Below are 226,659 nucleotides of genomic sequence, written 5' to 3' on the forward strand. Positions count from 1 at the left end.
GCCTGCGGTGTTTTTTCGGTTGCTTGCACTTTGCCTCGACGAACGCTCCGATCGCGAATTAAAGTCCCAAGGCGATGGGAAGGGAGCCTCAAGCGACTGGGCCGAACGCGTTTCGATTTGGTCGTCCGTCACACTGTCCAGGGGTCTTTCCATCCCAAGGTCGGCCGTCTCCTTGCCAGTGGCAGTGCTGGCGCAGATCCGTCCTGCCCGAAGACAGACGTTCCCCGTGAACCGCGTGACGCCGCATCTCCGGCGTCCACCGCATCCCACCCCGCGAACGTGACGATCGCGATCGCCCCTCTCGGTGGGGCAGGACGGAGGGGAATATAAACCTGATGGAGATACTGTCAACGGCAGATAGGAAAAAATGTTTAGACACTGTCTTGCCGCCCCAAAACTGTCATTCCGGGGCGCGGCCGGCACTTGCCGGACGCGAACCCGGAATCTCAGCATGGGAGTCTCCAATCGTGCCAAACACATCGAGATTCCGGGTTCGCATTGCAGCGGCTTCGCCGCTTTCATGCGCCCCGGAATGACGAGTCAGGACGAAAGCCTCACACCCCGATATTGTCGATCAGCCGCGTCTTGCCGATCCTCGCGGCCACCAGCAGTCGCACCGGGCCGTCCTTCATCGAACTGACCGGCGCCAGTGACTCCGCGTGGCGCGCCTCGAAGTAGTCGAGTGCGAAGCCTGCCGCGGTGATCATCGCGGCGCCACCGGCCATGGCGGCTTCAAGGTCATCGCCCGCCTTCAGGCGCTTGGCGGTTTCTTTCATCGCGCGATACAGCACCGGCGCCGTGGCGCGGTCGTCCGGCGAGAGATAGACGTTGCGCGACGACATCGCGAGACCGTCGCGCTCGCGCACCGTGGTTGCGCCGGTCACCTTGACGCCGAGATCGAGATCCCGCGCCATGCGCGTCACGACCTTGAGCTGCTGGTAGTCCTTCTCGCCGAAGAACGCCATGTCCGGTCGCACCTGCGTGAACAGCTTGCCGACGACTGTCGCGACGCCGCCGAAGAAATGCGGGCGGAAGCGATCTTCGAGATCGGCGGTGGCCGGGCCTCCGGTCGTGATCTTCGTTGCGAAGCCTTCCGGATACATGACCTTAGCGTCGGGATTCCAGATCAGGTCGACGCCGGCTTCGGTGAGTTTGGCGACGTCGCTTTTCCAGGTGCGCGGATAGGAGCCGAAGTCCTCGGTCGGCGCGAATTGCGTTGGATTGACGAAAATCGACACCACGACCTTGCTGGTGCGGCGCTGGGCGAGGCGCACCAGCGAGACGTGGCCGTCATGCAGTGCGCCCATGGTCGGCACCAGGCCGATGGTCGCCTTGCGCGCGCGCAGGCCGTCGAGCGCCTTCCGGAGGGCGGGCAGGGTGCGGGCGACGATCGGGGTGCGGGGCATTGCGGCTCGTTCTTGTTGTTGGCTGCGGCGGGTGGGGCGTGCGCGCCCTGCTTATCAAAGCTCGCGGGATCACCCAAGCCTCACGATACCGGGCTGGCGGGTGTCCTGATGCCGCAACCGGCCGCCGGGATTCATGATTAAGCGCGGCTGATCGCCCGCACAGCAGGATGCCCCTGTATTTAGCTTGACCCTTGCCACGCCTCGCGATTTGAAGATGATCGAAGGATCGCGCGATGTTGATGCAAACCACCCAGGGACAGTCCGGCACGGCGCATGTGATCGTGCTCGGCAATGAGAAGGGCGGGTCGGGCAAATCGACCACTGCGCTTCATATTGCCGTGGCGCTGCTGAAGGCCGGTCAGCGCGTCGCCACCATCGATCTCGACAGTCGCCAGCAGAGCTTCACGCGCTATATCGCCAACCGCGCAGCCTGGGCGCAGAGCGCCGGACTTGCGCTGGAAGTGCCGACCCATAGCTGCGTCAAGCTCGGCGAGACGATGCAGATTGCCGACAACGAAGCCTTCGAACTCGATCAGTTCATGACCGCGGTAAGCGCGGTGGAGCGTACCCACCATTTCATCGTCATCGACACGCCTGGCAGCGATACCTATCTGATGCGTTTGGCGCATTCGATGGCCGATACGCTGGTGACGCCGATCAATGACAGCTTTCTCGACTTCGACGTGCTCGGCGCCGTCGATGCTACAAGCTACAAGGTGACCGGCGAGAGCCACTATTCGAAGATGGCGCGTGAGGCGCGGCGCAAACGCCGCCAGCACGATGGCTCCACCACGGATTGGATCGTGGTGCGCAACCGGCTCTCGGTGCTCGGCTCGCGCAACAAGATGCTGGTCGCCGGTGTCCTCGATCAACTCTCGCTGCAGCTTGGTTTCCGCGCCATCGACGGTCTCGCCGAGCGCGTGATGTATCGTGAGTTCTTCCCGCGTGGCCTGACGGCGCTCGACGATCTCAACGAAGCCACGCTCGGGCGTCGCCCGAGCATGGGCCATGTCACGGCGCGCGAGGAAGTCATCGAACTGCTGCGCAAGTTGAAGCTGCCGCTCGATGAGCGTGGCCGTCGCCGCGCCGCCAACCGCGCCGAGTGGTTTGCCCAGGTCGACAAGCCGCTGGACGTTCACGACATCCTTGGCAACTGAGTCGCGCTCACTGTGCAAAGCCAGTGCTGCCCGTTCGGCAGGCCATGAACGATCCCGCACTCAACTTCACGCTGATACCACAGGTATCATTTTCTTTTACCGGGGAACGAGTCACCCGTTCGACAGTTGATTTGTCGTTGAAAACAGGACGTTTTTGAAATTCCGATCCCTTGCGAAACTTGTTCAAAATCGCTCAATTCGACCGTGGCTTTCTTTAGCAACTGCACAAGAAACGGGTGCGGCGCACAATAACATGGCTCGGAATTCACAATATTTAGCCTTTCTGTCACCGGGCTGTGACATATATGCTGTTGAAGCAGCCGCTTGAGGCCATTCCGGCCCATAAGTGCTGTAGCCGGCTGAGACCTATCTCTAGCTGGCCGATCAGGGACGAACATGAAACGCGGACTTCTCATTCTGCTTTCGGTTTGCGTGCTGACCACCGCCGCGTATTTCACCGCGTCGAAGTGGGCCATTCGGCATGAGACGCTGACGTTCTTCGACGCGTCGCGTAATCGTCCTGTGCAGGTCGACATCGCCGTTCGCCGCGACAAGGAAATGCAGGCCAATGCCGGCATGATTACTCTGCCGGTCGCGGTCCTCAATCACGGTAACACCGTCAAGTTCACCGAATACTCGTTCCTCGCGAACGTGTTTGCGGCGCGCGGCTATATGGCCGTCAGCATCCAACACGATCTCGATACCGACGCTCCGCTCGTGACCAAGGTCGGCGAGCTCTATGTCGGCCGTCTGCCGGTCTATGAGCGCGGCGTTCAGAACATCAAATACGCGGTGAAGGAGCTGAAGAAGATTCAGCCGAACTCCGACTACGATCATCTCACGCTGGTCGGTCATTCCAACGGCGGCGACATCTCGATGTTCTACGCCAAGGAATTCCCGGATGACGTCAAGAAGGTCGTGACGCTGGATAATCTGCGCGTGCCGTTCATGACCGATGGCAAATTCAAGATCCTGTCGTTCCGTTCGCACGATACGGTGTTCAAGCCGGATCCCGGTGTCGTGCCGGATGACGAGATCTGCGAGAAGGCCGGTATCACGGTCGTCAACACCGGCGCGCAGCACACCGACATGAGCGATCGCGGTCCGGAAACCCTGAAGACCAAGATTCAGGGGCTGCTCGACAAGTTCCTAGACGACGACAGCAAGCTGTCGCCGGTCACCGGCAAGCCGAAGATCATCGAGCAGCCTGCGCAGCAGAGCAGTGCGACTGACCCGAACAAGATCGCGCAGTATACGCCAAGCGTGAATTGATCTGAATCCGGTCGCATGATGCGACGGGATTTGCTATAATTCGGCAATGTCCAAGCTTCTTGAAGAGACCATTGCGAAGGTGAGGGCGCTGTCTGCTTCCGAACAGGATGCGGCGGCATTTGCGTTGATCGACTACCTCGACCATCGCCAAGACGTGCAGCTGACAGACGCACAGCTCGCCGAAGTTCGACGCCGCCTTGCGGATCCTGACCGCGTGCTCATTTCCTACGAAGACGCGCGTAAACGCCTCGGCCTTCCGGTTTAGCTGAGCACAGGATGAAGATTGTCTTCGATGCGAAGGCGATCTCCGATCTCGAAAATATCCGGCAGTGGATCGCACGTGAAAACCCACTGATGGCGACCAAAGTACTTGAGCGATTGTTCAGCGGCGTCCGGAGTCTTGCCCTGTTTCCCGCAAGGGGACGAAACGGTCTGGAGCCGGGGACGCGCGAACTTGTTGTTCCCGGACTGCCGTACATCGTGGTCTACAAAATCTATGACGATGTGAATGAACTTGTCGTGGCGGCAGTGTTTCACACGTCTCAGGGGCGCAGCGAGGCCCAAGACTAAACAGCAATTGAGCTTGCCGAAACACCATTGACCGGATCGTGCCCGCTCGCCACATGAAGGTCGCATAGATCGCGAGCTTCAATGTCCCGAGACCCCACGATTCCCACGTCCAAGACCGATACGCTGACCCAACCGTCGGCGTCGGCCGACATCGCAGCATTTGTAGCAAAAGCGAAAGCCATGGCGCCGCATGCAGCGGGCGGGCGCGGGCGGCTGGTGTTTGCACTCGATGCCACCATGAGCCGGCAGCCGACCTGGGACATGGCCTGCACGCTGCAGGCCGACATGTTTCGCGAGGCGGCGTCGATCGGCAGTCTCGATATCCGTCTCGTCTATTTCCGTGGTCTCAGCGAGTGCCGCGCGACCGGCTGGATTTCGGACACCGCACAACTGGCGCGGCTGATGGGCAAGATCGCTTGCCAGGGCGGTCAGACCCAGATCGGTAAAGTGTTATCGGAGACGCGGCGCGAGGCGGTGGCCTCCGGCGTACGCGCGCTGGTGTTCGTGGGCGACGCCATGGAGGAGTCCGTTGACGAGCTCTGTGCACGAGCCGGCGAGCTCGGCCTGCTGAAAGTACCGGTCTTCATGTTCCAGGAAGGGCAAGACCCCGCAGCCGAACAGGCGTTTCGCGAGATTGCCCGGCTGACCGGTGGCGCATGGTGCCGGTTCGATCCGGGAGCTGCTGCGCAGCTCCGCGAATTGCTGCGCGCGGTAGCCGCCTATGCCGCGGGCGGACGGGAGGCATTGACGCGGCTGGCATCGTCGGCGCCGGGTGCGGCAAAGCTGCTCGGTCAGATGCGATAAACGGTCTGCAAAACCGTTTCGCGGATCGCGGCAACCGACTATCTATCCCTCATGCCTACTTTGATCGCCGGCGCGCTCGCCGTCTTCGTGCTCTACATGCTGCTGCAGATGTTCCGCTCGGCCAACCCGGCGCTGCTGGCGCGCGGCATCAAGCTGGCCGGCGGTGTGCTGGCGCTGGCCGTAGCGGCCTTCACCGGGATCAAGGGCGAACTGGCGGTGGCGATCCCGCTCGGAATCTTCGGGGCGGGCCTCTTGGGCTGGGCGCCGTTCGGCACCGCGGGCTTCAGCAGTATCGGCGGCATGTTTGGGGGCGGGACCAAATCGTCCGGCCAGACCTCACAGGTCCGCTCGGCGTTTCTCGACATGACCCTCGATCATGACAGCGGCCAGCTCAGCGGACGGATCGTCGCCGGCCCCTATGCCGGGCAGTCGCTCGATGCATTCGACCTGCCGCAACTGGCGGCGATGATGGCCGGCTTCGACGCGGAGAGCGTGGCGCTACTTGAAAGTTATCTTGACCGCCGGTTTCCCGCCTGGCGTCAGAACGCGCAGGGCGATACGGCAGGGCGGCACGACCGCCCGGCGTCGAGCAGTAAAATGACGGAAGAGGAGGCTTATCAGATCCTTGGCGTGAAGCCGAGTGCGACCCGCGACGAGATCAGCCGCGCGCACCGATCCCTCATGAAGAAACTGCATCCCGACCAGGGGGGCTCGACGTACCTGGCGGCCCGTGTCAACGAGGCCAAGGACACTCTGCTTCGCACGCATCGTAGCTAACTCCAGCACGCTTTTACGCTACAACTGCGAGCAGCTTCCGTTTCTCTGAGAACGCCCCGTCGCCCGCCGTTGCCCGGCGTGGTCGATCAATCCCCTGTCTGAATTTGTACCGGCTAAGTCTTGACGAGAAGTTGTCGCCACGGGGATTTATGGTGACCAAAAGCAAAATGGCCGGGACAATGTCCCGGCCATTTGCGTATCTGACGGTATCAGTCGATCAGTTCTTGATGGTGATGCAGGAGATCTCGGAACGCTTCAGCGTCTTGCAGACGGCTTCGGCTTTTTCGCGGTCAAGGCCGGCGAAGCGGGCACGGTAGAGTTTCCTGTCGCCCTTGCCGACGACGGCTTCAGTGAACGGGTCGGCCTTGCCCAAGAGGCCACGGGCCTGTTCACGCGCGGCGTCGAGGCGGATCCGTGCTTCGCTCTCGCTCTCGAGGGCACCGACCTGAATGATCCAGCCGGTGTGGATCGCGGCGGGTTTGATAGCGCCGCCCTGTTGTACCGTCTGCGGAGCGGGAGCCTGAGGAGCTGGCACGTTACGCGGGGCAGGGTCGGCATAGGCCATCTGGGTGCCGCTCTGAGCGGCGCCAGAGGCTGGAAGAACACCGAGAAGCCCGTTGCCGGTCCCGAAGCCCGCCGGCTGACGCGGCATCTCCGAGCGGGCATAGAGCGAATTGGTGGTCTCGGGCGAGCGGGCCGTGGGCTCGGAGCGCGCCGTGATGGCATTGGTGGCGGCGGGAGGGGCGGGCTGCTCGCCGCCGGCGGAGGCCAGCTTGTACTGACCGGACTTGACCTGAACGGTACGGACCCGAACCGGCTTCATCGGCTCTGACGAGCCTGGAATGGTCGAGATGGGCTCGGACTGGATGACGCCGCTGTTGAGCGGGCCGGGCTCGGGCTTGCGGGCCTGCGGCATCGGCGCTGCCGGGGGCAGCGCTGCGGTGGCGGCGGCGAAGACCGACGGGCGCGCCGCTGGCGCGGCGGGACGAGCCGGGAGCTCGGAGATCGGTTCAGCGGCGACCGGCGTTGCAGCAGCCACCTGGATGGCGCCGTTGACCTGTTTGGTGTCGGTGGGACGCGCCTGGGCCTCGGCTTCGGCGACCTCGGTTGCGGATTCGGATGGATTGCGCTCGGTGATCGCGGCCACGGTACGGCGGGTGGCACCCTTGTCCAGGTTCTCGGCAAGCAGGTTGCGCATGGCCGCGTCACGGGCGCCGCCGCTGCGGCCGCCGAGTACGACGCCGACCAGATGGCGGTTGCCGCGCTTCATCGACGAGACGAGGTTGAAGCCGGAGGCGCGGGTGTAGCCGGTCTTGATGCCGTCGACGCCTTCGACTGACCCGATCAGGCGGTTGTGGTTGCGGATGTTGCGGCCGCGATAGTTGAACGAGGCGGTGGCAAAGTAGCGGTAGTAGCGCGGGAAGCGATCCTGGATGGCGCGGCCGAGCACCGATTGGTCGCGTGCGGTGGTCACCTGCGCATCATCAGGGAGACCGGAGGCATTGCGATACACCGTGCGGCTCATGCCGAGCGCGCGCGCCTTCTTGGTCATCAGCTTGGCGAAATCGTCTTCATCGCCGGCAATGGCTTCGGCGATGACAACGGCGGCGTCGTTGGCGGAGCGGGTCACCAGGGCCTTGATGGCATCTTCGACGCGCAGCGTCTGACCAGGGCGCAGGCCCAGTTTGGTCGGAGCCTGCACGGACGCGTGCTGCGAGACGTCCATTTCGCTGTCCAGCGTGAGCTTGCCGGATTCCAGCTTCTCGAACAGCATGTACAGCGTCATGATCTTGGTCAGCGACGCCGGATGGCGCGAACCGTCGGGATTGTTGGACGAGAGAACCGCACCGGAATTGCCATCGACGATGATCGAGGAGAACGCGGGATTGTAGCTCGAGACGCGCGCGACGTGGCTTCGCGATTTATGTCGCCGGCGGGCATCCGCACTGTCAGTCGTAAAGATGACCGCGATGCTGAGAGTTGCCAGCCCAAGAGCGCACACCCGCAAGGTGCGCGACGAAGCAAACGTTGTGCGAAGCATGGACTTCCCCGTCAGATCAGTCTCATTCCCCGGATCGTGAGGCTAAATTATGCCCAACAACCGGGGATGTGTCTCAGTTTTAAGCGTCAGCCTGAGCGGTTCTCTCGGCGGGATGGCAGAAGCATACGCGGCCATTCTGGCTAAGAGTATGTACTCATGCAGTTTTTGGGCTTTTTGACCCCAACGCACCAATGCAAGAAATCAGGGTAGGTCCGGCGAGTTTCCAAAAGGTTAAGCAACCCTTGCCAGTTACCCGTGCATTTACTGCCAATGGTAAAAAATTGTGCATCGCACAGGATTCTTGACGGCATTGTGCACCGCACGATAGATGGGCAGGTCAGATCAGACCGGGGTCCACCCGGCCGCGGCTGACCCGTCCAATCCGGGAAAGGATTTGCAGTGATCAAGGTCGAAGACATCCAGCAGTACGGCAAGGAGCAGTTCGAGAGTGCAGTCGCATCGGCGGCCACGCTTCAGAACGGTGCACAGGCTATCGCTGTCGCGGTTGGCGACTACACCAAGAAGTCGTTCGAGGACGGCAATGCCTTCGTGACCAAACTGTCCGGCGTGCAGTCGCTCGACAAGGTGCTTGAAGTGCAGACCGAATACGCCAAGTCGGCTTATGAGTCTTTCGTGGCTGAATCGCACAAGATCAGCGAACTCTATGTCGATCTCGCCAAGCAGGCGTACAAGCCGTTCGAAGGCTTCGTCGCCAAGATGACCCCGGCGCGCTAAGCGATACGGTTTTGAAATCAAAACGCCCGGCCTGATGGCCGGGCGTTTTTGTTTGAGGGGCGCTCTGCATTTTAGCTGGCGTGTTACTTCGAGACGCGGAGCTTATTCAGAGAGTTGCCGATGGCGGTGAATGCGCTCGCAATGCCGCTGGCTGTGCTGGTCGGGTAGAAGGAGCCGCTGTCAGCGCAGTATTTGAGCACGGCCGATTCAGGGTCACCATCGGTATTGACCTGGATGGTGTAGATGACGGTCTGCTGCTTGCCATTCACCGGGGCCTTGATGTTTGCACATAGCAGCTTCTGGCGGTCATCGACGTCGGGCGAGTACGAACTGCCGTTGCCATACCAGCGATCGATGGTGTTCATGCCGTCCGACAACAGGATGATGGCGTCGGTGTATTTGTAGTTAGTGTCCTTGACCGGTGCGGGAAACGGATCGCTACCGATTTGCAAGGTGCGCCAGGCCCAGGCCATGCCGATCGGCTGGTTGGTGCCGCCATTTGGCGACAGGGCGTCGATCTTGTCTTTCAGCGTCTTAACATTGCTGGCACCATAGGCCGTTGTCATCCCCAGAATGGCTGCGGGGCATGCATTGTACTGGTTGGCTGGATAGCGTGCCGTGCCTGTCGGGGCTTCGTTGGTGGTGTCGTAAGGCTGATCACGGTCAGTGACGCAGCCATTCCAGCCGTTATGGCTCGCCGGTTGCCAGCTCCAATTGCCGTTTTTTGAAACCCAGTTTCCATTGGCGGTGTCCCAGTCATCCCATTTGAGCCAGGTCGCGTTCTTGTTCGATGCGCCGACATTGACCATCTGCGCGAACGGGATAATCGAAATATAGAGGTCCTCGGTCATGCGCGAATTGGCGCTCAGAGTATCGATCAGGCTCTTTGCGGCGTCCTGCATCGCCTTCATCTTGCCGTCGTCCTTCATCGATCCCGTGACGTCGAGCGCCATGGCGACGCGCATGCGCGTCGAGCCCCAGGTCGTGGTCGAGCCGCTGCTGATCCCCATCTGCGGGAAGCCGACCATCTTCATGAAATCGGTTGCAACGGCACCCGTGCCGTTGACCGTGACGGTGGAGCCATCCTTGGTATTGGTCGTGTAGCTCGCTGTCACCGTGATCTGACCGGCATTCGTATTGGTGTACAGCGCGTTGAAATAGGCGGTCGCCTTCGAGGTGACATCGGCTGCCGACATCGTCGGATTGGCGGACAGGTCCTTCGAGACCATCAAGGCTGCAGAGTCGAGCGCGACCTGCATCGCCGAGCGAGCGGCGTTGGTCCGGGAGTAGTCGACGGCGGCGCCCACGAAGCCGAGCAGGGGCACCAGAGCGACGGCGAAGGTCATCGCGATATTGCCGCCGTCGTGGCGCGCAAATCGGGATGCGAGGCGCTTTGCCTGGCTCGACACGGACTGAATAAACATTGTCACCGCCAATGGTAGGTTTCTGGCGGCCATGTCGACACCTGCGGCTAAACAGGTGGTAAAGGTGTCCTCAGAAAATAGGTAAAAGGCCGACTATTGGTGTGCCGCTGCGCCAGCGTCCGGTATTATCGTGAACGACGGTTAAATGGCTCGTTTGCTTATCCGGTCAAATCGAGCACGATCGGTTAACCCTGACCGGACCGGGGGCATCAGGCGGGGGCGCGGCGAGCCATTCCAGGTGCTTGCAGTGTGCTTGCGAGAACGGCCACAGGAACCCATATTGGCTCCATCGGTCCTGAAACGGACAGCGTCGCACCCATGCGGCGACCCGGGGCGCCTCTGTGCCCGAGGCGTCCGGCAGCACGTCGTGGCTGGGGACGCTGTCAATTCGGGGCTGGCCAATATCGGCTAGGGACTTTTATACAGGCGCTATGTTCCAGAAACCTTCGAAATTCATGCCTGACGGCATCCTGATGCCTGTGGCCGGCGCCCTCGACGATCGCCGCCGGCGGCCGCGTGGCATGGCAGAGGACGACAACCGGTCCAATGCGCCCGGTGGGCCGGCCACCTCGGTCATCACCAAGGTCAAACCCAAGACCAAGCGTCCCAACCTCTATCGCGTGCTGATCCTCAACGACGATTACACGCCGATGGAATTCGTCGTGCATGTGCTGGAAAAGTTCTTCCAGAAGGACGCCGAGGCGGCGACGCAGATCATGCTCCACGTTCATCATCACGGGATCGGGGAATGCGGCGTTTTCACCTATGAGATCGCCGAAACCAAAGTGACGCAGGTGATGGATTTTGCGCGCAAGCACCAGCACCCTTTGCAATGCGTGATGGAAAAGAAGTAGCCTCGTGTGAATTCCCGGAAACTGGGAACAGGTCTTGCATTGAACTGATGTGAGTCGAACGCGGTCGTTCGGCTGCGTCAACAGCGCATGTGACAATGCGCTGGAATGAACAGACGTGCTCTGCGGAGACGTCACAACAAGCAGCGGGAACCAGCCTTTCACCACGATCAGACATCACTATATGTGAGAAAGGTTCTTGTTGCCTGACCCGGCAACGACGATCATGATGGTGGGGGCCAACGAGGACGCGGAATGCCAACTTTTTCTCAAAGCCTTGAACAATCGCTGCATCGGGCGCTCTCGATTGCGAACGAGCGGCACCACCAATATGCGACGCTGGAGCATCTCCTGCTGTCGCTGGTGGATGACAGCGACGCAGCGGCAGTGATGCGGGCGTGCAGCGTCGATCTCGACAAGCTGCGCGGAAGCCTTGTCAATTATCTCGAAACCGAATTCGAAAACCTGGTGACGGATGGCGCAGATGACGCCAAGCCGACCGCCGGTTTCCAGCGCGTGATCCAGCGCGCCGTCATTCATGTGCAGTCGTCGGGTCGCGAAGAAGTGACCGGCGCCAATGTGCTGATCGCGATCTTCGCAGAGCGCGAAAGCCATGCCGCGTATTTCCTGCAGGAGCAGGACATGACGCGCTATGACGCAGTGAATTACATCAGCCACGGCATTGCCAAACGGCCGGGCGTTTCCGAGGCGCGGCCGGTGCGCGGCGTCGATGAAGAGACCGAGACCAAGAACGGCGACGATGCCAAGAAGAAGGGCGAGGCGCTCGATACCTATTGCGTCAACCTCAACAAGAAGGCGCGTGACGGCAAGATCGATCCGGTGATTGGGCGTACGGCCGAGATCAACCGTGCGATCCAGGTTCTGTGCCGTCGGCAGAAGAACAATCCGCTGTTCGTCGGCGAAGCCGGCGTCGGCAAGACGGCGATTGCTGAAGGTCTGGCCAAGCGCATCGTGGACAGCGACGTGCCGGAAGTGCTGTCGGCGGCCACCGTGTTCTCGCTGGACATGGGCACGCTGCTGGCCGGCACGCGCTATCGCGGTGACTTCGAGGAGCGCCTGAAGCAGGTGCTCAAGGAACTTGAGGCGCATCCGAATGCGATCCTGTTCATCGACGAAATCCACACGGTGATCGGCGCCGGCGCCACCTCGGGCGGCGCGATGGATGCCTCGAATCTGCTCAAGCCTGCGCTGGCTTCGGGTGCGATCCGCTGCATGGGCTCGACCACCTACAAGGAATATCGCCAGCACTTCGAGAAGGACCGCGCATTGGTGCGCCGGTTCCAGAAGATCGATGTCAACGAACCGACCGTTGAAGATGCGATCTCGATCCTGAAGGGCCTCAAGCCGTATTTCGAGGATTACCACAAGCTCAAATACACCAATGAAGCCATCGAGGCCGCGGTGCAGCTCTCGTCGCGCTACATCCACGACCGCAAACTGCCGGACAAGGCGATCGACGTGATCGACGAATCCGGTGCGGCGCAGATGCTGGTGGCCGAGAGCAAGCGCAAGAAGACAATCGGCATCAAGGAAATCGAGACCACGATCGCGACCATGGCGCGGATCCCGCCCAAGAGCGTGTCGAAGGACGATGCCGAGGTGCTGCGGCATCTTGAGTCGACTTTGAAGCGCGTCGTGTTCGGTCAGGACAAGGCGATCGAAGCCTTGGCGGCATCGATCAAGCTGGCGCGTGCCGGCTTGCGCGAGCCGGAGAAGCCGATTGGCAGCTACCTGTTCTCGGGCCCCACCGGCGTCGGCAAGACCGAAGTGGCGAAGCAGCTGGCGTCGTCGCTGGGTGTCGAGCTTATTCGGTTCGACATGTCCGAATATATGGAGCGGCACACCGTGTCGCGCCTGATCGGCGCGCCTCCCGGCTATGTTGGCTTCGATCAGGGCGGTCTGCTCACCGATGGCGTGGACCAGCATCCGCATTGCGTGGTGCTGCTCGACGAAATCGAGAAGGCGCATCCTGATCTGTACAACGTGCTGCTGCAGGTGATGGATCACGGCCGGCTGACCGACCATAACGGCAAGCAGGTCTCGTTCCGCAACGTGATCCTGATCATGACGACCAATGCCGGCGCCGCCGACATGGCGCGTGCGGCCTTCGGCTTCACGCGCGGCAAGCGGGAAGGCGAGGATCAGGAGGCGATCAACCGGCAGTTCGCGCCGGAATTCCGCAACCGCCTCGATGCAGTCGTGTCCTTCGCACATCTGAATTCGGATGTGATCGGCATGGTGGTGGAGAAGTTCGTGCTGCAGCTGGAAGCCCAGCTCGCAGACCGCGACGTCACCATCGAACTGTCCGATCCCGCCAAGGCCTGGCTGATCCAGCACGGCTATGACGAGCAGATGGGTGCGCGCCCGATGGGCCGCGTGATCCAGGAGCACATCAAGAAGCCGCTGGCCGACGAACTGCTGTTCGGCAAGCTCAAGAATGGCGGCCATGTCCGCGTCATCCTGAAGAAGGACGAAGCGGTACTCGGTGTCGAGCAGGAAAGCATCGGCTTCGAATTCGTCGATGGTCCGGTGACTCCGAAGCCGGAGAAGCTGCCGGCGAAGCGCGGCGCGGCGAAGAAGCCGAAGTCGGGCAAGGGTTCGGGTTCAGCCAAGGGGCCGCTGGAGAAGGCGTAAGCTCTCGCCCGTTTGAACAAATGAAAACGGCCGGTGAGAGATCACCGGCCGTTTTGTTTTGGGAGATACGCTCTCTGTCTTCATGGTGAGGAGGCGCCTCTTCGGCGCCGTCTCGAACCATGAATGCATATGCACCCATCCTTCGAGACGCGCGCAAGCGCGCTCCTCAGGATGAGGGCTGAGTTTGCGGTTTTGTTATTTGGCCAAACGCCTTACTGCCCCAGCAGTTTCTGAATCTGCTTTTGCAATTCGCGCTTTTTCTTCTCGCTCTTGCGCAGGCGCTCTTCGATGTCGGAGCTTTCCTTGCTCTCCTCAGGCGGATCGGTGAAGGCGACGCCGACGATGTTGTCGCGCCACCAGACGATCCTGGCGAGGAACGAACGGCCCTTGCGGGCAATGGCCAGCGTCATCTCATCCTTTGGCAGCCGCGCGCCGCTGCCAAATTCGATGCGGGCGCCGTCTTCGGAAATGTCGCGCACGACACATTCCTTGGCCTTCTGGTCCTTGGACGCGACGGCACCGTAGATCACCTTGTCCCTGACGTTCTTGCGCCGCTCGTCCATGTCCTGAGGCCTCCTGAGGTTACAGGCGGGGACTGTACGCAGTTCCATCCGGCGGGGAAGGCTCTCGCGCGGATTGAGCGGATTTAACGTAAACCAAAGTTAAGGGCGATCGCCGAAAGACGGGGTGATCGGCCTCAGGACGGGCTCAGGCCGCCGTCTCGCGCAATCCCCGGGCAATGTCCTTCTGCTTGTCGAATTCGGCCCGGCGGCGCGCCAGTTCCTCGGCGCTGAGCAGGGCAACATTGTTGTAGTCGCGCTTCCAGACGGCATCCCTGGCCCAGCGCTGCGGCGACTGCAGAGTGGTCTGCGGACCCACGGCGGATTCCAGCAGGCGCAGCGCCAATTCCAGGGTCTGCGCCTGCGAGGCCTTGTCATGCGGCTTGCCGGCGGAATTGCCGAGGGGGAAGTCGCTGAACAGGAAACGGGGCACGGCAGCGTGTTCGACAATGTCCTTGGCGCAGCCCGCTACCACAGTGGAGATGCCATTGGCCTCCAGCTCGCGGGCGACGAGACTGATGGTCTGGTGGCAGACCGGGCAGTTCGGCACCAGGACGGCGACATCGACACCATCGGCTTTGGCGCGCTTGACGATCTCCGGGGCGTCGGTCTCAAGGGTCACGCGATGGCTGCGATTGGTCGGTGCGCCATAGAACCGCGGCGCGACACTGCCGATGCGGCCGGATGCGGCGAGTTCACGCAGCGCGGGCAGTGGAAACCAGGTGCCGCTGTCGTCCGCCCTTGTGTGCACGCGATCATAGGCGATGTGCGAGATGCGCAGGTCATGATCGACCGACGTATCGCCGTCATAGACCTGATAGAATTTGGCGCCGCCGTTATAAAGCGCGCCCGGACCCTGGTCGCCCTTGGCGGGATCGAAGGGCGCTGCCGTGGTGACGATGGCGACGCGCGACTGCGCCAGCGGTTTCCTGAGCGGCTGGAACGGCGCGTCGATGTGATGGGCCCAGCGATAGGGAACGTCATAGCCGATCGCCTGATAATAGGCGCGGGTGCGGGCCATATACTGGATTGGAACATCGTCGTCGCTGGCAAAGCCGGATGTGTCGTCGCGCGCCTCGGCCATTGTTTGCACTCCCGCTTTTGCCGTCTTTCATTCATAGCTAGCTGCTGGGGTCCCGCTGTCAAGGCGCGGGGAATCCGCGCGGGATCAGGCATGGCGTTCGGAAGCATCATCGGCCGGATAATTTGCCTCGCGGCGCTGTTGCTTGCGCCGGTCGTGGGCGCGCGCGCCGGAGAGCTCCCGGTCAGCGAACTCGCGAAGCCCGGCGCGGACCGGATGTTGCCGATGGCGGCGCCGTCGAAGCCAAATCTGGCACGTGACAGTGACTCACGCGAGTCGATGTGTCTGATGATCGAGTCCGCAGCGCGGGCCAACGACCTGCCACTGGAATTCTTTGCCCGTGTGATCTGGCAGGAGAGCCGGTTTCAGCCCGATGCCGTGGGTCCCGTGACGCGCAATGGCCAGCGCGCGCAGGGCATCGCGCAATTCATGCCGGGCACGGCCAATGAGCGGCGTCTGCTCGATCCGTTCGATCCGGTGCAGGCGCTGCCGAAATCGGCAGAGTTTCTCAGCGAGCTGCGCAACCAGTTCGGCAATCTCGGCCTCGCGGCTGCGGCCTATAATGCAGGACTGCGCCGTGTGCAGGACTGGCTCGACGGCAAGGGATACATGCCCGGTGAGACCCGCAACTACGTCTCCGCGATCACCGGTGTGACGGTCGAGGACTGGCAGGCTGCAGGCCGCAACGGCAAGACGCCGCCGCGTGCCGCGACGTCGAGCTGCCGCGAATTGATGGCACTGCTGCAGCGCGCGCCCAATCCCTTCGTCACGCAACTGGAAGCGCGCGTGAAGCTCGGCGAAGCACGGCCATGGGGTGTGCAACTGGCGGCAGGCTTCAATCGTGATCGTGCTTTGATGTCCTATGCACGCGTGATGCTGCGCTTGCGCACGGTGGTCGGCGAACGCGATCCCAACCTGCTGAGTTCGCTGTTCCGAAGCCGCGGCACGCGAACCTTCTACCAGGTGAGGATCGGGACCGACACGCGTGACGAGGCCAACGATCTCTGCGGCAAGATTCGCCGGGCCGGGCAAGGCTGTCTGGTGCTGCGCAATGGCAGAGCGTGACTGCTGGCACCCCATGCATTGGCGCCTCTTGACGCCGGCGGCTTTCGGCAGCCTATGACAGGCCGGATCAACCAAGAAGAAACAAACCCACGTGTCGCTGCCTGCACTGGATTCACCGAGATGGCAGGGCAGTGCGGCGGCCTTCCTTTACGGCATGCGGTCGGTCACCACGACCATCCTGACGCTGGTACTGTTCGCGACCTATATCGGCATCGGCGCGCTGGCCCATGACACGCATTTCAGCCTGTTCTGGGCGCTCGCCAGCACATTGTTCGTCTGGGCCGGCCCCGCACAGATTATTCTTCTCGTCGCGCTCGGCTCTGGCGCCACGGTCATTCAGGCGGCGCTCGCGGTCACCGTGAGTGCGATCCGTTTGTTTCCCATGGTGGTGTCGGTGCTGCCGATGCTGCGCATGCCGGAGACCAAAAAGCGGCAACTGATCCTGCCGTCGCATTTCATCGCAGTGACGCTGTGGGTGGAATGCTTCCGGTTAATGCCGCTGGTCCCACGCGAGCGACGCATCGCCTTCGTCAACGGTCTCGGCCTCGGACTCGTCTTGTCGTCGCTGACCGCGACGTTCATCGGCTATCATCTCGCAGCCAATCTGCCGCCGCTGTTCGGCGCGGCGATCCTGTTGCTGACGCCGCTGGCATTTCTGCTATCGACGGCGCGCAACTGCAAGCAGCTCGCCGATGTCGTGGCGCTCGTGCTCGGTCTCGCGCTGTTTCCTGTCGTGTCGCTCTTCAACACCGGTGTCGACATTCTGATATCAGGCGTCTCGGCCGGGACGATCGCCTATGGCGTACATCGCTGGAGGCGGCGATGAGCGACTTCATCGGCGACTGGCACGCGCTCCTTGTGCTGCTGCTGGCGGGTTTCCTGCCCAATGAAGTCTGGCGCATGCTCGGCCTGTGGCTCGGCGGCGGCGGCGACGAAGAGTCCGAAATATTGGTCTGGGTGAGGGCGGTGGCCACCGCGATCCTCGCCGGCGTCATCGCGCAAATCCTGGTCGTGCCGCCCGGTGCACTCGCGAGCGTTCCGCCGCCGTTGCGCTATGGCGCGGTCGCTGTCGGCCTCGTCGTCTTCGTCGCTTTCCGGCGCTCGATCTTTCTCGGCGTCGCATGCGGGGAGCTTGTAATGGTCACCGGCAAATACATCCTCGGTTGATAGACGACAGCGTCAGGCTGTAGCGGCCTTGTATGACCGCGTGAACGCGATAGTCTCCGCTCAACTTAAAAATAGGGGTTGGGAGCCGATATGAGATTGCGCGCAAGTTCTGCCTTGATAACCGGCATCGTTATCGCTGCGCTGGGTTTTGCCGCGCCGCTCGCCCGTGCGGCGGAATATCCGACGCGTACGATCAAGCTCGTGGTGCCTTATGCAGCCGGCGGGCCGACCGACGTGCTCGCGCGTCTCGTGGCGGATTATCTTGGCCGCGACCTCAAGCAAGCGACGATCGTCGAGAACAAGCCGGGCGCGCAGGGCGCCATCGCCGCCGAAATGGTGACGCGTGCAGAGCCCGATGGCTACACGCTGTTTGTCACGGCCGCGTCCATCATGGTGCTCAATCCGCTGCTCTACAAAAAGCTGTCCTACGATCCGCAGAAAGATCTGCGGATGCTGACGGTGGTGACCGATCTGCCCGTCGTGATGGAAGTGCATCCGTCCGTGCCGGCCAAGACGGTGAAGGAATTCGTGGCCTACGCGAAGGCCAATCCGGGCAAGCTGAATTTCGGCTCGGCCGGCACCGGCGGCACGATTCACCTGGCTGGCGAGATGTTCAAGCAGATCGCCGGCGTCGAGATGACCCATGTGCCGTACAAGGGTGCGGGACCGGCACTGACCGATCTCCTCTCCGGCAATATCCAGGTGATGTTCGATACGCTCTCCACCGCGCTGCCGCCGGTGAAGGCCGGGTTGCTGCGGCCGCTCGGCGTCAGTTCGAAAGAACGCAGTCCCGATCTGCCTGACGTGCCGACCGTCATCGAGAGCGGATATCCGGATTATCAGGTCGGCGTCTGGTTCGGTCTGGCGGGATCGTCGAAATTGCCGGATGATGTCGTGAAGACCGTGATGGCCAGCATGGATCGCGCCCTGAACGACAATACATTCCGCGCATCGCTGGAAAAGATCGGCTTCCCGGTGCTGCGACCGAAGACGGTCAAGGAGATCAACGAATTCGTTGACGAAGACCGGGCACGGTGGTCGAAGGTGATCAAGGCGCAGAACATCTCGCTGGATTGATCGGCAGGATGCAAGAACGGTGACCAATGGTTCGTGAAAGTGAAATCCGCGCCGGCGAACTCGCCGTCGATGCACCGAAGCCGAACCATGCGGGTCTCGTCTATATCGGGCGCATCCGCACGCCCTGGACGTCGCGGCTGGAAACGCCGCGGCAGGGCCGCCATGACGGCCCGGTGTGCCGGCTCGAGATCTTCGAGCCATGGGTGCCGGGGCTGAAGGACCTCGATCTCTACAAGCATCTCGAAGTGATCTACTGGTTGCACCTGTCGCGCCGCGACCTGGTGCTGCAGAGCCCCAAGAACGACGGCAATGCGCGTGGCATTTTCTCGCTGCGGACGCCGGTGCGACCGAACCCGCTCGGCACATCCATGGTGAAGCTGGTGGGGATCGAAGGAGCGACCGTGCTGGTGCGCGGGCTCGATTGCCTCGACGAGACGCCGTTGCTGGACGTGAAGCCTGATCGCTGCGAGTTCACACCGCTGGCCCCGCCGCAGCCGGGCGACTTTCAGACGGAGTAGGGGACTTAACCTCTCCCCGCTCTTTGCGGGGAGAGGTCGCCGCGTCTTCGCGGCGGGTGAGGGGCTGTGCACGACGTTGACGCGAGTAAACGCTCTCGGGTCGGTAATTTGAAGCCGCAGGCAGCGATCCGATAGATCACTATTGCGATTGGCTGTGTGCCTTGCCCCTCACCCCACCCCTCTCCCCGCGCAGAGCGGGGAGAGGGAGCGCACGGCCGGTGCGTAGCCTACAGCGCCGCCAATGCCGCGATCAGTTTCGTCGCGTTGTCCTCCAGCACTTTCGGGTCTTCCTTGCGCGATGCCGGCGGCAGCAGGCCGACATTGTCGTGGCGCGGCATCACATGCATGTGCAGGTGAAACACCACCTGGCCGCCGGCCGCTTCCGAATATTGCGCGACGGTCATGCCGTCGGCCTTGAAGGCCTGTTTGCAGGCAGCGGCGATCTTGTGGGCGGCGCGGATCACATGGGCGTAGTCGTCAGGCGTGATGTCGAAGATGTTGCGCGCGGGCGCCTTGGGGATCACCAGCGTATGGCCGGGGGAGCGCGGCATGATGTCCAGGAACGCCAGCACGTGGTCGTTCTCATAGACCTTGTAGCAGGGGAATTCGCCGCGCAGGATCTTGGCGAAGATGTTGTTGGGGTCATACGCGGTCATGGAATCCTCCGGAGAATTTCGGCGCAAATTTGGGCGACTGTCGCCGCCAGAGGGGAGCCGGTCAAGACGGCTTAATCCTGCTCGTCGCCCTTCCTGAACGGGCCGGCTTCGGTCAATTCGCGGACAGCCTCCGCGACATATTCGCGCTCGCGCTGAAGATATTCGCCGACGGCCTGACGCAGTCCGCGATCGGCGATGTAATGCGCCGAATAGGTGGTCTGTGGCAGATAGCCCCGTGCGATCTTGTGTTCGCCCTGGGCGCCGGCCTCAACGGTCTTCAACCCGCGGCGAATGGCGAAGTCGATGGCCTGATAGTAGCAGACCTCGAAATGCAGGAACGGGTGATGCTCGATGGCGCCCCAGTGGCGGCCGAACAGTGTGTCCGAACCAATGAAGTTGATGGCGCCGGCGATCCACTTGCCGTCGCGCCTGGCCATGATCAGCGCAACATCGTTGCTCATGCTCTCGGCGATCAGCGCATAAAACTCGCGTGTCAGATAGGGCCGCCCCCATTTGCGCGAGCCGGTCTCCATGTAGAAGGCGAAGAACGCGTCCCACGCATCCTCGGTGATCTCGCTGCCGGTGAGGGGATGGATGGTGATGCCATTGGCCAGCGCATCGCGGCGCTCGCGCTTGATCGCCTTGCGATGGCGCGAATTCAGGGTTGCCAGGAAATCGTCGAAGGTGCTGTAGCCGTCATTGCGGAAATGAAACTGCTGGTCGGTCCGCTGCAGAAAGCCGCGCGCGGCGAGAAATTGCCATTCGCTCTCACGCGCGAAAGTGACATGGACAGACGATGCGTCGGTGGCCTCACAGAGACCAACGAGCCCTCCGGCCAGCGCCGCACCGACGCGTTCCACATCGACGCCGTCGCGGATCAGTAGGCGGGGACCGGTGGCGGGCGTGAACGGAACCGAGGCCTGCAGCTTCGGGTAATATTGCCCGCCGGCGCGCTCATAGGCATCGGCCCAGCCGCGGTCAAACACGTATTCGCCCTGCGAGTGCGATTTCAGATAACAGGGCACGACACCGACGATGCGGCCATCACTCTTGGCGATCAGATGGCGCGGTCCCCAGCCGGTGCGGGCGCAGGCCGAATTCGACTTCTCGACGGCCGTGAAAAAGGCATGGGACACGAACGGGTTGTAATTGGCTTTCGAGGCGCAACCATTGGCCGCTGGGGCCAGCGTATCGAGGCTCTCAATGCCACCGAGATCGGCATGACCGGTGGCGCAGGCATCCCAATCCGTGGCCGGAATCTGGCTGATGGACGCCACTGCTTCGAGCGTAATTTCCGATGACGTCATCAATCACTTGAACCGGTCATATGCGATCAACCGTCGCGGTGACCGCTCCTAAGATTGTGCATCGCGCCGGACACTTCAAGTCCCGGCCGCAACGCCTTCAATTTACGGCACGAAGCCCTCGAACGTCATCTGGTCGGCATAGCGGGCGGTGACGGCACGCTGTTCCGGCGTGCGCACGGTCCAGGTCAGGAGCGCGCAGCCGAACAGGTTGCGGGCGATCCAGGGCGCCGGGGCAGGCAGTTCCTTGACCCAATAGGAGACGAAATGCGGCCGGGTGCGGAAGGCGTGGCGGAGATGACGCATACCGTCGCGCTGGGCCCGCGTCAGCGTCAGCCACTCGCCGTCGTCATAGGTGCGCTGGGCGGTGATGCCGCGCGGGATCTCGGGGGCGATCTCGCGCATCGCGAGAACCTGATCGGGATCGAACGACATCCAGGCAACCGGCCCGCGATAGGTTTTGAGAATCTCGGCGACGCGGGTGACCAGTTTGCGGTTGCCGTCGAAATGGCTCTTGATCTCGATCACGAGCCCGACGCGGCCATCGATCAGAGTGAGCAGATCGCCGAGCGACATCATGCGCTCAGGCGTGTCCTTGAAGGCTATTTGCTTGAGTTCGGTGGAGGTCTTCGCGAGCAGGGGACCGGAGCCTTCGGTCAGGCGTCCCAACTCATCGTCATGATGCACCATCGCCTCGCCATCGGCGGTGAGTTGCACATCGGTCTCGATGCTGAAATTGCCTGATATGGCGGCGTGCATGGCGCCAGGCATGTTCTCGATAATGCCGCGGGTGCGATCATGCAGGCCACGATGCGCGACCGGCCGGGCGATGAGCCAGTCAGGTGCGCGCATCGGGATTGTCCTTGAATGCGTCCTGGATCAGATGACTTCGAACACGGCGTCGATCTCGACCGCGCAATCGGCGGGCAGCGAGGCGACGCCGACAGCGGCGCGGGAATGCCGGCCCTTGTCGCCGAAGGCCGCGACCATCAGATCTGATGCGCCATTGATGATCTTCGGCGCGTCGATGAAATCCGGCGTCGAATTGACGAAGCCGCCGAGACGGACGACGCGGGCCACCTTGTCGAGATCGCCGAGCGCAGCCTTGACCTGGGCCAGGATGTTGATGGCGCAGCCGCGCGCCGCATTGACGCCCTGTTCGAGCGTGACGCCGGCGCCGAGCTTGCCCTTGGCGATCAGCTGGCCGTCGGCGCCCATGCAGATCTGACCGGAGACGAACAGCAGATTGCCCGTGCGGACGAAGCCGACATAGTTCGCTACCGGGCTCACCGGCTCGTGAAGCTTGACCCCCAGATCCGCAAGTTTCTGCTCGACCGTTCCTGCCATCGTGATTCCCCAAACAATTGATGATGTGCCTGAACAAAAGTCCCCAAAGGGTTCAGGCACTGTCTGTTTCACCCATACCGCGTCGCCGCGCAAGTGACGATCCGGCGACACCGGGTCGCCGCTGCAACTGTGCGGATTTAGCAAGATTCGCTGCAGAATATGGCATTTCCGCAGTGCGAATCCGGCGTGGCCGTAGTTGCGACGCAATAGGACGCTCTCTATTGTTGTAGTTCCAGAATCCAGGGAAAACCCATGCGCCGCATTTCCTCCGTTTCGCGCCTCCAGGCCGCTTCGCTGGCACTGACCATTGCGACCTTCGTAGCGCCGGTGTCGGCATTCGCGGCTCCGCCTGCTGCGGGCACGCCGTTCGTCGCGCATCAGGCGCTGTATGAGCTGAAGCTGTTGAAGTCGCGGGGCAATGCCAGCGTCAACAGCGCCAGCGGCCGCATCCTCTATAATTTTACCGGCAGTACCTGCGAAGGCTACACGTCGGACTTCCGTCAGGTCTCGGAGCTGAACAGCGGCGAGGACAAGACCACGCTGAGCGACCTGCGCTCCACCAGCTGGGAAGCCGGTGACGGCAAGAGTTATCGGTTCAAGATCGACACCCGGATGAATGACGGTGATGCCAGCGCCGTCGACGGCATGGCGGAGCGCGAGGGCGATCACGTCACCGTCAAGCTGAAGCAGCCGGTGGCGAAGACCTTCACGCTGGAGGGCTCCACGGTGTTTCCGACCGAGCAGATCCATCGCATCATTGCCGCCGCACGCGAAGGCAAGTCGGTGCTGGAACTGAATGTCTATGACGGGTCGGATACCGGCGAGAAAGTCTACAGCACGCTCACGGTGATCGGGCAGGCGATCCCTGGGGATCGCAAGGTGAGCGAACCCGATCCTTCGACGGGCGATGACGGCATGAAGAAGCTGACGCGCTGGCCGGTCACCGTCAGCTATTACGACAAATCGGCCAAATCGTCCGACGGCGGCGAGCAGACCCCGGTCTATGCGATGTCATTTGAACTCTATGAGAACGGCGTCTCGCGGTCGCTGATGCTGGACTACAATGACTTCGTCATCGGCGGCGCCATGAGCAAATTCAATGTGAAGGACAGCAAGCCTTGTAAGTGAGGGATGCCCCTCGCCCCGCTTGCGGGGAGAGGGTGGCGCGGACGAAGTCCGCGACGGGTGAGGGGGACTCTCCGAGAGCTGAGCAGGTGGAGAGTCCCCCTCACTCGACTTCCACGCGCTTCGCGCGTTTCAGTCGACCTCTCCCCGCAAGCGAGGAGAGGTGAAGTTCGTCACTCCGCTCTCGACAGCCGCATGCTGTCCAGCAAACGTAGGCCACCGCCGCTTTCACTCTTCAGTAGCTTCTTCACCGCGCTTGAAGCCGCGATCTCGTAGTGGTCGGCATAGGCTTCGTGGTTCTTCTCGATATCGTCGAGACGATACAGATAGTTCACCATCAGGCTGGCGGATTCGCGCAGGCCCTTGGCTGACGTATCGCCAAGCCAGTCGATGCGCTCGAGCCGTGCGCCGTTGCCGAGATGGAAGCGGGCAACGGAATCGATCGGGCCGCCGCGCGGGCTCTTGGCCTTCAGGAAGTAATGCGCGGCGAGCTGTTCCATCACCGGCTTGAGCTGCGCCGTCAGCGCTGTGTCGTTCACCCATAGCGGATCGGCGAGCATATCGACCAGCGCCTGATCCTCATTGGACAGGTTGAGGTCATCGGCCTTCTTGAGCCACTTCATGAAACCCGGCACTGGCGACAGCGTCACGAATGTATCGAGCTTCGGCAATTCGCGGCGCAGTTCCTCGACCACCTGCTTGATCAGGAAATTGCCGAACGAAATGCCGCCGAGGCCGCGCTGGCAGTTGGAGATCGAATAGAACACGGCGGTGCGCGCGCGCTCAATCGGCACCGGCTGGCGATCGACGGCGAGCAGCGGCGCGATGGCGCCCGGAATGGTTTCGGTGAGGGCGACCTCGACGAAGATCAGCGGTTCATCGACAAGGGCAGGGTGGAAGAACGCGTAGCAGCGGCGATCGACGGGATCGATGCGGCGGCGCAGATCGTCCCAGTCGTGGATCTCATGCACCGCTTCATATTTGATGACTTTTTCGAGCACATTGGCGGGCGTGGACCAGTCGATCTTGCGCAGCACCAGAAATCCCCTGTTGAACCACGATGCCAAGAGATGAACGACGTCGCGATCGACGGCGTTGAGGTCTTTGTTACCATTCTTCAGATCGAGAAGATCTTCACGCATCTTCACGAGTTCGCTGGTCGCGTTCGGCGCGCGGTTTAGCCGGCGAAACAGTTCCTGCCGCTGCGGCTCGGATGCAAAATGCAATTCGCCGGAGATGTCGCCGGTCGGCTTGGCGCGCCATGCCGCTATGGCCTTTTCAAGCTTGTCACGATCGGGACCGTAATTCTGTGCGAGGTTTTCGAAGAAGGTGAGGCGGCCGGCCTCGTCGAGACTCTTGTAGCGATCGAGCACGCCGCGCGCGAGGACCGTGCCGGACGCTTCGCCGCGTCCTGACAACAGCTCCGTACAGAGTTCGATCAAATCCGATGCGTTCTGTTTAGGATCGACAGATGCGGGACCGAGCCGCAGCAGAGTGCGTCCGCGTTCCGAGATGGATGCGAGGAGGTCGGAGAAGAAGGAGTCATTGCTCATGGTGAATCAATTCCCGGGCTGGCAGTTCAACCAGTCTGCTTCAATATAGCCCATAGCGAGGCATATTGCGCGATCATTTGAAGCATGAAACAATTGTGAGTGGGGAGCGCTTCGGCAAGAGAATTGCATTCGTTTCTGACTGCGGCCGGATCGCTGAAAACAGAGGAATTCAGGATGAAGCGGATCGCATCGAAGCGTGGCGTTGTGGCGGCTCTGGCACTCGGAGCGTTGCTGAGCAGTGGCTCCGCATTTGCCCAACAAACCATCAAGGTTGGCTGGACCATCCCGGCCGAAGAATCCAAATACTGGATGATGAAGCGTCCGCAGGAATTCGCGGATCTCGGCAAGAAATACAATATCGAGTGGGTGCAGTTTCAGGGCACCGCGCCGATGACGCAGGCACTCGCGGCCGGCGCGCTGGACTGCGCGACGCAATCGGTGCTGGCGCTCGCGCAGGGCGTGCAGAGCGGCAACCTCAAGGCTTCGATCGTTGCGCAGCACGTGTTCGAAAAACCCGGCAGCTTCTCGGTCTATTGGGCCGTAAAGGACGACTCGCCGATCAAGACCATCGCCGACCTCAAGGGGAAGACGATGTCGATCAACACGCTGGGCTCCGGCATCTATGGCCCGATGGCGATCCTGCTGAAGCAGGCTGGCCTAGATCCGGCCAAGGACGTCAAGCTGGTTGAAGTCGGCTTCGCGCTCTCGGAAGAAGCGCTGCGTTCGGGCCGTGTCGACTCCGCCGTGATGAACCAGCCTTTCGCCGCGCGCATGGAAGCCAAGGGCGGCACCCGCAAGCTGTTCTCGCTGTCGCAGCAGCAGGACGGCATCGTGCACATTCTCGAAGCCTGCCGTGCCGACTTCATCGAGAAGAATCCGGAACTGGTCAAAATGTATGTGCGTGATCTGACGCTGGGCATGCAGAAGGCGCTGGCCAACCGCGATGAAACGCTGAAGGTCGTCAATGAAGTGATGAAGGCGCCGATCCCGGTGCTGGAAACCTACCTGTTGAAGGATAACGACTTCGCACGCGACCCCGGCGCCGCGCCGAATTTCGACGCGATCCAGAAAATGCTCGACACCTATGTCGAGTCCGGAATGCTGCCGAAGAAGCTCGACGTCTCCGAGCTGAAGGGCAAGGTCGTCGCGCCGATCAAGTAACGGCGTCGCTCACCTACAAACAATGACACTCTCTCCGTCATGCCCGGCCTTGTGCCGGGCATTTTCGTTTGCTCGAGCCTTTCCGCCGTCATTGCGAGGAGCGAAGCGACGCGGCAATCCAGTTCTTTATTTGAAGAGAGACTGGATTGCTTCGTCGCAAGGGCTCCTCGCAATGACGGAGGAGACAAGCAGTGATTGTTGCTATTCGCTCGTCGCGTCCGACATGCCGCTGTCGATCAGGAGATCCAGCGTGTATTTGATCGTTGCGCGCTCGTCGTCGCTGAAGCGGCTCAGCAGCTCTGTCTCATGTTCGAGCGCCGCCTTCTGCACGGGCTTGACGCGCGCGCGGCCTTTCGCGGTCAGGTAGAGCGTGACGCGGCGCCGATCGTTCGAGGTGCTCTTGCGCTTGAGCAGATCGTCACGCTCCATGCGGTCGAGCACCTTGGTGAGACCGGGCTGCTTCATCAAAGCCATCGCGGCGAGCTCGCCGACCGAGAGCCCTTCGACATCGGCGAGGCACGCCAATACGCGCCATTCCGGCACCGTGAGGTCCCATTCCTTCAGCCTTGCGTGAAACGAGCTGGACACGTTGAAGCTGGCACGCGCCAGCAGATAGGACAGGTAGCTGCGTGCAAAACTGTTGCTGGCCAGGGCTGGCGCACGTGGCTGTGCCTTGTCGATGCGGCGGAGTTGTCCGGAATGGAAGACGAGGGGGTCGTGGTTGCGCTCGACGAAGTGCACGACTTCACCGACCAGGATCGTATGGTCGCCGCCGGGATAGCGCGCCCAGGTCTTGCATTCGAAGATCGGCGCGAGGCCCTCAATCAGCGGTGCGCCGCTGATGCCCGGCGCATGGGCGATATCAGCAAATTTGTCGGAGCCGCGACGGCCGAAACGCATCGCGAGCTCGCCATGATCGGCGCCGAGAAAGTGAATGGCGAAGGCATCAGCTTCGACGAAGGGATCGTGGCTGGGCGAAGATTTGGCGACGCTCCACAGCACCAGCGGCGGATCGAGCGACACAGATGAGAAGGAGTTCGCGGTCATGCCGACGGGATGGTCGCCATTGGTGGCGGTGACGACGGTGACGCCGGTCGGGAATTGGCCCAGCGCCTGACGAAACGTCGCGGGGTTGACCGCCTGCGCCTTGTCCGGGAGCTTGTTATCCGCGACCTTGTCCTGCGCCGTCTTGTCAAACGCCATGGAATTCGCCGCTCCGCGACACCCGCGACTGCCCAAAATACAGCGCCGGATTGTCCTTCAAGATTAAAAATATTCCTTTTCATATAACATGACCGCGCCTATCATCCAACCATAATCGCTTTAAAACACGGAGAAACGGCATGCTGGCGGATCGCATCGAGGCGAAATGGATCGACGCATTCTGCGAGATCTTCGAACGCTGCGCGGTCAAGCCCGGCGACACTGCCGCCATCCTCTCCGAGACGCAATCGCGCGCGCTGAATGTGCACATTGCCGAATTGGCATTGCTCCGCATGGGCGCGCGGCCGTTCCACGTCGTGGTGCCGACGCCGCGCAACAAGCAGGTCGTTCCGATCCGCTCCACCGGCGCGTCCGAAGCGATCCAGCAGCTCGGTCCGGTGGTGTCAGCGCTGCAGCAGGCCGGCTTCGTCGTCGACTGCACCATCGAAGGCCTGATGCATGCGAAGGAAACACCGGAGATTCTGAAGGCCGGCGCGCGCATTCTGGTGATTTCCAACGAGCATCCGGAAGCGCTTGAGCGCATGGTGCCGGACTCTGCGCTCGAGAAGCGCGTGCGTGCGGCGGCCAAGATGCTGCGCGGCACGAAGCACATGAAGGTGACGTCGAAGGCGGGCACTGATCTCGACGTCAACATGGAAGGCGCGGCCACCGTTGGCGTCTGGGGCTGGACCGACAAGCCCGGCACGCTGGCACATTGGCCGGGCGGCATCGTGGTGAGCTTTCCGAAGAGCAAGACCATCAACGGCACGGTGGTGATGGATGCAGGCGATATCAACCTGACCTTCAAGCGCTATCTGACCTCGCCGGTGCGGATGCTGTTCAAGGACGACTATCTCACCGAACTCACGGGCGAGGGCGCCGATGCCGAGATGATGAAGCGCTATCTCGCCGCCTGGGGCGATCGTGAAGCTTACGCCGTGTCGCATGTCGGCTGGGGCATGAATCCCAATGCACGCTATGAGGCGCTGCAGATGTATGACCAGCGCGACACCAACGGCACGGAAATCCGCGCAGTGGCCGGCAACTTCCTGTTCTCGACCGGCGCCAACGAATTTGCGGGCCGCTACACCGCGGGGCATTTCGATCTGCCGATCTTCAAGACCACAATCACGCTCGATGGTGTGGACGTGATCAAGGACGGCGAATTGCAGGACGTGTTCGGCTGAGTCCGAATACGTCGCTCTAAGCTCCGGGCTATCTGGTCACGGGCACGATCTCTTCTGCCGAGATCAAGCCGGCCTGAGGCAGCCGATAGCCCTTAACAATTGCATAGATCGCGGGGATCACAATCAGCGTCAGCAGCGTCGACGAGATCATGCCGCCGATCATCGGCACCGCGATGCGCTGCATGATCTCCGAGCCTGTGCCGGTGCTCCACATGATCGGCAGCAGTCCCGCCATGATGGCGACCACCGTCATCATCTTGGGACGGACGCGTTCGACCGCTCCTTCCATGATGGCGTCGTACAGGTCATTGCGCGTCAGCAGCCGTCCTTCAATATCCCGTCGGGCCTGGATCGCGGTCAATGCCTGATTCAAATAGATCAGCATCACCACGCCGGTCTCGGCGGCAACGCCGGCCAGGGCAATGAAGCCGACGACGACTGCAACCGACAGGTTGAAACCAAGCCACCACATCAGCCAAAGGCCGCCGACCAGCGCGAACGGCAGCGACAGCATGACGATCATCGTTTCGGTGATCGATCGGAAGTTCAGGTACAGCAGCAGGAAGATGATCAGCAGCGTCACCGGCACGACGATCTTCAGGCGCGCCGTCGCGCGTTCGAGATATTCGTACTGGCCGCTCCACATCACGTAGTAGCCGGGCGGGAATTGAATGCTCGCCTGGACGGCGCGCTGCGCGTCGGCGACGTAGCCGCCGAGGTCGCGGTCGCGGATGTCGACATAGATGTAGGTGGCCAACTGTCCGTTCTCGGTCCGGATCGACGTCGGTCCTCTCGCCAGCGTAATCCTGGCCACTTCGCCGAGCGGGACCGCGCCACCTCCGGGCATCGGCACCAGCACATCGTTGGCGATGGCCTGCGGGCTGTCTCTGAGGTCGCGGGGGTACCGCATGTTGACGGTGAAGCGTTGCCGGCCTTCCACGGTCGTCGTCACGGTCTGGCCGCCGAGCGCGGTTCCGATCACGTCCTGGACGTCCTGGATCATGATGCCGTAGCGCGCCAATGCCTCTCGATCCGGTGTCACATCGAGGTAGTAGCCGCCGATGCCGCGCTCGGCATAGGCCGACGATGTGCCCGGTACCGCCTTGAGCACCTGCTCGATCTGCTTGGCAAGCCGGTCGATCTCGACGAGGTCGGTGCCGATCACCTTCACGCCGATGGGTGTGCGGATGCCGGTCGACAGCATGTCGATGCGGGCCTTGATCGGCATGGTCCAGGCATTCGACACGCCCGGAAACTGCAGCGCCTTGTCCATCTCGGCGATCAGTCCATCGACCGTGAGACCGGGTCGCCACTCCTCCTTCGGTTTGAGGTTGATGATCGTCTCGAACATTTCAGAGGGGGCGGGATCGGTCGCCGTGGCAGCGCGCCCCGCCTTGCCGTAGACCGAAGCCACCTCCGGAAACGATCGAATGATCCTGTCCTGCATCTGCAGCAGTTCTCCGGCCTTGGTGACGGAGATGCCCGGCAGCGTCGTCGGCATATACATGAGCGTGCCCTCGTTGAGACTGGGCATGAACTCGGTCCCGAGCTGACGGGCCGGCCAGACACTCGCCGCGAGAACGGCGACTGCGAGCAGGACGACCAGCGTCTTCGCGCGCATCACAACGGTGATGACAGGCCGGTAGACCCAGATCAGAAAGCGGTTGATCGGATTCTTGTGCTCCGGAATGATCCGGCCGCGAACGAAGATGATCATCAGGGCCGGGACCAGCGTCACTGACAGGATAGCCGCGGCCGCCATCGCAAACGTCTTGGTGAACGCCAGAGGGCTGAACAGACGCCCTTCCTGGGATTCCAGCGTGAAGATCGGCATGAACGACACGGTGATGATCAACAGGCTGAAGAACAGTGCCGGGCCGACTTCGGAGGCTGCCTCGATCAGGACCTCGACGCGCGACTTGCCGGGGTCCGCGCGTTCGAGATGCTTGTGGGCGTTCTCGATCATGACGATGGCGGCATCGACCATGGCGCCGATGGCGATCGCGATGCCGCCGAGACTCATGATGTTGGAGCCAAGACCGAGCAGCTTCATGGCGCCGAACGCCATCAGCACGCCGACCGGCAGCATCAGGATCGCAACCAGGGCACTGCGGACATGCAGCAAGAATAAGATGCAGACGAGTGCGACGACAACGCTTTCCTCCAGCAATGTGTGCTTGAGCGTGGCGATAGCGGCGTTGATCAGGTTCGAGCGATCGTAGACCGGGACGATCTCGACGGACTTCGGCAGACTGCTGGCGATCTCCTTGAAGCGCTTCTTGACGTTCTCGATGACGTCGAGCGCGTTGGCGCCGAAACGCTGCAGCACGATGCCGCTGGCGACTTCGCCTTCGCCGTTCAGTTCGGTAATGCCGCGCCGCTCGTCGGGGCCCAGTTCGACGCGCGCGACGTCGCGTAGCAGGACCGGCGTGCCGTTGTTGGTCTTGAGCACGACATTGCCGAGGTCGTTAATCGACTTCAGATAGCCCTTGCCGCGGATGACATATTCGAATTCGGACAGCTCCACCGTGCGACCGCCGACATCGGCGTTGCTGGCGCGGATAGCGTCGCGCATCTTCTGCATGGTGATGCCGAGGTCGCGCATCCGAAGCGGATCAAGCACGACGTTATATTGCTTGACGAAGCCACCGACGCTGGCGACTTCAGCGACGCCTTCGGCTTTGGCGAGCGCAAACTTCAGATTCCAGTCCTGGATCGCCCGTGTGTCGGCAAGGTTCAATTCCCTAGACATGATCGCGTATTGGTAGACCCAGCCGACGCCGGTGGCGTCGGGGCCCATCGTCGGCGTGACGCCGGCGGGCAGGCGGGACGTGGCTCCGTTCAGGAATTCGAGAACGCGCGACCGGGCCCAGTAGATGTCGGTCCCGTCTTCGAAGATGACATAGACGAACGACACGCCGAAGAACGAGAACCCGCGCACCACTTTCGACTTCGGCACTGTGAGCATTGCCGTCGTCAATGGATAGGTGACCTGATCCTCGATCACCTGCGGCGCCTGGCCTGGGTATTCGGTATAGACGATAACCTGCGTGTCGGAGAGATCGGGGATGGCGTCGAGCGGCAGATGCGCCAGCGCGTAAATGCCTGCGGCTGCGGCGAACCCTGTGCCGAACAACACCAGCAGCAGATTGCGCGCCGACCATGCAATGATGCGGGCGATCATTGTGGGCTCCTCGCGTCGGAGAAGCCCTTCAACGCGGCCTTCAGATTGCTTTCTGCATCGATCAGGAAATTGGCCGAAATGACGACCGGTTCGCCGTCTGCGACTCCCTCGCGGAGTTCGACATAGCCGCCGCCGCGACGGCCGAGTTCGACGCCGCGCGGTTCGAAGCGGCCCTGTCCTTTGTCGATGAACACCGATTGCCGGGTGCCGGTATCGATCACAGCGCTCTCCGGGACGGACACGATCGGATCCGCACTGCCGGTCTCGATCGAAGCGTCGATATACATGTCCGGTAGCAGAGCGAGATCAGCGTTCGCGAGTTCGATACGGACGCGTGTCGTCCGGGTCTCGCGATTGACCTGCGGGTAGATGACGTTGATCTTGCCTGCAAACTGCTTGCCGGAGAGGCTACGCGTCCGGACGTTCACCGGCTGTCCGACGGCAATGGTTCCAAGATCGCGCTCCGCGACATCGACCATCGCCCAGACGAGCGACGTGTCGGCGATACGAAAGAGGATGTCGCCGGGTTGCGCCCGCATCCCTTCGATGGCGTTGCGCTCGAGAACGATGCCGTCCCGCGGTGCGGCCCACGCGATGGAGATCGGGACGATGCGGCTCTTCTCGATTTCGGCAATCACCGTGTCCGGAACGTCGAGATTCATGATCCGTTGACGCGACCCGCGCCCATACAGTCCATCGCCGCCCGTCGTCTTCGATGTGATGGTCGCGACGTATTCCGCCGCAGCGGACGAGATCGCCGGGCTGTAAATATCCATCAAGGGCTGCCCGCTGCGGACCTTCGTGCCGGTGGTCACATCGGCAACCTTCTGCACCCAGCTTTCCGCGCGCATCGAGATTACGGAGACGCGCCGCTCGTCGAGCTGGATCGTGCCGGGTGCGCGGATCGTCGTCCGGATCACGCGCTTGGCGGCTGGCTCGGACTTCACGCCCGTGCGCTGTATCTTGCCCGGAGAGAGCTTGACTGATCCATCGTCGGAATCGTCGCGGTCGAAGACCGGGATGTAATCCATCCCCATGGAGTCCTTCTTCGGCGTTGGCGACGTGTCCGGCAGCCCCATCGGATTGCGGTAATACTTGATCCTACGCTCCGTACTCACCGAGTTCGGACCCGGCATCGGCTCGGTTACGATATCCTCGAAGCTGATGTCAGCGTTTGCCGGAACGGCGCGGTAGTTGCGGCCGTCCGGCGTTTTCGTCGGCGTCGACGAGTATGCGGGCTTCCCGTCCGGATCCTGATAGTAGATCGGCGCCTGGATTTCTTGTGCCGAAGCGGCAGTGACGGCGACAACGTTGCGCGTCAACGGTCGCTGCGCGATGATGAATCCGCCTCCGGCCGCCGCGATGAACGCGGCGGCGGTACCAGCTAAAACGGCGCGGTTCATTTCTGCGCCGTGATGACGAGCTTGTTCTCGACGGAGCCGGTTTCTCCCTGCACCTTGGCGCCCAGAGAAAGCTGCCAGCGACCGGCCATTCCGAAAGTGGCCTTGAACTTGTAGGTGCCGGGCTCGGCCCCCGATACTGGCGTGACCTTGGTGGCCATCTCCTGCATGCCGTCAGGAGCCATGTCGAGACGGGTTGCGAAAATAACGGCATCAGGCACGGGCTTGCCGGTCTTGGTGTTCATCAAGCGGACGGTGATGATCTTGTCGGGGCCGGCCTGAACGGACTGATCGACGAGCTCGAACGTGTAGTCCTTGATGTCAGCCAGTGCAGCCGTGCTTGCGCCGCCCAAAGCGACAGCGAGCAACGCAGCCCGGAAGGCGCGCGGGGAGTTAGACGTCTTCATGGTTTGGTATCCTCGATTGAATCTGATGTGCCGCGAACGGCATGCGTCATTCGCGCGCCAGGAAGCACGCGGCAGCGACGGCGCTCAGCGCCGCTCAGATCGAAATGCGAGGAGGGTGGTCTGGAGGGGGACGGTTGACGCCATCGGTCAGCGCGTCATTCAGCACCGAGTGGTAGGTTCGGACGGCGTGGCGAACCGTCATGGGTGGCGCCAGGGAGGGGCCTGCCTGGACGGTCTTCAACACACAAATCGCGAGAAGTGGACAGTCCTGGCAATCCTTACTCTTCTGTTCGGATGGGCAGCAGGGCATGTCTCCAGACATCGCCGACATGTCGGTCATCGTGGCCGACGGACCGTTGGCAGTCGCCGGAGTCACCATTGGCGCCACCGACAGGCCGATGGTCACGAAGATCGCCAGAAAGAATTTCAGGAGTCGACGAAGATCCATATTCGACCATCTCACGGCCACCACAGCGTGGGAAGCCCGGGCACATCACAAGTTCGCAATCCCTATGGGGATTATGTCCTTGGCTTCTCCGGCCCGTCATAGGCGATGCCGCGGATCACCGCGGCACTGCCGAACTTCTTGCGGAGATCGTCCATCGCGCGTTCGGCATGCGATGAACGACGGTCGAGCATGTTGTCGTCGCCGGCCTCGTTGCCGGGCTTGAGCGCGCTGACGCCGGTGCCGATCAGGCGGAAGGCGGTGCCGTCGATTTCCTTTGCCAGCATCTCGCGACTGATATCGAAGATACGCGCCGCCATCTGCGTCGGCGACTGGATCGACTGCGAGCGGGTGCGCTGGCGGAAATCTGCGGTCTTCAGTTTCAGCGTGACCGTGGTACCGGACAATTCGCTGCTCTTGAGACGCGATGAAACCTTCTCCGACAGTCGCCACAGAATCTTTTCCAGCGTGGCGTAGTCGCGGATGTCCTCGTTGAACGTCGTCTCGTTGGAAATCGTTTTGGCGCCGCGATCGGCGACGACAAGGCGGTCGTCGATGCCGCGCGCGAGGCGCCACAACCTGCGGCCTTCGCCGCCGAACTGTTTCATCAGGTCGGTCTCATCGGCGCGCTGCAGATCGCTGATCTTGCGAAAGCCGCGCTGCGAGAGTTTCTCCGCGGTCGCCGGGCCGACGCCGTAGATGAAGCTGACGGGCCGATCCGCGAGCATGGCCACGGCGTCTTCCTGATCGAGCGTGGCGAAGCCGCGGGGCTTGTCGAGGTCGCTGGCGATCTTGGCGAGAAACTTGTTCACCGACAGACCGACCGAGACAGTGATGCCGACGGTGCGTTCGATATCGGCGGCGAATTTCGCCAGCACCTTGGCGGGGATCATGCCGTGGACGCGCTGCGTGCCTGAGAGATCGAGAAAGGCTTCGTCGATCGACAATGGTTCGACCAGCGGCGTCAGCGCCTGCATGGCATGGCGGACCTCGCGGCCGACGCGGACATATTTCGCCATGTCGGGCCGCACCACGACGGCGTCGGGGCAGAGATCGAGCGCCTTGAACATGGGCATCGCCGAGCGCACGCCAAAGGTGCGCGCGATGTAGCAGGCCGCGGACACCACGCCACGCTTGCCGCCGCCGATGATGACGGGCCGATCGACGATGTCGGGATTGTCGCGCTTCTCGACGGTGGCGTAGAACGCATCGCAGTCGATATGTGCCAGCGTCAGCGACGGCAGCGCGTGGTGTCGCACCAGGCGCGGTGACCCGCATGACGTGCAGCGCTTGACGCGTGCATCCAGATCGACAAAGCAATCCCGGCAGAAGCAGCGCGGTCCGCTCAGCTCTGCCGGAGAGGGGCTCACGTAAAGTCCTGCCCGCGGGGATCGAGCGCCTGCCGCGCGGCGGCGATGGTGGTGGGATCCAGTTGCGACGACGCCGAAAACGCCTTCACGGTCTCGTCGTCGCGCAGCACGAAATCGAGCACGCTGACGAGGAACTGTGGATCCTTGGCAGCCGAGCGGAGAGTCTCCGGACCGATTCCACTCTCGGACAGGAACAGGCCCAGCCGCTCAGGTTCCCCGGCAACGAAGGACAGCGCCTGAATCGCAACGATTTCAGCAACTTCGCTGGGGTGGCGCTGGGGTTTTTTCATCACGCGTGTTTGCCTTTCCGTAACTTATCGTCTCTATTTTAAGTCATCATGCCCGAGTCACCGGGGCGATTCCAGTTGCAGGGATACGCGCGGTACACGGGCACTTCGGCGGGTGGCCGAAGTGAATTTGGAAGTTCGCTTCGAACATCACATTGGCCGGTGACGCAGGGCAATCATGCTCCGCGAAACAAGAACGCTCGGGTTCTGGATTGGAGGGCGGGATGGCAAAAACCGTCCTGATCGTGGAGGACAACGAGCTCAACATGAAGCTCTTCCGTGACCTGCTGGAAGCCCATGGCTATCAGACAGTCGGCACGAGCAATGGCTATGAAGCGCTCGATCTTGTCCGCTCGCTCCGCCCCGATCTCATCCTCATGGATATTCAGCTACCGCAGGTCTCCGGTCTCGAAGTGACCGGCTGGATCAAGAAGGATCCTGCGATCAGCATGATCCCCGTCGTCGCCGTCACAGCCTTCGCCATGAAGGGCGACGAAGAACGTATCCGCGAAGGCGGCTGCGAAGCCTATTTATCAAAGCCCATTTCGGTCGGAAAATTTATCGAAACCGTGCGTCGGTTCATCGGTTAGGGAGTTCCCTATGTCAGCGCGTATTCTTGTCGTCGATGACATCCCCGCCAACGTGAAACTTCTGGAAGCCCGTCTCTCGGCGGAGTATTTCGACGTCATCACCGCCTCCAACGGCGCACAGGCGCTGGAAGTCTGCGCGCGTTCCGAATGCGACCTGATCCTGCTCGACGTCATGATGCCCGACATGGACGGCTTCGAAGTCTGCCGTCGCCTGAAAGCCAATCCGAAGACGCATTTCATTCCGGTGGTCATGGTCACCGCGCTGGATTCGCCGTCGGATCGCGTGCGCGGCCTCGAAGCCGGCGCCGATGACTTCCTCACCAAGCCCGTCGCCGATGCCGTGCTGGTGGCGCGCGTACGCTCGCTGACGCGTTTGAAGATGATGACCGATGAGTTGCGCATGCGCGCCATCACCTCGCTGGAAATCGGCGTACAGGCGCCCGAGCGCAGCGCCGTGTCTGATCTGGGTGTGGGCGGACGCATCCTGCTGGTCGACGACCGTCCGTCATCCTATGAGCGGCTGGCGCCAGTCCTGTCGGCCGAACACACCGTCGATGTCGAACCCAATCCGACCGAGGCGCTGTTTCATGCCGCCGAGGGCAATTACGACCTGCTCATTGTCTCGCTGAGCCTCGAGAATTACGACGGATTGCGGCTGTGCAGCCAGGCGCGTTCGCTGGAGCGCACGCGGCAGATTCCGATTCTCGCGATTGCTGATGCCGATAACAATCCGCGGCTGCTGCGCGGTCTCGAGATCGGCGTCAACGACTACCTGATGCGTCCGGTGGACAAGAACGAGCTGCTGGCGCGTGCGCGGACGCAGGTCCGTCGCCGCCGTTACACCGATCATCTGCGCGACAATGTGCAGCACTCCATCGAAGCCGCGATCACAGACGGTCTGACCGGACTGCACAACCGCCGCTACATGGAAAGCCATCTGGAAACGCTGGCAGAGCAGGCGGCCACCCGCGGCAAGCCGCTGGCGCTGATGATGCTCGACATCGACTTCTTCAAGTCGATCAATGACAATCATGGCCATGATTGCGGTGACGACGTGCTGCGCGAATTCGCCGTGCGCATTCGCAAGTCAATCCGCGGCATCGATCTGGCCTGTCGCTACGGCGGCGAGGAATTCGTCATCGTCATGCCGGAAACCGACATGCATGTGGCCAGCATGGTCGCCGAACGTCTGCGTCGTTCGATCGCCGGCGAACCGTTCTCCATCGACAAGGGCAACAAGCGTATCGAGGTCACGATCTCGATCGGGTTGTCGACGCTGGAGAAGAAGGGCGAGCCCGTCGCCGACGTGCTCAAGCGTGCCGACGTGGCGCTGTACCGCGCCAAGCACGACGGCCGCAACCGCGTGGTTGCGGCGGCGGCTTAAGTTACTATCACAGCCGCGTTCGTGCCGATGGTTGCGACCATCGCGATGGCGGCGAGATCGGGCGCGATCCCGTATCGAAGGTCTGTGTGACCTGCCGGGCCGCGCAGTAAGCCGGGCGCGTCATGCGTGCGCGCAGATAGGCGTCGGCTTCTTTCGTCGGCAATTCCTTATCGATCACGAGTTTGTCGAGCGCGCAGGCGAGGGCATCCGCGCCGGGCTTGGTGCCGGTGGCGTCGCAGGTCCAGCCGGAGAGGAACACAGTTCTGGTATCGAAGCGCGAGCTGAAGGCGAGGCACTGTTTCCAGCGGCCATCGGTCTCGACGCGCGTTTCGACGGCATGGACAGGGCCGTAGCGCGTTTCCAGATCGAAGTGCGTGGAGAGCGTCTGGAAGCGCATGTTGCGCAAAAGCTTTGTTTCGCGCGGTTCGAAAGTCGGCCGCGTCTGGAGGCCGCCTGGGGGCGGGAATGCGATCGCCACGGTGAGATCGATCCCGCGATGATCCAGTGCCCCGTATTGCATGACCTCAACACGGCCAAGCAGTCCACTGGTGATGATATCGGAGCTGACGGGTAACCGTGTGAAGCTGCCGTCAGTGATCCTGAAAGCTGGCTTGTCCTGGACCACCTGGACGCGATTGCCCCAGAGCCAGATCACCCCGAAGGCGATGAGCCCGAACACGATCATTCCGAAAAAATAGAATCCGTAGCGGACGAAGACGCCTGCCAGAGACACCGCAGACGTGAACTGGCCAGCCGTCGTGTCTGAATCGCGGAAAGACAAGGGTTGCTCCCGATGCAAATCAATTGCGTCGAATGATACCGACTTGTCGCACGAAATGACGTGAATACCGTTTCAATCGCAGGCTTCATGCCCGCCATAGTTGTGGCAGGGTAAACGTGGCGCTGCGCGGATCGCTAAAATTGAAACGATTGAGCTGGGCTTCTTACTTAACCTCGCCCCGCGCGTTGCGGGGGAGAGGCTCAAAAGAAAACGGGACCCGAAAGGGCCCCGTTCAAAATCCGTCAGCAGCTGCGTTCAGCGCTTACTTGATCTTGGCTTCCTTGAATTCAACGTGCTTGCGCGCGACCGGGTCGTACTTCTTCTTGACCATCTTGTCGGTCATGGTGCGCGAATTCTTCTTGGCGGTGTAGTAGAAGCCGGTGTCCGCGGTGGAAACGAGCTTGACCTTGATGGTGACCGCTTTGGCCATGGCAGAACCTCTGAATGTCGGGAATCGGGTGACAGCCAGAGAACTGGCCGTGTTGGGGCGCAACCTAGCCCCGAACGCCCCAAAGTCAAGGTTTTCCGGGGCGGTAAATCCGGGGATTTGCTGGTCTTAGCCCGGAAAGAAGCGGTTTTCGGGCCGTGGTAGCCCCAAATTCTCGCGGAGCGTCCGGCCTTCATACTCCCTGCGGAAAACCCCGCGCTTTTGGAGTTCCGGGATCACCCGGTCGACGAAGTCGTTCAGCCCCTCCGGCAGATAGGGGAACATGATGTTGAAGCCGTCTGAGGCCTCGGTTTCCAGCCATTCCTGCATCTCGTCGGCGATGGTCTGGGGCGTGCCCACGAAGGCCGAGCCGCCATAGCCGCCGAGGCGCTGGGCAAGCTGGCGCACGGTCAGGTTCTCGCGCTTCGCGAGGGCGATCACGCGCTCGCGGCCGCTCTTGCTGGCATTGGTTTCGGGAATCTCGGGCAGCGGGCCATCGGGATCGAAGCCGGAGGCATCGGTGCCGAGATTGATCGAGAGCGAGGCGATGGCGTTGGCGTAATGCACCTTGCTGTCGAGCAGCGCGCGTTTCTCCTTGGCTTCATCCACGCTGTCGCCGACCACCACGAAGGCGCCGGGCAGGATCTTGAGATGATCGCGGTTGCGGCCGAGCTTCTCCATGCGGCCCTTGATGTCCGCATAGAGCTTCTGCGCATCGCTGATCGCGCCGCCGCCGGTGAACACCGCTTCTGCGGTTTCGGCGGCAAGCTGCTTGCCGTCTTCGGACGCGCCGGCCTGCACGATGACGGGCCACCCCTGCACGGGACGCGCGATATTCAGCGGCCCGCGCACCGAGAGATACGGGCCCTTGTGATCGAGCACATGCATCTTCTCAGGGTCCATGAATATGCCGGTCTCGACATTGCGGACGAAGGCATCATCGGCAAAGGAATCCCACAGCCCGGTAACGACGTCGTAGAACTCGCGCGCGCGCTTGTAGCGCTCGGCATGCTCCATGTGATCGTCGAGGCCGAAGTTCAGCGCGGCATCAGGATTCGACGTTGTCACGATATTCCAGCCGGCGCGGCCGCCCGAGATGTGATCGAGCGACGCAAAGCGGCGGGCGACGTGATAGGGCGCGTCAAAGGTGGTGGAGCCGGTGGCGACGAGGCCGATGTTGTCGGTGACGGCGGCCAGCGCTGACAGCAGTGTGAAGGGCTCGAACGATGTCACCGTGTGGCTGCGCTTCAGCGCCTCGACGGGCATATTCAGCACGGCAAGATGATCGGCCATGAAGAAGGCGTCGAACTTGCCGGCCTCGAGCTTGCGGATCATCTGTTTGAGGAAGGGAAAGTTGAAGTTGGCGTCAGGCTGAGCGCCCGGATAGCGCCATGCGCCGGTGTGGATGCTGATCGGGCGCATGAAGGCCCCGAGCTTCAACTGACGCTTCGCCATCTGGAATTCCCCGTGATGCTGGTCGGGAACAGATAGGGACGCCGACGCGCGCAGGTAGATGCTGCTCACGAGAAGATTATTGCGATTTGTGGATTATCTGCAGAACCTCATCCTGAGGAGCGGCGTCTTCGCCGCGTCTCGAAGGATGGAGGCCGGCGCTCATGGTTCGAGACGGCGCTGAAGTAGCGCCTCCTCACCATGAGGACGGAGCTCACACCCGCTTCGGATTCAGCGTTGGGTCCATCGCGAATTGCGTTTCCAGGTAGTCGATCATGGCGCGGGTCTTCTGCGGCACGAAGCGGCGCGAGGGATAGACCGCGCTGATCGGCACCGGTTTCGGTTCGAAGGCTTCGAGCAACACAATGAGACGACCGGTCTCGATCTCATCCCTGAAATGCCAGATCGGCACAAACCCGATACCGAGGCCGGACATCACGGCTTCGCGAATGCCTTCCGAACTCTGGGTGCGCACCGGTCCCGTGGCTTCGATAGCGATCGGGCCGTCCGGACTTTCGAAGCGCCAGGTCACGCCGCCCGTGAAGCGCGTATAGGGGATGCAATCATGCCCGATGAGATCGTTCGGATGCGCAGGCTGCGTCTTGCCGCGCAGATAGGACGGCGACGCCACCAGGATGCGGCGTGTCACACCGATCTTTCTGGCGATCAGGTTCGGGTCGGTCACGACGCCGGAGCGGATCGCGAGATCGATGCCGTCCTCGACCAGATCGCTGAAGCCGTCACTCATCACGAGGTCGACACTGACGTCGGGGTAGCGCGCCAGAAAGCCCTTGAGATGCGGGATCACCCGCAGCCGTCCGAACACCACCGGTAGGGCCAGTTGCAACGTGCCTGATGGTCTGGCCCGGCGGCGTCCCACCGCGCCCTCGGCCTCGGCAACGGCTTCCAGCGCCAGTTTGGCGCGCTCGTAGAAACTGCGGCCGTCATCGGTGAGCGTCAGCTTGCGCGTGGTGCGGGTGAACAACCGGGTGCCGAGATGGTCTTCCAGCGTTGCCACCTGGCGGCTGACGGTCGGCTGGCTGGAATTCTGCTCCTCAGCCACACGGGTGAATGAGCCCGCTTCGACGACACGGATGAAAGCCTGGAAAAGGGCGACGGTATCGGTCATTCATCTAAAATACGGATAAATAATATCCGAACAAGCCCATAACCGCTAGTGAGCGAATGGACGATGTTCTCCATGTCGGACGGCGATGGCGCCGCCCCAGATCAAATGGAGAGCATCATGACCCGCAAACTCGAAGGCAAAATCGCAGTCGTCACCGGTGGCAGCGCCGGCATCGGTCTGGCCGCCGCGCAGCGCTTTATCGACGAAGGTGCCACCGTGTTCATCACCGGCCGCCGCCAGGCCGAACTCGATGCCGCCGTGAAGCAGCTCGGACCGAAGGCCGTCGGCGTGCAGGCGGACGCTGCCAAGCTCGCCGATCTCGCGCATCTGTTCGATACGGTGAAGGCTGCCAAGGGCAAGATCGACGTGCTGTTCGCCAATGCCGGCGGCTATGAATTAAGCGCGTTCGGCCAGATCACCGAAGACGTCTATGACAAGATGTTCGACATCAACGTGAAGGGCGTTTTGTTCACGGTGCAGCAGGCATTGCCGCTGCTGTCCGACGGCGCCTCGGTGGTTCTCACCGGCTCGGTGTCGGGATCGAAGGGCATGGAGTCCTTCAGCGTCTACAACGCCACCAAGGCAGCGATCCGCTCGTTCGCGCGCAGCTGGACCTCGGACCTCAAGGCGCGCAAAATTCGCGTGAATGTCGTCAGCCCCGGACCGATCCAGACCCCCGGCCTCGACGTCTTCGCCAATGACGATGTGAAGGGCTACCTCAAGACCATCGTGCCGCTCGGCCGTCTCGGTACCGCGGACGAAGTCGCGAAGGCGGTTCTGTTCCTGGCATCGGATGACTCCAGCTTCGTCGCCGGCGCAGAATTGTTCGTCGACGGTGGTCTCGCTCAGATCTGACGATGGGCTTGGCAGAGCAGGAAGGCGCCGCGGATGCGGCGTCTTCTCGTGTCAGAAACTGTGCATGTGCGCGCTGGCGCGATACTCGCTCGCCATCAGCTCTTCGTTTTCAGCAACCTGAATCCACGAGATGGCGAGTTGTAGCAATGCACGAACTTTGCGTGGGTCAGCTTCCACGCTGGCGCGCTGGCTGAGTGCCGACGCCTTGCGACGATATTCCAGTGACGCGCGCGTAAATGTCGAAGACTCGACCTGCGGCGTCCAATTCATCTGTCCCATAACTGGGAATTCCTGTGAGCAAGCAACGGTAGCTTACCGCGCCACACCAGTTATCCCACTACGGAAACAGTTAGAATTAGAATAGGTCGAAAAGCGAGACCCGTTACTTGATTAACTCAGCTTTCGCCGGGCAGCATATCGAGTTGCATCTTGCCGCTGTACCAATGGAAGAAGGGCAGTGGCGCGTCGTGACGGAGCGGGCCTGTGGCAAGACGCTGCTGCAATTGATTGAGCACGTTCTTCGTCATTGCGTGCGCGTCGGCGAGATGTGCGGAGCCGAGTTCGACCCAGACCAGTTCCACCAGTTCGGCATCGGCATGCACGACGCCCTCGACGCGATGCGCAATCGACGATGCGTCAGCCGTGAAGAAACGCGTATCGAAGCGCTTGATACGGCCGGGCGGCGTGATGGCGCGGGCAATCAGAAACAGGCCGGAGGGATCGGGCAGGAGACCTGCATCGCTGAAAGCTTCCCATACGCCGGGGAGCTTCCTGGTCGCGCCATCAACCTTGCGGCCGAGGCAGAGGCCGGTTTCTTCGCAGGCTTCGCGGATCGCGGCGACAGCGAGCGAACGCGCGCGCGACGGCGGCGTCTTCGGGCTGCCTTTCATCAGGTTGGCTTCAAGCTCCGGCGGCAAAGGTGCAGCCACCGGAATCTTGTTGTCGGTGGTGTCGACACTGCCGCCGGGGAAGACGAACTTGCCGGGCATGAACACGACCTTGTCGTGACGCTTACCCACAAGCACTTTCGGAATCGGGCCAGAGCGATCGACCAGCATCAGGGTCGCAGCGTCGCGCGGACGCTTATAGGGATGGTGGTCGGCTTCCTTGCCGATCTCGACTGCGTCGCTCATTCCGTCTCCTGAAATTCTTCTTATTACGTGCTGTTCAAGGGGACGGAGAACGTATCAGTCAGCCGGGCCGTCGCCAAATCCGTGCATGCGGAATGCCCACTGCAATCCCACCACGGCGCCCTTGACCGGCTGCAACAACAACAGCGACGCGATCAGCGTGATCGGCAGGTAGATCGCAAGTTGCAGCGCGACCGATGGCGAGTAGTTGGTCTCGATCCACAATGCGATCGGCACGACGATGTGACCGACGATGACGATCACGAGATAGGCGGGAAGATCATCGGCGCGGTGTGCAGAGAAATCCTGTCCGCACTTGTCGCAGTGATCTGCGGTTTTCAGGAAGGCGCGAAACATCTTGCCTTCGCCGCAGTTCGGGCAGCGACAGGCGAAGCCGCGCTTCATCGCGGTCCACACATTGCGTTTGGCGGAGGAATCCAGCGTCGCGCTCCAGATCTTCGGTGTGGTCAATGTCATCATGACTTTACCCCTTTTTCGGCTTGCCGGGGTTACCACCGGCGCGAGCCTTGTCAGCTTTAGCAGCCTGCCGGGCATTACGACCGGGTTTGGCTTTCTTGGGCGCCTTGACCTTCTTCGACGATTTGAACTTCGTCGCACCAGAAGGTTTGGCACCCGGATGACGCGGCCGGTCTGCAGCGTCATTGCTGCGGGCATGTTCGCGTCGGCGGTTCCGTGGGGCGGTATTGCCCTCGGAAAGCATTTCGAACCGCAAGGCACCTGCAACGGGGGCTGCCTCGACCAGACGGACATCGACGACGTCACCCAACCGATGCATGGCACCACTGCGTGTACCGACGAGGGCGTGGCGAGCTTCGTCATAGTTGAAGTATTCGGTGCCCAACGTGCGGATCGGGATCAGGCCATCGGCGCCGGTCTCGGTCAATCGGACAAAGAGTCCAGCCCTGGTGACACCGGAGATCCGGCCCCGGAAGGTAGCGCCGATCTTGTCGGCCAAGAAGTGCGCAATCAGCCGGTCGGACGTCTCGCGCTCGGCCTTCATGGCCCGGCGTTCGGTGGCCGAAATCTGTGCCGAGATTTCGCTCAGCGTTTCCACGGTTTCGGTCTCGGGTAGCGCGCCTTCGCCGAGCCCGAGCGCACGGATCAATGCGCGATGCACGATCAGATCTGCGTATCTCCTGATAGGGGAGGTAAAATGCGCGTAGCGGCGCAGGTTCAGACCGAAATGTCCGTAATTCTCGGCGGCATATTCCGCCTGGGCTTGCGAGCGCAAAACCACTTCATTCACCAGCGGTTCGGAATCCTGACCTTTGACCTGTGACAGCACCCGGTTGAATACCGATGGCCGCAATGCGCCCGCTTTGGCGAACGGCATGTCGAGGGTCTTGAGGAATTCCTGCAGGTTGTGAACCTTCTCCACCGAAGGCTCATCATGTACCCGATAGATAAGCGGCAGAGCCTTCTTTTCAAGCGTTTCGGCTGCGGCGACGTTGGCCAGGATCATGAACTCTTCGATGAGCTTATGCGCGTCGAGCCGCTCCGGTACGATGACGCGATCGACGGTGCCGTCCTTCTTCAGCAGGATTTTTCGCTCTGGGATGTCGAGATCGAGCGGATCGCGTTCGTCGCGCGCGAGCTTGACCTGCGCATAGGCCGCATAGAGCAGCTTCAGGATCGGTTCGAGCAGCGGGCCGGTAGTATCGTCGGGATGGCCATCGATGGCGGCTTGCGCCTGTGCGTAATTCAGCTTGGCCGCCGAGCGCATCAGGATGCGATGGAACGTATGTGACTTCTTGCGGCCATCGACACCGATCACCATGCGTACGGCGAGGGCGCCGCGCGGTTCGCCCGGCACCAGCGAACACAGGTCGTTGGAGATGCGCTCCGGCAGCATCGGCACGACGCGATCGGGGAAGTAGACGGAGTTGCCGCGGATCAGCGCATCGCGATCCAGCGCAGAGCCGGGGCGCACATAGAAAGCGACATCGGCGATGGCGACGGTGACGATGTATCCACCTGCATTGTGCGGATCGGGATCGAGTTCGGCATAGACGGCGTCGTCATGATCCTTGGCGTCTGGCGGATCGATGGTAACCAGCGGCACATCACGCCAGTCTTCACGCCCCTGCAATGTCGCAGGCTGCGCGGCTTCCGCTTCCTTCAGCGCATCGCGGGAGAACGCCTGCGGGATATCGTGGGAATGGATCGCGATCAGGCTGACCGCTTTCTCGGAGGAGAGCGAACCGAGCCGTTCCTTGACCTTGCCGGAGCCGAGGCCATAGCCACGGGTACGAATGAGATCGACGCTGACGAGATCGCCGTCCTCGGCGCCGTTAGCGTCTGACGCGGCGATGTTGAGTTCGCGCCCCGCCTGCTTCTTGTCGACCGGGATCAATCGTCCGCCGCCATTCGGCAGCGCGCGATAGATGCCGAGCAGGCGCGTGCGGGCACCTTCGAGCACCCGCACGACGCGGCCCTGATAGCTGGCTAACTCGCCATCGTTCTCGATCTTCTCGATACGCAACAATGCGCGGTCACCGACACCGGCGGCGGTGCCGGGCAGGGGACGGCGCGGCGTATGAATGCGAATTTTTGGCACCGTGCCGTCTGCCTCGTCCCATTCGACGGGCGTGGCGATCAACTCGCCATCGGCATCCCTGGAGGTGATGTCGACCAGCACTGTCGGTGGCAGCGCTGCGGGCTCGCGCACGCTGCGGCCCTTTTTGGCGATGGCGCCTTCGTCGGCGAGTTCGCGCAGCATGCGCTTGAGCTCGACACGGGCGGCGTTCTTCAGTCCGAATTCACGCGCGATCTCGCGGGTGCCGATCTTGCCGGGATACGCGCGAACGAACGCGACGATGGCATCCCTGGTTGGAAAGCTGCTGTCGCGTTTCTTGTTCACAATTATCCGTTCTAGCCAGCGCTTTTCTTCGCGACCGTTTTCGCGGCCTTCTTCTTCGCAGGCGATGTCTTCGCCTTCACCGGCGCGCGCGCCTTGCTGGCGGCAGCCGTTTCAGCCTTTGGCTTTGCCGCGGCTTTCTTCGCAACGGCCTTCTTGGCCGCCGGCTTCTTCTCGGCCGCGTCGGCCTTCTTGGCGACAGCCTTCTTCGCCGGTGCTTTCTTGGCGCCGCGCTTCGGCTTGATGCCGCCCTTGGCCACACGCTCGTCGATCAGCGCGATGGCCTCTTCGAGCGTGATCGTTTCCTGGGTCTTGTCGCTCGGGATCGTTGCATTGACGCCGCCCGCGGTGACATAGGCGCCGTAACGCCCGCCCTTCACGGCGACGCCGCCGAGGGTCGGATGGTCGCCGAGCGGCTTGCCGGGATCGGCGCCGAAACGACGGCCTGATGGGCCCTTGGCGATTTTCTCGGCGATCAGCGTGACCGCGCGGTTGAGGCCGATATCGAACACCTCGTCGCCGGCCTCGAGGCTGGCATAGGTCTTCTCATGTTTCACGAACGGCCCGAAACGGCCGAGGCCTGCGGTGATCGGCTCGCCGGTCTCCGGGTGCTTGCCGATCTCGCGCGGCAGCGACAAGAGCTTGAGTGCCAGATCGAGTTCGACATCGCTGGGCGACGTGTTCTTCGGAATGCCGGCGCGCTTCGGCTTCTCGCCTTCTTCGTAATCCTTGGCGTCGCCAAGCTGAATATAGGGCCCGAAACGTCCGGCCTTAACCGCGACTTCGAGACCTGACACCGGATCGGGGCCGAGCACGCGATCGGCGTTGGCGCCCGAGTCCGCTGCGAGCGGACGCGTGTAGCGGCATTCCGGATAATTCGTGCAGCCGACGAAGGCGCCGAACTTGCCGGCCTTCAGATTGAGACGACCGGTGCCGCAGGTCGGGCACTGGCGCGGATCGCCGCCATCTTCGCGCGGGGCGTAGATGTGCGGGCCGAGCATCTCGTCGAGCGCATCCAGCACCTGCGCCACGCGCAGATCCTTGATCTCGTTCACGGCGCCGATGAAGTCGGTCCAGAAATCCTTGAGCACCTGCTGCCAGGAAATCTCGTTGTTGGAGATCCTGTCGAGGTTCTCTTCCAGCGCCGCGGTGAAATCGTATTCCACATATTTGGCGAAGAAGTTCTCGAGGAAGGCGACGACGACGCGGCCCTTGTCCTCGCCATACAGGCGCTTCTTTTCGAGACGAACGTAACCGCGATCCTTCAACACCTGCAGGATCGATGCATAGGTCGAGGGACGGCCGATGCCGAGCTCTTCCATGCGCTTGACCAGCGAGGCTTCCGAGAAGCGCGGTGGCGGTTCGGTGAAATGCTGGGTAACCGCGAGGTTTTCTTTCTTTAGCGCTTCACCTTCGCTCATGGCGGGCAGGCGGCGTGAATCTTCATCCTCGGCGTCGTCGTCCTTGCCTTCCTGATAGACGGCAAGGAAACCATCGAACTTCACGACCTGACCGGTGGCGCGCAATTCGAGCAGGCGCGATCCTGCCTTGGCAGCGATATCGACGGTGGTGCGCTCCATCTCGGCGGATTCCATCTGGCTGGCGATGGTGCGCATCCAGATCAATTCATAGAGCCGCGACTGATCGCTATCGAGACGGCCGCGCAGGCTCGCCGGGCGACGCGACATATCGGTCGGACGGATCGCTTCGTGCGCTTCCTGCGCGTTCTTGGCCTTGCTCGTATATTGCCGTGCGGCGTCCGGCACATATTGCTTGCCGTAGTCTTCGCCGATGACAGAGCGAGCCTGCGTGATGGCGGAGGGGTCGATCTGCACGCCGTCGGTTCGCATATAGGTGATGAGACCGGTGGTTTCGCCGCCGATATCGATGCCTTCATACAGACGCTGCGCGATGCGCATGGTGTGCGCCGGCGCGAAGCCGAGCTTGCGGCTGGCTTCCTGCTGCAGCGTGGAGGTGGTGAACGGCGCCTGCGGATTGCGGCGCGCGGGTTTTGCATCGACGGTGGAGACCGTGAAGTTGGCGGCTTCGATGGCCTTCTTGAAGTCTTCGGCTTCCGCACCGGTGCCGATATCGAGACGCTGGATCTTCTTGCCGTCAGCGCCGACCAAGCGGGCTTCGAAACTCTCGCCGCGCGGCGTCGCCAGTGTGGTCACCAGCGACCAGTATTCGCGCGGGATGAACTTCTCGATTTCCTGCTCGCGGTCGCAGACCAGGCGCAGCGCGACCGATTGCACGCGGCCCGCGGAGCGGGCGCCGGGCAGCTTGCGCCACAGCACAGGAGAAAGCGTAAAGCCCACCAGATAATCGAGTGCACGGCGCGCCATATAGGCATCGACCAGTGCGCCATCGATCTCGCGCGGATTCTTCATCGCGTCGGTAACGGCCTGCTTGGTGATCGCGTTGAACACCACGCGTTCGATTTTCTGGTCCTTGAGCGCGCGCTTCTGCTTGAGGACTTCGAGCACGTGCCACGAGATCGCTTCGCCTTCGCGATCAGGGTCGGTCGCGAGAATGAGCTTGTCGGCGCCTTTGACGGCCTTGGCGATGTCGTTCAGCCGGCTGGCCGCCTTGGGGTCGATCTCCCAGATCATCTGGAAATTGGCGTCGGGATCGACCGATCCGTTCTTGGCGGGAAGGTCGCGGACATGGCCGAACGACGCCAGGACCTCATAGTCCTTGCCCAGATACTTGTTGATCGTCTTGGCCTTTGAAGGCGACTCGACAATGACGAGATTCATGTGATTCCAATAACTTACAGGGGGAATCCGGCTTGGGTCTGCGAGAGTCGCGCCAGCCGTTTCGCGGCGAACATGGGTGCGAAGGGGTCCCGTGTCAAATCGTGAGTTGTTGATGGCCGCGTCTGTTGGTTCCCAATCACTTACCAAGGGTTGTAAAATGCAACCATTAGGGGTATGATTTGATGCTTCGTTGGTGCTGATTTCGCCCGGACTGCCCGGGTAGGGAATGCCTATGACACCGCCCATTCCGGACGATCAGGCGCAGGGCGATGGCGGGCCCGAGGAGGCGGCTCTTTATATAAAGAGTGCGGTCCGCGATCTGTCGCGGATGGCGCGCCGCCATCGCCACGACATGCTCGCTTACCTGCTCGACATGGCGCATCTCGAAACCGAGGAGATCCTGCGGCTGCAAGGACTGCGCAAGCCCTCAGGCAGTTGAGGGCACAATTGTGGTGTCGCCATAGCTGAGCAGCCTGCCGTCGGCCGCATGCAGTTCCAGCTTCTTGATCTGCTTGCCGGTCTTGCGATCGACCATGATGGTCGTCGGTTCGCCGGGCTTGAACGCATAATCCTCGCCCCACTGGCGCAGCGCCACCATGATTGGATGAACCGCCTGGCCTTTCGGGGTCAGGACATAGTCCTGATATGCGCTGCCGTCGGCTGCCGGCTCCAGTTTCAGGATGCCGTCCTCCACGAGGGCTTTCAGCCTGACGGCGAGAATGTTCTTCGCCAGTCCGAGACTCTTCTGGAATTCGCCGAAGCGCCGCGCGCCCAGCATGGCGTCGCGGATGATCATCATCGTCCAGCAGTCGCCGATCACCTCCATGGAGCGGGCGACGGGGCAGGTGGAGTCCTTGAGACTGGTGCGTTTGGCCATGCGACTTTCCAGCGGCGGGAAAAAGAAATGCAGTGATTAGCGGACATGTGGTTGCATTATGAAACCATCCACTCTAAATGGCAATGTGGTTTTAAAAAGCAACCACTTGATCATCAGGAGATCACCATGCGTTTGGCGAACAAGACGGCGCTCATCACGGGCGGCAATAGCGGTATCGGACTAACGACGGCGAAGCTCTTCGTCGCTGAAGGCGCCAAGGTCGCCATCACCGGTCGCGACAAGGCGAGGCTCGACGCGGCGGTGGCTGAACTCGGCCCGAATGCGATCGGCATCGTCGCTGATGCGACGGACATCGCTGCCACCGAGAATGCCGTGGCCAAAGCTGTCGAGAAATTCGGCAAGCTCGACATCGTATTCGCCAATGCAGGCATCAGCGCGCATACGCCGGTGGGCGGCACTGCGCTCGATGTATTCGAGTCCGTCTTGAAGACCAACATCACCGCCGTGTTCTTCACCGTGCAGGCGGCAGCCGCGCATCTCAACGATGGCGCGTCGATCATTCTCAACGGTTCGGTGATCTCCGTGCTCGGAAATCCCGGCTATGCTGCCTATGCCGCGAGCAAGGCGGGCGTGCGCGCGATGGCCCGCGTGATGGCGTCCGAACTGTCGCCGCGCAATATCCGCGTCAATGTGGTCTCACCCGGTGGCACGACGACACCGATCTGGGATCGCACCGCGCCGACGCCGGAAGCCAAGGTAGCGCTGGAGGCCAGGATTTCGCAGACCATTCCGCTTGGCCGCTTCGGCAAGCCTGAAGAGGTCGCCAAGACGGTGCTGTTTCTGGCGTCCGACGATTCATCGAACGTGCAGGGCGCCGAGATTTTCGTCGATGGCGGCGTCACGTCATCACCGGCCGGCGCGCCGGCGTTTCGGGGCTGATCGCTGATCAGACAATACAAGAGTGCCGGCGCCTCTCGAATGCATTCGAGGTACGTCGGTATCTCTTGAAGATAATGCTTGGATGCGCTGAACCATTGTGGCTGCCGGTCAGACATTTGAAGCGGGCTGGAGCGACGCACAGGAGGCCACATGACCAAAGTCGCGCGCATCTCCGAACCTGCGGTCATTTCTGCACGTACCGAAAGTCACCCACTCGCTACGGTCGCACTGTTTAGCGCAATCGGCCTGTTGATCTCGTTGAGCGTTTTGTTGCTCGATAAATATGTGCCGGGTGAGTGGTTCTGAGGTCTCGCTTCCCGACGAGCAACGCCGCTTGAACCGGCAGGCCGGTTCAAGCTCGCTATGGGAGTGTTGGGTTAAGCTGCGCGGAGATCCGTCGCTGCCTGTAAGGCATCGGCAACGGCTTTCTCGCGTAGCTCCGGTCCCATCATGATGCCGTCGGCGGCGATGAATTCGAGATTTGTGACGCCGATGAAGCCGAACACCCAGCGCAGATAGGTTTCGAGATGTTCGCCGGCAGCCGTTGGCATGTCCGCGCCGTAGAAGCCGCCGCGTGAAATGGCGACGATGACGCGCTTGCTGCCCGCGAGGCCTTCGGCACCCTTGTCGCCGTATTTGAATGTCTTGCCAGCGACGAGGATGCGATCAATCCACGCCTTGAGCTGGCTCGGGATGGTGAAGTTGTACATCGGTGCGCCGATCACCACGATATCGGCAGCAAGAAACTCCTCCAGCACGGCACTACCGGCGGCGAGATCGGGCTGAAGCGCCGCATCGGGCGCTGCGCCCTGCGCGACGGCGAGATGGGAGCCGGACAGATGCGCCAGTGGCGTGGTGGTGAGATCGCGATAGGTGGTGTCAAGGCCGGGATTGGCCTTCGCCAGCCGGTCGGCGATGGCGGCGGATACCTGTCGGCTGACGGAGTGGGGGCCGAGCACGCTGGAATCGATATGGAGCAGTTTCATGTGGTCACCTCATGGTATAGGTTTGTAACTGACGCTACATGAGTGACTGGCCGAAACCGCACAAGAAGGCACAATTTTGAAACCCGAGCACAAAAAGGTGCCTGCTTTGCCGGCGATTCCGCATCAGGAGAGCGACTGTCGCGGTGTCGCCTCGGTGCTGGCGCGGGTCGGCGACAAGTGGAGCGTGCTGGTGATCATGCTGCTCAAGGACGGCCCGCGGCGCTTTAACGAATTGAAGCGCATGATCGGAGGCATCTCGCAGCGGATGCTGACCCTGACGCTGCGCGGGCTCGAACGCGATGGTCTGGTGACGCGTACCGTGTTTCCGACCGTGCCCCCGCGTGTGGACTATGAACTCACGGATCTCGGCCGAGGCCTGAGCGATCCGGTTATGAAACTCGGCGCATGGGCGCAGCAACATCTGCCCGATATCGACACCGCACGAAAAAACTTCGACGGGCGCAATTCGGAAGACTGAGTCCTCAGATCATCGACACCAGCCCACCGCCATGACGCTCGAGCCGTCCGGCAAGCTCGAGTTCCAGCAGCACGATGCGGACAGTGGCGGCCGACGTGCCGGCGAGGCGGATGAGGTCGTCGATGCCGACCGGGCTTGGACCGAGCAATGCGATCACGCGTGCGCGGTCGCTGCTGTCTGGTTCATCGAATGACGTGACGTCATCAGGTTCACGGCTCGGCAATTCGATCGGTCGCTCCATGATCGGCGCGACGGCATTGATCACGTCGGACGCTTCGGTCACCAGCGCTGCGCCTTGCTTGATGAGGTCGTTGGTGCCGGCGGCGCGGGGATCGAGCGGCGAGCCCGGCACGGCAAACACTTCGCGGCCCTGTTCGGCGGCCATCCGCGCCGTGATCAGCGAGCCAGAACGATGCGCCGCCTCGATCACCACGACGCCGAGCGCTGCACCCGAGATCAGGCGATTGCGACGCGGGAAATCGCGGGCGCGGGGGACATGGCCGAGCGGCATCTCCGAAATCGCGCCGCCGTTGTCCACCAGGGCGAACAGCAGGTCCTCGTGTTCGGGCGGATAGATCTTGTCATGACCGCCAGCCAGCACAGCGACGGTGCCGCTGGTGATGCTGGCGCGATGCGCGGCCTGATCGATGCCGCGTGCGAGGCCCGACACGATCACGAAACCGGCATCGCCGAGATCGCGCGCCAGTCTCTCCGCGAATTTCAATCCTGCTCCGGACGCATTGCGCGAGCCGACTATGGCGATCATCGGCCGCATTAGCGCATCCACTTTGCCGCGGATGCCGAGCAGCGGCGGTGCATCGTCGATCCCCGCCAATCGCGGCGGGTAGCCGGGCTCACCGGGCGCGACAAGCGCGACATCCATCTTGCGTCCGAGGTCGAGTTCACGCTGTGCGTCGTCGGCGCTGCAGATCCGGCCGGCGCGGGCAGCGCCGCCGCGGCGCGCCAGATCGGGCAGCCGCTCCAGCGCGGCGCGTGCGCTGCCGAAATGGTTGATCAGCGATCGAAAAGTACGCGGCCCCACATTGTCGCTGCGGATCAGCCGCAACCAATCGAGCCGCTGAGCGTCCGTAAGCTGTGTGCTGCCCTGTGAGATGCTGTCCAAACCATGCTCCCCCGGTGGAGAGCATCTATCAACTTAAGGATGCATTCAATTGACATTCGCACTCAAGGTGCGAGAGTAGGGGTGAGCCCTGATGGCTTGTGTTCAGTGATGGCAATGCTTTGGGACGTGAACAACTTCCAGCGGATCGGCGCATCGAGCAACGCCGCCGTTGGGCGTGAGTTCGAGGAAGCGGCGCAGATCTTCTTCCATTCCGAAGGCGTGCAGCTTTCGCGCAATTTCGTCGTCCCCGTCGGCCACCGGCTACAGAAGAACAAGCGCTTTGATCTTGGCAGCGCCAGTCCGCGCATCTTGGTCGAATGCAAGTCCTACACCTGGACCGTGTCCGGCAATCGGCCGAGCGCCAAGATCCGCGGCATGAACGAAGCCATGCTGCTGTTCGGTGCGGCGCCGCGCGACTATCGGAAGATTCTGTTCGTGCTCAAACATCTTCACCCGCATTCGAAGGTGAGTCTGATCTCGCACTATATCAAGAACAACGGCCACCTGATCAGCCGCGGTGTCGAGATCTGGGAGTTCGATCTCGACGCGAAGCAGGGTGCGCGGGTGTTTTAATGTCCTCGCGTGGCGTGATCAGAATGCCGCTTGTTTCTTCGGCTACTGCATCGTCAAATTCATTAGTTCGTCGGGAAGTTCGCGCTGCGCGCACCATGCCTTGACGGTGGCGGCGAACAAGTCAGGTCGTTCGCCATTCCAGGCATGGCCGACGCCCTTGGCCAGCCGCGCCTGCGAATTCGGCAGCACCTGACGCAGCCGCGCCATTGAAGCGAGGATCAAGGGGTGTTCGTGTTCGCCCGCGACGAGCATCGTCGGCGTTTGAATTGCTGCCGCGTTCGCGGGAAGTGAAAACGCGCTGGCGTCGTGGCTTGCTCCGATGAAGTCTCGGATAGACAATGGCTGAAGCGATTGGCGATAGGCCTCGAACCGATCCGCTGGAATGTTCAGTGCCCGCGCATTGAGGCGCGCAAACAGCCGGGTCTTGATCAGCGGAGCAATTGCATAGGCGGCGGCGTCGATCAGCCATCTGTTGGGGAGCGGCAACACGTTGATCCCGCTCAACACGGCCCGCTCGACGACACTGGGATGCCGCGCCAGAAGCGTCAGCCCGACATAGGCACCGAGCGAGAGACCGACGACATGGGCGCGCCCCGCGGGTACATTTTTGCGGATGATCTCCGCGACGAGATCGGCGGTCTGCTCGAACGAGCGCCACCTGACGTCATGGCTGTGCCCATGGCCCGGCAGATCGGGGATGAGACAATCGAAATCCGTCAACTGCTCGATCTGCTCCTGCCACATCCAGCCGCTGGTTCCGATTGCGTGCAGGAATATAACGGCAGGTAGGTTCGGTCCGCTTGACCTGTGCAGATAAAGCACGCGTGGAGCCTTTGCAGACTTGTCTGGTGGGAAGTGTCGCTATGCCGGGAGATATTGGCCGTGGATTCTGATGTTTTAATGCCGCAACTACTACTTCGCGCCGATCTTGCCTTCGGTGCCGTTCAGCAATCGCTTGATGTTCTCGCGGTGCATGAACCACAGCAGCAGCGTCAGCGCGGTGGCCAGCACGGCGAGTTGCGGTGCCTTGGCCCACCACAGGAAGATCGGCGTGATGGCGCTGGCGGTCAGGGCCGAGAATGACGAGTAGCGCGAGGTGAAAGCGCAGGCGAGCCAGGCGAGGCAGAACACGATGGCGGCCGGCCAGTACAGGCCGAACATGATGCCGATATAGACGGCGACGCCCTTGCCGCCCTTGAAGCCGAGCCAGACCGGGAAGAGGTGACCGAGGAAGGCGAAGAGACCGGCGATCATGGCCGGGATTGGGCCACCGACGCTGCCGGCGATGATCACGGCGACGGTGCCCTTGAGGGCGTCAAGCAGCAGCGTCGCCGCTGCGAGGCCCTTGCGGCCGGTGCGCAGCACGTTGGTGGCGCCGATATTGCCCGAGCCGATGGTGCGGATGTCCTGCGTGCCGGCGAGCTTGGTCAGCACCAGCCCGAACGGAACCGAGCCGAGGAAATAACCGAGCGCGGCGGCGAATATGTAGAGAACGATCATTGGACCTCTATTCTAAGACGCGCTTCGCATTTTCGTGCTCTCAGACGCGCTCCGCTTTCGGTGCCTTTAAACGCGTGCTCCGCGTCAGACGTGCTCGTAAACGGTGCGTCCGCCGACAATAGTGCGTGCGACGCGCCCCGTGAAGCGGGCTTCGTCGAATGGTGTATTCTTGCATTGCGATTTCAGGTCCGCGGGATCCAGCACCCACGGCACATCGGCGTCAATGACAATGATGTCGGCGACAGCGCCGGGGCGCAGCGTGCCCCCCGGCAGGCCGAGCAGTTCGGCCGGGCGTGTCGACATCGCACGGATCAACTGGGTGAAGGTGAGCTCGCCATTGTGGATCAGCCGCAATCCCGCCGACAGCATTGTTTCGAGGCCGATGGCGCCCGGCGCGGCTTCTGCAAATGGCAGGCGCTTGGTTTCGACGTCCTGCGGATTGTGGTCGGACATGATGACGTCGATCAATCCTGACGCGACGGCCTCGACCAGCGCGCGGCGGTTCTCTTCGGTGCGGAGCGGCGGCGACAATTTGAGATAGGAGCGATAGGGCCCGATATCGTTTTCGTTCAGCGTCAGGTGATTGATCGACGCGGAGGCGCTGACACGCAAGCCGGCGTCGCGGGCACGCTTCAGGATCTCGATGGATTCGATGCAGGTCAGTGAGGCCGCATGGTAGCGCCCGCCGGTGAGGGCGACGAGACGCATGTCGCGCTCCAGCATGATGGCTTCGGCCGCATTGGGAATTCCCATCAGGCCGAGCCGTGACGCGCGCTCGCCTTCATTCATCACGCCTTCGCCGACGAGGTCGGGATCCTCGGTGTAATGCACGATCAGCGCGTCGAAATCGCGTGCATAGGTCAGCGCGCGGCGCATGATCTGCGCGTTGGTGATGCTCTTGTCGGCATCTGTGAAAGCGACGGCGCCGGCCGCTTTCAGCAGCCCGATCTCGGTCATCTCGTGGCCTTCGAGGCCCTTGGTCAGGGCGGCCATCGGATGGATGTTGACGATGGCGGTGTCGCGGGCGCGGCGCAGGACGAAGTCGACGGTGGCAGAATTGTCGATGGTCGGCGAGGTGTCCGGCTGGCAGATGATGGTGGTGATGCCGCCGGCTGCGGCTGCACGGCTGGCGGAGGCGAAAGTCTCGCGGTGGCTGGCGCCGGGTTCGCCGACGAAAGCGCGCATGTCGACGAGGCCGGGGGCCACGACCTTGCCGACGCAATTGATGATGTCGGTGCCTTCAGGCACACCGGCCGCGCCGATGCCACGGCGGGCATCGCGGATCACGCCGTCGGCGATCAGGACGTCACCGACGCCGTCGAGATCGCTGGATGGATCGATCAGGTGCGCATTGGCGAGGAGGATAGGGCGGCGATCTGTCAGCATGGGCATCACGCGTTCGGCAGGTTGCGCGCGAGCGCTTCGAGCACGGCCATGCGGACCGCTACGCCCATCTCGACCTGTTCGCGGATCAGCGACTGCGCGCCGTCCGCGACGAGGGAGTCGATCTCGACACCGCGGTTCATCGGGCCGGGATGCATCACCAGCGCATCGGGCTTGGCGTAAGCGAGCTTCTTCTGGTCGAGGCCGAAATACTGGAAATATTCGGCAGAGGACGGCACGAACGAGCCGTTCATGCGCTCGCGCTGCAGCCGCAGCATCATCACGATGTCGGCGCCGTTGAGGCCTTCGCGCATGTCGCGCGCGACCTCGACGCCCATGCGCTCGATGCCCGGTGGCAGCAGCGTGGAGGGCGCGACCACGCGGACGCGTGCGCCCATCGTGTTGAGCAAGAGAATGTTGGAGCGGGCGACCCGCGAATGCAGCACGTCGCCGCAGATCGCGATCACGAGACCTTCGAGGCGGCCCTTGTTGCGACGGATGGTCAATGCGTCGAGCAGAGCTTGCGTCGGATGTTCATGGGCGCCGTCGCCGGCATTGATGACGGAGCCGTCGACCTTGCGCGCCAGCAGTTCGACCGCGCCGGAGGCATGATGGCGCATCACGAGAATGTCGGGATGCATCGCGTTCAGCGTCATCGCGGTGTCGATCAGCGTCTCGCCCTTTTTGATCGAGGACGATGACACCGACATGTTCATGACGTCGGCGCCGAGCCGCTTGCCGGCCAGTTCGAACGACGACTGGGTGCGCGTCGAATTCTCAAAAAACAGATTGATCTGGGTACGACCGCGCAGCGAGGAGCGCTTCTTGTCGACCTGGCGGTTCAGCTCGACATATTCCTCGGACAGGTCGAGGAGGCCGGTGATATCCGCGGCGGAAAGGCCCTCGATGCCCAGCAAATGCCGGTGTCCGAGGACGAAAGAGGATTTCGTGGCTTGGGTCATTAAAACGAAAGCTATAGGCAGAGTTGAAAAGCGGAGCAAGCGCGATTCGCCCGCTTTCCAGTTATCCCCCGGTCAGTCCGGCGGCAGGGTAAAGATGATGAGACCAAATCCCTGCAGAATCGCCTCGGTTGGAGCTTCGGAACCGGTCATGAAACATGCTCTAAACCAGGTGGTCGCGACGGTTTCGGCGGGGCTTTTTCTGGCCTTCGGCGCTGTAGCCGCACATGGGCAAAATCTGCCTGACGATTTCGTGTTCCTGCGCGATATCGATCCCTCGATCCGGCAGGACATCCGCTATGCCGGCGTCAACAATTTCGTCGGCCGCAAGCTCAGCGGCTATGATAGCGCGGAATGCGTGGTGAAACGCCCGGTCGGCCTCGCGCTGCAGAAGGTGCAGCGCGAGTTGATGGCGCAGAACCTGTCGCTGAAGATGCTGGATTGCTATCGGCCGGTGCGGGCGTCGCGCGACATGGTGGCGTGGGCGCGCGATGGCAACGAGACACCTGCGCAGAAGCGTTACAATCCGTCCTTCAGCAAGGCGGATCTGTTCAGGCTCGGCTACATCGCCGAGCGCTCCGGCCACTCCACCGGTGCGGCGCTCGATCTGACGTTGGTCGATCTGCGTGCGCCTGCGTCGGCGGCATTCGATCCGAACAAGGCCTATGCAAGCTGCATCGCGCCGGAAGCACAGCGCGCGCCCGAGGGCAGCGTCGACATGGGCACGGGTTACGATTGCTCCGATGCCAAGGCGCATACCGGATCGCGCGCGATCTCACCCGCGCAGCGGCGCTGGCGCGATCTCCTGGCGACTGCGATGGGCAGGCAGGGCTTTGTGAATTATTCCAAGGAATGGTGGCACTTCTCGCTCCCGGGCACAGGTGCGCGCGCCTACGATTTCCCGATTGCGCGGCAGGCAAGATAGCCCCGTGAAATCGCGGCCGATCCGGCGTAAAATGATTCGCAATACCGCCTCCAGCCGGAACTGATTCATGACCGACGCCACCTCTGCCATTCATGCGGTGCTCAACCAGTCGCCTCCCTTCGAGGACGTCAATCTGTTCGAGCTGGACCGGCCGCTCGTGGAAGCGGTTGCGATGAATGAGGGCTCGTTCGCCTATGTCGACCACGCCGAATTCGGTCAGCTCTGGGGATCGGCAGAGATGGCGCAACGCGCGCGGCTGGCCAACGAGAATACGCCGAAGCTGCGGACTTTCGATGCGCGCGGCAACCGGCGTGATGAGGTCGAGTTTCATCCGGCCTATCACGAGCTGATGGCACAGAGCATTGCAGCGGGAATTCACAATTCGACATGGACGCGTGACGGCAAGTCCGCACGCGGCGCGTCCGAAGTGGCGCGCGCCGCAAAATTCTACATGGCGGCGCAGGTCGAGACCGGGCATCTATGCCCGATCACCATGACACGCGCTGCCGTCGGCGCGCTGGCGATGCAGCCGGATGTGCTGGCGCAGGTGATGCCGGTCATTGCCAGTCGCGATTACGATCCGAGCTTTGCGCCATGGTCGGCCAAACGTGGCATGACGCTGGGCATGGGCATGACCGAGCGGCAGGGCGGCACGGATGTGCGCAGCAACATGACGCGCGCCGTGCGCGACGGCGATGCGTATCGGATCAGCGGCCACAAATGGTTCATGTCGGCACCGATGTGCGACGCGTTTCTGGTGCTGGCGCAGGCTGATGACGGGTTGAGCTGTTTCTTCATGCCGCGGTTCCGGCCGGATGGTTCGCTCAATGCGCTGAATTTCCAGCGTCTGAAGGACAAGCTCGGCAATCGCTCCAATGCGTCGTCGGAAGTCGAGTTCAACGATGCCTATGCACTGCGCGTCGGAGACGAAGGCAAGGGCATCCGCACCATCATCCAGATGGTGCAGCTGACGCGGCAGGATTGCGCCACAGCATCCGCCGGTTTGATGCGCTCGGGCCTCGTTCATGCGCTGCATCACGCCAGGCATCGCAGCGTGTTCCAGAAACACCTCGCCGATCAGCCGATGATGCAAAGCGTGCTCGCCGACATGGCCCTGCATGTGGAGGCGTCGACCGCACTGGTGATGCGGCTGTGCCGCGCCTTCGATCTCGCGCCGGAGGATACGTCCGAGGCGGCCTATATGCGTTTCCTGACGCCGGTGGTGAAGTACTGGGTCTGCAAATCGGCGCCGGGCTTCCTCTATGAGGCGATGGAATGCATGGGCGGCAACGGCTATGTCGAGGAGGGCATTCTGGCGCGGCACTATCGTGAGGCGCCGGTCAATGCGATCTGGGAAGGCTCCGGCAATGTGATGTGCCTCGATGTGCTACGGGCGCTGTCGCGCGAAGGCGACGCATCGACCGCGGTGCTGCAGGATCTGATGCTGGAGACGCGCGGACTGCCCGGCGCGGCCGACACTGCGGCCTTTATCATTCGCACCTTGCTGCGGCCCGATAGCGAGCGTGTAGCGCGGCAAGCAGTGGAATCGCTGGCATTGCTGGCGGCCTGCGCCGCACTGAACATGGTGCATCCGCCCCATGCCGAACTGTTTGCGCGGACACGCCTCGATGGCGCGCGCAACGCGATCTACGGCACCGCTGAATTGACCGAAGCTCAGGGCCGGGGACTGCTCGACCGGGCGTTGCCGCAGTGAGTGCATTGGAGACGCCGATCGCTCCCGTCGCCCCCTCGGATCTGCCACCCGCGACAAAGCCGCCGCGTGTCTGGAAATTCTGGGGCACCAGCCTCTGGGGGCTGTTCGCTTTTGCAGCGATGTTCGTCGGTCAGCTGACCGTCGTCGCTTATTACCTGCTGATCAAGGATGCGCCACTCGACGCGACGCTGCTGATCAAGGCGATGAGCAGCGGTACGACCATCGCCGCGTCCGTTCTCATGGGGCTTCCGGCAGTGTGTCTGGCGCTGTGGCTGGCGACGCGCATGGCGCGGCAATCCTTCGCCGACTATCTGGGGTTACGCGGCACGTCCTGGAAAAACTATGTCATTGGCACGGTGGCGCTGATCGTGCTGGTCGGCGCCTGGGAGCTGGTCGCGAAGGGTATGGGGCGCGATTCCGCACCGACTTTCATGCTGGAAGTGCTGAAGTCGGCCCGCGCCGACGGCGCGCTGTGGCTGCTCGTGATCGCGTTCTGCGTCGGCGCGCCGATGACTGAAGAGTTCTTCGCGCGAGGCTTCCTCTATCGCGGCTGGTCGGAATCGTTCTTGCGGCCGTTTGGCGCCATCGTGGCATCATCGCTGGTCTGGACGGCGATGCATCTGCAGTACGATTGGTTCTTTTTCGTCGAGATTTTCACCATCGGCCTGCTGTTCGGCTATATGCGCTATCGCAGCCACTCGACATGGCTGACGATCTTTCTGCATGGCCTCAACAATCTGGCGGCGACTGTTCAGACGCTGCTCATCGCGAACGGTGTGATATCGCCCTAGAGCATGATCCCGAAAAGTGGGAACCGGTTTTCGGGCAAGATCATGCTCAAAAAAAGAAAAACCTATTCCGCCAGTGCAATGAAGATGGGCATGGTCAGGACCGCCAGCGTGGTTTGAATGGTCAGGATTTGCGCCAGGAGGGGCGCGTCGCCGCCCATCTGCCGCGCCAGAATATAGCCGTTCGATGCCGACGGCACCGACGCGCAGCAGACGACCACCGCGAGGTTGGCGCCGGACAGGCCGAAGGCGATGCCGAGGCCCATGGCAATCAGCGGCATCACGGCGAGTTTCAAGACGACCGTCAGTGCTGCAGCCATGCCGGGTCTGTGCAGGCCTTCGAGTTGAAGGCCCGCGCCGACAATGAGCAGACCCATCGCCAGAGAGCAGCGTCCGAGGGCATCGAGGAATTCGTGTGCGGGGCGCGGCACGGGCAATCCGGCGAGGTTGATCACGAGGCCGATCACGCAGGCCCAGATCAGCGGGTTCTTGGCGATGGTCAGCAGCAGCGCCGGCCACGCCATCCGCTGCGGTGAGGCGTAATGCGCCAGCACCCAGACCGCCAGAATATTCAGCAGCGGGATCATCGCTACCATGGCGACGGAGGCCAGTGTGATGCCGAGATCGCCCCACAGATTGCCGGCGACCGAGAGTGCCACGAAGGTCTGCCAACGCGTGGCGCCCTGAAATAGTGACGTAAATGCCGGCCCATCGAGGCCGATGGCCCGTGCCAGCAACGGACGCAGCGCCAGACACAGCGCGGACATCAGGATGACGGAGAGCAACAAGGCACCGCCGACACCTGCGATGGGCACCGACGCCAGATTGGCGCGCGCCAGTGTGTCGATGAGCAGGGCGGGGAACAGGACATAATAGACGAGCTGTTCCAGCCCGACCCATTCGATGTTCTGTTTCAGCAGCAGGCGCCGCAGCGCGTAGCCGAGCACGATGAGCAGGAAGACCGGGACGAGAGCGGCAAATACCGTCAGCATGGGGTCAGCGAATATCCGGCGTGCGCAGCAAGGCGGCGAGGCGATCTAGCGCGCCCTGAAGAATGAAGATCGCGGCATGTTCGTCGATGACCTTGGCGCGTTTGGCGCGGCTGACATCATTGGCAATCAGTTCGCGCTCGACCGCAGATGTGGAGAGCCGCTCGTCCCAGAAGGCGATCGGCAGTTCAGTCAGTTTCGAGAAGTTGCGGGCGAAGGCGCGTGTCGATTGCGCGCGCGGTCCCTCGCTGCCGTCCATATTGATGGGAAGACCAAGGACGAAGCCGCAGATATTTCGCTCAGCGGCAAGCTTGATCAGGCGTGCGGCATCCGCTTTGAAGGCAGTTCGCTCGACAGTCTCAATGCCGGTCGCGAGACGGCGATCGGGATCGGACACCGCGACACCAATGGTCTTGGTGCCGAGATCGAGACCGATCAGTGCGCCGCGGGCGGGCAGATGTGCGGCGGCTTCAACCAGGGGGAGGATGACTGCAGGCATGGTCCCGCATAACACGCGGAGCCATCAGATCAAACGCTGCGCCGCAATTATCGGGGTGGACGGCGGCTGCGCCATTCCTCGGCGGTCATTTCCCAGATTTCCGAGGGCCAACGGCCGGAGACGTAGTCGCGATCCTCGGTGGCGATCACGCGCATGCCGGACGTTTCCGAAATCCGGCGCGAAGCGGTGTTGGCGATGGCCTTGATGACGCGCAACACGGGCCGCTGCAGGGTGTCGAACCAGTAATCGGTCACGGCGTCGCTGGCCTCGGTCATCAGGCCTTGTCCGTGCCAGGCGGGATCGAGCCAGAAGCCGCGGTTGTCGTCGCCGCTGTCCCTGACATTGATCATACCGATCAGCTGATCCGGTGCGGTCTTCAGGCGGATCGACCAGTGCCATTCGGTACCAGCCTCGATGCCTGGCAGCACGACATCGCGCAGGAAAGTGAAGGCGCCGTCAGCCGGGTAGGGCCATGGCACGCGGCTGGCCAGGAAACGCACGACATCCATCTGCGGAAAGAGCCGTTGCACGGCATCGGAGTCACCCAGCACGAGTGGGCGCAGGATCAGTCTGGGCGTGATGAGTTCGGGAATGGCAGCGGTCATCGGTCGCGTTTCACATCGGTGGTGATTTGCGGCAAGGTAGCATCGTTCCCGCGTTTCTGCGTCTTACGTCACGAGCCCGATCTATGGACGCCCTCAGCCTGTTTGGATTGTTCGCGGTCAGCGCCATGCTGGTCTGCTACGCGCTGGAAGCACGCAGTCCGTGGTTCACGCTGGCCTTTGCCGGCGCCTGCGGGCTCGGATCGCTCTATGGCTTCCTGCAGGGCGCCTGGCCGTTCGGGCTGGTGGAGGCGATCTGGGCCGGCGTGGCGCTGCGCAAGTGGATGCTCATCCCCCGCGCAACCGCATAGCTCGCGCGGGCGCAGCCGTGTTAGCCTGAGCATGGCTCGGCAATGATGCGCGTGCCATTTCCTCACGTTTGTCTCAAGATCGTCGCTGCTTTGCCGCTGGATTCAGAGGCATTGCCGCAAGATTGTCGCAAGAATCCGGAGATCCCCCATGTGGCCCGACCGCCGACTGATCGACTTATTCGGCACCGAATTTCCCATCGTGCAGGCGCCAATGGCAGGTGTGCAGGATGCCGACATCATGATCGGCGCAGCGGAGGGCGGCGCGCTGGCCTCGTTGCCGTGCGCAATGATCTCGCCGGAGAAAGCCCGTGAGCAGATCAATATCGTGCGCCAGCGCGTCTCCGCGCCGGTCAACATGAATTACTTCTGCCATACGGCGGTGGACGCCGATCCGGCACGCGAGGCCAACTGGCGCCAGCGGCTGTCGTCCTATTACGCCGAATTCGGGCTCGATCCGAATGCAGACATCAATGCGGCCAACCGCGCGCCGTTCGATGAGGCGATGTGCGCGCTGGTGGAAGAGCTGAAGCCCGAAGTGGTCAGCTTTCACTTCGGCCTGCCGGACCCGGCGCTCTTGAAGCGCATCAAGGCAGCCGGCTGTCGGGTCATTGCCTCTGCAACCATCGTCAAGGAAGCCGTCTGGCTCGAAGAGCGCGGCGTGGATGCAGTCATCGCGCAGGGCGCGGAGGCCGGCGGTCATCGCGGCATGTTCCTGACCGAGGATATCGCTACGCAGCCCGGCCTGTTCGCGCTGCTGCCTCAGGTGGTGGATGCGGTGAAGGTGCCGGTGATCGCGGCCGGCGGTATCGCCGATGGGCGTGGAATTGCCGCAGCCTTTGCGCTCGGCGCGGCGGGGGTGCAGATCGGCACCGCCTATCTGCGTACGCCGGAATCGAAGGTAAGCGGGCCGGGCCGTGCAGCCCTGGCCGGGGCGTCGGATGCCGCCACCGTCATCACCAATGTCATGACCGGCCGTCCGGCCCGCGGTGTCGTCAATCGCGTGATGCGCGAGGTCGGGCCGGTCTCGCCCGATGCGCCGGCGTTCCCGCATTCGGCGACCGCGCTGGGGCCTCTGAAAGCCGCTGCCGAGAAGCTCGGACGGACCGATTTTACCAATCTCTGGGCCGGACAGTCGGTGGGAATGGGCAGCGAACGGCCTGCGGCAGAGCTGACACGGTCGCTGGCGGCGGCCGCATTGGCGCGGATGGCTGAATTGCGGGGCTAGGCGCCAAACAAGGCGGAGGCGTCCGCCGGTTGCGGCGCGAAACCTCCGTCTGCTATACGGCGGGCAGAATTCGCCCAGAGGCCCTATATAATGTCCGTCGATGCAGCCACTGTTCGCCGTATTGCGCATCTTGCGCGGATCGCGGTTACTGACGCTGAAGTTCTCCATCTGCAGGGCGAGCTGAACGCGATGCTGGCCTTTGTCGAGCAGTTGCAGGAAGTGAATGTCGACGGCGTCGAGCCGATGACCTCGGTGATGCCGATGGAGATGAAGAAGCGCGCCGATGTCGTCACTGACGGCGAGATCGTCGATGCGGTGACGGCGAATGCGCCGGAGTCGGAGGATCACTTCTTCCTGGTGCCGAAGGTCGTCGAGTAATCGAGCAAGAACCGTTTGGACGGAAACCGCCATGTGCCTGCTTTGCGACGATGAAAAGTCCTATCAGCTCTATATGGACTACCTCGACGAGATGGAGCGTCAGGGGAAGGTCAAGGACGTCGACGCGGCCATGGATGCCATCCTCGACAAGGTTCAGGCCGCACAGGAGACTGACGACAAGCTCCGCCGCAGCTCTTTCAAAAAAGATGCACCTGAAAACGACAAGACGCTCTCTCCCTTCTTTTGCAGCCCGGTCAATAAATAGATGACAGATCTGACGTCGCTGACACTCGCCGAGGCGCGTGACGGCCTTGCGACCAAATCCTTCACGTCAGTCGAACTGACCGATGCGCATCTCAAGGCGATGGAAGCCGCACGCGTGCTGAACGCCTATGTGCTGGAGACGCCGGATCAGGCGCGCGCCATGGCGCAGGCGGCCGACGCGAGACTCGCCAAGGGCGAGGGCGGCTGGCTTGGCGGCGTCCCGCTCGGGATCAAGGATCTGTTCGCGACCAAGGGCGTGCGCACAACCGCGTGTTCGAAGATCCTCGGCAATTTCGTGCCGCCTTACGAGTCGACTGTGACCGCACAGCTGTGGCGTGACGGGGCCGTGATGCTCGGCAAGCTGAACAATGATGAATTCGCCATGGGCTCGGCGAACGAGACGTCGTTTTTCGGTCCGGTGATCAATCCGTGGCGGCGCGACGGCTCCGACGTCAATCTGGTGCCCGGTGGCTCGTCCGGCGGTTCGGCATCGGCGGTCGCTGCAGGTCTGTGCCTCGGTGCCACCGCGACCGACACCGGCGGTTCGATCCGCCAGCCCGCGGCCTTCGCCGGCATTGTCGGCATGAAGCCGACCTATGGCCGCTGCTCGCGCTGGGGCACCGTCGCTTTCGCGTCCTCGCTCGATCAGGCCGGGCCGATTGCGCGCACCGTGCGCGACACTGCGATCCTGATGCGCTCGATGGCCGGCTACGATCCGAAGGACTCGACGTCCGTGGATCGCGACGTGCCGGACTACGAGGCGGCGATCGGCAAGTCCGTGAAGGGCATGAAGATCGGCATTCCCAAGGAATATCGCATCGACGGCATGCCGGGTGAGATCGAGAAGCTCTGGTCGGAAGGCGCTGCGCAGCTCAAGGCCGCCGGTGCCGAACTCGTCGACGTGTCGCTGCCGCACACCAAATACGCTCTGCCGGCCTATTACATCGTGGCGCCCGCCGAAGCCTCGTCGAACCTCGCGCGCTATGACGGCGTGCGTTACGGCCTGCGCGTACCCGGCCGCAGCATCAGCGACATGTATGAAAATACCCGCGCCGAAGGTTTTGGCGCGGAAGTGCGCCGCCGCGTCATGATCGGAACCTATGTCCTCTCGGCCGGCTATTACGACGCTTACTATCTCCGCGCGCAAAAAGTCCGCACGCTGATCAAGCGCGACTTCGAAGAATGCTTCGCCAAGGGCATCCATGCGATCCTGACGCCGGCGACACCGTCGGCCGCCTTCGGCATTGGTGAGAAGGGCGGCGCCGATCCGATCGAGATGTATCTCAACGACATCTTCACGGTGACGGTGAACATGGCCGGCCTGCCGGGCATCGCGGTTCCCGCCGGCAAGGATGCGCAGGGGCTGCCACTCGGATTGCAACTGATCGGTCGCCCGTTCGACGAGGAGACGTTGTTCTCGCTCGGCGAAACCATTGAGCAGGCATCGGGGCGTTTCACGCCGCCCAAGTGGTGGGCCTGACATCATCCGCCTGGAGTTCTTGTGTGGCGCGCGTTTTCTTGACGCGAGCCAGCTGCCACTCCGCTCAAGAACGCTTTAGGGTGTTGCGCGTTTGACATTGCGTTTTGCGGTGCACTTGGCCATGGTTTGCCTATGAGCATGGACCGTGCATGAGCACCGACGACGGGCTTCCGCCTTCCCAACAGGTCGATCAGATTCTGGGTTCCCCGAAGCTTGCGCAGGCGATCGAGAATGATCGCTACAAGCATCTGCTGGATCATGTTCCCGTTGCGCTCGCTATCTCGCGCGGGTTGGGCAGCGATCAGCAGGTTGTCTATATCAACAAGGCCTTCGAGCAACTGATGACAATGGCGCCGGCCGATGTCGAAGGCCAGAGCTGGACCTGTCTCGACGGCTTTCTCAACGAAGACAACCAGAGCCAGACGCTGGGCGAAGCGATCCGCGACGGCGAGGATTTCATCGGTGTTTTCCGTCCGTCGGTGCCGGTCGATCGGCTGGTGATCGTGCAGGCCTATGCCTCGGTGATCGAGAGTGACGACGGCGTCGAGAATTTCCGGATCGCCGCGCTGGTCGATGTCGGCGGCCGCGAGCGGGCGCAGATCGAGCAATTCGAGAACCAGATACGCGACCGCGACATGCTGATGCGCGAGCTGCAGCATCGGGTGAAGAACAATCTGCAGCTCATCACGGCGCTGGTGCGGCTCGAAGCCCGCTCGGCAGTAGAAGGCGAGGCTGTTGCGCTTGGCCGGCTGGCGAGCCGGATCGATGCGCTGACAGTACTGTACCGGACGCTGTCCGACGAGAATGCGACGCCCGAGATCGATCTTGGCCAGTATCTGTCGGACATCGCCAATGCCGTGATGGCTGCGAGCGCGACGGCGGATATCACGCTCGATCTGCAGGTTGGCTATTGCCCGATGTCGATCAATATCGCGATGCCGGCGGGACTGCTGGTCAACGAGATGCTGACCAATGCGCTGAAATACGCCTTCGTCGGCCGTGCCGGCGGTCAGATCAAACTGATCTGCAAGCTGGAAGGCGGCCTCGTCACGGTGGTTGTCGCCGATGACGGCATCGGCCTTGGCGAAGGACAGGACTGGCCGTCGCCGCGCAAGCTTGGGGCGCTGATCCTGCAGACGCTCAAAGAGAATGCGCCGAACGTGAAGTTCAACGCCGAGAGCATTCGCGGGCAGGGCAGCTGGTTCACGCTGGTATTCGATGCCGCGCCGGGCACGCAGCTGAACTGAGGATTGGCGCCGCGCCATTTGGCGCGCACCTTGTTTCACCATTCATTAGCCACGTTACTGGCGCGATTGGTGCCGGATCGTCAGTTTGCATCGAATTGCAATGCTTTACGGTAATATCTGATTGAGATTCCGGATTGGGGACCGTCCGGACACGGTCCGTGCCGTTTGGTGCGGCCGTCTTGTGGGATCGGTAGAGAAGTGATGAGTGCGTTGCGTTCCATCGGTGTCGTGGTCACGACCTGTGCGCTGCTGCTGGGCTGTACGTCGGTCTACAACCTTCCCGCCAACGTGCCGCTGGCCGGCGCCTCCCTCGATCCCAATCTCGACGCCGTTTTCAAGGATGCTGCCGAGCAGGACGACCTGCTGATCGGTTTTTCGTTCTCAGGCGGTGGCACGCGCGCTGCGGCGTTTTCGTTCGGTGTCCTGGAAGAACTGGGCAGCATCCGCATGCGCGGTGCATCCGACACCATGCTGGAGCGCATCGACTTTCTGTCCGGCGTCTCCGGCGGATCGGTGACCGCCGCCTATTTCGGCCTCAAGAAGCGCGCCGCGTTGTCGGACTTCCGTGAACGTTTCCTGCTGCAGAATGCCGAGGCCGGACTGACGACGCAGTTGTCGCTAGGTACTATCGGCCGTGCCTTGGGCGGCGGCATCAATGACTCCAAGGGCTTCACCAGTTGGCTCGACGCCAACCTGTTCCAGAATGCGACTTTTGGCAGCCTGCGAAATAGCGGTTCGCCACGGGTCTGGATCAACGCCTCGGATATCTATAACCGCGTGCCGTTCGTGTTCGACAACACGGCCTTCGCTGCGATCTGCAGCGATCTCAGCAAGTATCCGCTGTCGGGCGCCGTGGCTGCGTCGGCCGCGGTGCCGCTCGCCTTTGCGCCGGCCGTGGTGCAGGCTTTTCCCGGCACATGCAACGAGCCGCTGCCGCCTTGGGTCGCGCGCGCAGCCGCGAACCGCAATGCGTCGCCGATGTTGAGTGCCTATTCCAAGGCAGTGATGCGTTACCGCGACGGCGCGGTGCCCTACATCAAGCTGATGGATGGCGGGCTGGTCGACAACTACGGCGTCTCTGCGCTGACCATCGTACGCGAATCCTCCGAGACACCCTATGGCCCGATGACACCGCAGCAGGCGGTCCGGCTGCGCCGCGGGATATTCATGGTGGTGGATTCCAAAGTCGGTCTCTCCGGCAACTGGATCAATACGGTGGAAGGGCCTGAAGGCGTCGATCTGATCAAGGCTGCGGTGGACACCACTATGGATGCGAGCATCGGCTCCAGCTACACCGCATTCGACCGAACCATGAAGGACTGGCAATCGTCGCTGATCAAGTGGCGCTGCGGCTTGTCGGCGGCAGAGCGTGCCCGTTATGGCGCGCGGCCCGGCTGGCGCTGCACCGATCTGCAGCTCTTCGTCGGCCGGCTTGGGTTCGATCAGCTAGATCCGGCGCGTGCCGCAGTGCTCGAAGCCGTTCCGACGCGTTTCCAGCTGCCGCAGGGACAGGTCGATGACTTGATCCTGGCCGGTCGCGAGACGCTGCGTGCCAGCTCCGTGTTCAGGGCTTTCGCTTCGGGAATATAGCCGGCCTCCTAACGGATGCGACAAGCGGTTCTTACCCGCTCATGCGTTCCGGGATTGGATGTTACGCAGCGCGATCGAGATTAAGCGGGTGGCGATAGATTGCATCGCGAATATCGACCTTGCGTGGCAGCAGACCAAACCTGAAGAAAAGATCGGCTGCCTTCTGCTGCTCGGCGATGAACCTGTCGTCGACCTGATGGATGCCCCATGGGCGCTGTGCGATGTGCTTTTCCCATTCGGCGGCGTCGAGCGGCCCCCCGGCGACGCGTGCGAGGATCGCTGCAGCGTCTGCCGGATGCTGCGCAATCCAGCGATCCGTTTCGTGCAAGGCGCTCGCTGTGTCCGCAATAATGTTCGGATTATCATCGGCGAAATCGCGGCGTGCGAAAAACACCGACGGGTTGGTGACGAGATCGCCGGTGTTGGCGATGGCCCGGATCTCATCCGCGCCGCCACGAAGTCCTCCGCCTGAAACCCACGCATCGATGTCGCCAGCCAACAATGCCTGACGTGACTCCGGCTCGGTAAGATCAAGCGGCACAATATCGTTCCAGGTCAGGCCGGCACGGTCGAGCGCCGTTGCTAGCAGGGCCTGCAGCCACGAGCCGACACCGAGCGAGATCGTCTTGCCGGCGAGATCGGCAACCGTTTTCACCGGACTGTCCTTGCGAACATAGATGCCGCCGACTGCGCGCGCTTCTGATGCGGCGAAAGTAACGATCGGCACGCCTTTGGCCTGCGCGGCGATAGGCGGTGTCAGGCCGGTGCCGCCGATCTGGATCAGATTGGCGCCGACATATTCGACAGTGCGTGCGCCTGCCGCGATCTTCACCCATTCAACGCTTCCGCCGCGCGCCGAGATCCGTTTTTCGAGCAACCCGTTCTGGCTGAGCACAAGAAGAGACGGATTGTTGGCGTGGACGCCAATGCGAAGAACAAATGTCATTACATCTCTCCTGATAGCAGCGTGTTCATTTCAAACTACACTTCGACGCTCTTTTTCGGTCGTTCATCCATTGATGATGGTCTATCGAAGTTTCGCAACGCGCTCGATTTACTTACAGGAGATGCCGATGACTGTAACGACGGAACGTCTGGCAACGCGTGAGTTTGAAAAATCATCCTCCGTCAATGAGCTCTGGTACACGCGTTGTCCTGTGCCGACGGCGTCCGGCATAGCGCTTGATCTAGGGCTGCTGCGCGATGAATTCGCGACGTCCGGAATCGTACTTCGATCGATCCGCGATTCCGAAGATCCGCGCGTCAACATTTCGCATTTCGATCATTCGCTGCCCGGCCTGTTTCGCGAAGGCGGCAACATTCCCGCGATCTGGGCGCGGTCCGAAGGACGCGACACGGTAACCGTGGCGCTGACGTGGATAGATGAATACCAGGCCATCGTCGTTCGCGCGGATTCGGACATTCATTCTCTGGCCGACCTTCGCGGCAGAAGGATCGGTCTGCCGCGGCAAGACGGCCAACGCGTCGATTTCGCGCGCGCCATGTCGCTACGCGGCATCGAGACCGGTCTCGGGATTGCCGGGCTGCACCTCGCGGACAGCGAACTCGTCGATATCACCAGCGATCAGCCGACATTCGCCGTGGCGGCTGGCGTCGCCAATGGCCGCTTTCACGAGCTCGAAGCCGCCGCGCTCGCGCGCGGTGAGGTCGATGCCATTTATGTGAAGGGCGCGCCGGGGCTCGGAACCGTGGGGACGCATGGACTGCGGTCGCTGATCAATCTGGCGGAGCAGGACGATCCGTTGCTGCGCGTCAACAACGGCAATCCGCGGCCGGTGACGGTCGATCGGCGCACCGCGCTCGAGCGCCCGGATCTGGTGGCACGCTATCTCGCAGTGCTGTTGCGGGCATCGCACTGGGCACAGGGGCATCCGGCCGAGGTGTTCGACATCATCGGCAAGGAGGTCGGGCGCTCGGCCGACGAGGCGCGCGCGGCCTATGGATCGGCCGCGCCGCGAAGTTTCGGGCTCGATCTCTCGGATGTGAGGAAACGGGGCCTGGCAAGCCAGAAGGATTTCCTGCTGCGCCACGGCTTCATCGTCAGGGATTTCGACGTGGCCGGCTGGATCAACCCGGAGCCGCTCGCGCTCGCGCATGAGCTGCTCAAGTAAGGCTGGGAGGTTACGATGGAGATCTATTGGTACCTGATCCCGCAAGATGGCGCGTATCCCTGGAACGCCAAGGGCCGGCGCCCGGTCGATCATGACTATCTCGCGCAGATCGCACGCGCGGTCGATCAGCTCGGCTATACGGGCGCGCTGCTGGCGACCGGTGGCGGCGAGCATGATGCCTGGGTTCTGGGCGCGTCGCTGATCCCGCTCACCAAGCGCATGAAGTTCATCGTTGCCGTGCATCCGGGCATCGTCGCGCCGCTGATGCTGGCGCAGAAGGCGGCGACCTTCGACCAGTTTTCGGACGGCCGACTGATCCTCAACATGGTCACCGGCGAGCAGCACCAGATGCCGCCTTACGGCATCGAGCTCGCTCATGACGAACGCTACGCGCTCACCGACGAATACTGGGGCCTGTATCGCCGGCTGATGATGGGCGAGGTGGTCGATTTCCAGGGCAAGTACCTGAACCTGCGCAACGCCCAACTCAAATTGCCTGCGGTGCAGAAGCCGTATCCGCCACTGTTCTTCGGCGGTTCGTCGGAGCCCGCGCTGTCCGTCGCGGCGCGCCATGCCGACACCTATCTGACATGGGGCGAGCCGCCGCCCCAGGCTGCGGAGAAGATCAAGGTGGTGCGCGAGCGTGCCAGGGCGCTCGGTCGCAACGTGAAATTCGGCATCAGGATCAATCTGATCGTCCGCGAGACGAAGCAGGAAGCCTGGGACGCTGCACAGTGGCTGCTTGATCGCATGGACGACACTGCGGTGCAGGGCGCCCAGGCGCGCAATGCCGCCTCCGACTCCGTCGGCCAGCGCCGGATGCGAGAGATTGTCGGCACGCGGAAGCCTAAACACGCGCAGGAGCTGGAGATCTATCCGGATATCTGGGCCGGCTTCGGACTGGTGCGGAACGGGCCGGGCACCGCCATCGTCGGAGATCCGGAAACGGTCGCGGCACGCATCCTGGAATATCGCGATGTCGGTTTCGACACTTTCATCGTCTCTGGCCAGCCTCTGCTCGAGGAAACCTACCGCGTGGCGGACCTGCTGCTGCCGCTGCTTCCTTTCGATCGTGGTGACCGGCGACAAACGGCACATCCGATCGGTCCTTTCTTCAACGCTGCACGAGGTTGACGATGTTGCGCTCTACTTTCCTGCGGGCGGCTGTCGCCGCGTTTCTGATCGGGCTTGCCTCCACGTCAGCGAGCGTGGCCGCATCTCCGGCGACGCCGGTGACAGTTCGGCTCGGCTTCCTGCGCGGACCTGAACCGCTGTCGATCAGCCGCCTGCGCGGCACGCTGGAGAAGCGTCTGGCGGCCAGGAACGTCAAGGTTGCCTGGGTCGGGCCGTTCATCGCCTATGCGCCGGCGGCGGAAGCCTTGAATGCCAATGCGATCGACATCACGATCGGAAGTTCAAGCGCGGCAATCTCGTCGCTGGTCGGCACCGCACCGATTTCGCTCTTTGCCTATCAGTGGGATGCCGGGGATTCCTCGGGCATCGTGGTGAGGAACGGGGCGGACATCAAGACCGTCGCGGATCTCGCCGGCCGCTCGGTGGCAGTCAATCGTGGCGGCACCGGCGACTATCAACTGACCAAGGCCCTGGAAAAGGCGGGTGTGCCGTCCTCGGGGGTCAAGCGCGCTTTCCTCAGCCCGGTGGATTCCGCTGCCGCCTTCGCCAACGGCCATGTGGACGCATGGTCAGCCTGGAGCATCTTCTTTCCGACCGCGCTGGTCGACGGGGATGCCCGCGTGATTGCGCAGGCGAGCGATTTCGGTTCGCAGAACGCTGTTGTCTATGTCGTGCGGACGCCGTTTGCCGCGGAGCATCCGGATATTCTGAAGGATGTCCTGGAGGATCTGCGGGAGTCGGCGCGGTGGGCTCAGCAGAATCGCGAGGAAGCCGCGCGCCTGTGGGTGCAGGAGCTGAAGCTCAGCCCCGCGGTCGCCACCCGGGTGGCAAATTACCGGAACGACGAACCCGTTCCCGTCGGCGAGAAGGAACTGGTGGCGCTGGAGAGCCTGAATGACTGGCTGGTGGGCAGCAAGCTGCTGCCGAAGCCTGCGGCAATCAAGGATCACGTCATCGCCGTGGCCCGCTGACGCTCGAAAGACCGGCCCGGTCGTGCCGTGGCAATGCTGCGGGAACGCGCGAGGAGGGGTTTTCCCGCGCCTCGTGTCGCGGTAGAAACCGCTCCATGAACGCACCTGTCAAACCTTCGAAGCTCATCAAGGGCGCCACCGGCGACTGGGAAATGGTCATCGGTCTGGAAATCCACGCCCAGGTCAATTCTCACGCCAAGCTGTTCTCCGGCTCGTCCACGGAGTTCGGCGGATCGCCGAACAGCCATGTCTCGCTGGTCGATGCGGCCATGCCGGGCATGCTGCCGGTCATCAACGAGGAATGCGTGAAGCAGGCGGTCCGTACCGGGCTCGGCCTGAAAGCGCAGATCAACCGGCGCTCGATCTTCGATCGCAAGAACTACTTCTTTCCGGACCTGCCGCAGGGCTACCAGATCAGCCAGTACAAGTCGCCGATCGTCGGCGAGGGCGAGGTCACGATCGAACTGGCCGACGGCGAGACCGCCACCGTCGGCATCGAGCGGCTACATCTGGAGCAGGACGCCGGCAAGATGCTGCACGACCAGAGCCCGACGCAGACCTTCGTCGATCTCAACCGGTCCGGCGTGGCGCTGATGGAGATCGTCTCCAAGCCCGACATGCGCTCCTCGGAACAGGCGCAGGCCCTTGTCAGCAAGCTGCGCACCATCCTGCGCTATCTCGGCACCTGCGACGGCGACATGGAGAAGGGTAATCTGCGCGCCGACTGCAACGTCTCGGTCCGCCGGCCAGGCGAACCGTTCGGCACCCGCTGCGAGATCAAGAACGTCAATTCGATCCGCTTCATCGGCCAGGCCATCGACTACGAGGCGCGGCGCCAGATCGCCGTCATCGAGGACGGCGGGGTGATCGAGCAGGAGACGCGGCTCTACGACCCCAACAAGGGCGAGACGCGGTCGATGCGCTCCAAGGAAGACGCGCATGACTACCGCTATTTCCCGGATCCGGATCTGCTGCCGCTGGAATTCAGCGAAGAATACGTCGCAGCGCTGAAAGCCGAACTGCCGGAACTGCCGGACGAGAAGAAGGCGCGGTTCATCAGCGCGTTTGGCCTGTCAGCCTATGACGCCGCCGTGCTGGTGGCCGAGCGCGAGAGTGCTGAGTTCTTCGAGACGACGCTCGCCGGGCTTGCCGACAAAGCACGCGACGGCAAGCTCGCCGCCAACTGGGTGATCAATGAACTGTTCGGGCGCCTCAACAAGGAAGGCCAGGACATTGCGTCGTCGCCGGTGTCGGCGGCACAGATGGCTGCCATCATCGACCTGATCGGGGCAGGCGTGATCTCCGGCAAGATCGCCAAGGACCTGTTCGAAATCGTCTGGACGGAAGGCGGTGACCCGCGCGCGCTCGTCGAAGAGCGCGGCATGAAGCAGGTGACGGACACCGGCGCGATCGAGAAGGTGGTCGACGACATCATCGCAGCCAATCCCGACAAGGTCGCACAGGCGCAGGCCAAGCCGGCGCTGATGGGCTGGTTCGTCGGCCAGGTGATGAAATCATCTGGCGGCAAAGCCAATCCGCAGGTCGTCAACGACATCCTCAAGAGCAAACTCGGGATCTGACAATTACCCTTTCGATGACCGCGGCGCCGCCTTGAGCGGCGCCGTTTTCGTTTCAGCGGACCGCGTTGGCGCGTCGTAACGTGGGCGATGAACGGTCGCGCGCGCGGAATTAGATCGCGAATCGGCATGCCGTCAGTCGACAGAAAGTGCGGTTGTGGCCAGCACCGATAAGTCGCGAACGCGTTTTCCCGAAAAATATTTTCATTGCCAAAAATACCGACTCAGAGTCCGCAGCACCTGTTTTGAGTGCCCCGACTCACGTCTGGGAGCGGCAAAAGTTTGTGTAGTTGTTTGGTAGTACGAATCGCGGGCGCTCGGAAAAAATAAGCACTTTCTGCAATCTTGACATTTGTGGACGCAGCGTTTCCGGGCGTTTCTCGCGCCGCCCCGCATGCCGGATTTCAAGTTGTGACTGAGCCCGTGGGGGAAGTGGCGCGTTGCGCTCATCAACACTTCCTTAAGCGAGAGACTGTTCTTTTGAAATCGTTGGTGTATTCGGGATGAAGTGCATTTCGATTCCCGAGTGCACGCAGCGATCAAGTCATCTCTTTATGGAGGGCAACATGGCCAAGAAAGCTACGAAGAAGGCAGTCAAGAAGACCGTCAAGAAGGCAGCGAAGAGCGCTGTGAAGAAGACCGCGAAGAAGACCAAGAAGGTCGCCAAGAAGAAGTAACTTCTTCTGCCACGATCGACGCCGGTGGCAACGCCGGCGACGTCACGAGAGCCTCGACGACAATTTGCTTCTCGAAGCGGATATTGATCGCAGCTCTGGTCGACGAAAGAGGGTGTCGGCGAGACATCAGGTCAAACGGCTGGACCGTCACTCCGGGGCAGGGCTTGCTCTTCCCGCGAGCCGGTCCGGCAAAGAAGCCGGTCATTCCGTGATTGGCGTTCTTTATTCGGTGCGGATCATTGGTCCGCAGTTTCATCGGTGGCTCCGGCCACATGAGATATGATCCTGACGTGTTGCCGACGCCCTCGTTTTTGCCGGTGCGGTTCATCCCCGGCGCTTTGAATGTCCCGATCCCGAATAGCTTTTGATCTGCTCGCTGTGACGTATCTCGCATTGGCGTCGTGGCATGCGCGGAGCAGGCCTTTTAATATCCCTGGTCGCCGACGCTGCCGAGATGGTTACGGCATCCCCAAACAGCAGGGTAAACCGAATTCCGCGAAAATGCAGAAAACCCGCATAAATGCTGGGTTTTTGGCGGCGTATGAGCCGGTTTCGGCTTCGGCTCTTCAGATTTCGTTCATCCCGATACTTAAACTGCTCTTCAAATTTGATCGGTCATATTGATCCCAACAAGCCGGCAAACGGCGGTTGGGATTGCATCAAATAACGGACAGGAGCCGCGCTCGGTTGGGGGCGGCAAAACTAAAAAAGGAATGACCGATGTTTCAGGGGCAGATCGATTTTGAAGCTGCGATGCCGATCGCAGAGACCGCCATCCAGGACGTGCTGTTCGAGCGCGGTCTGTACTGGGCGTCGGGTCGCTCGGGGATCGTTGACCTCGTCGCCGCCCACAAGTGGTTCAACCTCGCTGCCCTCAAGGGCCGGGTCGACGCCATCCCGATGCGCCGCGAAGTCGCCGAGATGATGTCGGATGTCGAAATCGCTGCCGCGCAGCGCGATGCCCGCGCCTGGTTGTCGACGGTTCACTAAGCCGACTGCGTGTTTTCGCGGTGGTTCGGCAGGCGCGATGCCGGCCGGGGCAGCGCGATGAGCCGCTACTTCTTGACGATGGTGAAGATGCCGTCGGTCTCCGGCTCCGCCACATAGCGGTTGTCCGGCGTCGAGAAGCGGATGCGCAGTTTGCGGGTCGCGTCGGCAAAGCCGATCGTCCAACCCTCATAGAGCCGCCACGCCGCGATTTCGTCCATGACGGGGAAAGTCCTGGCGCAGTCCTTGGCCACGTCGATCTGTGAGCCGCCGATAGTGCTTTCGCTCTTCAAAACGACGCGGCAGCGTTTCCTGCCCTTGGCGTCCTGGAGTTCCCAGGTCCCGTAGATATCCCTGAGCAGCGCCGGATCGACCTCCTTGAGATCCATCAGCTTGAGGGCCTGGCCCGAGGCGGCAGATGCGATCGCCATCGCGACGGCCATCACGGCAGCCCATTTCATATCGCGCACTCCCTCGCATGTTTCCAAATGTACCGTAGCCACGTCACGGCCTTGTTACGAGCATCACGGTTGTAACGGGCATGTGCGCCCCAATGTCTGTCTCGTCGCTTGCAACGAGGCCGAGAGGCCGCGCAACAAAAAGGACAATGCCATGTCGACGAAGAAACTCACGCTCCCATCGATCATCCGCGCCAGCGGCCTTGCGAGTCTGGTGGTTATTGCCGTTGGCGCAGCCCAGCCTGCAGTTGCTGCATCGGCGCCCGCATATCCGCAATCGATCAGCGCGCCCGCGGCTGTCACATCCACCGATATCAGTGCGGCACGCAAGAACCGGCAGGTGAGGCGCGCATCTCCGCGTGATGCCTATGGCAGCTATGTCGGCGGGGCAGGCGGGGTATCGCAGTCCTATCCCGGCTACGGCTATGGCGTTGGAGACAATTCGCGGAATCAGACCTGGTAGATCCGTCATCCAAGTGTGACGACTCGGCGGCGACCGGAAGCGTCGTCCCGGGAGGGCGTGCACGTGACAGCACCGCTGTCAATTCTCGTCCTCAGCGGCTGTTGCAAGCCATCCGACGATGCAGCAACGTGTGTTTGCGAGAAGCAAGCGCGAGCGAACCGGGCCCAGTCCTTTATGACGCAAAGCGAAGGATGCGCTCGGCCATTCTCACATTGGCGAGATCGAGCATCCGGCCGTCCAGTGTCACGGCGCCATGCCCGTCCCGTTCGGCGGCACGCATCGCTTCGATGACACGTTTCGCCGAAGTGATGTCGCTGGCTGACGGGACGAATGCGGACCGCGTCGGCTCGATCTGGTCGGGATGGATCACCTGCTTGCCGTCATAGCCCATGCTTGCCGCCTTAACCGCGGAGCCGAGCGTGCCTTGGTTGTCCCGGAATGTGCCAAAGGGCCCGTCGATCGCCCTCAGCTGGAAGGCGCGCGCCGCGATCAGGATCCGCATCATCGGATAGGCGAACAGATCGAGCGCTGTTTCCCGGTGCTCCTCCGCTGCGGAGGCGAGGTGCCTGTAGTCGCGCGGGGACAATCCGATCTCATCACTGCGGGCGCCGATCGAGGCGCTGAAATCGCCGACGCCGAAATGCAGCGCGGCGATCGTCGCATGCGCAGCGGCGAGGGCATCGACATTGACCACGCCGAGCGCCGTTTCGATCAGGAGCTCAAGCTCCAGCGGATGGTTTCGACCGCCCCGATACTGCGACAGCCGCTCGCCGATGCCGATCACATCGGCCACGCGTTCGGCTTTCGGCAGCAAGACGGCGTCCAGTCTTGCGAGGCCGGACAGTTTTTCGACTTCCTCCGCGATGGACGGGCTGTCGATCGCATTGATGCGAACCGTGACGGTCTTCCGCCCCCAGTCCAGCCGCGTGATGGCATCGATCGCCGTCCGCAAGGCGGCGTTCTTTTCGCCGACGGGGACAGCGTCTTCGAGATCGAGAAACACGGCGTCCGCCGCAGATCTCGCGGCGCGCTCGACCATGCGTTCGCGATGCGCCGGTACGGCAAGATAGGTCCGCGTCAGTCGAGGGGCGGTCATAAGCGGGCTCGTTCTCGGAGTTCAGAGAGGATCGCGTCGGTGTGCTGCCCGACCGCGGGGACCGGACCCATCTGCGGCGTCAGGCCGGGGATCGTGATGGCCGGGAGATAGCTGGTGACAGCGCCATTCGGCGTACCGACATTGACGACGCGATGACGGCTATGCAGTTGCGGGTGATCGAGAAATTCCTCGACGCTGTTGAGGCGCGCATTGGCGATCGAGGCCTGCTCCAACTGGGCCAGCAACTGGTCGCTGGTGGTGCCGGCAATGCGGCTTTCGATCAGACGTTCGAGCTCGTCGCGGTTGACCATGCGATCCGGATTGGTTGCGAATCGTGGATCGCTAGCGAGATCGGCATCACCGAGTACATTCGTGCAGAGCGACAGCCATTCGCGTTCATTCTGAATTCCGAAGAACACGGTCTTGCCGTCGCCGGCGCGAAACGGACCGTAGGGCGCGATCGTGGCGTGGCGCATGCCGGTCCGTTTCAGCGGCTTTCCGGCGCCCGCTGTATAGAGCGAGGGATAGCTCATCCATTCGGTCATCGCATCGAACAGCGACACCTCGAAGGCGGTGCCGCGCCCGGTGCGTTCGCGCGCATAGAGCGCCATCAGAACGCCGTTCAGCACATACATGCCGGTGGCGATATCTGCGATGGCGATGGCGCCCTTGGCGGGATGGTCTTCCGAACCGTTGATCGAGAGCAGGCCGGTCTCACATTGCACCAGCAGGTCATAGGCCTTTTTGTCGCTATACGGCCCGCCCGATCCGTAGCCGGAGATGTCGCAGGCGATCAGGCGGGGAAAGCGCTCAACCAGAGCCTTCGCATCCAGCCCGAGCCGCTGCGCCGCTCCCGGCGCCAGGTTCTGCAGAAAGACGTCGGCGCCGGCGAGCAGGCTTTCCAGCGCGTCGCGGTCCTGCGGCTGCTTAATGTCGAGCGCCAGGCTTTCCTTCGACCGGTTGGTCCAGACGAACTGGCTCGACATGCCGTTCAGGACGAAGTCGTAATCCCTGCAGAAATCGCCGCGTCCCGGCCGCTCGATCTTGATAACGCGGGCGCCCCAATCCGCGAGATGTCGGCTGGCCAAGGGCGCAGCAATCGCCTGTTCGAGCGATACCACGGTGACGCCCGACAGGGGCAAAGCGCGCTTTTCTTGGTCCATCTGCTGTCCCGACAGTTTTGCTCCGCGCACTCTTAGCCGCGTCGGTGCACGCAGGGGGCATACTGGTTTGCCATCGCAGGTATAGGCTGAACCAATGGCGAGTCAGTCGGTGGCCTTGTCCCAGATCGCCGCATGTTCGCGCGCCAGTGTGCGGATGGTCTCCTCCGCAGCCAGTGCGGCCGCGGTCTGCGGAATGCCGGTGGGCAGGCAGAGTCCCACGGTGCGATTGATGGCGGGGTTCACCAGCCGTCTCGACAGGATGGGTGTTTCTGCGACCCGGGCGACCCCGGAGGAGTTGATCGTCGCGGCGGTGCCGTTGCGCACGAGTTTCATCATAACCGGCAGGGAGTCGATGTCGGACATCACATTCAGCGGCACGCCGGCTTCCGAGAACGCTTGCTCGACGAGAAGGCGCAGCCCGTTGGTTCTGTCCGGAAGGACCATCGGGACATCGGCTAGGGATGCGAGATCGCAGGTCGTCGCTTCGGGATCGCCTATGCCTGGGGCGCCGAATACGGACAGTTGCTCGGTAAACAGCGGCCTGACGGTCATGCCCGGCGCGTCGGAGCCGCGAAACAGGATGGCCATGTCGAGGCGGCCATTGGCCAGCAGCTCGTTGAGATAGCCGCTGAAGCTCTCGAAGAGCTGGAGCTTCACGCCGGGATGGTCGTGCCGCAGGCGCTCCACCAGCGGCACGGCGAGCACCGAGGCGATGCTGGTGGGCAGGCCGACGGCTACGGGCCCGACGGCGCCGCTGCCCTCGTCAGCAATGTCGGCCGCGAGCTCTTGCATCTGCCGCAACACGATGCGGGCATGACGATACAGTTTGGCGCCGGCATCGGTCGGCTTCACGCCCGTCGCGCTCCGCAGCAGAAGCGGCACGCCCAGGTCGTGCTCCATCGCGGCGATCTGCTGGCTCAGCGAGGGCTGCGACACCGCGAGCAGCACCGCGGCCTTCGACAGGCTGCCCATGTCGACCACGTTGACGAAGTAGCGAAGCTGTCTCAGTTCCAAGGCATCGATCCAGTGAAGATGTGGGCAAGCTCGTTTCCTTACACCGAACCGAACTTCGCTGGCCATTGCCAGCGATGGCGATGCGGCCGGTGCCTGATCTTATACCCCTCAGAGCAACAGCCTATGGGACGGAGCCCCGGCGAGTATGCCAGAAGGACGACAAAGGCGCGCCAAGCGCCCATCGACAAATATCAAGGGGAGGCTCCACGTGCGCCGTCTGTTTATTGCACTGCTCTGGATCGCAGCTTCGCTTACGTCTGCACGGGCGGACAGCTATCCGGACCGCCCAATCACGCTAGTCGTGCCCTATGCGGCCGGTGGCACCACGGACGTGCTGGCTCGCATTCTCGCCAAGGCGCTCGGCGCCGAACTCAAACAGACGGTGATCGTCGAGAATGTCGGTGGCGCCGGCGGCACGATCGGCACCCAGCGTGTGGTTCGGGCTAAACCCGACGGCTACACGCTCAATTTCGGCAATATGGGCTCGATGGCGGCGATCGTGCCACTGTACCCGAATCTGGGCTTCGATCCGCGCAAGGACCTGACCGGCATTGGCGTGTTCGCGAATGTCCCGATGATGCTTTCGGTTAGCAAAAAGAGCGGCATCGAGAATCTGAGCCAACTGGTCGAGCGCCTCAAGGTGCCGAACAACCGCATCACCTTCGGGCAATCCGGGGCGGGCTCGACCGCGCAGCTCGCCGCAGCGATGTTACTCTATCTGACGCAGACCAACGCGATGCTGGTGCCCTATCGTGGCTCGGGGCCTGCCATCCAGGATTTGATCGCTGGCAATATCGATGCGGTGATCGACCAAACCGTCACGATGATTCCGGCGCATCAGAACGGGCTGGTGCGGGCCATCGGCGTCACCGGGCCGCAGCGACTGATGCAGGCGCCTGACGTGCCGACCTTCGTCGAAAGCAATCTGCCGAAATTCGATCTGCAGGTGTGGAATGCGCTGGCGGCCCCTGCCGGCACGTCGCCCGAAGTGATCGCCAGATTGGAAGCGGCGCTCGCCAAGTCGCTCGAGAATGAAGACGTCAAGGCGCGCTTCGCCGAACTGGCGGCGCAGGCGCCATCTGCGCAAGGCCGCACGGCCCTGCAGCAACTCATCAATTCGGAGGTCGACCGCTGGTCGATCATTGTGAAGGAAGCAAAGCTCGAACCCTGACACGCGCGAGATGACTTTATTTCTCGCGAGATCGCTGCGTGGCTAGGCGGGATCGATGACTATCTCGGGGTTAAGTGTCTCTGCATGAGTGCGATCTGATTGGCGCCGTTGAGCCCGAATGCGCGTCCGCGAGCAACTTAACGTCACGCTTAGGCACTAAGTTATTTTGAGTTGGACAGGCCGCTTGTGGCGCAAAGCGGACGTCTATTGGTCCCGCCAATACCGCCAAGGCGGCGGATCGGGTAGTTTCGTCTTGAGGAAGTCCAAGAAGACCCTGACACGGTTACTTACCAGTCGGCGGCTCTGATACACCGCATAGATGGGATGTTCCTCCGGGCACTGATGTTCCGGAAAGAGCTCGACCAAGCGGCCTTGGGCGAGATCGTCGGCGATTTGGACTTCGACCAATCGCACGATGCCGAGGCCAGCGCGCGCGAACTCGATAAGGATCGAAGCCTGGTTCGAGCGTACACGGCTCTTGACGGCGAGCGGTGTGGACAAGCCATCGGCACCGCGAACGGTCCATGTGCTGGCGGCAATGGACGAATGAAAATTGAGACAGGCGTGGTCCGCTAACTCGTTGGGATGTGACGGCGTGCCGTACTCGGCCAGATAGCTCGGCGACGCACAAATGATCCATCGCGTGCTCGTAAATCGCGTGGCCACGAGCGAGGAGTCATTGAGGTGCCCAACATGAATCGCAACGTCGGTTCCCTCGTCGAGTAGCGGCCCGGGATCGATCCGCAGCTGAAGTTCAACCTGAAGGTCGGGATGCTGCCGGCAGAACTCCGGGAGCTTCTTGGCGAGGATGACCTGTCCGAAGATCGGCATCGAGCGAATGCGCAGGGTTTCGCGACCGAGCTTGCCGCTGAAGATCGTCGCGTCAGCGGCCTCGACGGCTTCGATGGCTGCAAGCGCCGCCCGATAGAAGACCTCTCCCTCCGGAGTCATGACGATGTTGCGGTGCGCACGGCGGAATAACAGCGCGCCCAACCGTTCTTCCATCCGCGCAATCAGCTTGCTGACTGCGGACGGCGTGATGGCAAGGTTTCGGGCCGCTGCAGAGAAGCTGCCGTCTTCCGCGGCCCTGACGAAAACCTGCATCTCTGTGTAGCGGTTCACGTTTTTCTCTTGTGACGGAAATTCACATCAGGTTTGAACGATAGAGTATGGAAAGCCATCCGGCAAATCTCTAGCCTTCGAGGCAATAGCGCGGCCATGCGAAGCCGCTCATAAACGAACGGGGAGACGACCGTTGGCGAGCAATGAGAGCACTGCTTTTGCAGTGAACGAACAATCGAGCCATGCCTGTGACGCGATCATTATCGGCGCCGGATTTTCAGGCCTCTACCAGTTGCACAAATTACGGGACGAACTCGGCCTCGACGTCGTTGTGCTTGAAAAGGGCGATGGCATCGGCGGGACCTGGTTCTGGAACCGCTATCCGGGCGCGCGCTGCGATTCCGAGAGCTATTACTATTGCTACTCCTTTAACAAGGAGATCGAGCAGGAGTGGAGCTGGAGCGAGCGCTATCCCGAACATCCTGAAATCCGGAAATACCTGAATTTCGTCGCCGACAAGCTCGATCTCAAGCGCGATATCCGGCTGAACACCGAGGTCACCTCGGCCGCGTTCGATGACGATGCCAATCTCTGGACGGTGCAGACGAAGAACGGACAGTTCTTCTCCGCGCCATTCCTGATCACGGCAGTGGGCTGTCTCTCGACCGCCAATGTGCCTGATATCAAGGGCCTCGCGAGCTTCAAGGGCCAATGGTACCATACCGGCCTGTGGCCGCATGAGGGCGTCGATTTCAGCGGCAAGCGTGTGGGCCAGATCGGAACCGGATCGACCGGGATTCAGACCGCACCTGTCATTGCCGAGCAGGCAAAACATCTCACGGTTTTCCAGCGTACGGCAAATTACAGCATTCCGGCGCGCAACGGCCCGGTGACGGCGGACGACATCAAGCATACAAGGGACAATTACGACGAGATCTGGCGGCTGGCACGCGCCGGTACCAACGGACATCCGTTCACGATCTCGACGCGTTCCGCGCTGTCGGTGTCCAATGCGGAGCGGCAGGAGATCTATGAAAAGGCGTGGGAGCGCGGCGGATTGCGCTTCCGTGCATCGTTTTCCGATGTCCTGCAGAACGTCGAGGCAAACCTCACGGCTTCGGACTTCCTCCGCGACAAGATCAAGACCGTCGTCAAGAATCCGGCGATCGCAGAGATGCTGACGCCACGCGATCATGGCTTTGCGACGAAGCGTCCGCCGATCGACAGCGGCTATTTCGAAACATTCAACCGGGACAATGTGCTGCTGGTCGATCTCAAGGCAGAACCGATCGTCGAGGTGACGGCGAACGGCATCCGCACGACGAAGCAGGACTACGCGCTCGACATCATCGTGTTCGCGACAGGCTTCGACGCACTGACGGGACCACTCGTCAATCTGAACATCAGCGGCAGCCAGGGTATCAAGCTGAAGGATGCCTGGGCGGCCGGCCCGCGCACTTACCTTGGCCTGCAGTCGCCGAAATTCCCGAATCTGTTCACCATCACCGGTCCTGGCAGCCCGTCGGTGTTGTGCAATATGCCGATTGCCATCGAGCAGCATGTAGACTGGATCACCAATTGCATCCGCGACATGCGCGCGAACGGCCAAAAGCGGATCGAGGCCAATACCGACTCGACCGAAAAGTGGGTTGCGCATGTCAACGAAGCCGCGGATGCGACGCTGCTGCCCATGGCAAGCTCGTCCTGGTATCTTGGCGCCAATGTACCGGGCAAGCCGCGTGTCTTCATGCCCTACGCCGGTGGATTGGCGCGCTACACCTCGATCTGTGACGACGTTGCGCAAAGCGGTTATCGCGGCTTCGCGCTGAGCTAGCTGCCCATGCCGCGGCCGACGGAGCGAAAGCCGCGGGCAAGAGGAGTCGGCGCCGCAGCATTGGTCCCCGACCTCGCTGCGGCGAATTTACGCGAGGCATTCGGAAAGTCCGTTGGACAGCGCGCCGTTCCTGCTGCACGATCTTCGTATTGCGCTGATCGACCAAAGGACCGAGTGAGGAGAGTAAGCCACCAAGACGACGCTGATCTGGAAATAATAAAATCTGTACCGGCAAAGCCGGACATCAAAATCAGGGAGGGTTCAATGACCAAGACGACCAAGGGCATTTCACGCCGACGCGTCCTCAAGGGCGCTGGCGCCATGGCAGGCCTTGCCGCATTCGGCGCGCCGCATATCGCAGGTGCACAGGCGAAAGTCATCAAGATCGGCCTGCCGACGATCCTGTCGGGACGCGTTGCAATCCTCGGCACGTCCAGCCGGTTTGCAGTCCAGCTCGCTTTCAATCAGATCAACGAAGCCGGCGGCATCAATGGCCGCAAGTTCGAAGTGGTCGACCGCGACTCCAAGGGGCGTCCCGACGAAGCCGCCAAAGTCACGCGCGATCTCATCAATAATGACGGTTGCGATATCATCATCGATGGCGAGGCGTCGTCAGGCAGCTTCGCGGTGCATGAGGTCGTGCGCGATCTCGGCATCCTTTGCCTCCATACCTGCAGCGAAACCTCGTCGCTGACGGCAGACCCCAAGCAGTTCAGCAAGAATGTGTTCAGATGCGCCCGACAGGGCATCCATGATGCCGTCGCAGGTGGTAGCTACGCAGCGAAGATTGCCAAGGAGAAGGGGCTCAAGAAGTGGGCGACCTGTTCGCCCGATTACGCCTATGGCCGCGACAACACCGCGGAATTTCTGCAATACGCCAAGGTGTTCGAGCCGTCGATCGAAGTGGTCGATCAGCTCTGGCCGAAACTGTTTGCGCCCGATTACACCGAGAGCATCACCAAGCTGATGCAGGTGAAGCCGCAGGCGGTCTATTCGGCGCTGTGGGGCGGCGATCTCGTTGCGTTTATCGAGCAGTCGAACCTGTATCGCCTGTTCCAGAACACCGCCTATTTCTCCGGTGGTCTTGGCGATCCGCCGATCCTGACGGCCATCAAGAACCTGCCGCAGGGACTCAACACGGCCTATCGGTATAACAACGGATTTCCGAGCTCACCCGAGAACACCGCCTTCTGCGATGCCTATGTCAAGGTGGCGCCGCACGAGCCGACCAACTGGGCGTGGCAGAACTACGCGGCGTCGCAATTCATTATCGAGGCGCTGCGTCGCACGAACGGCAATACCGACAGTTCTGCGCTGGCCAAGGAAATCTCCGGCATGACGGTGAAGAAGCCGTTTGGCGGTGCCGGCATCACCATGCGTGACAGCGATCATACGATCATCAATTACCCCGTCGCATGGGGCAAGACGGTCAGCAAGTCACCCTGGGTGGTCGATTACGTCGATACGGAATGGTCGAAGATCGTCGAGCTCGAGAAGGAGTGGAAGAAGGAAAAGGGTTACGCCTGAGCTGTCTGCGGGCGTCGTCGCTAGATGACGCGGCCCGTCGCATGGCGACGGGCTCGGCGGCTCCGTCGCACATCCGGCCTGCCGTTCGCGGCGGCCGGAACAGGCTCGTTCAGACCATCGAAGGTCAGACCATCAAAGGACTGCGCTGTGAACCTCGAAGCCCTTGCCTCCTGCCTGTCATCGTCAGCCTGCGCCGTGACGCAGATATCGACGGCGCTCATCATCGGCATGCTGCTGTTCATGGTGGCGTCCGGCCTGTCGCTGATCTTCGGCGTGCTCGGCGTCATCAATTTCGCCCATGGCGCGTTCTATATGGCTGGCGCCTATATCGCCTTCTTCACCTATCAGGCGACATCGAGCTTTTTACTGGCATTCCTGGCCGGCGCGCTCGGGGCAGGCCTGATCGGGGTCATCTTTGAGCGGTTCATCATCAGCAAGGTGTATGGCAAGGACATCCTGATGCAGTTGCTGGTTTGCTACGCCATCATCCTGATCTTCGACGATCTGGTGAAGATCATCGCCGGCCCGGAATACAAGATGATGGGCATGCCCGACGTGTTCGCGCTTCCGCCGCTTGAATTCGCCGGCGGCTTCGTTCCGGCCTATTACGTCTTCATGATCGTCGCGAGCCTGTCGATCGGCGCGATGCTCTGGCTCGCAATCGAGAAGACCCGGATCGGCAAGATCATCCGCGCCCTCGCCATCAATCCGCAGATGGTCGGCGCACTCGGGATCAACACGACGCTGCTCTACGCGGCCGTGTTTGGCGTCGGCAGCATGCTGGCGGGTATCGCCGGCTCCCTCGCGGCGCCGACACGCACATTGACGCCGGGTATGGGTCTATCGATCCTGATCGAAAGCTTCATCGTCACCGTGATCGGTGGGATGGGATCGATCGTCGGCGCGCTGATCGCAGCGTTGCTCATCGGCTTCACGCGGGCCTTCGGAGCGATCGGCTTCCCGCTCTTCGTTGACGGGATCATGTTCGGCATGATGGCCGTCGTTCTGATCGTCAAGCCCAGCGGTCTGCTCGGCCGGGAGATCGCGCGATGATGAAAGCAGGGTTCCTGCGCGATCTGCTCTTTGCGGCTGCCGTGCTGATCGTTTTGATTGTCGCACCGTTCATCTTCGCCAAGCCATCCCTGCGCGACTTTCTCATCTATGTGATGGCCTATGGCTTGCTGGCGATGTCGCTGAACCTCCTTGTAGGGCTCACGGGGCTGGTCTCGTTCGGACACGCTGCCTTCTTCGTATCCGGCGCCTATATGTTCGGTCTGTTGATGCAGTCCGGCCGCGTGTCGATACCAATCGCAATTCTCATCACGGTGCTCGGTACGTCGGTACTTGCCCTGGTGATCGGCGCGATCTGCGTGCGCCTGAAGGAAATCTATTTCTCCTTCATCACGCTGGCGTTCCAGATGTTCATCCACTCAATCATCCTGACCTGGGTCAGCCTGACCGGCGGCGACCAGGGGTTGCGCGGCGGCATTCCGCGGCCCCCGTTCTTCGGCATCGATCTCAGCAGCGGTGTGTCGCTTTATATCTTCTCGGCTTGCATCTTCGTCGTCTGTATCCTGATCATGCGTCAGGTATGGCAGTCGCCGTTCGGCTATACGCTGCGCCTGATCCGTGACAATCCGAACCGGGCCAATTACCTCGGCGTCGATATCGTTCGCATGAAGCTCGGCGTGTTCATCCTCGCCGGTGCGATGGCCAGCGTGGCCGGCATCCTGCTGTCGCTGTTCGTCTCCGGCGCCTATCCGGAATTCGGTTTTTGGACGACGTCGGGCGAGGCCATCTTCATGATCATGCTCGGCGGCTCGCAGCTCTTCGTCGGGCCGATCATCGGCGCCATCCTGCTGCGCCTGCTCGAGCATTTCGTATCCATCTACACCGAATATCACGGCCTGGTGCTGGGCATCGTTATTCTGGCCATCGTGCTGGGCCTGCGGCAGGGCATCGCCGATTACGTCGTCGAATTTCTGCAGCGACGCAAAGAGGCCAGGGCGGCTCCCGCCAAAGAGGCGGCCTTCGTCAAGGAGAGGATCGCCTGATGCTCTCGGTGCAGAACCTCGACAAGCGCTTCGGCGGTGTTCACGCCACGCGCAACGTCTCGATCGATTTTCCCGATGGCTCGCTCACGGCGATCATCGGACCGAACGGCGCGGGCAAGACCACGTTCTTCAACCTGATCTCGGGGGCGTTCCGGCCGAACTCCGGCAAGATCATTTTCGACGGGCAGGATATCGTCGGCAAATCGAGCCTTGAGGTCGTACGTCTTGGCATGACGCGGGCGTTTCAGGTCGCCGAGATCTTTCCCAGCCTGACTGTCACCGAGGCGATCATGGCGACGGTGATCTCTCACTTGCGCAAGTCATGGACCTTCCTGCGGCGGTTTCCCGTCGCGGAAGCCAGGGCACGGACCGACGAGATCATCGAACTGCTCGGGCTCGCGGACAAGGCCGGAACGCTCTCGCGCAATCTTTCGCATGGCGACCAGAAGCTGCTCGATATCGGTCTTGCGCTTGCCATGGAGCCCAAGGTGCTGCTGCTCGACGAGCCGACCGCGGGCATGGGTCCGGATGAGCGCTGGCGCATGATCGGCAAGGTGCAACATCTGTGGCAGGTCAAGAAGATGACGGTGCTCTTCATCGAGCATGACATGGATATTGTGTTCAAGATCGCCCAGAGGATCCATGTGCTGAAATACGGCGCCGTGCTCGCGCAGGGCACCGCCGAAGAGATCCGGCGCAATCAGGATGTCATCGACGCCTATCTCGGCGCCGATCATCATCTCTCCGCAGCGGTGGGAGAGGCATGATGGCCGACCCGTTCCTTCATGTCGAAGCGGCCGACGTCTATTATGGTGCCAGCCAGATCCTGTTCGGCGTCGATCTCGCGGTCGAGCAGGGGCAAACCATGGCGCTGCTCGGCCGTAACGGCGCCGGCAAGTCGACCACGTTCAAGATGATCGCTGGCCTTGCGCCGCCCCGCCGCGGCAAGATTGCGCTCGCAGGGCAGGGACTGGCTGGTCGGCCGTCGTACAGGATCGCGCGCGCGGGGATCGGCTACGTTCCGGAGAACCGGCAGGTGTTCCCCGACCACACGGTCGATGACAATCTCATCGTCGCCGCCAAGAAGGGGCCGCGCGGCGACCATCACTGGAATCGCGAGCGCATCTATGAGGTGTTTCCGATCCTCGCCTCGATGAAGGACCGCCTGGCCGGCCGGCTATCGGGTGGCGAGCAGCAGATGCTGACCATCGCCCGTACGCTGATGGGCAATCCCGATGTGCTGCTGCTCGACGAGCCAAGTGAGGGCCTTGCCCCGATCATCGTCCAGGCCATCGGCGAACTCATCAAGACGCTGCGCGGCATGGGCGTCACAATTCTGCTGGCCGAGCAGAACATGCATTTCTGCCTGGGTATCGCGACCCATGCCACGGTGATCGACAAGGGCCAGATCGTCTATCGCGCGACCATCGACGAACTCCGGCACAACGAGGACATCAAGCAACGCTATCTTGCGGTCTAGCACCGTCGCCATCCGCGCAGCTTTGCTGCGTGCAACAAGAAACGGACAACGGGAGTGCAACGATGAAACGAGATGAAGGGCGCGGCCGCATCGCCGTGGTGACGGGCGGAGCAAGCGGAATCGGTCTGGCCACAGCCGGTATCTTGATCGAGCGCGGATGGCGCGTCGTCATTTCAGATATCAATGCGAAGGCCAATCAGGAATCAGCAGCGAAGATCGGCGCCGATTCAGTGCCGTTCGACGTGACTGATGAACACGCGACCGAAGCGGCTTTCACGGATATCGAGGCGCGGCTGGCGCCGGTTGAGGCGCTGTTCGCCAATGCCGGCGTGATCCAGTCGGGCGGCCGCGCGGAGAACCTGCCGCTCGCCGAATTCGACAAAGTGATCGCCGCCAATTTGCGCGGCGTTTACGTGTCCTGCCTCGCGGCCGGCAAGCGCATGACCAAGCGCGGACGTGGCGGCATCGTGATCACCGGCTCGGTCACGGCATCGCGCACAGCGCCGTTACACGCCTATGCGCCCTCGAAGGCTGCGGCGGTTCATATGGCGGCGTGCCTCGCGGCCGATTGGGGCCGTTCGGGTGTGCGGGTCAATGCGGTGTCGCCGGGCTATGTGGGAACCCCACCGGTGCTCGCCAACATCGAACGTGGGACGCGAGATCCGAAACTGCTGATCGAAGGCTCCGCGCTGGGACGCATGGTCGATCCGGAAGAAATCGGACGCGGCGTCGCGTTTCTGCTGTCCGACGACGCGTCGGCGGTTACCGGGATCAATCTTCCGATTGATGCTGGGTGGCTCGCGAGTTCGCATCTGACGACCTATGGCGGCGTGCCTCCGGCGCGCTGACCGTCGTCACGTCAACCGAATTGAACACCGTACCCTGCGTGGGTTTACAGAGGTGTGGAACACAAGCGGGAATTATCGTCATGACGTTTTCTGAAAAATCCCCATTCGATCTCACCGGACAGCGCATTGTGATCGCGGGCGCGGCCGGCGGCATCGGCAGCGCTACGGCGAAGCTATGCGCACAGCAAGGCGCGACGCTTGTGCTGGTCGATATCGCAGGCAAGGATCGTATCCGCGAACGCGTCGGTGCCGAGGTTGCGGACCGCTCTGAAATTTACGGCCTCGACACCGGCTCGCGGCCTGACGTGACGGCGCTCGCGAGGCAGACTGGACCGGTCTATGGACTGATCGATACGGCGGCGATCGCACCGCATGACGACTGGATGGCCGAGGACTGGGAAGAGTCGCTTGATCGCGTCATTCGCGCCAATGTGAAGGGGCCGATCAATCTGACCCGCGCCTTCCTGCCCGGCATGATGGAGGCGGGCGAAGGCCGCATCGTGCTGTGCGGATCGGTCGCCGGCTGGATGGGCGGCCTGCGCACCGGGCCGCATTATGCCTTTGCCAAAGGCGGCATCCATTCCTTCGTGCGCTGGCTGGCGAGCAAGGCCGCACCGCGCAACGTCCTCGTGAACGGCATTGCGCCGGGGCCGGTAGAGACCGCGATGACCGAGGGCAGGGGCTATGACACATCGCTCTATCCGTTGAAGCGCATGGCGAAGGCGGAAGAGATCGCCGCGACCGCGATGTTTCTGTGTGGCGCTGGCAGTGGTTACGCCTCCGGTGCGATTTTCGATATTAACGGGGCGACTCACTTCCATTGACTGCTGCGGGCGCTGATCGCCTGCAGGACGCGGCGGATCTGCGCGCTGCGCCACCCACGATAACGCTGGGGCTTGGCGTGTCACCGAGAAGATAGGGCGGCACGCATTGTTCGCCGCAATAGGTGCGGTCACATCCGCCGATCCGTCGGCTTGCGAGACAAAGGGATGTCACTTATTCGCTTGCAAGGTCTATGTCCGCTCCTGGCGCAAAGCGGACTCCTGTGAAAAAGGTGCCGCAGGTTTCGTGGCGAAGTTGCGCAGCGGCTTGCAACTAATACCGAAACTGATTGCGGTTCCTGCATTCCCGATGGTCACCTAGTTGAGAGTTTGAAGCTCATGCCGGCCAGAGCTGGCCGCCGCCGTCGACGCGAATGACCTGCCCCGATACGAACGCTCCCATAGGTCCGGCGAATAACTCAATGACGCGCGCAACCTCGTCTATGGTGGCAATCCGGTCGAGCGACCCTTCCTGGATCAGCCGCGCCGGATCGACAGTACGTGTTGCCATAAACCGCTCCGTGCGTGTGTCGCCAGGGGCGATCGTGTTGACGGTGACATCATAGATTCGCATCTGGTCGGCGAGACACCGAGTAAAATGCATCGCGCCGGCTTTTGCCGTCGCATAGATCGATGCATTTGTGCGTCCTTTGAATGCTGCAACTGAGCCGATGTTGACGATACGCCCCCGACGTCGATCCATCATGCCTCGCGCCACCTGCTGGCAGACGAAGATTGTGCTAAGAAGATTACGGTCGATGACGGCCCGCACATCCTCGGCCTTGATATTTACGACATCATTTGGGTTTGGCTTTCCGCCTGCAGCCGCGATGTCACCGCCGGCATTATGCACGAGGATGTCGATGGGGCCGAGATTGGTCTCGGTGACTTGAACGACCCGCTCGATGTCTTCCGATATCGTAAGATCGCCGAGAACCTTGAAAGTGCGGACGCTGTGTTTGTCGGCTATCGATCGAGCGACATCCGTAAGCGTTTCGGTACCACCAAATTCGGAAGGGCCGTGCTCGCGCATGCCGTGAATAGCGATATGGCAACCGAGGGCTGCGAGCCGTTCGGCAAAGGCGCGGCCAAGCCCGCGACCTGCACCTGTGACAAGTGCGACCTGGCCTTCCAGCATACGAGCGGACATGACTTCATCCTGTCAGTTAAATGAGAGTTATCTTCAGTCGAGTGTAAGCGTGAGGCCGACGGCCAGTGTTTGGGCGAGACACATGGGAGCAACCATCGTGCGGAGTGCGGCTTCCGGCATATCCGGAATTTCGAAGACGACGCTGGCACCCTCGACGATGGGGCTGAGCAAGCTGTCCGTGATCGAAATGGCAGGCAAGCGGCGGGCTACGAGCTCTGGAAACAGTCGTGCTGTGTCGGGATTGTAGACCCTGAAGCTGATGGCAACGAGCGCATCGACGGGCGTCGCCGAAGCGGCCTGGTCGCCAAGCGCGCTGCCAAGTCCATCAAGGATAACAACGCGGCGCCCGAGTTTGCGCAAAACATAGGTCAGATGAGCTGCGACCGGGAAAGAGCCGCCAAGGCCCAGGACGTAGATCGTCTCTGCGGCGCCAAGCAGTTCGATCGCGCGCGCAAGATCTGCCTGCCTTACGCGGTCCTGCAGGCTTTCGAGCGAGACCATGCCTTCTGACGCGAAGCGGGTCAGAACCGCCTGAGGATTGTTCGCATCCTGAAAGCGGCCGTCGCGTCGCAGCCCGGTGATGCGCTCCTTGTAGCTCGGTGGCACGCTGGCGACGAGCCTTGAACGGAACACCTGTTGCAATTCCGTGAAGCCGCCATAGCCCAGTGCACGCGCAAATCTCACAATGGCGGACGGCTGAACCTTCGCACGCTGTGCGACTTCCGCGACGGTCCCGAGCGCCATCTCGGTGGGATGCTCAAGTGCAAACTCAGCGATCACCCGGAGGCGATCTGAAAAATCCGGATGTTGGCGGGCGATCTCATGACGGAGGTTTTCATAAGTGCCGTGCTGGGGGGCTCTGGCTTTAGTGGGCATGCGGTTGGCTCGTATTTGCGGTCATCGATTTCTCTGACTTGTATATTCTACTTTACATACTTCGTGGAATGTTTATTCTAAATCCGTACAATGCGCGGACATCAATAAAAGAGCCGCCGAGTCCAGGAGGAAACAATGAAGCGACGTAGCGATACGTCCGGGCTATCCCGGCGTGCCCTCGTGAAGGGCGGCTTGCTGTCTGCCACAGCGACATTTTTCGGTCCATGGCAACACACACGTGTTCTGGCGCAGGGAGAAAAGAAGCCAATCAAGTTGGGGCTCACCTGTGATGCCAGCGGCCAATACGGTAATAGCGGGCAGGACGATATGCGTGGCATTCGCCTCGCAATTGATGAATTCAACGCAAAAGGCGGCGTGCTCGGTCGCAAGATTGAATGGACGACGGCCGACACCGAAACCAATGCGGCGACAGGTACACGCATCGCGGAGCGTTTCATTACGCAGGAGCAGTGCGGCTTTCTGATCGGCGCCGTGCATTCGGGCGTCGCCAATGCCATCACGCAAGTCGCGAATAAATACGGCACCGTCTATTTCAACACCAACTCGTCGGCCCCGAGTGAGGCAGGTGAGAACTGCTCGCGCATCAAATTTGTCTGGGATGGGAACGGCACCAATTTTTCCAAGGCCGCCGTCCAGAACGCGGTTCAGAAGATAGGCAAGAAGTGGCTGTTGCTGACCAACGACTATGTGTGGGGGCACACGACATCGGCCGCGACCAAAGCCGAGGTCGAGAAAGCCGGCGGACAGATCATCGACAATCTGCTGATCCCGCAGAACACCCGGGACTTCACCTCCTATCTCCTCAAGGTGCAGCAGGCCAAGCCTGATGTGGTCGCGATGGCGGTTGGCGGCGATGATATGAAGGCGCTACGTCAGCAGATCAGTGCGTTGAAGCTGGAAGAGAAAACAGCCTGGGTGAACAATCAGCAGGATTGGCCCGATATCTGGGGCGCGGAAGATACGCTGTTCGGCGTCTTTGGCACCAATTGGTATCATCTTTTGCCGCTCCCCGGCGTTGCTGAATTCGTCAAGCGCTGGCAAACGACCTATCCTCAGTCGCCGATTCCGGTGCCGGGGAATGTCTCCTACAACGGCTACATCGCGACACGCGAACTGCTGCGCGCGATCGAGCGCGCCGGTACGACCAGCAATCATGCTGTGATCAAGCAGTTGGAAGGGCACAAGATGCTCGCTGCCGACCGCATGCAGCATTTCGATGCGTATATCGATCCTGTGACGCATCAAGTGCAGCAGACGATCTATCTTGCCCGCCGCAACGCAAAACCCGCCGACAAGACGGATCTGTATGAGGTCATCAGCTGGACCAAGCCCGAAACGGCGGTGGACGAAGCCTCACTGGAGAAATGCAAGATGAAGGCGCTCGCCGACGTTCCAGTCTTCGACACATAAAGCTTACGCATGAGCGCCCGGAACGTTCTCCGGGCGCTCATGCTCGCTCATTGGAATAGATGAACGCTTATGTCGCTGCTCAATCTCCTTCCGCATTTGCTGAACGGTATAGCGCTCGGCTTGCTTTTCTCCCTGATTGCACTTGGCTTCATGCTGATCCTCGGATTGATGGAGCAGATCAACCTTGCCCATGGCTCGTTGTTCGCGCTCGGGGCGTACTTCGCCTACGCCATTTGTGGGGCGAAACTACCGTTGCCGCCGGATGTCCTGATCGCGTGGGCGGGTGTGCCGCTTGGCTTGCGGTTTGCCACAGCAGTTGTCGTAGCCCCGATCCTGGTTGCGCCCTTTGGCCTTGCGCTTGAACGATTGATGCGCCGCACCTATGGGCGCGATCCGCTGTATGGGCTTCTGCTCACCTTTGGTGTTGCCATGGTGCTGGAGGAGTTGATCCGCGTGGTTTGGGGCACGCGCGACTACATGATGCCGGTACCGCGTGACATGGCCGGCGGCTTTATCATGCTCGATCTGATCTGGTCGACCTATCGCTTCTGGGCTGCCGGCATGGCGATCGTGGCCATGGGAGCCGTCTGGTTCATCGTCGAACGCACGCGTTTCGGTGCGATGGTCAAGGCAGGCGCCCATGACAGCGAAATCGTCCAGGCGCTCGGCATCGATCTGACGCGATTGCGGGTTTGGGTGTTCGTCCTTGGCACGATGCTCGCGGCGTTCGCCGGTGTGATCATGGCGCCGCTTTGGGGAATCCGGCCGCATATGGGAGTCGATGCCGTTGTCCCGGCATTTCTCATCATCGTGCTCGGTGGTGTCGGGAGCTTCTGGGGGGCGGCGCTGGGCGGGCTCCTGGTTGGCATGGTGGTCGGGCTGTCCGGTGCCTATGCCTCCGAATGGTCGATGCTGTCCATGTATCTGTTGTTAATTGTCGTCGTGACGCTCCGCGCACGGGGCCTGTTCGGCAAGAAAAGCGTGTTGGAGGCTTGATATGGCAGCAGCCCGTACGGTTCCCAGCTTCACGCCTGCGATGCTCGTTACATGGATCCTGTTTGCAACCGTTCCGTTCTGGATCGAGCGGGTCGGCCTCTATCAATATCTCGGGGTCGAGATCCTGATCTTTGCGCTCTATGCGCTGGCCTACAATCTGGTTCTGGGCCATGCGGGATTGCCGTCGTTCGGGCATGGCGCATTTTTCGGGATCGGTGCCTACGCATTCGGTCTGGCGCAATCAAACATCGCGTCGAACCTGTGGGTCTGTCTTGCGGTTGCTGCATTTGCGGCCGCAATAGCGGGCGCTTTTGTGGCGCTCTTCATCTCGCACAGGCGAGGCATCTATTACGCGTTGATGACCATCGCTTTCGGGCAGATCTTCTGGTTCATCGCGATCAAGGCACACCGGATAACCGGCGGCGAAGATGGCTTGCTCAAGATTGAGAGGCTACCCGCCTCGCTTGGCATCACCACGTTCAACCTTGGCAGCAACATCGCGCTGTACTACTTCGTGCTGGCAGTCTTTGCTGTCGTCTCGTTCCTGCTGTGGCGGCTCGTGCATTCCCCGTTTGGGCGGGTGGTGAAGGCCATAAAGCAGAACGAAACACGTGCTCGTTTCGTCGGCTACGACGTCTGGCGCTACAAGGCGGCGGTCCTGGTTGTATCCACGACCTTATCGGGACTCGCGGGCGGATTATTCGCGATGGCACAGACCTCCGCCTTCCCGGACGTGATGAGTCTGCACTATTCCGGCTACGTCGTCATGATGACATTGGTGGGCGGCGGGCTTGTCTCGTTCTGGGGCCCCGTCATTGGTGCCGTGGCCTTCTTCCTTGCACGCGACGTCATCGGATCATTCACCACCGGATGGATGCTATGGTTCGGCCTGTCGTTTGTTGTCTTGGTGCTTTTCAAGCCGGAGGGGATCGCCGGCATGTTTGCCGGCGTCATGAACGGACGAGACAAAATCGTTCCGCGCCCTGCCGCCGCTCCGCAATCGCAGGCGAGGTGAGCCATGCCCCTGTTTGAAGCCAAAGACCTGCATCTGCGATTCGGCGATCGCGTCGTGCTCGAGAGCGTCTCGCTTGCATTTGAAGCCGGCCAATTGTCCGGCATCATGGGGCCGAACGGCGCCGGCAAGACGACCTGTTTCAATGTGCTGACTGGCCGCTACAAGCCCAATCGCGGGCAGGTATTGTGGCAGGGAGACGATATCACCGGGAAAAGTCCCCAGGATATCGCACGCCTCGGCATCGCACGGTCGTTCCAGCTGATGAACCTGTTCGACGAGTTCACGGTATTCGAGAACATAGCCATTGCGCTTCCGGGCACGCGCCGGCGCGGGCACGACATGATTGCACAGGCCTATGCCGACTCCGCTCTGGTCGACGAAGCGCACAGCATTCTCGAAAAGGTGGGTCTTGCAGGGCGCGCCGACGATGAGGCCAAGTCGCTCTCTTATGGTGCGCGGCGCGCGCTCGAAATCGGCGTTGCGCTGGCCTGTCGTCCCAAGCTGCTTTTTCTCGATGAACCGACTGCGGGTCTCGGCAGCGACGGGCGCGCGCGACTGGCCGATCTCATCCTTCAGCTCAAAGGCGATCTCACCATCGTCATCATCGAACATGACATGGAATTCCTCTTCTCGCTGGCCGATGAGATATCGGTCATTCATTGGGGGCAGGTGATCGCGCGCGGCGCGCCGGCCGCACTCAAGACGAATCCATGGGTCGAGGCTTCCAACCTGGGGCGGCTCAACTGATGCTCGATGTATCCGGTATCGATTCGTTCTACGGTGAGACGCAGGCGCTGTTTTCGGTCTCGTTATCCGTACGCGCAGGCGAGGTGCTTGCTCTGCTCGGCGCCAACGGCGCTGGCAAAACCACGGTGCTTCGCTCCATCCTCGGCCTCACGCGCGCGCGCCGGGGCGACATCCGTTTTCAGGGCAAGTCCATCGCAGCAAGCGCGACGCATCATATCGCCTGCGCCGGAATTGGCTGGGTGCCGGACGACCGTCGCCTCTGTCCGACACTCACCGTGGCGAAAAATCTTTCGTTGGGCGAAAAGCGGACGAGCTTTCGAGGGTGGTCTCTTGGAGAAGTCACCGAGATTTTCACGCCGCTCAAATATCTGATGGCGCGCGAAGCCGAGACGTTGTCCGGCGGGGAGATGCAGATGGTCGCCATTGCCCGCGCCTTGCTCGGTTCACCCGGTCTCGTGCTGTTCGACGAGCCGAGCCAGGGCCTTGCACCGAAAATCGTCGATGACGTGATGGCTGTCATCCGGCGCCTCAGGCAGGCGGGCATTGCCAGTATCGTGGTCGAACAGAATGCCGATGTCGCATTGAGCGTTGCCGATCGGGTCGTCGTGTTGTCGCAGGGGCATATTGCCTGGACGGGGGACGCGGCGGAACTGACTGCAGATGCCGGCCTCAAGCGTAAGCTTCTGGGAGGGCTGTCATGAGCGATACGCCGCTACTCGCGCTGGAAGGCGTGAACAAGATCTATCGCCGCGGCTTGCTCGACCGGGAGCGCGCATTTCAATTGCATGTGGATCGCGCTTTCATGCAGCCCGAGATCGTGGGCGTCATGGGGCCAAACGGCGCCGGCAAGACGACGCTATTCGAGATGATCGCGGGATCGAACGTGCCGTCGGCAGGGCGTGTGATGGTTGCCGGTCAGGACATGCAGAGAGTTCGCTATCTTCAGCGCGATCGTCTCGCGATTCATTACCATCAGTCCTATCAAGTCCGTCAGTTCAGAAAGACGAGGCCGTCCTTCACGATGGAGCAGGCTGCAAGCGCCTATCCGCTCGTTCATCTGTTCGACGAACCGCAGTTCAATACTCAGGATGGCTATATCGGCTTCATGCTGGATTTCTTCCGCAAGCTGCGCAGTGAGAAGCGGCTGGTTTTCATCTGCCTACATCCGACGGCGACGTTTCAACTGACGATCCTCAAGGAGATCTGCGAGCGTTTCCTGTTCGTCAGCGGTGGAGCGGTCACCAACTATGCTCATTATGATGACCTCACGAGCCAGCCTGATGTCCGCCAGTATCTTGGTGTGCTGGCCCCCTGAATAGACTCGCAACTCAATTCACGACAAACCGAAATCTGGAACAGGATTCAGTCCATGCAGCGACAATATCGCGATACGCTCCCGCATTATATCAACGGTGCATGGGTCCAGCCGACTTCGGGCGATTACCAGGACGTGATGAATCCATCCACGAATACGCCCATCGGCAAACTCGGGCATGCGTCAAAGGCCGATCTCGACAAGGCGATCGCGGCTGCTCAATCCGGCTTCAATACCTGGCGACGCGTCTCCGCCTTCGAGCGCAGCAAGATCCTGCGCAAGGCTGCCGATCTGGTGCGCGCGCGGGTCGAGCAGATCGCCACCATTCTCACCTTTGAGCAAGGCAAGCTCCTGGCCGAGGCGAAGCTCGAAGTCATGGGCTCGGCCGACGTCATCGAATGGTTCGCCGAGGAAGGTCGCCGCGCCTATGGCCGCATCATTCCGGCGCGCGCCGACGGCGTCCGCAACATGGTGCTGATGGAGCCTGTCGGTCCGGTGGCGGGCTTCTCGCCCTGGAATTTTCCGGTGTTACAGGCTGCTCGGAAAATCTCCGGTGCGCTTGCCGCCGGTTGCTCGATCATCATCAAATGCCCCGAGGAAACGCCGGGTTCGCCAATCGAGTTCGTAAAATGCTTCGAAGAGGCCGGTGTGCCCGCCGGTGTGATCAATCTGGTTTACGGCGTTCCGGCCGTGATCTCGGAATATCTCATCAGCTCACCGGCGATCCGCAAGATATCGTTCACGGGATCTGTCCCGGTCGGCAAGCATCTGGCCTCGCTTGCCGGACAGCATATGAAGCGCTCGACCATGGAGCTTGGCGGCCACGCGCCCGTGCTAGTTTTTGACGATGTCGAGACCGATGGCATTGCTACACTTCTGGCCGGCATGAAATATCGCAACGCGGGCCAGGTCTGTGTTTCGCCAACGCGGTTCTTTGTTCAGGAGAGGTCCTACGACAAGTTTGTTGCCAAATTCACGGACCTTGCGCGCGGTATCGCAGTCGGAGACGGGTTTGATCCCAACAGCAAAATGGGACCGCTTGCCAATCCGCGGCGGGTCAATGCGATGGAAACCACTCTGCTCGATGCCCAGGAGAAGGGTGCTAAAGTCGAAACGGGTGGCAAGCGCATTGGCAATGCCGGCAACTTCTTCGAGCCGACTGTACTGACGAATGTCCCCACTCATGCGCGAATTATGCACGAGGAGCCATTTGGCCCGATCGCGGTGATGCTACGCTTCAAGGATACCGATGAAGTGCTGGAGCGCGCCAATAGTCTGCCGTTCGGTCTTGCGAGCTATGCCTTTACCAAGGATGCGAAGACTGCAACCAAGGTGTCCGATGGACTTGACCACGGAATGGTGTCTATCAATCATTTTGGTATCGCGCTTCCGGAAACGCCATTTGGTGGCGTAAAAGAGTCAGGTTACGGGCACGAGGGAGGTATTGAGGGGCTTAATGCTTACTTGAGTACAAAATTCGTGAGCCATCTCGGTTGAGTTTCGCAGCTAGTCTCTCATGAAACCGTGGCCGCAATTCTTCGTTCTGGATGCGGGTGTAGGGGAAAGTATCGACGCGTCGACAGTTCCCTTTGTAGATCGCTTTTGACCGCTTATGGCGCAAAGCGGGCATCAACGACAGCGGACGTCGCTGCGAATTTCTTTGACGGGTTAGCTATTCTGATGACCGCCAATCGAGCGCGGTAGCGTTCACATATTTGACTGGCTTCCTGACCACACTCTCCAACTCCAAGGTCACAGCGAGCGTCAGTCCGGAGCGAATTCTCAAGCGCTCATCTCCCGCATAGACTATCGAGCGTTTCGACTAACTCCGGCTTCTCGATTTTGCTCAGATGAAGCATTTGCCAAGCCGGTCCACCAGCGACCGATATCCACAGAGTAGGAACTTCTCTGCTATAGCCGCTGTGCCCGGTCTTCGGAATCTGACCGGTCGCTCGTTTCACCATCTCGGGCACATCAACGATGCCGGATGTTTCCGCGAGTTGCCAGCGGTTGACCGCGCGGGTGATTGCTTTGCGAAGTTCGTCTGGCGTCGCGAAGCCTCCAGTGCATCTTCCCGACGTCCAACCTTGCGCTTCTTTGATCAGTGCAGGTTGCTTTTTTGTCGAGAGTTACATTGGTTTGCACGAAGACGAATAGCGGTTTGTTGTGGCGCCGCGCCTCAGGGGGAGGCATCGCCGTGACGCTCGTTCAACATAAGCACCACGAAGTCGGCATCCCGGACGCCAGCCAGGCAGGCCACTCGGGGCGACTTTGGGGAAGCGGCAAATTGTTCGGCGCGACTGATGGAGTGATCGAGGGGGTCAGAGCGTCCTCAGCAGCGGCTGAAATCTTTGAATCCCGAAATGTCCGAGCTCAAAAAAAAGTTCATGCGATCCTCAGCTCCGAACAAGGGCGGCGGGTTGTGGGTCGACATGTGGGTAGAAGTTGAAACGCCAATGAAAACAATATTGTAGGAAAAAGGATGGCGGAGCCGGAGGGATTCGAACCCTCGATACCCTTGAGAGGTATGCCGCTTTAGCAAAGCGGTGCCTTCAGCCACTCGGCCACAGCTCCATCATTGCTGCATATGCCCGACACCGTCGCGAGCCGCAAGCGCCAGATCGCAGTCTGCAGCGCATGTTCCCAAAAATCGGACGCATCCGATGTGGATGTGTCTTTAATAATCTCCAGATGCCGCGTCCGCCTGTGGTGTATTTGCTGCCGGGAAATGGGTCCCGAGGCTGTTTATCGATTGCCATCCGCCGTTCCGCGCTTGCCGGAATTTATCACTCCGGCAGATGCGAGACGATTCGGCCGAGGGACCAGGAAAGCCAGCCAGATACATCTAATGCGAGTGTGAATGTTTTTCTGCTCGTTACGAGATGGGGCGGTGCCTTGAAATGCGGCGCTGGAAATTCTGATGTTGAAACAATTGCTTGCGAAGAATGCCCATTCACGAGTCCGTGTGATTTAAGCAACACAGCCCGGGAAACGGCCGAATGGAGGCCGCTTTGAGGCGTTCCATTGTTGCGGAGCGAGAAACCTTAGGAGATGGTCTCGGTGCGACGGAGGGGGGCATCCCGAGGTCGTCCCGTAAGGTGGTTCGTCCTGAACCTCGTCGGCACGCCTTGTGCGACGGGTTTTGAGATTCGGAGCGTTTGCGGGTTGTCAGGGATTAAGGGGACTTGTCTTCAGGGTGGCCTCCACCCCGTTGCAGAACCTTCCCTAAAGCAACTTGGAGGTTTACATGAAGACGATTAAGGGCCTTATTCTCGGCTCGACGGCAGCTCTGCTCGCCGTTGGCGGAGCTCAGGCAGCCGATCTTCCCGTCAAGGCCAAAGCGGTCGAATACGTGAAGATCTGCTCCCTCTACGGCGCGGGTTTCTACTACATCCCGGGCACCGACACCTGCATCAAGATCGGCGGCGCGATCCGTTTGGACACCTCGTTCAACGCCGCAGCTTACGACACCCCGTTCTGGCAGGGTGGCGCTGGTGGCAATAATCTTTGGACCAAGGATTATTTCATCACCCGCGAACGTATCAACCTGACCACCGATACCCGCACTGCCACCGAATACGGTGTCCTTCGTACCTACGCGAACATGCAGTTCGACTTCTCGCAGAACCGTGAATCGATCGCTGGCGGCTTCACCGAAGTCGACTACGCCTTCATCCAGTTCGCCGGCTTCACCTTCGGTAAGGCCGTCTCGCAGTTCGACCCGCAGTGGGCCCTCAACAAGCCTTACATTTCGTCGGGCTTCATGGCTGGTTCGAACAACACGACCGGTATCGCGCAGATCGCCTACACCGCTTCGTTCGGTAACGGCGTGTCGGGCACGATCTCGCTCGAAAACGCTTCGGCCTACCGTAACGCCGGCCTCTGGAATACCAATTCCTTCATCACGGGACCGGGCGCGAGCACGTTCACGGGGGCGTTCTACGGCACGACCTCGAACACGTTCCTGGGCAATGCCTACGGCGGCAACCACATTCCTGACGTCGTCGGCAACATCCGCCTCGACCAGGCTTGGGGCACGCTGCACTTCGGCGCTGCGATGCACGCTGCTACCCCGGGCTTCTACGGCACGACCGAAGCTACCGGTCATGCTGACGACAAGTACGGTTTCGCAGTCAACGGAGCGGTTGAATTCAAGAACCTGCCCACCGGCGCAGGCGACACTCTGAAGCTCGAAGCAACCTACGCCAAGGGCGCAGCGAAGTACGCGATCGCTGGCGGCACCACCGACACCTCGGGCGGCGGTCGCTTCGCGAAGGTCGACGGCAACACCATCGGCTTCGGTTATGTTCTGGACGGCGTGTACACCACCGGCGGTCAGATCATCCAGAGCGAAGCCTGGTCGGTCGCTGGCTTCTACGAGCACTACTGGAACCCGGCATGGCGCACGTCGCTGTTCGGCAGCTACAGCAGCATCTCGTATGGTGACGGCAATGCTCTGATGCTCGCCGCATTCCAGGGCCTCACCACGGGTGGCCCGGGCACCAGCAGCTCGACGGCTGCAGCATCTCGCGCTGGTACCTTCGCCGGCACCGGCAACTTCGACTTCGCCGTGGCCCAGATCGGTACCCGTACTGCCTGGACCCCTGTCAAGAACCTGACCCTGTCGGCTGAATTCACCTACAGCCGCCTCGAGCAGAACCTCAACGGCACCTACACCGTGACGAGCATGTCCGGCAAGCCGGCTGGTACGGTCCTGAACACGAGCAACCAGAACCTCTACAACGGTTCGGTTCAGATCCTGCGCTCGTTCTAATATCGACTGCCTCACGGCAATCGCTATCTGAAACAAAGACCCCCGGCAGGAAACTGCCGGGGGTTTTTGCTTGCGTGATCGATCGCTGTGCCAAGGTGTAGGATGGGTTTCGCTCGACGCTTACGCGTCTGCGGTCTACCCATCCGACGTATTCGCACTGTCCTAGTTGATGCTACTCGACGCTGCTGCTGGCACCGCGATGCAGGTCGGCCTCGATCTGCAGCCGCGAGCCACCGCCGAAGCGGGCGCGATAAACCTGCAGATTTTCCATAATGCGCTGGACGTAGTTGCGCGTTTCCGAGAACGGAATCGACTCGACCCAGTCGACCGGATCGACCTTGGGGTCACGTGGATCACCGTAGCGTTCGATCCATTTGCGCACGCTACCGCGGCCCGCGTTGTAACCGGCAAAGGTCATGATGTAGGAACCGCGATAGTCTTCGAGCAGGCCACCGAGTTCGGCGGCGCCCAGCGTCGCATTGTAGACCGAATCGCTCTTGAGGCGTGAGAGGTCATAGGTGCCGCCGTGCCGCTTGGTGACGTATTGCGCCGCGCTCGGCGTCACCTGCATCAGACCATAGGCCTGGGCCGGCGACACGACGGCCGGATTGAAGGCGCTTTCCTGCCGTGCGATCGCATAGACCACGGCAGACTCGACTTCGGGCCCGATCGGGCGGTAGCTCGGAATGCCCGTCGTCGGATAGGCATAGTGATCGAAGGGCAGGCCGCGATTGAGTGCCGCCTTGCCGACCAGCAATGTGCCGCGGGCATCCTTGTTCTGTTGCGCGAGCTCGGCAAGGCCGAGCACGGCTTCCGGATCGCCGTTCTCGCCGACATCGGCGAAGATCGGGATGGCGACTTCGCGCTCGTCCATGGCGTAGAGCAGTTGCACCGCGCGTACGATTTCCAGTCGATCGAGCCCACGCGCGCGGGCGGTCAATGCACCGCTGATGTCGAGCTGCTGCAGGCCAAGCTTCGCGCGGGCGAGCTGGCCGTAATAGCTGGTGGATTGCTCTGCTGCGCGTGTGTAGGCGGCACGCGCTTCCTGGCTGCGGCCTGCGGCTTCCGCAGCACGGCCCTGCCAGTAACCGGCGCGGGCGAGGGCTGTCGGATTGACGCTGCCGACGCCGATACGTGCGAAGTGCTGAGCGGCAGTCGCGGGATCTTTCAGGAAGCGCAGCGCGATCCAGCCGGCGGTGAACTCCTGCTCGGTCTTGTAGATGTCGCGCGCCGGCAGGGCAGCATCGCGTGCTACGAGATAGGCCGAGCGATGTTCGCCGACGTCGAGTAACTTGCGCGCCGTGAGACGTCGCTCGATCCACCATTCGTCGAGATTGTGCAGGCGCTGCGGTTCGCGCGGCGCTGCAATCATCAGCCGCGCTGCTTCGCCGAATTTCTCCTCGCGGCGCAGCTGCTGAATGTGGCTGAAGATGTAGCCGGGGTCGCTATGCAGCTCGGACGGTACTGCAGCGAGCAGCGCGTTGGCGTTCGATGCCTTCTTGGTGACGCCGATGCGCGCCCGCGCGAGCGCCATCTGCGCGCCGCCGAGGCGCTTGGCAGAGCGCAGCGCGGCATCTGAATCGCTGCCATAGAGCAGCATGTCCATGCGCGCCTTGTGATCGCCGGGTGTGATCAGCGGACCGAACATGTCGATGGCCATGTTCTCGGTATCGCCCGATAACGGATCGCTGCGCCATGCATCACGGATCAGCCGCTCCGCGCCGGCGCGGTCGCCGCGCGCGAGGAGCGACTTGGCCAGAGCGAATTTGCCCTTGGCGGAAATCGGCTTCTCGCTCTCGAAATAGGACTGGATCGCGGAGTCGTCGCGCTTGTCGTCCCACAGCGCCGCTTCGATGCGGCGTCGCAGGAAGGTCTGCGATGGCCAGCTCGGATTGGCGGCGACGAAAGCGCGGTAGCGCTCGACCGAAGCGCCATTGTCATCGCTGCGCAGATAGATCCATTCGCCGAGCTTGCGCGCAACTGGATCGCCAATCGTTTGCACGACCTGCGCGGCTTCCGACCCCTTGCGCTTGCGGATCAGCTCGATGACGTTTTCAAGCGTTTCGGCATCCGCCTGTGGGGTGGATGTTGTTGCCGCCACCGCGGCGCGGGCGATCGGCTTCTTGGCAGCAGGTGGAATTGCCGCATGCTGGCGTGTGGCGGGCTGGATTACGGGAGCCGGGCTCGCAGCATCCGGCGCGAGCGGCTTCGCCGGGGTCGCCACGGCCGTGGGGGCCTGTGCGGCACTGCGCGCAATGGGGCGCGCTTTCGGCAATGGAACCTTGGTGGCCGCCCAGGCCTCGACGGCCAGCACCGATACTCCGACCGCCAGCGCCAGACCGGAGCCCAAGGCTGTCCGTTGCAAGGCCGTCCGCCGCGCAGTCGAGGTGAGGAGCAGGTGCTTCACGGCGTTCCCTCGCGGCGAATCAGACAATCGCACGCATTCCCATGATGTATTTGATTGAAACGGTGACCAAATCGTCAATTTCTGTAACCGCTTGCTCCTCTCTGCCCGGCCACGGCGGCGAAATCACGGCCAAACAGCCGGTAAACCGCGCTGAAACCGCTTCGGGCGGTCTTTCGCCGCAGCCGCAGACTCGATAAGACTTGCTGTTCAATCAATCGGTTCAAGCAGACGGCTAAAGCCGCATCGCGTTCGGAGCAGACCATGGCAGCCACCAAGACGAATTTCCGGGGGTCTTACACCGCGCTGGTCACGCCGTTCAAAGATGGCGCGCTGGACGAGGCAGGCTTTCGTGCGCTCGTCAGCTGGCAGATGGCCGAGGGCAGCAACGGCCTCGTTCCGGTTGGCACCACGGGCGAGAGCCCGACGCTGAGCCATGAAGAGCATTACAAGGTCGTCGAATGGTGCATCGACGAAGCCAAGGGCCGCGTGCCGGTGATCGCTGGCGCCGGGTCCAACTCCACCAAGGAAGCGGTGGCACTGGCGAAGCACGCCGAGAAGGCCGGTGCGGATGCGGTGCTGGTGGTGACACCGTATTACAACAAGCCCACGCAAGAGGGCATGTATCAGCACTTCAAGGCGGTGAACGATGCGATCGGCATTCCGATCATCATCTACAATATTCCGCCGCGGTCGGTGGTCGATATGTCCGTCGACACCATGGCGCGCCTGTATGAGCTGAAGAACATCGCCGGCGTGAAGGATGCCACTGCCGATCTCGCGCGCGTGTCCAAGCAGCGTCACGCGATGGGACCGGATTTCATCCAGATGTCCGGCGAAGACATGACTGCGCTGGCCTATATGGCGGCGGGCGGCCATGGTTGCATTTCGGTGACGGCGAATGTTGCGCCGAAGCTGTGTGCCGAACTGATGTCGCTGGTGCTCAAGGGCGACTATGCCGGGGCGCTCAAGATCCAGGATCGCCTGACGCCGCTGCATGACACTATCTTCAAGGAGCCCGGCCTCGCCGGCGCCAAGCACGGTCTCGCACTGCTGGGCCGCATCAAGGAAGAAGTACGTCTGCCGCTGATGACTGTGACGCCGCCCACCGGCAAGGTGATCCGTGACGCCATGGTCTTCGCGGGCCTCATCAACTAGATATCTGCATCAATCAGATGTTGAGTGACTTTGGCTGCGTCATCTCTCCTTATTTGTAAGCGCGTACGCGTCGTTCGTTGAAAACAAAGAGGAATTGCAGATGCTGAAGGAATTTCGCGATTTCGCGATGAAGGGCAATGTGGTCGATCTCGCCGTCGGCGTGATCATCGGCGCGGCCTTCGGTGCCATCGTCTCGTCGATGGTGGCCGACGTCATCATGCCGATCATCGGCGCGATCACCGGCGGTCTCGATTTCTCGAATTACTTCACGGGTCTCTCGAAATCCGTTACGGCAACCAATCTGGCCGACGCCAAGAAGCAGGGCGCCGTGCTGGCCTGGGGCAGCTTCCTGACCCTGACGCTGAACTTCATCATTGTCGCCTTTGTCCTGTTCTTGGTGATCCGCTTCATGAACCAGCTTAAGCGCAACGATGCCGCCAAGCCGGTTGAACCGCCGAAGCCGACCCGTGAAGAAGAACTGCTGACCGAGATCCGCGACCTGCTCAAGAAGGCCTGAGCCCAAGGCTTGGGTCGGGCATTCGGGGCACCTATATTCGGTCAGCACGCTGAAAGTATTGAACGATGGCCGAAAAGAACGAACGCCCGATCAAGGTGATCGCCGAGAACCGCAAGGCGCGGTTCAACTATGCCGTCGAGGATACGGTCGAGGCAGGCATCGCCTTGACCGGGACCGAGGTAAAGTCGATCCGCAACGGCAAGAGCACCATTGCGGAATCCTATGCCGATCCCAAGGACGGCGAGATCTGGCTGATCAACTGCAATATCCCTGAATATCTGCAGGCCAACCGCTTTAACCATGAGCCGAAGCGGCCGCGCAAGCTGCTGCTGCATCGCAAGCAGATCAACAAGCTGATGGGTGCGGTAGAACGCCAGGGCATGACCCTTGTGCCGTTGAAGATGTACTTCAACGAACGCGGCCGGGTTAAGCTGCAGCTCGCGCTGGCAAAGGGCAAGCAGCTCCACGACAAGCGTGCGAGCGAGAAGGACCGCGACTGGGGCCGCGAGAAGGGCCGTCTGTTGCGCGCGCGGGGATAAGGCTGGGCGTCGCCCATTCTTTCAAACAAGAGGATGAGATGACGCAAGGCAACCTGCTCGAAGTCGACTGGAGCAAGATTCCGGCACCGGAAGACGACGGCGCCGCCAATCATCTGACCGGCATGACGATCCCTCCGGTCAGCCTGCGCGCCACGAACGATACGGCGGTCACGCTGTCCGAACTCGCCGGCCGCACCGTGGTGTTCGGCTATCCGCGTACAGGCGAGCCCGGTAAAATTGGGCTGGTCGATGACTGGGACATGATTCCGGGCGCGCGTGGCTGCACGCCGCAAACCTGCTCGTTCCGGGATCTGTTCGCGGAGCTGAAGGCCGCTGGTGCCAAGCATGTGTTTGGCCTGTCGACGCAGAGCAACGCATATCAGACTGAAATGGCCGGGCGGCTGCATCTGCCGTTTCCGGTGTTGTCCGACGAGCAACTTGAGCTGAGCGACGCACTCAGTCTGCCGACCATGGAGGTCGCCGATCTCACGATGATCAAGCGCATGGCGATGATCATCGATGACGGCAAGATTACCCATGTGTTCTATCCGGTGTTTCCGCCGGACCGGAACGCAGGCGATGTTCTGGAATGGCTGAAGGCGAACCCGGTCTAGCCCAGGCTAGGACGAGCCTGCTTTGACGGGTGTCTCGACAACGAGCGCTTTGATCGCTTGATCGATTGTGATCGTGCCCTTGCGCGATTCCGCCTCGCGTTTGGGGAAGTCGATCCAGCCTTCGTTGAAGCCATCGAGCATCTGCATTCGCGGTGTCGGATTCGTCATGCCTTGCTCGCGAAATAGTCTGTCCCAGCCATCGCGCGCAACGATGCGAGTTTTGACGGGACCGCCGAGCGCGTTCGTGAACGCCTTGGCGATATCGTTCGGCGACACGCGGCGGGGACCTTCGAGCTCGATCACGCGATGACCCGTCCAGCTTTCGAGCAAGAGCTCTGCTGCTGCGCGGCCGACGTCTTCCGCGGAGACCATCGGGAAGGTTTTATCCAGCGGCTGGAGATAGCTCGAAATGACGCCATCCGTGCGTGCAGGTGTAACGTCCCACGCCGCGTTCTCCATGAACCATGCCGCGCGCAGGAAGGTCACGGGCATCGGCAAGTCGGCGAGTGCGTGTTCCAGTAGTCCGAGCTGGTTGAGCAGGTTCGGCTGCGGCGCATCCGCTCCAATAGTTGAAAGCACAACCAGTTTCGGCGGCTGCGCCACGCGGAGTGCGGTGTGGAGGGCTTCGATCATCGCGCGGCCCTCGGTAAAACCGGGGCTCGGGTCAAATGTCGGCGGCAGCATCGCGAACGCGCCGTCGACGTTCGAGAGAGCTTTTGTTAGCGCCGAGGCATCGCGGGTGTCGGCGAGGGCGATATCCGCGCCGCGTGCTGCCCATGTCTTGCTTTTGCTGAGATCTCGAACGACGACGCGGATGGATTGATCGGCGGCAAGCAGCGTGCGGGCGACTGCGCCGCCGACTTTGCCGGTGGCTCCTGTGATGGCGAACATGGTGGCTCTCCGAATGGGTGGGAATGCCGGTGTTGTCCCATTTTTCGATATTTGACTGAAACGAGAACACGTCACATCATTGCTGACAAAACATCAGGAATGGCGTTGCGATGGACGGGCGACTTTTGACCGGCGTGACCGTGCTGGATGCTGTGATCGCAGGTGGAGGTTTCTCGCGGGCGGCAGAGGCGCTGGGTATGTCGGCATCCGGCGTCAGTCACGCGATCGCGCGGCTGGAGGCCCGGCTCGGCGTAAGGTTGCTGGACCGCACGACGCGTTCGATTGCGCTCACCGATGAGGGGCGCAGGTTTTACGAGCGGGTGCGGCCGTCGCTGGAGGAGATCGAGGAGGCGGCAGTCGATGCCTCCGGCGCTTCGGCTCGGGTGCGAGGTCGGCTCCGGGTCAATATCGATCCATTCTTCTCACGCCTGGTGCTGGCCGGTCATCTCGGTGGTTTTCTCGCGACATATCCTGAATTGGCACTGGAGACGATCACCCGCGAACACGTCGGCGATCTGGTGGCGGATGGTGTTGATGTGGCCGTGCGGTTCGGCGAGCCACTTGGCGCATCCCTTATCTCGCGCAAGCTTGCGGATATTCAGGTGCTGACCGTTGCGTCACCGCGCTATCTGAAACGCCATGGCCGACCGCAGGCGCCGCTGGATTTGTTGAAGCACCAGTGCATCGATTTCCGCGATCCGCAGACCGGTCGCCCCTACGACTGGGAGTTTCATCGCAAGGGCAAGGTCCTTCCTGTCAGGATCTCAAGCCGGCTGGTGTTGAGCGATGCGGGGACCATGCTGACCGAGTGCCTGGCGGGGACCGGGATTTGCCAGGTGCTTGCCATTGCCGTGAAGGACCAGCTCGCGAAAGGCAGCCTGGTCAATCTGTTTCCGGATTGGGCCGACGAGACCTTTCCGCTCTACGTGCTATATCCTTCGCGGCATCATCCGCCGGCGAAGGTGCGCGCCTTCATCGACTTTGTGTCGCGAACGGTTCGCTGACTTACTGCGCCAGATCCGCCTTCACCCGCGCAAACACCGCACGGAACATCTCGGGCGTCAGCACGCGCGTATTCGTGTTGTAGCGCGAGCAGTGATAGCTGTCGTAGAGCTTGAAGCGGCCGACATCGTGAACCGTGCCGTGCGCAAAAGGCGCTGTCACGGCGCGAATGCCGAGCGTCCTCAGCATCGTGTCATGGGCGACGCGGCCCAGCAGCACGATAGCGCGCAATCGCGGCATGGTGTCCATCGTGGCGATCAGAAACGGCCGGCAGGTCGTGATCTCGACGGGCAGTGGCTTGTTCTGGGGTGGCACGCAGCGCACGGCATTGGTGATCCGGCAATCCTGCAGCATTAACCCGTCATCAGGGCGTGCTTCATAGGTGCCGGAGGCAAAGCCGAAATCGAGCAAGGTCTCGTAGAGCAGATCGCCGGCATAGTCGCCGGTAAAGGGACGCCCGGTACGATTGGCGCCCTGCACGCCGGGGGCGAGGCCCACGATCAGGAGGGCAGCATCGGACATGCCGAACGACGGCACGGGTCCGTTGTAGCCGTCGGGGTCGCGCTCGCGCACCTCCAGCCGGTACTCGACGAGGCGGGGGCACAGGGGACAATCGCGCCCGGGATCGGTGGAAGTGCCAGCGGAAATCGCGGTTGCGACCACCGCCGGCTGTTGTCTGCTGAGTTGCGTCTTAGTCTTCGAAATCTTCATCGCCTCGTGGCGCCATCGTGGTCGCGCGCTGCAGGAATTGCGGCGTCTGGTGACGCGGTTCGCGCGGAGCAGGGCGCTCTGCCGGATCGCGGCCGAGCTTGCTCTGCAGCTCCATGAGATCGGTAAACACGTCTGCCTGCCGGCGCAACTCGTCGGCGATCATGGGGGGCTGGCTTGAGATGGTGGACACCACGGTGACGCGGACACCGCGACGCTGCACGGCTTCGACCAGGGAGCGGAAGTCGCCATCGCCCGAGAACAGCACGATCTGGTCGACATGTTCGGCCAGTTCCATGGCATCGACGGCGAGCTCGATGTCCATATTCCCTTTCACCTTGCGTCGGCCGGACGCATCGATGAATTCCTTGGTGGCCTTGGTTACCACCGTATACCCGTTGTAATCGAGCCAATCGATCAGCGGGCGAATCGACGAGTATTCCTGATCCTCGATAATGGCGGTGTAATAGAAGGCCCGGACGAGGGTCCCGCGGCTCTGAAATTCCTTGAGGAGGCGCTTGTAGTCGATGTCGAAGCCGAGGGTCTTGGCGGTGGCGTACAGGTTGGCGCCGTCGATGAAGAGTGCGATCTTGTTAGATGTGAGGGACATCAAGTTTTCTCATGTGGTTTGTTGTTGTTAGCGTTTTTGGCGCGACTTCGTCGTTGCGCATTTGAATCACATTTGTCGTCCGCTCTTCGTCGGATCGGCCTTATTGACGCCACGCAATCAGCTGGTCTGGAACTGCCCGAATATGCCGATCCATCTGCCCTTGCAATGAAGCCTTTTGGTGTCGAGATATCCGCTTCTGGCCAGATGGTGCCACCGCTTCTGCGGCTTTTTCGAGGGTACCATAGTGCGGCAGAAAACCAAGCCAAGAAGGGCGCAATTCCAAATTGGTCCTTGCGAATGCCGCAAAGCCCCTATACCTACGGGACTTAATCATCATATTCGGTCCCACAACAAACGGAGCGACATTTTATGGCGCGCGTAACCGTCGAAGATTGCATCGATAAGGTCGACAACCGGTTCGACCTGGTGTTGCTGGCAGCACACCGGGCACGAATGATCTCGTCCGGTTCACAACTTACGATTGATCGCGACAACGACAAGAATCCCGTTGTTTCGCTGCGCGAAATCGCTGATCAGACCATTTCCCCGGAAGATCTCCGTGAGGAGCTGGTCCATTCGCTGCAGAAGTTCGTGGAAGTGGACGAGCCAGAGCCGGATACGATTCCGCTGATCGGCTCCGCCGGCGCCAGCGTCGATGCCGACGATACCGAAGTAGCTGTCGAGCGCATGACCGAAGAAGAGCTCCTCAAGGGCCTCGAAGGCCTCGCTCCGCCGGAAGAGCAGCCCGAAGAAGACGAGTAAAGCGATACACACGGTTTTTTGCTTAACCGTTTTGATTATCAGTCATCACAAAGGCCCGGACATGCGTCCGGGCCTTTGCTTTTGCAGTCCGTTTCGGGGCAAACTTGAGATGAAGAATCCAGGTCGCTGCTGACCGGATCGAACGAGGCTAGGATGGCGACTTCGCGCCGTAATAAACGGCAGATGCAGGCTGCGAACGACACGGTCGCCGCGGTCTCGCCAGTTTTGCCTGAAGCGCTGTCTGCAGAGACGCCAATTCCGGCCAAGGTGCCGCGGACGTCCCGTGTCCGGATGATGCGGCAATACGATCTGGTGGACCGCGTCCGGGCCTACAACCCGAACACCGATGAGGATCTGCTCAACCGCGCCTATGTCTATGCCATGGTCGCTCATGGCGAGCAGACGCGGGCCTCGGGCGACCCGTATTTCTCCCACCCGCTGGAAGTGGCGGCGATCCTCACCGACCTCAAGCTCGACGACGCCACCATCGTGGCGGCGCTGTTGCACGACACGATCGAGGACACCGAGGCCACCCGGACCGAAATCGACAAGCTGTTCGGCGCCGAAATCGGCGCGTTGGTCGAGGGCCTGACCAAGCTGAAGCGGCTCGAACTGGTGTCGCGCGAAGCCAAACAGGCCGAGAACCTGCGCAAGCTGCTGCTGGCGATCGCCGACGACGTCCGGGTCCTGCTGATCAAGCTCGCCGACCGTCTGCACAATATGCGGACGATGGAGTTCATGCCGCCGGCCTCGCGCCGTCGCATCGCCGAGGAGACCCTCGACATCTATGCGCCGCTCGCCGGACGCATGGGTATGCAGGCGATGCGCGAGGAGCTTGAGGAACTGTCGTTCAAGGTGCTCGATCCCGACGCCTATCTGGTGGTGATGCAGCGCCTGGACTCACTGACCGAACGCAATCGCAACCTCATCGACATGATCGAGAGTCATCTCTCCACGAAGCTGGAGAAGAACGGCATCACGGCGCGGGTCACCGGCCGACGCAAGAAGCCGTTTTCGATCTGGACCAAGATGAAGCGCAAGTCGGTCGGCTTCGAGCAGCTGTCGGACATTTACGGCTTCCGCGTCGTGCTGCAGGACATGGAGGCGTGCTACCGCGCACTCGGCGTGGTGCACACGACCTGGCCCGTGGTGCCGGGCCGCTTCAAGGATTACATCTCGACGCCGAAGCAGAACGATTATCGCTCGATCCACACCACGGTGATCGGCCCCGGCAACCAGCGCGTCGAACTGCAAATCCGCACCGAGGACATGAACAGCATCGCCGAATACGGCATCGCGGCGCATGCGTTCTACAAGGATGGCATCGGTTCGCCGACCGAAATGCTCAAGCGCGAATCCAACGCGTTCTCGTGGTTGCGCCATACCATCGGCATTCTCTCGGAGAGCACCAATCCGGAAGAATTCCTGGAGCATACCAAGCTCGAACTGTTCCACGACCAGGTGTTCTGCTTCACGCCGAAGGGCAAGCTGATCGCGCTGCCGCGCAATGCCAATGTGGTCGATTTCGCCTATGCCGTGCATACCGACGTCGGCAACAGTGCGGTGGGTTGCAAGATCAACGGCAAATTCGCGCCGCTGTCGTCCGAGCTGCAAAATGGCGACGAAGTCGAAGTGCTGACTTCGGCCGCACAGCAGGCGCCGCCATCCGCATGGGAAGGCCTGGCGGTCACTGGCAAAGCGCGCGCCGCCATTCGCCGTGCGACGCGAACAGCGGTCCGTGATCAATATGCCAGCCTTGGCCGCCGGATCGTCGAGCGCCTGTTCGTGCGCGCCAAGATGGAATATTCGGACGACCAGTTGAAGGGCGCGCTGCCGCGTCTGGCGCGCACGTCCATCGACGATGTGATGGCCTCGGTCGGCCGCGGCGAATTGCGCGCCGCGGACGTCGCGCGTGCGATGTATCCCGACTACAAGGAAGAGCGCATCGGCCGCTTTTCGGCCAACAACAAGAAGTCGACGGCGGACAAGGTCAGAACGCCGGATGGCGCGGCACGCTTCACCTCGATCATCTCGATCGGTGGCGTCGATTCCGATCTGCCAATTAAATTCGCTCCGAACGGTGGCGCCGTGCCGGGCGACCGCATCGTCGGCATCGTTACGCCGGGCGAGGGCATCACGATCTATCCGATCCAGTCACCGGCGCTGAAGGATTTTGAGGAAGAGCCGGAGCGCTGGGTCGACGTGCGCTGGGATATCGATGAATCCTCGCCGCAGCGTTTTCCGGCGCGGCTGTTCCTGCAGAATGTCAACGAGCCCGGCAGTTTGGCGCAGATCGCTCAGGTGATCGCCGACCATGACGGCAATATCGACAATATCAGCATGCATCGACGCTCGCCCGATTTCACCGAACAGACCATCGATCTCGGTGTCTACGACCTCAAACATCTCAGCGCGATCATCAATCAGTTGCGCGCCAAGGCCGTTGTCGCCAAGGTCGAACGGGTCAATGGGTAGCGTCTTCCCTTAAGGTTTTCCGGAATTCCGTCATGTCCTCATCCTCGCTGCGCCTCGGCGTCAACATCGATCACGTCGCGACCCTGCGCAACGCGCGGGGCGGCAAGCACCCGGATCCCGTTCGTGCTGCGCTGGAAGCCATTTCGGCCGGTGCCGACGGCATCACCGCGCATCTGCGGGAGGATCGTCGCCACATCCGTGACGCCGATATGGAACGACTGAAGGCGGAGATCTCCAAGCCGCTGAATTTCGAAATGGCGGCGACGCCTGACATGGTGCGGATCGCGCTGGCGGTGAAGCCTCATGCCGTCTGTCTGGTGCCGGAGCGGCGCGAAGAATTGACGACCGAGGGCGGCCTCGACGTGGTCGGCCAGCGTGAATCGCTGGAGCCGTCGATCGCGCGCTTCACTGAAGCCGGCATACGGGTGTCGCTGTTCATAGCGGCAGATCCCAAGCAGATCGAAATGGCCGCTAAACTAAAGGCCCCCGTGATCGAACTCCACACGGGCGCCTGGTGCGACGCGATCACCGATGGCGATACCGCGAAGGCCGCTCATGAATGGCAGCGCATTGCCGCCGGCGCGAGGCTGGCGAAATCCGCAGGCCTGGAAGTACATGCCGGCCATGGTCTCGACTATGCCACCGCCGAGACGATCTCGGCGCTGCCCGAAATCATGGAGCTGAACATCGGCTACTATATGATTGGCGAGGCACTGTTCATCGGTCTGTCCGATACGGTGCGTCTGATGCGCGCGGCGATGGATCGCGGGCGGATGCAGTCCAAGGGCGCCTCATGATCATCGGCATCGGTTCCGATCTGATCGACATTACGCGCGTCGCCAAGGTGATCGAACGCCACGGCGATCGCTTCCTCGATCGCATCTTCACCGAGGCTGAGCGGGCGAGGGCGCAGCGCCGCGCGAAGAGCGAGAGGATGGTGGTGGCGACATATGCCAAGCGTTTCGCTGCCAAGGAGGCCATGTCCAAGGCGCTGGGCACCGGCATCCGTCAGGGCGTCTGGTGGCGGGATATGGGCGTCGTCAATCTGCCCGGTGGCAAACCCTCGATGAAGCTCACCGGCGGTGCGCTGGCCCGGCTGCAGGCCCTGATACCGCCCGGCCACGAGGCCCAGATCGATCTGTCGATCACGGACGATTGGCCCCTGGCGCAGGCTTTCGTCATAATTTCGGCCGTCCCTTCGCCCAAGTCTTGAGCCAAGTCCTGATGGCGAGCCGAGAGGCGCGCCGGAAGCGGCGAGACGACCGACCGGCACGTCAAACTGGCGGGAAATAGCGGCTTTTCGGGGCGGTTCATTGCACCGTTACCAACAACCGTTTAAACCTGCGAGGACACCGAACCGACGCCAATTCTCGCTGACGCCGCTCATGGCATTTGCAGGACTTTGCCGTAATTATATGAATCTAATGCATTTTTCGTGCGAGGCGCGACGCTGCCTTGCCCCAAAATGCGCTACCAGCCGCGCGGCGACGCTGCGGGAATCGGGAAAGCGATGAGTGTGACATCCGGGACCAAGACTGAAAGCGGCGTCGGCGAGACCATCCGTGTTGTCATCAACGCACTGCTGATCGCGCTGGTGATCCGGACCTTCCTGTTCCAGCCCTTCAATATCCCGTCGGGCTCGATGAAGGCCACGCTTCTGGTCGGCGATTACCTGTTCGTCTCGAAATATTCCTACGGCTACAGCCACTATTCGATCCCGCTGTCGCCGAATATCTTCTCCGGCCGCGTCTTCGGTTCCGAGCCGTCGCGCGGTGACGTCGTGGTGTTCCGTCTGCCGAAGGACGACTCCACCGACTACATCAAGCGCGTGATCGGTCTGCCCGGTGACCGCGTCCAGATGAAAGAGGGGCTGCTCTACATCAACGAGAAGCCCGTGCAGCGCGAGCGTATGAGCGACTTCGTCGGCGAAGATCCGTGCGGTTCCGACGCAACGGCGCGCGTCAAGCGCTGGAAGGAAACGCTGCCCAATAACGTCACCTATGAGACGCTCGATTGCGTCGACAACGGTTTCTACGACAACACCAATGTCTACACCGTGCCGCCTGGCAATTTCTTCATGATGGGCGACAACCGCGACAATTCGACGGACAGCCGGGTGCTGTCGGCCGTCGGCTATGTGCCGTTCGAGAATCTCGTCGGTCGCGCGCAGATGATCTTCTTCTCGATCGCCGAAGGCGAACATGCTTGGCAGATCTGGCGCTGGCCGACCGCCGTACGCTGGAATCGAATTTTCTCTATCGTGCGATGACCGACGACTCCAACAATCCCATCGAGACCGCGCCGAAGACCGACGAAGTTAGCTCGACGACCGAGGCTACGCCGGAGACGGCTGCTGCCCGGAAGAAGAAGGCACGCGCAGCGGCGAAGGTCGCCGCAGCCGAGATCGAAACGCGGATCGGCCACAGCTTCAAGGATCCTCTGCTGCTGGCGACAGCCTTCACCCATGTGTCGGCCCTGAAGTCGCAGCGCAGCCGGACCGAGAGCTACCAGCGTCTCGAATTTCTCGGCGACCACGTACTTGGCCTCGTGGTCTCCGACATGTTGTTTCGCGCTTTCCCGAATGCGGATGAAGGCGAGTTGTCGAAGCGGCTCGCCGACCTCGTCCGCAAGGAAGCATGCGCCGACGTCGCGCGGCTGTTGGGTCTCCTCGAGGGTATCAAGCTCGGCACGGTCGGCGCCGGCGCCGGTCAGCGGTTGCGGAAGTCGGTCCTCGGCGATATCTGCGAAGCTGTGATCGGCGCGATCTTCCTCGACGGGGGCTATCCGGCTGCGGAAAGCTTCGTGCAGCGCAACTGGACCGAGCGCATGCGCAAGCCAGTGCGCCCGCTGCGCGATCCGAAGACGGTGTTGCAGGAATGGGCCCAGGGCCGCGGTCTGCCGACACCGGCCTATCGGGAGGTCGAACGATCCGGTCCGCATCACGATCCGCATTTCAAGATCGAGGTGGACGTGAAGGGTTTTGCACCGGCCGAAGGCGAGGGCGGCAGCAAGCGCGCCGCCGAGAAGGCCGCGGCGCAGGCAATGATTGCGCGTGAAGGCGTCAGCAGTGGCGGCAATGAAGGATGATGTCGTGAACGATGCTGAACCAGATCATGAGTCCGAAGGGACACCCGTTGAAACCCGCTGCGGCTTTGTCGCTCTGATCGGTGCGCCCAATGTCGGCAAGTCGACGCTGGTCAATGCGCTGGTCGGCTCCAAAGTCACCATCGTCTCGCGCAAGGTGCAGACCACCCGCGCACTGATCCGCGGCATCGTGATCGAGAACCACGCCCAGATCATTCTGGTCGATACGCCCGGCATCTTCCTGCCGAAGCGGCGCCTCGACCGGGCGATGGTCAAGACGGCATGGAGCGGTGCGCATGATGCCGACGTCGTTTGCGTGCTGCTCGATGCCAAGGCGGGCATCAACGAAGAGGCCGAGGCGATCTTCGCGCAGCTTGCGAGCGTCAATCACCCGAAGATCCTCGTGATCAACAAGGTCGATATCGTCTCCAAGGAAAAGCTGCTGAAGCTGGCGCAGATGGCCAATGAGCGGCTGAAGTTCGAAGAGACCTTCATGATCTCGGCGATGACCGGTGACGGTGTCGACGACCTGCGCCGCAGGCTCGCGGCTGATGTTCCCGCCGGCCCGTATCATTATCCCGAAGACCAGATGTCGGACGCGCCGATGCGGCATCTCGCGGCGGAAATCACCCGCGAGAAGATCTTTCGTCAGTTGCATCAGGAATTGCCGTACCAGTCGACGGTGGAGACCGATAGCTGGACCGAGCGCAAGGACAAGTCGGTGCGGATCGAGCAGACGATTTTCGTCGAGCGCGAAAGCCAGCGGAAGATCGTGCTCGGCAAGGGCGGCGCGACGATCAAGCAGATCGGTGCGGACTCGCGCAGGGAGCTGACCGAGATCGTGGGCGCGCCCGTGCATCTGTTCCTGTTCGTGAAGGTGCGCGAGAACTGGGGCGACGATCCCAATCGTTATCGCGAAATGGGCCTCGAATTTCCTCACGAGTGATCGAGGAGCGATGATGGAAGTGCAGCCGACAAGATGACCGCTCCCGCCAACCTTCCGAAGAACGTCTTCTATTTCGAAGTGCTGCTCTACATGTCGCTGATCCTCGACGCGCTGTCGATCGCGTTCCAGGACCGCACGCCTGACCTTGCGATGTCCGAGAGCACCATCATGGCGGCGAATCTGGTCGCCGCCTGCATGCTGTTGTTCTTCGTCTGGCTCGTGTGGCTCGCCGCCTATCGCCGCAAAGGCTGGCCGCGCTGGGTGCTGGTGGTGTCGCTGGCCTTCTCGGTATTGTCGCTGTTTCAGGTGCTTGGCCTGTACGGACTGCAGTTCGACAGTGCGATCGAGATCGTGTCATGCATCCTGACCGGGCTCGGGCTGTATTGCGCTTTCACTGGCGACGCGAAAACCTGGTTCAAGGCCTGATCGCATTTACTGCGGCGGCTGCCGAATTCCTGTAAACTGCCCCCATGGAATGGACCGATGAAGGCATCATCCTGGGCGTGCGGCGGCATGGCGAATCCAGTGCCATCGTCGAATTGCTGACGCGTAGCCATGGTCGTCATCTCGGCCTGGTGCGCGGTGGTGCGGGGTCAAAGATGCGACCGCTGCTGCAACCCGGCAATAGCGTGCAGGCGATATGGCGGGCGCGGCTGGACGAACAGCTCGGCTATTACCTGATGGAAGGCACGTTGATGCGTGCCGCGACGCTGCTGGGTTCGTCCCATGCGGTCTACGGCATCACCCATCTCGCCTCGCTCGCGCGGTTGCTGCCGGAGCGCGATCCGCATGAAGACATCTACGAGACGCTGGAGCGCATCCTGGATGACTTCGATGATGTCGGCGAAGCCGCGCTCCATGTGATCCGGTTTGAGCTGGCGATGCTGACCGAACTCGGCTTCGGCCTCGATCTGGAGAATTGCGCCGCCACCGGCGTGACCTCTGACCTGATTTACGTGTCACCCAAATCTGGCAACGCAGTGTCCCGGACCGCGGGTGAGCCGTATCGCGACCGGCTGATGCGGCTGCCGTCATTCCTGCGCGAGAGTGAAGACGGCCAAAACAGCATCTCCGACCGCGACCTGCAGGACGGCTTCGACCTGACCGGGCGCTTTCTGCTCCGCAACGTGCTGGAACCGCGCGGGCAGGGCCATTCCGACGCCCGCGAAGGGTTCATCAACGCGGTGACGCGGCACCTCGCGCGAATCTCATCGTCCTGAGGCAAGTTCGACATTGGCGAATGCCGGATTCGCGTCTATGTTCCGTGCGTTGACGGGTTGATGGGAAGATATCGCATCCAGATGCTGGTTCGTCTGACCAGAGTGCAGCGGCTGAGAGCAGGGTGGTTCGTCGCCCTGGTTTATTTGTTGTGCGTGCTGGCGCCGACGATCTCCCTTGCCTTGCCGGGACAGCACCCGGTCGCGCCGTGCCTGACCGGCGAAAGTCATATGACCGGCATGGTTCATGTTAACAGCAGCGCGTCGGCGCACATGCATGGCGATGGTCACGCGCACGATCATTCTGTCGCGCACTCATCTGCTGCACATGCTGACGGCGACCATGCATTGACGGCAATCGACGATGCGTCGGGTCCGCACAAGGTCCCGCACTCACCGAATGGTCCATGCTGCGGCCTGATGTGTGTCTCCGCGCTGCCGGCACCGCTGACTGACATCGTGACCCCTTCGGTGCCGACGGTCCTTCGTGTCGTCGAAGGCTATCGCGGGGTCACCGACAGTGCGCCCGCCCGGCTCTACCGCCCTCCCATTTCCTGATCTGATCGTATCGACGCGGTGCCGCGCCCGTTAAGGGCACGCGCACCTGTGATCCATCGTCATTTCAGGAAAACAACATGCTTGCGCAGCTTGGGGCGAAGCTCGCCGCCGTTTGCTCGGTGGTCGGGAAACTATTCGATGTCAGATTTGGAATCCTTGCAGCGATAACCGCTGCCGGTATGGAGCTCGGTGGCTGCATGCCAGTGACCGCACCGTTGGCTGGCGCCGATCCGGCAGATCCCGGCGCCAGGGTCGCTGGCGTCGGCTATCGCTCCACTGTGGCTCCTTACAGCAGCCTTCGGCCGGTTGCCCCGTCGTCATGGCGCGAGCAGAACGACCGTGTCGCTCCTATGCCGAAATCTGGCCGGTAGGGGCACGTCATGTTCAATAAGCATCACAAGCCGCGCACGCATGCGCGCCAGTTCGGTTCAAGGTCTGCAGCCGGCATTACGCTGCTATCGACGCTGTTGCTGGCGGGATGTGCATCGTTCTCGCCGGATCGCGGTATGGGCGTCGTCGCCGGGGTCGCAAGCGAGACCATCAACAAGGACGTGATTGCGATCCGGACGCCGGATGACGCACTACGTGCCGATGCAACCGTCAAAGCCCTGCTGCGGCGGGCATTGACAGTCGACAGCTCGGTGCAGATCGCATTGCTCAGCAATCGCGGCCTGCAGGCTGCGTATAATGAATTGGCGCTTGCGGAAACGGATCTCGTCGGCGACAGCCTGCCGCCCAATCCGACATTCTCGATCTCGCGCATTTCCGGGAATGGCGCGCTGGAGATCGAGCGACAGGTCGTCGGCGATATTCTCGCGCTGGCGACACTGCCGTTCCGCTCGGAGATCGCCCGTCAACGATTCCAGAAGGCGCAGTTGCGCGCCGCAGAAGAGACGCTGCGGCTCGCAGCCGATGTTCGACGCGCCTACTACCGCGCCGTCGCTGCCAATGAACTTGTTGGCCTGCTGACGGACGCCAAGTCGACGGCGGAAGCCACAGCGCAACTCGCGCAGAAGCTGGGCGAGACCGGATCGCTGAACAAGCTCGACCAAGCCCGCGAGCAGGTATTCTACGCGGAGACGACCGCCGATCTCGCAACGCTCCGCCAGGAGGCCACGAGTTCGCGCGAGCGTTTGATCCGTCTGCTCGGACTCTGGGACACCGATATCGGCATCAGGCTGCCGCAAAAACTTCCAATACTGCCGCGCCAGCCGCTGTCGTTGCCGCGCATCGAGGTCGATGCCGTTGCACACCGCATTGACCTGCAGATCGCCCGCATTGAACTCGCTGCTCTCGCCAAGTCGCTGAACCTCACTGAAGCAAGCCGGTTCGTGACGTTGCTCGACGTCGCCGGCATCGACCGCAAGACGCGTGATCCGGAGGGGGCGCCGTTCCGCGAACGGGGCTTCGACGTGCAGTTCCAGATTCCGATCTTTGACGGTGGTGAAGTGCGCGTTCGACAGGCCGCAGAAATCTACAATCAGGCCTTCAACCTGTTGACCGAGAAGGCGGTGAATATCCGCTCCGAAGCCCGCGATGCCTTCAGGGTCTATCGCTCGACCTACGATATCGCCGGTCACTACCAGCGCGAGGTGCTGCCGCTCCGCAAGATCATCTCGGAGGAGATGCAATTGCGCTTCAGCAGCATGCAGGTCGATGTATTCGCGCTGTTGACCGAGGCCCGCCAACGCATCGCAGCTTTGCGCGCAGCCATTGAAGCCAAGCGCAATTTCTGGCTCGCGCAGTCGGAACTGCAGACCGCGATCAATGGCGGCGGCCGCAGCGAACCATCATCCGAAACAAGATCCGCGACGGCCGCGCAAGCGTCCAGTGGAGGAGGGCACTGAAATGGAGAAAACCATGTTGTCCCGGCGAAACTTTCTCGGCACAGCCACGGTGCTTGCCAGTGCGGCTGCGGTGACCGGCCGCGCCCAGGCGGCGAGTATTCCCGAAGCGCCCATGATGAACAAAGTAACGATGCAGCCACCGCTGCATCCGCCGAGCGGGCCCGACTACAATCCGGTGGTTACGCTCAACGGCTGGACATTGCCGTGGCGTATGAATGGCGACTGGAAGGAATTCCATCTGGTCGCCGAGCCCGTCGAGCGCGAATTCGCGGACGGCATGAAAGCATATCTCTGGGGCTACAACGGCCAGTCGCCGGGGCCGACGATCGAAACTGTCGAAGGCGACAAGGTTCGCATCTTCGTTACCAACAAACTGCCGGAGCACACCACCGTGCATTGGCACGGTGTGATCCTGCCAAGTGGCATGGATGGCGTCGGCGGGCTGAGCCAGCCGCACATCAAGCCCGGCAAGACCTTCGTCTACGAATTCGAGATGAAGCACAGCGGCACGTTCATGTACCACCCGCATTCGGACGAGATGGTCCAGATGGCGATGGGCATGATGGGGATGATGGTCGTGCATCCCCGCGACAACAGCTTCCGGCCCGCCGATCGCGATTTCGTCTTCATCATGAGCAGCTATCTCATCGATCCCGGCACCTATCTGCCGAAGGTCAACGAGATGACCGACTTCAATATGTGGACGTGGAACAGCCGCGTCTTTCCCGGCATCGATCCGTTGCCGGTTCGTCTCGGCGATCGCGTGCGGATACGGGTCGGCAATCTCACGATGACCAACCATCCGATCCATCTGCACGGGCACAAGTTTGCGGTCAGTTGTACCGATGGCGGATGGGTGCCTGACAGCGCGCAATGGCCGGAAGTCACCACTGACGTGCCGGTAGGCGCGATCCGGGCATTCGACTTTGTTGCCGACAATCCCGGTGATTGGGCGTTCCACTGCCACAAGTCGCATCACACCATGAATGCGATGGGTCACGACGTCAGAAACCTGATCGGCGTCTCCAAAAAGGATCTGGCGAAGGCAGTCGGCAAGCTGGCGCCGGACGCGATGATGATGGGATCCACCGGCGGTGCCATGGGCGAGATGGAGATGCCGATGCCTGACAACACTCTGCCGATGATGACGGGATCAGGTCAGTTCGGTCCGATCGAGATGGGCGGCATGTTCAGCGTCATGAAGGTGCGGGACGGACTCGCGCGCGACGATTACCGCGATCCGGGTCCTTACGATTTCCCGAAGGGCACGGTGGCCTATGAGATCGAAGCACCGCAGAGCGAAGCTCCACGACAGACGAGCGTGAAGGACAAAACCATCAAAGGCCAGGGATCGAAGCCGATGGACATGAAGAAGGGCATGAAAATGAAGGGAATGTAGAGCCAGGACTGCACATCGTCATCACAGACAACAATCAACACGGAAAACTGAAATGAACGAGACTCGAAAATACATTGGTCGCGGCGTCATGCTGGCCGCGATGGCTTACGCGGCCGCTGCTGTGGCCCACGACAAGCACGGAGGATATTCGGCCGGCGAACCCGGCGATCCCAAGAAGCCGGCGCGGGAGATCGTCGTCAGCATGAACGAGATGGATTATTCGCCTGCGGTCATTGAGGTCAAGCGCGGCGAGCAGATTCGCTTCGTCATCCGTAACGCCGGGACAGAAGCACATGAATTCCTGCTGGCGACCACGGCAGAGAATCTGAAGCACGGCGACGCGATGAAGAAAAATCCCGATATGGAGCATGACGAGCCCAACGGCTTGCGTCTCGCCGCCAAGAAGTCCGGGGAAATCCTGTGGAAGTTCTCGAAGGCAGGGACGTTCGAATATTCATGCCTGATCCCGACGCATCGTGAATTGGGGATGACCGGCAAGATCATCGTGAAATAGGCCGATGCAAATAGTTCAATCTCAAGCAAGGACCGCACTATGAAGACCAATGGATCTGTCGCGCTTGTCGCGTTTGTTGCGCTCTCAATGTTCTGCGTCGCGGGTTACGCGCAGGACGCTGCGGTGCGCGGAGAAGTAAAGAAGATCGATGAAGCGGCAGGCAAGATCACGCTGAAGCACGGTCCGATCAAGAGCCTCGATATGGACGAGGGCATGACCATGGTCTTTCGCGTGAAAGACCCGGCGATGCTGAAATCGGTCAAGGTGGGCGACAAGGTGAAGTTCGATGCCGGCCGCATCGATGGTCAGATCGTCGTGACCTCCATCCAGAAATCCAAATAGCCGCGGGAAGGTGGCGTCCAGGCGGAGCCTGGAACCGCCATCTTCCCATCGCCTAATGGCTGACGAAATGACGTGGGCGTCCTCTCCCTAGGCGAGGGCGCCCCGATATCGATGGAACTTGATCGGTGGCGCGTGATTCATTTCTTGCCCGATTCGCCGGGAGGCGCTAACCCCTCGCCATGGGAAAAAGACTGATTCCGCCGGAGCCGGCTGAAATTCACGAAGTGCAGCTGCGGGACGCGCTCGAGGAGCGCTATCTCGCTTACGCGCTCTCCACGATCATGCACCGGGCGCTGCCGGATGCGCGGGACGGCCTCAAGCCGGTGCACCGCCGCATCCTCTATGGCATGCGCCTGCTGCGGCTCGATCCGGGTACGCCGTTTAAGAAATCCGCCAAGATCGTCGGCGACGTGATGGGCTCGTTCCATCCGCATGGCGACCAGTCGATCTATGACGCGCTGGTGCGCCTCGCGCAGGATTTCTCGTCGCGCTACCCGCTGGTCGACGGCCAGGGCAATTTCGGCAATATCGACGGCGATAGCGCGGCAGCCTATCGTTATACCGAAGCCCGCATGACCGATGTTGCGCGGCTGCTGCTCGAAGGCATCGACGAAGACGCGGTCGAGCTGCGCCCGAATTACGATGGCCAGACCAAAGAGCCGGCCGTGCTGCCGGGCGGCTTCCCGAACCTGCTGGCCAATGGCGCGCAGGGTATCGCGGTCGGCATGGCCACCTCGATCCCGCCGCACAATGTCGCCGAACTCTGCGACGCCGCGCTGCATCTGATCGACAAGCCCGACGCCAAATCGAAATCGCTGATGCGCTGGGTGAAGGGACCGGATTTCCCGACCGGCGGCATCATCGTCGATTCCAAGGAAAGCATTGCCGAAGCCTATATGACTGGGCGCGGCTCGTTCCGGACCCGCGCCAAGTGGCATGTGGAAGAGGGCGCCCGCGGCGCCTGGAATGTCGTCGTCACCGAGATTCCCTGGCTGGTGCAGAAATCGCGGCTGATCGAGAAGATCGCCGAACTGCTCAACGACAAGAAGCTGCCGCTGATCGGCGACATCCGCGACGAGTCCGCCGAGGATATCCGCGTCGTCATCGAGCCGAAGACGCGCAATGTCGATGCCGGTCTGGTGATGGAGTCGCTGTTCAAGCTCACCGAGCTCGAGAGCAAGATTCCGCTGAACCTCAACGTGCTGGTCAAGGGCCGCATCCCCAAGGTGCTCGGCCTCGCCGAGTGTCTGCGCGAATGGCTCGACCATCTGCGCGACGTACTGCTGCGCCGCTCCAACTTCCGCAAGAACCAGATCGAACATCGGCTGGAAGTGCTCGGCGGTTACCTGATCGCCTATCTCAATATCGATGAAGTCATTCGGATCATCCGCACCGAGGATGAGCCCAAGCCGGCTTTGATGAAGGCATTCAGCCTCACGGAATTGCAGGCCGAGTCGATCCTGAACATGCGGCTGCGCTCTTTGCGCAAGCTCGAAGAATTCGAGATCAGGAAAGAAGACAAGGAGCTCCGCGCGGAGCTCAAGGGCATCAACGCGATCCTGAAGTCCGAGACCGAGCAGTGGGCAAAAGTCGGCGAGCAGGTCCGCAAGGTGCGCGACATCTTCGGGCCGAAGACGCCGCTCGGCAAACGCCGCACGGTGTTCGCCGATGCGCCGGAGCACGATCTCGCAGCGCTCGAAGAGTCGCTGGTCGAGCGCGAGCCCGTTACGGTCGTGATTTCGGAGAAGGGCTGGGTCCGCACATTGAAGGGGCAGGTCGCAGATCTCTCCAACCTCACCTTCAAGACCGACGACAAGCTCGACAAGGCGTTCTTCGCCGAAACGACGTCGAAGCTGATGCTGCTGGCCACCAATGGCCGGTTCTATTCGCTCGACGTGTCGAAGCTGCCGGGCGGTCGCGGCCATGGCGAGCCGATCCGCCTGTTCATCGACATGGAGGGCGATGCCGCCATCGTGTCGATGTTCGTGCATAAGGGCGGCCGCAAGTTCCTGATTGCCAGCCATGACGGTCAGGGCTTCCTCGTCAATGAGGACGACTGCGTCGGCACCACCCGCAAGGGCAAGCAGGTGCTGAATGTCGAGATGCCGAACGAGGCGCGGGCGCTGACGGTGGTCGGCGAAGGCAGCGATCAGGTCGCGGTCATCGGCACCAACCATAAGATGGTGATCTTCCCGCTCGACCAGGTGCCGGAAATGGCGCGTGGCCGCGGCGTGCGTTTGCAGAAGTACACCAGCGCAGGTCTGTCGGATGTCGCCACTTTCGTGGCCAAGGAAGGCCTGACCTGGAAGGATTCGTCCGACCGCGAGCATCGCCTGACCTGGAAGGAACTCGCGGACTGGCGCGGTAATCGCGCGGACGCCGGCCGTCTTGCGACCGGTCTGCCGAAGTCGAACAAGTTCGGCCGAGCGATCGAGTAACCTCGCGCGTTATGACGGTCACCATCTTCCACAATCCCGCCTGCGGGACATCGCGCAATACACTCGCGATGATCCGGCAAAGCGGGATTGAGCCGGTGGTGATCGGCTATCTCAAAACGCCGCCGGATCGCGCCCGGCTCGTCGCGTTGATCGACGCAATGGGCGGTGGCGCTCGGGCGTTGCTGCGCGAGAAGGAAAGTGTCTATGGCGAGCTTGGGCTTGCTGATCCCGCGCTCGGCGATGACGCGCTGATCGACGCGATCATCGCGCATCCGATCCTGATGAACCGACCCATCGTCGAGACGCCGACGGGCACGCGATTGTGCCGACCGGCAGATGTGGTGCTGGGGCTGCTCTAGGGATCCAACTTGCCGATCAAACGACGGCGTCGTCCTGAGGAACCGCGCTCTTGCGCGGCGTCTCGAAGGACGGTGGCAAGGTTGGTGTCAACGAGCCCATGGTTCGAGACGAGCGCAAAGGGTGCGCCGCTCACCATGGGGGCTGCAGATCTCGACGCCAGATGGGCCGCGGCAATTACGTCACCGGCGCGAACTTGAACAGCTTCTCTGGGTTGGTCACCAGCAGTTTGCGTTGAACCGCAGGATCCGGCGCGTAAAGCGGGATCAGATCCACGAGCGTGCCGTCATTGGGCATGATCTTGACATTCGGATGCGGCCAGTCGGTGCCCCACAACACGCGGTCCGGCGCATTGTTGATCAACTGCTTCGCGAACGGCACGGAGTCGTGGAATGGCGCTGTGCCAGCCGAGGCGCGTTCGAGACCTGTAATTTTCATCCAGCACTTATCGTCGCTGGCCTGCAGATCGAGCAGTGCCTTGAATTCGGGATCGTCGAGGCCCTTGGCGGCGCTGATCGTCCCCATGTGATCGATCACGTAGGTCACCGGGAGCGCTTTCAGGATCGGCACGAACTCACGGACTGTGCCGGCTTCGAGATAAATGTCCACATGCCAGCCGATGGCAGCGACGCGGTCGACCAACGTACGGAAGACCTTCATGTCGCCGACGCCGCCAAGTCGTTTGAGGAAGGCGAAGCGGCAGGCGCGGATGCCGCCTTTGTCGAGCGCCATGAGATCGGCTTCCGACATGCTGTTGTTCACATTGGCGACGCCCCTGTACTTGCCGCCGCTCTGCGCGATCGCGTCGATCACCACGCGGTTGTCAAACCCATGGACGGTCGCATTGACGATGACGGCGCGTTCGACGCCGATCGCTTCATGCAGCTTGCGAAACATCTCAAGCGGAGCGTCAGGCGGCGAGTAGGGGCGCTTGGGCGAGAACGGATACACCGCGGCAGGGCCAAAGATGTGTGTATGCGTATCGACGCTTCCGGCGGGTGCGCGAAATTTTGGAGGAATTGTATCGAGATCGGGGCCGGCAATGGCGGGGATTGCGGGTTCGTCGGCAGCCTGCGCTATTCGGCTTCCAATCACATTTGTGAGGCCAAGTGATGCCATCGCGGCCAGAACGTCACGTCGGTGCATTTAATCTCCTTGCGTCTGCATGCGCTGCGGCATGCACCAGACGTGAATCATCGGTGCATGTGTCGCCGTAGAGCGGCACCTGCAAATTTGTTGGCTGTCGAAACGATATATGTCTCTGCGGGAATGCGAGCAGCGCTCATGGCCGGATGATGAATCTCTGCAGCGTTTCACCCTGAAAGTTATTTGTTGGAATCCAGAGCGCGCATGACGTGCAACGGAAACAGACCGTATTAAAGCTAGTGGGGGTGAATTTATGAAACAAATGAGAAATTCGGGATAATAGCGCTATCTCGTGCATATATTGCAAATCCGTAAGGTCGCCTGAATTCGAACTGCTTGCTATCGAATTGTAATAGGCGTATCGCCGCAGCCCGACGAAGCGGCGCGTCGATCGCGCGAAGAATGATAGTTCGGAGGAAATCCCATGGCATACACCAATCGCAGGACCATCTTGCAGGCAGCTGCCGCGCTCCCGGCTCTGGCTGCAGCGGGGCGTGGTGCCTTGGCTGCGGAGTCAGCTGCCAGTGAGGCGCCGAAGAAAGTCGCATCGGTTGCTCCGCCGCATGTGACGCAGATTCTCGCGCACTACATCGTCAATGCCAAATACGATGACCTTCCGGCAAGTGTCCGCAAGGAAGGCGTGCGCACGCTGTTGAACTGGGTCGGTGTCGCCATTGGCGGTTCGCATCATCAGACGGTGGACATCGCGGCGTCGGCGCTGGCGCCATTCTCCGGTCCGGCGAAGGCCTCGCTGTTCGGGCGCAACGAACGCTTCGACATCATGAACGCCGCTTTCATCAATGGTGTCTCGAGTCACATCTTCGATTATGACGACACCCATCTGAAGACGATCATTCATCCGGCTGGTCCAGTCGCATCTGCGATTCTGGCGATTGCGGAAATGAAGCCGGTGTCCGGCAAGGATTTCCTCAATGCGCTGGTGCTCGGTATCGAGACCGAATGCCGGATCGGCAATGCCGTTTATCCGAACCACTATGACGTCGGCTGGCACATCACCGGCACCGCTGGCGTATTTGGCTCGGCCGCCGCGGCTGGCAAGCTGCTCGGTCTCAACGAACAGCAGATGATCTGGGCGCTGGGGCTCGCGGCCTCGCAGCCTGTCGGCCTGCGGGAGTCCTTCGGTTCGATGAACAAGAGCTTCAATCCCGGCCGTGCTGCCAGCAACGGCATCTTTGCCGCTATCCTTGCGTCAAAGAATTACACCAGCTCCGATGGCGTGATCGAGGCCAAGCGCGGCTGGGCCAATGCCATCAGCACCAAGCAGGACTATGCCGAGATCACCGAGGGACTCGGCAAGCGTTACGAGTCAGCGCTCAACACCTACAAGCCGTTCGCCTGCGGCATCGTCCTGCATCCGCTGATCGACGCGGCGATCCAGCTCAGGAATGAGAACAAGCTGACGCCGGATATGATCAAGCAGGTCGACGTGAAGGTTCATCCGCTGGTGCTCGAGCTTACCGGCAAGAAGACCCCCAGGGAGGGGCTCGAAGGAAAATTCAGCGTCTACCATGCGGTTGCCATCGCCTTTATCGAAGGCGCCGGCGGCGAGAAGCAGTTCAGCGATGGGGCGGTGCGCGACGCGAAGACGATCGAATTGCGCGGCAAAGTCGTTCCGACTGTCGATCAATCGATCAAGCCGGAACAGGTCGAGATGTCCGTCGAGTTGAATGACGGGCGCGTGCTCAAGAAGCGGATCGAGCACGCCATCGGCAGCCTCGAGAAGCCCATGAGCGATGCCGATCTCGAACGCAAGTTCAAAGATCTCGCTGAAGGAATCCTGCCGCACAAGCAGGCGGCAAAGGTCATGGAGCTGTGCTGGAAGGTGGAGGGCTTGGCGAGCGCCGGAGATATTGCAAGGGCAGGCGCGCGATCCACTGCCTGACAGCCGTTGCCCGCGATGAAGCATTGAGGCCTTCGCGAGGTGGCCTGAACGTACGTTAATCGTCACGCCGTCAGTATTGTGAGCAGAAACCTCGCCGCATCCCTCCAGGGAGCCTTGCGGCCAACACTCCTTAAAGGATGACATGTCCCAGCGTCGTACGCCTTCACGCCGTCGCGTTCTCCAGTCTGCCAGTGCTCTCGCCGCATTAACGCTTTCGCCGTCCATCATTCGCAAGGCTGCAGCAGCGGATGCGGATGTCACCGGGCGTCTTGCGCGCTACATGGTCTCGGCGCGCGACAAGGCGCTTCCTGATGTGGTGATGACGGAATGCAAACACCGCATCCTCGATACGTTCGGCGCGATGGTCTCCGGTGCGCGGATGCATCCGGGCGAGATGGCCCTGAAATATGTTCGCGGGCTCGGCGGCGAACAGCAGGCGTCGGTGATCGGATCCAGTTTCCGCACTACCGCCGTCAACGCCGCGCTGGCCAATGCCATGTGTGCGCATGCGGACGAGACCGATGATTTCGAGCCGGTCACCAAGGCGCATCCGGGAAGCGCTGTCGTGCCGTCCGCGCTGGCGATGGCGGAAAAGGAAGGTGGCCGGTCGGGCATCGAATTCATTCGGGCCGTGACGCTCGGATATGATCTCACTTGCCGGCTGCTGATGGCGCTTGGACCGGATCTCGTCCGTGGTTCGCACCGCAGTGCGGAGGGGACCAGCTCCACCTTTTCTCTTGGTGCAGCGGCGTCGCTGGCTCGGCTGGACGAGAAGGGTATGCGTTATGCGATCTCCTATTCCTCGCAGCAGGTGGCTGGTCTGTGGAGCTGGGTGAAGGACGAGGATCACGTCGAGAAGGCTTTCGACTTCGCGGGCATGGGCGCCCGCAACGGCCTGACCGCCGTGACCATGGTTCAGGCCGGTTTGACCGGCGTTCATGACGTCCTCGATGGCACGCATAACTTGTTCATTGCGCTGTCCACGGATCCGAGGCCGGAAGAGATGCTCGCCGGTCTCGGCAGCCGCTTCTACGTCACTGAAACGGCGATCAAGACATTCTCGGTCGGCTATCCGATCCAGTCGCCGCTCGACGCCATACTAACCCTGCGCAAGCAGAACGGCCTGACGCCGGGCAATGTGAAGAGCATCCTTGTCAAGATTCCGACCGATGCGACGGGGATCGTCGGCACCAGCGCGATGCCCGACGTCAACTGCCCGCATCTGGTGGCGGTCGCGCTCGTCAAGGGTGCCGTGTCGTTCGTCGACAGCCATGACCAGGCGCTGATGAAGGATTCCAAGATCCTTGAGCAGCGCGCCAAGGTAACCGTGGTCGGCGACAAGGCTCTGATGGACCCTGCCGCGCCGCGCGGCGCCATCGTCGAAGTGACGATGATGGACGGGAAAAAGGTCGAGCACTTCACCAAGTTCCCGCCCGGCACCAAGGAAAATCCGCTGAGCACCGACGCCGTCAGTGCGAAGACCCGTGACTTGATCGCGCCGGTTCTCGGGGGCGAAAAGGCGAAGAAGCTGATCGATCAGATCAACAATCTGGAGAAGGTCAAGGATATCCGCTCGCTGCGGCCACTGTTCACGGCCTGATACCCGATACGCGAAGCGCTGGGATCAATTTACCCCAGCGCTTCTTCCTTGACGCGGCTCGCCAGCACCTTGTCGATGCGGCGGCCGTCGAGGTCCATGACCTCGAACCGCCAGGCATGCGAGACGATCTCGTCGCCGACCTCGGGAATCTTGCCGAACTCCTGCAACAGAAATCCTGCAAAGGTCTGATAGGGGCGCGACTGCGCGGGCAATTCGATGCCGAGCAGCGCGGCGAATTCCACCGCGGGCATCCAGCCGGAGATGAGGTAGGAGCCGTCCTCGCGTTTGTGGAAGGCGACCTCGGCCGGGCCTTCCTCGGTGTGAAAGGCGCCGACGATCGACTCCAGAATATCCGCTGATGTCACCACGCCCTGGAACACGCCGTATTCGTCATGTACGAGGCCGATATGGAATGGCGAGTCACGCAGGATCGCCACCACGTCGCGCGCATCGACCGTGTCGGGAATGACCGGAGCCTCGCGCACGAGCGCGCGGATGTCCGGCGTCTTGCCGCTCAAATACACATCGAGCAGATCCTTGGCCTGCACGATGCCGATGGCGGAATCGCCGTCGCCATCGAACACCGCAAAGCGCGAATGCGAGCTGCCCGCAAGTTCGGCCTGGATGGTCTCGATGGGATCGGCAAGATCGATCATCGCCACTTCATGGCGCGGTGTCATCACGGCGCCGACGGGCAGGTCACCGAGGCGCATCACGCCTGCGATCATTTCCTTTTCGCCGGGCTCAAGTACGCCGGCGGTTTCCGCTTCGGTCACGAGCGTGCGGATTTCGTCTTCGCTGACCTTCTCTTCGGCTTCACCGCGCTGCCCAAGTAGAAACAGGATCGCCTTGCCGGAACGATCGAGCAGCCATACCAGCGGAAGCGAGATTTTTGCGAGCAGCACCATGGCCGGCGCAACGCGCACGGCCACCGCTTCGGGATCGCGCAGCGCGATCTGCTTCGGCACGAGTTCGCCGATGATGAGCGAGGCGTAAGTAATGATCGATACGACGATGCCGACGCCGAGCGTATCGGCGAGGCCTTTCGATAGGCCAAGGTCAAGCAACAATATCGTGAGACGCTGGCCCAGCGTCGCACCGGAGAAGGCGCCTGACAATACGCCGATCAGCGTGATGCCGATCTGCACGGTGGAGAGGAACTTGCCGGGATCGGAGGCCAGCGCCAGAGCGCGGCGAGAGCCTGTCACGCCTTTTTCAACCAAGGCGGCGAGGCGGGCAGGGCGGGAGGATACGATCGCCAGCTCAGACATTGCGAGCAGGCCGTTGACGACGATCAGGACCATGACGATCCCGAGTTCGAGAGATAACACGCTCAATCCTTTTGGATGATGGGCAGGTATTATAGTCGATCCGCTTATCTCGCGCCATGGTGGCAAGTGGTGTTGCGACACTCCGCCGGGTGGGTTGAATTCCTCGGTGCGCCCATAGGTCGCTCCCCCAAACCGACGCCTTGCGCAGGCGCACGTCCCGCAGCAGGACGTTATTATAACGTCGGTATGACGCGAGGCGTCGCGTGGATGTGGCAAGACAATGGCCACAGGATAGCAGCCTATTCGGGCATCAATTATTTCGCTTGATGTCGAATTGATATAGCGCATGATGACGGCCATATCGCGTGTCGTGGCGGGGGTCTGGTTTTGAAACATTCAATCAGTTTGTCGCGATTATATGACGTTGGAAATGCCTTTGCGTCGTGTTTGTCGGTCGCAGCGCCTGTTGTGGCTCTTCTCCTGCTCGCCGGCTGCGGCAAGAAGGAAGAGGCCGCTGCACCTCCGCCGCCACCGGTCACGGTCGCCAATCCCACCAAGAAGGTCACGACCGACTGGGATGAATTCACCGGCCGCTTCGATGCGATCGAACAGGTGCAGATCCGCGCCCGCGTAACCGGCTTCGTTACCAAGGTTGCTTTCACGGATGGTGCCGTCGTCAAGGCCGGCGATCTGCTGTACGAAATCGATCCGCGCCAGTATCAGGCTGCAGCAGAGCAGGCGCAGGGCCAGCTCGACGATGCCAAGGCCAAGGTCGTGCTGGCGGAGAAGGAGCTGGAGCGCGCTACCACGCTGATCAAGACCCAGGCGATCTCCGAAAATATCGTCGATCAACGCAGCCAGGCAATAGCCGCCGCGCAGGCAGCGACGCTGCAGGCCGAAGGTGCACTGAAGCAAGCGCAACTCAATGTCGAATATACCAAGGTGGTTGCTCCGATCGCCGGCCGCGTCAGCCGTCATCTGGTGACAGTCGGCAACCTGGTGCAAGGCAGCGAGAGTGGCGCGACGCTGCTGACCTCGATCGTGTCGCTGAGCCCGATCTATGTCTATTTCGACACCGACGAAGCCACTTATGTCCGCAACAGCAAGCTGTGGTTTGAGGGCAAGCGGCCGAGTTCGCGCGATACGCCCAATCCCGTGCAGATCACGCTGGTCGGCGAAACCAAGCCGTCGCACGAAGGCAAGATGGATTTCCTCGACAATCGGCTCGATGTCGGCACCGGCACGCTGCGCGGCCGCGCCATTGTCGACAACAAGGACCTCTCCATCCTGCCCGGCCAGTTCGCCCGGGTCCGGGTCATTGCCAGCGGCGAATATGAAGCGCTGTTGATTCCTGATGCTGCGGTCGCCAACGACCAGTCACGCAAGATCGTGATGGTGGTGAAAGCCGATGACACGGTGGAGGCGCGGCCTGTGACACTTGGTCCGCTGGATGGCGGATTGCGGGTGATCAGGGAAGGGCTCAAACCTGACGATCGGGTAATCGTGGACGGAATTCAGCGCGCCCGTGTGGGCGCCAAGGTGGCGCCGAAGATGGCGGCCGCGACGCCCGCACCAGCAGCTGGCACAAAGCCATGAATCTGGGCAGCCTCTCCGTCAACCGGCCCATCCTGGCGATGGTGCTCTCCATCGTGCTGCTGATCGTCGGCGCGCTTGCTTACACGACCTTGCCGGTTGCGGAATATCCGCAGGTGGCGCCGCCGACCGTGGTCGTGACCACGCAATATCCCGGCGCATCGGCACAGACTGTGTCGGATACCGTCGCGACGCCGATCGAGCAGGAAATCAACGGCGTCGAGGACATGCTGTATATCTACAGCCAGGCCACCTCGAACGGCCAGCTCAACATCACCGTGACTTTCAAGCTCGGCACCGATCTGGATAAAGCCCAGGTGCTGGTGCAGAACCGCGTGGCCATCGCGCAGCCGCGGCTGCCGGAGGAGGTCCAGCGCAACGGCGTCGTCACCCGCAAGAACAGTCCCGACCTGATGATGGTCGTGTTCATGCTGTCGCCTAACGACACTTACGACCAGCTCTACATTTCGAATTACGCGCTGCGTCAGGTCCGCGATCCGCTCCTGCGCCTCGATGGCATCGGCGACATTACCATCTTCGGCGCGCGCGATTATTCGATGCGGCTGTGGCTGGATCCTGACAAGATTGCCACGCTGGGCATGACCGCAGGCGACGTGCTGACTGCCATCCGCGCGCAGAATTTGCAAATTGCGGGCGGCCAGGTCGCCGAACCGCCGATTGCAGATCGCGCGTTTCAGCCCAACCTGACCTTCACCGGTCGTCTGAAGGAGCCGAGGCAGTTCGAGGACATCGTGCTGAAAGCCGGCGACGATGGCCGTCTGGTGCGTCTCCGTGATGTCGCGCGCGTCGAGATAGGCGCGCTGTCGTCGACCACCAACGGCTTCCTGTTGCGCAAGGAAGCGGTGGCCATGCTGGTCTATCAGCGTCCGGGTTCCAACGCGCTGGCGACCGCGAAGAACATCGAAGAGGAGATGAAGAAGCTCAAGGCCGATTTCCCGAAGGGGCTGGACTACAATATCGGCTACAACCCGACCGAATTCATCGCCCAGTCGGTCTCGGAGCTGATCAAGACCATTTATGAAGCCATGGTGCTCGTGGTCATCGTCGTGCTGGTGTTCCTGCAGGGCTGGCGACCGGCGATCATTCCCATCATCGCTATTCCGGTGTCGCTGGTCGGCACATTCGCCGTGATGGCCGCGCTGGGCTTCTCGATCAACAACCTTACTCTGTTCGGGCTTGTGCTCGCGGTCGGCATTGTCGTCGACGACGCCATCGTGGTGGTGGAGAATGTCGAGCGCCATCTCGGCGACGGCATGAGCCGGCGCGACGCGGCGCTGCTGACCATGGACGAGGTCGGCGGCGCGCTGATCTCGATCGCGCTGGTGCTGTGCGCGGTGTTCGTGCCCACGGCATTTCTCGGCGGCATCTCCGGACAGTTCTTCCAGCAATTCGCCATCACGATCGCGGTCGCAACGGCGATCTCATGCTTCTGTTCGCTGACTCTGTCGCCGGCGCTGGCGTCGCTGATCCTGCAGCCGCATCACGAGAAGAAGCCGCCGGCGAGCTGGAATTTTCTGGCACGGGGATGGGCGGCGTTCACCGGCGTGTTCAATCGCGGTTTTGACCGCCTGTCGCATGCCTATGGCGGCCTCGCGGGCTTTGTCATTAAGCATTCGGCGCTGATGCTGATCCTGTATGTCGCCCTGATCGGCTCTGCCGGCTGGCTGCTTTATGCCACGCCGCAGGGCTTCATTCCGGCGCAGGACCGTGGCTATGTCATCGTGGTCGCGCAATTGCCCGGTGCCTCGTCGCTGGCGCGCACGACGGCGATCGTCAAGCAGATCGAAGGCATCGTGCTGGATACGCCCGGTGTCGCGCGCATGCCGGCGCTGGCCGGCCTTTCCGGTGCGACCTTCACCCAGGCCGGCAATGCGGCCGCCATGTTCCCCGTGTTCGAGAATCCCGAGGAGCGCGCCAAGAAGGGGCTGAGCGCGGGAGCCATTACGGCTGAATTGCGCAAGCGCCTCTCGGTGATCGAAGGCGCTTTCATCATCGTGCTGCCGCCACCCGCGGTGCCAGGCATCGGCACCGGCGGTGGTTTTGCCATGCGGATCGAGGATCGTCAGGGCAGGGGGCCGCAACTGCTGGCTGCAGCGACCGATGAGCTCGTCAATGCCGCGCGCCGGGCGCCGGGCCTGACGTCGGTGTTCTCGCCGTTCTCCGCCAACACGCCGCAGGTGTTCGTCGATATCGACCGCCAGAAGGCGCAGATGCTGGGCGTGCCCATGCAGAACGTGACCGAGGCGATCGAGACCTATTTCGGTTCGACCTATGTCAACGACTTCAACATTCTCGGCCGCACCTATCACGTCACCGCGCAGGCGGATTATCCGTTCCGCAAGGAAACGGCGGATCTGGCGCGGCTGCAGACCCGCAACAGCGCCGGCAACATGGTGATGCTGGGCAGTGTCGTGAATTTCAGCGACACAGCAGGTCCGGACCGCGTCGCGCGTTACAATCTGTATCCCTCCTCGGAACTGCAGGGCGACACGCTGCCGGGCACCAGCTCGGCCACGGCGCTGGCGACCATGAAGAAGCTCGCGGACGACACGCTGCCGAGCGGCTTTGCCTTCGAGTGGACTGATCTGTCCTATCAGCAGTCCACCGGCGCCAATGCCGGTCTCTATATTTTCCCGATCTGCGTGCTGTTCGTGTTCCTGGTGCTGGCCGCGCAATATGGCAGCTGGACATTGCCGTTCACGATCATCCTGATCGTGCCGATGTGCCTGCTCGCGGCCACCATCGGCGTACGCATCATGGGGCAGGACATCAACATCCTCACCCAGATCGGTTTCGTCGTGCTGGTTGGCTTGGCGGCAAAGAATGCGATCCTGATCGTCGAGTTTGCCCGCGACATCGAGCAGGAAGGCCGCGATCAGCTCGAAGCTGTGATCGAGGCCTGCCGTTTGCGTATCCGCCCGATCCTGATGACCTCCTTTGCCTTCATTCTCGGGGTGCTGCCGCTGGTGATCTCGTCGGGCTCCGGCTCGGAGATGCGTCAGGCCGTTGGTGTCGCGGTATTCTTCGGCATGATCGGCGTCACGATCTTCGGCCTCGTTTTCACGCCGGTCTTCTATATCCTGATCCGGCGTCTGTTCCCCGGCTCCGTCGAGATCCACGCCAAGGAGCAAAGCGCGCATGGTTAAAGCGCCGCAGGATGGGTTTCGCAAAAGCTCAACCCATCCTACAAGTGTCTCATGGAAACTGCCGCACGCATTGAACTGATGAGCTGGCTGGTCGGCGAGGGTCTGACCGGCCTTCCGGAAAACGACCTGATCCGCGGCTTCTGTGAGCGCTGCCGTGCCGGCGGCATCGATGTATCTCGTGGCCTCGTCTTCATTGACACGCTGCATCCGATCTTCGAGGGCCGTGGCTTCCGCTGGAACGACACGGCCAGCAACGAGAGCGACGTGTTCGAATACGGCTCGACCGAGATCGGCGAGGCGGCGGCGAACTGGCGACGATCGGTGTTCTTCCACATGCTGGAAGAGGGGCACGACGAATTGCGGCTCGATCTGCACGCGCCCGGGATCGCCGACCGCTTCTCGATGGTCGGCAGCCTGCAGGAAGGCGGTCACCGCCACGGTGCCGTGTTCCTGCACAAGTTCGGCGAGGCTGGCTCGATGGGGCAGATGGATTGTCTCTATTCGTATTGGGCCACGCGCCATGAAGACGGGTTCGACGAGCGCCAGATGTCGGCGCTGCGCGAACTGGTGCCGATGCTCGGTCTCGCCATCAAGTCGGGAGCCCAGATGGAGATTGCGCGCACGCTTGGCCGCGTCTATCTCGGCCGCGATGCCGCCGAACAGGTTCTCCGCGGCAAGATCGCGCGAGGCGTCACTGAGCGTATCAATGCGGTGTTGTGGTTTTCCGACCTGCGCAACTCCACGGGGATCAGCGAGGCGATCGGACCGGACGAGATCATCCCGTTCTTGAATGACTATGCCGAAGCCTCGATCGCTGCGATCCATGATGTCGGCGGCGATGTGCTCAAACTTATCGGCGACGGCATTCTGGCGATGTTCACCGGCGACGACATGGTGAAGGCGAAGCGCAACGCCTTGCGCGCCGAACATCAGTTCCGCAAGAATATCGCCAAGCTGAATGCGAAACGACTAGCGGCGAACCGGCCGGTGACCACGGCCTATGTCGGTCTGCATGAGGGTGAGGTATTTTACGGCAATATCGGCAGCGACGAGCGGCTCGATTTCACCGTGGTTGGTCCCTCGGTCAACGAGGTGAGTCGCATCGCTTCCATGTGTTCGTCGGTCGATCGGCCGCTGTTGACCTCGTCCGCGTTTCAGGCCGGGCTCGATGCGGCCGGCCGCAAATATCTGGTCTCCACGGGCCGCTACGCCTTGCGCGGCATCGGCCGCGCGCAGGATCTGTACACGCTGGATCCCGAGATCGACAGCGACGAGGTCGTGCGCGGCGGCTATGAGCGCTATCTGGCGCGTTAGCGGACCGCTGTGGTTTGCTGGCGCATCGTGTAGAGCACGATAGCGATCAGGCAGGCTGCGCCGAGAACGATGCCGAGTGCCAATGCGGCCTGCGGCACGATTGTGGCCGACAGGGATACGCCGATCGCAGCCCCCATCATCTGCCAGAAACCGAGCAGTGCCGAGGCAGCCCCAGCATGGGTGCCGAATGGCGACAGCGCCTGAGCCGTGCCGAGCGGATTGACCACGCCCATGCCCAGCAGGAACACGCAGGTCGCGGCGATGAAGGTGACGACGTTGCCGTGGAAATAGGCGGTCGCGAACACCGCGATGCTGCCGATGAACGCGATCAGCAATCCATAGCGAATAGCCCGATCCAGCCCGAAGCGGGGAGCGAGGCGGGCGGCCAGCATGCCGGAGCCGAACACGACCAGCACGGTGCCCGCAAAGAACAACCCGAGCGCAATCGGTGTGAAGCCGTAGCCCTCAATGAGAACGCGAGGTGCTGCGGAGAAGATCGAGAACAGTCCACCCATGATCAGGCCCACTGTGGCGGCTGGGATCAGGAAATGGCGGTTCACCGAGAGCTTGAGATAGGTTGTACTGACGGCGAGCGGATTGAGCGGGATGCGCGTCGTGTTGTGGGTTTCGCCGAGCACCAGGACATAGCTGAACGCCGATAACACCGCGAAGGCGCCGACGAAAACAAACTCTGAACGCCATCCGAAAAAATAATCGAGTCCGCCACCGAGCAGCGGGGAGAAACCAGGGGCTGCGGCCTGCGCGATCATCACCAAGGTGAGTGCGCGTGCCAGCGCGGCGCCGCTGAACAGGTCGCGGGCGATGGCGCGCGAGAGAACCGAGGTCGAACAGGCACCGGCGGCCTGGATCGCGCGGCCGACCAGTAGCGAAGGAAGATCGGTCGAGACGCCACACCAGATGCTGCCGATAATGAAGACAGCGAAACCGGCCAGCACCGGCATGCGACGCCCGTAACGGTCGGAGATCGGCCCGACCAGCAATTGGCCAAGCGCGAAGACCAGCAAAAACACGGTGATCGATGCCGTAACCGCGGGCGTCGTTACCTGCAACGATACCGCCATCTGTGGCAGCGATGGCAGCAGAATGTTGGTCGCCAGGGTGCCCATCGAGGCCAGCCCCGCGAGGACCGCGATCTGCAGTGCGGTGGAGGATGCTTCCTGCGGCGGGGTGTCTGCCATGGCGTCTGCCGTGCGGTCGGTCATATGATGATTCTCATTTTATAAATGATGTACATCATATAAAGCGAGCTGCAAAGAGCAGGGCAGTCATGCGGTATTCCGGGAGGACAGGTGCCACCGCTACCTTCCCGGAGGTGGTCGGCGCTAATATATCAGTTGCCGTACAGGTAATTCGGCAGCCACAGCGTCAGGCCGGGCCAGATATACATCAGCACCATGCAGATGATGACGATGAGCATATAGGGCATCATGCCGGAGAAGATCTGGTTCAGCGTCACGTGCGATGGCGCGACGCCTTTCAGATAGAAGGCGGACATCGCGACCGGCGGCGACAGGAAGGCGGCCTGCAGGTTGACGAAGACGAGCACGCCCCACAAGATCGGGTCGATGCTAAAATGCTTCAGCATCGGCAGGAAGATCGGCACGAAGATCACGATGATCTCCGTCCATTCCAGCGGCCAGCCGAGGATGAAGATGATCGCCTGCGACAGGATCATGAACTGGACCGGCGTCAGGTTCAGCGACAGTACCCAGCTCTCCAGCAGCGCCTGTCCGCCGAGAATGGCGAACACCGCGGAGAACAGCGCCGAGCCGACGAACAGCCAGCACACCATGGAGGTGGTCTTGGCGGTCAGGAACACGGCTTCCTTGGTGCGCTTCCAGTCCAGCGTGCGCGCCTGAAAGGCGAGCAGGAACGCGCCGGCAGCGCCGACGGCAGCGGATTCCGTTGCCGTGGTGATGCCGAGCAGGATCACGGCCAATACGATGGCGGTCAGAATGCCGAGCGGCATGACGGACGATGTCAGCAGTCGCAATACCTCGAACTGCGCGGCGCCCATGGTCCAGTAATAATAGAACAGCATCAGTGCGATGATGGCTGCTGTGAAGGCGAAGTAGGTGTAGAATTCCGGCGGCGGCCCGGCATCGACCGGCGCATTCGTCGGACTGTTTTGCAAATCGGCATTGCCCATCTGCTGCAACACTTCCGGTTCATTCTCTTTTGCCGAGCCGGACTGGGCGGCGCCCAGCTCCTCCAGTTTTTCTTCTTCCGGTGCGACCGTGCCGCCGGACTGAACCCGCTCGGTGATCGCGGCGGGTGCGGGGGCGTCGGGCTGCGGATGGATGACGACATACCACCACGCGGCCCATAGCGTGGTCAGCGCCAGGATCAGTGGCACCAATGCAAAACCGAGATTCTTCAGGATCGTCGCATAGGTGATCCGTGCGCCATCCATGGTCAGGGCCATCGCGCGCGACGGCGCCACGGCTGCCGTCAGCAAAGCCGGCAGCATCTTATGCGAATAGGCTTGCTGCAGATCGGCGATCCACGGCCGGACGGGCACGCGCGTTTCGCTCTCGGGCAGCTTCGGCGCGATCTTCGGGTTAATGAGCGCCCAGCCGATGATGTAGACGAGATAGAGGAAGGCCAGAAAGAAGCCCGGAAACATCGCAGCGGCATAGAGCTTCACGACAGACTGTCCGGCGACGGCGGCATAGACGATGATCATCACCGATGGCGGGATCAGGATGCCCAGCGTGCCGCCGGCCGTGATCACGCCGGACGCCAGCTTGACGTCGTAGCCGGCCTTCAGCATCGGATTGAAGGCGATCACGCCCATCAGTACGACGACGGCGCCGACCAGACCGGATGCGATGCCCCAGAAAGTGCAGACGATCAGCGTCGCCACCGCCAGCGAGGCCGGGACGCGGCGGAAGGCGAGCTGGATCGAATAGAACATCTTGTCGACCAGCGCGCCGCGTTCCATCACATAGCCCATCAGCACGAAGAGCGGAATGGAGATCAGGACGTCGTTGGTCATGGCGCCATAGGTGCGCTGGACCATCAGGTCGAAGATGTGGTTGTCGGCCCAGGACTCACCCGCGCGGTAATAGGCGAAGAAGCCGAAGAACATGCCGAGACCCATCAACGTGAAGGCCGTGGGGAAGCCCAGCATGATCACGACAACGATGAGGCCGAGCATCAGGAGGCCGAGTGCAGGATCGCTCATTTTTGCGTCTCTCCGCCCATGCCGCGCTGGCGTGCGCTTTCCTCGATCTCTTGCGCCTGCGCGATGGCATTCCTGCGCACGTCATCATCGACGTGTTCGCTATGCGCGAGCTGCTCCTCGACGACATCGATTTCGGACACGTCCTTGAGCCGGTTCGGCCACACTCCTGTCTTCAGGCAAATCGCGGCGCGGGTGATTTCAGCCATGCCCTGCAACAACAGCAACGCGCCGGCTAGCGGGATCATCGCCTTGAAATGATAGACGGGCGGTCCGTCCGCCGTGACGTTGGAATGCTCGCGGATGCGCCAGCTGTCGCCCGCATAGTCCCAGCCCGCATAGACCAGCGCGGCGATGCCCGGCAGGAAGAACACGATGTAGAGAACGAGATCGAGCGAGGCCTGCGTGCGCGGCCGCATCGAGCTGTATAGAAAGTCGCCACGGACATGACCGTTCTGCGCCAGCGTATAGGCGCCGCACAGCATGAATAGCGTGCCATAGAGCATGTTCGACGCGTCGAAGATCCATGCCGTCGGCATGTTCAGCATATAGCGCTTGAACACTTCGGCGCAGACGAGGCCCATCAATCCCAAAATGAGCCAGGCCGCGGCCTTGCCGGCGAATGTACTGATACCGTCGATAGATTGCAGGAAACGCTCGGCGGTCATTTCATGGAGACCAGTCTACAGGACATGTGGGCAGGTGAAGATCGGCGATATCAGGCAACAGCAAAGCATCATCCGGGAGAGGGTCCCGGATGATGCGAGATACGTGTGCCGCGAGACGTCAGGTCTTCTTCTTCGCGTTCGGGCCGAAGTAATGGTTGTAGGCCATGCGGCGATTCACGACCGTGTCCTGCTCCCACTGCGTGGCGCGCTTGGCGAAGGCCTGCTGGGACTCGGAGATTTCCTTGAACAGGGGATTCTCGGCCGATTTCTTGGCGACGACCTCGTCATAGACCTCAAGCTGCTTCTGCAGGATCGAGTCAGGTGTCTTGTAGAACTTGACCTTGTCCTTGCTCTGCATCTCCGCGTAGTCCTGCGAATAGCGGTCGATGGCCTTCCAGGACATTTCCTGACCGGCCGCATCGGCGGCGCCCGCGATGATCGCCCGCAGCTTCTCGGGCAGGGCGTCATATTTGGTCTTGTTGAACAGGATTTCGAACTGTTCAGCATTCTGGTGATAGCTCTGCAGCATGCAGGTCTTGGATACGTCGGGGAATCCAAGGATGCGGTCCGACGAAGCGTTGTTGAACTCGGCCGCATCGAGCAGGCCGCGATCCATCGCCGAGACGATTTCGCCGCCGGGCAATGCGTTCACTGCTGCACCAAGGCCGGTAAACACGTCGATGGAGATGCCGACGGTGCGGAATTTCACACCCTTGAGATCATCGGCCTTGGTCACCGGCTTTTTGAACCAGCCGAGTGGCTGGGTCGGCATCGGCCCGTAGGGAAGTGACACGACATTGGCATTGATCGATGCATAGAGCTTTGCCAGAAGCTCCTTGCCGCCGCCAAATTTGTGCCAGGCCAGCAGCATGTTGGCATCCATCGCATAGGCCGGGCCAGAGCCCCACAGCGCCAGCGCGGTCTGCTTGCCGTAGTGATAGACCATCACGCCGTGGCCGCCGTCGAGCGTGCCTTTGGAGACCGCATCGAGCAGGCCGAAGGCCGGGACTACGGCGCCAGCCGGAAGCACCTCGATCTTCAGGTCGCCACCGGTCATGTCGTTGACCTTCTTGGCGTAGTCGAGCGCGTATTCGTGGAAGATGTCCTTGGCCGGCCAGGTGCTCTGCCAGCGCATGCTGATCGGGCCCTGCGCCTGGGCGATTGCCGGTGCGACGACGCTTGCAGCGGCACCGGCGGTGGCGACCTTCAGAAAACGGCGCCGAGACGGAGTCCTGTCCTTGGATGAAGCCATTGTGTTCTCCCCGAATGGTCGTCCTTTTGCGGACTGACCTTGTTGATTGGTGACAAGACAAAGGCTTGCTTGCCGCTTTGGCAAGAAAGTTCGCTTTGCTGCGACGCTTCGACGCGGCGTAACTACACTAACTAGCCGTGCTGCGGTGCGGGGAGATCATGAGCGAGTGCGAACTACAGATGAACTACACCAAGCCTGTTAGACTTTCGTCGGAACACATCCGGTCACATCGCCGATCATGTCTGGCTGCCGTTCCAGCGTCACTGCGGGCGAAGTCAGGATCACCACGGCCTGCCAGGCGAAACCCGCGACGGCGAGATAGAGGCACGCCTCCGCGTGATAGAGCCCGCCGATAACGGCAGCGATGCCGGTTCCGATCGGGCGGGCGCCATAGCTCAGGGTGTTGATCGCGGAGACGCGTCCGAGCAGGCTCGGCGGCGTTACCGACTGTCGCAACGTCGCGGTGGAGATCACCCACAGGATCGGACCGACGCCGAGCAGGAAGAAGCTCAGGCCCGCCAAAGCCGGCGAGGGGATCCATGTGGTCAGTGCCATCACAACGGAGGCAACGAAGCCGGTGACGGGGCCAAGCGCGATCACCGTGCCGAACGGCAGCCGCCTCATCACGCGCGTCGCCAGTAGGGCGCCGACCACCATGCCGACGCCATACATCGCGAGTGTCACGCCGACGCCGGAGGCGGAGAGGCCGAGATGGCGAACCGCGTAAGGCACGAACACTGCCAGCACCATGAAGGATGCGGCGCTGAAGATGAACTGTGTGATGAAGACCGGTCGCAAATACTGGTGATAACAGACGAAGGACAGACCTTCGGCGATGTCCTGCACCGGATTGCGTCGCTGTACTGTCGTGCGCGGGGGCTCATGGATGCCCGATAACAAGGCGACAGCGATGATCGACAGCGCTGCGGCAAAGCCGAAGGCAGGCGCGGCGCCTGTGAAGCCGACGAGCGCGCCGCCGATGGCAGGACCGCTTGCAAAGGCCACGGTACGCGCGAGTTCGATCCGCGCATTCGCCGCGCCGAGCAATTGCGGCACGACCAGCGATGGCACGAGGGACGGCGCGGCGACGCTGTAGACCACGGTGCCGCACACCGCGACGAAGCCGAGCAAAGCGAGCAGCGGCATCGTCAGCGTGCCAAACCAGATCAGCCCCAGCGTCAGCAACAACGCGATCGCGCGCAGCGCCTCAGCTCCGGCCATCAGCGTGCGGCGCGACATCCTGTCGGCGAGCAGGCCGGCGGGAATGGCGAACAGCACGAAGGGCAGGGTCAGCGCGGTCTGCAGCAATCCGGTCTGGCCTTCGCCGACGCCGAGCAGCAGCACCGCGACGATCGGCGCCGCCGCCAGTGCGATCTGCTCGGCCGACTGCGCCGCGAGGTTCGACCAGGCGAGGCGGTTGAAGGTTGGTGGCAGTCGGTCAGTCGGCGTGCGGGGCATGGCGATTCCTGTCTGTGACAGCCACCATGGGGTCCGGACGAGCACGCAGCCACCCGATTACTGAACACACGCCGTGACAGGGAGTGCCCACCAACCGGCTAGATGCAGTTGCAAATGAGTTGCAACAAGGGAGGGATTGCTCTATGCAGCTCTGATGGATGCACTTTCGCCGAAAACCTCGCCCGATTCGTCAACGTCTCCAATCCCCGGCAGCGTTCCAGACGCGGCCGGCTGGCGCTCCGGCCTTGGCGGGGATTTCCGGCGCAGCCTCTCGGAGGTCAATTCGTCGATCCCGGTTCCGATCGGCGGCCACTGGTTTCGCCGGCTGCTGGCATTCGCGGGACCGGGTTACATGGTCTCGGTCGGCTATATGGACCCCGGCAACTGGGCGACCGATCTCGCAGGTGGCTCGAAATTCGGCTACACGCTGCTCTCGGTGATCCTGCTGTCGAACGTGATGGCGATCCTGCTGCAGGCATTGGCCGCGCGTCTGGGAATCGTCACCGACCGCGACCTGGCGCAGGCCTGCCGCGACAGCTTTTCCCGGCCGGTCAACATCATGCTGTGGCTGGCCTGCGAGACGGCGATCATCGCCTGCGATCTGGCGGAAGTGATCGGTACCGCGATTGCGCTGCAGCTGCTGTTCGGCATTCCGCTGATCGGGGGCGCGCTCATCACTGCGCTGGATGCCTTTCTGCTGCTGTTGCTGATGAACAAGGGTTTCCGTTTTCTCGAAGCTTTCGTGATCGCGCTGCTCATCGTCATCGCGGTCTGTTTCACGGTTCAGATTGTCGCTGCGGCACCGCCCGTGGCTGCAGTGCTGAGCGGCTTCCTGCCGTCCACCGCGATCGTGACCAATCCCGAAATGCTCTACATTGCGATCGGCATCATCGGCGCAACCGTGATGCCGCATAACCTCTATCTGCATTCGTCGATCGTGCAGACCCGTGCCTATCCGCGCACCGATGAGGGCCGCCGCGACGCGATCAAGTGGGCGACGACGGACAGCACCATCGCGCTGATGCTGGCGCTGTTCATCAACGCGGCGATCCTCATCGTCGCCGCCGCGACGTTCCATACGTCAGGCCATGCCGATGTGGCCGAGATCGGTCAGGCTTACGAGCTGTTGTCGCCGTTGCTAGGCCTCGGTATCGCATCGACGCTTTTCGCGATCGCACTGCTGGCATCCGGTCTCAACTCGACGGTGACGGCGACGCTGGCCGGCCAGATCGTGATGGAAGGCTTTCTCCGGCTGCGCCTGCCGAACTGGGCGCGCCGGCTCGTGACTCGCGGCATCGCGATCATCCCGGTCGTGGTCGTCACTGCGCTCTATGGCGAACGCGGCACCGGACAACTCCTCGTCTTCAGTCAGGTCATCCTGTCGATGCAATTGCCATTTGCAGTCATCCCGCTGGTGCGGTTTGTCTCGGATCGGCGAAAGATGGGTGACTTCGTAATTTCGCGGTCGGTCGCCACGGTGGCGTGGATCATCGCTGGCATTATCGTGATCCTGAACTGCAAGCTGCTTTACGACACCTTGCTCGGCTGAAGCCTTGAAATTTAAGGCAGCTGCAGATGATGCCACCAGACTTTGGTGAAGGGGACTGGCCTTTGTGGCTATGTGCGACGTAATCCTGCCGCGCTGGATTTCGCAATCTCCCGCGTGAGCTCCATGACAGTCCGGCATGCCAGCGTCAGGCTTCCGTGACGCGACATCGCCTGAGCAATGTGGCGCGTGACGACAGAATCGACCAGTTTCGACGATTGCAGACGACACATCCTTCGATGCCGCGGTGACTGCATAGGGTCCCAGCAAAGCGTAGATGCTTCCTTCGGCGACAATATGCGTTTGCAGGCTGAGTGGATCGGCCTCCAAGGCGACGTTGAGCGAAATGCCTTAGCCTGCAACCTCGGAAGCCGCCGACATCAGCTCTCGCGGAGTGGGAGCCCCGAACATGCGATTGCCCCCCTCAGGAACTTCGGTAAAGCTCCAACGTACGATGCCCTCCCGGTCAAGCAGGAATTGGCCAAAGAGCTGACCCTGGCCAGTTGTCAGCATGTGCTCGTCGGCTTCGGTTATTTCGTAGCCGTCCTTCGTGTTGAGAAGATCGGCCGCCGCCATCGGATTCATCGGCTCGGGCAGTTCGCCCGGCATGTCCATCCGCATGCTCATGACGGCGTTCATACCCAGCTTGCGCGGCCATTCGGTTTCGCTCTCCGTGAACTCGAGATTGGGCAAGCCAAACGCGCGGTGCGAGACGCGCTCGGGGTCGGACGCGGCGAGCAGATTGGGCAAGGGATGATACCGGAAATAGAGCCGCGCACGGTCGATAGGCGTGTTGACCACCACGAGACTCTCGACGCCTTTCTCGCGCAGGGCCGGGTCAAGTTGCGCCTGGGCCGCGAGATGGCGCCGGCAGAACGGGCAGTGCAGGCCTCGAAACAAGCCGACCAGTACTGGGCTGTGGCCGCGAAAGTCATCAAGCGCGATCTTGCCGTCACGTGTGATCGCATCCAGCACAATGTTCGGTGCGCGGTCGCCCGGGTGGAGTAACCCATCGACATGATGCTCAGACATGGTCAACCTCCTCTACTTGCTAATCAAGAAATGGCAGTACGACCAGCGCTTCGGGATCAAGCCCGTGCCGGGCGCAGACATCGTGCGCCAGAGCAAAATACCGCTCGGCCTCAGGCATGTCGCCTCGATCGAGGTTCAGCGTCGCGAGACCATCATAGCATGGAAAGAGCTGCTGGGGTTCGCCCGTTTCCTGCGCCACCTCAATTGCTTCATTGTAGCAGCGGGCGGCAAGTTCCGGCTGGCCATGGCATTGATGAATTTGCCCGAGCACAATCAATGGCACAGCGAGATGTTCGCGCTGATCAAGCGCACGGTCGAGTTCGATCGCCTTTTCGGCCGCCGGCACGCCTTCGTCGGCACACCTGTCCGTGAAGGTGCAACAGGCGACAGCGAGATTGACAAGGAGACGCGCCTGAAAACCGAGATCGCCGATCCGGCGGGCGACATCAAGACCGCGCCGGCATACTTCCATGGCTTGCGCCGGATCGACCATCGTGTAGAGCACGCCAAGATTGGTGTAGCCGCGGCAGGCTGCGCTGAGAAGGCCAGCGGCTTCGGCAACTGCGACGCTTCGCTCCACCTCGCGAACGGCCTCCTGGCTTCGGCCCAGCCGCGCCAATGCAACCCCCTTGGTATTGAGCGCCTCCGCGGTGGCGCGAGCCGCTTCTAGTCCGGCTTGCTTGTCTACCTCCGGCGGCACGGATTGAGCGTAGCCAAGCGCATCGTCTGCCCATCTCGCGGCCGCAGCATGATCGCCGATGCGAAACGCGAGGTGGCCGCGCTCCTGTAACAGGTGCGCCCACTCGATCGGCGCGTCCGTTCCTTCGAGCAACGCAGCCGCCTCGGCGTAATGCGCCTCCGCCCCGTTTCGTTTGCCGGCGTCCCACATCAAACGGCCAAGCTTGCGAAGTATCCGCGCTCCGGCGGCGCGGTCCCCGGCCGCGCGGTGGGCCTCCAATACCGTCTGGTAATGTTCGTCGGCCGTGTCACGCCGGCCCGCCGTTCCACACAGGTCGGCAATTCGTTCGTATAGCACAAGCCGTTCCGGTCCTTGATCGCCAGCGGTCAGCAAGACGGCGAGGGCCTGCTGATAGAGGCGGATGGCGTCGTCGTTGGCATAGATCGCGCGTGCGCGATCGCCAGCCGCGCTCAGGTAATGTGCACCCTTCGGCTTGCTCGCGCTGAGGCAGAAATGATGTCCCAGTAGAGAGAGGTCTTCGAGCCGCTCCGGATCATCTCCGCACAGCCGCTCCAGGGCAGCACCGATCCGCCCATGCATCTCAATGCGCCGTTGCAGAAGGAGGTTTTGGTAGATCACATCCTGAAGCATGGTTTGCGTGAAACGATAGGATTGCAGCGAAATCGAATTTGCGCCCGCGATCTCCTCGATGATCTCGGCGTCGCACAGCAGTTCAAGCCCTGCCTCTACTTTCGCCGGGTCGGTCGCTGTGGCACCGAGAAGGGCCGCATCAAAGCGCGGCCCGATGACCGCTGCCTCTTGGGCCAACCTGCGCACGCCGTGTGGCAGTCGGTCCACTCGCGCGAGCAGCAACGCCTGAATGCTCGCCGGGATGTCAGCAGCCGTTTCATCGGACTTGATCTGCCAATGCGAGCCGTCACGTTCCAAAACGCCAGCTTCGATGAGACCGCGTATGATTTCTTCAACGAACAGCGGATTCCCGCTCGCGCGTTCGAGAATTCGATTGAACAGATTGCCGGATGATCCATTCCAACCGTCACCGAAGAACGCCGCGAGCAGCTTTTGTCCGTCGGCGATGCCAAGGGGTGCCAGCCGCAGTGTTGTATGGCTAATTCGACTTGAGTCGAGCTGGTCCATTTCAAGTGTCGGCCGGTGTGTGAACAATAGCATCAGCCGCCCGCGCTCCAGCCGATCCATCACGAACCGCAGCGCCTCAAGCGATACGGCGTCGGCCCAGTGCAGGTCCTCGACAATGATCAGGAGGGGCGATAGGGCCAGACGCCGTTCGAAGACGGTGCGGATCGCGAAAAAAATCTGCCGTCGAAGCTGTTCCGGTTCAACGTGCTGCAGGGCGTCGTCGGGGTCGCAGAGACCAAGAACATAAAAATAGAGGGGCATCAGCCGCTCGACCTCTTCGGTCGCCATGCCCAGCCCCGACAACGCTTCGGCTAGCTTGGCTTGCGCCTCTGCCGCCGAAGCCTTGTGCGCGATGCCGTAGGCGCTACGCAGCACTGCGGCAAGAGTACCGTAGGATTGCTCGCCCAGCGGCGAGCAAGCGGCCCGCCGGATCGCCACGCCTGCGAAGCGATCCTCATCGCGAGCGCGGGTAACGAATTCATCCACTAGGCGCGATTTTCCGATGCCGGCTTCGCCAACCAGCCGCATCAGCTGGGCAGCTCCGCCACACGCCAGATCAAGGCCCCCCATCATACGGGCCATCTCCGCGTCGCGCCCGATCAGCGGCGCGCTCAGGCCCAGTATCTCGAGTCCGCGTGCCGCACGCGGTGTCTCGAGCGGGCCCCTCAGACGATGGACCAGGACGCTGCCTGCCTTGCCGCGCAGCGCAACGTCGCCGAGAGATTCATACGAGAATGCATGCCGGGTGAGGCGGTAGGTCAGCGGTCCCACCAGCACGTCGCCCGGGGGGGCCATCGACTGCAAGCGTTGAGCGGTATTCACCGTGTCGCCGGTCACTGAATAGGACTTGGCAACGCCTGCGCCCAATCCACCCGCAACCACGTGCCCGGTGTTGATTCCGATATGAAGCATGAGCGGCGATCCGGCAGATATCTTCGAACGTTCGCTCAAGCACGCCGTCCGCTTGATCATGTCGAGGGCCGCGCGGAGTGCCCGCTCAGGATCGTCCTCGTGCGCGGCCGGCGCACCAAACAGAGCGAGTAGCGCATCGCCAATGAATTTGTCTACGAAGCCGCCGAAATTTTGCACGGCTGCGGTCAGTTCCTCGAATAATTCGTTCTGAAACGCCTGCACGACTTCCGGGTCGAGCCGTTCGCTCATCGTGGTGAAGCCGCTGAGGTCGGCAAACAGCACCGTGATGGTGCGGCGGTTAGCTTCGCTGTCGACCTTATGGAGCGTCCGCCGGGGTGCGCGCTCGGGCTCGACAAGCATCAGCGCCGGTGAACGGGCGCCAGTCGTGACCGTCGCCGGAATTGTTGGCGATGACGGCTCCCGCTGGTTGCCGGCCTTGGGGGCGTGATCGACGCGGGCGCCGCATTTCGGGCAATACGCAAAATCCGGTGCGCACGCGTAGCCGCAACTGGGGCATGGGTCCGGCTGCTTCGCGCCGCATTTTGGGCAGAACGCAAAGCCGCTCTGAACCTCGAAACCGCAACACGAGCAGTTCATGGATCAAGACCTCGCGGAAGCCGCGATGGCACGATCTAATCCTGGACCTCGTCGAACAGGCCCTGGATCCTTGGTAACAATGGGCTTGTGGCGCCGGAAGAGCAAGCCATGGCTGCGGCCCTGCCAGCGCGCATGCGCGACCGGGATCATCGATGCCGCTTATCGGGCCTCGACTACGCGCGGCGTAGTCCTGCCGCGCTGGATTTCGCGATCTCCCGCGTGAGCTCCATGACAGTCCGGCATGCCAGCGTCAGGCTTCCATGACGCGACATCGCCGGAGCAATGTGGCGCGTGACGATCGGATCGACCAGTTTCGACGATTGCGACGGCACTCCTTCGATGCCGCGGCGTCCTTCCATACGTCAGGTCATGCCGATGTGGCCGAGATCGGTCAGGCTTACGAGTTGTTGTCGCCGTTGCTAGGTCTCGGCATCGCATCGACGCTTTTCGCGATCGCACTGCTGGCATCCGGCCTCAACTCGACGGTAACGGTAACGGCAACGCTGGCCGGCCAGATCGTGATGGAGGGCTTTCTCCGGCTGCGCCTGCCGAACTGGGCGCGCCGGCTCGTGACTCGCGGCATCGCTATTGTTCCGGTCGTGGTCGTCACCGCGCTCTATGGCGAACGCGGCACCGGACAACTCCTCGTCTTCAGTCAGGTCATCCTGTCGATGCAATTGCCATTTGCAGTCATCCCGCTGGTGCGGTTTGTCTCGGATCGGCGAAAGATGGGTGACTTCGTAATTTCGCGGTCGGTCGCCACGGTGGCATGGATCATCGCTGGCATCATCGTGATCCTGAACTGCAAGCTGCTTTACGACACCTTTTTCGGCTGAAGCCTTGAAATCCAGGACGGTCGCGGATGATGCCGGGCGGTCGTCAGCCGGGCCAGCTAATCCTGCGGCTCGGGCATCGTCTCGCCTGTCGCGTCCACGCGCAGCCATCCTGATGGGGCCAGCCGTTGCTGCGGCAGGTAGCGGCCCTTGTAGTCCATCTTCTTGGAGCCTTCGATCCAGTAACCGAGATAGACGTAAGGCAGGCCGAGCCGCCTGGCGCGGGCGATGTGGTCGAGGATCATGAAGGTGCCGAGCGAACGGCTTTCCTCGCCTGGCTCGAAGAACGAGTACACCATCGACAGCCCATCGCTGAGTACATCGGTCAACGCGACCGCGAGCAGGTCCTCGCCGCGGCCGGTGATGCCTGTATCCGGGCCGCGGCGGCGATATTCGATGATGCGGGTTTCGACGTGGCTGTCTTCCACCATCATGGCGTAGTCGAGCACGGTCATGTCGGCCATGCCGCCATGGCGATGGCGCTGGTCGAGATAGGCGCGGAACACCGAATACTGTTCGGAGGTCGGCACCGCGCTGCGCTGCTCGCCGATCACGTCGGCATTGCGTGCCTGGATCTTGCGGAAGTTGCGGGACGGCTTGAACTCATTGGCGATGACCCGGACGGAGACGCAGGCGCGGCACTGGTCGCAGGCCGGGCGATAGGCGATCGACTGGCTGCGCCGGAAGCCGCCATGGGTGAGCAGGTCGTTGAGATCGCCGGCCTTGTCGCCGACCAGATGGGTGAAAACTTTCCGTTCGTGCCGGCCCGGCAGGTAGGGGCAGGGCGACGGCGCCGTGAGGTAGAATTGCGGAGTGTCGCGGGAGTGCTGGGTCACGGGTTGCCGTCGGTCTCCGAAGCAGTTTGGCGTAGCATCGCGCCGGCCGGGCAAACGGTCAATCGCTTTGCCCAGCCAAGTTGGCGTCAATCGCGGCTGTTAGTAGGCGCGGCCGGGCGGCTGGGCGTAAGCGGCGCGGACCACGGAATTATTCACCACCACGGTTCCCAGCACGAGGTCGTGCAGCAACTGGCGGCGGCCGTTGAGCAGGCCGACCACCAGCACCAGCGGCGTGAGTAGCGACACCGAGGCCCAGAACAAGACCGCGTGTGCGGCGCCAAGCACGAAGTAGCCCGGCGTGCCTGAGAAGGTGCGCATCTGCAGATCCATCATCCGCATGCCGACGGTGGCCGAATGCGGCCCGCCCAGCGACATGCCGTAATAGACGACTGGCCAGATCACCGTCGCAGGTGAGATCAGCCAGAACAGCGCCCAGCCAAGGCCGAGGGTGACGACGCCGAACAGGAGAATGAATACCCAAGCCAGCACGATCGGAATCGACAGCACCACGAGATCGATCAGGAAGGCGACAACGCGGCGCATCAGCACGCCGCGGAACAAATCCGGCTGCGCATAGGGATCGAAGGCATGGGCGCGGGGCGGGGTACCGGCACTGCGCCAAGTATCGCCTTGCCAGCTTCCGTTGTTGGGGCCGCCAGCATTCGGGCCGGTATCAGACATGACGCATCCCTCCGTTTGCATCCTCACGGTCCATCACATGGATATCACCAGACCGCGCAACAAGTGCGCGGAATCGTTACAGACTGTCCATGACGTAAATCAGGCGAGGCTTGAGCGCGGATGCGCTCAGCGCGCAGCCTTGATGCGTTCCGCGGCATGCGGCGCGAAATAGGTCAGCACGCCATCGGCGCCGGCGCGCTTGAAGCCGAGCAGGCTTTCCATGATGGCGCGGTCGCCGTCGATCCAGCAGTTATTCGCGGCGGCCATGATCATCGCGTATTCGCCCGACACCTGATAGGCGAAGGTCGGAACCGCGAACGTGTCCTTCACGCGGCGCACAATATCCAGATAGGGCATGCCCGGCTTGACCATGACCATGTCGGCGCCTTCGGCCAGATCGAGTTCGACCTCGCGCAGCGCCTCGTCGGAATTGGCGCTGTCCATCTGATAGGTACGCTTGTCGCCGGTCAGCGTCTTGGCCGAGCCGATGGCGTCGCGGAACGGGCCGTAGAAGGCCGAGGCATATTTCGCGGCATAGGCCATGATCTGCACGTCGAGGAAGCCGGCGTCATCCAGCGCCTCGCGGATCGCACCGACACGGCCGTCCATCATGTCCGATGGCGCAATGATATCGCAGCCGGCTTCGGCCTGGACCAGCGCCTGCTGGACCAGCACGGCGACGGTCTCGTCGTTGAGGATCTTGCCGTTCTGGATCAACCCGTCATGGCCGTGGCTGGTGAACGGATCGAGTGCCACATCGCAGAGCACGCCGAGATCGGGGAATTCCTTCTTGATGGCGCGCACGGACTGGCAAACCAGATTGTTGGCGTTGCAGGCCTCGGTGCCCATCTCGTCGCGCAGCGACGGGTCGGTATAGGGGAACAGCGCGATGCAGGGGATGTCCAGCTTCATGGCACGCTCGGCATCGCGCACTGCCTGATCGACGCTGAGGCGTTCCACGCCGGGCATCGAGGCAATCGCCGCGCGCTGGTTGTCGCCATCGATCACGAAGAGCGGCCAGATCAGGTCGTCGGTGGACAGCACGTTCTCGCGCACCAGCCGGCGGGCCCATTCGGACTTGCGGTTACGGCGGGGGCGGGTGGTCAGGCCGAGGGAGGGGGCGTCATAAGCGACCGGGCGGGGGGCGTGATCGCGCAATTCGATGGGGCGCCCGAACTTGATTGCCATAATACCGTCTCTCCCGCGGGCCTTCGTGAGGTCGAAAGCCCCTTAAATTCGACCTGTTCTAAGTCTAGCACCTTGATGCCCCGGCGTCACCGCGATCATGCACGTCATGCGCGCGTGACGTGACGGGCTGGGTCATTGATTTTGCAGGCCCAAAGGCTCACAAAAAGCCCCCATGAATCGCTCAAACCATCGCCCAGCCGTCCAGTTCCCACCCGTGAGATCGCATTCGCATGTCTGAGCAGATGCCGCGCGACCTCGGGTCGAGAGACCCCACGTCGCGGGACCATGCCATGTCGGTTGCGGCGATCTCGTCCGGACGCATCGAATCCGACGAGAACATCTGGACCCGGCGCCTGGTCCTGTTCCTGCGCGTGATGGCCGTCGTCTCGATGATGCAGGGCCTTTATCACTGGGCGCAGGTCACCGGCTTTGTCGGCACCGAGGATGACGCCTTCGAGGTCCAGACCATGGGCTGGCAGACCGCCACGGTCTATTTCGCCGTCATCGAGCTGGTCAGCGCCGTCGGCCTCTGGCTCGCGACGCCATGGGGCGCCGTCGTCTGGCTGACAACCGTGGTGTCCATGGCGGTTATCGAGCTGATGTTTCCGACCATCTATGGCGGCAACCTCCTGATCGTCGGCGTCCAGGCTGCGTTTCTCGCAGGCTACCTTGCGCTGGCATGGATGGCGGCGCGCGAACGGCCGCCATAGGCTCAGGACGTCAAGCAGAGGCCTCGCAGAAGGCCCTGCATTCAGGGAGGTCATTTTGAACCAGCTTTATTCCGGCGGCACCGCCGGCAGCATCATTGTCAGCGCCATCGCCCGCTATGGCGATCAGCCTGCGCTCGCGGACGGCCATGTCCGCTGGAGCTACCGCGAATTCGGCGACGTGGTCGCGCGTTTCATCAGCCTGTTCCGCAGCCTTGGCCTGAAGAGGGGCGATGCGCTGTCCATTCTCTCCGGCAACCGCGCTGAGAGCTGGGCCGCGATATCAGCCGCCGCCGTGATGGGCCTGCGCTACACGCCGCTGCATCCGATGGCCGCCGAGGACGACCACGCCTTCATTCTCGAGGATGCCGAGATCTCCGCGCTGATCGTGGAGGCCGGCAAGTTCGCCGCGCGCGGCCTCGCGCTGCGCAGCCGCGTGCCGGGCTTGAAACACTTGCTGTCCTTCGGCGCGCTCGATGGCGCGCGCGATCTCCTGGCCGAACTGCCCAATGCGACGCCGGCGCCGCTGGTCGACGAGAGCAGTACCGGCGATATCTGCTGGCTGGCTTATACCGGTGGCACCACGGGCCGCTCCAAGGGCGTGATGCTGCCGCATCGCGTGCTGGTGGCGATGTCGCTGGCGATCTATGCGGATTGGGACTGGCCGGCCGATATCCGCTATCTCGCCGCGACGCCGATCAGCCACGCCGCCGGCATCACGCTGTTTCCGGTGATGCTGCGCGGCGGCTTCGCGCGGCTGGTGCAGGGCTTCGATGCGGAGACCTATTGCCGCGTGGTGCATGAGGAAAAGATTACCGCGACCTTCCTGGTGCCGACGCTGATCTATGCGCTGATCGACGCGCCGGAGCTGCGCGCCAAATACGACATGTCGTCATTGCAGATGATCGTTTATGGCGCGGCGCCGATGTCGCCGGACCGATTGCGCGAGGGCGTTGGCATCTTCGGCAATGTGTTCGTGCAGCTCTACGGCCAGACCGAAGCGCCGCAGATCATCACCACCATGCGCAAGATCGATCACGACGACAGCAAGCCGGGCCGTCTCGGTTCCTGCGGCCGCGCCAATCCGATGGTCGAGGTCAAACTGTTCGATGCCGAGATGCGCGAAGTGGCGACAGGGGAGCCCGGCGAGATCTGCGTGCGCGGCTCGCTGGTGATGGATGGTTACTGGAAACGGCCGGATGCCACCGAAGACGCTTTCCGCGGCGGCTGGCTGCACACCGGCGATGTCGCCGTAAAGGACAGCGACGGCTTCTTCTATATCGTCGACCGCACCAAGGACATGATCATCTCCGGCGGCTTCAACATCTATCCGCGTGAAGTCGAGGATGCCTTGATGGCGCATCATGCGGTGGCGTCTGCTGCGGTCATCGGAATTCCCGATGCGAAGTGGGGCGAGGCGGTGAAGGCCTTTGTCGTGCTGAAAGCCGGCGCGAATAATTCCGCGGAGGAACTTCGGGCGCATGTGAAAGACAAGCGCGGCGCGCCGTGGTCGCCGAAGACCATCGATTTCGTCAGTGAGATCCCCGTGACGGGCCTCGGCAAGATCGATCGCAAGGCTTTGCGGGCGCCATATTGGGACGGGCGAACGCGCGGAGTTGCGTAAAATTGTCGAATTAATTTTCGGGGCGTTGGCGGTAAGACTTCGGTCACCCTAACGCCCCGGTTACGAACCTTACGCGAGTGTTTCGAATTTTAGGCAAGCTGTTCCGCTATGCGACAGATCGGGCGGACAAAGCTGGAACATGGGCTCTGCAGCGTGAATCAAACCTTGCGAAAACCCCTTGTTTCACCGGCTTAATCTCAGATTCACTGTCTCAAATTCATGATCTCTTTATTGTCTTATTTAAGCGGTTCTTCAAACGCTCCCCCTTAAGTTGGCCCTATCAGACGGGACACAAGTTTCGTCGAATAAGTCGATAAAAACGACAACAGGGGTAGTGTCATGATGAAGACCGTTGCGACGGTGGAAAGCGTCGATCTCGTTCCGGGCCAGGCGCCGGTTCAGCCGCTTTATCTGGAAGCCTTGACGTTGGTGGAGCGTCTGCATCGCCGCCTGCTCGATGTCATCAAGGATGAATTCGATCGCCGCGGCCGCGCTGATATCAATTCGGTCCAGGCACTGCTGCTCTACAATATCGGCGACAAGGAATTGACCGCCGGCGAGCTGCGCACCCGTGGTTACTATCTCGGCTCCAACGTGTCCTATAACCTGAAGAAGCTCGTCGAACTCGGCTTCCTCGATCATCAGCGCTCGCGCGTCGATCGTCGTTCGGTTCGCATCCGTCTGACGGCGCAGGGCCAGGAAATCCGCCACATCGTCGACGCGCTGTATCAGAAGCACGTCAAGACGGTCGAGCAGGTCGGTGGCATCTCCAACGAGGAATTCGCGACCCTCAACAAGTCGCTGCACCGCCTCGAGCGCTTCTGGACCGACCAGATTCTGTATCGTCTCTGAGACTTTCGACCTCCAAGTCGCCGAACCACTGCCGACGGATTGCCCTCCGAAAGCACATCGAAATGCGCGCAAGACGCATGCGACACTGAAATTGATCAAGGCGCCCTCGCAGGGCGCCTTTTTCTTTGGCGTTACGCGCATCCCACGCTTGCTGAACGAAAACACCTCCAAGACAGACACAGAGATATTGGAGATGATTTCATGAAGCGCTTGTTGATCTTTTTGCTCCTCTTTCCTGCCGTTGCGACTGTCGCGTTCTACGCAGTGACGTACATCCTGACCGGCGCAGCGGTGGATAGCGGTACAGGGCCGGTGTTCATGTATCTCGTCTTTATTGTGCCGGGGCTCCTGGTCGCTTTGCTCGACTGGCTGATTGCCAGAACATCCATGCCTGCGGTCATGACGACGACACTTCTTGCCTACGGTCTATCGGTGTTGGTGATGGCCTTGCTTCTCGGCTCCAGCAAGCAACTCGTGGTACTCGGTCTGATCGGCGCAATTCCAGCCGCCGTGTGTTCGTGGCTGTCAAATAAGCCAGAGGAAATCGTAAATGCGTGAGCGATGCATCGCTCGTGCCAGGCCTTGATGGGTTTTGCGGAGTTTATCATCGGGCGCGCTTCGCGCGACGCCTTGGCTCTTGCCGTCCTGCGCTTCCTTGGAGGAGAGCGCTCCGTTCTGCCGCTCGCGAAATTTCCTTCGTCTCTCGTGGAACCGGTTCCATTCTCGCGGCTTATCGCTTCGTCGGAAGGGATCAAGTCATGCTGGTCGAACGCGGTCTGAAAGTGATGAATGTCGAGGCGGTGGGCGACGCCTATGCCATCGCTGCGAACTACCTGCGCAAGTCCGGCGCGATCCCCGATACTTATCTCACCAACGATCGGCTGCTCGAAATCATCGTCCGGATGTTTCATCGCGGCGAAGACAACAAGCTTCGCCTTGCGAACAGAGCGATCGCGCAATTCCAGGCTGCACGGGCTGAAGCTGCGTAGCCGGTTTTCTGATGTCCAACGGGGAAAATGACGACATGCAGATTGCCATCGACCGCATCATGCACACCTATGACCTGATGATGAGCCGCACCCAGGCGGCATCGGACGAAGCCCGCACCAAGGTGACCGACTATGTGCAGTCGCTGTTCGACGGCGGCGAGAAGGATCCGCACCGGCTGACGGTGTTCGGCTTGACCTATTTGCGTGAGCTCGATGGCAGCAACGATCCGGTGAAGGCCGGGTTTACCGGCCTTTGAGGGAGTAGGGCGCAATAGCGCTGCGTTTAAGCGCTGGCGCCCTGTCAAACAGCCACTGCTTTTCAGACATGCGTCATCGCCCCCATTGTTTGCGGCGCGGGGGCGCCGTCGTCTTTTGCATTCCCACCCTCTTGTGAGAGGGCGTGCGGAACGCCGGGTGCCCGTTGCACCCTTGGGCCTGATGCGAATGCGGTCTTCCGCAATAGTGAATGCATCAGGACTTTCGGAGGCGCCGAGCCAGTGCCCGACGTTCCGCCTGCGGTGTTTTTTCGGTTGCTTGCACTTTGCCTCGACGAACGCTCCGATCGCGAATTAAAGTCCCAAGGCGATGGGAAGGGAGCCTCAAGCGACTAGGCCGAACGCGTTTTGACTTGGTCGTCCGTCACACTGTCCAGGGGTCTGTCCATCCAAGGCCGGCCGTCTCCTTGCCAGTGGCAGTGCTGGCGCAGATCCGTCCTGCCCGAAGACAGACGTCCCCCATGAACCGCGTAACGCCGCATCTCCGGCGTCCACCGCATCCCACCCCGCGAACGTGACGATCGCGATCGCCCCTCTCGGTGGGGCAGGACAGAGGGGAATATAATCAAGTTAGGGATGCAGTCAACGGGAGATAGGAAAAAATGTTTGGGTGCGCTCAGCCCGAGTCCGCCTCACACTCGTCATTCCGGGGCGCGGCCGGCACTTGCCGGACGCGAACCCGGAATCCCAGCATGGGAGTCTCTAGTCAGCGCCAAACACGTCGGGATTCCGGGTTCGCGCTCTGCCGGCTTCGCCGGCGACGCACGCCCCGGAATGACGATGGTGGCTGAACACATCGGGATGCCGGCTCATGCCGACCGCTTCGCAGTCCGGACTGCCCTCGGGCACACCAGTTGGTGGGGAATGACGAGCGGGACGCGATGCGCTCATCACATATGTGCTCATCGAAGCACTGTCGTCGCGGTTCTGCTACTCGAACTATCGCTCGACAAGATGCGCGCGCGAGACTGCAGGTTCAAACCGATCGGCGAAATACTGCGTTTCGTTGGCCACCCGTCCTTCGCGGAACTCCATGATGCTCACCGCGTAGGATGGTATACCGTCATAGGTCAGGATGAATTCGGTGATCCATAATTCGCCGCTGCCGATAATCCGCCGAACCGTAAAACGTTTCTCGTTTGGCTGGACAAGCCGGCTCATCTGAATGTTGTGCCGACCGCGGATGCGCTCCCCCGATTGAGGATAATAAAGCATCGCATCCTCATGGTAGATGTCATGTTCGATATCGAAATCGTTCGCGTCCGATGCAGTCCAATGACGCTCCAGGGCGGCCCGTACATCGTCCATCTCAACCTCCTGCGATAAGCCTCAGGTTGGCGGCTTGGCTTGGTGCAGAGGGGAAGGAGAGCCGAACCTCTCCACAACGACAGACAGTCGCCTTATCGGCAAACTAGCATGGAAAAGCTCGCGAAGATTTTCTTGTTCGCTGTTTCCGCGCGATAATCCTCGAAGACTTCTCTCACGCCGACGGTCTACAGATCAGGCCGAGGACAACACAAGGACACGCCCATGCTCACGCTTCATCATCTCAACGACTCCCGCTCGCAGCGGATCATCTGGCTGCTGGAAGAGCTCGGCGCGCCCTATGATCTGAAGACCTATCAGCGCGATGCGCAGACGCGGCTGGCGCCGCCGGAACTCGAGGCGGTGCATCCGCTCGGCAAGTCGCCTGTCATCGTCGACGGCGATGTGACCATCGCGGAATCCGCAGCCGTCGTCGACTACGTCATCCGCCGCTACGGCAAGGGCGCGATGCGGCCGGCGGAGGGCACGCCGGAGCATGAGGCCTATCTCGAATGGCTGCATTATGCCGAGGGCTCGGCGATGTTGCCGCTGATGCTCAATCTCTATGTGTCCCGCCTGAAGGAGGCCGGCGCGCCGCTGCAGCCGCGGATCGACAGCGAGATGGCCCGGCATCTCGGTCATGCCGACCGCGCGCTGCAGGGCCGCGCGTTCTTCGTTGGCGACAGCCTGACCGGCGCGGATATCCAGATGAGTTTCGTCGCCGAGGTTGCCGGCAGCTTCGACCGGCTCAAGGCCTATCCCGACCTGGCCGCCTGGATTGGCCGGATGCATGCCCGCCCGGCGTTCCAGTGCAGCGTAGAGAAGGGCGGGGCATACCGGCTGGCGAAATAGGGCGATTGGGGTCTTGGACGACGCTGGCCCCACACTCGTCATTCCGGGGCGGGAGCGGCGCCGAAGGCGGCGAACCCGAGCCCGGAATCCCGAGGTGTTTTGCGCTGAACATGTCGGGATTCCGGGCTCGAGCTCTCAGCTTCGCTGAGATATCGCCCCGGAATGACAGTGAGAGTACCGATCAGCTTGTGCAATCGCCGCATTTACCCCGCTGCCTAAATATCGCGCCCTGAACCGCAAAACCTTGGCCCCGCCAGCCAGATATGGTATTCGGGGCACCGTTTCCTGATCGCCACTCGTGACCGTCCGCACGCCGAAAGAAGGCCGCGGCGGTGGAGATATTGCCCTATGACCACTTCGGCCAAAACCGGCTCCGCGCCCGACTCGTTCTTCTCCGCCACGCTTGCTCAGGCCGATCCCGAGATTGCCGAGGCGATCAAGGGTGAACTCGGCCGCCAGCGTCACGAGATCGAGCTGATCGCGTCGGAAAACATCGTCAGCCGCGCCGTGATGGAAGCGCAGGGCTCGGTGATGACCAACAAATATGCCGAGGGCTATCCGGGCGCGCGCTATTATGGCGGCTGCGAATTCGTCGATATCGCTGAGAACCTCGCCATCGAACGCGCCAAGAAGCTGTTCGGCGCCCAGTTCGCCAATGTGCAGCCGAATTCCGGCAGCCAGATGAACCAGGCGGTGTTCCTGGCGCTGCTGCAGCCGGGCGATACCTTCATGGGTCTCGACCTCGCAGCCGGCGGCCATCTCACCCACGGCTCGCCTGTCAACATGTCCGGCAAGTGGTTCAAGCCGGTGCACTACACCGTGCGCAAGGACGACCAGATCCTCGACATGGACGCGATTGCCAAGCAGGCCGAGGAGGTGAAGCCGAAGCTGATCATCGCCGGCGGCTCGGCCTATTCGCGCTCGTGGGACTTCAAGCGCTTCCGCGAGATCGCCGACAGCGTCGGTGCGTATCTCCTCGTCGACATGGCCCACTTTGCTGGCCTCGTTGCCGGTGGCGTCCATGCCTCGCCGGTGCCGTATGCCCATGTCACCACGACGACGACGCACAAGTCGCTGCGCGGCCCGCGCGGCGGCCTGATCCTCACCAATGACGAGGCGCTGCACAAGAAGCTGAACTCGGCGATCTTCCCGGGCCTGCAGGGCGGCCCGCTGATGCATGTCATCGCGGCGAAAGCCGTGGCCTTCAAGGAAGCGCTGCAGCCGGACTTCAAGGTCTATGCCAAGAACGTTGTCGAGAATGCCAAGGCGCTGGCCGAAACGCTGCGCGCGCAGGGCTACGACATTGTCTCGGGCGGCACCGATAACCACCTGATGCTCGTCGACCTCCGGCCGAAGGGCCTGAAGGGCAACGTCTCGGAGAAGGCACTGGTCCGCGCCGGCATCACCTGCAACAAGAACGGCGTGCCGTTCGATCCGGAAAAGCCGTGGATCACCTCGGGCATCCGTCTCGGCACCCCCGCCGCGACGACGCGCGGTTTCGGCATTGCCGAATTCAAGGCAACCGGCGAGATGATCGCCGAAGTGCTGAGCGCGGTGGCGCAGTCCGGCGACGGCAGTGCGCCGCTGGTCGAAGCGGCCGTGAAGGAGAAGGTCAAGGCGCTGACGGATCGTTTCCCGATCTATCAGTAAGGCCTGCTACGAGGCGGAGACCTGCGCGGTCAGAAGGTCGCGCAGGAATGGCTCTTTGGAAGGTTCTTTGGAATGCGCTGTCCGAACTGCAATAGCCTCGATACGCAGGTGAAGGACTCGCGTCCCGCGGAAGATTCCGCCGTGATCCGCAGGCGGCGCGTCTGCGTCACCTGCAACTTCCGCTTCACCACCTTCGAGCGCGTGCAACTGCGCGAGCTCACGGTGATCAAGCGCAATGGCCGCCGCGTGCCGTTCGACCGCGACAAGCTGGTGCGTTCGCTGTCGATCAGTCTGCGCAAGCGCCCGGTCGATCCGGAGCGGGTGGAGACCATGGTCTCGGCCATCGTGCGCGAGCTGGAAAGCGGCGGCGAGGCGGAGATTTCGTCGGAGACCATCGGCGAGATCGTGATGGAGCATCTGCGCGGGCTCGATGACGTCGCCTATGTGCGCTTCGCCTCGGTCTATCGCAATTTTCGCGAGGCCAAGGACTTCGAGGCCGTGCTCGGCGAATTGCATGCCGACGACGACGGCCGGCCGGTGGTCGTCCGAAAATGATCTTCCGTATCCTGGAAGATCAATACGCGCAAAAATCCCAAGAGGCGAAAGCAACCGACCTGCGCTTCATGCAGCTGGCGCTGACGCTTGGCCGGCGCGGGCAGGGCCGGACATGGCCCAATCCCGCGGTCGGCGCGGTCATCGTGAAGGATGGTGTTATTATTGGCCGCGGCTGGACGCAGCCCGGCGGCCGTCCCCATGCCGAGCCTGTCGCACTTGCGCAGGCCGGCGAGGCCGCACGCGGTGCCACGCTCTATGTGACGCTGGAGCCATGCTCGCATTTCGGCAAATCACCCCCTTGTGCCGATGCGATCGTCGCCGCGGGCATCGCGCGCGTCGTTGCGGCAATTGAAGATCCCAATCCGGACGTGGCGGGCCAAGGCCATGCACGGCTGCGTGCCGCTGGCATCAGGGTCGATGTCGGGCTCTGTGCCGAACAGGCCGCACGCGATCACGCCGGGCATTTCCGCCGCGTGCGCGACAAGCGCCCGCATGTCGTGTTGAAGCTCGCGGTGTCGCCGGATGACAAGATCGCGGCAGCCGGTCACAAGCCTGTCGCCGTCACCGGCGAGATGGTGCGGTCGCGCGTGCATCTCTTGCGGGCGCAATGCGACGCCGTGCTGGTCGGCATGGGCACCGTCATCGCTGACGATCCCGAACTGACCTGTCGCTTGCCGGGCATGATGAAGCGCTCGCCGGTGCGCGTGGTGCTCGACCGCGCGCTGCGCATGTCCGGTAACAGCAAGCTCGTGCATTCGGCGCGCACGACGCCGCTCTGGGTGATGACCTCCAGCCTGTCGGAAGCGCCTGCCGCGATGGCGCTGGGCGCTGCCGGCACGCAGGTGCTGCGTGTGCCGACTACGATCGCGCCGCCGCCAGGGCTGGATTTGCTCGCCGTGCTGCATAGCTTGTCGGAGAAGGGCATTACGAAGCTGCTGGTGGAAGGCGGATCGAAAGTTGCGTCGTCTTTCGTGGCGGCGGGGCTGGTCGACGAGGTCTGGCTGTTTCGCGGGCCGAAGGAGATCGGCGAGGGTGGCATCGCCGCGCTGGATGCATTGCCGCTATCGGCGATCACCGGGTCGCCGGACTTCGTGCAGCGTGCTAGCGAGACGATCGAGAGCGACACTCTGACGATTTACGAGCGGGCCACTGCCTAGCTCCGTCATGGCCGGGCTTGTCCCGGCCATCCACGCCTTCCTTCGTGGGCAAGGCGTGGATACCCGGCATTCGCCGGGCATGACGAAATGAGAGAGCGTGCGAGATTGAGAGACTAAAAACATGTTCACCGGCATTGTCACCGACATCGGCGAGATCGAGAGCCTGACGCAAGTGGCGCAGGGCCAGCTCCACCGGCTGCGCATTCTCTGCGACTATGATCAGACCACCATCGCCGATGGCGCCTCGATCGCCTGCAATGGCGTCTGCCTCACAGTGGTCGGCTCCGGCGTGGCGAATGGCAAAACCTGGTTCGACGTTGACGCTGCCGCCGAGACGCTGGGCATGACCACGGCGAAGCACTGGAAGCTGGGCACCCGCCTCAATCTCGAACGCGCGCTGAAGATCGGCGACGAGCTTGGCGGCCATATCGTCGCCGGCCATGCCGATGGCATCGCCACCATCGTATCGCGCGAGAACCTGCCGGACATGGCGCGGATCACCTTCCGCACCACGCGCGAACTGGCGCGTTTCATCGCCACCAAGGGCTCCATCACGCTGGATGGCGTGTCGCTGACGGTGAATACCGTCGATGACGTGCAGTTCGCGGTGCTGATCATTCCGCACACGCTGAGCGTCACCACGCTAGGCAAGGCATGGAATGAAGGCGCCGAGGTCAATATCGAGGTCGACCTGATGGCCCGCTATGCGGCGCGGCTCAGCGAAATGAAATAATTCGAGGCTCGATCAGCCCCTATCAGCCCTTGGCATATGGCGCCGCTGCGCCTAAAACCCTGCACAATCAACCAATTCTCGCAAATTTGACGGAATACCGATGGCAGACGCGCGACGCGCTCATTTGCAGGACCAGACCGACATCACGGGCGCTCGCGTCCTGATCGTCGAGGCGCGGTTCTATGACGACATTCAGGATGCACTGCTGGAAGGCGCGATCGTCGAGCTGAAGGCAGCCGGCGTCACCCATGACGTGTTGACGGTGCCGGGCGCGCTGGAAATTCCCTCGACCATCGCGATTGCAGTCGATGCTGCCGCGAAAAGCGGCAAGCCTTATGAAGCGGCAATTGCGCTGGGTTGTGTCGTGCGCGGCGAGACGTTCCATTTCGAGATCGTCTCGATGGAGTCGTCGCGCGGGCTGATGGATTTGTCCGTCGATCTGCGGCTGCCCCTCGGCAACGGGATCATCACGGTGGATACCGACGAGCAGGCCTGGGCGCGCGCGCGCGCCGGTGAATTGAACAAGGGTGGGGACGCAGCCCGCGCCGCGCTGTCCGTGCTGCGCATCAAGCGCCGTCTGGCGAAGGCTTGAGTGATGGCTGACAAGAAAGCCGACTTCAAGAAGCCCGTGCCGAAAGGCGACCGCAAGGCCAACCGCCGCGGTGCCGCGCGTCTCGCCGCGGTGCAGGCGCTGTATCAGATGGATATCGGCGGCGCGGGCATCAACGACGTCTTCGCCGAGTTCGAGAGCTTCTGGCTCGGCAGCGAGATCGAGGGCGACCAATATCTCCCCGCCGAAGAGGCGTTCTTCCGCGACATCGTGTCCGGCGTGGTGCGCGATCAGAACAAGCTCGATCCGCTGATCGACGACGCGCTCTCCAGGGGGTGGCCGCTGCAGCGGATCGAGGCGATCCTGCGCGCGGTGATGCGCGCCGGCGCCTATGAGCTGGAACATCGCAAGGACATTCCCGGCCGCGTCGTGGTGTCGGAATATGTCGATGTCGCGCATGCCTTCGTGGAAGGCGACGAGACCGGCATGGTCAATGCGGTGCTCGACCAGATCGCCCGGCAGTTTCGCGCGGAAGAGTTTTCGCGCGCAGGACACTGATCATGTCAGCCGGGTCCAACGCATCCGGCGAAGACACCCTGATCGCGCGCTACTTCAAGCCGCTTGCGACTGATCCTGGCGCGTTCGGGCTGACCGACGACGCCGCGGTACTCAAGGCCGACGGCGAGGATATCGTCGTCAACACCGACGCCATCGTCGAGGGCGTGCACTTTCTCGCCGACGATCCCCCGGACACCATTGCGCGCAAGGCGCTGCGGGTGAACCTGTCAGACCTCGCCGCCAAGGGCGCAGTGCCGGCCGGCTTTGTGCTGACGCTGGCGCTGCGGACACATGATGAGACGTGGCTGACGGAATTCGCGCGCGGTCTCGGCGAAGACATCGCAACATTCGGCTGCGCATTGCTCGGTGGCGATACGGTCTCGACGCCGGGACCGCTGATGGTCTCAGTCACCGCCTTCGGTCGCGTTCCGGTGGGCAAGATGGTCCGCCGTCACGGCGCGGCGGTGGGGGACCGCGTGGTCGTGAGTGGCACGATCGGTGATGCCGCGCTTGGCCTTGCGGCGCTGAAGGGCGGCGCGGTCGCGACGGCGCTGGCTGGTGACAGTAACGCACATGACGCGCTCGTGGCGCGCTATCGCGTGCCACAGCCACGCAACGCGCTCGCATTGGCGGTGCGCGATTTCGCGACGGCGTCGATGGATGTCTCTGACGGATTGGCCGGCGATCTCGCCAAGCTCTGTGCGGTGTCGGGCGTCTCTGCCGTCATCGATGCATCGGCTATTCCGCTGTCGGATCCGGCGGCAGCACTGCTGGACCGCGGTGTGATCGGTCTCGAAACGGTCGTTGCCGGCGGCGACGATTACGAAGTCCTCTGCACCATCCCAGAGAATCGCACGACCGGTTTCGTGCAGGCCGCGCATCAGGCGGGCGTGCGGGTCGCGGTCATCGGGACGATTGTTGCAGGTGCGTCATCGCCCCGCTTCGTCGACCAGGCGGGCAGGGACATCGCGTTGAAGCGCCTGTCTTACAGTCACTTCTGACTAGCCTCACTGTTCCGGCAAGCGCGGACCTAACCTCTCCCCGCATCTTGCGCGGGGAGAGGTCGCCGCGTCTTCGCGGCGGGTGAGGGGCGGGGAAGGATGTGTACATCCGGCACGTCGTCTCAGTTCGCGATCCGTTGGATCTGGATGGTGAGGGGCCGCTGCCATGCCCCTCACCCGACCCGGCTTCGCTGCGCTACGCCGGATCGACCTCTCCCCGTGCAGAACGGGGAGAGGTTAAGAGCCCCTCCAAAAATCCTGCATTAGCCCATTGGCAGCGTTGCACGGCGATACCGATTTTGCCATGCTCATCAAACGAGAGGCCGTCCTCACGTGCTGGGCAGGCCTCCTTTTTATGCGCCAACTAACAAGGCGCCGGGCAGGAAGGACTGAGGCAGATTCCATGACAGCATTGTGGGTGATCGTGCTCTGCGGGGCACTGTCGATCGTTTACGCGATCTGGGCGACGAGTTCTGTGTTGAAGGCCGATGCGGGTAACGCACGGATGCAGGAAATAGCAGAGGCTGTGCGGGAGGGCGCACAGGCCTATCTGAAGCGACAATATCTCACCATCGGCATCGTCGGCGTCGTGATCTTCGCGCTGCTGGCTTACTTCCTCGGCATGCTCGTTGCCTTCGGCTTCTTGATCGGTGCCGTGTTGTCGGGCGCAGCCGGCTTCATCGGCATGAACGTCTCGGTGCGTGCCAATGTCCGCACCGCGCAGGCGGCGACGATCTCGCTGGCCGGCGGCCTCGAACTCGCCTTCAAGGCGGGGGCCATCACCGGCATGCTGGTGGCGGGTCTGGCACTGCTCGGCGTCACCATCTACTTTGCCTATCTCACGCACGCCCTCGGCCTCGCTGCCAACAGCCGCACTGTCATCGATGCGCTAGTGGCGCTCGGCTTCGGCGCGTCGCTGATTTCGATCTTCGCGCGTCTCGGTGGCGGCATCTTCACCAAGGGCGCTGACGTTGGCGGCGATCTCGTCGGCAAGGTCGAAGCCGGGATTCCCGAAGACGATCCACGTAACCCGGCAACGATCGCCGACAACGTCGGCGACAATGTCGGCGACTGCGCCGGCATGGCCGCCGACCTGTTCGAGACCTATGCGGTGACCGCGGTCGCCACCATGGTTCTGGCCGCGATCTTCTTCGCGAGTTCGCCATTGCTGGTCAACATGATGACGCTGCCGCTCGCCATTGGCGGCATCTGCATCCTGACCTCGATTGCCGGCACGTTCTTCGTCAAGCTCGGTGCCAGCCAGTCGATCATGGGCGCGCTGTATAAGGGCCTGATCGCCACCGGCGTGTTGTCGCTGTTCGGCGTTGCCGCCGTGATCTACTGGCTGATCGGTTTCGGTCCGCTGGCCGGCGTGAAGTATACGGGTCTGGCGCTGTTCCAATGCGGCGTCGCCGGCCTCGTCGTCACGGCGCTGATCATCGTGATCACCGAATACTACACCGGCACCGACTATCGGCCGGTGAAGTCCATCGCGCAGTCGTCGGTCACCGGCCACGGCACCAATGTGATCCAGGGTCTGGCGATCTCGATGGAGTCGACGGCGGGTCCGGCGATCGTCATCATCGCCGGCATTCTCGTCACCTACAGCCTCGCGGGCCTGTTCGGTATCGCGATTGCCACCACGACGATGCTGGCGCTGGCCGGCATGATCGTGGCGCTCGACGCCTTCGGTCCTGTCACCGACAATGCCGGCGGCATTGCCGAAATGGCCGGATTGCCGAAGGAGGTCCGCAAGGCCACCGACGCGCTCGACGCGGTGGGCAACACCACCAAGGCGGTCACCAAGGGCTATGCCATCGGCTCGGCCGGCCTCGGCGCACTGGTGCTGTTCGCGGCTTACAATGAAGACCTCAAATTCTTCATCGCCAATGCCGCGAAGTATCCGTACTTCAAGGATGTGCTGCCGGACTTCTCGCTGACCAATCCCTATGTGGTGGTCGGCCTGCTGTTCGGCGGTCTGCTGCCATACCTGTTCGGTGCGATGGGCATGACGGCCGTGGGCCGTGCGGCCAGCGCCATCGTCGAGGAAGTGCGTCGTCAGTTCCGCGAGAAGCCGGGCATCATGCAGGGCACCGACAAGCCGGATTACGGCCGCGCGGTGGATCTGCTGACCAAGGCCGCGATCAAGGAAATGATCATCCCGTCGCTGCTTCCGGTGCTGTCGCCCATCGTGGTGTACTTCATCATCTACGCCATTGCGGGGGGCGGCGCAGTCGGCAAGTCGGCGGCATTCTCGGCGGTCGGCGCCATGCTGCTCGGCGTGATCGTCACGGGTCTTTTTGTGGCGATCTCGATGACCTCGGGCGGCGGTGCCTGGGACAACGCCAAGAAGTACATCGAAGACGGTCACTTCGGCGGCAAGGGCTCCGACGCCCACAAGGCTGCGGTGACCGGCGACACCGTCGGCGATCCCTACAAGGACACGGCGGGCCCCGCGGTGAACCCCATGATCAAGATCACCAACATCGTGGCGCTCCTGTTGTTGGCGATTCTCGCGCACTAGACGGCGGCAACGGCCAATGTAAAAGTCTCGCGGTGAAAGCCGCGGGACTTTCTTTTTTGGTCATTTTGAAAGACGAAAACGATGCGTGGAATTGGCGTTGCTTTATTCGCGGTGTTTGCTTTTTCAACGCCTGTTCTCGCCGCCGCAGAAAAATGCCCCATCAGTGATGCAGCCGAAGCGAAGGCCGGCGGCCTCCACCAAGCCATTGAGGCCGCGATGAAGGCCGAGTTCAGCTGCGAAGGCGCATATCGGATCATGGAACTCTGCCAGCTCGGTTCGTCCGGCGATAATGCGTTCTCGACCATTGTGCTGTCGAAATGCGAACCACGGTTCTTGCCGAAGGCGCTGCCCGCGACCAAGGCGGCCTATCAGAAGGCGCGTGCGAAATGCAACAAGATCGCGGAGAAGAACGAGGGCTCGATGTATCAGAGCCAGGCCGCGGTCTGCATTGCGCGATCCGGGCGGGATTTTGCGCGGAAGTACGGGACGAAGAGCTAGGCCGCTGTCGGCTTTGGGTTTCTGCTCATCTATAGCAAAAAGCCCCGCGATCCGATCGCGGGGCTTTTTGTTGAGTTGGTCGGGCTTACGCCGCCTTGCTCTGCTTGCCGTCCTGGATGGCGCGCCAGATGCGCTCGGAGGTCAACGGCATGTCGATATGCGTGACGCCGTAATCGCTGAGTGCATCGACCACCGCATTGACGATGGTGCAGAGCGAGCCGGCGCAGCCGGCTTCGCCGCAGCCTTTGGTGCCCAGCGGGTTGGTGGTTGCAGGCGAGGGATGATCGCCGACCAGCATCAGCGGAATGTCGCCGGCGCGGGGCATCGCATAGTCCATGAACGAGCCGGTGATCGGCTGGCCCGACGCGTCATAGCTGACTTTCTCCATCAGCGCCTGGCCGATGCCCTGAGCGACGCCGCCATGCAACTGGCCGGCGACGATCATCGGATTGACGATGGTGCCGAAGTCGTTGACCGCCGCGTAATTGACGATGGTCAGCACACCGGTGTCGGGATCGATCTCGACTTCGGCAACATGACAGCCGTTCGGGAATGTCGAGGGCACGTCCGATGAGGTGTGATCGACGTCGAGCGAGGAGGGCACGCCGTCCGGCATCTTGCCCTCGCGCACACGCTGCGACAGTTCCATGATGTCGATGGAGCGGTCGGTGCCGGCAATCGTAAAGCGGCCGGCCTTGAACTCGATATCGGCTTCGGACGCTTCCATCAGATGTGCGGCGGCAGCCTTGCCCTTGGCAATGACGAGATCCGAGGCCTCGACGATGGCCTGGCCCGATGCGGTAATCGAACGCGAGCCGCCAGTGCCATTACCCATGCGCACGAGGTCGCTGTCGTTCTGCTCGAGCCGGATGGCCTCGAACGGCACGCCGAGCTGTGCCGACAAGACCTGTGCGAAGGGCGTGGCGTGACCCTGGCCGTAATCCAGCGTGCCGGTGGTCAGCGTCACGGTGCCGTCATCGCCGAAGGTCAGTTTGCCGAGTTCGCCTGACGGCGGCGCGGTGACTTCGAGATAGGAGCCGACGGCAATGCCGCGGAGCTTGCCGTTCTTGCGGCTATCTTTCTTGCGCCTGGCGAAGCCGGCGTGATCGGAAATTGCCAGCGCCTTGTCGAACACGCCCTGGAAATCGCCGCTGTCATAGGTGACGCCTGAGGCGGCCGCGAAGGGCAGTTGCGACGGCTTGATGAAGTTGCGCTTGCGCAGCGTGAAGCGATCGATGCCCATCTCATCGGCAGCGCGGTCGATCAGCCGCTCCATGAAGTAGTTTGCTTCGGGGCGCCCGGCGCCGCGATAGGCGCCCATCAGCGTGGTGTTGGTGAGCACGCATTTGATGTCCACCGACAGCAGCGGCGTCTTGTAGACGCTGGCGAGGTTCTTGCCGGTGTTGAGCGACAACGGGCTTGGCGACACGCCGGTGATGTAAGCGCCGAGATTGCCGTAGCCTTTCAGGCGCACCGCGAGAAACTTGCCGTCCTTGTCGAGGGCGAGTTCGGCATGGATATCCTGGGCGCGGCCCTGGCTGTCGGACAGGAAGCTGGACGAGCGCTCGTCGAGCCATTTCACCGGCTTGCCCAATTCCTTCGCCGCATGCAGCAGGCAAATATATTCGGGATAGCTGATGTTCTTCATGCCGAACGATCCGCCGACATTGTCGGTGAGGATGCGGACCTTGTCGGGCGCGACGTTGAGCTGCTTCGCCAGCGTATTGCGATTGCCGGCGACGCCCTGGGTCGGCACCTGGATCACGTAGCGGCCGCCGGATTTCTCAAAGGTCGCCAGCGCGCAGCGCGGCTCCATCGACACCACGGCGACGCGGGTGTTCTCGATGTCGAGTTTGGTGACATGGGCGGCAGAGGCGAATGCGGCCTCGACGGCGGCGGTGTCGCCATAGTGATAGTCGAGCGCGACATTGTTCGGGATGTGGTCGTAGAGAACAGGCGCGCCGGGCTTCGTTGCGGCTTCGCAATCGGTGACGGCGGGCAGGGCGTCGATGTCGAGCACGACGGCTTCGGCGGCGTCGCGCGCCTGCGCGACTGTTTCAGCCACCACGAAGGCAACGGGGTCGCCGACATAGCGCACCTTGTCGGTCATCAAAGCATGGCGATTGGTCTGGAACAGCGGGGTGCCGTCCTGGCTCTTGAGCGGCAGGCCGCAGGTGAAGGGGCCGTAATTGGCGGCTTCGAGATCCCGGCCGGTCCAGACGCCGCGGACACCCGGCATCGCCCTAGCGGCCTCGGTATCGATGCCGCGGATCACGCCATGGGCATGGGGACTGCGGACGATCCAGGCATAGAGCTGGCCGGGCAGGTTGACGTCGTCGGTATATTTGCCCTTGCCGCGGACGAGGGTGTCGTCCTCTTTGCGGCGGACAGGCTGGCCGACCCCGTATTTCTGCATGGCGATGGCGTTGTCGACGGGCGAGCCGGTAAAATCTTGCATGATGAATCCATCAAATGTGGATGATTCCAGGATTTGGCGCGGGGGCGCGCCCCTGTAAGTCCCTGAGATAAGGCAGCGTGACCTGTACGACAACGGACGATTGGGCATGGGGGGGTGCGCCAAGGTTGCGCTGATCCTGTGCCCTGCTAAACTTTCCGTGAAAGATATTTCCAAGAAGGTTTCCACGCCGGCCGGAACGGTCGCGGAAAGACAGATTGAATGGATGATGACACGCGGCTTCGCGGCGGCCATGGGCCGGGCGAGGGTGTGCAGGGATTGGTTGCGGCATTGGCCGACGGCGGGCGCGGAGCCGCATGCGCCAACACCTATGCCGCGCTCGATCTCGGAACCAATAATTGCCGTCTCCTGATCGCCTGTCCTACGGGCGACAGTTTTCGCGTGGTCGATTCGTTTTCACGGATCATCCGGCTGGGCGAGGGCGTCTCGACATCCGGCGTGATCAGCGACGCCGCGATTGCCCGCGCGATCTCGGCTCTCAGCATCTGCCGCGACAAGATCCGCGCGCGGGACGCACAGCGGCTGCGGCTGATCGCAACCGAGGCCTGCCGCGCGGCCTCGAATTCGGACGCGTTTCTCGACCAGGTGGCGCGCGAAACCGGCATCACGCTGGAGATCATCGATCGCGAGACCGAAGCGGCGCTGGCTGTGATTGGCTGCTCGCCGCTGATCGATCCGCAGGGCCGCGGCGCCATCCTGTTCGATATCGGCGGCGGCTCGTCGGAACTGGTGCGCATCGAGCGTGATCCCACCGATCCCTTGGGCAAGCCGTTGATCAAGGCGTGGATGTCGATCCCGCTCGGCGTGGTGACGCTGGCCGAGAAATTCGGCGGCAAGCACGTCACCCGCGAGAGCTACACGCAGATGATCGCGGAGGTCGCCCGGCACGTGGCGCCGTTCGCGGCCGAACATGCCGGTGATCTCGATGGCATGCACATGCTGGGCACCTCAGGCACGGTGACCACGCTGGCCGGCGTCTATCAGGGGCTGGCGCGCTACGATCGCCGCCGCATCGACGGCATCTGGCTCAGCAATGCCGAGCTCGACGAGACCATCGCCAGGCTGCTCGACATGACCTACGCGGAACGCGCCGCCAACCAGTGTATCGGCCCCGACCGTGCCGATCTGGTGCTGTGTGGCTGTGCCATTCTGGACGCCATCCGCAACGCGTTCCCCCTGCCGCGGCTGCGTGTGGCGGATCGGGGGCTGCGCGAGGGCATGCTGGTGGAAATGATGCGCGAGGATGGCGCGATCCGCGCGTCCTGAGCCTGATTTTCCCGATTCAGAGCGAATATTCGGGTTTCCCGCCATGCCGTGCTAAGGGAAACGCGAATAGCTGAAAGCAAGCACGAGACCATGGCCAAAGACACCACCGGACGCCTGCGGATCCAGGTCAAGAGCGCCGGCAGAATGAAACTGTCGTCGAAGCTCTGGCTCGACCGTCAGCTCAATGACCCCTATGTGCAGCAGGCCAAGAAGGACGGCCTGCGGTCGCGCGCGGCCTACAAGATCATCGAGATCGACGACAAGTACCGCTTCCTGAAGCCCGGCCTGTCGGTGGTCGATCTCGGCGCTGCGCCTGGCGGCTGGAGCCAGATCGCGGCGCGGCGCGTCGGCTCGGCCGAGGGCAAGGGGCAGGTGGTCGCCATCGATCTCCTGGAAATGCCGGAGATCGTCGGCGTGACCTTCGCCCAGATGGACTTTCTCGACAATGATGCGCCCGACAGATTGAAGGCGATGATGGGCGGTCTCGCCGACGTGGTGATGTCCGACATGGCGGCCAACACCACCGGCCATCGCAAGACCGATCAGCTCCGCATCGTCGGCCTCGTCGAGGATGCTGCGGCCTTCGCCGCTGACGTGCTCAAGCCCGGCGGCACCTTCGTCGCCAAGGTGTTCCAGAGCGGCGCCGACGCCACGCTGATGACCCAGTTGAAGCGCGACTTCGCGACGGTGAAACATGTGAAGCCGGCCGCGAGCCGCAAGGACTCGTCGGAGCGCTACGTGCTGGCGATGGGTTTTCGCGGCGTGGCGGGTGATCACCGGCTCGGTGAGCACGACAACTAGGCTGTGAACGCATACGCGACTCTAAGTCCGATTTGGTAGAGCGCTCGATCTCACTTGTGTGATGGCAACACCGGAGATGGCGAGCAGCGCCCCGACAATCAACGTTGGAGTGATATGCTCGTCAAGGAACAGCACGCTTGAAATCAGGGCAAAGACCGGAAGAAGCAAACCGAATGGTGCCACGCGGCCCATGGTGCAGCGAGCGATGAGCCAGAACCAAAGGCTAAATCCAACAATTCCGCCGATGAAAACAGTGTAGGCGAGCGCGAGCCAACCACGTTCATCCGCCGTGACGAGGGACGTCAATTGTCCATCTTCAAGAACAAACGACATCAGCATCACCTGTGGCACCGTGAAGAGAGAGGACCACCCCGTCAACATCAGGGGGTCAAAGGGTCCGTGCCGCTTCGTTAAGACGTTGGCGACCGCGAAGGCGAGTGCTGCCCCGACCACCAGCAGAATCGGGATAGCGTTTGCAGACAGACCAGGCCCCGCTGCAAGCACGACCACGCCGAGAAATGCCAGCAACACCCCACTAGACGTTATGAGAGACGGTCTCTCCGCGAGCAGCGGCCAAGCCAACAGGATGGTGAAGGGCGTGGCGAGTTGATATGCGACGGCCGAAATACTTCCAGAGCCGAGCCCGAGGCCGACATAGAAGAGGCCGAAGTTCAGACCACCAAGAAAGATCGAGATCGCGGCGACAGGGCTGAGCTCCTGACGTGCAGGCTTTTTGACGAACGGAACGAGTAGCAATGCCATAGCCAGAAAGCGCAGGCCAAGGAAGAAGAGCGGCGGAAATTCCACAATGCCCACCTTGATGACCACGAACTGATAACCCCAAAGCAAGGGCACCATCACCGCGCAGACAATCTGGATGAGCGACATGACATTTTCCATTCAAGACTGTTCAGTCCAGATATAGGTGCGCTCAACCAGCAACGCCTTGACGCGTTACCTGATGAAGCGTTCGAGAAGAGCGTCAACGGTGGCTTGCGATGTGCTTCGTGTCGGACGTGTTTTACCTACGACACGTAGCCCTTCGACAAAGCAGACCAGCAGTCGCGCCGCGCTTGCAGGCTCGACACCATGAGCCAACTCGCCTGCGGCTTTCGCGCGCGACAGCGCATTGGCTACTTTGGCCTCCATAGCTTTGAAAAAGCTGCCGATGCGGTGATCGACTTCCGGGTCGCGGCCACCCAACTCCATGGCTGTCGCGACCAGCAGGCATCCGCGACGACCATTGGCGCCACTCGTCCGATCGACGTAACCAGCAAGGTAGGCCCGTAGGCCAGCGACCGGCGCGCCACGCGGGTCGAGTTCGATGTCGATTCGTAGCAGGGCGTCGGCAATGTAGCGATCGAGCGCACGCAGGAAGAGTCCGCGCTTGTCACCGAAGGCGGCGTAGAGACTGCCCCGCGAGAGGTTCGTCGCTTGAAGAAGGTCCGGAAGCGCCGTGGCATGATAGCCGCGCGACCAGAACACGTTCATGGCGCGCTCGATAGCAGCTTCCGTGTCGAAACCTCGGGGGCGGCCGCGCGGCAACCGCACAGGGGAATGATGTTCCATTAGTGATATATGGACCGATTGGTCGTGAATTGCAAATGACAGCTTAAGGTGATGGGCGCGGGGAGTTTATGACAGGGCGCGCTTTGGGCGATCTGTCGGCTCTCGTCATCTTGCGGTCGGATGATTTACTTCGCGCTCTCGCATTTCGGCGACAACATCGGCACATTGGGCCACGACCAGTTGCGCCATGATCCATCGCGCTCGACACAGGCCGGCAGTGTTGTAGCGGCAGCCGGATCGGGCTGCTCTTTGGCATCCTGCGCGGTCACCTGCTCAACGGGCGCGGGCTTCGGCGGAAATCGCCTGTTCACATAATCGAATGAAATGACGCCCGCGATGATCGTGAGGACGATCGTGGCGAGACCTATGGCCCATTGCGAGCGCGTCACAACTCACCCCAGCTTTTGATCCCTGGCATCCGCGGTGCCTTCGCTGGCCGCCTTGACGGCGGCTTTTGCCTCGCCCCTGCGGCTCGCAATATCAATCACCTTGCGGCCGGAGATTTCATGGCCGGCGTCGTCCGGCATCTGCCAGAAGAACCAGGCCGAGGCTGCCGAGATCACGGACACCACGAGGAAGGCCGGTGCAAAATCGGCGGCCGACAATTCGGTCATGCCGCGCATCAGCATGGTGGATTCCACAGAGAATGCACCGATCGCGACGCCGGCGGAGATCGACAGTTGCTGGTTGACGCTGACCAACGTGGTGGCGCGGCTCATCTGTGCCGTCTCGACCTCGGCATAGGCAACCGTATTGATCGCGGTGAATTCGAGCGAGCGGAAGAAGCCGCCGACCACCAGGATAATCAGGATCAGCATCAGCGGCGTGGTCACCGTGAACAGCGCGCAGGCGGCGAGGAATACCGAACTCACCACGGCGTTGACGGTCATCACATTGCGGAAGCCGAAGGCGCGGATGATGCGCGCCGCAAGCGTCTTCATGCCCATGGCGCCCACCGCCGAGCCGAAGGTCACCATGCCCGACTGGAACGGCGACAGGCCGAAGCCGACCTGCATCAACAGCGGCAGCAGGAAAGGCAACGCGCCGATGCCGAGCCTGAACAGGAAACCGCCGATGATTGCGGCGCGCAATGTCACCAGCCGCATCAGCGAGAAGTCCAGCACGGGAGACGCCGTGCGCCGGGCGTGGATCACGTAGAGGGTCATCGACACCGTGCCGATGCCGACCAGTGCGGCGACGATCGGCCATGGCAGCAGATTGAGGCCCGCGACCGAGAGGCCGAAGGCAATGCCGGCGAGGCCGACGCCGGCCAGCACCAGACCCAGCAGATCGAAGCGCTCCGGATCCTCCGAGCGGATGGGATCGATGAAGCGCAACGCCAGATAGATGCCGAGGCAGCCGATCGGGATATTGATCAGGAAGATCCAGTGCCACGAGAAGTAGGTGGTGATGAAACCGCCCAGCGGCGGTCCGATCACCGGGCCGATCAGCGCCGGCACCGTCATCCACGCCATGGCACTGACGAGCGCGCTTTTGTCGATGGAGCGCAGCAGCACGAGGCGTCCCACCGGCGTCATCATGGCGCCGCCGAGGCCCTGGATGATACGGGCGATGACGAAATGCGTGACCGATTGCGACAGCGCGCAGCCGATCGAGCCGATCATGAACACGCCGATGGCGATCGAGAACACCGCGCGTGCGCCGAACCGGTCGGCGGTCCAGCCGGATGCCGGAATGAATACCGCGAGCGAGAGCAGGTAGGAGGTGATCGCCAGCTTCAACGTCAGCGGACTGGTGCCGATATCGGCGGCGATGGCCGGCAGCGAGGTCGCGATCACCGTGGAGTCCATGTTTTCCATGAACAAAGCGGAGGCGACGATCAGCGGGATCAGGCGTTCTTTATTCATGAAATTATTGATGATTCTTACGAGTGCCCAAGCTGCGGGCGCTTTAACATCCTGTCGGGGCGTGGGCTATTGCGAGAGGCCGAATACCTCCTAAATCATCCGTGACTGCGCCCGCCTGGCTGAAGGCCGAAAACGCCTAAAATCCCTGTGCATGGCAGCCAAGCGCTTTGATTTCGCGCAGCAGCATGCTATCGACCACCGCCAATCCTACTTATGGGTTCAGATTCGACGACGGTGTCCTGCGCCGCCGTCGAATTGGTGCATCCAGAGGTTTCTACCGCGATCCCGAGGTCGCCGCATGGAGTTGGCAATGGCAGTCGTTCAGAAGATCCGCGAAGCGTACACGTTCGATGACGTTCTGCTGAAGCCCGGCCTGTCGGACATCCTGCCTTCCGACGCCGATATCCGCTCCCACGCCACCCGTGCCATTCCGCTCAATATTCCGATCATCGCATCGGCGATGGATACCGTCACCGAGGCCCGCATGGCGATCGCCATGGCGCAGGCCGGCGGTCTCGGCGTGATCCACCGCAACTTCGATCCGGAAGGCCAGGCTGCCCAGGTGCGCCAGGTCAAGAAGTACGAGTCCGGCATGGTGGTAAATCCGCTCACCATCGGCCCCGATGCCAAGCTGGCCGAAGCGCTGGCGCTGATGAGCGAGCACGGCTTCTCCGGCATTCCTGTCGTCACCGGTGCGAGCAAGGACGTCCCTGGCAAGCTGGTCGGCATCCTCACGAACCGTGACGTGCGCTTCGCCAGCAATCCGAACCAGAAAATTTCCGAACTGATGACGCACGAGAATCTCGTGACCGTGCGTGAAGGCGTCAGCCAGGATGAAGCCAAGCGCATGCTGCACAAGCATCGCATCGAGAAGCTGCTCGTCGTCGATGACCAGTATCGCTGCGTCGGCCTGATCACCGTGAAGGATATGGACAAGGCCGTCGCGCATCCCCTTGCCAGCAAGGACGCGCAGGGACGTCTGCGCGTTGCCGCTGCGACCACCGTTGGCGAGGGCGGTTTCGAGCGCACCGAGCGTCTGATCGATGCGGGCGTCGATGTGGTCGTCGTCGACACCGCGCATGGTCATTCCATGCGCGTGTTGGAAGCCGTGACGCGCATCAAGAAGATTTCGAACTCCGTGCAGGTGATCGCCGGCAACATCGCCACCACCGAAGGCGCGCAGGCGCTGATCGATGCAGGTGCGGATGCGATCAAGGTCGGCATCGGTCCGGGTTCGATCTGCACCACGCGCATCGTCGCCGGCGTCGGCGTGCCGCAGCTCACCGCGATCATGGATGCGGTGGAAGCCGCGAAGAAGCACAACATTCCGATCATTGCCGACGGCGGCATCAAATTCTCGGGCGATCTCGCCAAGGCGCTCGCTGCCGGCGCTGACATCGCCATGGTCGGCTCGCTGCTTGCGGGCACCGACGAGACCCCCGGCGAAGTGTTCCTGTGGCAGGGCCGTTCCTACAAGGCCTATCGCGGCATGGGTTCGGTCGGCGCCATGGCCCGCGGCTCGGCGGATCGCTACTTCCAGCAGGACATCAAGGACACGCTGAAGCTCGTGCCGGAAGGCATCGAGGGCCAGGTGCCCTATAAGGGCCCGGTGGCCAATGTGATGCATCAGCTCGCCGGCGGCCTGCGCGCCGCCATGGGCTATGTCGGGGCCAAGACGCTGACCGAATTCCACGACAAGGCAGAATTCGTCCGCATCACCAGTGCCGGACTGCGCGAAAGTCACGTGCATGACGTGACGATTACCCGCGAAAGCCCGAACTATCCGGGCGGCGCTTAACTATATGCGTGATATGCGGCACTTTCGCAGTGCCGCATAGGCATCGCTGCCTAAATTGAGCCCCACAGATCGGCGAAAACGCGCTATTGTTCGCGCGTCACGTGCGCTGTCGGCTATGGATGTCCCGATATGGATTTCCAGGGCCGGACGAACCCGGCCGCGGAGCTTGGCTCCGTGTCGCGTTGTGATGCTCATTTTCGACAATGACCTCGTCACGCGTCGAAGTAACACCCGCAGAAAAGAACGTTGGATACTATGGCCATTGAATGGACGGACGAACGCATTGCGGCTCTCGACACCGCGCAACTGAAAAACCTGCGTGAGAACGCCACACGCCGCGAGGTCACGGCGCTGGTCGAGCTTTGCACCACCGAGCTCGCCAAGCGTAATGCCGACAAGCCGCGCAGGATCGGCCAGCCGCGCAGCGAGGCCAAGCAGTTCGAGCATGACATGTCGGCGGAGCTCGCCACGGTCGGCAAGGCGATGGCCGAGAAATACGATCTCTCCGAAGCGACCGCCAAGGCGAAGTCCGAAGGCGTGAAGGGCTTCAAGGCGCACAAGCTGCTCGGCTCCGATGGCCATGCCAAGCTCGGCGGCATGCAGCGCGATGGCTCGGTCGCAGTCGATCGCTACATCTCCTATCGTCGCGGCACCGATATCGCGTCGCTCAGCGTGTTCCTGCTCAAGGATCAGCCGATCGAGGCGCATGAATTTCAGGTCATCGCGCCGCTGACGATGCTCGACGGCGGCAAGCCGGTGGCTGAAATCCGTCCGACGGCAACGGCGGCGCAGAAGCAGTCGGCCGACGGCGGTCTGTCTTTCAAGGATCTCGACAGCGCAGCTGCAGCATTCGACAAGGTGCTGGCGAAGATCACGGCCTGATATTTGCCGGTTTACGTTTTGAATGCGGCGCGCGATCATCGCGCGCCGCATTTTTTTGCGATCAAGAAAGAGAAACGGAGAAGTCCCATGTCAGCAGCCAAACGCGTCGTTCTCGCATCGCGCCCGCACGGTGAGCCCGGCCCATCGAATTTCCGTATCGAGGATTATGCGGTGCCGACGCCAGGCGCAGGCGAAGTGCTGCTGCGCACGATCTGGCTGTCGCTCGATCCCTATATGCGCGGCCGCATGAATGACGGCCCGTCCTATGCCGCGCCGGTGCCGGTGGATGGCGTGATGGAAGGCGGCACCGTGTGCGAGGTGATCGCCTCGAACAATCCGGGTTTTGCCAAGGGCGATATCGTGCTCGCCCATGCCGGCTGGCAGACCCATGCGATCTCCGACGGCAAAGGCCTGCGCAAACTCGATCCGAAGCTGGCACCGATCTCGACGGCCGTCGGCATTCTCGGCATGCCGGGCATGACCGCCTATACGGGCCTGCTTGCCATTGGAAATCCGCAGGCCGGCGAGACAGTGGTCGTTGCCGCAGCCTCCGGCGCGGTCGGCTCTGCGGTCGGCCAGATTGCGAAGATCAAGGGCGCACGTGCCATCGGCATCGCGGGCGGTGCTGACAAGTGCCGTTATGTGAAGGAGGAGCTCGGCTTCGACGAATGCCTCGATCATCGCGATCCGGATTTTCCGGCGAAGCTGAAGGCTGCATGCCCGGGCGGCATCGACGTGTATTTCGAAAATGTCGGCGGCGCTGTGTTCGAGGCGGTGTTTCCGCTGCTGAATTTCTTCGCACGCATTCCGGTATGCGGGCTGATCGCGCAATATAACGACACTACGTCGGAAGCACCGAAATGGGCCGGCGCGATGATGCGCAACGTGCTCACCAAGCGTCTCAACTTCCGCGGCTTCATCGTGCGCGACTTCGCATCGATGCATGGTGACTTCCTGCGCGACATGTCGCAATGGGTGCGCGAGGGCAAGGTGAAGTACAAGGAGCACATCACCGAAGGTCTCGACAATGCGCCGACGGCGTTCATGGGGCTGCTGAAGGGCGCGAATTTCGGCAAGCAGCTCGTGCGTGTCGGCGCCGACAAAGCGTAAGGCGAATACGCCTTCAGGCTGTCATCACTGCGGGCGCACCGTGCCGTCCGCATTGATAACGCTGAACAGATCGATGTCGACTTGCCCCGGCGCGCGGCGGTGGCGAACTTCAAAGCCGTCGGGCTGGAAACTGTATTCCACGAGCCCGACTTCCTTGACGCCGATCGTCTCCTGCCTGTCCTCCGGACCAATGATGAAACTGCTCGATGGCGCCCAGACATGCCTGACGCCGCGCCATATGTAGTCGCGCCGCTGGTGCACATGACCACAGGCGACGAGCCGCAGATCGACAGGGTCAAGCAGATCGATGAGACGACGGCGCGCCGGCATCGGGACATAGCGGATCGACGTCGCGGCCAGTTCCGGATCGTCCGGGGCATTCAGAAATAGCGGTTTGTGGATGAACAGCGCCAGCGGTCGTCCGTTCAGGCCCGACAGTTGCGAGGCGAGCCAGTCGAACTGCTCCTCTTCGCAGGCGAGCCCGCTATTCATGATCAACGAGTTCAGGCCGATGAAACACCAACCAGCCGCGTTGAAGCGCCAGTGGTCGTGTCCAAAGACCGACACGAATGCCTGCCGGTTTTGTTCGGAGATCAATTGGGCCGGAGGCGGGGCGACCAGAGTCGGGTTGTCGCCGATATCGTGATTGCCCGGCAGATAGCGGCAGGCGACGGGAAGGGCGTCATGCTGTGACCTGGCGAAGGCGAGGTCATCGGGATGGCCCGGGCCATCGAAGGCAAGGTCGCCGCTATTGATGACGAGGTCAGGCTTTGCCGCGTCGATGAACGCGCAGACGCGCTGGAAATTTGCGACGAATTGCGGAAAGCCTGCGCTGAGATGCGTATCGGTGATCTGGATCAAGCGGAATTCGGACATGGCGGGAACTCCTCTGGCGGGGAGTGTAGCCATCTCGGATGTCAGTCAGATGGCTCGGGCGACCGAAACATTAGATCACGCGATATCTGATCGCATAGCCGTCGTTGGCGCGGGCCGTCTTGCCCGCACGGGCTGAGGCGATCACCTGATCGACTAGGTGCCACGGGCTGAATTCGGCGGAGTGGCTCGGGCTTGCGGCCAGCCGCAGTTTGAAGATCAGCGGTGCTTCGCCGGGCACATTCACGATCATCACACGCTGCGCGGTGCGAAATTTCAGCGGCACCGTACCCCTGAGAATGCTCTCGCCCTTGTTTGTGAAAGTCGGGCCTTCGCTGATGGCGGCGAGGGCCTGGTTGCGGTCGGTATGCAATTCGATCTGCGTGGCTTCCGCGATGATCTTCGCCGCGACCGCGTCGGGCAGGCGGATTTCGAATTCGACAGCGGGCCTAGTCGGATTGATGCCGAGATAGCCCAGTGCCGTGTGGCGCATGTCGGTGGCGGCGAAGGCCAGCAGGCCCAGCACGGCCAGCGCCGCGACGCCGTGGTGGATCACGTCATGGACCGAGCGATACCGGGCTCGGAAATAGAGATTCAGCAGGATGGCCACCGCGAGCGCCGCGGCGGCGCCGGCCAGCGCCGACATCGTGAGGCCGGCCCAGCTGTCCGGGTCGCCGGGCGTCAGCATCGCAAAGAGGGCATCGAGATAGGCCATGGCAGGGCTCACGGGCAGAACTCTTGAGGCTGGCGCGCCGCCGGGCAGCGCCTGCAAATGGGTGTCGAGGTCCGCCCAGCCGGTTCAATGGAACCGAAACGGAACCTGCATGGAACCGATATGGAACTCTTGGGCCGGTTAATCGTCATGTTCCAAGGGGGCGGGTCTGTAGCGCGAGCGGGGTGCCGCGCGGCTCTGAAATCCCCGGGCTGAGGAAATTTCAATGTCGATTCAATGGGTTTTGTTGCCGGTCTTCGTGCTGGTGGCGATTACGCTGGGCATGTTCTTCTGGACCGGCCGGCGCAGCGGCCTGCTGAGCCGCAAGGATACCAGCGACCTGCCGAATACCGCTCCGCAGCTCGATCTGCTGTTCTACGCGCTGATCGCCATCGGCCTGCCGCTACGCAAGATCGATCTGGTGCTGGTCTGCCTGTCCTGGATCTTCGTCATCGCCCGCTTCGTGGGCGCTGGGTTCATTGCCAATAGCCGGGGATCGCAAGCCTGGCTCGCCAGCGCGCTTGTGTTGTTGGCGATGTGGTTCTACTTCGCGCTACGGATGCTTCTCCTGATCTGATCGGGGGCGGCGTCGCGCCTCTCTCCGTTGAAAGATTGCCATGACTCCCGCCGCCCGCCTCTCCGCCGCGATCGAAGTGATCGAGGCCATCGACACCCAGCGTGTCCCCGCCGCCAAGGCGCTGAAGGAATGGGGCACCGCGCACCGCTTCGCCGGCTCCGGCGACCGGGCCGGGATTTCCGGGTTGGTCTGGGACGTGCTGCGGCGGCGGGCCTCCAGCGCCTGGATCATGGACGACGATACGTCGCGGGCGCGGCTGCTCGGCATGCTCAAGGCCGAGCGCAAGATGGATGTCGATACGATTGCCGCGCTCTGTGACGGCAGCGGTTTTGCGCCGGCGCCGCTGTCTGACGCGGAGCGCTCGGCGCTGGCGTCGCGCACGGTGGCGGATGCACCGGCGCATATCGCCGGCGATTATCCGGAATGGCTCGATGGCCAGCTGGCCGATGTGTTTGGCGACGATCGCGTGGCGGAAGCCACCGCCATGGCCAGCCGCGCGCCGCTGGACCTGCGCGTCAACACGCTGAAGGCCAAGCGCGAGAAGGTACTGGGCTCGCTGCGCCATCTCGGGGCCACCGAGACGCCGTGGTCGCCGCTGGGGCTGCGGATCGATCTCGGCGCCGATGCGCGCAATCCCGGCATCCATGCCGAGGAGGATTTCATCAAGGGCGGCATCGAAGTGCAGGACGAGGGCTCGCAGCTCGCAGCATTGCTGTCCGGCGCCAAGCCGGGCGAGCAGGTGATCGACCTCTGCGCGGGCGCCGGCGGCAAGACGCTGGCACTGGCGGCGATGATGCAGGGCAAGGGCCGGCTGATCGCAACCGACGCCGACAAGCGCCAGCTGGCGCCGATCCACGAGCGGCTGTCGCGTGCCGGCATCCACAATGCCGATATCCGCACCCCCAAGGGCCCGGATGATACGCTCAGCGACATTCACAACTCCGCCGACCTCGTGCTGATCGACGCGCCATGCACCGGCACCGGCACCTGGCGTCGCAATCCCGACGCCAAATGGCGGATGCGGCCGGGCGCCCTCGAGGTCCGGATCAAGGACCAGGCCGAGGTCCTCGACCGCGCGGTGGCGCTGGTGAAGCCGGGTGGCCGGATCGCCTATGTGACCTGTTCGGTACTCCCGCAGGAAAACCGCGACCAGATCCGCGCCTTTACCGCCCGCCAGCCGGAGTTTTCGGTGGTCCCGCCGGCGCAGGTGATGTCGGCGCTGTGGGACAAGGCCGAGGATTTCGCCGCCGCGACCTATCAGAGCCCGGAAGGCCTGCTGATGACCCCGCGCCGGACCGGAACGGACGGATTTTTCGTGTCGGTGATGAAGCGCCAGCCGGTAGGCTGAGACCCCTCCGCCGTCATTGCGAGCGCAGCGAAGCAATCCAGAAGGCCACAAGCGAAGACTGGATTGCTTCGTCGCAAGGGCTCCTCGCAATGACGGGGATAGGCCGGTGCAGGGCTGCCATGACAGCCTTTTCAGCCTTGCGACCCCGCCGTGAGTCGCGTAATTCCTCGCTATGACAGCCCCCAGCAAAGCCTCCGTTTCGCCCGCCGATCCGTCACCCCATGTGGCCGCGGCGCATGACAAGATTCTGATCGTCGATTTCGGCTCTCAGGTGACGCAGCTGATTGCGCGGCGTGTCCGCGAGGAGGGCGTCTATTCCGAAATCGTGCCGTTCAACAAGGCCGAAGCCGCCTTCGCCGAGATGAAACCGAAAGCCGTGATCCTGTCCGGTGGCCCCGCTTCGGTGCTCGACGATAATGCGCCGTCGGCGCCGTTGTCGATCCTCACCTCCGGCGTTCCGGTACTCGGCATCTGCTACGGCGAACAGACCATGGCGCAGCAGCTCGGCGGCACCGTCGAGGCTGGGCACCATCGCGAATTCGGTCGCGCCGCTATCGAGATCACCGACACCTGCGCGTTGTTCGACGGCGTCTGGGAAGTGGGTGGCAAATACGACGTCTGGATGAGCCATGGCGACCGCGTCACCAAGATGCCCGAGGGTTTTCGCGCCGTCGCCAAGGCGCCGGGTTCGCCGATCTCGATCATCGCCGACGACACCAGAAAATTCTATGCGATGCAGTTTCATCCGGAAGTGGCGCATACGCCCGACGGCGCAAAGCTGATCCGCAACTTCGTGCGCAACATAGCCGGCTTCACCGGCGACTGGACCATGCGCGCGTTCCGCGAGGAAGCGATCGAGAAGATCCGCGCGCAGGTCGGCAAGGGCAAGGTGATCTGCGGCCTGTCAGGCGGCGTTGACTCTGCCGTTGCGGCTGTGCTGATCCATGAAGCGATCGGCGACCAGCTCACTTGCGTGTTCGTCGATCACGGCATGCTGCGCAAGGACGAGGCCAAGACTGTCGTCGACCTGTTCCGGCACCACTACAACATCCCGCTGGTCCATGTGGATGCGTCGAAGACGTTCCTGGGTGAACTCGAAGGCGTCACCGATCCCGAAGTGAAGCGCAAGACCATCGGCCGGCTGTTCATCGACGTGTTCGATGCCGAGGCCAAGAAGATCGGCGGCGCGGATTTCCTCGCACAAGGCACGCTGTATCCCGACGTGATCGAGAGCGTGTCCTTCACCGGCGGTCCGTCAGTGACCATCAAGTCGCATCACAATGTCGGCGGCTTGCCCGCACGCATGAACATGAAGCTGGTCGAGCCTTTGCGCGAACTGTTCAAGGACGAGGTGCGCGATCTCGGCCGCGAACTCGGCCTGCCGGATATTTTTGTGGGCCGTCATCCATTCCCAGGCCCTGGCCTCGCGATCCGCTGCCCCGGCGAAATCACCCGCGAAAAGCTCGACATCCTGCGCGAGGCCGATGCCGTCTATATCGACCAGATCCGCAAGGCCGATCTCTACGACACCATCTGGCAGGCCTTCGCTGTACTCTTGCCGGTGAAGACCGTCGGCGTCATGGGCGACGGCCGTACTTACGAATACGTCGTCGGCCTGCGCGCCGTGACCTCCACCGACGGCATGACTGCCGACTTCTATGCGTTCGACATGAAGTTCCTCGGCGAGACCGCGACGCGCATCATCAACGAGGTGAAGGGCGTGAATCGTGTGGTGTATGACATCACGAGCAAGCCGCCGGGGACGATCGAGTGGGAGTAGGGGCGCGTCGTCTGGCGTAGTTGGCGGGGGATTTAACAGGATTGCAGATTTGATCTTTGTGGCCTGATCCACATTGTCATTGATCGCTAGGTAAAAGGGCGTCGGACCATGGCACTTCCTTCTCCGCAGCCGTCGCCTCAGGTCCTCTTTTCAAGTGCCGGAAGAGCGTGGAGTGCGCTCGATGCCGTTCTTATCAATATCCCGCGTGGCTTGTTGCGAGCACCGGCTGGCGGATTGCATACGCTAGGCATGCATTTCGGTCCGCCCGTCAACGCAGATTGTTCCGTTGGTGGCAAGCGGATGCGGCGTGTGCAAAAGTCGGGCGACATCGATTTCATTCCGGCGGGAATGGATGGCTCCTGGGAGGACGATGCGGATTGCCAGATTCTCCGGCTGCGTCTTCACTCATCGCTTATGGAACAGGTCGCCGAGGACCTCGGAAGGGATGTTGCGAAAATCGAATTCGTCCCGCGTCTTCAACTCCGTGACGCCCGCATTGAGGCAATCGGCTGGGCCATAAAGGCGGATCTCGAGGCAGACACACCGTCTGATCCGCTTTACATCGATCATCTGGCGAGCGCGTTGGCGGTCCGGCTGTTCGAAACCGCCACTGACGGTCGTCCGCTCCCGGGAGCTGACGGTGCGTCAAGGATGTCTGCGCGTCATCTGAAACTGCTGACCGAGTTCATCGAGATGAATCTCGGTGAGCAACTTCATCTCGCCGATCTGGCGAAAGTTGCCGGGGTCAGCGTCACGCGTCTCAAGACGCTATTCCGTAACAGCACGGGGATGTCCGTGCATCAATATGTGATACGCCGCCGCACGGAATACGCACGCGCTTTGATCGCCACGACGACGATGCCTGCAAGTGAGATTGCTTTTGTCGCCGGTTTTTCCCATCAGAGTCATATGGCCTCGACGATGCGCCGCATCCTCGGCCAGACCCCTGGCGATATTACGCGGCCGGCACGCGAAATCGGCCCGAAATTGCTAAGATCTGTCTGAATCTGAGCGAAGCCAACTCTTGCATTCCTTAAGTCTTGCATATCGCAAGAGAGGAATTGGACATGTTTGCAATCGTTGGCGCCGCCGGAAACGTCGGCTATTCGACATCGATAGCCCTGCGCAAGGCTGGCGTGCCGGTCAGAGCGATTCTACGCGACGCGGCAAAGGCGGCGGCGCTCAAAGAGCTCGGGTGCGAGATCGCTCTGGCTGATCTGCAGGATGCCGAGGCCCTCGCCAAGGCGATCGCAGGTGCGGATGCCGTACAGATCATCGTCCCGGTAGCACTCAAGGTAAGGGATCCTGCTGAAGAGCTGCGGCAATCGATCGACAGCATCGCCAGGGCGCTCGCACAGGCGTCCCCAAAACGGGTGCTGGCCATTTCCGACTACGGCGCGCACGTCACGGATGACATCGGGATGCCCACTATTTTCCATGGACTGGAGGAGCGGCTGGGCCAACTCAATGTCCCCAGGACGGTCCTGCGATCAGCGGAACATATGCACAATTGGGCCCGTGTTATTCCCGTGGCCATGGCGTCCGGCAACTTGCCAACCTTCCACAACGTCGTCGACATGGTGTTCCCCACGATTGCAGCTGCAGACCTCGGCCTGATCGCCGCCGACCTGTTGTTGCGGCCCGGCGAGAAGGACCTGGATGTTGTCCACGCCGAAGGGCCACGCCGGTATAGTGCCAACGACGTGGCGACGGCGCTGACCGAGCTATCGGGGCGCACCATTCACGCACGGGTCGTGCCTCGCTCGCAATGGAAAGTGACCTTTGAGCGAAACATGCCCGGCAGCCTCGCCGAACTCCTGATCAAAGCCAACGAGGCTCACAACAGGGGCGGCCTGATCGACGTCGAGCCAAATGCCGGCGAGATTCGATATGGCACTACCGAATTGATCGACGCGCTGCAGCCGTTTCTGAGATAAAGCCGCGACGCGGACCACCAACGCGGTGAAGGGCGTCAATCGCGTGGTGTATGACATCACGAGCGAGCCGCCTGGGGCGATCGAGTGGAAGTGAAGGGGAGTACCGTGGAGTAGTATCGGATAGCAGAGGACACGCGCACGAATCCTAGGCCATCGATAACAGTCGATAGATTCCAAGCGACCCGCAGATTTGACGCTCAGTCGGGCGTCTCTCCGCTCTTCGAACGGCGCCCATACGTCAGGCCCACCCCAACCTTCGCGACTTTGTGGCCTTCAAATATTCGGTCGCGCGCTGCTCGAAGACGTTAGCGCGCGCGACCAGTTCTCGGCGTCAATCACACGTTCGTAGATCGATCACTGCTCCTTCTTGAACAAATCCTGGAAGATGAGCGGGCCCCAGGTGTGGCCGCGTGCGTGGACCAGCGCGCCACCCTCGTTGAGCTTGCCCAGCTTGACGGGTGCGAAGCCGAGTTGTTTGGCCAGGGCCGCCACGGGAGCGATCGCGTCCTCGTCGTCACCAGACAGAAAGACGACGCGGTGGCCGCCCTCGACGACCGGATCGGTCGCCAGGGTGGCTGCGCCCAAGTGATTGAAGCCTTTTACGAACCTGGCGCCGGTGAATGCCTTCGCGACGACGGCGGAGGCCGGGAGACCGTCCGGCTCGTCAGGACCCGGAAACAGGTTCATCGCGTCGATGACCGTCTTGCCTTTCCAGCTCGGCAGCGCCTTCGCAACCTCGCGATGCTCGCCGAACGGGACCGCCAGGATGATCGTGTCGGCCTTGAGTGCATCCCGCAGCGACCTGGCGACGACCGTGGGTCCGATGGCCCGAGCCTGTGGCGCCAATGCCTCGGGCGGCCGGCGGCTCGCGACGGTCACGTCGATGTTTTTGCGGGCGAAGGCGTGGGCGAGGGCCTGGCCTATCTTGCCGAATCCTATAATTGCGTAGCTCATAATCTTCTCCGATTTGTTTTGATATTGATTCACGGCCTTCGAGGGCGCCGGGTTATTCGGTCCGCGGTGGCGCCCGCGTAGAGGTCCTGCGGTGAACGAGGTGCGATTTCAGATCGCCGAGAAGCCGCCGTCGACAGACAACTCCAGCCCATTCACGAAGCTTGAATCGTCTGACGCAAGAAACAGTGCGACCGCCGCAATTTCCTCAGGGCGACCCATCGTTCCGCGCGGGATCAGGGATTCGAACATCTGCTTCGCCTCCGGGGTGAGAACCTGGTCCTGCATCGGTGTGGCGATCGGTCCCGGGTGCAGCACGTTCACCCGGATATTCCTGCTCTTGAGTTCGTTGAGCCATCCGCGTGCGAATGCGTGCAGCGTCGCCTTGCTCGCCGCATACACGCTGTAACCGGGAAAACCTTTGAGCGAAGCAACTGACCCGGTCATGAAGATCGATCCGCCATCGTTGAACAGCGGCAGAGCCTTCTGAACAGTAAAGAGCGTGCCGCGCGCGTTCAGGCCGAAGGTCGCATCGAAATGCTGCTCGGTAATTTCGCCCAATGGCACGGCTTCGCCCGTGCCGGCGCTCGCGTACAGGATATCGATGTTACCCTTGACCCGCTTGACCGTATCGAACAGGCGGTCGAGGTCGTCGAGATTGGCCGCGTCGCCGCGCACGCCGGTCACATTCCGGCCAATCAGCTTGATGGCCTCGTCGAGTGCCTCCTGCCTCCGGCCCGTGATGAACACATAGGCGCCTTCTTCGACGAACAGCTTGGCGCTCGCCAGCGCCATGCCGCTCGATCCACCCGTGATGACTGCAACCTTACCGTCTAGCTTTCCCATAACTTCTCCTGTCGTGGTGTCGGGACTGTCCCCGAGAACCTGGAGATGGGTCTGCCGGCGTCAGGCGTTGAGTGCGGAAGCGCGCACATCGGTGGTGCGAAATCGATCCGGCTGGACGACTAACGCCAGCCGCGGCGATCGGTGTCCGCCGGTCGGAATTGGACAGCGCTCGTCGCCATAGGCTATGATGACAGCTCGTATTGTTGCACCATGTTTGGATACGGGTTTGGAAGGCGCGCCGCGCGGTGCGAGATTGCACCATGATCGACTGGGATGACGTTCGCTACTTTCTTGCCGTCGCGCGCGGAGGCTCGGTGCGGGCTGCCGCCGAGCGCCTCGGGGTGAACCACGCGACCGTGTTGCGACGCATCGCCCAGCTCGAGGCACGCCTCGGGGTGCAAATGTTCGAAAAGCTGCCTTCGGGCTACCGCCTGACGACTGCGGGCGAGGAGGTTCTCGAGTTCGCGGACCAGATGGAAGCGTCGTCGCATTTGCTGGAGACGCGCATCTTCGGTCGCGACCAGAGCGCGCGCGGGCTTTTGCGGGTGACGCTTCCACCGTTCCTCGCGACACACCTGCTCATGCCGGATCTCGCCGATTTCGCGCGTATGCATCCGGACATCGAGATGGAAATCATGTCGACCGGCGAGGTGGCAAATCTGACCAACCGAGAGGCCGACGTGGCGATCCGCATTGTCGCCAACCGCAAGACTCTGCCGCTCAATCTTCACGGCCTGAAGGGACCGGAGCTGTTCAGCGGTGTCTACATGTCTCGCGATCGACTAGCCGCGTGGCGTGCGGGCACGCCTGATCCCATCCGGTGGATCGTCATAGACAATCATGGACTCCCGGCCTGGGCGCGCGAGGGAGAGGTTCACACCACGGGAGTTCCGTTCAGGACCCCGGACGCCGAGACGCAGATCGTTGCTGTACGGCAAGGGATCGGGATGACAAAACTGCCGTGCTTCGTCGGAGATGCTGACGCTCTATTGGTGAGGGTGCCGGGCACCGACCTGCCCATGCATGGGACGCTCTGGCTTCTTACACAGGGGGAGACACGCAAGACGAAGCGCGTGCGGCTCTTCACCGAGTTCGTATCCGGAAGGCTCGCCGCGTACGCGCCGCTGCTCGCGGGACTGTCCGTATCGCGCGACTGACGCGCGGCGGGTCGCCGACCACCAATTTGCTGACGGTGGCGGGTCAGACCGACCTTTCGGACGTGTCTTCGGAGAGTTTTTTTGCGACAGGTCGGGTGAGAACCAGCATTTCAGCCCGGCAAGCATGCCTGCCGTCATGTTTTGACCGTTGAACGCTGAATTTAAAGGGCTATTTTTACTGCAATGCAGTATCTTGTCAGTCGGTCGCGATTGACGTACTCGAAGCCGAATTCGCCTTTAGACCGGTTTTAACAATAACGGTTGGTGGCGCTGCGTTTCCAGCGTCAACCACCTCATGACGTTGGGATGACGATGAGCCTCTATTCAGATTACCTCGCTGAAATCGAAAGCAGAAAAGCTCAAGGCCTCGCTCCCAAACCGATCGACGACGGCGCACTCACCGGCGAAATCATCGCCCTGATCAAGGACACCGGCAGCGAATACCGCGCCGACGCCCTGAAATTCTTCATCTACAACACCCTGCCGGGCACCACGAGCGCCGCAGGCGTCAAGGCCGCCTTCCTGAAGGAGATTATCCTCGGTGAGGCGGTCGTCCCGGAAATCACGCCGACCTTCGCGCTGGAACTGCTGTCGCACATGAAGGGCGGCCCCTCGATCGGCGTGTTGCTCGACGTCACGCTCGGCAGTGATGCCGGGCTGGCGAAGCAGGCCGGTGAAGTTCTGAAGACCCAGTTCTTCCTCTACGACGCCGACATGTTCCGGCTGCGCGATGCCTTCAAGGCGGGCAATGCCGTCGCCAAGGGCGTGCTCGAGAGCTATGCCAAGGCCGAGTTCTTCACCAAGCTCCCGGACGTCGCGGACGAGATCAAGGTCGTGACCTACGTCGCCGCCGAAGGCGATATCTCGACCGACCTGCTGTCGCCCGGCAACCAGGCGCATTCGCGTTCGGACCGTGAGCTGCACGGCCAGTGCATGATGACGCCGCAGGCGCAGCAGGAAATCGTGGCGCTGCAGAAGCAGCATCCCGATAAGCGCGTGATGATGATCGCCGAAAAGGGCACAATGGGCGTGGGTTCGTCGCGCATGTCCGGTGTGAACAACGTGGCGCTGTGGACCGGCAAGCCGGCCAGCCCCTATGTGCCCTTCGTCAACTTCGCCCCGGTCGTCGCCGGCACCAACGGCATCTCGCCGATTTTTGCGACCACCGTCGACGTCACCGGCGGCATCGGCGTCAATCTCAAGAACTGGGTCAAGAAACTCGACGCGGACGGCAAGCCGATCCTGAACAACGACGGCAACCCGGTCCTCGAGCAGAAATTTGCGGTCGATACCGGCACCGTCCTGACGCTCGATGCCAAGGGCAAGAAGCTGCGCGACGAAAACGGCAAGGAACTGGTCGACGTCGCTGCCGCTTTCACGCCGCAGAAGATGGAGTTCATGAAGGCCGGCAGCTCCTATGCCATCGTGTTCGGCAAGAAGCTGCAGAGCTTTGCCGCCGAAACGCTCGGCGTTGAGCCGACCCCGGTTTTCGCTCCGAACAAGGAGATCTCGGTCGAAGGCCAGGGCCTGACCGCGGTCGAGAAGATCTTCAACCGCAACGCCGTGGGCGTGCTCGGCGGCAAGGTGCTGCATGCGGGCTCGGACGTGCGCGTCAAGGTCAACATCGTCGGCTCGCAGGACACCACCGGCCTGATGACCGCGCAGGAGCTGGAAGCGATGGCGGCCACCGTCATCTCGCCGATCGTCGACGGCGCCTATCAGTCGGGCTGCCACACGGCATCGGTGTGGGACAAGAAGGCGCAGGTCAACATTCCGAAGCTGATGAGCTTCATGAACAATTTCGGCGTGATTACCGCGCGCGATCCCAAGGGCAGCTATCATGCGATGACCGATGTCATCCACAAGGTGCTGAACGACATCACCGTGGATGACTGGGCGATCATCATCGGCGGCGACAGCCACACCCGCATGTCCAAGGGCGTGGCCTTCGGTGCCGATTCCGGCACCGTGGCGCTGGCGCTGGCGACCGGCGAGGCGACCATGCCGATCCCGCAATCGGTCAAGGTGACCTTCAAGGGCGCGATGCAGCCGCATATGGACTTCCGCGACGTGGTCCATGCGACCCAGGCGCAGATGCTCAAGCAATGCGGCGACAATGTTTTCCAGGGCCGGATCATCGAGGTCCATCTCGGCACGCTGCTCGCCGACCAGGCCTTCACCTTCACCGACTGGACGGCCGAGATGAAGGCCAAGGCGTCGATCTGCATCTCGCAGGACGACACGCTGATCGAGTCGCTCGAGATCGCGAAATCGCGCATCCAGATCATGATCGACAAGGGCATGGACAATGCCGCGGGCACGCTGAAGGGCCTGATCGCCAAGGCCGATGCGCGCATCGCCGAGATCCGTTCGGGCGAGAAGCCCGCGCTGACGCCGGACGCCAATGCGAAATACTTCGCCGAAGTCGTCGTCGATCTTGATATCATCGACGAGCCGATGATCGCCGATCCCGACGTGAACAATGCCGACGTCTCGCGCCGCTACACCCACGACACGATCCGTCCGATCTCGTATTACGGCGGCACCAAGAAGGTGGACCTCGGCTTCGTGGGCTCGTGCATGGTGCACAAGGGCGACATGAAGATCGTCGCCCAGATGCTCAAGAACATCGAGAAGGCTGAAGGCAAGGTCGCGTTCAACGCGCCGCTGGTCGTCGCCGCCCCAACCTACAACATCATCGACGAGCTGAAGGCCGAAGGGGATTGGGAAATCCTGCAGAAGTATTCCGGCTTCGAATTCGACGATGTGAAGCCGAAGACCGCGAACCGAACCGCATACGAGAATATCCTGTATCTCGAGCGCCCGGGCTGCAACCTGTGCATGGGCAACCAGGAAAAGGCGGAGAAGGGCGATACCGTTCTGGCGACCTCAACCCGTCTGTTCCAGGGCCGCGTCGTGGAAGACACCGCCGAGAAGAAGGGTGAATCACTGCTGGCCTCGACCCCAGTCGTGGTGCTGTCGGCGATCCTCGGTCGCACGCCGAGCGCCGAGGAATACAAGGCCGCGGTCGAAGGCATCGACCTGACCAAGTTCGCACCGCCGAAGGTCGGCGCGATGGGGGCGTCCGTCCATTACTAGGGTGGAGGACGAGAGCTGTTCAAAGACCGGCGTTGGCAGGTGAACACCTGCCGCGCCGCGGGGCTGGTACGCGAGCGGGCATCAGTCGCGTGGTGTATGACATCACGAGCAAGCCGCCGGGGACGATCGAGTGGGAGTGACGCTACTTCAGGGCGTTGTAAATTTCCTTGTACCCATCGTGATAGCTTTTCGTGAAATCCGCGTACTTAATGTCCGCCAGTATCGGCGGGATGTCGCATTTTTCGAGTAGAGCAGGCAGGATTTTGATATCAGTTCCGGAAAGCTGCCGCGCAAGGAACGACTGCCATTCTTTTAGAGCCCACATCGAATCAACGGATTTTCTAGATAAAAATGCGATCATTGTTTGAGATGACGCCAATCCAGACGATATTTTTGAAACTATTGAATCGCCAACTCGAATTTTATTTTCGTCTAGCCAGCATTTCACACCTACATGCATTAAATCGTCGTGCACCATTCGGACCCAACCTTTGTCGGCCGATGCGTGGCAAAGAAAGACTTCCTTCGATCCGTCGAGTTGTCCGAACTCGCCGAACATTCGTCTTTCAAACAAGCTGTCCTCGATCATCGATTTTTCGGCCCAAAGTGAGTGAAGCGAGCGGGCATCTACGTCCCACCGTCCATACAACGCTATATCCGTAAGCACTTTATCGATTTCTTCCTTTCGATTCAGAAGGTCGCCCAACGTCGGCTCTCTCAAGAGCTTTAGTTGGATGTCATATGTGCCGAGAAAACTTAGAGGATGGCCAATGTAACATATGGCAGTTTTCTCGGTTGCATCGTCGTCGTAGTATAGCACGCGCCCTTTGTGTTTTCCGCCGAACACAAAGACGGGCCCATATTCAAGTTCATGCATAGACATCTCGCGCGGTTTGTACTCGCAATCTTTGATGAAGACTCTCACGATGCTTATGTTCTGTCTATGGTCTCTGGCGAAGGTCGATATCGAGATAGAAGCTGCGGTCATGCTTTTCGCTCTTGCGAGCTAAGCTTCACCAATCACCCACTTGGCTGGCAGGTAGGTGGGTAGAAATTTAGTCTGCCAGACGCGTTTCGCTGGAGCTTTACGTTTCGCTATTGCGCAACGTCTAGCTGCTCCCCATCCCGGACTAGAAGTGGCAACGTTTGGCGTGTTTCCAGAAGGAATGGTGATCCGCGACGGCATCGCGATGCTGCATAAAGGCAGCTGATTTACGAGCGCTATGCCGGCGCTCTGAGCCGCACAAGCCGCATCTCGCGATGTCGGTGACCAAGTTCTTCACCAATCGCTGACGGCAAGATCGATCCGCAGGCGCCGAGGCCCTTTACTCGCCGGTCGGTGGCTTGCCGGTGAAGACCGCCAGTTGATCGGCGAAGGCGCGCTTGTAGGCGGGCCGCGCTTCGCCACGGGCGATGTAGGCGCAGAGGTTCGGATAGTCCTCCAGTAGTCCCGACCCGTTCAATCTGCGCAGCACCGTCACCATCAGCAGGTCGCCGGCGCTGAACCTGCCGTCGAGCCAGTCGGCGTCACCAAGGCGGATGGACAGGTCTGCCAGTCGGGCGCGAACGCGATCGTCGAGGATCGGCAGGCGCGTCGCGTACCAGGTCTTGTCGCGCTCCGTGAGCGTGGCGGCTCCGCGTTCCACGATCGGCGGCTCCACGGTGCTGAGCGCGGCGAACATCCAGGCGATCGCGCGCGCCCGGGCATTCGCATCGTCTGGCAGTAGGCCCGGATGGCGTTCCGCGATATGGAAGACGATCGCCCCCGACTCGAACAGCATGAGATCGCCGTCTTCGTAGGTCGGGATCTGTCCGAAGGGATGAAGCCTGCGATGCGCGGGTTCTTTCATCTCAGCGAACGACAGCAGACGGACGTCGTAAGGCTGGCCCACCTCTTCGAGCGCCCAGCGAACGCTCATGTCACGCGCCAATCCCCTTCCGCGATCGGGAGACCGTTCGAAGGCGCTAATCGTGGGCATTGTTTCTCTCCACCTGGGTGTTTCACATCCCTAGGACGAACAACCGGCGCGTCTCCCGACAGCCGATTTCGATTTTTGGCCGCGGAATTTCGCGGGCCGAACCTGTCATCGGGCCCCGCCGGACTACGGATATTCTTCGAAACCGAGAGCATTGACCATTGAGCGAGCTGCTAACTTAGAGATGAAATTACGGAACGTCACACGCTCGATTCAGAATGATCAAAGATGAGATGGCTGTTCGAGTGAAGGACGGTCGCCTGCAGCGGTCGCCAGACGACATGCGACTGATCAATGCACCCCCGCTCAAACGCGGGATGTGCGTCATTCTCCGCGATGTTACGACTGGCTCACCATCCTCCCGGAGAGCCTTCATGTCCGACGCGCCTGCACCGAGCCAAGCCCCCACCGCCGCCGAGACCGATCCGAACACGCTCGGCTTCATGCAAGGCTTTCCGCCGCCGCAGGACAAGCTCATCACCTTTCACGACGGCTCGTTCCGCAACTTTCCCGAGCTGCGCTGGGCCTGGAGCAATGTCCGCCAGCTCGTGCCAACGGTGAATGTCTGGCGCGGCGCGGGCGGCGCTTCGGTGTTGCCGCGCGCGGAGCGCGATATCGGCGGCATCACGTCGACCACCATGGACGGCCGGTCGATGACCTTCGCACGGATGTTCGACGAGACCTATGCCGACGGCATTGCCGTGCTGCACAAGGGCAAACTCATTTACGAGCGTTATGCCGGCGCGCTGAAGCCGCACAAGCCGCATATTGCGATGTCGGTGACCAAGTCGTTTACCGGCACGCTGGCCGGAATTCTGGTGGCCGAAGGCAAGATCGATCCGCAGGCGCCGGTCACCGACTATGTGCCGGAGTTGAAGGCTACTGCCTTCGGCGATGCTGATGTGCATGAGGTCATGGATATGACCACGGGGCTCAAATACACCGAGGTCTATACCGACAAGAATTCCGATGTGTGGGGGCTGCGGCGGGCCAATGGCATGGCGCCGATCCCTCCGGATTACGAAGGCGCGAGCGACATCTTCGCCTTTCTCTGCACGCAGCAGAAGCAGGGCGAGCATGGCAAGGCCTTCGCCTACAAGACCGTCAACACCGACGTGCTGGCCTGGATCATCCGCCGTGCCAGCGGCATGACGCTGTCCGATCTTCTGTCGGAACGCATCTGGGCGCCGATGGGAGCGGAAGAGGATGCGCATTATCACGTCGACCGCATCGGCACTGAGAGCGGTGGCGGCGGACTGTCGACGACGCTGCGCGATCTCGCGCGCTTCGGCGAGGTGATGCGCAATCACGGGCGCTTCAATGGCCGCCAGATCGTGCCTAGCGCAGTGGTCGAGGACATCGAACGCGGCGCCGATCCCGCAAAATTCAAGCCGGCCGGCTACGCCACGCTGCCGGGCGCGTCCTATCGCAACCAGTGGTGGGTGACCCATAATGAACACGGCGCCTATATGGCGCGCGGCGTCTACGGGCAGGGGCTCTATATCGATCCGAAGGCCGAGATGGTGATCGCGCGCTATGCCTCGCATCCGGTCGCCGGTAATGCCGCCAACGATCCGGTGACGCTGCCGGCCTATATGGCGCTGGCGAAGGAACTGATGGCGGGCTGACCATCAGGGTTCGTGGAACCCGAGGGAACCCGATCGGGAACCTTGGGACAGGTTGGGCGTATGCTTGGCGGCCGACATCTTCCGTCGGCGCCAGGCGGACCCCTCCAGAATGATAAAACCCTTGTCCATCGCTCCGTGGCTGCGCTGCTGGTGTGCGGCGCTGTTGATGTCATGCACCGTCGTCGCAACGGCGCCTCTGTATGCGCAGGAGCGGGCGTCTGGCGCCCGGGCCGCCCGCAGCAATCCGGCTGTCGCCACTGATGGCGCGACGCTGATTCATGGCAATTACTGCGGTGCCGGCAATCGGCCGGGCAAACCGCCCATCGATGCCCTCGATCTCGCCTGCATGAATCACGATGCCTGCACACCGGCGAGCGGCATTCCTAACTGCGACTGCAACGCCAGGCTTCGCGACGAAGCGGCCGCAGTGGCAGGGGACCCCCGACAAGCGCCGGAGCTCCAGAGTCTGGCGGCATTGACCTCAGCGGCTGCGGCCGTGATGCTCTGCAAGCCGATGATCGATGCCGCAGTCCCTCCGGTGGTTGCTCCTGTCCCTGTGGCTCGGGACGCTCCTGCAGCAGGTGCGCCAGTGGCAATCACGCCGGCTCCCGTTGCTGGAGCACCTGTGTCGATTGTCCCTGATAGTGTCGCGCCCGTGGCTGCCGCTCCCGTAACGGACGTAACTGAAACCCCGCTGCCTGTCGCGCCAGTCACTGACGCTCCCGCGCCTGCCTTACCCGTGCCCAGGTCGACCGCGTTGCCCTGAGCAGACAGAGCCCTGATCGGCTCTTGCGCGCTGCGATCTTTCCGGGGCAATCATGAGTGCGAGTCCAGATGCGCCGACAGCGCAGCTCATGGCAGAGGGAAGCGCGCATGAAATTACTTGTCGCACGAGTCATGACGCTCGCATTCCTGCTAGGGCCTTTGGCGCTTGGCTCCGCAGCGCTGGCGGCGGATCCCATCCGTGTCGGCGCGGTGCTGCCGTTTTCCGGCGGTGTCGAACTTTATGGTGAGCAAGCAAAACTCGGGCTCGATCTCGCTGCCAGGGAGATCAACGCGGCGGGTGGCATTCTCGGCAGGCCGCTCGAGATCATCTATGTCGATGACAAGACCCGGCCGGCCTCCGCCGAGAGCGCGATGCGGTCGGTGATCGACAGCGGCGTCGTGGCGGTTGTCGGCCCTGTTACCTCGGCCAACTTCAATGCGATCAGGCCGCTTGCCGAGAGCACGAAGACGCCGCTGCTTTACGCCACCAATTTCGAAGGCGGCACATGCAGTCGTTATGTTTTTTCGTTCAGCACGGTGCCGAACCAGGATCTCGGCCAGTTGCTGCCCTATGTGAACGAGGCTGTCGGCAACACCTACTTCCTGCTCGGCGCCGATCGCGTCTGGCCGCACCAGATGTTCGATATAGCCAAGCCGCTGATCGAGAAGCTCGGCGGCACCATCGTCGGCACGCAATATACGCAGGGGACCGAGACGGACTTCACGCCGCTGATCAAGCAGGTGGCGGCGGCCAAACCGAAGGTGCTGCTGTTCGCGCTGAAGGGTGACGGCATCGATTTCATCCGGCAGGCCGATGATCAGGGCTTGTTCAAGGAGACCACGGTTGCATTCCTGGGATTGTCCGAGATTGATCTCGGCATCTTCAAGGGCAAGGGCCAGAACATGATCACCGTCGTGCCGTCGCTGGCGACCAGCGACGAGCCGGAGATGAAGGCGTTCGTCGCCAGGGTGCGGGCCTCAGCCGGCAATGACGTGCTGGTGTCGAACTATGTCATGACCCACTACAACACGCTGATCGCGCTCAAGGCTGCGATCGAGAAAGTGGGCCGTGTCGACAAGGAAGCGATCGTGGATGCACTGGCAGGGCTCACCATCCCGTCGCCGACTGGAACGGTCACCATCGATGCGAACCACTATGCGACCATGAGCATGTTCATCGCCAAGACGCAGGGCAGTGAATTGGTCACCGTCCGTGCGCTCGGCAGAATTCCGCCGCAGCCGGGTTGCACATTGGCTGGTCGCTGATTGCAACTGGCGAGCAGACGGCTGGTGTAAGTCGCGCGAGATTGCTTAACTCGGCATCGACACAATTCTGGATGAGTGAAGAGGACAACGAATGGCACGTGTGCGCTGTATCACCGAGATGGGTATGGGCGTCGACGTCCACGGTCGCGATGCCACCAAGGCTGCCAAGCGCGCGGTGTCGGATGCGATCCGCCATTCCAGCGTTGGCTTCTTCCGGATGGTCGGCAAGACGCCGCATGACATGTTCGTCGATGTGACCGTCGCGGTGCCGAATCCGGACGACGTCGACACGGCGGCGGTCGCGAAGGAATTACCTTACGGTACCGTGACCGTGACCGCGGTCAAAGGCGGCCTCGACATTCCAGCCGAGAGCGGCGGCGACGGCATTCTCATTGCCAATGCGGCGGTGATCGTGAGCCTCGACGACGGCAAGTAGAGGAAACTTGCCTCAGGCGACGATCTCGCTTCGCGATCTCGAGAACTCCCTCCCGTCCTTTTCACGCTTGACTAATCCATAACTCACTGGTTATTGATCTGATCGATAACTGACGGGTTATGGATGGCGATGCCGAACACCTTCGATGTGCTCTTCAAGACGCTCTCCGATCCGACCCGGCGCGCGATCTTCGAGCGACTTTGTCGTGAGGGGGAGCAGACCGTCGCGGCACTGACCGCGCAAGCCGGGGTTTCGCAGCCGGCGGTCTCCAAACATCTCGGCGTGCTGAAGCAGGCGGGGCTGGTGCTCGATCGTCAGAGCGGCCGTCAGACACATTATCGATCGCAACCGGCGGCCCTGGCGCCGCTGCTCGACTGGACTAGCCAGATGGCCGGGTTCTGGGAGAGCCGGTTTGACGATCTCGAACAACTGCTGAAGAGGATGGACAATTGACCAATATTGCAGCCGAAACACGTTCTGTCGTCGTCGAGCGGGAATTTGGCCATGCGCCGGAAAAGCTCTGGCGCGCGCTGACCCAGCCGCATCTGATCGCTGAGTGGCTGATGAAAAACGATTTCCAGCCCGTCCTCGGGCACCGTTTTGATCTGAGCGCAAACTGGGGCGTGGTCGCTTGCCGGGTCACGGAAGTCGAGCCGAACCAAAAGCTCGCTTACACGTGGGAGGCCCTGGGTCTCGAGAGTGTCGTAACCTGGACGCTTACGCCTTCGAACAACGGGACACTGCTGCGGATGGAGCAGATCGGCTTCCGGCCGGATCAGGAGCAGGCCTATCAGGGCGCCAAGTTCGGATGGCCGCGCTTCCTGGCGTCGATGGAGCAGCTTCTGGCGCGACTGGACTGAATTCGGCCGACGCAGAATCTCACGCAACTTCCGCATTGCACTGAGGGTTACTCAACATGAACCTATGGATCAGATACGCACACCGCTGACTGTCGCTGGCCTTTACCTTGACGGTCATCGCCAATTTCGCTGTCCGCGGATTTGGCGAGCCTCCAGCCTGGGTGACCTTCTCGCCACTGCCACCGCTGTTTCTGTTGATGTTCAGCGGTCTCTATGTGTTCGTGCTGCCCTATGCCGCAAAGTGGCGTAGAGCAACGCAGGGCAGTGGACGGATGAACGCGTGAATTGGAATGCGCATGGATATTTTTGATCGTCTCAAATCCGCTGCGGCCGATGACTGGTCCAGCTATGTCGATCATAGTTTCGTCCGCCAACTCGGCACCGGCACGCTGCCAGAACCCGCGTTCCGCACCTATCTGGTGCAAGACTATCTGTTCTTGATCCAGTTCGCGCGCGCCTATGCGCTGGCGACGTACAAGAGCCGCTCGCTTGACGACATGAAGGCGGCCCAAGGCGGACTTGCGGCCATTCTCGGCGAGATGGAGCTTCACATAAAACTGTGCGGCTGCTGGGGGCTGTCGCCCGCCGATATCGAGGCTGCGCCCGAGCTGCAGGCGACGGTGGCCTATACGCGTTTCGTGCTGGATTGTGGCGCTGCCGGCGACCTGCTCGATCTGCATGTGGCCTTGGCGCCGTGCGTGATCGGTTATGCCGAGATCGGCAAGAAGCTCGCGCCGGGTGGTGCCGACGCGCTCGGCGATCATCCGTATCGCGAATGGATCGGCGAATATGCCGGCGAGACCTATCAGGACATCGCGATGAAAGCACGCCGCCATCTCGACGATCTCGCCGCGCGCGCGATGACCGAGCGGCGCTTTACGGAGCTCGCAAAACTGTTCGGCCAGGCGTCAAAGCTGGAAGCTGACTTCTGGCAGATGGGGCTGGACGCGCGCTAGTGCGACGCGCAGCGGTCAGGACAGAGCATGGCACCCGTCAAGGTCGATCCCGCGAATGTGCGCGAGTTTAAGAACGCCGACGCATTCTACAAATGGCTCGGCAAGAACCACGACAAGGCCGGTGAGGTCTGGATCAAGGTTCACAAACTGAAATCTGGCCTTCCATCGATCACGCCGAAAGAGGCAATCGATGTCGTGCTGTGCTGGGGCTGGATCGACGGCATCCGCAAGGGACTGGACGAGACAAGCTTTCTGCAGCGCTATTCGCCGCGCGGCAAAAAGAGCGTGTGGAGCAAGATCAATGTCGACAATGTTGCGCGCCTCGTCGAGGAGGAGCGCATGACCGAGCACGGCCTTGTCCATGTTGAGGCGGCCAAGGCCGATGGTCGCTGGGATCGCGCCTATGGCAGCGGCAAGGACATGGCGATTCCCGCCGATCTGCAGGCCGCGATCGACGCCGAGCCGAAAGCCAAAGCGATGCTGGCCAAGCTCAGCGCCCAGAACCGCTTCTCACTGGCATTTCGGGTGCACAACATGAAGACCGAAGCCGGCCGCAAGAAGCGGATTGCGGCCTTCGTCGAGATGCTCAAGAAGGGCGAGACGATCTATCCGCAAACCAGAAAGTGAAGTGGCGTCACTCGTTGCTTTTCACTTCCGCTTCGGCCGCCTGATCGCGCGTACCTTGCCGCTGGCTCCGCCGCCGGCGAAGAACTGATCGGCACCATCTGACTCGAGGCCGGAGACGCCGCTGCCTGCCGGCAGTGCGAGCTTCTCAAGCGCTTCGCCGGTTTGCGGATCGATGCGCCTGATGTCGCTCTCGTCGTTTTCCCAGGTGCCGTGCCAGAGTTCGCCGTCGACCCAGGTGACGCCGGTGACGAAGCGGTTGCTCTCGATGGTGCGCAGAATCTTTCCAGTGTCGGGATCGACCTGGTGAATCTTGCGCTCGCGATATTGTCCCACCCACAGCGTGCCTTCGGCCCAGGCCATGCCGGAGTCGGCACCGCCGCCGGGCGCAGGGATGGTATTCAGCACGCGGCCGGTCGCCGGATCGATCTTCTGGATTCGGTCCTCGGCGATCTGGAACAGATGCTTGCCGTCGAATGCCGTGCCGGCATGAGCGGCGACGTCGATGGCGCGCACCGTCTTGCCGCTTGCTGGATCGAGTGCGTGGAGTTTGTCGCCGGATGCGAACCAGACCTGCGTGCCGTCATAGGTGACGCCGTGCACGCCGTCGACACCCTCGAAGGGGCCATATTCGCGGATGATTTCGGCTGCTGAGTTGGTCATGTAACTCTCCCTGATGATGTGACGATGACCCTAGTGATCCGGCAGCGGCGGCGGGAGTAACAACATCGTCGCGAGTCCTGGCAGGGATGGCGACGTCCAGCGGCGTGCTCGACCGCGACCGAGCGGCTGTACCTTATTCTCCACCGCCAGTTCGTCGAGTGCCCGCTGAACGCTGCGCTGGCTGGTGCCGAGCGCCAGCGCCAATGCAGAGCTCGACCAGGCTTCTCCATCGGCAAGAAGTGCGAGCACTGCGGCGTGTTCTTCCTCGACGGGCCGCGCCAGCACGACGACGTCGCGGGCCCGGCGCAGCACCAGCGTAAAACCGGGCTTGGTCGCGTGCACCTCGGCCAGCGGCGCAAGCAGTTTGCGCAGCCGTCCCATTTCGACGCGGAGCCGGGCGCGATGAGAGTCATCGGCATGTCTGGCGCGGAATGCGCGCACCAGCAGCGTTTCGCGCGAAACATCCGCAGGCCATGCTTCGCCAAGTGCGCGGGCGAGGGCGAACAGGACGGGCCGGGTCGCGAGCGACAGCTCTGTCTTCTGACAGCGGATGACATGCCGGCACGCATCGATGACGATGGCTTTCGAATTCTGCAGCGCCTCGACATCCTCGAGCAGTAGCACACGTTCGCCGCCGCGTGCGATCAGACGCGCAGCGGGAGCGTCGAGGAGCCGGGATGCGCTGTCGACCTCGGCAGTGAGTGCCGGGATTGCAGCGAGCTTGGCGGCACGCTGCGCGTCGGCGAGGGCGGTGCGTGACTTTTTCGCCTGCAGGCGGCGCATCGCGATGCCGGCGACGACCAGCGCGTGCGCCGTACGCAAGGCGGGTGGCAGAGACGCGGGATCGAGCGCGCCGAGCTTTCGCTCGGCTTCGTCGAGACGTCCGATCAAGAGAAGGCGCCTGACGTCGAGATAGCCGCCATAGGCCGCATTCACATGGTCGCCGTGGGCGTCGAGTGTGACCCGCGCGGCGTCGAGCGTCTTGGTGGGCCAGTTCAGATCGCGCGAGACGAGGGCGATCTCGGCCTCGGCGACGATGCACCGCGCACGCGCCACGGGTTCCTTCGCACCGAAGGCGCGCGCGGCCCGTTTCACGAGATCCTTCGCGCGTGCGAAATCGCCGAGCTGAGCCATTGCGATGCCGCGCAGCGCGAGTGCCGGCGCGTCATCACGCAATGCAACACGCTTCAACGCACCCAGCGGATCACCCGCCGCCAGCGCATGACCTGCGGCGGTGATCAGGGAGTCCATTCAAATCCCGCCACACTTGTCACTCCCACCCGTCCATTGCCGGATCCTAATCTACCTCACGACGATCAACCGGCAAGTCGTGTCGGCAGCGCATGACGATGGACGAAAGTGGAGAGAAGACCATGACGGCACCGATGAAAACACCACCGATTGTGTCACCGCAGGCATGGGAGGCAGCGCGAACGGACATGCTCGTAAAGGAGAAGGCTGTGATGCGGGCGCGAGACGCGCTCGCTGCTGAGCGCCGGCGGATGCCGTGGATGGAAGTGAATAAGGCCTATGCGTTCGAGGGGCCTGGCGGAATGGTCAGCCTGCGCGATCTGTTCGCCGGCCGCCGTCAGTTGATCGTCTACCGCGCCTTCTTCGAGCCCGGCGTGTTCGGCTGGCCCGATCATGCCTGCCGCGGCTGTTCACTGGGTGCCGACCAGGTCGCCCACCTTGCGCATCTGAATGCCCGCGATACCACGCTCGTCTATGCCTCGCGGGCACCGCAGGCGGATATCGCACGCCTGAAGGCGCGGATGGATTGGGAGATGCCCTGGGTCACCATCACGGACAGTTTCGACGCCGACTTCGGTGTCGACGAGTGGCACGGCCATAACGTGTTCTTCCGTGACGGCGACCGCGTGTTCCGCACCTATTTCATCAACAGCCGCGGCGACGAGGCGATGGGGACCACCTGGAGCTATCTCGACGCGACGCCGCTCGGCCGCCAGGAGGTCTGGGAGGACTCGCCCGAAGGCTATCCGCAGACTCCGACCTACAAATGGTGGAACTGGCACGACAACTATGTCGCCGGCGCTGCACCCGACAAGAAATGGGTCGAGGTCTCGGCCGCCGGAGAGGCCACGTTCCGGAAGACCGATGAGTAGCGCTATCGATGACGTCGATCGCGCGACGGCCTATCGCTGGAAAATGCGTAGCCTTGCGCCGGCCGCCGATTGGCTATGCCTTGCGGCCGCACCGGCCTTCGCATTGATGGCGCTGCTGACGGGTGTGCTCGATGGCAGTTCGCCGGACCTGCTCTGTTCGGCATCGCGCGCATCGCCGTGGAGTGGAATGGCGGTGATGTATGCCCTGATGAGCTTGTTCCATACCGTGCCTTGGCTCAGGCTGATATCCGGCCGATACCGCCAATCGCAGTGGCGGACGTGACGGTTGTCGCGCGCTTCAGGCGCGCGACAACTTCTCGAACCGCTTGATCAGCCGCTCGCGCTTGAGGCGCGACAGGCGCTGGATCCAGAACATGCCGTTGAGCTGGTCGATCTCGTGCTGGTGGCAAACCGCACGCAGGCCGTCGGACTCTTCTGTCTGCGTATTGCCGTCGAGATCCTGATAGCTGATCCGTACGCGGGCGTGGCGCTGGATGTCGTCAGTCACGCCAGGCATCGAAACACTGCCTTCCTGATGCATGATCAGTTCGGGCGAGGCCCATGCGATCTCCGGATTGACGTAGGTGTGGGCGCCATTGACGGGATCGAGATCGAGCACGACCACGCGCAGCAGCACGCCGATATGCGGCGCGGTGATGCCGATGCCGGGAGCGGCATGCATGGTGTCGCGCAGATCGTCAGCGAGCGCGCGCAGCGCATCGTCAAACACGGTGACATCAGTGGCCGGCTGCGTGAGGCGCAGGTCGGGATAGCGGACGATAGGGCGGATACTCATTCCGACAGCCCCGCGGCCTTCAGCGCATCCGCATAGGTCTTCGCCATGGATTCGACGGGGACCGGGATGCGCGCAAAGAAAGCGGAGACCGTCAGCTCCGGCTCGATGGTGAGCAGTTCCTCAACTACCTGCGCGGCGCGTTCGTGCGCGCCGGTTTTGACGAGCGCCACGGCGAGCGCGCGGAGTGCGACGGCGAAGCGGCGGTTCTGCAGCAAGGCTTTATCGGCCCAAGCGATCGCTTCGGCATAGTTCTCGTCGATGATCGCGGCGATGGCCAGCGCACCGGAGACGAACCAGCCGTGTGGATCGAGCGGGTTCAGGCGACGCGCACGGTCGAGCAGAGCGCGGCCGGCCTGCTGCTGGCCGCGCATGGTCTCGATCCATCCGGCCAGTGCGAGTGCAGTGGCGGAGTTTGGATTGATCGCGAGGGAGCGGCTGAACAGCTCAATGGCAGCGTCCTTCGCTGTCTGCGTCTCGGCCAGATTCCAGATCGCGAAAGCCGCCATCCAGAGAATCTGCGGATCGTTCGGCATCCGCTCGATGGCGCGATGCGCCAGCGCGAGGCCTTCGCTGCGATGGGCGTCGTCTGGGCTGATCCAGCCCTGGAAATGTCGCTGCGCGTGGCAATAGGCGGCGGCCGCCATCGCCGGGGCGTAGGTCGGATCAAGCGCCAGTGCCTGATGCAGGCAATCCAGCGCTGCACTCATGCTCGCCGGCGTGAAGTCGTGTTCGAATCCCGAGGCGCGCAGCAGCAGGTCATAGGCATCGGGCTTGTTCGGACGGCTGTGCTTGCGGCGTTCGATTTCGGCTATGCGCAGCGTGGGCTCGATGGCGGCGACGGCTTGTTCGGTGATGCGGTCCTGCAGGTCGAATACATCGTTGCGGTCGCCGTCGAATTTGTCAGCCCACAGATGTGCGCCGGAGCGGGCGTCGATCAATTGCGCGATAATGCGCAATCGCTCGCCGGCGCGGCGGACGCTGCCTTCGAGCACGTAATTGACGCCGAGCGTGCGGCCGACCTCGCGAATGTCGACCGGCTTGGACTTGTACGTGAAGGACGAGTTGCGCGCGATCACGAACAGTCCGCTGCAGCGGGACAGCGCGGTGATGATTTCCTCGGCGATACCGTCGCCGAAATAATCCTGCTCGGGGTCCGCGCTCATATTGGTGAAGGGCAGCACCGCGATCGACAGTCCTTCGGGATCCGTGACGTCGGGCAGGAGTGCAGTTGCGGGCGCTGTCACCACGGGCGGAGAGGGGCCGTCGGTCTGTTCGATGACCTCGCCGACGAAGCGAAACCCCTTCCGCGGTAAAGTGCGGATCAGCCGCTGCTGCTCGCCATTGTCGCCGATGGCCGTGCGGGCCGCGTTGACCCGGCTGCTGAGCGTCGCCTCGGACACGATGCGGCCATGCCAGACTTCGGCCAGCAGATCGTCACGGCTGACGACCTTCTCCCGCGCGCGGATCAGGAATTCCAGCACATCGAACACCTGCGGCTCCACCGCCACCGTGTCCGTGCCCCGCCGTAGCTCCCGCCGGTCAGTGTCGAGGACGAATTCGTCGAACCGGAACAGCAAGATAGGGGGTCCAATACCTGTTGTCGCGCCAAGGCCTTGTGCGCAGGAGCGTCCCCTAGCACACCCCGTCTCAACGATAAATCATGGCTTTCTCAAGAGAAAATCGGAGAAATCTTCAAGCGAGGATGCCGGTACCGCGGCATGGTCCGCGCATCGACGGCCTCAACCGTCATTGCCCGGAGGACCTGCACCATGACGAATGACAAGCGCGACACCAGCCACTTCAACCGCCGCAGCCTGCTGGGCGCGGCGCTCATGGGCATCGCCGCGGCTCAGTTCGGCGGCATCGGCTCCGCCGCGGCGCAGGCCGCCAAGGCTGGCAAGCAGCTCCCGGCCATCAAGCGCGGCACGCATACGTCGTTCAAGCCGCTGAAGCAGATCAATGCCGGCGACCTCAGCGTCGCCTATGCCGAGGACGGCCCGGCCAACGGCCCCGTTGTGCTGCTGCTGCACGGCTGGCCCTATGACATCTACAGCTATGTGGATGTCGCGCCGCTGCTGGCCTCGGCCGGCTACCGCGTCATCATCCCGTATCTGCGCGGCTATGGCGGGACGCGCTTCCTCTCCGACGCGACGGTGCGCAATGGCCAGCCGGCAGCGCTCGCCACCGACATCGTCGCGTTCATGGACGCACTGAAGATCGAGAAGGCGGTGGTCGGTGGCTATGACTGGGGCGGCCGCACCGCCGACATTCTCGCTGCGATCTGGCCGGAGCGCGTCAAGGCGCTGGTCGCCGTCAGCGGCTACCTGATCGGCAGCCAGGAGGGCAACCGCACGCCGCTGCCGCCGAAGGCTGAACTGGAATGGTGGTACCAGTTCTACTTCACCACGGAGCGTGGCCGGCTCGGCTATGACAAGTACCGGCACGACTTCGCCAAGTTGATCTGGAAGCTGGCCTCGCCGAAGTGGAATTTCGATGACGCCACCTATGACCGCTCGGCCAAGGCGTTCGAGAATCCCGATCACGTCGCCATCACCATCCACAACTATCGCTGGCGGCTCGAACTCGCCCAGGGCGAGGCGAAGTATGACGAGCTCGAGAAGCGGCTGGCGCAGGGGCCGGTGATCTCGGTGCCGACTATCACCATGGAAGGCGACGCCAATGGCGCGCCGCATCCAGATCCCAAGGCCTATGCGAAGAAGTTCACCGGCAAGTACGAGCATCGCACGGTGAATGGTGGCATCGGTCACAACCTGCCGCAGGAAGCACCGCGTGAATTCGCCCAGGCCATCATCGACGCCGACGCGATGGCACGCTGAGGGAGATCCGCGATGCGATGGATTCTTGCAGCGAGCCTTGCGGCAGGTGTGGTGTCATCCGGGGTGGTGGCCTTTGCCGCCAATACCGCCAATCCGGAAAACCTGTCGCCGATCTATGGCGTCGCGCTTCCGGACGGCTACCGCAAATGGGAGCTGATCGCGCCGGCGCAGGAGGCTGAGCCTCTGAACGAGCTGCGCGCCGTGGTCGGCAACGACATCGCGGTCAAGGCCTATCGGGATGGCAAGCTGCCGTTCCCCGATGGCACGGTGCTGGCGAAGCTCGCCTGGAAGCACACCCAGTCGCCGGAATTCGAATCCGCCTCGATCCCCGGTGCCGCCACAACGGTTCAGGTGATGGTGAAGGATTCGAAGAAGTATGCCGCGTCAGGCGGCTGGGGTTTCGGCCGCTTCATCAACGGCAAGCCGGTGGATCAGGCACAGCACGAAACCTGCTTTGCGTGTCACGAGGCACGCGTGAAGGAGCGGGATTACGTGTTCACGAAGTGGGTGCCGTGAGCGCCATTTCACGAGACGCCGACCTCGGCCAGAAACGCCGTCAGGAAAGCCTCGGTCCGCGCGTGGCGTTCCTGCACCATGCGTCGGCCGGTGGCGGTGTTGAAGCCGTCCGCGAGCGTCAGCAGTTTCGCCGGCAGATGGTCGATCGCAAAATTGCGGTCGTCGAGGGCGCGATGGCGGGCGGCAGGGTCTTCGGCATCATATAGGAAGGATTGCATCCGCCCGGCGGTGTAGAAACAGCGCGCGATGCCGATGGCGCCGATGGCGTCCAGCCGATCCGCATCCTGCAGGATCTGCGCCTCGATCGTCTCGGGCGTGATCTTGGCCGAGAAACTATGCGCCGCGATGGCATGGGCGACGCGGTCCAGCCGGTCGGTCGTCCAGCCGAACGGGGCGAGCAGCGTCACCGCGTGTTCGGCAGCGAGGCGCGAGGCACTGGCGCGGAGCGGTGAGCTCTTCTCGACGGCGACGCAGTCGTGCAGCAGCGTCGCCGCTGCCAGAATTTCGGGATCGCCGCCCTCGGCCTTCTGGATGGCGCGGACATTGGACCAGACACGCGCCAGATGCGCGACGTCATGCGATCCGTCATCGGTCTTGATGTGATGCAGAAGTGAAGAGGCCAGCGTTTCGAACGGAGCGAAGGCGGCAGCGATAGCGGTGATCTCAGTCATGGCATCGTTGTTAGATTGGCCGCCGGGCGTTGCCAAGCGTGTTTTGATGTCATTAGATTTGGATTGAGAGCAGGTAGAACTCAGGCGACAAGGCTGAGTGTGGTATGCCGTTTTATCGCCGAAACAGCATCATGAGGAATTGTGGCTAATAACCCCGTCAACAGCCTCAGCTCCTTGCTTGAGCAGAGCAGCGATAATGTGGCTCTGATCATCGGAAACGGCATCCACCGATACGTAGAATCGAAACGTGTAAATTCCTGGGATCAGCTGCTCGTTGAGATTGCTCAAGAGTGCTCGCCCGGGCTTGTCGAGGTACCACCTGGCACGACGCTTACAGAATTTTATGATGTGCTGGAGCTCTTGTCTGGGAGTAAGATCGGTACTCTGCAGGAGCAATTTTGTGCGCTCCTGGACGGTTGGGATGTACTCCCACATCACCGGAAGATCATGAACTGGGCAGTACGACACTGTACTCCAGTGCTCACGACGAATTTCGATCAAGTGTTGAGCGATGCCGTCAATGCACAGTTCTGGCGTCCGCAAAATCCGAAATTTACGAGCTACTACCCGTGGGAGTGTCACTTTAGCCAAACAGCTATCACTGATCCGTGCGCTTCTTTCGGCGTTTGGCACATTAACGGTATGGTAAAATACAAGCGAAGCATTCGCTTGGGACTTAGCCACTATATGGGGTCGGTTCAGCGAGCCCGGACTTGGCTTCATCGCAGCGGCGCCACCCCTCTCTTTGGAGCAAAGGATCGTCGCATTTGGGCAGGCGCGAATACCTGGATTCATGTTGTATTCAATAAGCCCTTGCTCATCTTTGGTTTGGCTCTTGAAGAAAACGAAGTCTTTCTCCGCTGGCTTCTGATTGAGCGTGCCAAGTACTTCAAGAAGTTTCGCGAGCGCTTTCATCCAGCTTGGTATGTTTACAAAAACGATATGTCTGACGACAGGCAGGCCGGAAAGCTCTTTTTCTTGGAGTCGATGGGAGTCAACTGTATCGCGGTTCAGACGTTCGGAGAGATTTACGACAATACAGGTTGGTCGTCCTGACGTGCCAGCTCAACGCATTTGTAAGGTCGCTCGCACCCGCGGGGAACGACGCCGCTATCGCTTCAGCAGCTCATACAATACCGGATCATCCGCGCAGGCCTTGAAGCCGCATTCGAGCAAGGTCGAGGCGACGTTCGCAGCCGTCAGGCCGATCACGAGCCAGACGGCAACATGGGCGATGACGCTGGGCGCCGAGTGAGCAGCGGGGGCCTTCTCGAATTGCCGGTCGAACAGCAGCACCAGCGACAACAGAACGATGGCCGCGATGAAGCCGATCAGTGCCCAAGTGTAATAGTGATAGCCGAACAGCGCGGTGCCGAAGCCGGGATCGCCGGGCATGATGTGCAGCAACACCTGCCGGGTCGAGACGGTGGCGCCGACGACGGCTGCAAGCAGTGACAGCGCGTAATGGCTGGGACGCGGGCCGAAGCGGATGTTGAGGATCGGACCTATGGCGAGCAGCGCGAACATGATCCGCTGCAGCAGGCATAGCGGGCAGGGCAGCTCGCCCAAAATGAACTGGGCGGCAAAGGCGGCCGCGAGCAGCGCGGCGAGCGCGTAGAGTGCGAGGACGTTGAGGGCGATAGCGCGATGTGAGGTCATGATGGCCTCAGAACGACAGTTTCAGCGCGTCGGTGGCGTGGTGCAGGAAGGTCGCCACGCAGGCAATCAGCACAACGGCGAACAGAGAGAATGCGAGCGTGCGGCTGCCATACCATGCGACGAGCATGGTGATGGCGATCGCCAGGAAAAGTGCGGTGAACTCCATGGTCGCTCCGGCGCTGAATGTGTCCGGTATCTTACGACAGATTCGCTGGCGCCCTGTCGCGTGTCATCTGCGTCAGTCGGCGGTCTCCGCCACGGTCGCACCTGTCTTGCCGGTGTAGTTGGTCACGGCATCCCGAAAGGCATGGACCTCGCTGTTCAGGGCGATCAGCCGTTCCGGCGTCATGCCGGCTGCGGCGAACAACGTCTCGCCAAGGCAGCGGGATTTTTCGCGCAGACCCACGCCCTTGGCAGTGAGGCTGACGACGACCTGCCGCTCATCGTCCGGATTGCGCTTGCGCGCGACGAAGCCGGCCTGTTCGAGCCGCTTCACCAGCGGCGTGACCGTGCTCGATTCCAGCGCCAGCCGGTCGGCGATCCCGCCGACGCTCTGCGCGCCGCCCTCCCACAATGTGCTCAGCACGAGATATTGCGGGTAGGTGATCTCAAGCGCGTCGAGCAGCGGCTTGTAGGCCCGGCCGATGGCCATGCTGGCGCTGTAGAGCGAAAAACAGAGCTGGTGATCCAGCGGAATGTCGGCGGGCACCACGGCAACTCTCCTCACGTCGATATCACAATAACGTATATCGCGATAAATAAATATGGACAAGGCGGCCTGCTCGAGCCAATAAATATATCGCGATATTAGTTATCGTAATATGTAATTTGACCAGGGTTCTTCCGCCAGCCCGGTGGAGAGCGCCCGGTCCAAGCTTCGATGGAGACCAGCATGACCGTCCCACAGGGAACCGCCAGCCTGCCGGCCGTAGCGAGCGGAGACCTCGCACGTTATTACCTTGTCCGCGGCATCGTCGCGGCAGCCTGGGTGGCAGCCGCCTTCACCATCGGCGCGTCATCTCCGGGAGCGGCGGCCATCCTGCTGGTCAGTTACCCCGCCTGGGATGCCCTCGCGAACTGGTTCGATGCCAAGGACAGCGGCGGGCTGCTGGCCAATCCCTCGCAGGCGCTGAATGTAGGCGTGAGCCTCATTGCCGCACTGGCGGTGGCCATCGCCTTGCGGACGGGGATGAATGCCGTACTCGCGGTGTTCGGCGTCTGGGCTGCGCTGGCAGGTCTGGCGCAACTGGTCACCGGCATCAGGCGCTGGCGCGCATTCGGCGCGCAGTGGGCGATGATCCTGAGCGGCGCGCAGTCGACCGCGGCCGGCCTGTTCTTTGTCAAGCAGGCAGGCGGCGCCACAGTGCCGACAATCGTGGATATCGCGCCCTATGCGGGCTTCGGCGCTTTCTATTTCCTGGTGTCGGCGCTGTGGCTGATCTTCGCGAACCGCAGGCGCACGGCCTGAGATCTGAGGACAAACCGATGATGCCAGCCCCAGCGTCATCGGCCGCCTCTGTGGATGATCGCGGATTTGCTGTCAGCCGCTGCTGCCTGATCTGCTAGTCAGGTCAGAACGACGATCACTCCTGGCAGGCACGGCGACATCTCATGGCCATCACCATCTACGGTATCAAGAATTGCGACACGATGAAGAAGGCCCGCGCATGGCTCGACAGCCATGGCGTCGGTTACAGCTTTCACGACTACAAGGCCGAGGGTATCGATAAGACGCGACTGCAGCGCTGGGCCAAGGAGGTCGGCTGGGAGACGCTGCTCAATCGCGCTGGCACAACGTTCCGCAAGCTCGATGATGCCGCCAAGGCAGGCCTGAACGAGAGCCGTGCGATCGCGCTGATGCTCGAGCAGCCCTCGATGATCAAGCGGCCTGTACTCGATCTTGGCGGCAAGCTTGTGGTTGGCTTCAAGCCGGAGATTTACGCAAAAGACGTAAAATAGCGATCAGTCGATCTCGACGACGTCGCCGGCTGCGAGCCGGTGCGGCGCACGATAGGACAGGCTGCGATCGATCACCGCGCGGAGTTTCGGCACCGGCACGCTGTGATGGCCGCGCATCAGATTTTTGATTTCGAATCCGCCGTCCTCGCTGATGGTCTTGAGCGACGCGATGATATGCGTGACGCCATCGCCTGATGAGAACGGCATCAGCATCCGCTCATAGGCGACAACACGACCGTTGACATCGTCGATCATCGAGACGGTGTAAGTCGGCAACTCGCGTGCGATACATTCATGATAGGCCGGCAGCACGACAGGACCGAGGATCGGGCCGAGATAGTCGTCGAGATAGCGGCCCTTGCCGGTGGTACCATAGGCGCTCGCCATGCGGGTGCCGTTGCTGTCGATGATGAGCCGCGGCGGTGCCGTGCAGTGATCAACAATGTAGTCGACGAGATCAGGACGTTCGTCGTCCATCCGATCCGGGCGATAGTTGGCGATATCGGGCAGAGCCTGTTGCGGCGCATAGAGTCGTAGCCAGCAGTTCAGCAGATCGCGCTGCCGAATGGACTTCACCACGGACGCGTCGGCGCTCTGGAAGTCCACGGCAATGATCCCCCTGATATCGATCGGGGGTAGTATGAGTACAGCAAGCAAATAATCAATGAACGCGGGAAGTTGCCTCGCAATACAATTAACGAGCGATTTTCAAAGCTCCTTGCGGCGCAAACAGGTGACGCGTTCTGCGCGGTAGACCGGTCGCAGGCGGACTCTGCTTTCCGCATGCGCAGGGGGCTAACTGCCTACGACTAAGGGCGAAGTCAGTGCGACAGGCAGTCCACCCAATTCTGCCGCATTGCACCTTGCGTTCGCCGTCGCCTTGACGGCATATTCGCGCCACTCGATGTGGCCGCGCGGGGATGACTTTCAGTTTTCCCTGAAATGTGGCTGCGCAAAAAGTTGGCCACTGGCGGAGACACACGCCGGGAAGGTCGATGGGGGAAATTTGCTTGACCGATGAGTTCATTCTCGAAACCAACGGATTGACCAAGGAATTTGCTGGCTTTTTTGCAGTCCGCGATGTCAGTCTCAAAGTTCGCCGCGGCACCATTCACGCATTGATCGGCCCTAACGGGGCCGGCAAGACGACGTGTTTCAATCTGCTGACCAAGTTCATGCAGCCGTCCGCCGGCCAGATTTTCTACAAGGGCAAGGATATCACCGCGACGGCGCCCGCCGACGTGGCGCGCCTTGGCCTCGTACGTTCGTTCCAGATTTCCGCGGTGTTTCCGCATCTGACGGCGCTGGAAAATGTCCGTGTTGCACTGCAGCGCCAGCATGGATCGTCGTTTGACTTCTGGCGGTCCAAGAGCGTCCTGGATCAGTACAATCAACGCGCCGCTGAACTGCTCGACGATGTCGGCCTCAGCGAATTTGCCAATACGCCCGCCGTGGAAATGCCCTATGGCCGCAAGCGGGCATTAGAGATCGCCACTACGCTGGCGCTCGATCCCGAGATGATGCTGCTCGACGAGCCGATGGCCGGCATGGGCCATGAGGACATCGACAAAATCGCAGCGCTGATCAAGCGCATCTCGGCGAAGTATACCATCCTGATGGTCGAACATAACCTCAGCGTCGTGTCCAATCTGTCGGACATCATTACCGTTCTGACTCGCGGAAAGGTTCTTGCGGAAGGCAGCTACGCCGATCTGACCAAGGACGAGCGCGTCAAGGAAGCTTATCTGGGAGCCGGGCATGGCTGAGATCACAATGGCCGCACCGGCAACGACTGCAGCAACTGGCAATCCAATTCTCAGCATCGAGAATCTCGAAGCCTGGTATGGCGAGTCGCACATTCTTCACGGGATCAATTTCAACGTGAAGCCGGGCGAAGTCGTCACGCTGCTCGGTCGCAACGGCGCCGGCAAGACTACGACGCTGAAGTCCATCATGGGCATCATCGGCAAGCGCACCGGCTCGATAAAGTTCGAAGGCAACGAGATCATCAAGACCTCGTCGGACAAGATCGCGAAGCAGGGCATCGCATTCTGTCCGGAAGAACGCGGCATCTTCTCCAGCCTCGACGTGAAAGAGAATCTGATGCTGCCGCCGACGATCCGGCCGGGCGGGTTGTCGCTGGATCAGATCTTCGAGCTGTTTCCAAACTTGAAAGAGCGTCTCAACAGCCAGGGGACAAAACTCTCCGGCGGTGAGCAACAAATGCTGGCGATCGGCCGCATCCTGCGCACCGGCGCGCGCTTCCTGATGCTGGACGAGCCGACCGAAGGTCTCGCACCTGTCATCATCCAGCAGATCGGCCACACCATCGCGCGGTTGAAGTCGGAAGGCTTCACCATCCTGCTGGTCGAGCAGAACTTCCGTTTCGCTGCCACGGTGGCGGATCGCTACTACATCGTCGAGCACGGCAAGATCATCGATGGCTTCGCCAATTCCGAGCTCTCGGCGAATATGGACAAGCTGCATACGTATCTCGGCGTCTAATATCGAATAACGGACCGAGCCAACGGTCCGACGATAGACACAACCATCAATACGGGTAGGGAGCACAGAATGAAAAAAGTCGTTTCGACGTCGCTGCTGGGTTTTGCGCTGATGATGAGCGCAAGCTCGCTTGCGTTCGCCCAGGACAAGACCGCCAAGATCGGCGTGCTGAACGACCAGTCCGGCCTCTATGCCGATATCACCGGGCAGGGCTCGGTGCTTGCCGCGCAGATGGCGGTCGAGGACTCCGGTCTGGTCGCCAAGGGCTGGAAGATCGACGTGCTGGTCGGAGATCACCAGAACAAGCCCGATATCGGCGTCAACATCGTGCGTCAGTGGTACGATCGCGACAAGCTCGACGTCGTCGTCGACGTGCCGACCTCGTCGGTCGGTCTCGCCGTCAACAACGTGGTCAAGGAAAAGAACGGCGTCTACCTGAATTCGGGTTCGGGAACGTCGGACCTGTCCAACGCGCAGTGCTCGCCGAACACCATTCACTGGGCTTACGACACCTATCAGCTCGCCAACGGCACCGGCACGGCGCTGACCAAGTCCGGCGGCGATACCTGGTTCTTCCTGACCGCGGACTACGCCTTCGGGACGGCGCTCGAGCGCGACACCACCAACGCCGTCAACGCTGTCGGAGGCAAGGTGCTCGGCAGCGTCCGTCCGCCGCTCAACACCGCCGACTTCTCGTCGTTCCTGCTGCAGGCACAGACATCCAAGGCCAAGGTCATTGGCCTCGCCAATGCCGGCGGCGACACCATCAACTCGATCAAGCAGGCCTCCGAATTCGGCATCGTCAAGGGTGGCCAGAAGCTGGCCGGCCTTCTGATGTTCATCACCGACGTCCATTCGCTCGGTCTGCCGGTTGCCAACGGCCTGAACCTGACCGAGACCTTCTATTGGGATCTCAACGACGGTACCCGTGCATTCTCCAAGCGATTCCAGGACCGCGCGAAGAACAAGGCCATGCCGACCACGGTGCAGGCTGGCGTCTACTCATCGCTGATCCACTACTTCAAGACCCTCGACGCGATGGGCGGCAACTCCCATGACGGATTGAAGATCGTCGACAAGATGAAGGCGACCCCGACCGACGACATCATCTTCGGCAAGGGCACGATTCAGCCGAACGGCCGCAAGCTGCACCCGGCCTATCTGTTCGAGGTCAAGAAGCCCGAGGAGTCGAAGGGACCCTGGGATTACTACAAGCTGGTGGCGACGATCCCTGCCGATCAGGCCTTCACGCCGCTCGACAAGAGTGCTTGTCCGCTTTTGAAGAAGACCTAATTTAGAAGCCCGTCGTCCAAATCATTGAGAGGAAGTCATGAAAAACAAGATTTCGACCGCACTTCTCGGCACGGCGCTTTCGCTGGCCATGGCGGGCGTCGTCATGGCCCAGGACAAGACTGTCAAGATCGGCGCACTCAGCGATCAGTCCGGCCTCTACGCCGATCTCGGCGGCCCGGGCTCGACCCTGGCTGCGCAGATGGCGGCGGAGGATTCCGGTCTGATGGCCAAGGGCTGGAAGATCGACATCATCTCCGGCGATCACCAGAACAAGCCGGATATCGGCTCCAACATCGCGCGGCAGTGGTTCGACGTCGACAAGGTCGACACCATCGTCGACGTGCCGAATTCCGGCGTGGCGCTGGCGGTGAACAACATCGTCAAGGAGAAGAACGGCGTCTACATCAATTCAGGCGCCGCGACATCGGATCTCACCAATGCACAGTGTTCGCCGAACACCGTGCACTGGACCTATGACACCTACATGCTCGCCCATTCGACCGGGCAGGCGATGGTCAAGGCCGGCGGTGACAGCTGGTTCTTCCTCACCGCCGACTACGCCTTCGGTGCCGCGCTGGAGCGCGATACCTCGGAAGTCGTCAAATCCTCGGGCGGCAAGGTGGTCGGCGGCGTCAAGCATCCGCTCAACACCGCGGATTTCTCCTCCTTCCTGCTGCAGGCGCAGTCGTCGAAGGCCAAGGTCATCGGTCTGGCGAATGCCGGCGGCGACACCACCAACTCGATCAAGCAGGCGGCTGAATTCGGTATCGCCAAAGGTGGTCAGAAGCTCGCGGCATTGCTGCTGTTCATCACCGACGTCAAGGCGATTGGTCTCGAAACCGCGCAGGGCCTCAGCTTCACCGAGACTTTCTACTGGGACCTGAACGACAAGACCCGCGACTTCTCCAAGAAGTTCGCAGCGCGCATGAAGAACGGCGCTCCACCGTCGATGGTGCAGGCGGGCGTGTATGCGGGTCTCATCCACTACTTCAAGGCGCTGGAAGCGCTCGGCAGCAATCCACATGATGGCGCGAAGATCGTTGCCAAGATGAAGGAATTGCCGACCGATGATCCGCTGTTCGGGCAGGGCAAGATCGAAGCCAATGGCCGCAAGATTCACCCAGGCTATCTGTTCGAAGTGAAGAAGCCGTCGGAATCGAAGGCGCCGTGGGATTTCTACAAGCTTGCGGGTACAGTGCCAGCCGATCAGGCCTTTACACCGATCGAGAAGAGCACTTGTGCGCTGCTGAAGAAATAAGATCATTGGCCCGGCGGCGTCACTCTGCCGGGCCAAGACTTTCCTGCGATAAGAGTTGAGAACAACATGTCGATCAATCTACAGGCCCTGTCTGCGCAATTGCTGGTCGGACTCATCAACGGCTCGTTCTATGCGCTGTTAAGTCTCGGCCTCGCCGTGATCTTCGGCATGCTGAACATCATCAATTTCGCCCATGGCGCCGTCTATATGATGGGCGCGTTTGCGGCATACTTCCTGCTCAACCTGGCTGGCATCGGCTACTGGCCGGCGCTGATCCTGGCGCCGCTGGCGGTCGGCCTGTTCGGCATGGTGATGGAACGCACCATGCTGAAATGGATCGCCAATCTCGACCATCTCTATGGCCTGCTGCTGACCTTCGGTCTGGCGCTGATCATCCAGGGCGTGTTCCAGAATTATTTCGGCTCGTCGGGTCTGCCTTATGCGATCCCGGATGCGCTGAAGGGCGGTATGAATCTCGGCTTCATGTTCCTGCCGATCTATCGCGGCTGGGTCGTCATCTTCTCGCTGGTGGTCTGTATCGCGACCTGGTTCCTGATCGAGCGTACGCGGCTCGGCGCCTATCTGCGCGCCGCGACGGAAAACCCCACGCTGGTCCGCGCCTTCGGCATCAACGTGCCGCTGATGATCACGCTGACCTACGGGCTCGGCGTCGGTCTGGCGGCACTCGCGGGCGTGCTGTCGGCGCCGATCAACCAGGTTCGCCCGCTGATGGGCGCGGACCTGATCATTGTCGTGTTCGCGGTCGTCGTGATCGGCGGCATGGGCTCGATCATGGGCTCCATCATCACCGGTTTCGCCCTCGGCATCATCGAGGGTCTGACCAAGTATTTTTACCCCGAGGCCTCCAACACTGTCGTCTTCGTGCTGATGGTGCTGGTGCTCCTTGTGAAACCTTCCGGACTGACGGGACGGGCTGCCTGATATGACAACGATCACTGAAAACGCCATTCCGTCACCCCGCCGCACCGTCAAAGACGAGATGGTCGCCTTTGCGATCATGACCGCACTGTTGCTGGTCGTGCCGCTCACTGGCGTCTATCCGTTCTTCGTGATGCAGGCGCTCTGCTTCGCGCTACTCGCCTGTGCGTTCAACCTCCTGATCGGCTATGGCGGTCTGCTGTCCTTCGGCCACGCGATGTTCCTCGGCACCGCAGGCTACTGCACGGCGCATGCGCTGAAGGTCTGGGGCCTGACGCCAGAGTTGGGCATTATCGTTGGTGTCGTCGCCGCCGCGGCGCTGAGCGTCGTCACCGGCCTGATCGCCATTCGTCGTCAGGGCATCTACTTCGCCATGATCACGCTGGCGCTGTCGCAGCTCCTGTACTTCGTCTATCTGCAGACGCCGTTCACCCATGGTGAAGACGGTATCCAGGGCATTCCGCAGGGCACGCTGTTCGGCCTGTTCAATCTCTCGAAGCCGATCACGCTGTATTACGTGGTCCTGGCCGGCTTCACGCTGGGCTTCCTGATCATCTACCGCGCCATTAACTCGCCCTTCGGCGAGGTGCTCAAGGCGATCCGTGAGAACGAGCCGCGTGCGGTCTCGCTGGGTTACAAGACCGATCAATACAAGCTGCTGGCCTATATCCTGTCCGGCACGCTTGCGGGCTTCGCCGGCGCGCTGAAGGTGTTCGTGGCGCAGAACGCTTCGCTCACCGACGTGCACTGGAGCATGTCCGGTGAAATCGTGCTGATCACGCTGGTTGGCGGCCTCGGCACGCTGTTCGGGCCGGTGGTGGGCGCCTTCGTCATCATCGCCATGCAGCAATATCTCGCCGGCTTCGGCCAGTGGGTGACGGTGATCCAGGGCGTGATCTTCGTGGTCTGCGTGCTGACCTTCCGCCGCGGCGTCATCGGCGAAATCGCGCATTACTTCAAGCGGTCGCTCTAAATCCAGGCACTGCCTCAGGAAAAGCAGGCTAAAGCGGTGGATGATCGGGCCTAAAAGGTGCGCGATTGCCCGTCTTGGCCGGAAATGCTTTATGACATCCGTGTGACACAGGGCCGCCGGCGGTGGCCCCGCGGGACCATGTCCGCCATCTGGCGGTCCGGTCGCTGCGTTTTCCTGACAGTTGGATGAGATGATGCTGCGTTGGTTCCGGTCCTTTCTGCCCCGGGAGGAAAGGTTTTTCGACCTGTTCGCCCGCCATTCAGTGACCGTGGTCGAGGGCTCCAAGGCGCTTGCGGGGATGCTGGAAGGCGGCGACGAGACGCCGGTCTACTGCCAGCGCGTCAACCAGTTCGAGAACGACGCCGACGCCATCACCCGCGAGGTGCTGACGGCCGTTCGCCGCACTTTCATCACGCCGTTCGATCGCGTCGACATCAAGAACCTCATCACGGCGATGGATGATTCCATCGACCAGATGCAGCAGACGGCGAAAGCGGTGATGCTGTTCGAGGTGCGCCAGTTCGAGCCGCCGATGCGCGAAATCGGCACGCTGCTGGTGGAGTGTGCCAACCTTGTCGGTCGCGCCGTGCCGCTGATGAGCGCCATCGGCGACAATGTCGGCCTGCTCACCGCGATCACTGAGGAGGTCGGCAAGCTCGAAGGCCGCGTCGACGATCTGCACGACATCGGGCTCAAGGAGCTCTTTCTCAAGCATCGCGACGCCAACACCATGGATTTCGTGGTCGGCGCCGAGATCTACAAGCACCTTGAAAAGGTGGCCGACCGCTTCGACGACGTCGCGAACGAGATCAACAGCATCGTCATCGAACAAGTATAAGGCAGGGCCATCAGGTGGACGCCACGCTCGCCTTTCCGGTGCTGATCGGCCTCATCGCCATCGCATTGCTGTTCGACTTTCTCAACGGCTTGCATGACGCTGCCAATTCGATCGCGACGATCGTCTCGACGCGCGTGCTGCGGCCGCAATATGCGGTGCTGTGGGCGGCATTCTTCAACTTCATCGCCTTCCTGGTGTTCGGTCTGCATGTCGCCAACACCATCGGCACGGGGATCATCGAGCCTAGCGTCATTGATCCCGCGGTGATCTTTGCAGCACTCATGGGCGCCATCGTCTGGAACGTGATCACCTGGGGCCTCGGCATTCCCTCGAGCTCGTCGCATGCGCTGATCGGTGGTTTGCTCGGGGCGGGCGTCGCCAAGGCAGGTCTCTCGGCAGCCTTGTGGACCGGGCTGTCCAAGGCGCTGCTGGCCATTGTGCTGTCGCCGCTGGTGGGCTTCCTGCTGGCGCTGGTGCTGGTGGCTATCGTGTCATGGGCCTCGGTGCGCTCGACGCCCTTCGCCGTGGACCGTGCCTTCCGCATTCTGCAGTTCGTCTCGGCCTCGCTGTATTCGCTCGGCCATGGCGGCAACGACGCGCAGAAGACCATGGGCATCATCGCGGTGCTGCTGTACTCGCAGGGCCACCTCGGCACCGAGTTCTCGGTGCCGTTCTGGGTCGTGCTGTCGTGTCAGGCGGCGATGGCGCTGGGTACGCTGATGGGCGGCTGGCGCATCGTTCGCACCATGGGCCTGCGCATCACCAAACTCACGCCGATGCAGGGGTTCTGCGCGGAGACAGGTGGTGCAGCGACGCTCTTCGCGGCGACGTTCCTCGGCGTTCCCGTCTCGACCACGCACACCATCACCGGCGCGATCGTCGGCGTCGGTGCGGCGCGTCGTGTCTCAGCGGTGCGCTGGAATGTGGCGAGTTCGATCGTCTATGCCTGGGTGATCACGATCCCGGCCGCGGCGATCGTCGCCGCCGCGACCTGGTGGATCGTGAAGCTGCTGCATCTGAGCTTTATCTGACGCAGGTCAGGACACCAGCTTCAGCCCGGCAATGCCCGCCACGATCAA

Annotated in this window: 221 protein-coding genes, 1 tRNA gene and 2 pseudogenes (1 of these 224 only partly in view); 140 read left to right on the forward strand and 84 right to left on the reverse strand. The window is 61.9% G+C overall.

What is annotated here, in order from left to right:
* Positions 1-554: 554 nt before the first annotated feature.
* Positions 555-1,406 (reverse strand): pantoate--beta-alanine ligase, encoded by an 852-nt coding sequence (panC, locus tag CHC01_RS07360; RefSeq protein ID WP_089263720.1) that lies wholly within the window; start codon positions 1,404-1,406, stop codon positions 555-557.
* A gap of 233 nt (positions 1,407-1,639) precedes the next feature.
* On the opposite strand from panC, the gene CHC01_RS07365 reads away from it, so the two are divergent.
* The 6 genes from CHC01_RS07365 (at position 1,640) to CHC01_RS07390 (ending at position 5,986) form a co-directional block, all read left to right on the forward strand.
* Positions 1,640-2,563, forward strand: coding sequence for a division plane positioning ATPase MipZ (locus tag CHC01_RS07365; RefSeq protein WP_089263721.1), 924 nt, complete (start codon positions 1,640-1,642; stop codon positions 2,561-2,563).
* Positions 2,564-2,959: 396 nt separating this feature from the next.
* Positions 2,960-3,835: an alpha/beta fold hydrolase gene (locus tag CHC01_RS07370; protein WP_089263722.1), complete on the forward strand. Its 876-nt coding sequence runs from the start codon at positions 2,960-2,962 to the stop codon at positions 3,833-3,835.
* 46 nt (positions 3,836-3,881) lie between these two features.
* Positions 3,882-4,100 carry a hypothetical protein gene (locus CHC01_RS07375; RefSeq protein WP_089263723.1) on the forward strand — a complete coding sequence of 73 codons (219 nt, stop codon included), beginning with the start codon at positions 3,882-3,884 and terminating at the stop codon, positions 4,098-4,100.
* Positions 4,101-4,111: 11 nt separating this feature from the next.
* Entirely contained in the window at positions 4,112-4,405 is a 294-nt protein-coding gene (locus tag CHC01_RS07380; RefSeq protein ID WP_089263724.1) for a type II toxin-antitoxin system RelE/ParE family toxin, read from the forward strand.
* A gap of 81 nt (positions 4,406-4,486) precedes the next feature.
* Positions 4,487-5,209, forward strand: a complete 723-nt coding sequence (locus tag CHC01_RS07385; protein ID WP_089263725.1) for a vWA domain-containing protein — start codon at positions 4,487-4,489, stop codon at positions 5,207-5,209.
* A gap of 51 nt (positions 5,210-5,260) precedes the next feature.
* Positions 5,261-5,986 carry a DnaJ domain-containing protein gene (locus CHC01_RS07390; protein ID WP_089263726.1) on the forward strand — a complete coding sequence of 242 codons (726 nt, stop codon included), beginning with the start codon at positions 5,261-5,263 and terminating at the stop codon, positions 5,984-5,986.
* Between the two features lie 217 nt (positions 5,987-6,203).
* Here CHC01_RS07390 and CHC01_RS07395 read toward each other — a convergent pair whose 3' ends face one another.
* Positions 6,204-8,027: a D-alanyl-D-alanine carboxypeptidase gene (locus tag CHC01_RS07395; protein ID WP_089263727.1), complete on the reverse strand. Its 1,824-nt coding sequence runs from the start codon at positions 8,025-8,027 to the stop codon at positions 6,204-6,206.
* 399 nt (positions 8,028-8,426) lie between these two features.
* On the opposite strand from CHC01_RS07395, the gene CHC01_RS07400 reads away from it, so the two are divergent.
* Entirely contained in the window at positions 8,427-8,762 is a 336-nt protein-coding gene (locus tag CHC01_RS07400) for a phasin family protein (protein WP_068734393.1), read from the forward strand.
* 83 nt (positions 8,763-8,845) lie between these two features.
* On the opposite strand, the gene CHC01_RS07405 is transcribed toward CHC01_RS07400, so the two are convergent.
* A complete protein-coding gene (locus CHC01_RS07405; RefSeq protein ID WP_089263728.1) occupies positions 8,846-10,186 on the reverse strand; it encodes a TadE/TadG family type IV pilus assembly protein in 1,341 nt (446 codons plus the stop codon).
* Between the two features lie 521 nt (positions 10,187-10,707).
* Here CHC01_RS07405 and clpS point away from each other — a divergent pair.
* Positions 10,708-11,040, forward strand: coding sequence for an ATP-dependent Clp protease adapter ClpS (clpS, locus tag CHC01_RS07410; protein WP_068734422.1), 333 nt, complete (start codon positions 10,708-10,710; stop codon positions 11,038-11,040).
* A 252-nt stretch (positions 11,041-11,292) separates the two neighbouring features.
* Positions 11,293-13,692 (forward strand): ATP-dependent Clp protease ATP-binding subunit ClpA, encoded by a 2,400-nt coding sequence (gene clpA, locus CHC01_RS07415; RefSeq protein WP_089263729.1) that lies wholly within the window; start codon positions 11,293-11,295, stop codon positions 13,690-13,692.
* 212 nt (positions 13,693-13,904) lie between these two features.
* On the opposite strand, the gene CHC01_RS07420 is transcribed toward clpA, so the two are convergent.
* On the reverse strand, positions 13,905-14,255 hold the full coding sequence (locus tag CHC01_RS07420) for a PilZ domain-containing protein (RefSeq protein WP_089263730.1): 351 nt from the start codon (positions 14,253-14,255) through the stop codon (positions 13,905-13,907).
* Positions 14,256-14,400: 145 nt separating this feature from the next.
* Positions 14,401-15,336, reverse strand: coding sequence for a glycine/sarcosine/betaine reductase selenoprotein B family protein (locus tag CHC01_RS07425; protein WP_089263731.1), 936 nt, complete (start codon positions 15,334-15,336; stop codon positions 14,401-14,403).
* Positions 15,337-15,426: 90 nt separating this feature from the next.
* Between CHC01_RS07425 and CHC01_RS07430 the strand changes: the two genes are divergently transcribed.
* From CHC01_RS07430 to tsaA, 5 genes are all read left to right on the forward strand, one after another.
* Positions 15,427-16,398 (forward strand): lytic transglycosylase domain-containing protein, encoded by a 972-nt coding sequence (locus CHC01_RS07430; RefSeq protein ID WP_089263732.1) that lies wholly within the window; start codon positions 15,427-15,429, stop codon positions 16,396-16,398.
* Between the two features lie 91 nt (positions 16,399-16,489).
* Positions 16,490-17,224: an AzlC family ABC transporter permease gene (locus tag CHC01_RS07435; protein WP_176454522.1), complete on the forward strand. Its 735-nt coding sequence runs from the start codon at positions 16,490-16,492 to the stop codon at positions 17,222-17,224.
* Complete coding sequence (locus CHC01_RS07440) at positions 17,221-17,565, forward strand: AzlD domain-containing protein (protein ID WP_089263734.1); 345 nt, start codon at positions 17,221-17,223, stop codon at positions 17,563-17,565. Before CHC01_RS07435 ends, CHC01_RS07440 begins: the two co-directional genes overlap by 4 nt.
* Positions 17,566-17,655: 90 nt before the next feature.
* Positions 17,656-18,642, forward strand: a complete 987-nt coding sequence (locus tag CHC01_RS07445; RefSeq protein WP_089263735.1) for a Bug family tripartite tricarboxylate transporter substrate binding protein — start codon at positions 17,656-17,658, stop codon at positions 18,640-18,642.
* Positions 18,643-18,668: 26 nt separating this feature from the next.
* A complete protein-coding gene (gene tsaA / locus CHC01_RS07450; RefSeq protein WP_089263736.1) occupies positions 18,669-19,160 on the forward strand; it encodes a tRNA (N6-threonylcarbamoyladenosine(37)-N6)-methyltransferase TrmO in 492 nt (163 codons plus the stop codon).
* Between the two features lie 227 nt (positions 19,161-19,387).
* On the opposite strand, the gene CHC01_RS07455 is transcribed toward tsaA, so the two are convergent.
* The 4 genes from CHC01_RS07455 to CHC01_RS07470 all read right to left on the reverse strand — a co-directional run bounded on the left by CHC01_RS07455 (position 19,388) and on the right by CHC01_RS07470 (position 22,467).
* A complete protein-coding gene (locus CHC01_RS07455; protein ID WP_089263737.1) occupies positions 19,388-19,816 on the reverse strand; it encodes an HIT family protein in 429 nt (142 codons plus the stop codon).
* A 71-nt stretch (positions 19,817-19,887) separates the two neighbouring features.
* On the reverse strand, positions 19,888-21,123 hold the full coding sequence (locus CHC01_RS07460) for a GNAT family N-acetyltransferase (RefSeq protein ID WP_176454523.1): 1,236 nt from the start codon (positions 21,121-21,123) through the stop codon (positions 19,888-19,890).
* A 102-nt stretch (positions 21,124-21,225) separates the two neighbouring features.
* Positions 21,226-21,972 carry a glycerophosphodiester phosphodiesterase gene (locus tag CHC01_RS07465; RefSeq protein WP_089263739.1) on the reverse strand — a complete coding sequence of 249 codons (747 nt, stop codon included), beginning with the start codon at positions 21,970-21,972 and terminating at the stop codon, positions 21,226-21,228.
* Between the two features lie 27 nt (positions 21,973-21,999).
* Positions 22,000-22,467: a RidA family protein gene (locus CHC01_RS07470; RefSeq protein ID WP_089263740.1), complete on the reverse strand. Its 468-nt coding sequence runs from the start codon at positions 22,465-22,467 to the stop codon at positions 22,000-22,002.
* Between the two features lie 252 nt (positions 22,468-22,719).
* Here CHC01_RS07470 and CHC01_RS07475 point away from each other — a divergent pair, with 252 nt between their 5' ends.
* Positions 22,720-23,595 (forward strand): cell envelope integrity EipB family protein, encoded by an 876-nt coding sequence (locus tag CHC01_RS07475; RefSeq protein WP_089263741.1) that lies wholly within the window; start codon positions 22,720-22,722, stop codon positions 23,593-23,595.
* Between the two features lie 170 nt (positions 23,596-23,765).
* Here CHC01_RS07475 and CHC01_RS07480 read toward each other — a convergent pair whose 3' ends face one another.
* Complete coding sequence (locus CHC01_RS07480; RefSeq protein ID WP_089263742.1) at positions 23,766-25,145, reverse strand: malonyl-CoA decarboxylase; 1,380 nt, start codon at positions 25,143-25,145, stop codon at positions 23,766-23,768.
* Between the two features lie 174 nt (positions 25,146-25,319).
* On the opposite strand from CHC01_RS07480, the gene CHC01_RS07485 reads away from it, so the two are divergent.
* Positions 25,320-26,306, forward strand: coding sequence for an ABC transporter substrate-binding protein (locus CHC01_RS07485; protein WP_089264609.1), 987 nt, complete (start codon positions 25,320-25,322; stop codon positions 26,304-26,306).
* A 201-nt stretch (positions 26,307-26,507) separates the two neighbouring features.
* On the opposite strand, the gene CHC01_RS07490 is transcribed toward CHC01_RS07485, so the two are convergent.
* On the reverse strand, positions 26,508-27,509 hold the full coding sequence (locus tag CHC01_RS07490; protein ID WP_089263743.1) for a flavin reductase: 1,002 nt from the start codon (positions 27,507-27,509) through the stop codon (positions 26,508-26,510).
* A 140-nt stretch (positions 27,510-27,649) separates the two neighbouring features.
* Between CHC01_RS07490 and CHC01_RS07495 the strand changes: the two genes are divergently transcribed.
* On the forward strand, positions 27,650-28,696 hold the full coding sequence (locus CHC01_RS07495) for a 2,5-dihydroxypyridine 5,6-dioxygenase NicX family protein (protein ID WP_089263744.1): 1,047 nt from the start codon (positions 27,650-27,652) through the stop codon (positions 28,694-28,696).
* Positions 28,697-28,724: 28 nt separating this feature from the next.
* On the opposite strand, the gene CHC01_RS07500 is transcribed toward CHC01_RS07495, so the two are convergent.
* The 6 genes from CHC01_RS07500 to CHC01_RS07525 form a co-directional block, all read right to left on the reverse strand.
* A complete protein-coding gene (locus tag CHC01_RS07500; RefSeq protein ID WP_089263745.1) occupies positions 28,725-31,880 on the reverse strand; it encodes an efflux RND transporter permease subunit in 3,156 nt (1,051 codons plus the stop codon).
* Positions 31,877-33,283 carry an efflux RND transporter periplasmic adaptor subunit gene (locus CHC01_RS07505; RefSeq protein ID WP_089263746.1) on the reverse strand — a complete coding sequence of 469 codons (1,407 nt, stop codon included), beginning with the start codon at positions 33,281-33,283 and terminating at the stop codon, positions 31,877-31,879. The genes CHC01_RS07500 and CHC01_RS07505 overlap by 4 nt, the downstream gene beginning before the upstream one ends.
* Positions 33,280-33,687 carry a FixH family protein gene (locus CHC01_RS07510; RefSeq protein WP_089263747.1) on the reverse strand — a complete coding sequence of 136 codons (408 nt, stop codon included), beginning with the start codon at positions 33,685-33,687 and terminating at the stop codon, positions 33,280-33,282. Before CHC01_RS07510 ends, CHC01_RS07505 begins: the two co-directional genes overlap by 4 nt.
* A gap of 94 nt (positions 33,688-33,781) precedes the next feature.
* Entirely contained in the window at positions 33,782-34,135 is a 354-nt protein-coding gene (locus tag CHC01_RS07515) for a hypothetical protein (protein WP_089263748.1), read from the reverse strand.
* Positions 34,136-34,206: 71 nt separating this feature from the next.
* Positions 34,207-35,502 (reverse strand): DNA polymerase IV, encoded by a 1,296-nt coding sequence (locus CHC01_RS07520; RefSeq protein ID WP_089263749.1) that lies wholly within the window; start codon positions 35,500-35,502, stop codon positions 34,207-34,209.
* Entirely contained in the window at positions 35,499-35,792 is a 294-nt protein-coding gene (locus CHC01_RS07525) for a DUF3572 domain-containing protein (RefSeq protein WP_089263750.1), read from the reverse strand. Before CHC01_RS07525 ends, CHC01_RS07520 begins: the two co-directional genes overlap by 4 nt.
* A 221-nt stretch (positions 35,793-36,013) precedes the next feature.
* On the opposite strand from CHC01_RS07525, the gene CHC01_RS07530 reads away from it, so the two are divergent.
* Together CHC01_RS07530 and CHC01_RS07535 are read left to right on the forward strand one after the other, a co-directional pair.
* The gene (locus CHC01_RS07530) at positions 36,014-36,379 is read left to right on the forward strand and encodes a response regulator (RefSeq protein WP_068732379.1); all 366 of its coding nucleotides are present in this window, start codon (positions 36,014-36,016) and stop codon (positions 36,377-36,379) included.
* A gap of 10 nt (positions 36,380-36,389) precedes the next feature.
* The gene (locus tag CHC01_RS07535; protein WP_089263751.1) at positions 36,390-37,763 is read left to right on the forward strand and encodes a PleD family two-component system response regulator; all 1,374 of its coding nucleotides are present in this window, start codon (positions 36,390-36,392) and stop codon (positions 37,761-37,763) included.
* Positions 37,764-37,770: 7 nt separating this feature from the next.
* Here the strand turns inward: CHC01_RS07535 and CHC01_RS07540 are convergent, their stop codons facing one another.
* From CHC01_RS07540 to CHC01_RS07555, 4 genes are all read right to left on the reverse strand, one after another.
* Complete coding sequence (locus CHC01_RS07540; RefSeq protein ID WP_089263752.1) at positions 37,771-38,544, reverse strand: MBT domain-containing protein; 774 nt, start codon at positions 38,542-38,544, stop codon at positions 37,771-37,773.
* A gap of 262 nt (positions 38,545-38,806) precedes the next feature.
* Complete coding sequence (rpmG, locus tag CHC01_RS07545; protein WP_068732385.1) at positions 38,807-38,974, reverse strand: 50S ribosomal protein L33; 168 nt, start codon at positions 38,972-38,974, stop codon at positions 38,807-38,809.
* 126 nt (positions 38,975-39,100) lie between these two features.
* Positions 39,101-40,426 carry an LLM class flavin-dependent oxidoreductase gene (locus tag CHC01_RS07550; RefSeq protein WP_089263753.1) on the reverse strand — a complete coding sequence of 442 codons (1,326 nt, stop codon included), beginning with the start codon at positions 40,424-40,426 and terminating at the stop codon, positions 39,101-39,103.
* Between the two features lie 211 nt (positions 40,427-40,637).
* Positions 40,638-41,552: a LysR family transcriptional regulator gene (locus CHC01_RS07555; RefSeq protein ID WP_089263754.1), complete on the reverse strand. Its 915-nt coding sequence runs from the start codon at positions 41,550-41,552 to the stop codon at positions 40,638-40,640.
* 117 nt (positions 41,553-41,669) lie between these two features.
* Between CHC01_RS07555 and CHC01_RS07560 the strand changes: the two genes are divergently transcribed.
* Positions 41,670-42,407 (forward strand): SDR family oxidoreductase, encoded by a 738-nt coding sequence (locus tag CHC01_RS07560; protein WP_089264610.1) that lies wholly within the window; start codon positions 41,670-41,672, stop codon positions 42,405-42,407.
* Between the two features lie 51 nt (positions 42,408-42,458).
* On the opposite strand, the gene CHC01_RS07565 is transcribed toward CHC01_RS07560, so the two are convergent.
* The 5 genes from CHC01_RS07565 to topA form a co-directional block, all read right to left on the reverse strand.
* Positions 42,459-42,686: a hypothetical protein gene (locus CHC01_RS07565; protein ID WP_089263755.1), complete on the reverse strand. Its 228-nt coding sequence runs from the start codon at positions 42,684-42,686 to the stop codon at positions 42,459-42,461.
* A 116-nt stretch (positions 42,687-42,802) separates the two neighbouring features.
* Positions 42,803-43,540, reverse strand: a complete 738-nt coding sequence (locus tag CHC01_RS07570; protein WP_089263756.1) for an NUDIX hydrolase — start codon at positions 43,538-43,540, stop codon at positions 42,803-42,805.
* Between the two features lie 54 nt (positions 43,541-43,594).
* Positions 43,595-44,017, reverse strand: coding sequence for a DUF983 domain-containing protein (locus CHC01_RS07575; protein WP_089263757.1), 423 nt, complete (start codon positions 44,015-44,017; stop codon positions 43,595-43,597).
* Positions 44,018-44,021: 4 nt separating this feature from the next.
* Positions 44,022-46,418, reverse strand: a complete 2,397-nt coding sequence (rnr, locus tag CHC01_RS07580; RefSeq protein ID WP_089263758.1) for a ribonuclease R — start codon at positions 46,416-46,418, stop codon at positions 44,022-44,024.
* An 11-nt stretch (positions 46,419-46,429) separates the two neighbouring features.
* Positions 46,430-49,174 (reverse strand): type I DNA topoisomerase, encoded by a 2,745-nt coding sequence (gene topA / locus CHC01_RS07585; protein WP_089263759.1) that lies wholly within the window; start codon positions 49,172-49,174, stop codon positions 46,430-46,432.
* A gap of 232 nt (positions 49,175-49,406) precedes the next feature.
* On the opposite strand from topA, the gene CHC01_RS07590 reads away from it, so the two are divergent.
* On the forward strand, positions 49,407-49,613 hold the full coding sequence (locus CHC01_RS07590) for a hypothetical protein (protein WP_244528458.1): 207 nt from the start codon (positions 49,407-49,409) through the stop codon (positions 49,611-49,613).
* Here CHC01_RS07590 and CHC01_RS07595 read toward each other — a convergent pair.
* Positions 49,602-50,051, reverse strand: coding sequence for a winged helix-turn-helix transcriptional regulator (locus tag CHC01_RS07595; RefSeq protein WP_089263761.1), 450 nt, complete (start codon positions 50,049-50,051; stop codon positions 49,602-49,604). The genes CHC01_RS07590 and CHC01_RS07595 overlap by 12 nt on opposite strands.
* Before the next feature lie 126 nt (positions 50,052-50,177).
* Here CHC01_RS07595 and CHC01_RS07600 point away from each other — a divergent pair, with 126 nt between their 5' ends.
* Together CHC01_RS07600 and CHC01_RS32245 are read left to right on the forward strand one after the other, a co-directional pair.
* A complete protein-coding gene (locus tag CHC01_RS07600) occupies positions 50,178-50,951 on the forward strand; it encodes a glucose 1-dehydrogenase (protein WP_089263762.1) in 774 nt (257 codons plus the stop codon).
* A gap of 150 nt (positions 50,952-51,101) precedes the next feature.
* Entirely contained in the window at positions 51,102-51,257 is a 156-nt protein-coding gene (locus CHC01_RS32245) for a hypothetical protein (RefSeq protein WP_170849816.1), read from the forward strand.
* A gap of 71 nt (positions 51,258-51,328) precedes the next feature.
* Here CHC01_RS32245 and CHC01_RS07605 read toward each other — a convergent pair whose 3' ends face one another.
* Entirely contained in the window at positions 51,329-51,937 is a 609-nt protein-coding gene (locus tag CHC01_RS07605) for an FMN-dependent NADH-azoreductase (RefSeq protein ID WP_089263763.1), read from the reverse strand.
* 97 nt (positions 51,938-52,034) lie between these two features.
* Between CHC01_RS07605 and CHC01_RS07610 the strand changes: the two genes are divergently transcribed.
* Positions 52,035-52,415, forward strand: a complete 381-nt coding sequence (locus tag CHC01_RS07610) for a winged helix-turn-helix transcriptional regulator (protein ID WP_244558262.1) — start codon at positions 52,035-52,037, stop codon at positions 52,413-52,415.
* Positions 52,416-52,419: 4 nt separating this feature from the next.
* Here CHC01_RS07610 and dprA read toward each other — a convergent pair whose 3' ends face one another.
* Complete coding sequence (dprA, locus tag CHC01_RS07615; protein WP_089263765.1) at positions 52,420-53,538, reverse strand: DNA-processing protein DprA; 1,119 nt, start codon at positions 53,536-53,538, stop codon at positions 52,420-52,422.
* 108 nt (positions 53,539-53,646) lie between these two features.
* On the opposite strand from dprA, the gene CHC01_RS07620 reads away from it, so the two are divergent.
* On the forward strand, positions 53,647-54,111 hold the full coding sequence (locus CHC01_RS07620) for a hypothetical protein (protein ID WP_244558263.1): 465 nt from the start codon (positions 53,647-53,649) through the stop codon (positions 54,109-54,111).
* A gap of 42 nt (positions 54,112-54,153) precedes the next feature.
* Here the strand turns inward: CHC01_RS07620 and CHC01_RS07625 are convergent, their stop codons facing one another.
* From CHC01_RS07625 to CHC01_RS07640, 4 genes are all read right to left on the reverse strand, one after another.
* Entirely contained in the window at positions 54,154-54,933 is a 780-nt protein-coding gene (locus tag CHC01_RS07625) for an alpha/beta fold hydrolase (protein ID WP_283805441.1), read from the reverse strand.
* 90 nt (positions 54,934-55,023) lie between these two features.
* Positions 55,024-55,611 carry a glycerol-3-phosphate 1-O-acyltransferase PlsY gene (gene plsY, locus CHC01_RS07630; RefSeq protein ID WP_089263767.1) on the reverse strand — a complete coding sequence of 196 codons (588 nt, stop codon included), beginning with the start codon at positions 55,609-55,611 and terminating at the stop codon, positions 55,024-55,026.
* Positions 55,612-55,695: 84 nt separating this feature from the next.
* Complete coding sequence (locus tag CHC01_RS07635; protein ID WP_089263768.1) at positions 55,696-56,997, reverse strand: dihydroorotase; 1,302 nt, start codon at positions 56,995-56,997, stop codon at positions 55,696-55,698.
* A gap of 5 nt (positions 56,998-57,002) precedes the next feature.
* The gene (locus CHC01_RS07640; protein WP_089263769.1) at positions 57,003-57,956 is read right to left on the reverse strand and encodes an aspartate carbamoyltransferase catalytic subunit; all 954 of its coding nucleotides are present in this window, start codon (positions 57,954-57,956) and stop codon (positions 57,003-57,005) included.
* Between the two features lie 148 nt (positions 57,957-58,104).
* Here CHC01_RS07640 and CHC01_RS07645 point away from each other — a divergent pair, with 148 nt between their 5' ends.
* The 3 genes from CHC01_RS07645 (at position 58,105) to CHC01_RS07655 (ending at position 61,383) form a co-directional block, all read left to right on the forward strand.
* Positions 58,105-58,878 carry a M15 family metallopeptidase gene (locus CHC01_RS07645; RefSeq protein ID WP_244558264.1) on the forward strand — a complete coding sequence of 258 codons (774 nt, stop codon included), beginning with the start codon at positions 58,105-58,107 and terminating at the stop codon, positions 58,876-58,878.
* Between the two features lie 67 nt (positions 58,879-58,945).
* A complete protein-coding gene (locus CHC01_RS07650) occupies positions 58,946-60,592 on the forward strand; it encodes an isovaleryl-CoA dehydrogenase (RefSeq protein WP_089263771.1) in 1,647 nt (548 codons plus the stop codon).
* Positions 60,589-61,383 carry a CPBP family intramembrane glutamic endopeptidase gene (locus tag CHC01_RS07655; RefSeq protein ID WP_244558265.1) on the forward strand — a complete coding sequence of 265 codons (795 nt, stop codon included), beginning with the start codon at positions 60,589-60,591 and terminating at the stop codon, positions 61,381-61,383. The genes CHC01_RS07650 and CHC01_RS07655 overlap by 4 nt, the downstream gene beginning before the upstream one ends.
* Positions 61,384-61,445: 62 nt before the next feature.
* On the opposite strand, the gene CHC01_RS07660 is transcribed toward CHC01_RS07655, so the two are convergent.
* Genes CHC01_RS07660 through CHC01_RS07670 form a run of 3 tightly spaced genes read right to left on the reverse strand, consistent with a single transcriptional unit; the run spans position 61,446 to position 63,473 of the window.
* A complete protein-coding gene (locus CHC01_RS07660) occupies positions 61,446-62,372 on the reverse strand; it encodes an AEC family transporter (RefSeq protein ID WP_089263772.1) in 927 nt (308 codons plus the stop codon).
* A gap of 4 nt (positions 62,373-62,376) precedes the next feature.
* Entirely contained in the window at positions 62,377-62,868 is a 492-nt protein-coding gene (gene ruvX, locus CHC01_RS07665; RefSeq protein WP_089263773.1) for a Holliday junction resolvase RuvX, read from the reverse strand.
* Positions 62,869-62,915: 47 nt separating this feature from the next.
* A complete protein-coding gene (locus tag CHC01_RS07670; protein WP_089263774.1) occupies positions 62,916-63,473 on the reverse strand; it encodes a GNAT family N-acetyltransferase in 558 nt (185 codons plus the stop codon).
* A gap of 83 nt (positions 63,474-63,556) precedes the next feature.
* Between CHC01_RS07670 and CHC01_RS07675 the strand changes: the two genes are divergently transcribed.
* The 7 genes from CHC01_RS07675 (at position 63,557) to CHC01_RS07705 (ending at position 69,965) form a co-directional block, all read left to right on the forward strand.
* On the forward strand, positions 63,557-63,781 hold the full coding sequence (locus CHC01_RS07675; protein ID WP_068732430.1) for a hypothetical protein: 225 nt from the start codon (positions 63,557-63,559) through the stop codon (positions 63,779-63,781).
* Between the two features lie 148 nt (positions 63,782-63,929).
* Positions 63,930-65,006 (forward strand): NAD(P)H-dependent flavin oxidoreductase, encoded by a 1,077-nt coding sequence (locus CHC01_RS07680; protein ID WP_089263775.1) that lies wholly within the window; start codon positions 63,930-63,932, stop codon positions 65,004-65,006.
* Between the two features lie 90 nt (positions 65,007-65,096).
* Positions 65,097-65,384, forward strand: a complete 288-nt coding sequence (gene gatC / locus CHC01_RS07685; protein ID WP_089263776.1) for an Asp-tRNA(Asn)/Glu-tRNA(Gln) amidotransferase subunit GatC — start codon at positions 65,097-65,099, stop codon at positions 65,382-65,384.
* Positions 65,385-65,415: 31 nt separating this feature from the next.
* Entirely contained in the window at positions 65,416-65,649 is a 234-nt protein-coding gene (locus CHC01_RS07690) for a hypothetical protein (RefSeq protein ID WP_089263777.1), read from the forward strand.
* Positions 65,650-67,128, forward strand: a complete 1,479-nt coding sequence (gene gatA, locus CHC01_RS07695) for an Asp-tRNA(Asn)/Glu-tRNA(Gln) amidotransferase subunit GatA (protein ID WP_089263778.1) — start codon at positions 65,650-65,652, stop codon at positions 67,126-67,128.
* 149 nt (positions 67,129-67,277) lie between these two features.
* Entirely contained in the window at positions 67,278-68,375 is a 1,098-nt protein-coding gene (locus CHC01_RS07700; protein WP_089263779.1) for a sensor histidine kinase, read from the forward strand.
* A gap of 201 nt (positions 68,376-68,576) precedes the next feature.
* Positions 68,577-69,965 (forward strand): patatin-like phospholipase family protein, encoded by a 1,389-nt coding sequence (locus CHC01_RS07705; RefSeq protein WP_176454526.1) that lies wholly within the window; start codon positions 68,577-68,579, stop codon positions 69,963-69,965.
* Positions 69,966-70,026: 61 nt separating this feature from the next.
* Here CHC01_RS07705 and CHC01_RS07710 read toward each other — a convergent pair whose 3' ends face one another.
* The gene (locus CHC01_RS07710) at positions 70,027-70,911 is read right to left on the reverse strand and encodes an aliphatic sulfonate ABC transporter substrate-binding protein (protein WP_089263780.1); all 885 of its coding nucleotides are present in this window, start codon (positions 70,909-70,911) and stop codon (positions 70,027-70,029) included.
* Positions 70,912-71,038: 127 nt separating this feature from the next.
* Between CHC01_RS07710 and CHC01_RS07715 the strand changes: the two genes are divergently transcribed.
* The 5 genes from CHC01_RS07715 to CHC01_RS07735 all read left to right on the forward strand — a co-directional run bounded on the left by CHC01_RS07715 (position 71,039) and on the right by CHC01_RS07735 (position 77,446).
* Positions 71,039-72,097: an ABC transporter substrate-binding protein gene (locus CHC01_RS07715; RefSeq protein WP_176454527.1), complete on the forward strand. Its 1,059-nt coding sequence runs from the start codon at positions 71,039-71,041 to the stop codon at positions 72,095-72,097.
* A gap of 15 nt (positions 72,098-72,112) precedes the next feature.
* A complete protein-coding gene (locus tag CHC01_RS07720) occupies positions 72,113-73,231 on the forward strand; it encodes an LLM class flavin-dependent oxidoreductase (protein ID WP_089263782.1) in 1,119 nt (372 codons plus the stop codon).
* Between the two features lie 2 nt (positions 73,232-73,233).
* Complete coding sequence (locus tag CHC01_RS07725) at positions 73,234-74,202, forward strand: aliphatic sulfonate ABC transporter substrate-binding protein (protein WP_089263783.1); 969 nt, start codon at positions 73,234-73,236, stop codon at positions 74,200-74,202.
* Positions 74,203-74,297: 95 nt separating this feature from the next.
* Positions 74,298-75,782 carry an Asp-tRNA(Asn)/Glu-tRNA(Gln) amidotransferase subunit GatB gene (gene gatB / locus CHC01_RS07730; protein WP_089263784.1) on the forward strand — a complete coding sequence of 495 codons (1,485 nt, stop codon included), beginning with the start codon at positions 74,298-74,300 and terminating at the stop codon, positions 75,780-75,782.
* A gap of 1,394 nt (positions 75,783-77,176) precedes the next feature.
* Entirely contained in the window at positions 77,177-77,446 is a 270-nt protein-coding gene (locus CHC01_RS07735) for a hypothetical protein (protein ID WP_068732448.1), read from the forward strand.
* Between the two features lie 65 nt (positions 77,447-77,511).
* Here the strand turns inward: CHC01_RS07735 and CHC01_RS07740 are convergent, their stop codons facing one another.
* Positions 77,512-77,904 carry an AprI/Inh family metalloprotease inhibitor gene (locus CHC01_RS07740; RefSeq protein WP_089263785.1) on the reverse strand — a complete coding sequence of 131 codons (393 nt, stop codon included), beginning with the start codon at positions 77,902-77,904 and terminating at the stop codon, positions 77,512-77,514.
* Positions 77,905-78,055: 151 nt separating this feature from the next.
* On the opposite strand from CHC01_RS07740, the gene CHC01_RS07745 reads away from it, so the two are divergent.
* The gene (locus CHC01_RS07745; RefSeq protein WP_141137059.1) at positions 78,056-78,364 is read left to right on the forward strand and encodes a hypothetical protein; all 309 of its coding nucleotides are present in this window, start codon (positions 78,056-78,058) and stop codon (positions 78,362-78,364) included.
* Between the two features lie 172 nt (positions 78,365-78,536).
* On the opposite strand, the gene CHC01_RS07750 is transcribed toward CHC01_RS07745, so the two are convergent.
* From CHC01_RS07750 to CHC01_RS07760, 3 genes are all read right to left on the reverse strand, one after another.
* Entirely contained in the window at positions 78,537-79,460 is a 924-nt protein-coding gene (locus CHC01_RS07750; protein ID WP_089263787.1) for an HpcH/HpaI aldolase/citrate lyase family protein, read from the reverse strand.
* Positions 79,457-80,623, reverse strand: coding sequence for a CaiB/BaiF CoA transferase family protein (locus tag CHC01_RS07755; RefSeq protein WP_089263788.1), 1,167 nt, complete (start codon positions 80,621-80,623; stop codon positions 79,457-79,459). The genes CHC01_RS07750 and CHC01_RS07755 overlap by 4 nt, the downstream gene beginning before the upstream one ends.
* Before the next feature lie 102 nt (positions 80,624-80,725).
* Entirely contained in the window at positions 80,726-81,637 is a 912-nt protein-coding gene (locus tag CHC01_RS07760; RefSeq protein WP_068734838.1) for a LysR substrate-binding domain-containing protein, read from the reverse strand.
* A gap of 208 nt (positions 81,638-81,845) precedes the next feature.
* On the opposite strand from CHC01_RS07760, the gene CHC01_RS07765 reads away from it, so the two are divergent.
* Positions 81,846-82,808, forward strand: coding sequence for a Bug family tripartite tricarboxylate transporter substrate binding protein (locus CHC01_RS07765; RefSeq protein ID WP_089263790.1), 963 nt, complete (start codon positions 81,846-81,848; stop codon positions 82,806-82,808).
* 204 nt (positions 82,809-83,012) lie between these two features.
* On the opposite strand, the gene CHC01_RS07770 is transcribed toward CHC01_RS07765, so the two are convergent.
* Positions 83,013-83,930, reverse strand: coding sequence for a LysR family transcriptional regulator (locus CHC01_RS07770; RefSeq protein WP_089263791.1), 918 nt, complete (start codon positions 83,928-83,930; stop codon positions 83,013-83,015).
* A 133-nt stretch (positions 83,931-84,063) separates the two neighbouring features.
* Between CHC01_RS07770 and CHC01_RS07775 the strand changes: the two genes are divergently transcribed.
* The 8 genes from CHC01_RS07775 to CHC01_RS07810 all read left to right on the forward strand — a co-directional run bounded on the left by CHC01_RS07775 (position 84,064) and on the right by CHC01_RS07810 (position 92,437).
* Positions 84,064-85,704: a flavin-containing monooxygenase gene (locus CHC01_RS07775; protein WP_283805442.1), complete on the forward strand. Its 1,641-nt coding sequence runs from the start codon at positions 84,064-84,066 to the stop codon at positions 85,702-85,704.
* 264 nt (positions 85,705-85,968) lie between these two features.
* Positions 85,969-87,231, forward strand: coding sequence for an ABC transporter substrate-binding protein (locus tag CHC01_RS07780; RefSeq protein WP_089263792.1), 1,263 nt, complete (start codon positions 85,969-85,971; stop codon positions 87,229-87,231).
* A gap of 147 nt (positions 87,232-87,378) precedes the next feature.
* Positions 87,379-88,284: a branched-chain amino acid ABC transporter permease gene (locus CHC01_RS07785; protein WP_089263793.1), complete on the forward strand. Its 906-nt coding sequence runs from the start codon at positions 87,379-87,381 to the stop codon at positions 88,282-88,284.
* On the forward strand, positions 88,281-89,285 hold the full coding sequence (locus CHC01_RS07790) for a branched-chain amino acid ABC transporter permease (protein WP_244558266.1): 1,005 nt from the start codon (positions 88,281-88,283) through the stop codon (positions 89,283-89,285). The genes CHC01_RS07785 and CHC01_RS07790 overlap by 4 nt, the downstream gene beginning before the upstream one ends.
* Entirely contained in the window at positions 89,285-90,052 is a 768-nt protein-coding gene (locus tag CHC01_RS07795) for an ABC transporter ATP-binding protein (RefSeq protein ID WP_089263794.1), read from the forward strand. Before CHC01_RS07790 ends, CHC01_RS07795 begins: the two co-directional genes overlap by 1 nt.
* Positions 90,052-90,765: an ABC transporter ATP-binding protein gene (locus CHC01_RS07800; RefSeq protein WP_089263795.1), complete on the forward strand. Its 714-nt coding sequence runs from the start codon at positions 90,052-90,054 to the stop codon at positions 90,763-90,765. Before CHC01_RS07795 ends, CHC01_RS07800 begins: the two co-directional genes overlap by 1 nt.
* Positions 90,766-90,827: 62 nt before the next feature.
* Positions 90,828-91,613, forward strand: a complete 786-nt coding sequence (locus CHC01_RS07805) for an SDR family NAD(P)-dependent oxidoreductase (RefSeq protein ID WP_089263796.1) — start codon at positions 90,828-90,830, stop codon at positions 91,611-91,613.
* Between the two features lie 80 nt (positions 91,614-91,693).
* On the forward strand, positions 91,694-92,437 hold the full coding sequence (locus CHC01_RS07810; RefSeq protein WP_089263797.1) for an SDR family NAD(P)-dependent oxidoreductase: 744 nt from the start codon (positions 91,694-91,696) through the stop codon (positions 92,435-92,437).
* 334 nt (positions 92,438-92,771) lie between these two features.
* Here CHC01_RS07810 and CHC01_RS07815 read toward each other — a convergent pair whose 3' ends face one another.
* A complete protein-coding gene (locus tag CHC01_RS07815; protein ID WP_244558267.1) occupies positions 92,772-93,572 on the reverse strand; it encodes an SDR family NAD(P)-dependent oxidoreductase in 801 nt (266 codons plus the stop codon).
* Positions 93,573-93,617: 45 nt separating this feature from the next.
* Entirely contained in the window at positions 93,618-94,460 is an 843-nt protein-coding gene (locus tag CHC01_RS07820) for a MurR/RpiR family transcriptional regulator (RefSeq protein ID WP_089263799.1), read from the reverse strand.
* A gap of 135 nt (positions 94,461-94,595) precedes the next feature.
* Here CHC01_RS07820 and CHC01_RS07825 point away from each other — a divergent pair, with 135 nt between their 5' ends.
* The 7 genes from CHC01_RS07825 to CHC01_RS07855 all read left to right on the forward strand — a co-directional run bounded on the left by CHC01_RS07825 (position 94,596) and on the right by CHC01_RS07855 (position 101,461).
* Positions 94,596-95,891 (forward strand): ABC transporter substrate-binding protein, encoded by a 1,296-nt coding sequence (locus CHC01_RS07825; protein WP_089263800.1) that lies wholly within the window; start codon positions 94,596-94,598, stop codon positions 95,889-95,891.
* A gap of 69 nt (positions 95,892-95,960) precedes the next feature.
* Entirely contained in the window at positions 95,961-96,887 is a 927-nt protein-coding gene (locus CHC01_RS07830) for a branched-chain amino acid ABC transporter permease (RefSeq protein WP_244558269.1), read from the forward strand.
* A gap of 1 nt (position 96,888) precedes the next feature.
* Complete coding sequence (locus tag CHC01_RS07835; RefSeq protein ID WP_089263801.1) at positions 96,889-97,902, forward strand: branched-chain amino acid ABC transporter permease; 1,014 nt, start codon at positions 96,889-96,891, stop codon at positions 97,900-97,902.
* A gap of 3 nt (positions 97,903-97,905) precedes the next feature.
* Entirely contained in the window at positions 97,906-98,649 is a 744-nt protein-coding gene (locus tag CHC01_RS07840) for an ABC transporter ATP-binding protein (protein WP_089263802.1), read from the forward strand.
* Positions 98,649-99,350 carry an ABC transporter ATP-binding protein gene (locus tag CHC01_RS07845; RefSeq protein ID WP_089263803.1) on the forward strand — a complete coding sequence of 234 codons (702 nt, stop codon included), beginning with the start codon at positions 98,649-98,651 and terminating at the stop codon, positions 99,348-99,350. The genes CHC01_RS07840 and CHC01_RS07845 overlap by 1 nt, the downstream gene beginning before the upstream one ends.
* Positions 99,347-99,964, forward strand: a complete 618-nt coding sequence (locus CHC01_RS07850) for an ATP-binding cassette domain-containing protein (protein ID WP_089263804.1) — start codon at positions 99,347-99,349, stop codon at positions 99,962-99,964. Before CHC01_RS07845 ends, CHC01_RS07850 begins: the two co-directional genes overlap by 4 nt.
* A 54-nt stretch (positions 99,965-100,018) precedes the next feature.
* The gene (locus CHC01_RS07855; RefSeq protein WP_089263805.1) at positions 100,019-101,461 is read left to right on the forward strand and encodes an NAD-dependent succinate-semialdehyde dehydrogenase; all 1,443 of its coding nucleotides are present in this window, start codon (positions 100,019-100,021) and stop codon (positions 101,459-101,461) included.
* Between the two features lie 986 nt (positions 101,462-102,447).
* Here CHC01_RS07855 and CHC01_RS07860 read toward each other — a convergent pair.
* Positions 102,448-102,538 (reverse strand) — tRNA-Ser (locus tag CHC01_RS07860).
* Between the two features lie 673 nt (positions 102,539-103,211).
* Here CHC01_RS07860 and CHC01_RS07865 point away from each other — a divergent pair.
* Positions 103,212-104,738, forward strand: a complete 1,527-nt coding sequence (locus CHC01_RS07865) for a porin (protein WP_089263806.1) — start codon at positions 103,212-103,214, stop codon at positions 104,736-104,738.
* Between the two features lie 172 nt (positions 104,739-104,910).
* Here the strand turns inward: CHC01_RS07865 and CHC01_RS07870 are convergent, their stop codons facing one another.
* Positions 104,911-107,070: a lytic transglycosylase domain-containing protein gene (locus CHC01_RS07870; RefSeq protein ID WP_439079948.1), complete on the reverse strand. Its 2,160-nt coding sequence runs from the start codon at positions 107,068-107,070 to the stop codon at positions 104,911-104,913.
* A 336-nt stretch (positions 107,071-107,406) separates the two neighbouring features.
* Between CHC01_RS07870 and dapA the strand changes: the two genes are divergently transcribed.
* The 4 genes from dapA to CHC01_RS07890 all read left to right on the forward strand — a co-directional run bounded on the left by dapA (position 107,407) and on the right by CHC01_RS07890 (position 109,970).
* Positions 107,407-108,300: a 4-hydroxy-tetrahydrodipicolinate synthase gene (gene dapA / locus CHC01_RS07875; protein WP_089263808.1), complete on the forward strand. Its 894-nt coding sequence runs from the start codon at positions 107,407-107,409 to the stop codon at positions 108,298-108,300.
* 100 nt (positions 108,301-108,400) lie between these two features.
* A complete protein-coding gene (mscL, locus tag CHC01_RS07880; protein WP_089263809.1) occupies positions 108,401-108,817 on the forward strand; it encodes a large conductance mechanosensitive channel protein MscL in 417 nt (138 codons plus the stop codon).
* Between the two features lie 65 nt (positions 108,818-108,882).
* The gene (gene smpB, locus CHC01_RS07885) at positions 108,883-109,356 is read left to right on the forward strand and encodes an SsrA-binding protein SmpB (protein WP_068732465.1); all 474 of its coding nucleotides are present in this window, start codon (positions 108,883-108,885) and stop codon (positions 109,354-109,356) included.
* A 38-nt stretch (positions 109,357-109,394) separates the two neighbouring features.
* A complete protein-coding gene (locus CHC01_RS07890) occupies positions 109,395-109,970 on the forward strand; it encodes a peroxiredoxin (protein WP_089263810.1) in 576 nt (191 codons plus the stop codon).
* A 6-nt stretch (positions 109,971-109,976) separates the two neighbouring features.
* Here the strand turns inward: CHC01_RS07890 and CHC01_RS07895 are convergent, their stop codons facing one another.
* A complete protein-coding gene (locus tag CHC01_RS07895) occupies positions 109,977-110,861 on the reverse strand; it encodes an NmrA family NAD(P)-binding protein (RefSeq protein WP_089263811.1) in 885 nt (294 codons plus the stop codon).
* Positions 110,862-110,971: 110 nt separating this feature from the next.
* Between CHC01_RS07895 and CHC01_RS07900 the strand changes: the two genes are divergently transcribed.
* Positions 110,972-111,865: a LysR family transcriptional regulator gene (locus CHC01_RS07900; protein ID WP_089263812.1), complete on the forward strand. Its 894-nt coding sequence runs from the start codon at positions 110,972-110,974 to the stop codon at positions 111,863-111,865.
* A gap of 1 nt (position 111,866) precedes the next feature.
* On the opposite strand, the gene CHC01_RS07905 is transcribed toward CHC01_RS07900, so the two are convergent.
* Together CHC01_RS07905 and CHC01_RS07910 are read right to left on the reverse strand one after the other, a co-directional pair.
* Positions 111,867-112,574 (reverse strand): uracil-DNA glycosylase, encoded by a 708-nt coding sequence (locus CHC01_RS07905; protein WP_089263813.1) that lies wholly within the window; start codon positions 112,572-112,574, stop codon positions 111,867-111,869.
* On the reverse strand, positions 112,555-113,181 hold the full coding sequence (locus CHC01_RS07910; RefSeq protein ID WP_068732474.1) for a LabA-like NYN domain-containing protein: 627 nt from the start codon (positions 113,179-113,181) through the stop codon (positions 112,555-112,557). Before CHC01_RS07910 ends, CHC01_RS07905 begins: the two co-directional genes overlap by 20 nt.
* A 369-nt stretch (positions 113,182-113,550) precedes the next feature.
* Here CHC01_RS07910 and rpoZ point away from each other — a divergent pair, with 369 nt between their 5' ends.
* The 17 genes from rpoZ to arsC all read left to right on the forward strand — a co-directional run bounded on the left by rpoZ (position 113,551) and on the right by arsC (position 129,122).
* Positions 113,551-113,943 carry a DNA-directed RNA polymerase subunit omega gene (gene rpoZ / locus CHC01_RS07915; protein ID WP_068732476.1) on the forward strand — a complete coding sequence of 131 codons (393 nt, stop codon included), beginning with the start codon at positions 113,551-113,553 and terminating at the stop codon, positions 113,941-113,943.
* Between the two features lie 153 nt (positions 113,944-114,096).
* Positions 114,097-116,418 carry a RelA/SpoT family protein gene (locus CHC01_RS07920; RefSeq protein WP_089263814.1) on the forward strand — a complete coding sequence of 774 codons (2,322 nt, stop codon included), beginning with the start codon at positions 114,097-114,099 and terminating at the stop codon, positions 116,416-116,418.
* Positions 116,419-116,450: 32 nt separating this feature from the next.
* Entirely contained in the window at positions 116,451-117,215 is a 765-nt protein-coding gene (locus CHC01_RS07925; RefSeq protein WP_089263815.1) for a pyridoxine 5'-phosphate synthase, read from the forward strand.
* Positions 117,212-117,631 (forward strand): holo-ACP synthase, encoded by a 420-nt coding sequence (acpS, locus tag CHC01_RS07930; protein ID WP_089263816.1) that lies wholly within the window; start codon positions 117,212-117,214, stop codon positions 117,629-117,631. Before CHC01_RS07925 ends, acpS begins: the two co-directional genes overlap by 4 nt.
* A gap of 297 nt (positions 117,632-117,928) precedes the next feature.
* Positions 117,929-118,687 carry a signal peptidase I gene (gene lepB / locus CHC01_RS07935; RefSeq protein WP_089264616.1) on the forward strand — a complete coding sequence of 253 codons (759 nt, stop codon included), beginning with the start codon at positions 117,929-117,931 and terminating at the stop codon, positions 118,685-118,687.
* Positions 118,684-119,505: a ribonuclease III gene (gene rnc / locus CHC01_RS07940; RefSeq protein WP_089263817.1), complete on the forward strand. Its 822-nt coding sequence runs from the start codon at positions 118,684-118,686 to the stop codon at positions 119,503-119,505. Before lepB ends, rnc begins: the two co-directional genes overlap by 4 nt.
* The gene (gene era, locus CHC01_RS07945; RefSeq protein ID WP_089263818.1) at positions 119,495-120,448 is read left to right on the forward strand and encodes a GTPase Era; all 954 of its coding nucleotides are present in this window, start codon (positions 119,495-119,497) and stop codon (positions 120,446-120,448) included. The genes rnc and era overlap by 11 nt, the downstream gene beginning before the upstream one ends.
* A gap of 33 nt (positions 120,449-120,481) precedes the next feature.
* Positions 120,482-120,874 carry a hypothetical protein gene (locus CHC01_RS07950; RefSeq protein WP_089263819.1) on the forward strand — a complete coding sequence of 131 codons (393 nt, stop codon included), beginning with the start codon at positions 120,482-120,484 and terminating at the stop codon, positions 120,872-120,874.
* Positions 120,875-120,918: 44 nt separating this feature from the next.
* Complete coding sequence (gene recO, locus CHC01_RS07955; protein ID WP_089263820.1) at positions 120,919-121,668, forward strand: DNA repair protein RecO; 750 nt, start codon at positions 120,919-120,921, stop codon at positions 121,666-121,668.
* Between the two features lie 81 nt (positions 121,669-121,749).
* On the forward strand, positions 121,750-122,223 hold the full coding sequence (locus tag CHC01_RS07960) for a hypothetical protein (RefSeq protein WP_089264617.1): 474 nt from the start codon (positions 121,750-121,752) through the stop codon (positions 122,221-122,223).
* Positions 122,224-122,300: 77 nt separating this feature from the next.
* On the forward strand, positions 122,301-122,594 hold the full coding sequence (locus CHC01_RS07965) for a hypothetical protein (protein ID WP_089263821.1): 294 nt from the start codon (positions 122,301-122,303) through the stop codon (positions 122,592-122,594).
* Positions 122,595-122,603: 9 nt separating this feature from the next.
* A complete protein-coding gene (locus CHC01_RS07970; protein ID WP_089263822.1) occupies positions 122,604-124,070 on the forward strand; it encodes a TolC family protein in 1,467 nt (488 codons plus the stop codon).
* A gap of 13 nt (positions 124,071-124,083) precedes the next feature.
* Complete coding sequence (locus tag CHC01_RS07975; RefSeq protein WP_089264618.1) at positions 124,084-125,469, forward strand: multicopper oxidase family protein; 1,386 nt, start codon at positions 124,084-124,086, stop codon at positions 125,467-125,469.
* 52 nt (positions 125,470-125,521) lie between these two features.
* Positions 125,522-125,983, forward strand: coding sequence for a cupredoxin domain-containing protein (locus CHC01_RS07980; RefSeq protein WP_089263823.1), 462 nt, complete (start codon positions 125,522-125,524; stop codon positions 125,981-125,983).
* A gap of 87 nt (positions 125,984-126,070) precedes the next feature.
* Positions 126,071-126,325: a copper-binding protein gene (locus tag CHC01_RS07985; protein WP_231081113.1), complete on the forward strand. Its 255-nt coding sequence runs from the start codon at positions 126,071-126,073 to the stop codon at positions 126,323-126,325.
* Positions 126,326-126,504: 179 nt separating this feature from the next.
* Positions 126,505-128,763: a DNA topoisomerase IV subunit A gene (gene parC, locus CHC01_RS07990; RefSeq protein WP_089263825.1), complete on the forward strand. Its 2,259-nt coding sequence runs from the start codon at positions 126,505-126,507 to the stop codon at positions 128,761-128,763.
* An 11-nt stretch (positions 128,764-128,774) separates the two neighbouring features.
* Positions 128,775-129,122 (forward strand): arsenate reductase (glutaredoxin), encoded by a 348-nt coding sequence (arsC, locus tag CHC01_RS07995; RefSeq protein WP_089263826.1) that lies wholly within the window; start codon positions 128,775-128,777, stop codon positions 129,120-129,122.
* A 175-nt stretch (positions 129,123-129,297) separates the two neighbouring features.
* Here the strand turns inward: arsC and CHC01_RS08000 are convergent, their stop codons facing one another.
* A complete protein-coding gene (locus tag CHC01_RS08000; protein WP_089263827.1) occupies positions 129,298-130,266 on the reverse strand; it encodes an amidohydrolase family protein in 969 nt (322 codons plus the stop codon).
* A gap of 424 nt (positions 130,267-130,690) precedes the next feature.
* Between CHC01_RS08000 and CHC01_RS08005 the strand changes: the two genes are divergently transcribed.
* On the forward strand, positions 130,691-132,169 hold the full coding sequence (locus CHC01_RS08005; protein ID WP_089263828.1) for an MmgE/PrpD family protein: 1,479 nt from the start codon (positions 130,691-130,693) through the stop codon (positions 132,167-132,169).
* 142 nt (positions 132,170-132,311) lie between these two features.
* A complete protein-coding gene (locus tag CHC01_RS08010; RefSeq protein ID WP_089263829.1) occupies positions 132,312-133,769 on the forward strand; it encodes an MmgE/PrpD family protein in 1,458 nt (485 codons plus the stop codon).
* Positions 133,770-133,798: 29 nt separating this feature from the next.
* On the opposite strand, the gene CHC01_RS08015 is transcribed toward CHC01_RS08010, so the two are convergent.
* On the reverse strand, positions 133,799-135,100 hold the full coding sequence (locus CHC01_RS08015; protein WP_089263830.1) for a hemolysin family protein: 1,302 nt from the start codon (positions 135,098-135,100) through the stop codon (positions 133,799-133,801).
* A gap of 387 nt (positions 135,101-135,487) precedes the next feature.
* Between CHC01_RS08015 and CHC01_RS08020 the strand changes: the two genes are divergently transcribed.
* From CHC01_RS08020 to CHC01_RS08030, 3 genes are read left to right on the forward strand one after another with little or no spacing between them, the layout of a single operon-like run.
* Positions 135,488-136,636 (forward strand): efflux RND transporter periplasmic adaptor subunit, encoded by a 1,149-nt coding sequence (locus tag CHC01_RS08020; RefSeq protein ID WP_420882336.1) that lies wholly within the window; start codon positions 135,488-135,490, stop codon positions 136,634-136,636.
* Complete coding sequence (locus CHC01_RS08025) at positions 136,633-139,800, forward strand: efflux RND transporter permease subunit (protein WP_089263832.1); 3,168 nt, start codon at positions 136,633-136,635, stop codon at positions 139,798-139,800. Before CHC01_RS08020 ends, CHC01_RS08025 begins: the two co-directional genes overlap by 4 nt.
* A 51-nt stretch (positions 139,801-139,851) precedes the next feature.
* On the forward strand, positions 139,852-141,114 hold the full coding sequence (locus tag CHC01_RS08030; protein ID WP_089263833.1) for an adenylate/guanylate cyclase domain-containing protein: 1,263 nt from the start codon (positions 139,852-139,854) through the stop codon (positions 141,112-141,114).
* Here CHC01_RS08030 and CHC01_RS08035 read toward each other — a convergent pair.
* The 5 genes from CHC01_RS08035 to CHC01_RS08055 all read right to left on the reverse strand — a co-directional run bounded on the left by CHC01_RS08035 (position 141,111) and on the right by CHC01_RS08055 (position 147,697).
* Positions 141,111-142,337: a multidrug effflux MFS transporter gene (locus CHC01_RS08035; protein WP_089263834.1), complete on the reverse strand. Its 1,227-nt coding sequence runs from the start codon at positions 142,335-142,337 to the stop codon at positions 141,111-141,113. The two genes, CHC01_RS08030 and CHC01_RS08035, sit on opposite strands and share 4 nt — an antisense overlap.
* Positions 142,338-142,465: 128 nt before the next feature.
* Positions 142,466-144,322 carry a TRAP transporter large permease gene (locus CHC01_RS08040; RefSeq protein ID WP_089263835.1) on the reverse strand — a complete coding sequence of 619 codons (1,857 nt, stop codon included), beginning with the start codon at positions 144,320-144,322 and terminating at the stop codon, positions 142,466-142,468.
* Entirely contained in the window at positions 144,319-144,987 is a 669-nt protein-coding gene (locus CHC01_RS08045) for a TRAP transporter small permease subunit (RefSeq protein WP_089263836.1), read from the reverse strand. Before CHC01_RS08045 ends, CHC01_RS08040 begins: the two co-directional genes overlap by 4 nt.
* A gap of 118 nt (positions 144,988-145,105) precedes the next feature.
* Entirely contained in the window at positions 145,106-146,239 is a 1,134-nt protein-coding gene (locus tag CHC01_RS08050; protein WP_089263837.1) for a TRAP transporter substrate-binding protein, read from the reverse strand.
* 198 nt (positions 146,240-146,437) lie between these two features.
* Positions 146,438-147,697 (reverse strand): MFS transporter, encoded by a 1,260-nt coding sequence (locus CHC01_RS08055; protein WP_089263838.1) that lies wholly within the window; start codon positions 147,695-147,697, stop codon positions 146,438-146,440.
* Between the two features lie 154 nt (positions 147,698-147,851).
* Here CHC01_RS08055 and CHC01_RS08060 point away from each other — a divergent pair, with 154 nt between their 5' ends.
* Positions 147,852-149,246: an Nramp family divalent metal transporter gene (locus CHC01_RS08060; protein WP_089263839.1), complete on the forward strand. Its 1,395-nt coding sequence runs from the start codon at positions 147,852-147,854 to the stop codon at positions 149,244-149,246.
* A 348-nt stretch (positions 149,247-149,594) separates the two neighbouring features.
* Here CHC01_RS08060 and CHC01_RS08070 read toward each other — a convergent pair whose 3' ends face one another.
* Complete coding sequence (locus CHC01_RS08070; protein ID WP_089263840.1) at positions 149,595-150,275, reverse strand: peroxiredoxin-like family protein; 681 nt, start codon at positions 150,273-150,275, stop codon at positions 149,595-149,597.
* A 19-nt stretch (positions 150,276-150,294) separates the two neighbouring features.
* Positions 150,295-153,621, reverse strand: a complete 3,327-nt coding sequence (locus tag CHC01_RS08075) for an adenylate/guanylate cyclase domain-containing protein (protein ID WP_089263841.1) — start codon at positions 153,619-153,621, stop codon at positions 150,295-150,297.
* A 341-nt stretch (positions 153,622-153,962) separates the two neighbouring features.
* Here CHC01_RS08075 and CHC01_RS08080 point away from each other — a divergent pair.
* Positions 153,963-154,457: pseudogene (locus CHC01_RS08080) on the forward strand (divalent metal cation transporter); the annotation flags it as partial.
* A 56-nt stretch (positions 154,458-154,513) separates the two neighbouring features.
* Here the strand turns inward: CHC01_RS08080 and CHC01_RS08085 are convergent.
* The 3 genes from CHC01_RS08085 to hemB form a co-directional block, all read right to left on the reverse strand.
* Positions 154,514-155,290, reverse strand: coding sequence for an arginyltransferase (locus CHC01_RS08085; RefSeq protein ID WP_089263842.1), 777 nt, complete (start codon positions 155,288-155,290; stop codon positions 154,514-154,516).
* A gap of 99 nt (positions 155,291-155,389) precedes the next feature.
* Entirely contained in the window at positions 155,390-155,971 is a 582-nt protein-coding gene (locus tag CHC01_RS08090; RefSeq protein ID WP_089263843.1) for an RDD family protein, read from the reverse strand.
* A 126-nt stretch (positions 155,972-156,097) separates the two neighbouring features.
* On the reverse strand, positions 156,098-157,159 hold the full coding sequence (gene hemB / locus CHC01_RS08095) for a porphobilinogen synthase (protein ID WP_089263844.1): 1,062 nt from the start codon (positions 157,157-157,159) through the stop codon (positions 156,098-156,100).
* Between the two features lie 230 nt (positions 157,160-157,389).
* On the opposite strand from hemB, the gene CHC01_RS08100 reads away from it, so the two are divergent.
* From CHC01_RS08100 to CHC01_RS08130, 6 genes are all read left to right on the forward strand, one after another.
* Positions 157,390-157,869, forward strand: a complete 480-nt coding sequence (locus CHC01_RS08100) for a DUF6163 family protein (RefSeq protein WP_089263845.1) — start codon at positions 157,390-157,392, stop codon at positions 157,867-157,869.
* A 55-nt stretch (positions 157,870-157,924) separates the two neighbouring features.
* Positions 157,925-159,490, forward strand: a complete 1,566-nt coding sequence (locus CHC01_RS08105; RefSeq protein ID WP_089263846.1) for an AMP-binding protein — start codon at positions 157,925-157,927, stop codon at positions 159,488-159,490.
* A 339-nt stretch (positions 159,491-159,829) separates the two neighbouring features.
* Positions 159,830-160,342 carry a transcriptional regulator LdtR gene (gene ldtR, locus CHC01_RS08110; RefSeq protein ID WP_068732529.1) on the forward strand — a complete coding sequence of 171 codons (513 nt, stop codon included), beginning with the start codon at positions 159,830-159,832 and terminating at the stop codon, positions 160,340-160,342.
* A 201-nt stretch (positions 160,343-160,543) separates the two neighbouring features.
* Positions 160,544-160,900, forward strand: coding sequence for a hypothetical protein (locus tag CHC01_RS08115; RefSeq protein ID WP_089263847.1), 357 nt, complete (start codon positions 160,544-160,546; stop codon positions 160,898-160,900).
* Between the two features lie 200 nt (positions 160,901-161,100).
* Positions 161,101-161,331, forward strand: a complete 231-nt coding sequence (locus CHC01_RS08125) for a hypothetical protein (RefSeq protein WP_089263849.1) — start codon at positions 161,101-161,103, stop codon at positions 161,329-161,331.
* A gap of 35 nt (positions 161,332-161,366) precedes the next feature.
* Positions 161,367-161,588: a hypothetical protein gene (locus tag CHC01_RS08130; RefSeq protein WP_068732570.1), complete on the forward strand. Its 222-nt coding sequence runs from the start codon at positions 161,367-161,369 to the stop codon at positions 161,586-161,588.
* A 957-nt stretch (positions 161,589-162,545) separates the two neighbouring features.
* On the opposite strand, the gene CHC01_RS08135 is transcribed toward CHC01_RS08130, so the two are convergent.
* Positions 162,546-162,914: a nuclear transport factor 2 family protein gene (locus tag CHC01_RS08135; RefSeq protein ID WP_089263850.1), complete on the reverse strand. Its 369-nt coding sequence runs from the start codon at positions 162,912-162,914 to the stop codon at positions 162,546-162,548.
* A 222-nt stretch (positions 162,915-163,136) separates the two neighbouring features.
* Here CHC01_RS08135 and CHC01_RS08140 point away from each other — a divergent pair, with 222 nt between their 5' ends.
* From CHC01_RS08140 to CHC01_RS08180, 9 genes are all read left to right on the forward strand, one after another.
* The gene (locus CHC01_RS08140; RefSeq protein WP_089263851.1) at positions 163,137-163,763 is read left to right on the forward strand and encodes a glutathione S-transferase family protein; all 627 of its coding nucleotides are present in this window, start codon (positions 163,137-163,139) and stop codon (positions 163,761-163,763) included.
* A gap of 348 nt (positions 163,764-164,111) precedes the next feature.
* A complete protein-coding gene (glyA, locus tag CHC01_RS08145; RefSeq protein WP_089263852.1) occupies positions 164,112-165,413 on the forward strand; it encodes a serine hydroxymethyltransferase in 1,302 nt (433 codons plus the stop codon).
* A gap of 72 nt (positions 165,414-165,485) precedes the next feature.
* On the forward strand, positions 165,486-165,968 hold the full coding sequence (gene nrdR / locus CHC01_RS08150) for a transcriptional regulator NrdR (protein ID WP_068732542.1): 483 nt from the start codon (positions 165,486-165,488) through the stop codon (positions 165,966-165,968).
* Positions 165,965-167,125 (forward strand): bifunctional diaminohydroxyphosphoribosylaminopyrimidine deaminase/5-amino-6-(5-phosphoribosylamino)uracil reductase RibD, encoded by a 1,161-nt coding sequence (gene ribD, locus CHC01_RS08155; RefSeq protein ID WP_089263853.1) that lies wholly within the window; start codon positions 165,965-165,967, stop codon positions 167,123-167,125. The genes nrdR and ribD overlap by 4 nt, the downstream gene beginning before the upstream one ends.
* A gap of 121 nt (positions 167,126-167,246) precedes the next feature.
* Positions 167,247-167,858, forward strand: coding sequence for a riboflavin synthase (locus CHC01_RS08160; protein ID WP_089263854.1), 612 nt, complete (start codon positions 167,247-167,249; stop codon positions 167,856-167,858).
* A gap of 100 nt (positions 167,859-167,958) precedes the next feature.
* Positions 167,959-168,450 (forward strand): 6,7-dimethyl-8-ribityllumazine synthase, encoded by a 492-nt coding sequence (gene ribH, locus CHC01_RS08165; protein ID WP_089263855.1) that lies wholly within the window; start codon positions 167,959-167,961, stop codon positions 168,448-168,450.
* Positions 168,451-168,453: 3 nt separating this feature from the next.
* Positions 168,454-168,966 carry a transcription antitermination factor NusB gene (nusB, locus tag CHC01_RS08170; protein ID WP_089263856.1) on the forward strand — a complete coding sequence of 171 codons (513 nt, stop codon included), beginning with the start codon at positions 168,454-168,456 and terminating at the stop codon, positions 168,964-168,966.
* Positions 168,967-168,968: 2 nt separating this feature from the next.
* Complete coding sequence (thiL, locus tag CHC01_RS08175; RefSeq protein ID WP_089263857.1) at positions 168,969-169,967, forward strand: thiamine-phosphate kinase; 999 nt, start codon at positions 168,969-168,971, stop codon at positions 169,965-169,967.
* Between the two features lie 403 nt (positions 169,968-170,370).
* The gene (locus tag CHC01_RS08180) at positions 170,371-172,491 is read left to right on the forward strand and encodes a sodium-translocating pyrophosphatase (RefSeq protein WP_089263858.1); all 2,121 of its coding nucleotides are present in this window, start codon (positions 170,371-170,373) and stop codon (positions 172,489-172,491) included.
* Here CHC01_RS08180 and CHC01_RS32960 read toward each other — a convergent pair.
* On the reverse strand, positions 172,488-172,748 hold the full coding sequence (locus CHC01_RS32960) for a hypothetical protein (RefSeq protein WP_244558270.1): 261 nt from the start codon (positions 172,746-172,748) through the stop codon (positions 172,488-172,490). The two genes, CHC01_RS08180 and CHC01_RS32960, sit on opposite strands and share 4 nt — an antisense overlap.
* Here CHC01_RS32960 and CHC01_RS32965 point away from each other — a divergent pair.
* Positions 172,747-172,989, forward strand: a complete 243-nt coding sequence (locus tag CHC01_RS32965; protein ID WP_244558271.1) for a hypothetical protein — start codon at positions 172,747-172,749, stop codon at positions 172,987-172,989. The two genes, CHC01_RS32960 and CHC01_RS32965, sit on opposite strands and share 2 nt — an antisense overlap.
* 85 nt (positions 172,990-173,074) lie before the next feature.
* Here the strand turns inward: CHC01_RS32965 and CHC01_RS08190 are convergent, their stop codons facing one another.
* The gene (locus CHC01_RS08190; RefSeq protein WP_089263860.1) at positions 173,075-175,447 is read right to left on the reverse strand and encodes a xanthine dehydrogenase family protein molybdopterin-binding subunit; all 2,373 of its coding nucleotides are present in this window, start codon (positions 175,445-175,447) and stop codon (positions 173,075-173,077) included.
* 219 nt (positions 175,448-175,666) lie between these two features.
* On the opposite strand from CHC01_RS08190, the gene CHC01_RS08195 reads away from it, so the two are divergent.
* Complete coding sequence (locus tag CHC01_RS08195) at positions 175,667-176,731, forward strand: Ppx/GppA phosphatase family protein (RefSeq protein ID WP_089263861.1); 1,065 nt, start codon at positions 175,667-175,669, stop codon at positions 176,729-176,731.
* A gap of 90 nt (positions 176,732-176,821) precedes the next feature.
* Positions 176,822-177,532 carry an RlmE family RNA methyltransferase gene (locus CHC01_RS08200; protein WP_068730972.1) on the forward strand — a complete coding sequence of 237 codons (711 nt, stop codon included), beginning with the start codon at positions 176,822-176,824 and terminating at the stop codon, positions 177,530-177,532.
* A 21-nt stretch (positions 177,533-177,553) separates the two neighbouring features.
* Here the strand turns inward: CHC01_RS08200 and CHC01_RS08205 are convergent, their stop codons facing one another.
* From CHC01_RS08205 to CHC01_RS08220, 4 genes are all read right to left on the reverse strand, one after another.
* Positions 177,554-178,420 carry a DMT family transporter gene (locus tag CHC01_RS08205; RefSeq protein ID WP_089263862.1) on the reverse strand — a complete coding sequence of 289 codons (867 nt, stop codon included), beginning with the start codon at positions 178,418-178,420 and terminating at the stop codon, positions 177,554-177,556.
* A 66-nt stretch (positions 178,421-178,486) separates the two neighbouring features.
* Entirely contained in the window at positions 178,487-179,023 is a 537-nt protein-coding gene (locus CHC01_RS08210; protein WP_244558272.1) for a TetR/AcrR family transcriptional regulator, read from the reverse strand.
* 203 nt (positions 179,024-179,226) lie between these two features.
* Positions 179,227-179,490, reverse strand: a complete 264-nt coding sequence (locus tag CHC01_RS08215) for a hypothetical protein (RefSeq protein WP_089263863.1) — start codon at positions 179,488-179,490, stop codon at positions 179,227-179,229.
* A 3-nt stretch (positions 179,491-179,493) separates the two neighbouring features.
* Positions 179,494-180,969, reverse strand: coding sequence for an MFS transporter (locus CHC01_RS08220; protein WP_089263864.1), 1,476 nt, complete (start codon positions 180,967-180,969; stop codon positions 179,494-179,496).
* A 310-nt stretch (positions 180,970-181,279) separates the two neighbouring features.
* Here CHC01_RS08220 and guaB point away from each other — a divergent pair, with 310 nt between their 5' ends.
* The 3 genes from guaB to curA all read left to right on the forward strand — a co-directional run bounded on the left by guaB (position 181,280) and on the right by curA (position 184,759).
* Positions 181,280-182,767 carry an IMP dehydrogenase gene (gene guaB / locus CHC01_RS08225; protein ID WP_089263865.1) on the forward strand — a complete coding sequence of 496 codons (1,488 nt, stop codon included), beginning with the start codon at positions 181,280-181,282 and terminating at the stop codon, positions 182,765-182,767.
* Between the two features lie 255 nt (positions 182,768-183,022).
* The gene (locus CHC01_RS08230) at positions 183,023-183,649 is read left to right on the forward strand and encodes a hypothetical protein (RefSeq protein WP_089263866.1); all 627 of its coding nucleotides are present in this window, start codon (positions 183,023-183,025) and stop codon (positions 183,647-183,649) included.
* An 87-nt stretch (positions 183,650-183,736) separates the two neighbouring features.
* The gene (gene curA / locus CHC01_RS08235) at positions 183,737-184,759 is read left to right on the forward strand and encodes an NADPH-dependent curcumin/dihydrocurcumin reductase (protein ID WP_089264620.1); all 1,023 of its coding nucleotides are present in this window, start codon (positions 183,737-183,739) and stop codon (positions 184,757-184,759) included.
* A gap of 24 nt (positions 184,760-184,783) precedes the next feature.
* Here the strand turns inward: curA and CHC01_RS08240 are convergent, their stop codons facing one another.
* Positions 184,784-185,635, reverse strand: a complete 852-nt coding sequence (locus CHC01_RS08240; protein ID WP_089263867.1) for a metallophosphoesterase family protein — start codon at positions 185,633-185,635, stop codon at positions 184,784-184,786.
* A gap of 70 nt (positions 185,636-185,705) precedes the next feature.
* Positions 185,706-186,359 carry an acriflavin resistance protein gene (locus tag CHC01_RS08245; RefSeq protein WP_244558273.1) on the reverse strand — a complete coding sequence of 218 codons (654 nt, stop codon included), beginning with the start codon at positions 186,357-186,359 and terminating at the stop codon, positions 185,706-185,708.
* A 211-nt stretch (positions 186,360-186,570) separates the two neighbouring features.
* On the opposite strand from CHC01_RS08245, the gene CHC01_RS08250 reads away from it, so the two are divergent.
* From CHC01_RS08250 to CHC01_RS08275, 6 genes and pseudogenes are all read left to right on the forward strand, one after another.
* A complete protein-coding gene (locus CHC01_RS08250) occupies positions 186,571-186,921 on the forward strand; it encodes a hypothetical protein (protein WP_089263868.1) in 351 nt (116 codons plus the stop codon).
* A gap of 40 nt (positions 186,922-186,961) precedes the next feature.
* On the forward strand, positions 186,962-188,269 hold the full coding sequence (locus CHC01_RS08255) for an RsmB/NOP family class I SAM-dependent RNA methyltransferase (RefSeq protein WP_089263869.1): 1,308 nt from the start codon (positions 186,962-186,964) through the stop codon (positions 188,267-188,269).
* Positions 188,270-188,441: 172 nt separating this feature from the next.
* Complete coding sequence (gene guaA, locus CHC01_RS08260) at positions 188,442-190,049, forward strand: glutamine-hydrolyzing GMP synthase (protein ID WP_089263870.1); 1,608 nt, start codon at positions 188,442-188,444, stop codon at positions 190,047-190,049.
* A 108-nt stretch (positions 190,050-190,157) separates the two neighbouring features.
* Positions 190,158-191,054 (forward strand): helix-turn-helix transcriptional regulator, encoded by an 897-nt coding sequence (locus CHC01_RS08265; protein ID WP_089263871.1) that lies wholly within the window; start codon positions 190,158-190,160, stop codon positions 191,052-191,054.
* A gap of 62 nt (positions 191,055-191,116) precedes the next feature.
* Positions 191,117-191,986, forward strand: coding sequence for an NmrA family NAD(P)-binding protein (locus CHC01_RS08270; protein WP_089263872.1), 870 nt, complete (start codon positions 191,117-191,119; stop codon positions 191,984-191,986).
* A pseudogene (locus CHC01_RS08275) lies at positions 191,985-192,080 on the forward strand (GMP synthase (glutamine-hydrolyzing)); the annotation flags it as partial. The gene CHC01_RS08270 and the pseudogene CHC01_RS08275, both read left to right, overlap by 2 nt.
* A 260-nt stretch (positions 192,081-192,340) precedes the next feature.
* Here CHC01_RS08275 and CHC01_RS08280 read toward each other — a convergent pair.
* Both CHC01_RS08280 and CHC01_RS08285 read right to left on the reverse strand, forming a co-directional pair.
* Positions 192,341-192,940, reverse strand: a complete 600-nt coding sequence (locus CHC01_RS08280; protein WP_089263873.1) for an NADPH-dependent F420 reductase — start codon at positions 192,938-192,940, stop codon at positions 192,341-192,343.
* Between the two features lie 108 nt (positions 192,941-193,048).
* Positions 193,049-193,783, reverse strand: coding sequence for an SDR family NAD(P)-dependent oxidoreductase (locus CHC01_RS08285; protein ID WP_089263874.1), 735 nt, complete (start codon positions 193,781-193,783; stop codon positions 193,049-193,051).
* 260 nt (positions 193,784-194,043) lie between these two features.
* Here CHC01_RS08285 and CHC01_RS08290 point away from each other — a divergent pair, with 260 nt between their 5' ends.
* The 3 genes from CHC01_RS08290 (at position 194,044) to CHC01_RS33455 (ending at position 198,179) form a co-directional block, all read left to right on the forward strand.
* A complete protein-coding gene (locus CHC01_RS08290) occupies positions 194,044-194,940 on the forward strand; it encodes a LysR family transcriptional regulator (protein WP_089263875.1) in 897 nt (298 codons plus the stop codon).
* Between the two features lie 312 nt (positions 194,941-195,252).
* Entirely contained in the window at positions 195,253-198,039 is a 2,787-nt protein-coding gene (locus tag CHC01_RS08295) for a bifunctional aconitate hydratase 2/2-methylisocitrate dehydratase (protein ID WP_089264623.1), read from the forward strand.
* 32 nt (positions 198,040-198,071) lie between these two features.
* Complete coding sequence (locus CHC01_RS33455) at positions 198,072-198,179, forward strand: GMP synthase (glutamine-hydrolyzing) (protein WP_176454529.1); 108 nt, start codon at positions 198,072-198,074, stop codon at positions 198,177-198,179.
* 2 nt (positions 198,180-198,181) lie between these two features.
* Here CHC01_RS33455 and CHC01_RS08305 read toward each other — a convergent pair whose 3' ends face one another.
* On the reverse strand, positions 198,182-199,027 hold the full coding sequence (locus CHC01_RS08305) for a toll/interleukin-1 receptor domain-containing protein (RefSeq protein WP_089263877.1): 846 nt from the start codon (positions 199,025-199,027) through the stop codon (positions 198,182-198,184).
* Positions 199,028-199,364: 337 nt separating this feature from the next.
* Positions 199,365-200,018 carry a glutathione S-transferase family protein gene (locus CHC01_RS08310; protein WP_089263878.1) on the reverse strand — a complete coding sequence of 218 codons (654 nt, stop codon included), beginning with the start codon at positions 200,016-200,018 and terminating at the stop codon, positions 199,365-199,367.
* A 371-nt stretch (positions 200,019-200,389) separates the two neighbouring features.
* Here CHC01_RS08310 and CHC01_RS08315 point away from each other — a divergent pair, with 371 nt between their 5' ends.
* The 8 genes from CHC01_RS08315 to CHC01_RS08355 all read left to right on the forward strand — a co-directional run bounded on the left by CHC01_RS08315 (position 200,390) and on the right by CHC01_RS08355 (position 206,553).
* On the forward strand, positions 200,390-201,643 hold the full coding sequence (locus tag CHC01_RS08315) for a serine hydrolase domain-containing protein (protein WP_089263879.1): 1,254 nt from the start codon (positions 200,390-200,392) through the stop codon (positions 201,641-201,643).
* Positions 201,644-202,516: 873 nt separating this feature from the next.
* Positions 202,517-203,674 (forward strand): substrate-binding protein, encoded by a 1,158-nt coding sequence (locus CHC01_RS08325; protein ID WP_176454530.1) that lies wholly within the window; start codon positions 202,517-202,519, stop codon positions 203,672-203,674.
* Between the two features lie 91 nt (positions 203,675-203,765).
* On the forward strand, positions 203,766-204,110 hold the full coding sequence (locus tag CHC01_RS08330; protein WP_089263881.1) for a Lin0512 family protein: 345 nt from the start codon (positions 203,766-203,768) through the stop codon (positions 204,108-204,110).
* Positions 204,111-204,239: 129 nt separating this feature from the next.
* Entirely contained in the window at positions 204,240-204,563 is a 324-nt protein-coding gene (locus CHC01_RS08335; protein ID WP_089264624.1) for an ArsR/SmtB family transcription factor, read from the forward strand.
* The gene (locus CHC01_RS08340; protein ID WP_089263882.1) at positions 204,560-204,970 is read left to right on the forward strand and encodes an SRPBCC family protein; all 411 of its coding nucleotides are present in this window, start codon (positions 204,560-204,562) and stop codon (positions 204,968-204,970) included. The genes CHC01_RS08335 and CHC01_RS08340 overlap by 4 nt, the downstream gene beginning before the upstream one ends.
* Before the next feature lie 89 nt (positions 204,971-205,059).
* Entirely contained in the window at positions 205,060-205,254 is a 195-nt protein-coding gene (locus CHC01_RS08345) for a hypothetical protein (protein WP_244558322.1), read from the forward strand.
* Between the two features lie 12 nt (positions 205,255-205,266).
* Complete coding sequence (locus tag CHC01_RS08350) at positions 205,267-205,926, forward strand: TenA family protein (protein WP_176454531.1); 660 nt, start codon at positions 205,267-205,269, stop codon at positions 205,924-205,926.
* Positions 205,927-205,953: 27 nt separating this feature from the next.
* Positions 205,954-206,553 carry a YdeI/OmpD-associated family protein gene (locus CHC01_RS08355; RefSeq protein ID WP_089263884.1) on the forward strand — a complete coding sequence of 200 codons (600 nt, stop codon included), beginning with the start codon at positions 205,954-205,956 and terminating at the stop codon, positions 206,551-206,553.
* Between the two features lie 21 nt (positions 206,554-206,574).
* On the opposite strand, the gene CHC01_RS08360 is transcribed toward CHC01_RS08355, so the two are convergent.
* Positions 206,575-207,213, reverse strand: coding sequence for a Vgb family protein (locus CHC01_RS08360; protein ID WP_089263885.1), 639 nt, complete (start codon positions 207,211-207,213; stop codon positions 206,575-206,577).
* A gap of 30 nt (positions 207,214-207,243) precedes the next feature.
* Positions 207,244-208,464: an ATP-binding protein gene (locus CHC01_RS08365; protein WP_089263886.1), complete on the reverse strand. Its 1,221-nt coding sequence runs from the start codon at positions 208,462-208,464 to the stop codon at positions 207,244-207,246.
* A 122-nt stretch (positions 208,465-208,586) separates the two neighbouring features.
* Here CHC01_RS08365 and CHC01_RS08370 point away from each other — a divergent pair, with 122 nt between their 5' ends.
* On the forward strand, positions 208,587-209,336 hold the full coding sequence (locus CHC01_RS08370; protein ID WP_089264625.1) for a DUF899 domain-containing protein: 750 nt from the start codon (positions 208,587-208,589) through the stop codon (positions 209,334-209,336).
* 43 nt (positions 209,337-209,379) lie between these two features.
* Positions 209,380-209,619 carry a hypothetical protein gene (locus tag CHC01_RS08375; RefSeq protein ID WP_089264626.1) on the forward strand — a complete coding sequence of 80 codons (240 nt, stop codon included), beginning with the start codon at positions 209,380-209,382 and terminating at the stop codon, positions 209,617-209,619.
* Positions 209,620-209,634: 15 nt separating this feature from the next.
* Here CHC01_RS08375 and CHC01_RS08380 read toward each other — a convergent pair whose 3' ends face one another.
* Both CHC01_RS08380 and CHC01_RS08385 read right to left on the reverse strand, forming a co-directional pair.
* Positions 209,635-210,132: a peptide deformylase gene (locus CHC01_RS08380; protein ID WP_089263887.1), complete on the reverse strand. Its 498-nt coding sequence runs from the start codon at positions 210,130-210,132 to the stop codon at positions 209,635-209,637.
* Positions 210,129-211,709 (reverse strand): winged helix-turn-helix domain-containing tetratricopeptide repeat protein, encoded by a 1,581-nt coding sequence (locus CHC01_RS08385; RefSeq protein ID WP_089263888.1) that lies wholly within the window; start codon positions 211,707-211,709, stop codon positions 210,129-210,131. Before CHC01_RS08385 ends, CHC01_RS08380 begins: the two co-directional genes overlap by 4 nt.
* A 255-nt stretch (positions 211,710-211,964) precedes the next feature.
* Here CHC01_RS08385 and CHC01_RS08390 point away from each other — a divergent pair, with 255 nt between their 5' ends.
* Both CHC01_RS08390 and CHC01_RS08395 read left to right on the forward strand, forming a co-directional pair.
* Entirely contained in the window at positions 211,965-212,969 is a 1,005-nt protein-coding gene (locus CHC01_RS08390) for an alpha/beta fold hydrolase (RefSeq protein ID WP_244558323.1), read from the forward strand.
* Between the two features lie 12 nt (positions 212,970-212,981).
* The gene (locus tag CHC01_RS08395; RefSeq protein WP_089263889.1) at positions 212,982-213,485 is read left to right on the forward strand and encodes a cytochrome P460 family protein; all 504 of its coding nucleotides are present in this window, start codon (positions 212,982-212,984) and stop codon (positions 213,483-213,485) included.
* An 8-nt stretch (positions 213,486-213,493) separates the two neighbouring features.
* On the opposite strand, the gene CHC01_RS08400 is transcribed toward CHC01_RS08395, so the two are convergent.
* Positions 213,494-214,156: an HD domain-containing protein gene (locus tag CHC01_RS08400; RefSeq protein ID WP_089263890.1), complete on the reverse strand. Its 663-nt coding sequence runs from the start codon at positions 214,154-214,156 to the stop codon at positions 213,494-213,496.
* Positions 214,157-214,297: 141 nt separating this feature from the next.
* On the opposite strand from CHC01_RS08400, the gene CHC01_RS08405 reads away from it, so the two are divergent.
* Positions 214,298-215,212 carry an SIR2 family protein gene (locus CHC01_RS08405; protein ID WP_210421659.1) on the forward strand — a complete coding sequence of 305 codons (915 nt, stop codon included), beginning with the start codon at positions 214,298-214,300 and terminating at the stop codon, positions 215,210-215,212.
* Positions 215,213-215,266: 54 nt separating this feature from the next.
* On the opposite strand, the gene CHC01_RS08410 is transcribed toward CHC01_RS08405, so the two are convergent.
* From CHC01_RS08410 to CHC01_RS08415, 3 genes are all read right to left on the reverse strand, one after another.
* Positions 215,267-215,815, reverse strand: a complete 549-nt coding sequence (locus CHC01_RS08410; protein ID WP_089263892.1) for a disulfide bond formation protein B — start codon at positions 215,813-215,815, stop codon at positions 215,267-215,269.
* Between the two features lie 7 nt (positions 215,816-215,822).
* The gene (locus tag CHC01_RS32255) at positions 215,823-215,981 is read right to left on the reverse strand and encodes a DUF5993 family protein (protein ID WP_176454532.1); all 159 of its coding nucleotides are present in this window, start codon (positions 215,979-215,981) and stop codon (positions 215,823-215,825) included.
* A 72-nt stretch (positions 215,982-216,053) separates the two neighbouring features.
* Positions 216,054-216,467 (reverse strand): MarR family winged helix-turn-helix transcriptional regulator, encoded by a 414-nt coding sequence (locus CHC01_RS08415; RefSeq protein ID WP_089264628.1) that lies wholly within the window; start codon positions 216,465-216,467, stop codon positions 216,054-216,056.
* 240 nt (positions 216,468-216,707) lie between these two features.
* On the opposite strand from CHC01_RS08415, the gene CHC01_RS08420 reads away from it, so the two are divergent.
* Both CHC01_RS08420 and CHC01_RS08425 read left to right on the forward strand, forming a co-directional pair.
* Entirely contained in the window at positions 216,708-217,283 is a 576-nt protein-coding gene (locus CHC01_RS08420) for a DUF308 domain-containing protein (RefSeq protein WP_089264629.1), read from the forward strand.
* Positions 217,284-217,426: 143 nt separating this feature from the next.
* Positions 217,427-217,774 carry an ArsC family reductase gene (locus CHC01_RS08425; RefSeq protein ID WP_089263893.1) on the forward strand — a complete coding sequence of 116 codons (348 nt, stop codon included), beginning with the start codon at positions 217,427-217,429 and terminating at the stop codon, positions 217,772-217,774.
* Positions 217,775-217,777: 3 nt separating this feature from the next.
* Here the strand turns inward: CHC01_RS08425 and CHC01_RS08430 are convergent, their stop codons facing one another.
* On the reverse strand, positions 217,778-218,380 hold the full coding sequence (locus CHC01_RS08430) for a PAS domain-containing protein (RefSeq protein ID WP_089263894.1): 603 nt from the start codon (positions 218,378-218,380) through the stop codon (positions 217,778-217,780).
* A 404-nt stretch (positions 218,381-218,784) separates the two neighbouring features.
* Here CHC01_RS08430 and CHC01_RS08435 point away from each other — a divergent pair, with 404 nt between their 5' ends.
* The 8 genes from CHC01_RS08435 to CHC01_RS08470 all read left to right on the forward strand — a co-directional run bounded on the left by CHC01_RS08435 (position 218,785) and on the right by CHC01_RS08470 (position 226,611).
* Complete coding sequence (locus CHC01_RS08435) at positions 218,785-219,540, forward strand: ABC transporter ATP-binding protein (RefSeq protein WP_089263895.1); 756 nt, start codon at positions 218,785-218,787, stop codon at positions 219,538-219,540.
* Positions 219,533-220,279: an ABC transporter ATP-binding protein gene (locus CHC01_RS08440; RefSeq protein ID WP_089263896.1), complete on the forward strand. Its 747-nt coding sequence runs from the start codon at positions 219,533-219,535 to the stop codon at positions 220,277-220,279. Before CHC01_RS08435 ends, CHC01_RS08440 begins: the two co-directional genes overlap by 8 nt.
* 69 nt (positions 220,280-220,348) lie before the next feature.
* Positions 220,349-221,572 carry an ABC transporter substrate-binding protein gene (locus CHC01_RS08445; RefSeq protein ID WP_089263897.1) on the forward strand — a complete coding sequence of 408 codons (1,224 nt, stop codon included), beginning with the start codon at positions 220,349-220,351 and terminating at the stop codon, positions 221,570-221,572.
* Positions 221,573-221,609: 37 nt separating this feature from the next.
* Positions 221,610-222,830, forward strand: coding sequence for an ABC transporter substrate-binding protein (locus CHC01_RS08450; RefSeq protein WP_089263898.1), 1,221 nt, complete (start codon positions 221,610-221,612; stop codon positions 222,828-222,830).
* A gap of 66 nt (positions 222,831-222,896) precedes the next feature.
* Entirely contained in the window at positions 222,897-223,772 is an 876-nt protein-coding gene (locus CHC01_RS08455; protein ID WP_089263899.1) for a branched-chain amino acid ABC transporter permease, read from the forward strand.
* Position 223,773: 1 nt separating this feature from the next.
* Positions 223,774-224,742: a branched-chain amino acid ABC transporter permease gene (locus CHC01_RS08460; protein WP_089263900.1), complete on the forward strand. Its 969-nt coding sequence runs from the start codon at positions 223,774-223,776 to the stop codon at positions 224,740-224,742.
* A 193-nt stretch (positions 224,743-224,935) separates the two neighbouring features.
* Positions 224,936-225,580: a DUF47 domain-containing protein gene (locus CHC01_RS08465; protein ID WP_089264630.1), complete on the forward strand. Its 645-nt coding sequence runs from the start codon at positions 224,936-224,938 to the stop codon at positions 225,578-225,580.
* 14 nt (positions 225,581-225,594) lie between these two features.
* Positions 225,595-226,611, forward strand: a complete 1,017-nt coding sequence (locus CHC01_RS08470; protein ID WP_089263901.1) for an inorganic phosphate transporter — start codon at positions 225,595-225,597, stop codon at positions 226,609-226,611.
* 6 nt (positions 226,612-226,617) lie between these two features.
* Here the strand turns inward: CHC01_RS08470 and sugE are convergent, their stop codons facing one another.
* Positions 226,618-226,659: the 3' end of a quaternary ammonium compound efflux SMR transporter SugE gene (gene sugE, locus CHC01_RS08475; protein ID WP_068731015.1), read on the reverse strand. Its footprint extends 273 nt past the window's final position; 42 of the gene's 315 nt are visible here — the last part of the coding sequence; its start codon lies off the right edge, out of view — the gene reads right to left on this strand; the stop codon is at positions 226,618-226,620.

The organism is Tardiphaga sp. OK246 (assembly GCF_900188215.1).
Lineage (GTDB): Bacteria > Pseudomonadota > Alphaproteobacteria > Rhizobiales > Xanthobacteraceae > Tardiphaga > Tardiphaga robiniae.

Bases quoted from the DNA above. Each gene is read 5' to 3' on its own strand.
- CHC01_RS07555 (WP_089263754.1), bottom strand. From the start codon at position 41,552: ATGACCGATACCGTCGCCCTTTTCCAGGCTTTCATCCGTGTCGTCGAA.
- CHC01_RS07365 (WP_089263721.1), top strand. From the start codon at position 1,640: ATGTTGATGCAAACCACCCAGGGACAGTCCGGCACGGCGCATGTGATC.
- CHC01_RS07635 (WP_089263768.1), bottom strand. From the start codon at position 56,997: ATGCTGACAGATCGCCGCCCTATCCTCCTCGCCAATGCGCACCTGATC.
- CHC01_RS07745 (WP_141137059.1), top strand. From the start codon at position 78,056: ATGTCGACGAAGAAACTCACGCTCCCATCGATCATCCGCGCCAGCGGC.
- CHC01_RS08335 (WP_089264624.1), top strand. From the start codon at position 204,240: ATGCCGAACACCTTCGATGTGCTCTTCAAGACGCTCTCCGATCCGACC.
- CHC01_RS07845 (WP_089263803.1), top strand. From the start codon at position 98,649: ATGCTCGATGTATCCGGTATCGATTCGTTCTACGGTGAGACGCAGGCG.
- CHC01_RS07825 (WP_089263800.1), top strand. From the start codon at position 94,596: ATGAAGCGACGTAGCGATACGTCCGGGCTATCCCGGCGTGCCCTCGTG.
- CHC01_RS08425 (WP_089263893.1), top strand. From the start codon at position 217,427: ATGGCCATCACCATCTACGGTATCAAGAATTGCGACACGATGAAGAAG.
- CHC01_RS08440 (WP_089263896.1), top strand. From the start codon at position 219,533: ATGGCTGAGATCACAATGGCCGCACCGGCAACGACTGCAGCAACTGGC.
- CHC01_RS08160 (WP_089263854.1), top strand. From the start codon at position 167,247: ATGTTCACCGGCATTGTCACCGACATCGGCGAGATCGAGAGCCTGACG.
- CHC01_RS07530 (WP_068732379.1), top strand. From the start codon at position 36,014: ATGGCAAAAACCGTCCTGATCGTGGAGGACAACGAGCTCAACATGAAG.
- CHC01_RS08100 (WP_089263845.1), top strand. From the start codon at position 157,390: ATGTCTGAGCAGATGCCGCGCGACCTCGGGTCGAGAGACCCCACGTCG.
- CHC01_RS07835 (WP_089263801.1), top strand. From the start codon at position 96,889: ATGGCAGCAGCCCGTACGGTTCCCAGCTTCACGCCTGCGATGCTCGTT.
- CHC01_RS08370 (WP_089264625.1), top strand. From the start codon at position 208,587: ATGACGGCACCGATGAAAACACCACCGATTGTGTCACCGCAGGCATGG.
- CHC01_RS07975 (WP_089264618.1), top strand. From the start codon at position 124,084: ATGTTGTCCCGGCGAAACTTTCTCGGCACAGCCACGGTGCTTGCCAGT.
- gatA (WP_089263778.1), top strand. From the start codon at position 65,650: ATGACAGATCTGACGTCGCTGACACTCGCCGAGGCGCGTGACGGCCTT.
- CHC01_RS08180 (WP_089263858.1), top strand. From the start codon at position 170,371: ATGACAGCATTGTGGGTGATCGTGCTCTGCGGGGCACTGTCGATCGTT.
- CHC01_RS08040 (WP_089263835.1), bottom strand. From the start codon at position 144,322: ATGAGCGATCCTGCACTCGGCCTCCTGATGCTCGGCCTCATCGTTGTC.
- CHC01_RS08075 (WP_089263841.1), bottom strand. From the start codon at position 153,621: ATGAACTGCTCGTGTTGCGGTTTCGAGGTTCAGAGCGGCTTTGCGTTC.
- CHC01_RS07570 (WP_089263756.1), bottom strand. From the start codon at position 43,540: ATGAGCGACGCAGTCGAGATCGGCAAGGAAGCCGACCACCATCCCTAT.
- CHC01_RS08350 (WP_176454531.1), top strand. From the start codon at position 205,267: ATGGATATTTTTGATCGTCTCAAATCCGCTGCGGCCGATGACTGGTCC.
- CHC01_RS08210 (WP_244558272.1), bottom strand. From the start codon at position 179,023: ATGAACGTGTTCTGGTCGCGCGGCTATCATGCCACGGCGCTTCCGGAC.
- CHC01_RS07460 (WP_176454523.1), bottom strand. From the start codon at position 21,123: ATGACGTCATCGGAAATTACGCTCGAAGCAGTGGCGTCCATCAGCCAG.
- CHC01_RS07510 (WP_089263747.1), bottom strand. From the start codon at position 33,687: ATGAAGACGTCTAACTCCCCGCGCGCCTTCCGGGCTGCGTTGCTCGCT.
- CHC01_RS07430 (WP_089263732.1), top strand. From the start codon at position 15,427: ATGGCGTTCGGAAGCATCATCGGCCGGATAATTTGCCTCGCGGCGCTG.
- CHC01_RS07370 (WP_089263722.1), top strand. From the start codon at position 2,960: ATGAAACGCGGACTTCTCATTCTGCTTTCGGTTTGCGTGCTGACCACC.
- clpA (WP_089263729.1), top strand. From the start codon at position 11,293: ATGCCAACTTTTTCTCAAAGCCTTGAACAATCGCTGCATCGGGCGCTC.
- CHC01_RS07790 (WP_244558266.1), top strand. From the start codon at position 88,281: ATGATGAAAGCAGGGTTCCTGCGCGATCTGCTCTTTGCGGCTGCCGTG.
- ruvX (WP_089263773.1), bottom strand. From the start codon at position 62,868: ATGCCTGCAGTCATCCTCCCCCTGGTTGAAGCCGCCGCACATCTGCCC.
- CHC01_RS07465 (WP_089263739.1), bottom strand. From the start codon at position 21,972: ATGCGCGCACCTGACTGGCTCATCGCCCGGCCGGTCGCGCATCGTGGC.
- CHC01_RS07560 (WP_089264610.1), top strand. From the start codon at position 41,670: ATGACCCGCAAACTCGAAGGCAAAATCGCAGTCGTCACCGGTGGCAGC.
- rnc (WP_089263817.1), top strand. From the start codon at position 118,684: ATGACCGACGACTCCAACAATCCCATCGAGACCGCGCCGAAGACCGAC.
- CHC01_RS07680 (WP_089263775.1), top strand. From the start codon at position 63,930: ATGTGGCCCGACCGCCGACTGATCGACTTATTCGGCACCGAATTTCCC.
- CHC01_RS07970 (WP_089263822.1), top strand. From the start codon at position 122,604: ATGTTCAATAAGCATCACAAGCCGCGCACGCATGCGCGCCAGTTCGGT.
- CHC01_RS08050 (WP_089263837.1), bottom strand. From the start codon at position 146,239: ATGGCTTCATCCAAGGACAGGACTCCGTCTCGGCGCCGTTTTCTGAAG.
- CHC01_RS07380 (WP_089263724.1), top strand. From the start codon at position 4,112: ATGAAGATTGTCTTCGATGCGAAGGCGATCTCCGATCTCGAAAATATC.
- CHC01_RS08325 (WP_176454530.1), top strand. From the start codon at position 202,517: ATGAAATTACTTGTCGCACGAGTCATGACGCTCGCATTCCTGCTAGGG.
- ribD (WP_089263853.1), top strand. From the start codon at position 165,965: ATGATCTTCCGTATCCTGGAAGATCAATACGCGCAAAAATCCCAAGAG.
- CHC01_RS07890 (WP_089263810.1), top strand. From the start codon at position 109,395: ATGACGCAAGGCAACCTGCTCGAAGTCGACTGGAGCAAGATTCCGGCA.
- CHC01_RS08310 (WP_089263878.1), bottom strand. From the start codon at position 200,018: ATGCCCACGATTAGCGCCTTCGAACGGTCTCCCGATCGCGGAAGGGGA.
- CHC01_RS07470 (WP_089263740.1), bottom strand. From the start codon at position 22,467: ATGGCAGGAACGGTCGAGCAGAAACTTGCGGATCTGGGGGTCAAGCTT.
- CHC01_RS07755 (WP_089263788.1), bottom strand. From the start codon at position 80,623: ATGGACCAAGAAAAGCGCGCTTTGCCCCTGTCGGGCGTCACCGTGGTA.
- glyA (WP_089263852.1), top strand. From the start codon at position 164,112: ATGACCACTTCGGCCAAAACCGGCTCCGCGCCCGACTCGTTCTTCTCC.
- CHC01_RS07375 (WP_089263723.1), top strand. From the start codon at position 3,882: ATGTCCAAGCTTCTTGAAGAGACCATTGCGAAGGTGAGGGCGCTGTCT.
- CHC01_RS32245 (WP_170849816.1), top strand. From the start codon at position 51,102: ATGACCAAAGTCGCGCGCATCTCCGAACCTGCGGTCATTTCTGCACGT.
- CHC01_RS07575 (WP_089263757.1), bottom strand. From the start codon at position 44,017: ATGATGACATTGACCACACCGAAGATCTGGAGCGCGACGCTGGATTCC.
- CHC01_RS07710 (WP_089263780.1), bottom strand. From the start codon at position 70,911: ATGACATTTGTTCTTCGCATTGGCGTCCACGCCAACAATCCGTCTCTT.
- CHC01_RS08070 (WP_089263840.1), bottom strand. From the start codon at position 150,275: ATGTCTGAGCATCATGTCGATGGGTTACTCCACCCGGGCGACCGCGCA.
- CHC01_RS08355 (WP_089263884.1), top strand. From the start codon at position 205,954: ATGGCACCCGTCAAGGTCGATCCCGCGAATGTGCGCGAGTTTAAGAAC.
- CHC01_RS07925 (WP_089263815.1), top strand. From the start codon at position 116,451: ATGTCCTCATCCTCGCTGCGCCTCGGCGTCAACATCGATCACGTCGCG.
- CHC01_RS08280 (WP_089263873.1), bottom strand. From the start codon at position 192,940: ATGAGCTACGCAATTATAGGATTCGGCAAGATAGGCCAGGCCCTCGCC.
- CHC01_RS07525 (WP_089263750.1), bottom strand. From the start codon at position 35,792: ATGAAAAAACCCCAGCGCCACCCCAGCGAAGTTGCTGAAATCGTTGCG.
- CHC01_RS32960 (WP_244558270.1), bottom strand. From the start codon at position 172,748: ATGATCCGATATGCGCCTTCGCAGCTGAACTCGGCCTTCATCGCGGCC.
- rpmG (WP_068732385.1), bottom strand. From the start codon at position 38,974: ATGGCCAAAGCGGTCACCATCAAGGTCAAGCTCGTTTCCACCGCGGAC.
- CHC01_RS07590 (WP_244528458.1), top strand. From the start codon at position 49,407: ATGACACCGCCCATTCCGGACGATCAGGCGCAGGGCGATGGCGGGCCC.
- acpS (WP_089263816.1), top strand. From the start codon at position 117,212: ATGATCATCGGCATCGGTTCCGATCTGATCGACATTACGCGCGTCGCC.
- CHC01_RS07815 (WP_244558267.1), bottom strand. From the start codon at position 93,572: ATGCTGGAAGGCCAGGTCGCACTTGTCACAGGTGCAGGTCGCGGGCTT.
- CHC01_RS08140 (WP_089263851.1), top strand. From the start codon at position 163,137: ATGCTCACGCTTCATCATCTCAACGACTCCCGCTCGCAGCGGATCATC.
- gatC (WP_089263776.1), top strand. From the start codon at position 65,097: ATGTCCGTCGATGCAGCCACTGTTCGCCGTATTGCGCATCTTGCGCGG.
- thiL (WP_089263857.1), top strand. From the start codon at position 168,969: ATGTCAGCCGGGTCCAACGCATCCGGCGAAGACACCCTGATCGCGCGC.
- CHC01_RS07480 (WP_089263742.1), bottom strand. From the start codon at position 25,145: ATGAGCAATGACTCCTTCTTCTCCGACCTCCTCGCATCCATCTCGGAA.
- CHC01_RS08290 (WP_089263875.1), top strand. From the start codon at position 194,044: ATGATCGACTGGGATGACGTTCGCTACTTTCTTGCCGTCGCGCGCGGA.
- CHC01_RS07595 (WP_089263761.1), bottom strand. From the start codon at position 50,051: ATGGCCAAACGCACCAGTCTCAAGGACTCCACCTGCCCCGTCGCCCGC.
- smpB (WP_068732465.1), top strand. From the start codon at position 108,883: ATGGCCGAAAAGAACGAACGCCCGATCAAGGTGATCGCCGAGAACCGC.
- nrdR (WP_068732542.1), top strand. From the start codon at position 165,486: ATGCGCTGTCCGAACTGCAATAGCCTCGATACGCAGGTGAAGGACTCG.
- CHC01_RS08395 (WP_089263889.1), top strand. From the start codon at position 212,982: ATGCGATGGATTCTTGCAGCGAGCCTTGCGGCAGGTGTGGTGTCATCC.
- CHC01_RS08400 (WP_089263890.1), bottom strand. From the start codon at position 214,156: ATGACTGAGATCACCGCTATCGCTGCCGCCTTCGCTCCGTTCGAAACG.
- CHC01_RS08415 (WP_089264628.1), bottom strand. From the start codon at position 216,467: ATGGCCATCGGCCGGGCCTACAAGCCGCTGCTCGACGCGCTTGAGATC.
- era (WP_089263818.1), top strand. From the start codon at position 119,495: ATGAAGGATGATGTCGTGAACGATGCTGAACCAGATCATGAGTCCGAA.
- CHC01_RS07735 (WP_068732448.1), top strand. From the start codon at position 77,177: ATGTTTCAGGGGCAGATCGATTTTGAAGCTGCGATGCCGATCGCAGAG.
- CHC01_RS07675 (WP_068732430.1), top strand. From the start codon at position 63,557: ATGGACGCCCTCAGCCTGTTTGGATTGTTCGCGGTCAGCGCCATGCTG.
- CHC01_RS08055 (WP_089263838.1), bottom strand. From the start codon at position 147,697: ATGCCCCGCACGCCGACTGACCGACTGCCACCAACCTTCAACCGCCTC.
- CHC01_RS07475 (WP_089263741.1), top strand. From the start codon at position 22,720: ATGCGCCGCATTTCCTCCGTTTCGCGCCTCCAGGCCGCTTCGCTGGCA.
- CHC01_RS08005 (WP_089263828.1), top strand. From the start codon at position 130,691: ATGGCATACACCAATCGCAGGACCATCTTGCAGGCAGCTGCCGCGCTC.
- CHC01_RS08230 (WP_089263866.1), top strand. From the start codon at position 183,023: ATGGCCATTGAATGGACGGACGAACGCATTGCGGCTCTCGACACCGCG.
- CHC01_RS07650 (WP_089263771.1), top strand. From the start codon at position 58,946: ATGACCGACGCCACCTCTGCCATTCATGCGGTGCTCAACCAGTCGCCT.
- curA (WP_089264620.1), top strand. From the start codon at position 183,737: ATGTCAGCAGCCAAACGCGTCGTTCTCGCATCGCGCCCGCACGGTGAG.
- CHC01_RS07385 (WP_089263725.1), top strand. From the start codon at position 4,487: ATGTCCCGAGACCCCACGATTCCCACGTCCAAGACCGATACGCTGACC.
- CHC01_RS07805 (WP_089263796.1), top strand. From the start codon at position 90,828: ATGAAACGAGATGAAGGGCGCGGCCGCATCGCCGTGGTGACGGGCGGA.
- CHC01_RS07515 (WP_089263748.1), bottom strand. From the start codon at position 34,135: ATGGATCTTCGTCGACTCCTGAAATTCTTTCTGGCGATCTTCGTGACC.
- CHC01_RS07490 (WP_089263743.1), bottom strand. From the start codon at position 27,509: ATGGCGTTTGACAAGACGGCGCAGGACAAGGTCGCGGATAACAAGCTC.
- CHC01_RS08460 (WP_089263900.1), top strand. From the start codon at position 223,774: ATGACAACGATCACTGAAAACGCCATTCCGTCACCCCGCCGCACCGTC.
- ribH (WP_089263855.1), top strand. From the start codon at position 167,959: ATGGCAGACGCGCGACGCGCTCATTTGCAGGACCAGACCGACATCACG.
- CHC01_RS08255 (WP_089263869.1), top strand. From the start codon at position 186,962: ATGACTCCCGCCGCCCGCCTCTCCGCCGCGATCGAAGTGATCGAGGCC.
- CHC01_RS07605 (WP_089263763.1), bottom strand. From the start codon at position 51,937: ATGAAACTGCTCCATATCGATTCCAGCGTGCTCGGCCCCCACTCCGTC.
- CHC01_RS07565 (WP_089263755.1), bottom strand. From the start codon at position 42,686: ATGGGACAGATGAATTGGACGCCGCAGGTCGAGTCTTCGACATTTACG.
- hemB (WP_089263844.1), bottom strand. From the start codon at position 157,159: ATGGCAATCAAGTTCGGGCGCCCCATCGAATTGCGCGATCACGCCCCC.
- CHC01_RS07640 (WP_089263769.1), bottom strand. From the start codon at position 57,956: ATGACCCAAGCCACGAAATCCTCTTTCGTCCTCGGACACCGGCATTTG.
- CHC01_RS08270 (WP_089263872.1), top strand. From the start codon at position 191,117: ATGTTTGCAATCGTTGGCGCCGCCGGAAACGTCGGCTATTCGACATCG.
- CHC01_RS07690 (WP_089263777.1), top strand. From the start codon at position 65,416: ATGTGCCTGCTTTGCGACGATGAAAAGTCCTATCAGCTCTATATGGAC.
- CHC01_RS08125 (WP_089263849.1), top strand. From the start codon at position 161,101: ATGCTGGTCGAACGCGGTCTGAAAGTGATGAATGTCGAGGCGGTGGGC.
- CHC01_RS07395 (WP_089263727.1), bottom strand. From the start codon at position 8,027: ATGCTTCGCACAACGTTTGCTTCGTCGCGCACCTTGCGGGTGTGCGCT.
- gatB (WP_089263784.1), top strand. From the start codon at position 74,298: ATGAACGCACCTGTCAAACCTTCGAAGCTCATCAAGGGCGCCACCGGC.
- CHC01_RS08220 (WP_089263864.1), bottom strand. From the start codon at position 180,969: ATGAATAAAGAACGCCTGATCCCGCTGATCGTCGCCTCCGCTTTGTTC.
- CHC01_RS08000 (WP_089263827.1), bottom strand. From the start codon at position 130,266: ATGCACCGACGTGACGTTCTGGCCGCGATGGCATCACTTGGCCTCACA.
- CHC01_RS07670 (WP_089263774.1), bottom strand. From the start codon at position 63,473: ATGACCGCTGCCATTCCCGAACTCATCACGCCCAGACTGATCCTGCGC.
- CHC01_RS07600 (WP_089263762.1), top strand. From the start codon at position 50,178: ATGCGTTTGGCGAACAAGACGGCGCTCATCACGGGCGGCAATAGCGGT.
- CHC01_RS08315 (WP_089263879.1), top strand. From the start codon at position 200,390: ATGTCCGACGCGCCTGCACCGAGCCAAGCCCCCACCGCCGCCGAGACC.
- CHC01_RS08135 (WP_089263850.1), bottom strand. From the start codon at position 162,914: ATGGACGATGTACGGGCCGCCCTGGAGCGTCATTGGACTGCATCGGAC.
- CHC01_RS32965 (WP_244558271.1), top strand. From the start codon at position 172,747: ATGGAACTCTGCCAGCTCGGTTCGTCCGGCGATAATGCGTTCTCGACC.
- CHC01_RS07705 (WP_176454526.1), top strand. From the start codon at position 68,577: ATGAGTGCGTTGCGTTCCATCGGTGTCGTGGTCACGACCTGTGCGCTG.
- CHC01_RS08205 (WP_089263862.1), bottom strand. From the start codon at position 178,420: ATGTCGCTCATCCAGATTGTCTGCGCGGTGATGGTGCCCTTGCTTTGG.
- CHC01_RS07965 (WP_089263821.1), top strand. From the start codon at position 122,301: ATGCTTGCGCAGCTTGGGGCGAAGCTCGCCGCCGTTTGCTCGGTGGTC.
- CHC01_RS07920 (WP_089263814.1), top strand. From the start codon at position 114,097: ATGGCGACTTCGCGCCGTAATAAACGGCAGATGCAGGCTGCGAACGAC.
- panC (WP_089263720.1), bottom strand. From the start codon at position 1,406: ATGCCCCGCACCCCGATCGTCGCCCGCACCCTGCCCGCCCTCCGGAAG.
- CHC01_RS08035 (WP_089263834.1), bottom strand. From the start codon at position 142,337: ATGACCGACCGCACGGCAGACGCCATGGCAGACACCCCGCCGCAGGAA.
- CHC01_RS07980 (WP_089263823.1), top strand. From the start codon at position 125,522: ATGAACGAGACTCGAAAATACATTGGTCGCGGCGTCATGCTGGCCGCG.
- CHC01_RS07455 (WP_089263737.1), bottom strand. From the start codon at position 19,816: ATGACCGCGTATGACCCCAACAACATCTTCGCCAAGATCCTGCGCGGC.
- CHC01_RS08450 (WP_089263898.1), top strand. From the start codon at position 221,610: ATGAAAAACAAGATTTCGACCGCACTTCTCGGCACGGCGCTTTCGCTG.
- CHC01_RS08390 (WP_244558323.1), top strand. From the start codon at position 211,965: ATGGGCATCGCCGCGGCTCAGTTCGGCGGCATCGGCTCCGCCGCGGCG.
- CHC01_RS07900 (WP_089263812.1), top strand. From the start codon at position 110,972: ATGGACGGGCGACTTTTGACCGGCGTGACCGTGCTGGATGCTGTGATC.
- CHC01_RS08190 (WP_089263860.1), bottom strand. From the start codon at position 175,447: ATGCAAGATTTTACCGGCTCGCCCGTCGACAACGCCATCGCCATGCAG.
- CHC01_RS08240 (WP_089263867.1), bottom strand. From the start codon at position 185,635: ATGTCCGAATTCCGCTTGATCCAGATCACCGATACGCATCTCAGCGCA.
- arsC (WP_089263826.1), top strand. From the start codon at position 128,775: ATGACGGTCACCATCTTCCACAATCCCGCCTGCGGGACATCGCGCAAT.
- CHC01_RS08265 (WP_089263871.1), top strand. From the start codon at position 190,158: ATGGCACTTCCTTCTCCGCAGCCGTCGCCTCAGGTCCTCTTTTCAAGT.
- topA (WP_089263759.1), bottom strand. From the start codon at position 49,174: ATGAATCTCGTCATTGTCGAGTCGCCTTCAAAGGCCAAGACGATCAAC.
- CHC01_RS08285 (WP_089263874.1), bottom strand. From the start codon at position 193,783: ATGGGAAAGCTAGACGGTAAGGTTGCAGTCATCACGGGTGGATCGAGC.
- CHC01_RS08375 (WP_089264626.1), top strand. From the start codon at position 209,380: ATGCGTAGCCTTGCGCCGGCCGCCGATTGGCTATGCCTTGCGGCCGCA.
- mscL (WP_089263809.1), top strand. From the start codon at position 108,401: ATGCTGAAGGAATTTCGCGATTTCGCGATGAAGGGCAATGTGGTCGAT.
- CHC01_RS07750 (WP_089263787.1), bottom strand. From the start codon at position 79,460: ATGACCGCCCCTCGACTGACGCGGACCTATCTTGCCGTACCGGCGCAT.
- guaB (WP_089263865.1), top strand. From the start codon at position 181,280: ATGGCAGTCGTTCAGAAGATCCGCGAAGCGTACACGTTCGATGACGTT.
- recO (WP_089263820.1), top strand. From the start codon at position 120,919: ATGGAATGGACCGATGAAGGCATCATCCTGGGCGTGCGGCGGCATGGC.
- CHC01_RS07425 (WP_089263731.1), bottom strand. From the start codon at position 15,336: ATGGCCGAGGCGCGCGACGACACATCCGGCTTTGCCAGCGACGACGAT.
- guaA (WP_089263870.1), top strand. From the start codon at position 188,442: ATGACAGCCCCCAGCAAAGCCTCCGTTTCGCCCGCCGATCCGTCACCC.
- CHC01_RS08200 (WP_068730972.1), top strand. From the start codon at position 176,822: ATGGCCAAAGACACCACCGGACGCCTGCGGATCCAGGTCAAGAGCGCC.
- CHC01_RS07865 (WP_089263806.1), top strand. From the start codon at position 103,212: ATGAAGACGATTAAGGGCCTTATTCTCGGCTCGACGGCAGCTCTGCTC.
- CHC01_RS08380 (WP_089263887.1), bottom strand. From the start codon at position 210,132: ATGAGTATCCGCCCTATCGTCCGCTATCCCGACCTGCGCCTCACGCAG.
- lepB (WP_089264616.1), top strand. From the start codon at position 117,929: ATGAGTGTGACATCCGGGACCAAGACTGAAAGCGGCGTCGGCGAGACC.
- CHC01_RS08305 (WP_089263877.1), bottom strand. From the start codon at position 199,027: ATGACCGCAGCTTCTATCTCGATATCGACCTTCGCCAGAGACCATAGA.
- CHC01_RS07495 (WP_089263744.1), top strand. From the start codon at position 27,650: ATGCTGGCGGATCGCATCGAGGCGAAATGGATCGACGCATTCTGCGAG.
- CHC01_RS07950 (WP_089263819.1), top strand. From the start codon at position 120,482: ATGACCGCTCCCGCCAACCTTCCGAAGAACGTCTTCTATTTCGAAGTG.
- tsaA (WP_089263736.1), top strand. From the start codon at position 18,669: ATGGTTCGTGAAAGTGAAATCCGCGCCGGCGAACTCGCCGTCGATGCA.
- CHC01_RS07830 (WP_244558269.1), top strand. From the start codon at position 95,961: ATGTCGCTGCTCAATCTCCTTCCGCATTTGCTGAACGGTATAGCGCTC.
- CHC01_RS08090 (WP_089263843.1), bottom strand. From the start codon at position 155,971: ATGTCTGATACCGGCCCGAATGCTGGCGGCCCCAACAACGGAAGCTGG.
- CHC01_RS07810 (WP_089263797.1), top strand. From the start codon at position 91,694: ATGACGTTTTCTGAAAAATCCCCATTCGATCTCACCGGACAGCGCATT.
- CHC01_RS07905 (WP_089263813.1), bottom strand. From the start codon at position 112,574: ATGAAGATTTCGAAGACTAAGACGCAACTCAGCAGACAACAGCCGGCG.
- CHC01_RS07800 (WP_089263795.1), top strand. From the start codon at position 90,052: ATGGCCGACCCGTTCCTTCATGTCGAAGCGGCCGACGTCTATTATGGT.
- CHC01_RS07910 (WP_068732474.1), bottom strand. From the start codon at position 113,181: ATGTCCCTCACATCTAACAAGATCGCACTCTTCATCGACGGCGCCAAC.
- CHC01_RS07985 (WP_231081113.1), top strand. From the start codon at position 126,071: ATGTTCTGCGTCGCGGGTTACGCGCAGGACGCTGCGGTGCGCGGAGAA.
- nusB (WP_089263856.1), top strand. From the start codon at position 168,454: ATGGCTGACAAGAAAGCCGACTTCAAGAAGCCCGTGCCGAAAGGCGAC.
- CHC01_RS08195 (WP_089263861.1), top strand. From the start codon at position 175,667: ATGGATGATGACACGCGGCTTCGCGGCGGCCATGGGCCGGGCGAGGGT.
- CHC01_RS08360 (WP_089263885.1), bottom strand. From the start codon at position 207,213: ATGACCAACTCAGCAGCCGAAATCATCCGCGAATATGGCCCCTTCGAG.
- CHC01_RS07620 (WP_244558263.1), top strand. From the start codon at position 53,647: ATGGCAATGCTTTGGGACGTGAACAACTTCCAGCGGATCGGCGCATCG.
- CHC01_RS08365 (WP_089263886.1), bottom strand. From the start codon at position 208,464: ATGGACTCCCTGATCACCGCCGCAGGTCATGCGCTGGCGGCGGGTGAT.
- CHC01_RS08045 (WP_089263836.1), bottom strand. From the start codon at position 144,987: ATGACCGCCGAGCGTTTCCTGCAATCTATCGACGGTATCAGTACATTC.
- CHC01_RS07535 (WP_089263751.1), top strand. From the start codon at position 36,390: ATGTCAGCGCGTATTCTTGTCGTCGATGACATCCCCGCCAACGTGAAA.
- CHC01_RS08060 (WP_089263839.1), top strand. From the start codon at position 147,852: ATGGATGCACTTTCGCCGAAAACCTCGCCCGATTCGTCAACGTCTCCA.
- CHC01_RS07645 (WP_244558264.1), top strand. From the start codon at position 58,105: ATGAAACATGCTCTAAACCAGGTGGTCGCGACGGTTTCGGCGGGGCTT.
- CHC01_RS07795 (WP_089263794.1), top strand. From the start codon at position 89,285: ATGCTCTCGGTGCAGAACCTCGACAAGCGCTTCGGCGGTGTTCACGCC.
- CHC01_RS32255 (WP_176454532.1), bottom strand. From the start codon at position 215,981: ATGGAGTTCACCGCACTTTTCCTGGCGATCGCCATCACCATGCTCGTC.
- CHC01_RS07820 (WP_089263799.1), bottom strand. From the start codon at position 94,460: ATGCCCACTAAAGCCAGAGCCCCCCAGCACGGCACTTATGAAAACCTC.
- CHC01_RS08330 (WP_089263881.1), top strand. From the start codon at position 203,766: ATGGCACGTGTGCGCTGTATCACCGAGATGGGTATGGGCGTCGACGTC.
- CHC01_RS07780 (WP_089263792.1), top strand. From the start codon at position 85,969: ATGACCAAGACGACCAAGGGCATTTCACGCCGACGCGTCCTCAAGGGC.
- CHC01_RS07895 (WP_089263811.1), bottom strand. From the start codon at position 110,861: ATGTTCGCCATCACAGGAGCCACCGGCAAAGTCGGCGGCGCAGTCGCC.
- CHC01_RS07700 (WP_089263779.1), top strand. From the start codon at position 67,278: ATGAGCACCGACGACGGGCTTCCGCCTTCCCAACAGGTCGATCAGATT.
- CHC01_RS07720 (WP_089263782.1), top strand. From the start codon at position 72,113: ATGGAGATCTATTGGTACCTGATCCCGCAAGATGGCGCGTATCCCTGG.
- CHC01_RS07840 (WP_089263802.1), top strand. From the start codon at position 97,906: ATGCCCCTGTTTGAAGCCAAAGACCTGCATCTGCGATTCGGCGATCGC.
- CHC01_RS07855 (WP_089263805.1), top strand. From the start codon at position 100,019: ATGCAGCGACAATATCGCGATACGCTCCCGCATTATATCAACGGTGCA.
- parC (WP_089263825.1), top strand. From the start codon at position 126,505: ATGGGAAAAAGACTGATTCCGCCGGAGCCGGCTGAAATTCACGAAGTG.
- CHC01_RS07390 (WP_089263726.1), top strand. From the start codon at position 5,261: ATGCCTACTTTGATCGCCGGCGCGCTCGCCGTCTTCGTGCTCTACATG.
- CHC01_RS08115 (WP_089263847.1), top strand. From the start codon at position 160,544: ATGAAGCGCTTGTTGATCTTTTTGCTCCTCTTTCCTGCCGTTGCGACT.
- CHC01_RS07960 (WP_089264617.1), top strand. From the start codon at position 121,750: ATGCTGGTTCGTCTGACCAGAGTGCAGCGGCTGAGAGCAGGGTGGTTC.
- CHC01_RS08445 (WP_089263897.1), top strand. From the start codon at position 220,349: ATGAAAAAAGTCGTTTCGACGTCGCTGCTGGGTTTTGCGCTGATGATG.
- CHC01_RS08455 (WP_089263899.1), top strand. From the start codon at position 222,897: ATGTCGATCAATCTACAGGCCCTGTCTGCGCAATTGCTGGTCGGACTC.
- CHC01_RS07440 (WP_089263734.1), top strand. From the start codon at position 17,221: ATGAGCGACTTCATCGGCGACTGGCACGCGCTCCTTGTGCTGCTGCTG.
- clpS (WP_068734422.1), top strand. From the start codon at position 10,708: ATGGCAGAGGACGACAACCGGTCCAATGCGCCCGGTGGGCCGGCCACC.
- CHC01_RS07715 (WP_176454527.1), top strand. From the start codon at position 71,039: ATGACTGTAACGACGGAACGTCTGGCAACGCGTGAGTTTGAAAAATCA.
- CHC01_RS07405 (WP_089263728.1), bottom strand. From the start codon at position 10,186: ATGTTTATTCAGTCCGTGTCGAGCCAGGCAAAGCGCCTCGCATCCCGA.
- CHC01_RS07740 (WP_089263785.1), bottom strand. From the start codon at position 77,904: ATGAAATGGGCTGCCGTGATGGCCGTCGCGATGGCGATCGCATCTGCC.
- CHC01_RS07505 (WP_089263746.1), bottom strand. From the start codon at position 33,283: ATGAACCGCGCCGTTTTAGCTGGTACCGCCGCCGCGTTCATCGCGGCG.
- CHC01_RS08025 (WP_089263832.1), top strand. From the start codon at position 136,633: ATGAATCTGGGCAGCCTCTCCGTCAACCGGCCCATCCTGGCGATGGTG.
- CHC01_RS08295 (WP_089264623.1), top strand. From the start codon at position 195,253: ATGAGCCTCTATTCAGATTACCTCGCTGAAATCGAAAGCAGAAAAGCT.
- CHC01_RS07500 (WP_089263745.1), bottom strand. From the start codon at position 31,880: ATGATCGCCCGCATCATTGCATGGTCGGCGCGCAATCTGCTGCTGGTG.
- rpoZ (WP_068732476.1), top strand. From the start codon at position 113,551: ATGGCGCGCGTAACCGTCGAAGATTGCATCGATAAGGTCGACAACCGG.
- CHC01_RS08465 (WP_089264630.1), top strand. From the start codon at position 224,936: ATGCTGCGTTGGTTCCGGTCCTTTCTGCCCCGGGAGGAAAGGTTTTTC.
- CHC01_RS07725 (WP_089263783.1), top strand. From the start codon at position 73,234: ATGTTGCGCTCTACTTTCCTGCGGGCGGCTGTCGCCGCGTTTCTGATC.
- CHC01_RS08420 (WP_089264629.1), top strand. From the start codon at position 216,708: ATGACCGTCCCACAGGGAACCGCCAGCCTGCCGGCCGTAGCGAGCGGA.
- CHC01_RS08410 (WP_089263892.1), bottom strand. From the start codon at position 215,815: ATGACCTCACATCGCGCTATCGCCCTCAACGTCCTCGCACTCTACGCG.
- plsY (WP_089263767.1), bottom strand. From the start codon at position 55,611: ATGATCGTTCTCTACATATTCGCCGCCGCGCTCGGTTATTTCCTCGGC.
- CHC01_RS07850 (WP_089263804.1), top strand. From the start codon at position 99,347: ATGAGCGATACGCCGCTACTCGCGCTGGAAGGCGTGAACAAGATCTAT.
- CHC01_RS07550 (WP_089263753.1), bottom strand. From the start codon at position 40,426: ATGGCGAAGCGTCAGTTGAAGCTCGGGGCCTTCATGCGCCCGATCAGC.
- CHC01_RS08250 (WP_089263868.1), top strand. From the start codon at position 186,571: ATGTCGATTCAATGGGTTTTGTTGCCGGTCTTCGTGCTGGTGGCGATT.
- ldtR (WP_068732529.1), top strand. From the start codon at position 159,830: ATGATGAAGACCGTTGCGACGGTGGAAAGCGTCGATCTCGTTCCGGGC.
- CHC01_RS07445 (WP_089263735.1), top strand. From the start codon at position 17,656: ATGAGATTGCGCGCAAGTTCTGCCTTGATAACCGGCATCGTTATCGCT.
- CHC01_RS08030 (WP_089263833.1), top strand. From the start codon at position 139,852: ATGGAAACTGCCGCACGCATTGAACTGATGAGCTGGCTGGTCGGCGAG.
- CHC01_RS07420 (WP_089263730.1), bottom strand. From the start codon at position 14,255: ATGGACGAGCGGCGCAAGAACGTCAGGGACAAGGTGATCTACGGTGCC.
- CHC01_RS08010 (WP_089263829.1), top strand. From the start codon at position 132,312: ATGTCCCAGCGTCGTACGCCTTCACGCCGTCGCGTTCTCCAGTCTGCC.
- CHC01_RS08130 (WP_068732570.1), top strand. From the start codon at position 161,367: ATGCAGATTGCCATCGACCGCATCATGCACACCTATGACCTGATGATG.
- dapA (WP_089263808.1), top strand. From the start codon at position 107,407: ATGGCAGCCACCAAGACGAATTTCCGGGGGTCTTACACCGCGCTGGTC.
- CHC01_RS07485 (WP_089264609.1), top strand. From the start codon at position 25,320: ATGAAGCGGATCGCATCGAAGCGTGGCGTTGTGGCGGCTCTGGCACTC.
- CHC01_RS07660 (WP_089263772.1), bottom strand. From the start codon at position 62,372: ATGCTGACGGTATTTGCCGCTCTCGTCCCGGTCTTCCTGCTCATCGTG.